General features: G+C 50.2%; 217 protein-coding genes, 1 tRNA gene, 1 rRNA gene, 1 other RNA gene and 2 pseudogenes (1 of these 222 cut by a window edge). 102 read left to right on the top strand and 120 right to left on the bottom strand.

Annotation, left to right across the window (positions count from 1 at the left end; translation table 11 throughout):
• A protein-coding gene (locus CWI84_RS04500; protein ID WP_126841380.1) for a methyl-accepting chemotaxis protein crosses the window boundary here: on the top strand, window positions 1–303 show its end. The gene continues 1,320 nt to the left of window position 1, outside the view; the window shows 303 of its 1,623 coding nt (coding positions 1,321–1,623); its start codon lies beyond the left edge, outside the window; it ends in the stop codon at window positions 301–303.
• Here the strand turns inward: CWI84_RS04500 and CWI84_RS04495 are convergent.
• Window positions 293–1,009 carry a DUF2306 domain-containing protein gene (locus CWI84_RS04495; RefSeq protein ID WP_126841379.1) on the bottom strand — a complete coding sequence of 239 codons (717 nt, stop codon included), beginning with the start codon at window positions 1,007–1,009 and terminating at the stop codon, window positions 293–295. The genes CWI84_RS04500 and CWI84_RS04495 overlap by 11 nt on opposite strands.
• 157 nt (window positions 1,010–1,166) lie before the next feature.
• On the opposite strand from CWI84_RS04495, the gene CWI84_RS04490 reads away from it, so the two are divergent.
• The 13 genes from CWI84_RS04490 to CWI84_RS04430 all read left to right on the top strand — a co-directional run bounded on the left by CWI84_RS04490 (window position 1,167) and on the right by CWI84_RS04430 (window position 13,226).
• Window positions 1,167–2,276, top strand: coding sequence for a sensor histidine kinase (locus CWI84_RS04490; RefSeq protein ID WP_157980997.1), 1,110 nt, complete (start codon window positions 1,167–1,169; stop codon window positions 2,274–2,276).
• Between the two features lies 1 nt (window position 2,277).
• The gene (locus CWI84_RS04485; protein ID WP_126841377.1) at window positions 2,278–2,928 is read left to right on the top strand and encodes a response regulator; all 651 of its coding nucleotides are present in this window, start codon (window positions 2,278–2,280) and stop codon (window positions 2,926–2,928) included.
• A gap of 89 nt (window positions 2,929–3,017) precedes the next feature.
• On the top strand, window positions 3,018–3,362 hold the full coding sequence (locus tag CWI84_RS04480) for a cupredoxin domain-containing protein (protein ID WP_126841376.1): 345 nt from the start codon (window positions 3,018–3,020) through the stop codon (window positions 3,360–3,362).
• A gap of 11 nt (window positions 3,363–3,373) precedes the next feature.
• Window positions 3,374–4,201, top strand: coding sequence for an FTR1 family iron permease (locus CWI84_RS04475; protein WP_126841375.1), 828 nt, complete (start codon window positions 3,374–3,376; stop codon window positions 4,199–4,201).
• Between the two features lie 14 nt (window positions 4,202–4,215).
• Window positions 4,216–4,899 (top strand): hypothetical protein, encoded by a 684-nt coding sequence (locus CWI84_RS04470; protein ID WP_126841374.1) that lies wholly within the window; start codon window positions 4,216–4,218, stop codon window positions 4,897–4,899.
• A gap of 135 nt (window positions 4,900–5,034) precedes the next feature.
• Window positions 5,035–6,309: an efflux RND transporter periplasmic adaptor subunit gene (locus tag CWI84_RS04465; RefSeq protein ID WP_126841373.1), complete on the top strand. Its 1,275-nt coding sequence runs from the start codon at window positions 5,035–5,037 to the stop codon at window positions 6,307–6,309.
• A 20-nt stretch (window positions 6,310–6,329) separates the two neighbouring features.
• Window positions 6,330–7,031 (top strand): ABC transporter ATP-binding protein, encoded by a 702-nt coding sequence (locus CWI84_RS04460; RefSeq protein WP_126841372.1) that lies wholly within the window; start codon window positions 6,330–6,332, stop codon window positions 7,029–7,031.
• 9 nt (window positions 7,032–7,040) lie between these two features.
• Complete coding sequence (locus CWI84_RS04455; protein WP_126841371.1) at window positions 7,041–8,357, top strand: ABC transporter permease; 1,317 nt, start codon at window positions 7,041–7,043, stop codon at window positions 8,355–8,357.
• A 16-nt stretch (window positions 8,358–8,373) separates the two neighbouring features.
• Window positions 8,374–9,591, top strand: a complete 1,218-nt coding sequence (locus CWI84_RS04450; protein WP_126841370.1) for an ABC transporter permease — start codon at window positions 8,374–8,376, stop codon at window positions 9,589–9,591.
• A gap of 70 nt (window positions 9,592–9,661) precedes the next feature.
• Window positions 9,662–10,597, top strand: a complete 936-nt coding sequence (locus CWI84_RS04445; RefSeq protein WP_126841369.1) for a LysR family transcriptional regulator — start codon at window positions 9,662–9,664, stop codon at window positions 10,595–10,597.
• Window positions 10,598–10,654: 57 nt separating this feature from the next.
• Window positions 10,655–12,025 (top strand): sensor histidine kinase, encoded by a 1,371-nt coding sequence (locus CWI84_RS04440; RefSeq protein WP_126841368.1) that lies wholly within the window; start codon window positions 10,655–10,657, stop codon window positions 12,023–12,025.
• A gap of 14 nt (window positions 12,026–12,039) precedes the next feature.
• Window positions 12,040–12,501: a tellurite resistance TerB family protein gene (locus tag CWI84_RS04435; RefSeq protein ID WP_126841367.1), complete on the top strand. Its 462-nt coding sequence runs from the start codon at window positions 12,040–12,042 to the stop codon at window positions 12,499–12,501.
• Window positions 12,498–13,226: a transporter substrate-binding domain-containing protein gene (locus CWI84_RS04430; RefSeq protein ID WP_157980996.1), complete on the top strand. Its 729-nt coding sequence runs from the start codon at window positions 12,498–12,500 to the stop codon at window positions 13,224–13,226. The genes CWI84_RS04435 and CWI84_RS04430 overlap by 4 nt, the downstream gene beginning before the upstream one ends.
• Here CWI84_RS04430 and CWI84_RS04425 read toward each other — a convergent pair.
• From CWI84_RS04425 to azu, 3 genes are all read right to left on the bottom strand, one after another.
• Complete coding sequence (locus CWI84_RS04425) at window positions 13,223–16,354, bottom strand: efflux RND transporter permease subunit (protein ID WP_126841365.1); 3,132 nt, start codon at window positions 16,352–16,354, stop codon at window positions 13,223–13,225. The genes CWI84_RS04430 and CWI84_RS04425 overlap by 4 nt on opposite strands.
• Before the next feature lie 3 nt (window positions 16,355–16,357).
• Window positions 16,358–17,437: an efflux RND transporter periplasmic adaptor subunit gene (locus CWI84_RS04420; protein ID WP_126841364.1), complete on the bottom strand. Its 1,080-nt coding sequence runs from the start codon at window positions 17,435–17,437 to the stop codon at window positions 16,358–16,360.
• 69 nt (window positions 17,438–17,506) lie between these two features.
• On the bottom strand, window positions 17,507–17,959 hold the full coding sequence (azu, locus tag CWI84_RS04415; protein WP_126841363.1) for an azurin: 453 nt from the start codon (window positions 17,957–17,959) through the stop codon (window positions 17,507–17,509).
• 72 nt (window positions 17,960–18,031) lie between these two features.
• Here azu and CWI84_RS04410 point away from each other — a divergent pair, with 72 nt between their 5' ends.
• Window positions 18,032–19,195: a trans-sulfuration enzyme family protein gene (locus CWI84_RS04410; protein WP_241968728.1), complete on the top strand. Its 1,164-nt coding sequence runs from the start codon at window positions 18,032–18,034 to the stop codon at window positions 19,193–19,195.
• Here the strand turns inward: CWI84_RS04410 and CWI84_RS04405 are convergent.
• The gene (locus CWI84_RS04405) at window positions 19,192–20,904 is read right to left on the bottom strand and encodes an NAD-dependent malic enzyme (protein WP_126841362.1); all 1,713 of its coding nucleotides are present in this window, start codon (window positions 20,902–20,904) and stop codon (window positions 19,192–19,194) included. The two genes, CWI84_RS04410 and CWI84_RS04405, sit on opposite strands and share 4 nt — an antisense overlap.
• A gap of 347 nt (window positions 20,905–21,251) precedes the next feature.
• Between CWI84_RS04405 and CWI84_RS04400 the strand changes: the two genes are divergently transcribed.
• The gene (locus CWI84_RS04400) at window positions 21,252–23,435 is read left to right on the top strand and encodes a S8 family peptidase (protein ID WP_126841361.1); all 2,184 of its coding nucleotides are present in this window, start codon (window positions 21,252–21,254) and stop codon (window positions 23,433–23,435) included.
• A gap of 69 nt (window positions 23,436–23,504) precedes the next feature.
• On the opposite strand, the gene CWI84_RS04395 is transcribed toward CWI84_RS04400, so the two are convergent.
• From CWI84_RS04395 to CWI84_RS04385, 3 genes are read right to left on the bottom strand one after another with little or no spacing between them, the layout of a single operon-like run.
• Complete coding sequence (locus tag CWI84_RS04395; RefSeq protein WP_126841360.1) at window positions 23,505–23,927, bottom strand: MAPEG family protein; 423 nt, start codon at window positions 23,925–23,927, stop codon at window positions 23,505–23,507.
• 21 nt (window positions 23,928–23,948) lie between these two features.
• Window positions 23,949–24,719 (bottom strand): glutamate racemase, encoded by a 771-nt coding sequence (murI, locus tag CWI84_RS04390; RefSeq protein WP_126841359.1) that lies wholly within the window; start codon window positions 24,717–24,719, stop codon window positions 23,949–23,951.
• A 57-nt stretch (window positions 24,720–24,776) separates the two neighbouring features.
• Window positions 24,777–25,487 carry a ZIP family metal transporter gene (locus tag CWI84_RS04385; protein WP_126841358.1) on the bottom strand — a complete coding sequence of 237 codons (711 nt, stop codon included), beginning with the start codon at window positions 25,485–25,487 and terminating at the stop codon, window positions 24,777–24,779.
• An 80-nt stretch (window positions 25,488–25,567) separates the two neighbouring features.
• Between CWI84_RS04385 and CWI84_RS04380 the strand changes: the two genes are divergently transcribed.
• Window positions 25,568–26,830, top strand: coding sequence for a transporter substrate-binding domain-containing protein (locus CWI84_RS04380; RefSeq protein ID WP_126841357.1), 1,263 nt, complete (start codon window positions 25,568–25,570; stop codon window positions 26,828–26,830).
• 1 nt (window position 26,831) lies between these two features.
• Here the strand turns inward: CWI84_RS04380 and CWI84_RS04375 are convergent, their stop codons facing one another.
• A complete protein-coding gene (locus tag CWI84_RS04375; protein WP_241968727.1) occupies window positions 26,832–27,692 on the bottom strand; it encodes an NAD(P)-dependent oxidoreductase in 861 nt (286 codons plus the stop codon).
• 366 nt (window positions 27,693–28,058) lie between these two features.
• Here CWI84_RS04375 and CWI84_RS04370 point away from each other — a divergent pair, with 366 nt between their 5' ends.
• From CWI84_RS04370 to CWI84_RS04355, 4 genes are read left to right on the top strand one after another with little or no spacing between them, the layout of a single operon-like run.
• Window positions 28,059–28,274, top strand: coding sequence for a DUF4177 domain-containing protein (locus CWI84_RS04370; protein WP_126841356.1), 216 nt, complete (start codon window positions 28,059–28,061; stop codon window positions 28,272–28,274).
• A gap of 3 nt (window positions 28,275–28,277) precedes the next feature.
• Window positions 28,278–28,502: a membrane protein insertion efficiency factor YidD gene (yidD, locus tag CWI84_RS04365; protein WP_126841355.1), complete on the top strand. Its 225-nt coding sequence runs from the start codon at window positions 28,278–28,280 to the stop codon at window positions 28,500–28,502.
• 19 nt (window positions 28,503–28,521) lie between these two features.
• Window positions 28,522–28,896 (top strand): TM2 domain-containing protein, encoded by a 375-nt coding sequence (locus tag CWI84_RS04360; RefSeq protein ID WP_338034255.1) that lies wholly within the window; start codon window positions 28,522–28,524, stop codon window positions 28,894–28,896.
• A 26-nt stretch (window positions 28,897–28,922) separates the two neighbouring features.
• Entirely contained in the window at window positions 28,923–29,672 is a 750-nt protein-coding gene (locus CWI84_RS04355) for an SDR family oxidoreductase (protein WP_126841354.1), read from the top strand.
• A 21-nt stretch (window positions 29,673–29,693) separates the two neighbouring features.
• Here CWI84_RS04355 and CWI84_RS04350 read toward each other — a convergent pair whose 3' ends face one another.
• From CWI84_RS04350 to CWI84_RS04335, 4 genes are all read right to left on the bottom strand, one after another.
• A complete protein-coding gene (locus tag CWI84_RS04350) occupies window positions 29,694–30,707 on the bottom strand; it encodes a zinc-dependent alcohol dehydrogenase family protein (protein ID WP_126841353.1) in 1,014 nt (337 codons plus the stop codon).
• 87 nt (window positions 30,708–30,794) lie between these two features.
• Complete coding sequence (gene bcsG, locus CWI84_RS04345; RefSeq protein WP_126841352.1) at window positions 30,795–32,453, bottom strand: cellulose biosynthesis protein BcsG; 1,659 nt, start codon at window positions 32,451–32,453, stop codon at window positions 30,795–30,797.
• Window positions 32,443–32,646 carry a hypothetical protein gene (locus CWI84_RS04340; RefSeq protein WP_126841351.1) on the bottom strand — a complete coding sequence of 68 codons (204 nt, stop codon included), beginning with the start codon at window positions 32,644–32,646 and terminating at the stop codon, window positions 32,443–32,445. The genes bcsG and CWI84_RS04340 overlap by 11 nt, the downstream gene beginning before the upstream one ends.
• On the bottom strand, window positions 32,646–34,229 hold the full coding sequence (locus CWI84_RS04335) for a BcsE family c-di-GMP-binding protein (RefSeq protein WP_126841350.1): 1,584 nt from the start codon (window positions 34,227–34,229) through the stop codon (window positions 32,646–32,648). Before CWI84_RS04335 ends, CWI84_RS04340 begins: the two co-directional genes overlap by 1 nt.
• 75 nt (window positions 34,230–34,304) lie before the next feature.
• Here CWI84_RS04335 and CWI84_RS04330 point away from each other — a divergent pair, with 75 nt between their 5' ends.
• From CWI84_RS04330 to CWI84_RS04305, 6 genes are read left to right on the top strand one after another with little or no spacing between them, the layout of a single operon-like run.
• The gene (locus tag CWI84_RS04330; RefSeq protein ID WP_126841349.1) at window positions 34,305–34,517 is read left to right on the top strand and encodes a cellulose biosynthesis BcsR family protein; all 213 of its coding nucleotides are present in this window, start codon (window positions 34,305–34,307) and stop codon (window positions 34,515–34,517) included.
• Window positions 34,514–35,308, top strand: coding sequence for a cellulose synthase operon protein YhjQ/BcsQ (locus CWI84_RS04325; protein ID WP_157980995.1), 795 nt, complete (start codon window positions 34,514–34,516; stop codon window positions 35,306–35,308). The genes CWI84_RS04330 and CWI84_RS04325 overlap by 4 nt, the downstream gene beginning before the upstream one ends.
• 2 nt (window positions 35,309–35,310) lie before the next feature.
• Complete coding sequence (gene bcsA / locus CWI84_RS04320; RefSeq protein ID WP_126841347.1) at window positions 35,311–37,884, top strand: UDP-forming cellulose synthase catalytic subunit; 2,574 nt, start codon at window positions 35,311–35,313, stop codon at window positions 37,882–37,884.
• Complete coding sequence (locus tag CWI84_RS04315; RefSeq protein ID WP_126841346.1) at window positions 37,881–40,181, top strand: cellulose biosynthesis cyclic di-GMP-binding regulatory protein BcsB; 2,301 nt, start codon at window positions 37,881–37,883, stop codon at window positions 40,179–40,181. Before bcsA ends, CWI84_RS04315 begins: the two co-directional genes overlap by 4 nt.
• Window positions 40,162–41,334, top strand: coding sequence for a cellulose synthase complex periplasmic endoglucanase BcsZ (gene bcsZ, locus CWI84_RS04310; protein ID WP_126841345.1), 1,173 nt, complete (start codon window positions 40,162–40,164; stop codon window positions 41,332–41,334). Before CWI84_RS04315 ends, bcsZ begins: the two co-directional genes overlap by 20 nt.
• Window positions 41,303–43,990 carry a cellulose biosynthesis protein BcsC gene (locus CWI84_RS04305; RefSeq protein WP_157980994.1) on the top strand — a complete coding sequence of 896 codons (2,688 nt, stop codon included), beginning with the start codon at window positions 41,303–41,305 and terminating at the stop codon, window positions 43,988–43,990. Before bcsZ ends, CWI84_RS04305 begins: the two co-directional genes overlap by 32 nt.
• Before the next feature lie 9 nt (window positions 43,991–43,999).
• Here the strand turns inward: CWI84_RS04305 and CWI84_RS04300 are convergent, their stop codons facing one another.
• Window positions 44,000–44,092, bottom strand: a complete 93-nt coding sequence (locus CWI84_RS04300; protein WP_241968726.1) for a COG4705 family protein — start codon at window positions 44,090–44,092, stop codon at window positions 44,000–44,002.
• A gap of 704 nt (window positions 44,093–44,796) precedes the next feature.
• On the opposite strand from CWI84_RS04300, the gene CWI84_RS04295 reads away from it, so the two are divergent.
• From CWI84_RS04295 to CWI84_RS04280, 4 genes are all read left to right on the top strand, one after another.
• Window positions 44,797–45,081, top strand: a complete 285-nt coding sequence (locus CWI84_RS04295) for a helix-turn-helix domain-containing protein (RefSeq protein ID WP_126841343.1) — start codon at window positions 44,797–44,799, stop codon at window positions 45,079–45,081.
• A gap of 5 nt (window positions 45,082–45,086) precedes the next feature.
• Window positions 45,087–45,275 carry a hypothetical protein gene (locus tag CWI84_RS04290; protein WP_126841342.1) on the top strand — a complete coding sequence of 63 codons (189 nt, stop codon included), beginning with the start codon at window positions 45,087–45,089 and terminating at the stop codon, window positions 45,273–45,275.
• A gap of 253 nt (window positions 45,276–45,528) precedes the next feature.
• Complete coding sequence (locus tag CWI84_RS04285) at window positions 45,529–45,786, top strand: hypothetical protein (RefSeq protein ID WP_126841341.1); 258 nt, start codon at window positions 45,529–45,531, stop codon at window positions 45,784–45,786.
• Window positions 45,787–45,789: 3 nt separating this feature from the next.
• Window positions 45,790–46,314, top strand: a complete 525-nt coding sequence (locus CWI84_RS04280; RefSeq protein WP_126841340.1) for a DNA-binding protein — start codon at window positions 45,790–45,792, stop codon at window positions 46,312–46,314.
• 113 nt (window positions 46,315–46,427) lie between these two features.
• On the opposite strand, the gene gcvP is transcribed toward CWI84_RS04280, so the two are convergent.
• The 3 genes from gcvP to gcvT form a co-directional block, all read right to left on the bottom strand.
• Complete coding sequence (gcvP, locus tag CWI84_RS04275) at window positions 46,428–49,316, bottom strand: aminomethyl-transferring glycine dehydrogenase (protein ID WP_126841339.1); 2,889 nt, start codon at window positions 49,314–49,316, stop codon at window positions 46,428–46,430.
• A 112-nt stretch (window positions 49,317–49,428) separates the two neighbouring features.
• Window positions 49,429–49,818, bottom strand: coding sequence for a glycine cleavage system protein GcvH (gene gcvH, locus CWI84_RS04270; RefSeq protein ID WP_126841338.1), 390 nt, complete (start codon window positions 49,816–49,818; stop codon window positions 49,429–49,431).
• Between the two features lie 65 nt (window positions 49,819–49,883).
• A complete protein-coding gene (gcvT, locus tag CWI84_RS04265; protein ID WP_126841337.1) occupies window positions 49,884–50,963 on the bottom strand; it encodes a glycine cleavage system aminomethyltransferase GcvT in 1,080 nt (359 codons plus the stop codon).
• 138 nt (window positions 50,964–51,101) lie between these two features.
• On the opposite strand from gcvT, the gene CWI84_RS04260 reads away from it, so the two are divergent.
• Window positions 51,102–51,935: a LysR family transcriptional regulator gene (locus CWI84_RS04260; protein WP_126841336.1), complete on the top strand. Its 834-nt coding sequence runs from the start codon at window positions 51,102–51,104 to the stop codon at window positions 51,933–51,935.
• A gap of 19 nt (window positions 51,936–51,954) precedes the next feature.
• Here CWI84_RS04260 and CWI84_RS04255 read toward each other — a convergent pair whose 3' ends face one another.
• The 4 genes from CWI84_RS04255 to CWI84_RS04240 are packed head-to-tail and all read right to left on the bottom strand — an operon-like array spanning window position 51,955 to window position 56,164.
• Entirely contained in the window at window positions 51,955–53,118 is a 1,164-nt protein-coding gene (locus CWI84_RS04255) for an FAD-dependent oxidoreductase (RefSeq protein ID WP_126841335.1), read from the bottom strand.
• Entirely contained in the window at window positions 53,115–54,278 is a 1,164-nt protein-coding gene (ubiH, locus tag CWI84_RS04250; RefSeq protein WP_126841334.1) for a 2-octaprenyl-6-methoxyphenyl hydroxylase, read from the bottom strand. The genes CWI84_RS04255 and ubiH overlap by 4 nt, the downstream gene beginning before the upstream one ends.
• Entirely contained in the window at window positions 54,254–55,576 is a 1,323-nt protein-coding gene (gene pepP / locus CWI84_RS04245) for a Xaa-Pro aminopeptidase (RefSeq protein ID WP_126841333.1), read from the bottom strand. Before pepP ends, ubiH begins: the two co-directional genes overlap by 25 nt.
• A gap of 12 nt (window positions 55,577–55,588) precedes the next feature.
• Window positions 55,589–56,164, bottom strand: a complete 576-nt coding sequence (locus tag CWI84_RS04240) for a UPF0149 family protein (RefSeq protein ID WP_126841332.1) — start codon at window positions 56,162–56,164, stop codon at window positions 55,589–55,591.
• A gap of 179 nt (window positions 56,165–56,343) precedes the next feature.
• On the opposite strand from CWI84_RS04240, the gene CWI84_RS04235 reads away from it, so the two are divergent.
• From CWI84_RS04235 to serA, 6 genes are all read left to right on the top strand, one after another.
• A complete protein-coding gene (locus tag CWI84_RS04235; protein WP_126841331.1) occupies window positions 56,344–56,652 on the top strand; it encodes a cell division protein ZapA in 309 nt (102 codons plus the stop codon).
• A 9-nt stretch (window positions 56,653–56,661) separates the two neighbouring features.
• Window positions 56,662–56,847, top strand: a non-coding RNA gene (ssrS, locus tag CWI84_RS04230) — 6S RNA.
• Between the two features lie 24 nt (window positions 56,848–56,871).
• Window positions 56,872–58,164, top strand: a complete 1,293-nt coding sequence (locus CWI84_RS04225; RefSeq protein WP_126841330.1) for a M24 family metallopeptidase — start codon at window positions 56,872–56,874, stop codon at window positions 58,162–58,164.
• Window positions 58,161–58,757 carry a 5-formyltetrahydrofolate cyclo-ligase gene (locus tag CWI84_RS04220; RefSeq protein WP_126841329.1) on the top strand — a complete coding sequence of 199 codons (597 nt, stop codon included), beginning with the start codon at window positions 58,161–58,163 and terminating at the stop codon, window positions 58,755–58,757. Before CWI84_RS04225 ends, CWI84_RS04220 begins: the two co-directional genes overlap by 4 nt.
• A gap of 64 nt (window positions 58,758–58,821) precedes the next feature.
• On the top strand, window positions 58,822–59,493 hold the full coding sequence (gene rpiA, locus CWI84_RS04215; protein WP_126841328.1) for a ribose-5-phosphate isomerase RpiA: 672 nt from the start codon (window positions 58,822–58,824) through the stop codon (window positions 59,491–59,493).
• 2 nt (window positions 59,494–59,495) lie between these two features.
• On the top strand, window positions 59,496–60,725 hold the full coding sequence (gene serA, locus CWI84_RS04210) for a phosphoglycerate dehydrogenase (RefSeq protein ID WP_126841327.1): 1,230 nt from the start codon (window positions 59,496–59,498) through the stop codon (window positions 60,723–60,725).
• Window positions 60,726–60,746: 21 nt separating this feature from the next.
• Here the strand turns inward: serA and phoU are convergent, their stop codons facing one another.
• The 15 genes and pseudogenes from phoU to CWI84_RS04135 form a co-directional block, all read right to left on the bottom strand.
• A complete protein-coding gene (gene phoU, locus CWI84_RS04205; protein ID WP_126841326.1) occupies window positions 60,747–61,469 on the bottom strand; it encodes a phosphate signaling complex protein PhoU in 723 nt (240 codons plus the stop codon).
• Window positions 61,470–61,480: 11 nt separating this feature from the next.
• Complete coding sequence (pstB, locus tag CWI84_RS04200; RefSeq protein WP_126841325.1) at window positions 61,481–62,299, bottom strand: phosphate ABC transporter ATP-binding protein PstB; 819 nt, start codon at window positions 62,297–62,299, stop codon at window positions 61,481–61,483.
• A 46-nt stretch (window positions 62,300–62,345) separates the two neighbouring features.
• Window positions 62,346–64,001, bottom strand: coding sequence for a phosphate ABC transporter permease PstA (pstA, locus tag CWI84_RS04195; protein ID WP_126841324.1), 1,656 nt, complete (start codon window positions 63,999–64,001; stop codon window positions 62,346–62,348).
• Window positions 64,002–64,016: 15 nt separating this feature from the next.
• Window positions 64,017–66,281 (bottom strand): ABC transporter permease subunit, encoded by a 2,265-nt coding sequence (locus tag CWI84_RS04190; RefSeq protein ID WP_126841323.1) that lies wholly within the window; start codon window positions 66,279–66,281, stop codon window positions 64,017–64,019.
• 165 nt (window positions 66,282–66,446) lie between these two features.
• Window positions 66,447–67,424: a PstS family phosphate ABC transporter substrate-binding protein gene (locus CWI84_RS04185; RefSeq protein WP_126841322.1), complete on the bottom strand. Its 978-nt coding sequence runs from the start codon at window positions 67,422–67,424 to the stop codon at window positions 66,447–66,449.
• Window positions 67,425–67,542: 118 nt separating this feature from the next.
• Window positions 67,543–68,847: a phosphate regulon sensor histidine kinase PhoR gene (gene phoR / locus CWI84_RS04180; protein WP_126841321.1), complete on the bottom strand. Its 1,305-nt coding sequence runs from the start codon at window positions 68,845–68,847 to the stop codon at window positions 67,543–67,545.
• Between the two features lie 2 nt (window positions 68,848–68,849).
• The gene (gene phoB / locus CWI84_RS04175) at window positions 68,850–69,536 is read right to left on the bottom strand and encodes a phosphate regulon transcriptional regulator PhoB (protein ID WP_126841320.1); all 687 of its coding nucleotides are present in this window, start codon (window positions 69,534–69,536) and stop codon (window positions 68,850–68,852) included.
• Window positions 69,537–69,637: 101 nt separating this feature from the next.
• Window positions 69,638–70,546, bottom strand: a complete 909-nt coding sequence (locus CWI84_RS04170) for an AEC family transporter (protein ID WP_126841319.1) — start codon at window positions 70,544–70,546, stop codon at window positions 69,638–69,640.
• Between the two features lie 94 nt (window positions 70,547–70,640).
• Entirely contained in the window at window positions 70,641–71,606 is a 966-nt protein-coding gene (locus tag CWI84_RS04165; RefSeq protein ID WP_157980993.1) for a porin, read from the bottom strand.
• 172 nt (window positions 71,607–71,778) lie between these two features.
• Window positions 71,779–73,056 carry a tetratricopeptide repeat protein gene (locus CWI84_RS04160; RefSeq protein ID WP_241968725.1) on the bottom strand — a complete coding sequence of 426 codons (1,278 nt, stop codon included), beginning with the start codon at window positions 73,054–73,056 and terminating at the stop codon, window positions 71,779–71,781.
• Entirely contained in the window at window positions 73,056–73,661 is a 606-nt protein-coding gene (locus CWI84_RS04155) for an energy transducer TonB (protein ID WP_198674479.1), read from the bottom strand. The genes CWI84_RS04160 and CWI84_RS04155 overlap by 1 nt, the downstream gene beginning before the upstream one ends.
• Window positions 73,662–73,666: 5 nt before the next feature.
• The gene (locus tag CWI84_RS04150; RefSeq protein WP_126841316.1) at window positions 73,667–74,074 is read right to left on the bottom strand and encodes an ExbD/TolR family protein; all 408 of its coding nucleotides are present in this window, start codon (window positions 74,072–74,074) and stop codon (window positions 73,667–73,669) included.
• Window positions 74,075–74,091: 17 nt separating this feature from the next.
• A complete protein-coding gene (locus CWI84_RS04145) occupies window positions 74,092–74,622 on the bottom strand; it encodes a MotA/TolQ/ExbB proton channel family protein (RefSeq protein ID WP_126841315.1) in 531 nt (176 codons plus the stop codon).
• 2 nt (window positions 74,623–74,624) lie between these two features.
• Window positions 74,625–75,671, bottom strand: a pseudogene (locus CWI84_RS04140) (MotA/TolQ/ExbB proton channel family protein); the annotation flags it as partial.
• A gap of 108 nt (window positions 75,672–75,779) precedes the next feature.
• Window positions 75,780–76,553: pseudogene (locus tag CWI84_RS04135) on the bottom strand (DUF3450 domain-containing protein).
• A 232-nt stretch (window positions 76,554–76,785) separates the two neighbouring features.
• Between CWI84_RS04135 and CWI84_RS04130 the strand changes: the two are divergent.
• Together CWI84_RS04130 and rdgC are read left to right on the top strand one after the other, a co-directional pair.
• Complete coding sequence (locus CWI84_RS04130) at window positions 76,786–78,528, top strand: sensor histidine kinase (RefSeq protein ID WP_126841314.1); 1,743 nt, start codon at window positions 76,786–76,788, stop codon at window positions 78,526–78,528.
• Window positions 78,529–78,598: 70 nt separating this feature from the next.
• The gene (gene rdgC / locus CWI84_RS04125; RefSeq protein WP_126841313.1) at window positions 78,599–79,501 is read left to right on the top strand and encodes a recombination-associated protein RdgC; all 903 of its coding nucleotides are present in this window, start codon (window positions 78,599–78,601) and stop codon (window positions 79,499–79,501) included.
• Here the strand turns inward: rdgC and CWI84_RS04120 are convergent.
• Entirely contained in the window at window positions 79,498–80,349 is an 852-nt protein-coding gene (locus CWI84_RS04120; protein ID WP_126841312.1) for an HDOD domain-containing protein, read from the bottom strand. The two genes, rdgC and CWI84_RS04120, sit on opposite strands and share 4 nt — an antisense overlap.
• A gap of 170 nt (window positions 80,350–80,519) precedes the next feature.
• Between CWI84_RS04120 and CWI84_RS04115 the strand changes: the two genes are divergently transcribed.
• Window positions 80,520–82,199 (top strand): dipeptidyl-peptidase 3 family protein, encoded by a 1,680-nt coding sequence (locus tag CWI84_RS04115; RefSeq protein WP_126841311.1) that lies wholly within the window; start codon window positions 80,520–80,522, stop codon window positions 82,197–82,199.
• A gap of 5 nt (window positions 82,200–82,204) precedes the next feature.
• On the opposite strand, the gene CWI84_RS04110 is transcribed toward CWI84_RS04115, so the two are convergent.
• Window positions 82,205–82,921, bottom strand: a complete 717-nt coding sequence (locus tag CWI84_RS04110; RefSeq protein WP_126841310.1) for a tRNA1(Val) (adenine(37)-N6)-methyltransferase — start codon at window positions 82,919–82,921, stop codon at window positions 82,205–82,207.
• Window positions 82,922–82,955: 34 nt separating this feature from the next.
• Here CWI84_RS04110 and srmB point away from each other — a divergent pair, with 34 nt between their 5' ends.
• Window positions 82,956–84,182, top strand: a complete 1,227-nt coding sequence (srmB, locus tag CWI84_RS04105) for an ATP-dependent RNA helicase SrmB (protein WP_126841309.1) — start codon at window positions 82,956–82,958, stop codon at window positions 84,180–84,182.
• Here the strand turns inward: srmB and CWI84_RS04100 are convergent.
• The 4 genes from CWI84_RS04100 to pomA all read right to left on the bottom strand — a co-directional run bounded on the left by CWI84_RS04100 (window position 84,179) and on the right by pomA (window position 87,784).
• A complete protein-coding gene (locus CWI84_RS04100; RefSeq protein ID WP_157980992.1) occupies window positions 84,179–84,529 on the bottom strand; it encodes a VanZ family protein in 351 nt (116 codons plus the stop codon). The genes srmB and CWI84_RS04100 overlap by 4 nt on opposite strands.
• A gap of 1 nt (window position 84,530) precedes the next feature.
• On the bottom strand, window positions 84,531–85,982 hold the full coding sequence (gene thiI / locus CWI84_RS04095) for a tRNA uracil 4-sulfurtransferase ThiI (RefSeq protein WP_126841307.1): 1,452 nt from the start codon (window positions 85,980–85,982) through the stop codon (window positions 84,531–84,533).
• 69 nt (window positions 85,983–86,051) lie between these two features.
• A complete protein-coding gene (locus CWI84_RS04090; RefSeq protein WP_126841306.1) occupies window positions 86,052–87,014 on the bottom strand; it encodes a flagellar motor protein MotB in 963 nt (320 codons plus the stop codon).
• Window positions 87,015–87,019: 5 nt separating this feature from the next.
• Complete coding sequence (gene pomA / locus CWI84_RS04085) at window positions 87,020–87,784, bottom strand: flagellar motor protein PomA (protein ID WP_126841305.1); 765 nt, start codon at window positions 87,782–87,784, stop codon at window positions 87,020–87,022.
• A gap of 192 nt (window positions 87,785–87,976) precedes the next feature.
• On the opposite strand from pomA, the gene CWI84_RS04080 reads away from it, so the two are divergent.
• Genes CWI84_RS04080 through dxs form a run of 3 tightly spaced genes read left to right on the top strand, consistent with a single transcriptional unit; the run spans window position 87,977 to window position 90,991 of the window.
• Window positions 87,977–88,234: an exodeoxyribonuclease VII small subunit gene (locus CWI84_RS04080; RefSeq protein ID WP_126841304.1), complete on the top strand. Its 258-nt coding sequence runs from the start codon at window positions 87,977–87,979 to the stop codon at window positions 88,232–88,234.
• Window positions 88,231–89,121 (top strand): farnesyl diphosphate synthase, encoded by an 891-nt coding sequence (locus CWI84_RS04075; RefSeq protein ID WP_126841303.1) that lies wholly within the window; start codon window positions 88,231–88,233, stop codon window positions 89,119–89,121. The genes CWI84_RS04080 and CWI84_RS04075 overlap by 4 nt, the downstream gene beginning before the upstream one ends.
• Before the next feature lie 4 nt (window positions 89,122–89,125).
• Entirely contained in the window at window positions 89,126–90,991 is a 1,866-nt protein-coding gene (dxs, locus tag CWI84_RS04070; RefSeq protein ID WP_126841302.1) for a 1-deoxy-D-xylulose-5-phosphate synthase, read from the top strand.
• Window positions 90,992–91,028: 37 nt separating this feature from the next.
• Here the strand turns inward: dxs and CWI84_RS04065 are convergent, their stop codons facing one another.
• The 13 genes from CWI84_RS04065 to CWI84_RS04005 all read right to left on the bottom strand — a co-directional run bounded on the left by CWI84_RS04065 (window position 91,029) and on the right by CWI84_RS04005 (window position 101,765).
• Window positions 91,029–91,511: a phosphatidylglycerophosphatase A family protein gene (locus tag CWI84_RS04065; RefSeq protein WP_126841301.1), complete on the bottom strand. Its 483-nt coding sequence runs from the start codon at window positions 91,509–91,511 to the stop codon at window positions 91,029–91,031.
• Window positions 91,512–91,513: 2 nt separating this feature from the next.
• Window positions 91,514–92,497: a thiamine-phosphate kinase gene (gene thiL, locus CWI84_RS04060; protein WP_126841300.1), complete on the bottom strand. Its 984-nt coding sequence runs from the start codon at window positions 92,495–92,497 to the stop codon at window positions 91,514–91,516.
• A gap of 11 nt (window positions 92,498–92,508) precedes the next feature.
• Window positions 92,509–92,928, bottom strand: a complete 420-nt coding sequence (gene nusB, locus CWI84_RS04055) for a transcription antitermination factor NusB (RefSeq protein ID WP_126841434.1) — start codon at window positions 92,926–92,928, stop codon at window positions 92,509–92,511.
• An 11-nt stretch (window positions 92,929–92,939) separates the two neighbouring features.
• The gene (ribH, locus tag CWI84_RS04050; protein WP_126841299.1) at window positions 92,940–93,404 is read right to left on the bottom strand and encodes a 6,7-dimethyl-8-ribityllumazine synthase; all 465 of its coding nucleotides are present in this window, start codon (window positions 93,402–93,404) and stop codon (window positions 92,940–92,942) included.
• Window positions 93,405–93,492: 88 nt separating this feature from the next.
• Window positions 93,493–94,137, bottom strand: a complete 645-nt coding sequence (locus CWI84_RS04045) for a GNAT family N-acetyltransferase (RefSeq protein WP_126841298.1) — start codon at window positions 94,135–94,137, stop codon at window positions 93,493–93,495.
• Window positions 94,137–94,748 (bottom strand): lysophospholipid acyltransferase family protein, encoded by a 612-nt coding sequence (locus CWI84_RS04040; protein ID WP_241968724.1) that lies wholly within the window; start codon window positions 94,746–94,748, stop codon window positions 94,137–94,139. Before CWI84_RS04040 ends, CWI84_RS04045 begins: the two co-directional genes overlap by 1 nt.
• The gene (locus CWI84_RS04035) at window positions 94,745–95,644 is read right to left on the bottom strand and encodes a DUF3014 domain-containing protein (protein ID WP_126841297.1); all 900 of its coding nucleotides are present in this window, start codon (window positions 95,642–95,644) and stop codon (window positions 94,745–94,747) included. Before CWI84_RS04035 ends, CWI84_RS04040 begins: the two co-directional genes overlap by 4 nt.
• Before the next feature lie 24 nt (window positions 95,645–95,668).
• Entirely contained in the window at window positions 95,669–96,445 is a 777-nt protein-coding gene (gene yaaA, locus CWI84_RS04030; RefSeq protein ID WP_126841296.1) for a peroxide stress protein YaaA, read from the bottom strand.
• A 3-nt stretch (window positions 96,446–96,448) separates the two neighbouring features.
• Window positions 96,449–96,835 carry a rhodanese-like domain-containing protein gene (locus CWI84_RS04025; protein ID WP_126841295.1) on the bottom strand — a complete coding sequence of 129 codons (387 nt, stop codon included), beginning with the start codon at window positions 96,833–96,835 and terminating at the stop codon, window positions 96,449–96,451.
• Window positions 96,836–96,925: 90 nt separating this feature from the next.
• On the bottom strand, window positions 96,926–97,873 hold the full coding sequence (gene secF / locus CWI84_RS04020; RefSeq protein WP_126841294.1) for a protein translocase subunit SecF: 948 nt from the start codon (window positions 97,871–97,873) through the stop codon (window positions 96,926–96,928).
• 8 nt (window positions 97,874–97,881) lie between these two features.
• Window positions 97,882–99,729, bottom strand: coding sequence for a protein translocase subunit SecD (secD, locus tag CWI84_RS04015; protein ID WP_126841293.1), 1,848 nt, complete (start codon window positions 99,727–99,729; stop codon window positions 97,882–97,884).
• Window positions 99,730–99,759: 30 nt separating this feature from the next.
• Entirely contained in the window at window positions 99,760–100,095 is a 336-nt protein-coding gene (yajC, locus tag CWI84_RS04010) for a preprotein translocase subunit YajC (protein WP_126841292.1), read from the bottom strand.
• Between the two features lie 101 nt (window positions 100,096–100,196).
• Complete coding sequence (locus CWI84_RS04005; RefSeq protein ID WP_126841291.1) at window positions 100,197–101,765, bottom strand: sigma 54-interacting transcriptional regulator; 1,569 nt, start codon at window positions 101,763–101,765, stop codon at window positions 100,197–100,199.
• Between the two features lie 131 nt (window positions 101,766–101,896).
• On the opposite strand from CWI84_RS04005, the gene CWI84_RS04000 reads away from it, so the two are divergent.
• Both CWI84_RS04000 and CWI84_RS03995 read left to right on the top strand, forming a co-directional pair.
• Window positions 101,897–102,517 (top strand): trimeric intracellular cation channel family protein, encoded by a 621-nt coding sequence (locus CWI84_RS04000; protein WP_126841290.1) that lies wholly within the window; start codon window positions 101,897–101,899, stop codon window positions 102,515–102,517.
• 27 nt (window positions 102,518–102,544) lie between these two features.
• On the top strand, window positions 102,545–103,843 hold the full coding sequence (locus CWI84_RS03995; protein ID WP_126841289.1) for a GntP family permease: 1,299 nt from the start codon (window positions 102,545–102,547) through the stop codon (window positions 103,841–103,843).
• Here the strand turns inward: CWI84_RS03995 and CWI84_RS03990 are convergent.
• A complete protein-coding gene (locus CWI84_RS03990; RefSeq protein WP_126841288.1) occupies window positions 103,840–105,585 on the bottom strand; it encodes a TIGR03545 family protein in 1,746 nt (581 codons plus the stop codon). The two genes, CWI84_RS03995 and CWI84_RS03990, sit on opposite strands and share 4 nt — an antisense overlap.
• Window positions 105,586–105,588: 3 nt before the next feature.
• Window positions 105,589–106,095, bottom strand: coding sequence for a DUF2062 domain-containing protein (locus CWI84_RS03985; protein ID WP_126841287.1), 507 nt, complete (start codon window positions 106,093–106,095; stop codon window positions 105,589–105,591).
• Window positions 106,096–106,280: 185 nt separating this feature from the next.
• Between CWI84_RS03985 and CWI84_RS03980 the strand changes: the two genes are divergently transcribed.
• Window positions 106,281–107,735, top strand: a complete 1,455-nt coding sequence (locus CWI84_RS03980) for a RimK family protein (RefSeq protein WP_126841286.1) — start codon at window positions 106,281–106,283, stop codon at window positions 107,733–107,735.
• Entirely contained in the window at window positions 107,725–108,201 is a 477-nt protein-coding gene (locus tag CWI84_RS03975) for a GNAT family N-acetyltransferase (RefSeq protein ID WP_126841285.1), read from the top strand. The genes CWI84_RS03980 and CWI84_RS03975 overlap by 11 nt, the downstream gene beginning before the upstream one ends.
• Here the strand turns inward: CWI84_RS03975 and glpQ are convergent.
• The 3 genes from glpQ to CWI84_RS03960 form a co-directional block, all read right to left on the bottom strand.
• Window positions 108,176–109,192 (bottom strand): glycerophosphodiester phosphodiesterase, encoded by a 1,017-nt coding sequence (gene glpQ, locus CWI84_RS03970; protein ID WP_126841284.1) that lies wholly within the window; start codon window positions 109,190–109,192, stop codon window positions 108,176–108,178. The two genes, CWI84_RS03975 and glpQ, sit on opposite strands and share 26 nt — an antisense overlap.
• Window positions 109,193–109,209: 17 nt before the next feature.
• Window positions 109,210–110,262, bottom strand: a complete 1,053-nt coding sequence (locus CWI84_RS03965) for a cysteine synthase A (RefSeq protein WP_126841283.1) — start codon at window positions 110,260–110,262, stop codon at window positions 109,210–109,212.
• Window positions 110,263–110,353: 91 nt separating this feature from the next.
• Window positions 110,354–110,791: an SH2 domain-containing protein gene (locus CWI84_RS03960; protein ID WP_126841282.1), complete on the bottom strand. Its 438-nt coding sequence runs from the start codon at window positions 110,789–110,791 to the stop codon at window positions 110,354–110,356.
• 186 nt (window positions 110,792–110,977) lie between these two features.
• On the opposite strand from CWI84_RS03960, the gene cfa reads away from it, so the two are divergent.
• Window positions 110,978–112,093 (top strand): cyclopropane fatty acyl phospholipid synthase, encoded by a 1,116-nt coding sequence (gene cfa / locus CWI84_RS03955; RefSeq protein ID WP_126841281.1) that lies wholly within the window; start codon window positions 110,978–110,980, stop codon window positions 112,091–112,093.
• Window positions 112,094–112,122: 29 nt separating this feature from the next.
• Here cfa and CWI84_RS03950 read toward each other — a convergent pair whose 3' ends face one another.
• On the bottom strand, window positions 112,123–113,175 hold the full coding sequence (locus CWI84_RS03950; protein WP_126841432.1) for an AI-2E family transporter: 1,053 nt from the start codon (window positions 113,173–113,175) through the stop codon (window positions 112,123–112,125).
• Window positions 113,176–113,335: 160 nt separating this feature from the next.
• On the opposite strand from CWI84_RS03950, the gene CWI84_RS03945 reads away from it, so the two are divergent.
• Window positions 113,336–113,851, top strand: coding sequence for an Mpo1 family 2-hydroxy fatty acid dioxygenase (locus CWI84_RS03945; RefSeq protein ID WP_126841280.1), 516 nt, complete (start codon window positions 113,336–113,338; stop codon window positions 113,849–113,851).
• Window positions 113,852–113,854: 3 nt separating this feature from the next.
• Here the strand turns inward: CWI84_RS03945 and CWI84_RS03940 are convergent, their stop codons facing one another.
• Both CWI84_RS03940 and CWI84_RS03935 read right to left on the bottom strand, forming a co-directional pair.
• Window positions 113,855–114,373: a hypothetical protein gene (locus CWI84_RS03940; RefSeq protein ID WP_126841279.1), complete on the bottom strand. Its 519-nt coding sequence runs from the start codon at window positions 114,371–114,373 to the stop codon at window positions 113,855–113,857.
• A gap of 51 nt (window positions 114,374–114,424) precedes the next feature.
• Complete coding sequence (locus tag CWI84_RS03935) at window positions 114,425–115,027, bottom strand: uracil-DNA glycosylase family protein (RefSeq protein WP_126841278.1); 603 nt, start codon at window positions 115,025–115,027, stop codon at window positions 114,425–114,427.
• Window positions 115,028–115,122: 95 nt separating this feature from the next.
• On the opposite strand from CWI84_RS03935, the gene CWI84_RS03930 reads away from it, so the two are divergent.
• Entirely contained in the window at window positions 115,123–115,614 is a 492-nt protein-coding gene (locus CWI84_RS03930) for a nuclear transport factor 2 family protein (protein WP_126841277.1), read from the top strand.
• On the opposite strand, the gene CWI84_RS03925 is transcribed toward CWI84_RS03930, so the two are convergent.
• On the bottom strand, window positions 115,601–116,164 hold the full coding sequence (locus CWI84_RS03925; RefSeq protein WP_126841276.1) for a gamma-glutamylcyclotransferase: 564 nt from the start codon (window positions 116,162–116,164) through the stop codon (window positions 115,601–115,603). The genes CWI84_RS03930 and CWI84_RS03925 overlap by 14 nt on opposite strands.
• Window positions 116,165–116,302: 138 nt before the next feature.
• On the opposite strand from CWI84_RS03925, the gene CWI84_RS03920 reads away from it, so the two are divergent.
• Complete coding sequence (locus CWI84_RS03920; RefSeq protein WP_126841275.1) at window positions 116,303–117,460, top strand: PepSY-associated TM helix domain-containing protein; 1,158 nt, start codon at window positions 116,303–116,305, stop codon at window positions 117,458–117,460.
• A gap of 2 nt (window positions 117,461–117,462) precedes the next feature.
• Window positions 117,463–117,939, top strand: a complete 477-nt coding sequence (locus CWI84_RS03915) for a hypothetical protein (RefSeq protein WP_126841274.1) — start codon at window positions 117,463–117,465, stop codon at window positions 117,937–117,939.
• Here CWI84_RS03915 and CWI84_RS03910 read toward each other — a convergent pair.
• Window positions 117,936–119,147: a DUF418 domain-containing protein gene (locus tag CWI84_RS03910; RefSeq protein ID WP_126841273.1), complete on the bottom strand. Its 1,212-nt coding sequence runs from the start codon at window positions 119,145–119,147 to the stop codon at window positions 117,936–117,938. The two genes, CWI84_RS03915 and CWI84_RS03910, sit on opposite strands and share 4 nt — an antisense overlap.
• Before the next feature lie 146 nt (window positions 119,148–119,293).
• On the opposite strand from CWI84_RS03910, the gene CWI84_RS03905 reads away from it, so the two are divergent.
• Complete coding sequence (locus tag CWI84_RS03905) at window positions 119,294–120,415, top strand: hypothetical protein (protein WP_126841272.1); 1,122 nt, start codon at window positions 119,294–119,296, stop codon at window positions 120,413–120,415.
• Between the two features lie 15 nt (window positions 120,416–120,430).
• Here CWI84_RS03905 and CWI84_RS03900 read toward each other — a convergent pair whose 3' ends face one another.
• Complete coding sequence (locus CWI84_RS03900) at window positions 120,431–122,071, bottom strand: methyl-accepting chemotaxis protein (protein WP_126841271.1); 1,641 nt, start codon at window positions 122,069–122,071, stop codon at window positions 120,431–120,433.
• A gap of 192 nt (window positions 122,072–122,263) precedes the next feature.
• Here CWI84_RS03900 and CWI84_RS03895 point away from each other — a divergent pair, with 192 nt between their 5' ends.
• From CWI84_RS03895 to CWI84_RS03875, 5 genes are all read left to right on the top strand, one after another.
• Window positions 122,264–124,462: an OsmC domain/YcaO domain-containing protein gene (locus CWI84_RS03895; RefSeq protein ID WP_126841270.1), complete on the top strand. Its 2,199-nt coding sequence runs from the start codon at window positions 122,264–122,266 to the stop codon at window positions 124,460–124,462.
• A 15-nt stretch (window positions 124,463–124,477) separates the two neighbouring features.
• On the top strand, window positions 124,478–124,972 hold the full coding sequence (locus tag CWI84_RS03890; protein ID WP_126841269.1) for a DUF4010 domain-containing protein: 495 nt from the start codon (window positions 124,478–124,480) through the stop codon (window positions 124,970–124,972).
• 255 nt (window positions 124,973–125,227) lie between these two features.
• The gene (pyp, locus tag CWI84_RS03885; protein ID WP_126841268.1) at window positions 125,228–125,605 is read left to right on the top strand and encodes a photoactive yellow protein; all 378 of its coding nucleotides are present in this window, start codon (window positions 125,228–125,230) and stop codon (window positions 125,603–125,605) included.
• Window positions 125,605–126,831 carry an AMP-binding enzyme gene (locus CWI84_RS03880; RefSeq protein WP_126841267.1) on the top strand — a complete coding sequence of 409 codons (1,227 nt, stop codon included), beginning with the start codon at window positions 125,605–125,607 and terminating at the stop codon, window positions 126,829–126,831. Before pyp ends, CWI84_RS03880 begins: the two co-directional genes overlap by 1 nt.
• A 17-nt stretch (window positions 126,832–126,848) precedes the next feature.
• Window positions 126,849–128,369, top strand: a complete 1,521-nt coding sequence (locus tag CWI84_RS03875) for an HAL/PAL/TAL family ammonia-lyase (protein ID WP_126841266.1) — start codon at window positions 126,849–126,851, stop codon at window positions 128,367–128,369.
• A 60-nt stretch (window positions 128,370–128,429) separates the two neighbouring features.
• Here CWI84_RS03875 and CWI84_RS03870 read toward each other — a convergent pair whose 3' ends face one another.
• From CWI84_RS03870 to CWI84_RS03860, 3 genes are all read right to left on the bottom strand, one after another.
• Entirely contained in the window at window positions 128,430–129,068 is a 639-nt protein-coding gene (locus tag CWI84_RS03870; RefSeq protein WP_126841265.1) for a NirD/YgiW/YdeI family stress tolerance protein, read from the bottom strand.
• Between the two features lie 96 nt (window positions 129,069–129,164).
• A complete protein-coding gene (locus CWI84_RS03865; RefSeq protein WP_476733792.1) occupies window positions 129,165–129,566 on the bottom strand; it encodes a DUF3108 domain-containing protein in 402 nt (133 codons plus the stop codon).
• A gap of 6 nt (window positions 129,567–129,572) precedes the next feature.
• Window positions 129,573–129,896, bottom strand: coding sequence for a hypothetical protein (locus CWI84_RS03860; protein WP_126841263.1), 324 nt, complete (start codon window positions 129,894–129,896; stop codon window positions 129,573–129,575).
• 183 nt (window positions 129,897–130,079) lie between these two features.
• On the opposite strand from CWI84_RS03860, the gene CWI84_RS03855 reads away from it, so the two are divergent.
• Together CWI84_RS03855 and CWI84_RS03850 are read left to right on the top strand one after the other, a co-directional pair.
• A complete protein-coding gene (locus CWI84_RS03855; protein ID WP_157980991.1) occupies window positions 130,080–130,685 on the top strand; it encodes an outer membrane protein in 606 nt (201 codons plus the stop codon).
• Between the two features lie 16 nt (window positions 130,686–130,701).
• Window positions 130,702–131,292 (top strand): hypothetical protein, encoded by a 591-nt coding sequence (locus CWI84_RS03850; protein ID WP_126841261.1) that lies wholly within the window; start codon window positions 130,702–130,704, stop codon window positions 131,290–131,292.
• 18 nt (window positions 131,293–131,310) lie between these two features.
• Here the strand turns inward: CWI84_RS03850 and CWI84_RS03845 are convergent.
• The 8 genes from CWI84_RS03845 to CWI84_RS03810 form a co-directional block, all read right to left on the bottom strand.
• Window positions 131,311–131,386 (bottom strand) — tRNA-Ile (locus tag CWI84_RS03845).
• Window positions 131,387–131,467: 81 nt separating this feature from the next.
• On the bottom strand, window positions 131,468–132,916 hold the full coding sequence (locus tag CWI84_RS03840; RefSeq protein WP_126841260.1) for a sensor histidine kinase: 1,449 nt from the start codon (window positions 132,914–132,916) through the stop codon (window positions 131,468–131,470).
• A gap of 18 nt (window positions 132,917–132,934) precedes the next feature.
• Window positions 132,935–133,717, bottom strand: coding sequence for an amidohydrolase family protein (locus CWI84_RS03835; protein WP_126841259.1), 783 nt, complete (start codon window positions 133,715–133,717; stop codon window positions 132,935–132,937).
• Between the two features lie 37 nt (window positions 133,718–133,754).
• Window positions 133,755–135,593, bottom strand: coding sequence for an RNA polymerase sigma factor RpoD (rpoD, locus tag CWI84_RS03830; RefSeq protein ID WP_126841258.1), 1,839 nt, complete (start codon window positions 135,591–135,593; stop codon window positions 133,755–133,757).
• Between the two features lie 154 nt (window positions 135,594–135,747).
• A complete protein-coding gene (gene dnaG / locus CWI84_RS03825; protein ID WP_126841257.1) occupies window positions 135,748–137,496 on the bottom strand; it encodes a DNA primase in 1,749 nt (582 codons plus the stop codon).
• 186 nt (window positions 137,497–137,682) lie between these two features.
• Window positions 137,683–137,898, bottom strand: coding sequence for a 30S ribosomal protein S21 (rpsU, locus tag CWI84_RS03820; protein WP_006954239.1), 216 nt, complete (start codon window positions 137,896–137,898; stop codon window positions 137,683–137,685).
• 124 nt (window positions 137,899–138,022) lie between these two features.
• The gene (locus tag CWI84_RS03815; protein WP_126841256.1) at window positions 138,023–138,628 is read right to left on the bottom strand and encodes a YuxH family protein; all 606 of its coding nucleotides are present in this window, start codon (window positions 138,626–138,628) and stop codon (window positions 138,023–138,025) included.
• The gene (locus tag CWI84_RS03810) at window positions 138,628–139,320 is read right to left on the bottom strand and encodes a hypothetical protein (RefSeq protein WP_126841255.1); all 693 of its coding nucleotides are present in this window, start codon (window positions 139,318–139,320) and stop codon (window positions 138,628–138,630) included. Before CWI84_RS03810 ends, CWI84_RS03815 begins: the two co-directional genes overlap by 1 nt.
• 281 nt (window positions 139,321–139,601) lie before the next feature.
• On the opposite strand from CWI84_RS03810, the gene CWI84_RS03805 reads away from it, so the two are divergent.
• Together CWI84_RS03805 and CWI84_RS03800 are read left to right on the top strand one after the other, a co-directional pair.
• Window positions 139,602–141,155 (top strand): serine/threonine protein kinase, encoded by a 1,554-nt coding sequence (locus CWI84_RS03805; protein ID WP_126841254.1) that lies wholly within the window; start codon window positions 139,602–139,604, stop codon window positions 141,153–141,155.
• Entirely contained in the window at window positions 141,148–144,312 is a 3,165-nt protein-coding gene (locus tag CWI84_RS03800) for a serine/threonine-protein kinase (RefSeq protein ID WP_126841253.1), read from the top strand. The genes CWI84_RS03805 and CWI84_RS03800 overlap by 8 nt, the downstream gene beginning before the upstream one ends.
• Before the next feature lie 29 nt (window positions 144,313–144,341).
• Here the strand turns inward: CWI84_RS03800 and CWI84_RS03795 are convergent, their stop codons facing one another.
• The 8 genes from CWI84_RS03795 to CWI84_RS03760 all read right to left on the bottom strand — a co-directional run bounded on the left by CWI84_RS03795 (window position 144,342) and on the right by CWI84_RS03760 (window position 151,455).
• Window positions 144,342–144,680: a hypothetical protein gene (locus CWI84_RS03795; protein WP_126841252.1), complete on the bottom strand. Its 339-nt coding sequence runs from the start codon at window positions 144,678–144,680 to the stop codon at window positions 144,342–144,344.
• Window positions 144,681–144,692: 12 nt separating this feature from the next.
• On the bottom strand, window positions 144,693–145,811 hold the full coding sequence (gene tgt, locus CWI84_RS03790; RefSeq protein WP_126841251.1) for a tRNA guanosine(34) transglycosylase Tgt: 1,119 nt from the start codon (window positions 145,809–145,811) through the stop codon (window positions 144,693–144,695).
• A gap of 20 nt (window positions 145,812–145,831) precedes the next feature.
• On the bottom strand, window positions 145,832–146,890 hold the full coding sequence (gene queA / locus CWI84_RS03785; protein ID WP_126841250.1) for a tRNA preQ1(34) S-adenosylmethionine ribosyltransferase-isomerase QueA: 1,059 nt from the start codon (window positions 146,888–146,890) through the stop codon (window positions 145,832–145,834).
• A gap of 214 nt (window positions 146,891–147,104) precedes the next feature.
• Window positions 147,105–148,088 (bottom strand): hypothetical protein, encoded by a 984-nt coding sequence (locus CWI84_RS03780; protein ID WP_126841249.1) that lies wholly within the window; start codon window positions 148,086–148,088, stop codon window positions 147,105–147,107.
• Between the two features lie 4 nt (window positions 148,089–148,092).
• Window positions 148,093–148,812, bottom strand: a complete 720-nt coding sequence (locus CWI84_RS03775) for a hypothetical protein (RefSeq protein WP_126841248.1) — start codon at window positions 148,810–148,812, stop codon at window positions 148,093–148,095.
• Window positions 148,805–149,353, bottom strand: a complete 549-nt coding sequence (locus CWI84_RS03770) for an RNA polymerase sigma factor (protein ID WP_126841247.1) — start codon at window positions 149,351–149,353, stop codon at window positions 148,805–148,807. The genes CWI84_RS03775 and CWI84_RS03770 overlap by 8 nt, the downstream gene beginning before the upstream one ends.
• Before the next feature lie 140 nt (window positions 149,354–149,493).
• Window positions 149,494–150,762, bottom strand: a complete 1,269-nt coding sequence (locus tag CWI84_RS03765) for an inorganic phosphate transporter (protein WP_126841246.1) — start codon at window positions 150,760–150,762, stop codon at window positions 149,494–149,496.
• 12 nt (window positions 150,763–150,774) lie between these two features.
• Entirely contained in the window at window positions 150,775–151,455 is a 681-nt protein-coding gene (locus tag CWI84_RS03760; RefSeq protein ID WP_126841245.1) for a TIGR00153 family protein, read from the bottom strand.
• Between the two features lie 267 nt (window positions 151,456–151,722).
• Between CWI84_RS03760 and CWI84_RS03755 the strand changes: the two genes are divergently transcribed.
• On the top strand, window positions 151,723–152,475 hold the full coding sequence (locus CWI84_RS03755) for a TerC family protein (protein ID WP_126841244.1): 753 nt from the start codon (window positions 151,723–151,725) through the stop codon (window positions 152,473–152,475).
• 784 nt (window positions 152,476–153,259) lie between these two features.
• Here the strand turns inward: CWI84_RS03755 and CWI84_RS03750 are convergent.
• The 9 genes from CWI84_RS03750 to CWI84_RS03710 form a co-directional block, all read right to left on the bottom strand.
• Window positions 153,260–154,045 carry a DUF481 domain-containing protein gene (locus tag CWI84_RS03750; RefSeq protein ID WP_241968723.1) on the bottom strand — a complete coding sequence of 262 codons (786 nt, stop codon included), beginning with the start codon at window positions 154,043–154,045 and terminating at the stop codon, window positions 153,260–153,262.
• Window positions 154,046–154,195: 150 nt separating this feature from the next.
• On the bottom strand, window positions 154,196–155,260 hold the full coding sequence (gene fba, locus CWI84_RS03745; protein WP_126841243.1) for a class II fructose-bisphosphate aldolase: 1,065 nt from the start codon (window positions 155,258–155,260) through the stop codon (window positions 154,196–154,198).
• Between the two features lie 30 nt (window positions 155,261–155,290).
• A complete protein-coding gene (locus tag CWI84_RS03740) occupies window positions 155,291–156,472 on the bottom strand; it encodes a phosphoglycerate kinase (RefSeq protein ID WP_126841242.1) in 1,182 nt (393 codons plus the stop codon).
• 10 nt (window positions 156,473–156,482) lie between these two features.
• Complete coding sequence (gene epd / locus CWI84_RS03735; protein WP_126841241.1) at window positions 156,483–157,514, bottom strand: erythrose-4-phosphate dehydrogenase; 1,032 nt, start codon at window positions 157,512–157,514, stop codon at window positions 156,483–156,485.
• Window positions 157,514–159,517 (bottom strand): transketolase, encoded by a 2,004-nt coding sequence (gene tkt / locus CWI84_RS03730; protein ID WP_126841240.1) that lies wholly within the window; start codon window positions 159,515–159,517, stop codon window positions 157,514–157,516. The genes epd and tkt overlap by 1 nt, the downstream gene beginning before the upstream one ends.
• Before the next feature lie 80 nt (window positions 159,518–159,597).
• Entirely contained in the window at window positions 159,598–160,743 is a 1,146-nt protein-coding gene (gene metK / locus CWI84_RS03725) for a methionine adenosyltransferase (RefSeq protein ID WP_126841239.1), read from the bottom strand.
• Window positions 160,744–160,849: 106 nt separating this feature from the next.
• Window positions 160,850–162,685 carry a M1 family metallopeptidase gene (locus CWI84_RS03720; protein WP_126841238.1) on the bottom strand — a complete coding sequence of 612 codons (1,836 nt, stop codon included), beginning with the start codon at window positions 162,683–162,685 and terminating at the stop codon, window positions 160,850–160,852.
• Window positions 162,682–162,894 carry a type II toxin-antitoxin system antitoxin gene (locus tag CWI84_RS03715; RefSeq protein ID WP_126841237.1) on the bottom strand — a complete coding sequence of 71 codons (213 nt, stop codon included), beginning with the start codon at window positions 162,892–162,894 and terminating at the stop codon, window positions 162,682–162,684. The genes CWI84_RS03720 and CWI84_RS03715 overlap by 4 nt, the downstream gene beginning before the upstream one ends.
• Before the next feature lie 21 nt (window positions 162,895–162,915).
• Window positions 162,916–163,770: an SPFH domain-containing protein gene (locus tag CWI84_RS03710; RefSeq protein WP_126841236.1), complete on the bottom strand. Its 855-nt coding sequence runs from the start codon at window positions 163,768–163,770 to the stop codon at window positions 162,916–162,918.
• 133 nt (window positions 163,771–163,903) lie between these two features.
• On the opposite strand from CWI84_RS03710, the gene CWI84_RS03705 reads away from it, so the two are divergent.
• The 6 genes from CWI84_RS03705 (at window position 163,904) to CWI84_RS03680 (ending at window position 167,962) form a co-directional block, all read left to right on the top strand.
• Window positions 163,904–164,638 carry a 16S rRNA (uracil(1498)-N(3))-methyltransferase gene (locus tag CWI84_RS03705; RefSeq protein ID WP_126841235.1) on the top strand — a complete coding sequence of 245 codons (735 nt, stop codon included), beginning with the start codon at window positions 163,904–163,906 and terminating at the stop codon, window positions 164,636–164,638.
• A 17-nt stretch (window positions 164,639–164,655) separates the two neighbouring features.
• On the top strand, window positions 164,656–165,603 hold the full coding sequence (gene gshB / locus CWI84_RS03700) for a glutathione synthase (protein ID WP_126841234.1): 948 nt from the start codon (window positions 164,656–164,658) through the stop codon (window positions 165,601–165,603).
• A gap of 75 nt (window positions 165,604–165,678) precedes the next feature.
• Window positions 165,679–166,236: a YqgE/AlgH family protein gene (locus CWI84_RS03695; RefSeq protein ID WP_126841233.1), complete on the top strand. Its 558-nt coding sequence runs from the start codon at window positions 165,679–165,681 to the stop codon at window positions 166,234–166,236.
• The gene (gene ruvX, locus CWI84_RS03690) at window positions 166,233–166,649 is read left to right on the top strand and encodes a Holliday junction resolvase RuvX (RefSeq protein ID WP_126841232.1); all 417 of its coding nucleotides are present in this window, start codon (window positions 166,233–166,235) and stop codon (window positions 166,647–166,649) included. The genes CWI84_RS03695 and ruvX overlap by 4 nt, the downstream gene beginning before the upstream one ends.
• Window positions 166,650–166,718: 69 nt before the next feature.
• Window positions 166,719–167,009, top strand: coding sequence for a hypothetical protein (locus CWI84_RS03685; RefSeq protein ID WP_126841231.1), 291 nt, complete (start codon window positions 166,719–166,721; stop codon window positions 167,007–167,009).
• Window positions 167,009–167,962 carry a hypothetical protein gene (locus CWI84_RS03680; protein ID WP_126841230.1) on the top strand — a complete coding sequence of 318 codons (954 nt, stop codon included), beginning with the start codon at window positions 167,009–167,011 and terminating at the stop codon, window positions 167,960–167,962. The genes CWI84_RS03685 and CWI84_RS03680 overlap by 1 nt, the downstream gene beginning before the upstream one ends.
• On the opposite strand, the gene CWI84_RS03675 is transcribed toward CWI84_RS03680, so the two are convergent.
• Window positions 167,957–169,342, bottom strand: coding sequence for a PhoH family protein (locus CWI84_RS03675; protein ID WP_126841229.1), 1,386 nt, complete (start codon window positions 169,340–169,342; stop codon window positions 167,957–167,959). The genes CWI84_RS03680 and CWI84_RS03675 overlap by 6 nt on opposite strands.
• 173 nt (window positions 169,343–169,515) lie before the next feature.
• On the opposite strand from CWI84_RS03675, the gene rapA reads away from it, so the two are divergent.
• Genes rapA through CWI84_RS03660 form a run of 3 tightly spaced genes read left to right on the top strand, consistent with a single transcriptional unit; the run spans window position 169,516 to window position 173,756 of the window.
• Window positions 169,516–172,260, top strand: a complete 2,745-nt coding sequence (gene rapA / locus CWI84_RS03670; RefSeq protein ID WP_126841228.1) for an RNA polymerase-associated protein RapA — start codon at window positions 169,516–169,518, stop codon at window positions 172,258–172,260.
• On the top strand, window positions 172,257–172,922 hold the full coding sequence (locus CWI84_RS03665; RefSeq protein ID WP_126841227.1) for a pseudouridine synthase: 666 nt from the start codon (window positions 172,257–172,259) through the stop codon (window positions 172,920–172,922). The genes rapA and CWI84_RS03665 overlap by 4 nt, the downstream gene beginning before the upstream one ends.
• 36 nt (window positions 172,923–172,958) lie before the next feature.
• Window positions 172,959–173,756 carry a DUF3530 family protein gene (locus tag CWI84_RS03660; RefSeq protein WP_126841226.1) on the top strand — a complete coding sequence of 266 codons (798 nt, stop codon included), beginning with the start codon at window positions 172,959–172,961 and terminating at the stop codon, window positions 173,754–173,756.
• Here CWI84_RS03660 and djlA read toward each other — a convergent pair.
• From djlA to CWI84_RS03645, 3 genes are read right to left on the bottom strand one after another with little or no spacing between them, the layout of a single operon-like run.
• Window positions 173,753–174,574: a co-chaperone DjlA gene (gene djlA, locus CWI84_RS03655; protein WP_126841225.1), complete on the bottom strand. Its 822-nt coding sequence runs from the start codon at window positions 174,572–174,574 to the stop codon at window positions 173,753–173,755. The two genes, CWI84_RS03660 and djlA, sit on opposite strands and share 4 nt — an antisense overlap.
• A gap of 9 nt (window positions 174,575–174,583) precedes the next feature.
• The gene (gene murU, locus CWI84_RS03650; protein ID WP_126841224.1) at window positions 174,584–175,255 is read right to left on the bottom strand and encodes an N-acetylmuramate alpha-1-phosphate uridylyltransferase MurU; all 672 of its coding nucleotides are present in this window, start codon (window positions 175,253–175,255) and stop codon (window positions 174,584–174,586) included.
• A complete protein-coding gene (locus tag CWI84_RS03645) occupies window positions 175,252–176,256 on the bottom strand; it encodes an aminoglycoside phosphotransferase family protein (protein ID WP_126841223.1) in 1,005 nt (334 codons plus the stop codon). The genes murU and CWI84_RS03645 overlap by 4 nt, the downstream gene beginning before the upstream one ends.
• 97 nt (window positions 176,257–176,353) lie before the next feature.
• Here CWI84_RS03645 and CWI84_RS03640 point away from each other — a divergent pair, with 97 nt between their 5' ends.
• From CWI84_RS03640 to CWI84_RS03610, 7 genes are read left to right on the top strand one after another with little or no spacing between them, the layout of a single operon-like run.
• Window positions 176,354–178,657, top strand: a complete 2,304-nt coding sequence (locus tag CWI84_RS03640; RefSeq protein WP_241968722.1) for an LPS-assembly protein LptD — start codon at window positions 176,354–176,356, stop codon at window positions 178,655–178,657.
• Between the two features lie 11 nt (window positions 178,658–178,668).
• Window positions 178,669–179,967, top strand: a complete 1,299-nt coding sequence (surA, locus tag CWI84_RS03635) for a peptidylprolyl isomerase SurA (protein WP_126841222.1) — start codon at window positions 178,669–178,671, stop codon at window positions 179,965–179,967.
• Window positions 179,968–180,954, top strand: a complete 987-nt coding sequence (pdxA, locus tag CWI84_RS03630; RefSeq protein WP_126841221.1) for a 4-hydroxythreonine-4-phosphate dehydrogenase PdxA — start codon at window positions 179,968–179,970, stop codon at window positions 180,952–180,954.
• Window positions 180,951–181,751, top strand: a complete 801-nt coding sequence (gene rsmA / locus CWI84_RS03625; RefSeq protein WP_126841220.1) for a 16S rRNA (adenine(1518)-N(6)/adenine(1519)-N(6))-dimethyltransferase RsmA — start codon at window positions 180,951–180,953, stop codon at window positions 181,749–181,751. Before pdxA ends, rsmA begins: the two co-directional genes overlap by 4 nt.
• Before the next feature lie 6 nt (window positions 181,752–181,757).
• Entirely contained in the window at window positions 181,758–182,135 is a 378-nt protein-coding gene (apaG, locus tag CWI84_RS03620) for a Co2+/Mg2+ efflux protein ApaG (RefSeq protein WP_126841429.1), read from the top strand.
• Entirely contained in the window at window positions 182,135–182,944 is an 810-nt protein-coding gene (locus CWI84_RS03615; protein WP_126841219.1) for a symmetrical bis(5'-nucleosyl)-tetraphosphatase, read from the top strand. The genes apaG and CWI84_RS03615 overlap by 1 nt, the downstream gene beginning before the upstream one ends.
• Window positions 182,945–182,996: 52 nt before the next feature.
• On the top strand, window positions 182,997–184,997 hold the full coding sequence (locus CWI84_RS03610; protein WP_126841218.1) for a methyl-accepting chemotaxis protein: 2,001 nt from the start codon (window positions 182,997–182,999) through the stop codon (window positions 184,995–184,997).
• An 898-nt stretch (window positions 184,998–185,895) separates the two neighbouring features.
• Here CWI84_RS03610 and tyrS read toward each other — a convergent pair.
• Window positions 185,896–187,098, bottom strand: a complete 1,203-nt coding sequence (tyrS, locus tag CWI84_RS03605) for a tyrosine--tRNA ligase (protein ID WP_126841217.1) — start codon at window positions 187,096–187,098, stop codon at window positions 185,896–185,898.
• Between the two features lie 195 nt (window positions 187,099–187,293).
• On the opposite strand from tyrS, the gene CWI84_RS03600 reads away from it, so the two are divergent.
• Both CWI84_RS03600 and CWI84_RS03595 read left to right on the top strand, forming a co-directional pair.
• Window positions 187,294–188,607, top strand: a complete 1,314-nt coding sequence (locus CWI84_RS03600) for a peptidoglycan DD-metalloendopeptidase family protein (protein WP_241968721.1) — start codon at window positions 187,294–187,296, stop codon at window positions 188,605–188,607.
• Window positions 188,607–189,731, top strand: coding sequence for an anhydro-N-acetylmuramic acid kinase (locus tag CWI84_RS03595; RefSeq protein WP_126841216.1), 1,125 nt, complete (start codon window positions 188,607–188,609; stop codon window positions 189,729–189,731). The genes CWI84_RS03600 and CWI84_RS03595 overlap by 1 nt, the downstream gene beginning before the upstream one ends.
• Here the strand turns inward: CWI84_RS03595 and pepQ are convergent, their stop codons facing one another.
• From pepQ to CWI84_RS03580, 3 genes are all read right to left on the bottom strand, one after another.
• Window positions 189,732–191,054, bottom strand: coding sequence for a Xaa-Pro dipeptidase (pepQ, locus tag CWI84_RS03590; protein WP_126841215.1), 1,323 nt, complete (start codon window positions 191,052–191,054; stop codon window positions 189,732–189,734). It lies immediately after the preceding gene.
• Between the two features lie 90 nt (window positions 191,055–191,144).
• Window positions 191,145–191,492: an iron-sulfur cluster insertion protein ErpA gene (gene erpA / locus CWI84_RS03585; RefSeq protein ID WP_126841214.1), complete on the bottom strand. Its 348-nt coding sequence runs from the start codon at window positions 191,490–191,492 to the stop codon at window positions 191,145–191,147.
• 56 nt (window positions 191,493–191,548) lie between these two features.
• Window positions 191,549–192,313 (bottom strand): DUF6776 family protein, encoded by a 765-nt coding sequence (locus tag CWI84_RS03580; protein ID WP_241968720.1) that lies wholly within the window; start codon window positions 192,311–192,313, stop codon window positions 191,549–191,551.
• Window positions 192,314–192,398: 85 nt separating this feature from the next.
• Between CWI84_RS03580 and CWI84_RS03575 the strand changes: the two genes are divergently transcribed.
• The 4 genes from CWI84_RS03575 (at window position 192,399) to hemL (ending at window position 196,907) form a co-directional block, all read left to right on the top strand.
• On the top strand, window positions 192,399–194,099 hold the full coding sequence (locus CWI84_RS03575) for a chloride channel protein (protein WP_126841213.1): 1,701 nt from the start codon (window positions 192,399–192,401) through the stop codon (window positions 194,097–194,099).
• On the top strand, window positions 194,096–194,527 hold the full coding sequence (gene hemJ / locus CWI84_RS03570; RefSeq protein WP_126841212.1) for a protoporphyrinogen oxidase HemJ: 432 nt from the start codon (window positions 194,096–194,098) through the stop codon (window positions 194,525–194,527). Before CWI84_RS03575 ends, hemJ begins: the two co-directional genes overlap by 4 nt.
• A 67-nt stretch (window positions 194,528–194,594) precedes the next feature.
• Window positions 194,595–195,608: an aspartate carbamoyltransferase gene (locus CWI84_RS03565; RefSeq protein WP_126841211.1), complete on the top strand. Its 1,014-nt coding sequence runs from the start codon at window positions 194,595–194,597 to the stop codon at window positions 195,606–195,608.
• 9 nt (window positions 195,609–195,617) lie between these two features.
• The gene (gene hemL / locus CWI84_RS03560) at window positions 195,618–196,907 is read left to right on the top strand and encodes a glutamate-1-semialdehyde 2,1-aminomutase (protein WP_126841210.1); all 1,290 of its coding nucleotides are present in this window, start codon (window positions 195,618–195,620) and stop codon (window positions 196,905–196,907) included.
• Between the two features lie 61 nt (window positions 196,908–196,968).
• On the opposite strand, the gene mrcB is transcribed toward hemL, so the two are convergent.
• Entirely contained in the window at window positions 196,969–199,257 is a 2,289-nt protein-coding gene (gene mrcB, locus CWI84_RS03555) for a penicillin-binding protein 1B (RefSeq protein ID WP_420843704.1), read from the bottom strand.
• 1 nt (window position 199,258) lies between these two features.
• Window positions 199,259–201,721: an ATP-dependent helicase HrpB gene (gene hrpB, locus CWI84_RS03550; protein WP_126841208.1), complete on the bottom strand. Its 2,463-nt coding sequence runs from the start codon at window positions 201,719–201,721 to the stop codon at window positions 199,259–199,261.
• A 79-nt stretch (window positions 201,722–201,800) separates the two neighbouring features.
• Here hrpB and thpR point away from each other — a divergent pair, with 79 nt between their 5' ends.
• Window positions 201,801–202,331 (top strand): RNA 2',3'-cyclic phosphodiesterase, encoded by a 531-nt coding sequence (gene thpR, locus CWI84_RS03545; protein WP_126841207.1) that lies wholly within the window; start codon window positions 201,801–201,803, stop codon window positions 202,329–202,331.
• A 7-nt stretch (window positions 202,332–202,338) separates the two neighbouring features.
• On the opposite strand, the gene pepB is transcribed toward thpR, so the two are convergent.
• Window positions 202,339–203,643 (bottom strand): aminopeptidase PepB, encoded by a 1,305-nt coding sequence (pepB, locus tag CWI84_RS03540; RefSeq protein ID WP_126841206.1) that lies wholly within the window; start codon window positions 203,641–203,643, stop codon window positions 202,339–202,341.
• Between the two features lie 59 nt (window positions 203,644–203,702).
• Between pepB and sfsA the strand changes: the two genes are divergently transcribed.
• The 8 genes from sfsA to panC all read left to right on the top strand — a co-directional run bounded on the left by sfsA (window position 203,703) and on the right by panC (window position 210,468).
• On the top strand, window positions 203,703–204,419 hold the full coding sequence (sfsA, locus tag CWI84_RS03535; RefSeq protein WP_126841205.1) for a DNA/RNA nuclease SfsA: 717 nt from the start codon (window positions 203,703–203,705) through the stop codon (window positions 204,417–204,419).
• Between the two features lie 74 nt (window positions 204,420–204,493).
• On the top strand, window positions 204,494–204,946 hold the full coding sequence (gene dksA / locus CWI84_RS03530) for an RNA polymerase-binding protein DksA (RefSeq protein WP_126841426.1): 453 nt from the start codon (window positions 204,494–204,496) through the stop codon (window positions 204,944–204,946).
• 34 nt (window positions 204,947–204,980) lie between these two features.
• The gene (gene gluQRS / locus CWI84_RS03525) at window positions 204,981–205,844 is read left to right on the top strand and encodes a tRNA glutamyl-Q(34) synthetase GluQRS (RefSeq protein WP_126841204.1); all 864 of its coding nucleotides are present in this window, start codon (window positions 204,981–204,983) and stop codon (window positions 205,842–205,844) included.
• Window positions 205,845–205,909: 65 nt separating this feature from the next.
• Complete coding sequence (locus CWI84_RS03520; RefSeq protein ID WP_126841203.1) at window positions 205,910–206,827, top strand: hypothetical protein; 918 nt, start codon at window positions 205,910–205,912, stop codon at window positions 206,825–206,827.
• An 88-nt stretch (window positions 206,828–206,915) separates the two neighbouring features.
• A complete protein-coding gene (pcnB, locus tag CWI84_RS03515; protein WP_420843705.1) occupies window positions 206,916–208,310 on the top strand; it encodes a polynucleotide adenylyltransferase PcnB in 1,395 nt (464 codons plus the stop codon).
• Window positions 208,303–208,821, top strand: coding sequence for a 2-amino-4-hydroxy-6-hydroxymethyldihydropteridine diphosphokinase (gene folK / locus CWI84_RS03510; RefSeq protein ID WP_126841201.1), 519 nt, complete (start codon window positions 208,303–208,305; stop codon window positions 208,819–208,821). Before pcnB ends, folK begins: the two co-directional genes overlap by 8 nt.
• Window positions 208,821–209,612 carry a 3-methyl-2-oxobutanoate hydroxymethyltransferase gene (panB, locus tag CWI84_RS03505; protein ID WP_126841200.1) on the top strand — a complete coding sequence of 264 codons (792 nt, stop codon included), beginning with the start codon at window positions 208,821–208,823 and terminating at the stop codon, window positions 209,610–209,612. The genes folK and panB overlap by 1 nt, the downstream gene beginning before the upstream one ends.
• A gap of 4 nt (window positions 209,613–209,616) precedes the next feature.
• Window positions 209,617–210,468 (top strand): pantoate--beta-alanine ligase, encoded by an 852-nt coding sequence (gene panC / locus CWI84_RS03500; protein ID WP_126841199.1) that lies wholly within the window; start codon window positions 209,617–209,619, stop codon window positions 210,466–210,468.
• Here the strand turns inward: panC and panP are convergent.
• From panP to mpl, 6 genes are read right to left on the bottom strand one after another with little or no spacing between them, the layout of a single operon-like run.
• On the bottom strand, window positions 210,465–212,105 hold the full coding sequence (gene panP / locus CWI84_RS03495) for a pyridoxal-dependent aspartate 1-decarboxylase PanP (protein WP_126841198.1): 1,641 nt from the start codon (window positions 212,103–212,105) through the stop codon (window positions 210,465–210,467). The two genes, panC and panP, sit on opposite strands and share 4 nt — an antisense overlap.
• Window positions 212,098–212,784, bottom strand: a complete 687-nt coding sequence (gene trmB / locus CWI84_RS03490) for an SAM-dependent methyltransferase (RefSeq protein ID WP_241968719.1) — start codon at window positions 212,782–212,784, stop codon at window positions 212,098–212,100. The genes panP and trmB overlap by 8 nt, the downstream gene beginning before the upstream one ends.
• On the bottom strand, window positions 212,781–213,557 hold the full coding sequence (locus CWI84_RS03485; RefSeq protein ID WP_126841197.1) for an ABC transporter permease: 777 nt from the start codon (window positions 213,555–213,557) through the stop codon (window positions 212,781–212,783). Before CWI84_RS03485 ends, trmB begins: the two co-directional genes overlap by 4 nt.
• Window positions 213,554–214,489 carry an ABC transporter ATP-binding protein gene (locus CWI84_RS03480; protein WP_126841196.1) on the bottom strand — a complete coding sequence of 312 codons (936 nt, stop codon included), beginning with the start codon at window positions 214,487–214,489 and terminating at the stop codon, window positions 213,554–213,556. The genes CWI84_RS03485 and CWI84_RS03480 overlap by 4 nt, the downstream gene beginning before the upstream one ends.
• Window positions 214,490–214,494: 5 nt before the next feature.
• Window positions 214,495–215,115 (bottom strand): flavin prenyltransferase UbiX, encoded by a 621-nt coding sequence (locus CWI84_RS03475; protein ID WP_126841195.1) that lies wholly within the window; start codon window positions 215,113–215,115, stop codon window positions 214,495–214,497.
• Window positions 215,112–216,470 (bottom strand): UDP-N-acetylmuramate:L-alanyl-gamma-D-glutamyl-meso-diaminopimelate ligase, encoded by a 1,359-nt coding sequence (mpl, locus tag CWI84_RS03470; RefSeq protein WP_126841194.1) that lies wholly within the window; start codon window positions 216,468–216,470, stop codon window positions 215,112–215,114. The genes CWI84_RS03475 and mpl overlap by 4 nt, the downstream gene beginning before the upstream one ends.
• A 134-nt stretch (window positions 216,471–216,604) precedes the next feature.
• On the opposite strand from mpl, the gene CWI84_RS03465 reads away from it, so the two are divergent.
• From CWI84_RS03465 to CWI84_RS03440, 6 genes are all read left to right on the top strand, one after another.
• The gene (locus CWI84_RS03465; protein WP_126841193.1) at window positions 216,605–217,585 is read left to right on the top strand and encodes a class 1 fructose-bisphosphatase; all 981 of its coding nucleotides are present in this window, start codon (window positions 216,605–216,607) and stop codon (window positions 217,583–217,585) included.
• A 73-nt stretch (window positions 217,586–217,658) separates the two neighbouring features.
• Window positions 217,659–218,189 carry an inorganic diphosphatase gene (ppa, locus tag CWI84_RS03460; protein ID WP_126841192.1) on the top strand — a complete coding sequence of 177 codons (531 nt, stop codon included), beginning with the start codon at window positions 217,659–217,661 and terminating at the stop codon, window positions 218,187–218,189.
• A gap of 8 nt (window positions 218,190–218,197) precedes the next feature.
• On the top strand, window positions 218,198–218,761 hold the full coding sequence (locus tag CWI84_RS03455; protein WP_157980990.1) for a ZrgA family zinc uptake protein: 564 nt from the start codon (window positions 218,198–218,200) through the stop codon (window positions 218,759–218,761).
• Window positions 218,758–219,465 (top strand): ABC transporter ATP-binding protein, encoded by a 708-nt coding sequence (locus CWI84_RS03450; RefSeq protein WP_126841190.1) that lies wholly within the window; start codon window positions 218,758–218,760, stop codon window positions 219,463–219,465. Before CWI84_RS03455 ends, CWI84_RS03450 begins: the two co-directional genes overlap by 4 nt.
• Complete coding sequence (locus tag CWI84_RS03445) at window positions 219,462–220,715, top strand: ABC transporter permease (protein ID WP_126841189.1); 1,254 nt, start codon at window positions 219,462–219,464, stop codon at window positions 220,713–220,715. The genes CWI84_RS03450 and CWI84_RS03445 overlap by 4 nt, the downstream gene beginning before the upstream one ends.
• Complete coding sequence (locus CWI84_RS03440) at window positions 220,712–221,194, top strand: DUF3299 domain-containing protein (RefSeq protein WP_126841188.1); 483 nt, start codon at window positions 220,712–220,714, stop codon at window positions 221,192–221,194. Before CWI84_RS03445 ends, CWI84_RS03440 begins: the two co-directional genes overlap by 4 nt.
• Here the strand turns inward: CWI84_RS03440 and CWI84_RS03435 are convergent.
• From CWI84_RS03435 to rrf, 9 genes are all read right to left on the bottom strand, one after another.
• On the bottom strand, window positions 221,188–223,428 hold the full coding sequence (locus CWI84_RS03435; protein WP_126841187.1) for a putative bifunctional diguanylate cyclase/phosphodiesterase: 2,241 nt from the start codon (window positions 223,426–223,428) through the stop codon (window positions 221,188–221,190). The two genes, CWI84_RS03440 and CWI84_RS03435, sit on opposite strands and share 7 nt — an antisense overlap.
• 105 nt (window positions 223,429–223,533) lie before the next feature.
• Window positions 223,534–224,103: a HupE/UreJ family protein gene (locus tag CWI84_RS03430; protein ID WP_126841186.1), complete on the bottom strand. Its 570-nt coding sequence runs from the start codon at window positions 224,101–224,103 to the stop codon at window positions 223,534–223,536.
• Entirely contained in the window at window positions 224,103–224,861 is a 759-nt protein-coding gene (locus CWI84_RS03425; protein WP_126841185.1) for a TIGR04219 family outer membrane beta-barrel protein, read from the bottom strand. The genes CWI84_RS03430 and CWI84_RS03425 overlap by 1 nt, the downstream gene beginning before the upstream one ends.
• Window positions 224,862–224,882: 21 nt before the next feature.
• On the bottom strand, window positions 224,883–225,872 hold the full coding sequence (locus tag CWI84_RS03420) for a DUF2333 family protein (protein WP_126841184.1): 990 nt from the start codon (window positions 225,870–225,872) through the stop codon (window positions 224,883–224,885).
• Window positions 225,873–225,881: 9 nt separating this feature from the next.
• Window positions 225,882–226,319, bottom strand: a complete 438-nt coding sequence (locus CWI84_RS03415) for a copper chaperone PCu(A)C (RefSeq protein ID WP_126841183.1) — start codon at window positions 226,317–226,319, stop codon at window positions 225,882–225,884.
• 35 nt (window positions 226,320–226,354) lie between these two features.
• Window positions 226,355–226,666 carry a hypothetical protein gene (locus tag CWI84_RS03410; protein WP_126841182.1) on the bottom strand — a complete coding sequence of 104 codons (312 nt, stop codon included), beginning with the start codon at window positions 226,664–226,666 and terminating at the stop codon, window positions 226,355–226,357.
• 12 nt (window positions 226,667–226,678) lie between these two features.
• The gene (pspA, locus tag CWI84_RS03405) at window positions 226,679–227,350 is read right to left on the bottom strand and encodes a phage shock protein PspA (protein WP_126841181.1); all 672 of its coding nucleotides are present in this window, start codon (window positions 227,348–227,350) and stop codon (window positions 226,679–226,681) included.
• Window positions 227,351–227,538: 188 nt separating this feature from the next.
• On the bottom strand, window positions 227,539–229,947 hold the full coding sequence (locus tag CWI84_RS03400; RefSeq protein ID WP_126841180.1) for a TonB-dependent receptor plug domain-containing protein: 2,409 nt from the start codon (window positions 229,945–229,947) through the stop codon (window positions 227,539–227,541).
• Window positions 229,948–230,558: 611 nt separating this feature from the next.
• Window positions 230,559–230,674 (bottom strand): 5S ribosomal RNA (gene rrf / locus CWI84_RS03395).
• Window positions 230,675–230,686 lie beyond the last annotated feature (12 nt).

Below are 230,686 nucleotides of genomic sequence, written 5' to 3'. Positions count from 1 at the left end.
GTAGAAAATATTGAGCGCAGTGCAGAAAAAGCTATAAAAACCTTGGATGTCGCGAGCGATGAAGGCCGTTCGCTGGAAGAAATTGTCACTGCCGTAAACGACATCAATAATCGCAATGCGTCAATTGCTAGCGCCGCCGAAGAGCAAGCATCAGTCTCTAAAGAAGTAGACCGCAGCTTAATGAGTATTCGAGATTTATCTAACTCGACTTCTTCTGGGGCAGAACAGACCAACGCCTCAGCGACAGAACTGTCGCGTTTGGCGGTGGATCTGAACAACTTAATTAATCGCTTTAAGCTGTAACCTTGCGCGAGCTGCGTTGAATCAACAACGCGCCAACAATGCCAGGAACTATCCAGAACACTAACTGGTAGCCACTAGCGAAGCTCAATAAATGGCGTCCACCGAAAGCGAAGAACGCGGTGTAGGCGCCAACGGCCGATCCCCCCATAGCGGCGATGTGTTCCAGTAACCAGGCGGTGTTCGTTACTTCCTTGCGATAGACATAGCGGAGCATCGTAAAGCTGCTCCACAAGGCTAAACTTCCGAATACCACGTGTAATACCGAGCCGCTGAACAGGGCAATTTTTAATACCCACAAACCGCCTACCGCTAGACCCAGAGGTAACACCAGCCACCCCCAGCTGCGCAATTTTTGGCGCTGATGTTTATACTTCAACACCCAGTTACCATGAATAACACCGCTAACCGTTAGCCATGACAGTAACAGTAATAGCGACCACATATTCTGTACCATTTCTAACAGCGCTTCCGGATGCTCACTGCTAGCAAAGGCCTGCGCCTTGATCACCGTAGGCCAAGCCAACACCAGACTCGACATAACAACCCCACTTATGCCAACCGCTAACATTGCGAGCGAGTAATAACGCCCAAACCGACGATGGTTGAGCCCACCCTTGCGGCTTAGGATAGGAACCCAAACTAGGCATAACGCCAAGCTACCGAGGAAAATGTGTAGTAGTAATAATCCGTGATGTAGTGTTTGCATGGTCTTATTCTCTGTAACCCAATCGACAACCGCTACTATGCCCGTCGACTAGCGTTCGAATAAGTGCCAAAAGTCATGAGCTGAAACGTGACTTTCGGCCTATTGCCTCCGCCTTGGTTTGCGTTGATACTAAATCAAACCTAAAAACACTATGCTTATGAAGTATTTAACCATCGATCGCCTTGTCGGCTTGCTGACTTGGGGGTTTGTCACTGTGAGTGCGTTAGCGCTGCTAAATCAGCAGCAGTGGCAGTTGCAGCAGAGCGTTATTGGCGGCACAGCATTAATCGGCTTTCTGCTGATTTTTATTGCTCTCACCCTGCTCGAGCATCCTACCGCTGCGCAGCTACGCAAAGCGCGTTGGGGAATTGCTTTGCAGGCGCTCCTTATTATCACCGCTTACTGGGTGTTGCCGTTTAGCTATTTAGCCATTATTGCGGTAATTTGGTGTGCGCAGTTGCCCGCCTTTATGCGCTTTCGCCCAGCGCTGCTGCTAGCCACCTTAATTGCGTTACCGCAGTGGTTAGTTTTTGCTTATCACTGGCAACAATCCTACATGCTGCTAACAGCGGCATTATTTTGGACCTTTAATTTGTTTGCGCTGATGGCGATGCATAGCCAACAGCAGGCAAATGCTGCACGAGCCCAGGCCGAGCAAGCGCATCAACAACTATTGGCTACCCAAGCACTACTGAAACAAGCTTCCAGACAGCAAGAGCGCGTCCATATTGCGCGCCAGTTACACGACTTGCTCGGTCACCATCTCACTGCGTTGAGCATTAATCTGCAAATTGCTGAGCGTCAAGCCGATGCGCAACAAAAGCCGCGGTTACAACAATGCTATGCGCTAGCAAAACTGCTGCTGGCGGATGTTCGCGAGGCGGTGAGTGAGATTCGTGACGAACAAAAGGCATCACTACGAGAATCGCTCGAGGCGCTGGCGGAATTCAGCCCTACCCTAAAAGTGCACATGCAGGGCGATGTCGCGCTCAAAAATTTCGAACTCAGCCAAGACCTCATCCGCATCTGCCAAGAAGCACTCACAAATAGTTTACGGCATTCCAATGCCAGCGAATTTTGGCTGACGCTTGCTCGCGAGGGTCAGCAGGTAACGATACAGCTCTGGGATAACGGACGTTGCGATTGGCCAATTAATGCCGGTAATGGCATTGCCGGGGTTCGTGAACGCTTAGCTCAACACCAAGGCCAACTCAGCTTAGATCAATACCAACAAGCCCTGCGTTTGACTATCGAGGTACAAGATTAAAATGATTAGGGTAATGATTGTCGATGACCAAACGCTTGTTCGTGAGGGTGTATCCAGTTTGCTCAGCTTGGACCCGAGCATTGATGTCTGTGCCTGTGTCGGCAATGGCCAAGAAGCGATAGCCCGCTATCAGGCGGGCGATATTGATGTGCTGCTACTCGATATTCAAATGCCTGAAGTCGATGGCATCGCCACCTTAAAGACACTGCGCCAAAACCATGCCGATGTTCGAGCACTGATGCTGACCACTTTTGATGACCATGAACTGCTAATGAGTGCGATGCGTGCCGGCGCATTAGGCTACTTGCTGAAAGACGTTTCGCTAGAAGTATTGGTTGCCGCCATCACTCAAGTCGCCAAAGGTGAACGCTATGTGCAGGCGGGATTAACCGAACGCCTGTTACAACAATGCGCGACAGCGAATAGCATTGCGCAGAGTCCAGCAGTCGATTTATCAGCACGCGAAATACAGGTGCTACAACTGGTAGCCGCAGGGTGCAGCAACCGCCAAATTGCCGAAGCGCTGCACAAATCGGAAGGCACGGTAAAAAACCAAGTGTCCACCATCCTCAGCAAATTACATACTCGCGATCGAACCCGGGCGGTATTAAAAGCCATCGAATTAGGCCTAGTAAAACCGCAATCTTGGTAGTTTATCGGCTTTTTTCGACGATCCGACTTGAAAAACGCTAGGGCTTTATTGATAATGCGAACACTTCTCATTAACAAGGTAACTCTACAATGTTCTCTAGCCTATTTTCTCGCGTACGTTTCGTCCTATTTGCGGCCCTCGCTGTAAGCGCAAGTTCGGCGTTCGCAGGCGATGATGTGTATGAACTGATCATTAAAGATCACAAGTTCTCGCCCGCTACCATCACCATTCCAGCAGACACTAAAGTCAAGCTGTTGGTGAAGAACCAAGACGTCACGCCAGAAGAATTTGAAAGCTACGAATTGAACCGCGAAAAAATCATCCCCGGCAATAGTCAAGCCATTATCTTTATTGGCCCGCTGAGTGCTGGTGAATATCCCTTCTTCGGGGAGTTCAATCAAGCCACAGCACAAGGCAAAATCCTCGTTAAATAAGGTCTGTAAGCATGTCTGCATCAGCCATCATTGTTTTTCGCGAAGTCCTCGAAGCGGCGTTGATCATTAGTATTGTCGCCGCTGCCAGTAAAGGCATTTTGGGTTACCGCCGCTACATCAGTCTGGGTGTGGGTGCCGGTTTAGTTGGCGCAGTGATTGTCGCCAGTTTTGCCTCGGGTATCTCCAGTGCGTTTTCTGGTATGGGACAAGAATTGCTTAACGCCGGCATATTATTCAGTGCAGTATTGATGCTGGCTTGGCATAACGTCTGGATGGCCAAGCACGCGCGTGAACTTAGCGCACGTTTATCGGCCTTGGGGAATAAAGTGAGCAGCGGTGAACTTCCGCTTTATGTCATCACCATTGCCGTCGCTATGGCAGTTCTGCGCGAAGGCTCTGAAGTGGCATTGTTCCTGTATGGCATCGCTGCAGCAGGCTCTGCAGCACTGGATATGCTCTGGGGTGGATTGTTGGGTTTAGCGGCAGGTATTATTGTCAGTCTTCTGCTCTACCGGGGACTTATCGCCATTCCCACCAAGTGGCTATTTAGCGTCACCAGTTGGGTCATTTTATTACTTGCAGCAGGCCTTGCCGCTTCCGCCACTGGTTACCTTGCGCAAGCAGGCATCGTGCCTAGCCAAGCACCGTTATGGAATACCAGCGATTGGCTCTCAGAGCAGTCATGGTTCGGTCAAATTTTACATATTTTAATTGGCTATCAAGCACGCCCAACACCGGCTGCACTTGTTGCATACCTGTTGGTACTGATAACCATCGCCAGTCTTATGGTTTGGGTTAAACGCTCAAACACACCTAACTCAAAAGAACTAACCGCTTAATAAACGGAGATATTATGAAAAAAACGTTACTCGCCTCTGTGGCTACCGCGGCCTTGCTTCCTGCCGTCGCTAATGCTGGCGTCGATAAAGTCTACAATCCCAACGTGGAACTGGGAGAGGTAGAACTGGAGTTACGTGGTATTCACGGCCTTGAAGGTGATAGCAGCGAAATCAAATTTGGTGGCGGCTATGGCGTGACCGACAATTGGTTTATTGAAGGTTACCTTATCGGCGAAAAGGAAGACGGTGACTTCGAAGTCGAAGAGGCTGAAATCGAAAGTAAATTTCAGCTCAGCGAGCAAGGTGAATATTGGGCTGACTTTGGTATGTTGGTCGAATTAGAGAAAAAATTCGACGCAGATCTGTGGGAAGTAAAAGCCGGACCGATTGTACAAAAATCCTTTGGCCGTTTTGTTGCCACTGCCAACGTGTTGTTCGAAAAGCAACTGGGTGGCGACAAAACCGAAAGCGAAGTTGAAACATTGGGTTCATTCCAATTGAAATATCGGATGAATCCTGAGTTTGAGCCTGGTGTCGAGTACTATGTCGACGAACATACCCAAGCGTTTGGCCCGGTTATTTTTGGCGAAAAGCGCTTAAAAGATTCCAAAATTGGTTGGGAACTGGGCGTGTTGGCCGGCCTCAACGATACCACTGACGACACTATTGTACGTTGGCAGTTGGAATGGGAATTCTAAATCCCTACAAGGCGCGTCGATGAACGCGCCTTTTTTTTGACATACTTCGTTACACCTCCCCAATAAATTTTTCCAACCTTTTAGCCACTTGCATCGACTCACTTAACAGCAGAAGTAAAACGTTAAGGGAGTATTATGAAAAAGATTGCTGATACCAGTGGTCAGGATGTGGTTCGCCAACCCAGCAAACGTAAGCTAAACCTCAAGCTTGTCGGGCTTGGTGCCGCTATTGTGGTGTTACTCATTGTCACCATTCCAATGATCAGTTCTTGGTCGCAAGCCGAAGCTTCAGTTGGCAGCGAGGACATTCGCATTGCCACCGTAACCCGTGACGACTTTATCCGCGACGTTTCTATTCAAGGTCGCGTGGTTGCCGCGGTAAGCCCCACTTTGTATGCCCCTGCAGAGGGGATTGTAACCTATCAGGTAGATGCGGGTGATGAGGTTAAGAAAGGTCAGTTATTGGCGAAAATCGATAGCCCAGAACTGGCTAACCAACTGCAACAAGAGAAAGCTACCCTCGACAGCTTGAAAATGAATTTGGATCGGCAACGTATCCAAACCAAAAAAGAGGCACTGGAAAACCAGAAGCAAGTGGACCTAGCACAAGTTACTCTGACTGCTGCCAATAGAGAAAAACGCCGCGCTGACGAAGCCTGGAAAAGCCGAGCAATCAGTCAAATCGATTATGAAAAAGCGCAAGACGATTTAGAAAATGCCAAAGTGGTGTATAAACACGCGGTCGAAGACGCCAAGTTAAACGCTGAAAGTTTAGACTTCGACCTGCGCGCATTACAGTTAGAAGTCAACCGCCAACAATTGTTGGTACGTGAACTACAACGCCAAGTCGATGGTTTAGAAATCCGCTCGCCCGTTGATGGTATCGTCGGTAACCGTGAACTTGATCAGAAAAACCAAGTGGCGAAAAACCAGGCGATACTGAGTGTGGTCGATCTCACTGCGTTTGAAATCGAAATCGGTATTCCTGAAAGCTACGCCGACGACCTTGCCATTGGTATGGACGCGGAAATTGATTACAACGGTCAAAAACACCCCGCCAAGTTGGTGGCTATCTCACCCGAAATTCGTGATAACGAAGTCATAGGTACCGTGCGCTTTGCGGACTCTATGCCAGCCGGATTGCGCCAAAATCAACGCCTGACTACACGCGTGCTGCTAGAGCACAAAGAAAACGTGCTCACCGTGCAACGCGGACCTTTCCTACAAACCGAAGGAGGTCGCGTGGCCTACTTGGTTAACGGCGATGTTGCCACCAAAACCCCAATTGTCACCGGCGCCAGCAGTTTGAATAGCGTCGAAATCCTCGACGGTGTAAAAGCCGGCGATCAAATCATTGTCTCTAATACCGAACGATTCAACGGTGCAACCACCGTGAAGATCAATCGCTAACAAGAATAAGGAACCTCACAATGTTAAGCATGCAGCACATCAGCAAAGTCTTCCGCACCGATACGGTGGAAACTCACGCGTTGAAAGACTTCAGCCTACAAGTGAACGAAGGCGACTTTGTCGCGGTCACCGGACCATCAGGTTCAGGCAAAACCACCTTCCTCAATATCGCGGGTTTACTGGAAACCTTCGACGGTGGCGAGTACACCTTAGACGGTGAGTCGGTTAAAGGCTTGAAAGACAATACCTTGTCGCGCCTACGTAACGAAAAAATCGGCTTTATATTTCAGAGCTTTAACCTGATTCCCGACCTAAACCTGTACGACAACGTTGATGTCCCATTGCGTTACCGTAACCTCAGTAAAGCAGAACGGAAGCGCCGTATAGAAGAAAGCTTAGACGTGGTCGGCCTCGCTAACCGCATGAAACACATCCCCGCGCAGTTGTCCGGTGGACAACAACAACGGGTTGCTATTGCGCGCGCACTGGCTGGGCAACCGCGGTTCTTATTAGCGGATGAACCCACCGGTAACCTCGATAGCCAAATGGCCGAGAGCGTGATGGAGTTATTGGAGTCGATTAACGCTAACGGCACCACCATCGTAATGGTCACCCACGACCCTAACCTCGCTGCCCGAGCCCAACGTCACATCACTGTGCGTGACGGCCAGGTCACAGAAAACGAACGTGAGCCGAAAGTGGTTTCACAGTTGCGCGCATAAGGAGGTGGTATGCTGGGGTATTATCTAAAGCTCGCGTGGCTGAGCATTAAACGCAATCCAATTTTATCAGCACTGATGGTAACGGCTATAGCACTCGGTATAGGCGCATCAATGACCACCCTAACGGTCAACTATATGATGTCGAATAACCCAATTCCGAGCAAAAGTGACCAACTCTACTATGTACAATTGGATAACTGGGATCCGAACGACCCTTTCGATGAACCCAATGAGCCACCCGATCAAGTCACTTTCCGTGATGCGCTGAATTTGCTTCACGCTAACAAAGCTGAGCGCCAGGTTGCCATGGCTAAAACCAATTTTATTGTTGAGCCCGACAACCAAGAAGTGAAGCCGTTCCACGCTCGCGGTCGGCTAACCAGTAAAGACTTCTTCCCCATGTTTAGCGTGCCATTTCTGTATGGCCAGGGTTGGAACCAAGCTGCTGATGATAACGGCGACTTAGTGGTTGTTATTACTAAAGCGTTAAACGAAAAGCTGTTTAACGGTGAAAACTCAGTGGGACAGTCTCTCCGAATGCAGGGCGAGCAATATCGTATTGTTGGTGTTATGGACACCTGGGAACCAACGCCACATTTCTACGATGTCACCAACGGCGCGTTTGGTGAACAAGAAGACGTGTATGTACCTTTTATTCTGAAACGGGATTTGGAATTGCCTAACTCTGGTAACACCAACTGTTGGAAGACTCCCGAGGGCGACGGCTTTAAAGCCTTTCTGCAATCTGAGTGTGTGAATTACCAGTTCTGGGCGGAGTTGCCAGATAACAATGCCAAAGACAACTACATGAGTTTCTTGAACAGTTACGTGATGGAACAGAAGAAACTCGGCCGCTTCCCGCGCCCACTCAACAACCGTCTATCAGACGTCATGGAGTGGATGAAGAAGCAAGGCGTTGTCGCTGATGACGCGAAAATGATGATGTACATGTCATTCATGTTCTTATTGGTATGCCTACTCAATACAATCGGCTTATTACTTACCAAATTTGTCGGTAAGGCTGGCGAAATTGCATTACGCCGTGCGGTTGGCGCCTCTCGAACTCAGCTCTACTGGCAGCACCTGGTCGAAACCGGCTTGATTGGTTTTGCCGGCGGTATTTTTGGCTTGTTGTTGGCTTGGGCGGGTCTTGCTGGGGTGCGTCACCTTTACGGCGACAACCTAAAGCCGGACTTAGCAACATTAGACATGAAGTTAGTGCTTATCGGTATCGCATTAGCGGTGGTTAGCAGCATGTTAGCTGGTCTTTATCCGACCTGGCGCGCCTGCCGTATTCCGCCTGCTGGGCAATTGAAAACGCAATAAGGCAAGGACACGCATAATGAAAGATTTTGGTCCAATTATTCGCGCCTTGTTGCGCAACAAAACCGGGGCAATGCTGATTGCTCTGCAAATCGCCATTACCATGACCATTATGGTGAATGCGATCCATATGATCATTAACCGCAGCGAGTTGATGGCTCGTAGCTCAGGCCTTGATGAAGCGAACCAATTCGTGGTGGCACAGTATGGATATCGTGATGACTTCAACGAGAAGTACGTGGTGCAAACCGACCTCGACCATATTCGCAACATGCCGGGCGTTGTTGATGCCATTCAAACAAACTCTGTACCTATGTCTAACGGCGGCACCTCTATGGGCCTGCAAGTTGAACCGGGAGCAGATAAAGAAGGCTTAGGTGTCGCTATTTACATGGCAGACGATCACGCCCTGAATACCTACGGGGTAAAGCTAATTGCGGGTGAAAACTTCGATCCGACTGAAGTAGAATTCCGTGACGGTAATACGCGCGAATGGCCGCAGCGAGCGATCATCTCGAAAGCTATGGCGGAAGCGCTATTTCCGGACTTGAGCCCGCAGCAAGTGGTTAATAAAACCGTTTATATCAATCGTAATGAGCCTATCACTATTGCCGGTATTATTGACCAACTGCAAGCACCTTGGGTGGGCTGGGATAATGTCGAGCGCACCATGATCACGCCCATTCGGACGATGTATAAATTCAGCCGTTACTTAGTGCGGACTGAGCCAGGCCGTCGTGATGAAGTCCTCGAAGCCGTTAAAAGCTACCTAGAGTCGCGCGATGTTGGGCGCATGCTGTTCCCTATCGAAACCATCTCTGATGTGCGCGAACAAAGCTACCGAGACGCCAATGCGATGCAGACGATTTTGTGGGTGATTATTAGTATCTTACTGATTGTTACCGCACTGGGCATTGTCGGATTAGTCACCTTCACCATTAACCGGCGCCGTCGCCAAATTGGTACTCGTAGAGCGCTAGGGGCTTCACGCGGTGATATCCTCAAGTACTTCTTACTGGAGAACTTCGTCATCACCAGCGCGGGGCTGTTACTCGGTATCATCGGCAGTATCGGCCTGAATATCTGGCTGGTGGATGCCTTCGACCTACCGCGTATTGGTTGGATTTACTTACCGGTCGCCATGGTGGTGCTATGGCTGGTCGGCCAACTTGCGGTCTATGGTCCAGCGGCTAAAGCGTCACGGATTTCGCCAGCTATCGCGACCCGTAATGTGTAAACACTAGACTGGTGTAGTTTATTCATCAGCTTTATAATCCCAGCATTATCTATATGCTGGGATTATTTTTATGAACAACCTGCAGTCGATCGATCTCAACTTACTGATCTATTTAGATGTGTTGTTACGCGAGTGCAATGTCACCAAGGCCGCAGCGCAACTTAACATCACCCAGCCAGCAATGAGTAACGGACTCAAACGGCTTCGGCAACTCCTGAACGACCCGCTGCTTGTTCGCACCAGTGAGGGTATGGTTCCCACCGAACGGGCGCTAGCAATGATGCAGCCACTCCGCGAAGTGCTCTATTCGGTAGAAGAAATGATCCAGCCGTCGCGAGAATTCGAAGCCCAAACCAGCGATCGAGTGTTTCGCATCATGGCCTCTGATTACGCAGCTTCAACGCTGATTCCAATGCTGCTTGAGGCGCTGGCAGAGGAGGCACCAAGTATTTCACTAGACATTATGACACCCAGTGACATCAGTTTTCACGATGTCGAAAATGGTAAAGTTGACCTCGCCATTAATCGTTTTGAAAAGCTTCCCCAGTCGTTTCACCAAAAATCGCTTTGGGACGATGATTTTTCGGTGCTGATCCGTAACGACCATCCATTACTCACGCACTATGATCTGCCGCACTACCTCGAAGCCGAGCATGTTTGGGTGAGTAAAACCGGCTTTGGCGTCGGCGTGGGCATGAATCCGCACGATGTGCAAAAGCTGGGCTGGGTCGATGAGGCGCTGGCGGAACAGGATTTGCGTCGTAACATCAAAGTGTTTACCCGCAATTATCACGTAGCGATGTATCTAGCGCGCCAAGGCTTGGTCGCGACCCTGCCAACCCGTGCTGCACAACTCTACGCCGACGACCCGGGGTTGGTGATTAAGCAACCGCCATTTAACATCCCAGCGCTCGCCTTGACCATGATCTGGAGCCCATTATTGCAACACGATGCTGGCCATCGTTGGTTCCGACAACGAGTGACAGAAGTGGCTGAAAAAGCCTAAATTTGTTTTTCTTCGACGCTTTGCATAGGATGGAGAAAAGTATCGGCGAGGATTGCCATGCGCGCAGAACTGGAAGACATTCTGTTAGAGGTTTCAAGATCCGACAAAATAGACCGCGGTGATTTAGATGCTGCTCAGCAACTGATTATCCAATCCGCGGTACAGGGGTTACACATAACCCGCGCCGGCATTTGGTTATTAAACGACAATAAAGACGCACTCCACTGCGCCATTCTCTGCGATAATGGCGATATCACTGAAACCGACACGGCAATACATGCTGCCGATTTTCCCAGCTATTTTGCGGCTCTGCGAAAAGAACGCACCATTATCGCTAACGATGCCTACGACAATACCGCGACGTTAGAGTTTGCTGCCGAATACTTACCGGCTTACGGCATTTTTAGCATGTTGAATATACCCTTACGTCACCGCGGTGAGATGATTGGCGTACTTTGTTGCGAAGGTCGCGAAAAAGGCCGGCGGTGGCACGAAGATGAGGTCGCTTTTGTTGGTATGTTGGCCGACATTTATGGTCGCGCGTTGAGTGCCTATCAGCGAGAAATTTACGAGCGCCAATTAGTTGCTCAAAATGCCGAATTAGAAAATCGTGTGAAAGCCCGAACAGCATCGCTAGAACAAGCGCTGGATAACTTCCGCATGGCACAGCAGCGGTTAGTTGAAACCGAAAAAATGGCAGCACTGGGGAAACTCGTGGCCGGTGTCGCACATGAAGTGAATACGCCGCTTGGGGTGGCAGTCACTGCAACCTCCCTGTGTAAGCAGCGGATCAAACAGCTGCATCAACAATTTAACGATGGCAAGTTGTCGAAGCGCCTGTTGCTTAGCTTCATCGAGGAAGCCGAAGAGGCTTACGACTTAATGGAAAGTAACCTCCACCGCGCCGCAAAGCTGATCCAAAACTTCAAACGCACCGCGGTGGATCAATCCAGTTTTGAACTGGTCGACGTAGAAATGGTCGATTATTTACGCTCCTTGGTTGTTTCACTGAAGCCTTTGGTGAAAAAGAAGTTGGTCGACATCACTATCCATGGCGACGCACAATTGCAGATTAAAACCTTTCAAGGAGCGATCGCGCAGATCATCACTAATTTGGTCAGCAATACGAATGAGCACGCATTTAATGAAGCCAACGAGCAGAATCAGATCAGTATCAACGTCAGTGCGACAGAGAATGGCCTACAACTGGTATTTGCCGATAACGGCCGCGGTATGGAACAAGACGTGCAAAAACAAGCGTTCAATCCATTTTATACCACTTCCCGAAATCAAGGCGGATCAGGCTTAGGTCTGAGTATTGTATACAACTTGGTCACGCAAAAGCTTAAAGGCCAAATTAGTTTGCGCTCGGTACCCGGCGAAGGCAGTGAATTCACGATCCAACTGCCGAATCTCGAAGTCTCTTAACTAGAGGAGTTAGCATGTTTGCCGCTTTACAGTCATTGCTGAATAAAGCTAAGGATAATCAAGCATCATTATCACCACTACCACAAATTGACGGGCTCAGCGAAGCACAGGTTCAAGGGCTGGTGTTGATGAGCGAAATGAGTCGTGCCGATAATCAACGCGACGGAACGGAAACTCGCTGGATCATTACACAATTGGTAAAAGAATCGGGACTTTCCGAACAACAAGCCACTGCAGCCTTTGAAAAAGCCTCAGACTATGGTGAAGGAGCCAGTTCGTTACAGGAAGTAACCGCACCACTAAAAGCCCTTTCTTACCCTGACCGCGTGCAGTTAATCAAACAACTCTGGCAAACGGCGTATGCCGATGGCAAGTTAGACCCATACGAAGAAGCAATGATGCGGCAAATCGCCGACCTGCTATATTTACGTCATAGTGATTACATCAAAACGAAATTAGAGGTTACCGGCGAGTGAAGGCTATCGGCGCAATCGGATTACTGACAATATTATTGTCTCCCCCAAGCTTTGCCGCTGATGAAGTGGGGGTAGCCACTGGCTACCCACCTTACCAGTTCGATATCGCCGGTGAAATCACTGGCTTCGATGTTGCCGTCGCGCGCGCCGTTTTTGACCGCATGAACGAACCGCTAGATCTTCAGCAATACGACTGGGACGATGTTGTCGGGTTGTTGCGGTTTGGGGAAATTGATATCGCTGCGGGAATGGAGATCACCCAAGAGCGCCTGCCCTATTTCGCTTTTAGCCAACCTTATTATGCTCGCGAAACCGTGATTTTTGTGCGTGACGAGGCCAGCGCTGCCGAGACGGTTGCCGACCTCACTGGCAAAAAAATCACCGGCGATCGCCAATCAGAGCTAGAGAACCAGTTAAAAGCCTTGGGTATATACAGCAGTATGCGAGTGATGCACACCGCGAGTAAGCAAGAGGCCATGTCTCGCTTACTGGCAGGCGAGGTCGAGGCGGTGATCATGCCACTGCAGGTGGGCAAATATTTGGCTCAACAGCAGCATGGCAAGGTTCGCGTGTTGTGGCGCCCCCACGATAAGACCGAGGTCGCGTTTGCGGTTAGACGGGGTAACCAGCAGCGCTTGCAAGGTATCAACCAAGCGTTAGCGACATTGGAAGCCGATGGCACCTTAGAAAAATTGCGGGATGAATGGTTCAAGCAAGCGGATTAATCCGCTTGCTCAGCAGCCAATAATTCTTGATGTAAGCGTTCACTTTCATCTGCACGCGGCTTAGTAAAACGCGCCAACGCGACGTAAATGATCGGCGTTAAATAAAGCGTGAACACCGTGGCTAACCCAAGTCCGCCAAATACTACCCAACCAATGGCGTTTCGCGCCTCTGCACCCGCGCCGTTGGATAAAATCAGCGGTAAACCACCAAGAACCGTCGATACCAAGGTCATCATAATCGGCCGCAAGCGGATGATAGCGGCATTTTCTACTGCATCGGCAACACTCTGCCCTCGATCGCGCAATTGGTCGGCAAATTCGACCAATAGCACCGCATTCTTTGCCAGCAAACCAATCAACATCACCAAGCCAATCTGCGAATAAATGTTCAGCGAGGTATCGGTTAAAAACAGCGCATAAATGGCGGCTGCAATGCCGAACGGGACGGTCGCCATAACCACCGTTGCGCTGTTAACGCTCTCAAACTGTGCAGCCAGTACTAAGAAAACCACAATAAATGCCAGTAAATAGGTCAACGCTACTTCGTTTTGGGTATCTTCGTAGGTTGCAGCCTCGCCTAAAAACACCAAACCATTGCCGTCTGGAAGCATTTCTTGCGCTAAATTGCGCAACTCATCCACTGCTTGTTCCATCGGATAGCTTTCTGGCAAGTCCATGCTAATTTCGATAGCGCGCCGCTGGGCATGCCGCTCTAATTCTGCTGAAACGCCCTCTTCAACAATCTCGGCGATACTCGACAGCGGCACTAGTTGCCCCGCACGTCCTTTGACGTAGAGGTTCTGTAAATCAGAGGGTGCTTTAATGGCATTCATGCGGGTTTGCAAGATTAACGGAATGGCTTGGTCGCCGACATTCAAGTCAGCGATATCATCGCCACTGATTGCGGCGCGCAGTGTCGCAGACACTTCGTTAAGGTCAACGCCTAGCTCCGCCGCACGCGAACGATCAATTTTAACCCTTAGCTGGGGCTGGGTTGGCTGAAACGAGATCTGAGGATTCTTCAGCGCGGGAAAGCGTTGTTCAACCGCTGCAGCGAATTGCTGTGCGACTTGATAAATCTGTTGGTATTTTTCACCGGTGATCGCCAGCTCAAGGCCACCGCCTTGGCCGCGTAAATTCAAACTGTTAGAACTGAATACGCGCCCTGGAGCTCCAGGCACCGCAGAAACGGGGCCGCGTAACTCCGCACTGATCTGCTGCTGCGAGCGCTGGCGTTGCTCCCAATCCACTAGCGGAGCGGTGATCAAGACCCTATTCACGTCCCACTGACCGACGACAGTGTACAGCGATTCAATTTCACCCTGCTTTAGATACGGCTTCAGAATTCCCTCTAATTGCCGTGCTTGGCGGTCCATAAAGTTCAGGCCAACGCCGTCGGGACCACTGGCAAACACTCGTATAACACCACGGTCTTCGCTGGGTAACAGCTCATTATCTACCGAGTTATACAGCCAAGCGCCGCCTCCCGCAGCCAACAATGAAGCCAAGAACACAGTCCATGGCCATCGTAATGCCAGTTTTAAGCTGCGATGATAAAACTCGCGAGCACGCAATCCCGCGCCAGCAAAGATGTTCTTTTTACCGGCATCTTTTGGCAAGCGTGCAGTAAAAGCCGGCACCAACGACAACGCCACGAATGACGATATCAATACCGCTGCCGCCAGCACACCGCCAAATTCACGGAACAAACGGCCTGCAGTAGAGGGTAAAAAGGCAATGGGGAGAAACACCGCCGCTAATACCGCGGTTGTCGCGATAACCGCAAAGAATACCTCTCGGGTTCCCAGTACCGCAGCGGCTCGAGGGCCCAAACCTTCTGCACGGCGACGCTGAATGTTTTCTGCCACAACAATGGCATCGTCAACAATCAAGCCGGTTGCCAGCACCAACGCTAACAAGGTCAGAATATTCACCGAAAAGCCTAGCAACCAAATGGCGGCCACTGCACCGAACAAGGCAACCGGAATGGAGAACGCCGGCACAATGGTTGCTCGTAGCGAGCCGATAAATACCCACAGGGTTGCGACCACTAAGGCGATGGTAATACCCAGCGTGATCACCACTTCGGTCACAGATTTGCGAATAAATTCGGCATCGTCGTTGGTGACCGTCATGCTCATATCAGGAAAACGCTTACGCAGCCGCTCAACCATTTTTAGTGCTTTGTCGGATATCTCAATGGTGTTAGAGCCAGCCTGACGAATAATTCCTAAGCCGACCACTGGCTTGCCATCCAAGCGCACGAAACTTTCTGCGTCGGCCGGCGAAAAATAGGCTTGCGCCACATCGCCAATGCGCGTGGTATCGTTAATGTAAATGTCTTCTACTTGCTGAGCGGTCACCGACGTTGCATCAGCACGAACAATCAGGCGTTGATCAGTTGAGCGAAAGCTGCCCGCTGGCACATCAAAAGGAGCTTGCCGCAAGGCATTAGCGACATCCGTTACCGACAAACCATAACTGGAAAGCTTGAGGGGATCTAAAGCAACGCGTAACACTCGCTCCCGATCGCCATTAAGCTGTACGTCGGCCACCCCTTCAATGGCTAAAAACTCTGGGGCTAAATCGGTTTCTAAGCGCCGAGTCAATTGTTCAAGGCTAAGGCTATCGCTAGAGACCGCAATGTCGAGCACTGCACGGGCATCGTCATCCGCTTTAACCACGGTCACTTGCTCAACGTCCTCCGGCAGTCGGTTTTGTACTTGGCTAACGGCTTCGCGAGTTTCACTGGCTACCACATCTAAATCGACACCAGGATTGAATTCCACCACGATGCGGGCATTATTTTCTTCCGACTGCGAACGAATAGATTTCACCCCCGACACCCGCGCTGCGGCGCCTTCAAGTACGCTGGTTAACTCCGCATCAACGGTTTCTGGTGCGGCGCCTGGTAGAAATGCCCGCACTGTCAACACTGGGCGGTCAACATCAGGTAACTCGCGGACTTCCACCCCCATAAGTGCCGCTATCCCGGCGATTACGATAAGGATATTTAGCACCACTATCAGCACTGGACGACGAATAGACGCAGAAGGTAAATCGTTGACTAGTTCTGACTGTGCTTTAGCGTCATGTTTACTATATGGTTGCGCTGAATGGTTTGCCATGGGTTATTCTCCGCTGGCGCCAACAGCAGCAGGCACTTCTTGTTCAGCAACCGGTTCGTCGAGCTGTGCATGCTGGTAGCGTATCGCTTGTCCGTCGCGCAAGCTTTGTACACCCTCGGTAATAAGAATGTCGCCTTGGTGCAACTCACCACTGACTAAAACACGTCCAGCTAAACGTTGTTCAATCTGGACTTCAATGCGCTGTGCTGTCTGCTGCTTAGCCAGCCACACATAGGGACTATTGGCGCCCCATAGCAATGCTGCTTCAGGAATAACGGCAAAGCACTCACCGGCTAAACTTAACGTCGCGCGAAAACTCATGCCTGGCAGAAATTCGTCGTTTGGGTTGGGAATTTTGGCTCGTGCGCGGATCATTCGCGTTTGCGGATCAATTCTTGAATCCAGTTCCACGGCTGTTGCCGTTACTTGGCGGTCGGCGAACGCCCATGGGCTAAAACGCAGTTCCGCCCCCTGTTGCAGCAAGGGTAAAGCCGATTCTGGTGCAGTGAATTCGATCAATAATTGAGAGCGATCGTCGATAGTGGTAATCAATGTCTGCTCGGTAATGCGGTCACCCACCTCCACGTCGGTGAGTCCGACAACACCGGCGAACGGCGCATAAACGCGACGGTCATCCAGTTCAACTCGGGCTTGGTCTAACGCTATTGCGGCAAGATCTCGCGCAGTTATCGCATCATCTAATTCTGATTGCGGAACAGCACCACCTTGCTCACTCTTACGCAGACGAGTTACCTTACGTTCAGCATCTCGCAGAGTAATTTGAGCCTGTTGTACGGCAATTCGTTGATGCCGCGCATCGAGCTCAAGTAACAGCTCTCCTGCATCGACATGCTCGCCCGGGGTAAAATGTACCCCAGTCACGCGGTCAGCGACATTCGGGTACAGTGCGACTGAACGCATTGCTTGAGCTGTTCCTACCGCTTCCACCACTTGTTGCGCACGCTCGAACTGTAACGGTTGCACAATCACTAATTCAGCACGCTGCTCGCGTTGCTGTGCTTGGCTTGCCATCGGCATCAGTAAACTGCTAGCAAACAGTAATGTCGTTAACCACTTAGTCATATTTGTCTCTGTCAGCAAAACGGCGGAGCGCCAGCCCCGCCGTTATCTTTTTTACATTTTTTCTGTCGGTTACTGGGTAAGACGGAACGTTCCTTTCATCATTGAAGAATGACCAGGGAACGAGCAGAAATACTGGTAATCTTTGCCGGCTTTCAAGTCTGCAGTCGAGAACGTGACTGAGTCTGATTCACCACCACCCACAACTTTTGTATGAGCAATAATTTTGTCGGTGTCTGGAATATAGTTTTCCTCCAAACTCAGCGACATCGCAGACTGCACAACGCTCTGCATGTCTTCAGGCAGGGTCAGTACCCAGTTGTGGCCCATCACACTCTTCGCTAACGTACCAGAGTGTTTCAGAGTCACGGTCACTTCTTTACAACTTGCCGGCGCAGACAGCTCTGTTTTATCGTAACGCATCATGTCATTACCAGTGATGGTGAGCTCGCATTCGTCCGCTAGCGCAGTTTGTGCGACCAACAGCGAACTGACGGCAACAAGAATCCGAGTTATAGTACGCATAATAACTAACCTCTATAGTCAATGAACGAAAATTCACCTATCTATACGAGCCAATTCTGTTTGAGGTTTACCGTGAGCCAAGCAAAATCTTCATCTTTTTCTTCTATGCAAACTAGAGTCGCGCAAGCACTGGGAGAAATTGACCAAGCTAGCGGGAGCTTGATTGCCCCAATACACGTATCCACCACCTACTTGCGTGATGCCGATAATCAGTATCGCTCCGGAAGGATATACTCACGCGCGGACAACCCTTCATATTTGCCCGCCGAGCGCGTAATCGCATCGCTAGAGAATGCAATCGATGCCAAGCTATTTGCATCCGGCAACGCCGCCGCAACCACCGTTTTCCAGGCGTTAAAGCCCGGCGACCGCATGCTTGCCCCAAAGGTAATGTACTGGGCGTTGCGCAACTGGTTAAAGACCTTTGGCGCAGACATGGGGCTGCAAGTTCGTTGGGTAGACATGGACGATTTAGCACAAGTCCGCAGCGCGCTTGCTGAAGCACCAACGCGGTTAGTGTGGATTGAAACGCCAGGGAATCCATTGTGGACCGTCACCGATATCGCCAAAGTGAGTGATTTAGCGCATCAACACGGCGCGCTTGTTGCGGTCGATTCAACCGTGGCTACGCCGGTGTTATCTAGACCGCTAGAACTCGGTGCTGATATTGTTATGCACTCCGCCACCAAATACCTTAATGGCCACTCGGATGTGATTGCTGGTGCTTTGGCGAGCCGCGAAAACTCTGAGTTTTGGCAACGGATTGTGCGCTTGCGTGCACAATCTGGCAATGTCTTAGGCCCATTTGAGGCCAGCCAACTATTGCGTGGCATGCGCACCCTAGTATTGCGCGTCAAACAAAGCTGCGAAGCGGCACAGTGGATTGCTGAGCAACTGGAACAACTGCCAAGCGTTGCTGCAGTGCTTTATCCCGGATTACCGTCGTTTGCTGGACACGAAATTGCTAAGCAACAAATGCAAGGTGGTTTCGGCGGCATGCTCTCGGTGCGGATTAGTGCGGGTGAAGCGGCGGCGATAGGCACCGCGGCACGCACCCAAATATGGAAGCGCGCGACCTCGTTAGGCGGGGTAGAAAGCCTCATTGAACACCGTGCTAGCATTGAGGGAGAGGGTACGCCAGTGCCCGCTGATTTGTTACGACTCTCGGTAGGGATTGAAGATCCTCAGGAGCTGTTTGAGGATCTTCGTCAAGCCATCGAAGCGGCGTCAGCTTAAATGCTGACGCGCTTGTAAAAGCGGTATTCTGGGTTCCAAAATTGCTTGTTAATGCGCTGGGTCAATACTTCATCGTCAATTTCCAGCGCCAAACCTTCTTGCTGAGCCACTTTACCGACGGCAAAAGCAATCTTTTTGCTCAACGCGCCAAGTTCAGTGAGCGGAGGCAATAAGTTCTCGCCTTTACTATTGGCTGAGGGAGAAGCTTCCGCAAGCGTTTTACTGGCAACGCGAAACATCTCATCACTCACCAATTTCGAGCGCACAGCGATAACCCCCAAGCCAATTCCTGGGAAGATGTAACTGTTATTGCATTGTGCAATCGGGTAAGTGTCGCCGTTCCAATCTACCTCACCAAATGGGCTGCCAGTAGCAATGATGGCTTTACCATCGGTCCACTCCAGCACATCTCGAGGATGCGCCTCAACATGCTTGGACGGATTGCTCAGTGGAAAAATGATTGGCTGTTGCTGTTGCTTAGCCATTGCTCGCACCACTTGCTCGGTGAATAAGCCGGGCTGCCCCGAAACACCTATCAATACTGTTGGGTCGGCACAATGAATCACATCCAACAACGAAGGATAGTCACCGCTGTATTGCCAGTCGGATAGCGATGATTCAGGGTGAGCTAGCACTTTTTGGAAGTCCCGCATGTTGGGCAAATTGTCGGTTACCAAGCCCTCCCGGTCGACCATAAACACCTGGCGCCGTGCCTGCTCTTCATCCAAACCTTCGGCGACCATTTGAATGATCACTTGTTCCGCAATGCCGCAACCGGCTGACCCGGCGCCAACAAACACCACTTTTTGGTCGCGCAGTTTAACGCCCTTTTTACGACACGCCGCCAGTAACGTTCCGACCGTCACTGAAGCAGTTCCTTGGATGTCGTCATTAAAACAGCAGACTTCATCGCGATAGCGGTTCAACAGGGGCATCGCATTAGGCTGGGCAAAATCTTCAAACTGCAGCATCACATCAGGCCAACGTTTGGTCACAGCCTTGATAAATTTGTCGATGAACTCGTCGTATTCATCTTGGTTAATGCGCTTGTGCCGCGCGCCCATGTACATCGGGTCGTTCAATAACTTCTCGTTATTGGTTCCAACATCTAACATCACGGGCAAGGTATAGGCTGGGCTGATTCCGCCACAGGCGGTGTACAGCGACAATTTACCAATCGGGATACCCATCCCGCCGATACCTTGGTCACCCAAACCCAAGATCCGCTCACCATCGGTAACAACAATCACCTTCACTTTCTCTTTGGTGGCGTTACGAAGGATGTCATCAAGATGGTCACGCTCTGAGTAAGAGATAAATAGCCCCCGAGATGAACGGTAAATATCAGAAAATTTCTCGCAAGCGTCGCCGACCGTCGGGGTATAGATAATCGGCATCATTTCGTCGATGTGGTCGGTCAGCAGACGATAAAACAGCGTCTCGTTGTTATCTTGAATGGCGCGCAAATAAATATGCTTATTGAGCGGCGTATCAAAGCTCGAGTACTGCATATAGGCACGTTCCGCCTGTTCTTCAATTGTCTCGTAGCGTGGAGGCAGTAGCCCGGTCAAATTAAATGCGGCACGTTCCTCCTCAGAGAAAGCACTGCCTTTATTCAGCAACGGCGTTTCAAGTAACGACGGCCCCGCGTAAGGGATATAAAGTGGATCTTTATCGGTATTTGCAAGGCTTTTTGCAGACTTCGGCATATCAATTACTCCTCCCACTGACAGAGTAAATAGTAGCACGCCAACCTAGTAATCTCGACCTATTAGAAACGTCATATAACCCGGTGAAAAATATAGATCAATTTATTCTACTATATTCCTACTGAGAATATAAAAGCGTTGTTAAATAACAAACTTTCACCATAGATCCCCCGTAAACTGGGGATTTTGGCGACTTTTTCACCACGTCAAAACATTATCTTTTCGACGATTTTTGACGTCAAAAAATTTATTTACAATTTAGTAACAATAAAACACCATCTTGTATGACGATTTATGCGGTTCGTCATTTCGATAAGTAACGTATAAATAACAACAACAGGGTTATTATGAAACATACTCGAAAACTCACCGCTTTGTCGGGCGCTTTAGCGATTGCCACCTTGGCAGGACTGAGCACCCTTCCAGCGTCAGCAATGCAACAAATCGACGCAGGCCAAAGCAACGGGAAAGTCACTAAACTTCCGTCTCAAGGCAAAGCAAGTTCATCGAAACAACAAGCTCAAGGTCCAGTTACGGGCTTCATCGTTCGCTTTAAGTCAGGTTCACGCTTGGCAACGGCAGCAGCAACACCGGCCGGTCAAAATGGCCTTCAACGCGCTCAGCAAGTGGCTGCAACAGCTAGCCGTGTTGCCGCGGAATTATCCAACAGCGTAGGTGTTGAACTAAAATTTGAACGTGAAATGGCGCTTCAACGTCACTTCGTCTTCGACTTAGGCAAGCGCCTAAATAGCGCGGAAAAAGCGCGCGTTATGCAACAGCTACAAGACAACCCAGAAGTAGAATTTGTCGAAGAAAACCGTATGTTGCACATTATGGCGACACCGGACGATACGCGTTACAGCGATCAGTGGCACTACTACGAAGCGACCGGTGGCTTGAATGCACCAGCGGCTTGGGATGTTACTGACGGTAGCGGTTCAGTGGTTGCTGTGCTTGATACCGGTTATCGCCCACACGCTGATTTGGCGGCAAACATCCTGCCAGGCTACGACATGATTTCCGACAGCTTTGTTGGTAACGATGGCGACGGCCGCGACAGCGATCCGAAAGATCCAGGTGACTGGATTGCCGCAGGCCAATGTGGCAACGGCTATCCTGCACAAGACCAAGATTCTAGCTGGCACGGTACTCACGTAGCGGGCACTATCGCCGCAGTCACTAACAACAACAATGGTGTTGCTGGTGTGGCTTATGGCGCGAAAGTTGTTCCAGTGCGTGTCCTCGGCCGTTGTGGTGGTACTACAGCAGACATTGCTGACGCTATTATCTGGGCATCTGGTGGTTCAGTACCTGGCGTACCAACCAACAACAACCCAGCGGACGTTATCAACATGAGCTTAGGTGGCCAAGGTGCGTGCTCTAGCACTACTCAGCAGGCTATCAACACCGCTCGTGCTAACGGCACAGCACTTGTAATCGCTGCGGGTAACAGCAACGATAACTCAGCAAACTATAACCCAGGTAACTGTTCTGGCGTTATCAACGTTGCAGCAACAGACCGCAACGGTGGTCGTTCGTACTATTCAAACTACGGCTCGAACGTTGATGTTGCTGGTCCGGGTGGTGCAATGTCATCAGCGACCGATCCAAACGGTATTTTGTCGACTTACAACACCGGTACAACAACACCGGGCAGCGATACTTACGGTTATTTACAAGGTACATCGATGGCAACCCCACACGTTGCGGGTGTAGCGGCACTGATTAAAGCCGCCGATCCAACAGCAACACCGGACGACATCGAGAACATCTTGAAGCAGACAACTCGTACCTTCCCTGGCACCTGTAACGGTTGTGGTACCGGTATCGTTGACGCTGGCGCGGCTGTGCAAGCAGCAGCAGGCGGTGGCACTGGTGGCGGTACAGGTGGCAACGGCACGCTAGAAAACGGCGTGGCAGAAACTAACCTAAGTGGCGCGCAAGGCAGTGAGCAGTTCTTTACGCTTGACGTTCCAAGCGGTGCGACCGACCTAACCTTCACGATGTCTGGTGGTACGGGCGATGCCGACTTATATGTTCAGTTCGGTTCAGACCCAACCACAAGCAGCTATGACTGCCGTCCTTACAAGAGTGGTAACAATGAAACTTGTACCATCAGTAATGTACAAGCCGGTACTTACCACGTCATGATCCGTGGCTATCAAGCATACTCTGGTGTGTCTTTGGTGGGCCAATACACTGACGGTTCATCAGGCGGCGGTGCCTCTGGCGGCGGCGGTACTGTTGAGAACATCTCAGCATCTACTGGTAACTGGAAATACTACACCGTTGACGTACCAGCAGGCATGAGCTCGCTCGACGTCTCTATCTACGGTGGAACTGGCGATGCTGATCTTTATGTTCAGTTCGGTAGCAACCCAACAACCAGTTCTTATGAGTGCCGTCCTTACCTGCAAGGTAACAACGAAACTTGTAATATCAGCAACCCGCAGGCAGGCACATACCACATCGGTATTCGTGCTTACCAAAGCTTTAGCGGTGTGACCCTGGACGCTTACTACGCGCCATAACAGTATGGCTCGTTGAAGCATAAAAAAAGCCACGCAACATTGCGTGGCTTTTCTTTTAAGCCTAGGTGATTACAGTAATCGCACCATAGCACCAATCAGCAACACCAGGTTTGCGACCCAAGCAATCATGAAGAAATAACTCCGTGGACTCGGGTTTTTATTGGTGGCAATACCGTAGTAAAGCACCATATGAATCAACCGAGCGAAAAACATCACACCCACACACCAAGCAGCAAAGTCTGGCGAAACCCCGACAAAAATAGCTAAAACAATCGTGCCCAGCATCGCACCCAAGTTTTCAACGGTGTTTTGGTGCGTCCGCCAAGCGCGAAAGACGAAATTCTGGTGGTCCATTTCCGCTGGGGGTTTGCCCGGAATAGCACCCTCTTGCCCCGCTTTAGGTCCAGCAGCGAAAACCCACTGCACCTTAACCATGAACAAAATCATCGCCGTCCAAACCAGCGCCCAGTGATATTGCATCGCAATACTCATGCCTCTCTCCTTACGTTATTGTTATTTTACGTCTAGTAAGCCCCAACGTTCTGCCACCCGCTTTACGCCATCGACGTTTTCCGAGGCCAATATGGTTAACTCAGTATGGTCGAATTGTTGCTGCAGATCACAATGTTGTTCTAGCCAATGCATCATCGCTTCACCGGAGTGAATGGTTTTAGCCCCCGCGAAGTGCTGACTGAGTGCAGCGGCGATTAATGGATAGTGGGTGCAGCCCAATACGATGGTTTTCGGTGTTTGCCAATCAGGGAGTGCTTGCATCGGAGAAAAATAGTGCTCGAAAGCCGCGTTTAGCACACTGCCGGAGTACAGCCCTTCTTCAACAATCGGCACGAACAGTGGCGTTGCCATCGCCATTACGTTGTTGAAGCCCAATGCCTGAATCCGGCGTTGGTATTCTCCTGAGCGAATCGTCGATTGGGTTGCAATAATCAATACCGGATCTTGATGATGTGCGCCTGCCAACTGTTCTAACGCCAACACCCCGGGTTCCAAAACACCATAAACGGGTTTATTGGAAAACCGTTGCATCTCTTGCAGCGCCACCACACTGACGGTGTTACAAGCCACCACTAAAAAATCGACGTCGACACCATTAAAGAACTCAACCGCCTCTAGCGCGTAGCGCGTAACGGTATTGCTGTCTTTACTACCGTATGGCACCCGGGCGGTATCACAGTAATACACCAACTCACTAAAGCGCTGGCTGGCTTGCAAGGCCTTGGCAACGGTTAGGCCACCGACACCGCTATCAAACACGCCGACTTTCATTATTGCATTCCTTTGTTACTGCTTACCCTGACTGTTATCACGCCATTATAGCCCGTTTTATCCACCAACCAATTGTTTACTGAGCATGCCGATAATAAAGCCCACCACTGCCCCTAAATTTGGTAGCCAGTGACGGCGCATTTTGGCTTGCGGAGCAATGTCTTGGAACACTAAATAGAGAATTCCGCCGGCGGCAAAGCTCATAATTGTCGCGTTCACTTCTGGATAACCGGTTAACCAAGTGTATCCGGCCAGTGCCGCTAGTGGACCTAAGAATGCGATAGCAAACAGTCCCGCTAATGCGTGCCCACGCTTTATGCCAGCAGCAGTCAGTTCACGATAGGCATTGAAGCCTTCGGGGAAATTCTGTGCGCCAATAAAAATCGCCAGCAAAATTCCCGTGGTTGGATCTGTGGCAAATACCGCACCCAGCGATAGCGCTTCGGGTAAAAAGTCCATCAACATGGCAATAAACTGCGACGCCTGCCCTCCCTGCTTAGCCAACCAAGCATCAAGCAGCGCAAACGCCACGCCTCCGGCGGCAAAACATAACGCCAATTGCCAGGGGTTTAACCGATGCATGCCTTCTGGTACTAGGGCAAAGGCCACCGCAGAGACTAAAATCCCGCCCCCCAACGCCACCATGGCGTGGACAAACTCACGTTTTGCTGGCGTTTCTGCTGACCCTTCAAAGCGCGCCAGTACGCCGCCTAGGAACGACATCACACCAGCGCCCCAGGCCAAAATCATCATCCAAACTACCGTCATAACACGTCCTTTTACTAATTCTGCTATGGTTAACGCTAAAAGCCGCGCAAAAATTATGCAAGCGCGATAGCGAGGAAACGATGAAACGCTTTTTCCAAAAAGTCGCCGTGACAGGCGTTTTGCTGATACCATTTTGCGCCAGTTCGCAACAATCACTGCAGCTCCGAACCAGTGTCTCACCGCCTTACCAAGTGATGGTTAACGGCGAACTCAGCGGTAAATCGGTGCAAATTCTGCAGTGCGTTTTTGACCGAATGAGTATTAAACCGGATATCAGTGTCGTGCCTCGCCGTCGAGCCGAACATGATGTTGAAGAGGGTTATGCTAACGGCTACTTCAGCCTTATCAGTAATAAACGGTCGGATAAGTTTGCCACGCTATCAGCACCGTTGGCATTAGAGAAGTGGTTTTTAGTCAGCACTCAACAACAATCCCCTATCGCGATAGAAAACCTCAGCAACTACCGTCTGGGCGCGGTGCGTGGTAGCAACGAAGGCTATTGGTTAGAAGACCAATTTTCAAACGTCGAACTGCAGCAAACCAATACCGTTGAACAACTGGTAAAACTGACGGCAGAAGGCCGTATTGATGGCTTTATTGCCGATAGGCGTCTACTCGACGAAGCGCTAGCAATGTGGCCTGCTAAACAACCGCGCATGCGCTTACAGTTTTTACGCTACGCCCAACTTGGGGTGTATTTTCGCAATGACTTTTTACACAGGCATCCGGGCTTTCTGCAAAGTTTTAATCGCTATTTAGCCGACTGTCAGCCAGAGCACCTTGAGTTATCAAGCCAAGAACGTCAGTACCTGATCACTCTGCTTGATCCGGTCTTGCACAAAGTTATCAATGACCCAATGCTGTGGCGTTCTTTGCGACAGCGCAAGTTGCATCCACTCACGAAGGAGGACATCGCGCGCCGCAACAAGCTGTGGGAAGAAGCGCATGAGAGTGGTAGCGTTGATATCGACAAAACTTGGATCGACCACGACTCCTCGATACGGCTTAAACAATGGCTCAGCCAAATGCCACCCGGCATTACTGAGATTATTGTCTTCGACCAGCAAGGCGCCAACCTTGCCATCAGCCAGATGACGACCGACTATGATCAAAGCGACGAACCCAAATACCAACAAACCGTTGCTGCGCAAAACGTTCGCCCCTACCTGAGTAGCATCTCTTATGACCAATCAACACGTACTTTCCAAACGCAACTGTCTTACGCCATTCGTGACGATGCAGAAAACTTTATTGGTGGAGTGACTGTGGGATTAGATATTGAGGCTTTCTTAACCGGTCGCAAAGTGCCATTGGAGATGGCACTAAGCGAGGTGATTGAATAAGTTATTTCTGGTAAAGCTTAGCGACTGCGGTCAGGTTTTCGCCGCCAAAGCCTTGTTCCATGGCTTTTCGGAATACCGCTCGAGCCGCTTTTGATACCGGCATATCGGCACCAGCCGCCTGTTCTACATAGCGAAAATCTTTTTCGACTAATTCAACGGGGAACTGCGGTGCAAAGTTTTGTTCTACCATGGTGGAAGTCAGATAATTGGCGATGGGTGCCCATACCGTGGTAGCGGAAACCGCCTTTAACGTTTGTTCCACATCAACGCCATTGTGTTTAAGCATGCCAATAAGTTCAGCAAAGGCCGTTGCTTGAATACCGAGCATCGCATTGGTGGCTAATTTGGCGAGCGCCCCAGAACCGATGTCGCCGACATATTCCGACGCTTTAGCATTGGCGCGAAACAGCGGCTCAACCTTGTCAAACGCCGCCTTATCGCCCCCCACTAAATAGACCAATTGAGCATTCTCTGCAGGTTTGCGAGTGCCTGACACTGGCGCTTCGAGTAAGGTAATGCCGCGTTGTTTTGCAACGTCAGCCAATTTTTTTACCCCTGCAACCGACAGCGTGGAACTGTCAACCGCAATAGCGCCTTGCTTCATACCGTTAAACGCACCATGCTCCGGCGCTGACCATACTTCCATAGAGGCATCGTCATCACGCACCATAACCATCACTACATCAGCCTCTTTGGCCGCCTCTGCCGGGCTGTCAGCAACCGTTGCGCCAACTTTTGCAAAAGCTTCCGTCGCGGCTTTGCTGCGGTTCCAAACGGTCAAGGGGTAGCCAGCATCTAACAAATTTTTCGCCATCCGGCTGCCCATGGCGCCGAGTCCTAAAAAAGCAATTTTTTGCATCATGTCGTCCTATCTTGGTTGGCAAGCATATTGATAGGTACTGATTTTAGGGCCAAGCAGATTCATCGTCACCTTTGTTAAAACTCTTCGCTGGTAAACCACGCGGTACCGAGCCATCATCAATGCTAAACGCCATCGCCAATGCTGCTGCCAGCGCTGCGGTGACTTCAAACTGATACTGGGTGCGCCGAGAAGAACATGGTTAGAGTGATAATTGCGGTAATGCATAGCATTCCGGTAATAGGTACCCATAAGTCCGACATACAACCCTCTTTGTAATATTCTGTTCTGTCGCTATGAGTTATTTGACGCCCCACTGAGTCTCACTTACTCTTGAAAATCGAATAATTACAAGTGTAAGGAAACATTATGCCAACGTTCAGCGAGTACAAAGTCATGCACATTGTCGAAGGTGGCTGCGGCACCATTCTATTAGGCTCTAGCGGTTTACCGTTAAAGCAGATCGAATCGACATTGAATGCTGAAGCTGCCCACGGCTGGCAGTTGGTGTTCCAAGTTATTGAGAAAAAACGCTTTTTTCTGTTCTGGGAGCGGGAGGCCGCAATTATTACCTTAGGTCGATAACCGATGTTTCGCCGTGGTTTGTTGCGCATAATCCGCTGGTACCAAGCTAAAGGAGGCTCGAGGCGACTGCTCAATACTGAGTGTAATTTTATCCCAAGTTGCTCAGAGTATACCTATCAGGCTATCGAAAAGTACGGCGTATGGCAGGGGGTTAGAATGGGGCTGCAACGCATTCGCCGTTGTAATAATCCGGACTGCGACAACAAGGCCTACGACCCATTACATTAGCCCAGAGGATTACGACACGATGATGTCCCAACAACAATTAGAACAAGAAGAAGAAGCACTAAGACAGCAGATACGACAACTCAGCTCTAGCCAGCGACAATGCTATTACGAAAGAGAAAAGCAGGAGATCAAAGATCCCGACACCTTTGCCGCGCTGAACTATTTCTTTGTTGCCGGCTTGCACCATTTGTACCTCGGTAAAACGGCACACGGAATTGCCAACTTAGTACTAATGACCATTGGGCTTATTTTTTTTAGTATCGGTGGCTGGCTATTGGTGGCCGCCGTAATCGTTATTGAGTTGCCACAACTATTTTGGTCACAGCGCATTGTCCATCAATACAATAATCAAGTGATGCGGAAAATCCTTAATGATTTACAGCAGAACCGTTAATGCAAACTTAACGGCGCGGAAATAACATGATAAGAAAAAATATTTTGATCACTGGCGCCAGCTCCGGTCTTGGTCGCGGAATGGCTATAGAGTTTGCCAAAAAGGGTCGTAACCTCGCTTTGTGCGCACGGCGTATGGAGCGCTTAACTGAACTCAAACAAGAGTTACTCACCCTGAACCCAGACATCACTGTTTCGATAAAGCCATTGGATGTGAACGATCACCAGGCGGTGTTTCAAGTATTTAATGAATTCCGTGATGAATTGGGCCAGTTAGACCGCGTGATCATCAATGCCGGCATGGGTAAAGGTGCCTCTATTGGTACGGGCTATTTCGAAGCCAACAAACAAACCGCGGAAACCAATTTTATTGCCGCATTAGCCCAAGCCGAAGCCGCCATGACTATCTTCCGCGAGCAAAATGCTGGGCACTTGGTGACCATGTCGTCAATTTCTGCGGTGCGCGGATTCCGCCGCGCGATGACCGTGTACGCCGCAACCAAAGCCGCATTAACTTCGCTTAGCGAGGGTATTCGCCTAGACGTCATGAACACCCCGATCAAGGTCAGTTGTGTGCATCCGGGCTTTATTCGCAGCGAAATCAACGAAAAAGTGAAGAAGGTGCCGTTTATTGTCGACACTGATGTAGGTTGCAGAGCGTTAGTCAAAGCCATTGAAAAAGAACGCGACAACAGTTACGTGCCCACATGGCCTTGGGCACTATTGCATTGGTGGCTGCGGATAGCGCCCAAAAGCACTATCCGCGCTATGAGTTAAGCCGCGCTATGAGTTGAACCTTTACCAACGCACACAAACCTTGCCGAAGTGTTTACCGTTTTGCTGGTAATCAAACGCTTCGGCAAGTTTTTCAAAGGCGTAGGTTTTGTCGATGACTGGGCGAATGTCGGTTTGTTCCAAGGCCCGAATATAGTCTTGTTGCTGTTGACGGTTGCCGACAATCAAACCCTGTAAGCGAATATGCTTAGCCATTAATGCGGCGGTGGCGACATCACCTTTTATTCCCGTCAACACACCGATTAATGCAATGTGGCCACCCACGGCAGCAGCCGTAATAGATTGGTTCAAGGTATCAGGGCCACCCACTTCAATAATGTGCTCGGCACCTTTCCCGTCCGTCAGTTTTTGTACCTGTTCGCCCCACTCTGGCGCTTTTTTATAGTTAATGGTGGCATCCGCACCTAGCTCTTGCGCTCGCGCCAGCTTCTCATCAGATGATGAGGTGATGATCACTCGCGCGCCCATCGCTTTGGCAATTTGCAATGCGGCAATGGAAACGCCGCCGGTGCCCAGAGCCACCACGGTGTCTCCCGCCTTGAGGTTGCCATCCACCACCAATGCACGCCATGCGGTAAGGCCTGCTGTGGTGATCGTAGCGGCCTCTTCATGCGACCAGCCTTTCGGTGCATGCGTAAATGCTTCGGCTTGGCACACCACCGTTTGCGCAGCCATGCCATCAATGCCATCACCCGGCGTTTGCTCGAAGTTAGCGACTGCGGGAATAGGATCTCCGCTTAGCCACTGAGGGAAAAAGGTCGACACCACAGCATCACCTTGCTTGAACTCGTTCACGCCCTCACCGACCGCGGTGACAATACCCGCACCGTCCGACAGCAGTACACGTCCATCGTCTGCTTTAATTCGCCCTAAAGCGACTGATAGATCGTGAAAGTTCAGTGAACTGGCTTTGATATCTACCTGAATTTCACCACGCCCCGGCTGCTGCGGCTTGTCCTGATCAATGACCTGTAGATTTTCTAAACCACCCGGTTGTTTAACGACTACGGCTTTCATTATTCACTCCTGGTTACTGCATGCTGTACATTGCATTACCTTAGAAGCGTTCTGTTTGGATCGCCATGTGATTTACAAAATCGGTGTTCATCGAGCGCCCGGGTACACCATCCAGTCTTGGTTTTCGATTTTTAGCCACAGTTCCAACTGGTGCTCCATCACCTTTACACCCTCGTTTTCCGCCACATAGGGGCGTTGCGGGAGGCTTCTCACCGCTGCCTCAAGGTCTAGCTTTTGCGATGCGACGGGATGTTGCGCCAGAATTTCATAGATGGTTGAAGACACGGCGGTTGGCCCTAACGGTTCGGAGACCAATACCGGGGTATCAGTGCTGCGTTCAACATTGGGCGCAATCAAACGAATCATTACTGGCACTTTCGTTAGCGCTGGCGTGGGGATTTCGCGTACGCCAGGCAACTGCATGCTATCGCCTTGCAATCCTGAACCATGCTCAGGAGCGATAACCACCAACGTCGGTCGACCACTGGCTTTAACGTAATCGTAAAAGCTATTCAGTTCGTCGAGTAAGTTGCGAAGACGTTGCGGATAACTGCGCGCACTATCGCTGGCACCGCCGCCGTTTGCCTTGGCCGCGCTGACAAGGCGATTGCCATCGTGCAAACTGATGGTGTTATAAAAGGTAAATTGCTGCTGGGTAGCACCATGTTTTGCTTGATCCACCAGCCCCGTTAAAATGCTCAAGTCGTCGTAAACCGGTGTGCCATCAAAGCTGACCATGGTTTGCGGCGCATTGCTAGCAACCGTTACCGGTAACCCTGCAAAGCCCCCGTGTTCTTGCAGTAGGGTCTTGAAATTATCAAATTCGCCAGTGTGGTTGAGCACCAACTGGCTGTTGTAGCCCAGTTCCGCCAGCGATTCCGTTAAGAAGCATTGGTTATTGGTGGCCTCGTAGAGTTTATCGTGCGGCACGTGGCCACAGTTTGCCCGCAATAACCGTAGCGCTGCGGGGCCAGAATACGAGCTGCCACTGGTGTATTGGTCAAAAATAATGTCTTGGCGGCGCAAAAAGGCATGATCGGCCAAGTTATAAGTGCGCAAATCTTGCCAAGAGAGCGAGCAGATATTAATGACAATGATGTCTATTTCGGCTGCCGGAGCGCCTATTGGCCGCTCTAAAACCCGAGACTGTTGGCGATAGAATGCTTGCAGTATCGCATCCGGATCGGTCGCTGACATATTCGGTTGGGCGGCTCCTACGGGGTTAACTGCTTGTCGAGAAACCTGCGGTTGAATGTCCAAAGGCCGCTGCAATGGCGCTTGTAACCAAACCGCAAGGACCACCAACATCACCGATATCACGGTCATTCTGAGCACCCGCCGAATATACAGGTAAACAATCCACGCCACCATTACTACGGCGATGGTTTCAAGCGGCACTAGCCGTTCAATCAGCTCTAATAAATAGCTCCAGCTAAACTGGCTGACTTGTTCCCACTGCGCAATTAGCCGAGAAAATGGCGGCAAATGACTTTCGGCATATAACAGTACTAGCGCGGCGGGTATTGCGAAAAGTTGTCGCAACGCCCGCAACCCAGTGTTAGGTAATGGCACTACTAACACGGCAATAAAAGCGGCGTTCCAAATACCGAGCAAGGTCAGGCTGCCCAATAATGCCAGCACCGCCTTACCGATAAAATAAAAACTCCAGCCTTGTAGGCCAGGCCAGGTAAACACGGGAGTCGCGGTTAATTGTCGACGCTGGCGTTGGTACAAATCATCCAGCATCACGTGAACCCTTTTCAGAACGCGCGCTTGCCACTAATTTTTTTCGAGGACGAAAGTAACTCATCATTGCTATCCAGTTAATCAGCTTACTAAACAAGCGCCGCAGAATGGCCATAACGGTAGAGCCCATTAGTAGTCCGGCGACCAATGTTGCCAGTAAAATCTCCCAAGTTAACTGTTCGGGCAACCACATTATTGGTCTCTCCATTTGGCAGGTTTCGGCCGAACTGGCTCTCTAAAAACTTGGCTGGTCGATGCTTTTGTCTCCGTTGCGCCTTCATGTTTGCTAAACGATTTTTCTAAAATAGCCTGGCTATCGTCGCGCTCGGGCTCATGAGCGATTTGTTGCGTCAATTCATTCAATGCCTGCTGAATAAGCTGGGTTGAGCAGTAACGCGTCTCGCGCGAGAAAATACTGTCGCTGGGTAAACCGATCAAAAACTTCAGCACGCCGCTGACATCCGATTCGCGGCAGGCAAATAAGTAAATATAAATGGCACCGTCGGCAATCGTCACAACGTCACCCTCTCGCCGGTTTTGAAACTGTGCGGCAATCTGAATCAGGTCTAAACCATCCATCGGTTCGCCGCGAATTAAGGCGGAATGAATACCGTTGATGCCGGCGTAGTTGCTGGTTTTCATCACCTCTTTCACGAATTGTTGTGGCGCTAAATACCCCTGTAGGCGCTGGCGTTCATAATCGCCCAAAATTCGCGAAAGTGTCGGCAGTATGGGCCGCGTGAAACGCCATCCAGCAGTATTGTCGATCAACACCATAATGCGCCCTAGCTTTAACTCAAAGGGGATGATCATAGTGGCACCGGCATGCAGCAGTAAATTTTCATCTTCGTGACGAATGGGCTTAGCGATTTCGCGGATGAAAATACGGATATTAGGACCAAAAAACATCCGCATACTGTGCACCCGCTGAGCAAGTTCGATGATCGAATCTTTTACCGTAATGCCCAACAAAATGCTACCCGGTGAGTTTTCTGGCACTTCTTGTTGCCAATCTTCTAATCGCTTTAGCGCTTGCCATTGCCCCGGCGCCGTTTCGGTAGGCAAAATAGCGTATGGTGAGTACCAAACCTCATCAGACTGTACCAGTGTATCGATGTATTTTTGCTCATTCAGTTGGTGCAATGAGAGTTTAGGTAGCCCTGAATCGAATTCATCCACCAACAGATTGCGCATTACTACGTCTTGGTCGGTATACCAGTGCTCAATATCCCAGTGCCAATAGTGTTCGGCCCGGTATAGCAGAGATAAACTGTTTGCCATTGAACTGGCCGCAACAACCCATTGGCTCAGTGGTGATTGATTCACGTCGCCCTGAGCGACCATAACAATTAGCTTACGCTTTTCTTGCGCCCAAGACCGTAATTCCAGTAAACCGCGTTGCTGAAACATCAGCTCTGAAAACAGCGTCGGCTGCAAACTGTTTAGTTCAATATACACAAGTGGGTAAGCGCTCGTGGCCGCCTCTAGTGCGTGCAAAAAAGCGGATAGCTTTGGCTTGGCTCTATGCTTGATTTCAACAAGATTTAACGCATGAGAACGCGGTAATACTTGCTGCTGCTCTTGGATATCGTCGATGGTTGCGCCAGAGCCGATAACACAAACCGGGGCGGCAGCATTGAGGTTGATTAAGATGGCATTACGCCATGCCGCAGAGTCGGTCGCGAGCATATGCACTTCGCCCCAGCTAAATTCCGGGATGAGCGCGGGCGAATCATGAAAAATGTCATTGAAGTCGGGTAACGCTAAATGCGACAACAGCAATACTCTTTGTTGAAACTGTGTTAACAAACATTATATTATAGAAAAAACGTTAAAAAAACAGGTAGATTCGTGACCGAAGATAAGTTGCACCCTCCTGCCGATGATATCCGTGCCTTGCGTGAGCATGCGCAAGAGCCGAATATCCAATTCATAGAAATTGCCAGTTCCGAACGCGTGCTTGCCATTCGCCAGCAATGGCCATTAGTGCAATATCCTTTAGCCAGCCTGCCGCTGTTCCAGCAGGCAGTCGTCGACGATGCAAAACAGCAGGCGCGCGGATGAAAATTATTGCGTTGTGTTCAGCGACCCCGGGCGCCGGTTGCACCACTATTGCTAGTCACTTGGTATTGGCGATGCAGCGCCTCGGCCGCCATGCAGTGGTTTTAGATGGCGACCCTCGCAATCAGGTTCGCCTACATTTCGGCATGGATCCACGAGAGCGCGATGGTTGGTGGATAAAGGACGGTGAACCGTTCTGCTTTAGCGATGCTGCCTATGTGGCAGCGCCCGCTTTAGATGCAGCCCAGATAAGCGCGCATTTTATTCCCTTTGGCGAAAGTAGCGTGATGTTGGAAGCCGATAGCAACTACCAAACGATGGTGCGCTCGCCAAAAGCACTGGAGCATGGCTTGGCTGAATCGGCGTTTGCCGACGATGCGATCGTTTTTATTACCACCAGCGATCAGTTTTCATTGCTGCAATACCAAGCGCTTAGCATTGCCGATGAAGTGATTGCGGTAGCCACGCCCAACCCACTGTGGCAGTTGCAGCTATCGCGGTTTTACCAAACTATTCGCTCAACGCGCGCAGAACACGATAACAGCTTTCGGGTGCTGGTTAATCAATGCCGTCCTGAAGTCAGGCTGTGCAACGACATGGTGCAACTAATGCAAGCTGAAATCAGTGCTGAGGTGATGATTCCGTTGGTTCTGCACCAAGATCAACACGTCCCCGAGGCGCTAGCTACCCAGCAACTGGTTGATGACTACCAACCGGCCGCACAATTTGCCAAAGAGGTTGATGCCTTGGCGTTATGGCTACAGGCGCAGCTAATGGATAGAGATAATGGATAGCGATGATGCTGACTGAGCACTGGCGCCAGTGGCGCCGACAAGCCACACGCGGCTCTAGCATTGTGCATTTGTTGATCATTTATGCGCACGCTCTGTTGGTGAACGACCAACAGCCGTTACGAGGTAGCCATTCTAAATATTCGTTCCACTATTGGTTTCCGCAAATTAACGTTAACCATTTGCGCCCGTTGGATCCAATACGGATGGTTATTCAGCTACTTTGGTTGATGCTGTTTAAGGGTCCGTCTGAATTGCCAGACAATACGGTTGCGACTCAAAGCCGTTTTCGCCGTAGCGTGACGCACTATAAAAACAAAGCGCTTATGCGTTATAAAAGCTTGCGGCGCTTATTGCTTCCAATAAAACGCTGGCAACGCCGAATCAGTAAAAAAACCATTGCTCTGAGTGCCGAGATCACTTGGGCGGGCGGTTGGGTACTGTATTTAACCCTAGCGGTGATACTCATCGGGTTAGGGTTAATCATTACCATCCCCATGGCAACAGGCGCGCAAGTGATTATGCTGTTGGCGTTCTGGAGCGTGGCAATGTGGGTGCGGGACATTCCGGGGCGCATTCCCATGATGCTGATGATGATTATCAGCATTACCGTGAGCACTCGTTATATCTGGTGGCGCGTAACCCATACTCTGAACTGGGATTCTGGGCTTAACTTAACCCTCGGGCTGTTGCTGTTGGCGGCCGAACTGTATGCGTGGACTATTTTGATTCTGGGATACATTCAAACCGCTTGGCCATTGCAACGAAAAGTCGCGCAACTGCCTGCCGATACGAGTTTGTGGCCTTCTGTGGACGTTTATATACCCACCTACAACGAACCGTTGCACGTGGTACGCAATACCATTTTAGCGGCCCAGCAAATTGAATGGCCACAGGAGAAGCTCAATATTTACGTGCTTGACGATGGCAAACGTGCTGATTTTAAAGCCTTCTGTGCAGAAGTGGGCGTCGGTTACCTTATTCGCCCGAATAATTATCATGCGAAAGCGGGCAACCTTAACCACGCGTTAACGCAAACCTCCGGCGAATACATCACTATTTTTGACTGTGACCATATTCCCACTCGCTCGTTTTTGCAGTTAACCGTCGGTTGGTTCCTGCGTGATCCAAAATTGGCACTGCTACAAACGCCACACCACTTTTTCTCTCCCGACCCGTTTGAGAAGAACCTGAATTTATTCCGTTCTCGGCCAAACGAAGGCGAACTGTTTTACGGCCTTATTCAAGATGGTAACGACCTCTGGAATGCGTCGTTTTTCTGCGGCTCGTGCGCGGTATTGAAACGCGGACCATTAGAAGAAGTCGGCGGCATAGCGGTAGAAACTGTGACAGAAGATGCTCACACCGCACTCAAGTTGCATCGCCGAGGGTATAGTTCTGCTTATTTGAACATCCCCCAAGCAGCAGGGCTTGCCACCGAAACTTTGGCGGCCCATATTGGCCAACGGATGCGCTGGGCGCGCGGCATGGCACAAATATTCCGAATCGATAACCCGCTGCGCGGTAAAGGCCTAAACTGGGGCCAACGATTGTGTTATTTGAATGCCATGCTGTATTTTTTAAATGGTTTACCGCGGTTAATATTCCTGACCGCACCACTGGCATTCTTGCTGCTGGGAAGTTATTTGGTGTTCGCGCCAGCGATTATGATCGCCGCTTATGCGCTGCCCCACATTATTCATGCCAACCTAACCAATTCGCGGACTCAAGGGCGGTTCCGCAATTCGTTTTGGGCGGAAATGTATGAAACGGTGTTAGCCTGGTATATCTTCCGTCCGACCACCGTTGCCCTTTTTGCTCCGCATAAAGGCAAATTTAACGTGACCGCCAAAGGCGGTTTAACCGAGCGCAGTTTCTTCGATTGGAAAATTTCGGTGCCCTATGTGGTGCTGGTAGCCATGAGCTTTACTGGTTTAGGTTTTGGTATCTGGCGTTTAGCCTATGGCCCCGAAGACCAGTTCCTCACGGTTATTCTAAACTTGCTGTGGGTGTTTTATAACTTGATTATTTTGGGCGGTGCGGTCGCGGTTGCGGAAGAAGCGAGACAGGTGCGAGTCGCCCATCGGATTGCCGTGCAACGCCCAACTCATGTACTTACTAAAGGCGGCCACCGCTATCATGCAACCTTGGTGGACTATTCCGAGCATGGTGTAGCGCTGACCATTAAGTACCCTCACGCATTAGCGATAGACGAAGTATTCCAATTTACCCTGACCGCGGGCGAACGGCCGGTGAGCTTCCGCGCGCGGGTCATTTCCGTGCGCGACCAGTCAGTGGGCGCAATTTTGCTGCTCAACACCCTAGAAGAACAGCGTAACTTTGTCGGTGCAACCTTTAGCCGTGCCGATGCTTGGCTGGGCTGGCGTGATGCCGATAACCTCGACCAACCTATTCGCAGCTTACGCGAAGTTGTCGCGATTGGACTGCGTGGCTACCAACGTATGGCTAAACAGTTTGTACCGTTTTTAGAACCTATTTTTGTGCATTTCCAAACGCTGTGGCTGTGGCTAACCACACTCTTACCGCAGCGCCCTGGCAGCCGAGGAGAGCTACTATGAGCCGCTTAGTAAAGCCCGTAAAACCTTCAGCAAACGCGTGGAGAGTATTGCCATTTATTGCCGCCTTCGCGTTACTGATGAGCTTTACCCTGCGAGCGCAGCCGCAAGAGCCAACAGTGCATACGGTGGAAACCAACTTCCGCCAATTAACTCGCGGGAACCCGATTGAACTGAACGGCTTAAACCAACAAGCGAGTGTGGATTTCGGCGGTCGCTACGACCAAGTGGTCACCAACGCTGAATTAGACTTGCGGATTTCCACCTCGCCAGTGCTGAACAGCGAAAAAGCACAACTGTTGATTTACGTGAACAACGAACTTGCGCAGACTATTCGCCTGAGCGCAGCCACGGATCAAGCAACGCCGATGCGCCGCAAAGTTAACCTGCCCGGCTACCTGTTCGCCAACTACAACCAAATTCGCTTTCGTCTGATCGATGGAGAGGTCTATCAACAATGCTCATCCGGCAGCTATTCCTCGTGGATTGCGATCGATTCGCGCAGCACGCTTAGCTTAACCACCAAGCAGCTACCCTATGCCAACGAGTTAGCGTACTTTCCTGAGCCATGGTTCCATGCCTCCGACTTTGATGCGGCAAAGTTCCAATTGTTACTCCCACAACAACCCAGCACGACTACGTTGCAAGCCGGCGCGATTTTAGTGTCGCATTTTGCCGCCTTAGCCGATTGGCGTGAGGTACAAATTAGCGAAGACGAATTCCAACGTACCACTCGGTTGCGCATCAACGAAGACGGTGAAAACGTTCTCGACTTGAGCGAATGGCCCGCAGCACACAGCATGGTTCTGGTGCAGAATGAACAGTGGCCAACCGGTTTAAAAGCCGCCAATGCCGATGTTATCGCTGCACTACCAGAAGCCGACGAACCACAAATTATTGCCTTAACCAACCCGCGTTATCCGGCCTACAAGGTATTGGTTTTGCGGGCAAAAAAACCCGCCGATTTGGTCACAGCGGCGCAGGCTTTAGCGACCGTGAAAAGCGGCTTTAGCGGGGCTTTTGCGGTGTTACGGCCACAGCCCATGCCAGAGGTTAAACCCTACCAGGCACCAAACTGGATAAGTACCGAGCGCCCGGTGCTGTTTAGCGAATTAGTCAGCAATGAGCAGGCGCTGCAACGCAAAGGGTATTCTCCGCAGCCAATTACCGTGAGCTTACGCTTGCCACCGGACCTTTTCACTTGGCAAGCCGATGAAATCCCGCTGGACTTGAACTACCGCTTTACCCCTGCGGAGGGTGCTACCGAGAACCAACTCACGGTTAAAGTAAACGACCTCTTTGTAAAAGCCTTCCCGCTGGATGGCGATGAACAGGTAGAGAACGGTCGCAGAATGCGTATTCCGCTGATCGATAGCGGCTTATTCTCTGAGCATTCGGTGAGTATTCCGGCATTTAAAATGGGCCTGATTAACGAATTACAGTTCCAGTTTGCCTTTGCCCAGCCTGCCAACTGTTTAATTAAGCCACTGGATAGCAATTACGGTGCGATCGACGGCGACTCGAGTATCGACTTATCCGGCTACAGCCATTATGTCGCGCTACCAGAGCTCAGCCTAACAGCGAAAACCGGTTTTCCGTACACGCGTATGCACGACCTCAGCGAAACCGTAATGATAGTGGCGGAACAACCCAGTGCCGAGGCCAAGCAGCTCAGCTTGCGATTAGCCGCTGAGTTTGCCCGCTCTACCGGCGCCGCAGGCACGGGGTTAACCATCACTACGCTGGACCAATTTAACCCCAAAGCGAACGTCGACGTGATTTTAGTCGGCCCAGAAGTACTCGCTGACTGGCGTCAACGCTACGGCGACGAGGCGCTCCAGCGCGAATTGCGAGCGCAACCGTTAGCCGGACGCGAGGACTTATTCAACAATCCGAAACGCTACTTTGAGAACAGCGGCCCTAGCGCAGCCATTGTCGCGTTTGCTTCGCCGTTCCATAAGCAACGCACTGTCACTGTTTATACCGCAACTTCGGAGGACTTTTTGGCGCGCATTAACGAAGTTCTCCGCGATGCGCAAGCGGCCAACAACGTCGCCGGATTTCTGACCGTGATGACACCCGTGCAGGTAAACAGTTTTGCCGCGCACCAACACTATTATGTCGGTAATCTCAGCGGCCTAACCTACTACGCCTATCACCTTTCTAAGTACCCGTTGCTGGTAGTGTTTATTGCCTTGCTACTACTCGGGATTGCAGCGATATTCTTACGTAAGATTTTTGGTGCGATAGCCCGAAAACGGCAATTGGGTAAAAAAAAGCATGACAACACCGCTGCGTAACACCGCGTTTGCAATGTGCGTGGCTCTGGTAGCAACGCTGCTGGGGTGTAGCCCCCAGTGGCAACAACCAGAAGCACCTAGTTTGCAATACCAACACCACTGGCAGCGGCTAAAAAACCAATTTATTAGCCCGCAGGGTCGGGTGATTGACCTTGGCAGTGAGCGCGGTATAACCACCTCTGAGGGCCAGGCTTATGCCATGTTTATGGCCTTGGTTGCCAATGACCCTGCGACTTTCGCCAAACTATTACGCTGGACCCAAGAGCAGTTGTTGGCGGACCATACCTTCGGCCAGTCACCCGCTTGGCTATGGGGCCGCAATGATCAAGGCCAGTGGCAAGTACTGGATAACAACGCCGCCGCAGATGCCGATATCTGGATGGCTTATGCGTTGCTAACCGCGGGGAAGCGCTGGCAACAGCCGCAGTATAGCGATTACGGTCGTGCGTTAGCCAATCAGGTGTTAAAACATCAGACTCGCAAAACCTCCGAAGGGTTAGTGTTATTGCCCGGGCCACAAGGATTTGTGCGCGAACATGGCTTTACCATCAACCCTAGCTATTTTTCTTTGCCGCTGTTTATTGGCCTAGCGCAGCTTACCCAGGACAAACGCTGGCTACAGGTTCACCATACCAGCCTAATACTGTTGCAAAGAATGCAACGCCTTGGGGGTATACCGGATTGGGTGGATGTGAATACCCGCTTGCAGATAACCTCGCAACAAACGCAGGCCGATGCAGCCAATAAATTGCATGGCAGTTACGATGCCATTCGCAGCTACTTATGGCTACGCATGGAAGCCGACCGCTCAGGACAGTCTCTGCGTCAGTTATCACTGCGGTTTAACGCCCTAAACAACCGTCTGCAACAGTTACCCGCCCCGCAACAGTTATTGCTCAGCAAAGGCGCTGAGCCAACCTTTGAGGGCCAAGCGCCGGTAGGATTCTACCCCGCTTATGCGCATTATCTTGGAACCAGCGCCAGCCAAAGCTTGTGGCAGCAGGTGGCAGGCTGGCCAGAAGCGCAGTACGCCGACCGCTACTATGACACAATGTTACTGTTATTCGGCGTCGGCTATAACCAGTGTTACCGTTTTACTCAACAAGGAGCCTTGCAAATTAATGCTGCATCGAATTGCCAAGCTTCCAACTAAGCACTGTGCTATTACCTTAGCAACGCTCATCACACTTGCCGCACCGACGGTGTCTGCTCAAGCGGCTAAGACGGACAACACCGCGGCGCAATCGGTAGTTGAGTTGATTGCAGAGCGCTTGCAGCTCTGGCAAAACGAGGGCCGCGACGACCGCGTTGACCAACTATTACAGCAACTCGCCAGGAGCAACCCAAACCATCCGTTGCTGCTGGAAACACGCGCCCAATTGGCGTTACAACAGGGCGACAACGCGCAATTTCAACAACTTTTAAATAGACTCGAGCAAGTCGCACCCAATGCGCCAGAAACGGCACGCTTGCAAGAATTAGCCAACCTTACCGAACAGCAACGCAAAGCCCTAGCCAGTGCTCGCTTGTATAGTCTGTCGCAGCGCTATGACGAAGCCTACCAAGCCTACCGCAGCGTTTTCCCAGAAGCACCACTGAATCGCGCTCTGGCGATGGATTATTGGCGTTCAGCGAGTCAGGCAAGACACCATGAAGAAGCATTAGCTGGGTTGCGCCAATTACGCCAGCAATACCCAGATTCAGTAAACGTAGAATTGGAGCTTTACTCCGCGCAATTACGCGCGAACCAGCTAAGCAAAGCCTCAGCCGAGCGCGTTGAAGCGTTGATTGGCAACCCCCGTTTCAGCGCTAACGCACGCCAATTGTGGTTGCGCTATATCAATGCTGAACGCCCAGTACAGTCCTACCAGCTAACGGCATTGAAGCACTACTTGAGCGACTACCCACAGGACCTAGAAGCAAAAAGCTTATTGCGCAATCTCCAACAACAGCGCCAAGTCGAGATCGCCCGGGCTGCCATACCGCAGCCGCAACCCGCCCAGCGCCAGGCTGCCGCTGAACCCGCCGCTCCCGCTGCGCCGAGCCCGTGGGAAATTTACGATGCAGCGAAGCAAGATATTGCCAATGGCGACAGTGCTCAGGCTAAGCAACGTTTCGAGCAGTTGCTTCAAAAAACGCCCACAACCGATGCCCGGTTTGCTTATGCTTTGGTACTCAGCCAGCTTGATCAACGGCAGGCGGCTTTAACGCAACTGGCACAGATCCCCAGCGCACAAAAAACCGACAACATTAAAGATTTACAACAGCGCTTACAGCTCAACCAAGCACTTGCAGATAACGACCAAGACTACTTACTCAAACATTGGGATGAACTGGATGCCTATAACGCCAGCCGCGTGCTGAGTGCCCTTACTGAAACGCTCAATAACGCTCAGCAGGCACAACAAACGCCGCAGTTAAGCCAAGCTCAGGTAGAACAAAAACTGAAAGCCTACGCGAACGACATCGACCTGCTGATGGCAAGCAGTGACTACCTTCAAGCAATCGGCGCCGATGCTAGCGCATTTGCGTTAAACCAACAGGGGCTCGCTAATGGCAATGATGGCCAGAGCCCTTGGGTACCGACAGCTACCGACGATTGGCGGCGCAATCGACTTCGTAGCCAAGCGTTGGATTACATTAAAGCAAATGAAGCAGTATTAACGATCGCTTACGACTATCAGAGCCGAGACTCAACACCGGGCGTATCGTCATTAACCGCACAAACGCTGCTATTTGACCTAAGAGTACCTAGTAAAGACCTACTAGGCTTAGGCAGCGGTGAGTGGTTTATTAAAATCGACCCAACACGTGCCGACGCAGGTAGCGCTGATTTGACCGACGATTTTCTGCGCCAGCGCTTCGGCACTGGGCTGCTGTGCAATAACGACTGTGACTTGAGCCCGCGACCGCAAAACGACCAAGGCGTTGCCTTAGGTTTGGGTTTTACAACCTCAAACTGGAGCGCGGATATTGGTCGTTCGCCCATTGGCTTTAAGCGCTCCACCTGGACCGGTGGTTTGAGCTATTCATCAGACTTTGGCGAATTAGGTTGGTCACTGGGCGTCGAGCGGCGGATTCTGTCGTCCAGTTTACTCAACTTTGCCGCCATTGATGACTTTCGCACGGGGAAAACCTGGGGCCGAGTCACGCAGAATGGCATTAACCTCTCCGCAAGCTGGGACCAAGGTGGTGCTTTTGGCTGGTGGGGTTCGGCGGGCTACGACAAATACCTAGGGGTGAACACCGCCGATAATTCACGCTGGTATGCCTACTCAGGTGTGTATTGGCGCGCCTATAACACCGAGCCGTTTGCCGTTGATGTCGGGTTAACGGCGTTAACTTGGGGATTTGCTGACGATTCCAGTGAAGCCACCTTTGGTCAGGGTAACTATTACAGCCCGCAGAGCTACGCCTCGCTTAGCCTACCCATTACGATTTACGGCCGTTGGCAGCGGTTCTCGTATTTATTACGTGTATCCGTAGGTGGCTCGAAAACATCCGACGACGACGCGCTGTTTTTCCCCAACGACCCTGCACTGCAACAACAAGCCGTGGATGCACAAGGAACCACCTTTGTTGAGCCGGTATTTACCGGTGGCGACAGCAATGGCTTTAGCCGCAGCATTAACGCCGCTATTGAGTACCGTTTAACCCGCCACTGGTATATTGGCTTATCCGCAAACTTACAGCGTGCCGAGCTGTACACCCCCAACAACGGCATGATTTACCTGCGTTACCAGTTTGGCGGTTATTCACTGCCCCCACGCCGCCCACCAGAGCCACCGGTGCGCTATGTGGACTTCTAGTGCGGGCGCTCAGGTACTCAGCAAATAGCCCAACCCTAATGACATTGACAGCGCATCGCCCGCGGTTTCACCTAAGGTCGTAGCGAGTATTTTAATGACCACCAAATGGCTTTAAAGCCCCGCTGCTGAAGCGCAAACGGCGCCATTCCCAATGGCCAATACCTCTATTCATACGTCAACCAGTGGGTTGCACCAGGAGGAAACAAGCTATGCCTCTAGTCTCTGTGTATTCTTAGCAAGCTTATATAGCTAATGAGAGCTGCCAGAAGCAACCAAAATAATACAATAGACAACCAAACCACAGGCGATGCCTGACTCACACCCCACTCGTTAAAAGTTATCTGACTTTCGGTAAAAAATGACGCCATTCCAACATACTGAAGTGGGATGCTTGCCCACAACAATGCAGTAAAAGTGATCGGGAAAATATCTAGCTTAAGGAAGCCCATAAGCAGCATCAGTAATGGCGGAAGGTTTAAAAAGATGCCGATTTTTACTGTTCTTGAAAAAAGTTTTCCCACGAACTCGTCCTGTTAAAAATAACGTACTAGAACGATATGGAGTAAACGAAGAGTTGTAAACCTCTATTACGTTTCAATGACCCTTTCGCTAGATACAACAAGGATCAACTATGACGTTAAGTTCGCAATCGATGCGAACAAGGCGCCGATACTCGAATCCCTCCCTCACCACAAAAACAACATAAATATTGTATTCTATAAATAAAACAACAAGTATGTTGTTAAATATTTATAAAACAATTTTTTAGTTGTATAGTATACAAAAAACAACAGATAGGTTGTTCAATGAAAACACTACACGAACTCAGTGAGCTATTAGTCAGAGAACGCAAAAAACGCGATCTATCGCAAAAAGACATGCGGATGCTTATCGGCATGTCTCAGCAACAGTACCAAAGGGTTGAAGCTGGCCAAGATTTAAAAGTGTCGACTTTATTGCGCATTCTCGCTGGGCTAGGACTAGAACTATCTATTTCCGACCCATTGGCTACGGATACAGCGCCTCCACGTTCAGCGAATGTCGACGCGGAGAATATTTGGGCTAACAAACACAAGCACCTCGAGGACTAGGCACTATGACTGCAAAACGTATCGAGCGCGTAGAAGGCCTAGCCCTGAGTATTAACAACCAAGAGATTGGTGTCTTAGCACATTATTCTGGCGGCAAGAATATTTTAGTATTCTCTCCTGATTATATCGCCCTACCCAGCAATAAACGCCATACGTTCACCGTATCTCAATTAGTCGATGTCACCTGCAATTGAAACACTACGAGCTGGTGCAAGAAACCACTGGTTGTTGCTGAGAAATATGGCCAGTAATGACCAGTGACTTCGCTCAATACCTACCCTTCGAAAGTCTCTTAAATAACTGTGCGCAGGATATTTGAGAGCTATCGTGTTATTTACCAGTTCAAGGGAGTCAGCGTAGCACTATCGCTCCATCATTTTCACTTACAAATAGTTGTCAATTGACAACCTCTTCCTATCTAACTACACTTCGGCAGAGGATTTCCCCATGCGCAGAAAGAAACACGCAAAGAAGGACGTTGAGAAAGCACTTTGCTATGCAGAGGCTCATGGCTGGAAAATTGAAGTGGTTGGCGGTCATGCTTGGGGCAAACTGTATTGTCCTTTTAATGACAAAGCCTGCCGATGTGGTGAGTTTTGTATTTCTAGCATTTGGAGCACACCGCGAAATGCAGTCAATCACGCTAAACAAATTAAAAAAATTGTTGATAACTGTGCGGCTCGGAAGAATGATTCTACGGAGTAATTTATGAAAGCATTTGAGTTTACGGTAAAATTTTCCCTCCCAAATTCCACTCAGGATCCGCAAGACTATATTGAGGCGCTCGCAGAAGCGGGCTGTGACGATGCAATGATTGGAATTGGCGAAAAAGGCCGGGTCGCACTGCAATTTACTCGCGAAGCTCACGATGCATTTTCCGCTGTCACTTCAGCAATAGAAGATGCGATACGTGCTATCCCGGGTGCCAAATTAGTAGAATCAACACCTGATTTAGTGGGTTTAACCGACATCGCTGAACTAATAGGGGTTAGTCGCCAGTATTTACGCAAGTTAGAGATAACAAAAGCAAATTTCCCGCAACCCGTGCACTGCGGTAAAGTCTCGCTTTGGCACCTATCTAGCTTTTTACAATGGTATGAGGTGGCTCAACAAAGGCATGTAGATAAAACGGTTAAGGACATTGCCTCAGTTAACATGCAAATAAATATTGCAAAGGAATGGTCTCAGTTAGATCGTGATGCCCAGTCAAAAGTTTCTTCGTTAACGTTCTAGCCCGCAGTGAATAAGCAACGAACAACAAAAAACCCGCCGGATGGCGGGTTTTCGCTTTTTTAAGATTTGTGCGTGACCTGCCGCGGTAGCGGCAGGCTACGAGCCGTAGGCGGCTAGTCGCGGTAGCTGTCTACTGCGGGGCATGAGCACATTAGGTTGCGGTCGCCGAATACGTCGTCGATGCGGTTCACGGTTGGCCAGAATTTATCTTCGGCTACCGCGGCAACTGGGTAGGTTGCGGTACGACGGTCATAAGGGCGGTCCCATTCTGGGTCTGTGATGTCCGCTAGGGTATGCGGTGCATTCACCAGTGGGTTGTTATCCGCTGGCCATTCGCCATTTGCCACTTTATCGGCTTCGGCTTTAATGCTCACCATCGCTTCAATAAAGCGGTCTAGCTCGGCTTTCGATTCCGACTCAGTTGGTTCAACCATCAACGTACCCGCTACTGGGAAGCTCATGGTCGGTGAGTGGAAACCGTAGTCTTGCAAACGCTTAGCAACATCAATTTCAGCAATGCCAGCCGCTTCTTTTAACGGGCGCAAGTCAATAATACATTCGTGCGCGACACGGTCGTTACGGCCTTTGTACAGAATCGGATAATGCGCGCTTAGCTTTTTAGCCACATAGTTCGCGTTCATAATTGCCGTTTCTGAGGCTTCGCGCAGTCCGCGGCCGCCCATCATCGCAATGTACATCCACGAAATCGGCAAAATGCTCGCACTACCGAATGGTGCCGCTGATACTGCGCCATTGTCGGCACCGGTATCGTCGATTTTTACCAAGCTGTGGTTGGGTAAGAATGGCGCTAAGTGCGACTTCACACCAATCGGTCCCATACCTGGACCGCCGCCGCCGTGCGGAATACAGAAGGTTTTGTGCAAGTTCAGGTGCGACACATCCGAGCCAATATAACCCGGCGAGGTAATCCCTACCTGCGCGTTCATGTTAGCCCCGTCCATGTAAACTTGGCCGCCGTATTCGTGGACTAAATCACAGATGGCTTTAATGCCTTCTTCGTACACACCGTGGGTCGACGGGTACGTCACCATGATGCACGACAAGTTATCGCCCGCCGCTTCGGCTTTGGCTTTCAGGTCGTTCATGTCAACGTTGCCGTTCTTGTCGCAATCAACCACCACCACTTTCATGTTCATCATTTGCGCTGACGCTGGGTTGGTACCGTGCGCAGAGCTTGGGATCAAGCAGATGTTACGGTGGGAATCGCCCCGGCTTTCGTGGTATTTCTGAATGGCTAATAAGCCGGCGTACTCGCCTTGCGCGCCAGAGTTTGGCTGCATCGACAAGTTGTCGTAACCGGTAATATCAATCAGCCACTCTGCTAGGCTGCCGATCATTTCGGCGTAACCTTGGGCTTGGTCTTTCGGGCAGAATGGGTGCAACTGCGCAAACTCTGGCCAGGTCACTGGAATCATTTCTGCGGTGGCATTCAACTTCATGGTGCACGAGCCCAATGAGATCATGCTGTGGTTCAATGCCAAGTCTTTGTTTTCCAGCTTTTTGATGTAGCGCAGCATCTCAGTTTCTGAGTGGTACTGGTTAAACACTGGGTGAGTCAGGAATTCTGATTCACGCACCAGCTCTGCCGGAATGGATTCGATATCGCCAGAGGCTACGCGGCTATCAAGCACGTCCACGTCTAGGCCGTGGTTGTCGCCTAAAATTACGTTAAATAAGGTTTCTACATCGGCGCGGGTTTTCGCTTCGTCCATGCTAATGCCAAAGGTGCCTTGGCTATCTTGGCGCAGGTTTAGTTGCGCAGCTTTAGCACGTGCCAACACTTCTGCGGCGTTATCGACGCTGAAGGTCAGGGTATCGAACCAATGGCTGTTTTCTAGCGTCACGCCACTGTCTTTTAAGCCCAACGCTACGATATCGGTTAGCCGGTGAATGCGGTTAGCAATGCGCTTCAAGCCTTGTGGACCGTGATACACGGCGTAGAACGATGCCATGTTGGCAAGCAATACCTGAGCGGTACAGATGTTCGAGTTGGCTTTTTCGCGGCGGATGTGTTGCTCACGGGTCTGCATCGCCATCCGCAGAGCGTTTTCGCCGCGGGTGTCTTTCGATACACCTATAATACGGCCAGGCAACGACCGTTTGAATTTATCGCGAGTAGCGAAGAACGCGGCGTGTGGACCACCATAGCCCATCGGTACACCAAAGCGCTGAGCGTTACCGAACACCATGTCGGCGCCCATTTCACCCGGGGACTTCAACATCACCAAGCTCATTAAATCAGAAGCTACCGCAACAATCGCGTTTTTGTCTTTTAATTCGCCAATTAATTGCTCGATGTTGTGCAACTGACCAGTCTTGTCTGGGTACTGCAACAATGCGCCAAATACGTCGTGGTCAGCGGCTTCACGCGCTGGGCCAACGATAATGTCAAAACCAAAATACTCGGCACGGGTTTTCACCACGTCGATGGTTTGTGGGTACACGTTATCGGCAATAAAGAAGGCATTGGCTTTCTTGTTCTTGCTCACCCGTTTTGCCATCGCCATCGCTTCTGCAGCGGCCGTGGCTTCATCCAACAACGACGCACTGGCTAAGTCTAAACCGGTAAGGTCCATGGTCATTTGTTGGAAGTTTAGCAAGGCTTCTAAACGGCCTTGGGCAATCTCTGGTTGGTACGGCGTATACGCGGTATACCAGCCTGGGTTTTCCAATACGTTACGCAAAATCACGTGCGGCGTCAGGGTATCGTAATAACCCATGCCAATGTACGACGTGAATACTTGGTTTTTCTTGGCAATGGCTTTTAATTGCGCCAATGCTTCCACTTCGGTTTTCGGCTCGCCAACCTGCAGGAAAGGTTCACGTAAAATCGAACCTGGCACTGTATCTGCGGTTAATGCCTCCAATGAATCCACGCCTAACTCTTTTAGCATTTCTGCTGTTTCGTCGGCGCTTGGCCCAATGTGGCGGCCAATAAATTCATCATGCTGTTCAAGTTGCGTTAAAGTGGTACTGGTCATTTACCTCGGCCCCGTACTAATAGAATGTGGTGCGTAAACCTTGTTGCGTAAACAAAGAACCCCGAGCGCTTATCCCGGGGTCCTTGTTGCATCCTTGCATGTTTGAAGCGGCTTAGTCTTCGTCGACAACCGCTTGATAACCTTCGGCGTCTAGCAAGTTTTCGAACTCGCTGGCATCGTCTGCCTTAATGCGGAATAACCAACCATCACCGTAAGGGTCGTTGTTCACGGTTTCAGGCGCATCTTCCAAATCTTCGTTAATGGCAACAACTTCGCCCGTCATTGGTGCATAGATGTCAGACGCGGCTTTTACTGACTCTGCAACGGCAACGTCATCACCAGCATCTACTTTGTCGCCAACATCTGGCAATTCAACAAATACCATGTCGCCCAACAAGTCTTGCGCGTGCTCACTAATACCTACGGTAAAAGTGCCATCGCCTTCGTTACGGACCCACTCGTGGGTTGATGCGTATTTTAAGTCAGCAGGAATCGTGCTCATGGTTATATCCTTCTGTACCAGCCTTAGCTGGCGGTTAGTATCAAATAAAGCGTTGTAACTGCCAGTTATAGCACTGACTGGCCGTTACGAACAAAACTTGGCTTAACGACTTTCACTGTAACCAATTTCTTGCGCATTTCCACCTCAGCAGTTTCACCCACTGTGGCTGGAACGCGTGCCATCGCTACCGAGAAGCCTAGCGTTGGCGAAAACGAGCCCGATGTAATCAGCCCTTCTCCGCCTTCAACAATCACTTTTTGCCCATGGCGTAATACGCCTTTCTCTTCCATGACCAAGCCTACTAGCTTGTCATGGCCTTCGGCTTTTTTCTGCTCGAGCGCTTGGCGACCAATAAAGTCACGGTCGGCTGGTTCGAACGCCACGCTCCAGCCCATGTTGGCTTCCAACGGTGTGACGGTTTCGTCCATGTCTTGGCCGTACAAGTTCATGCCAGCTTCTAAACGCAAGGTGTCACGGGCGCCTAAACCACAAGGCGCTACGCCCGCGTCCAGCAATGCATCCCAGAACCCTACAATAGCGTCGGCAGGCACAATAATTTCATAACCTTTCTCACCGGTGTATCCGGTGGTGGCGATAAATAAATCGCCCACTTGGCGGCCAACAAATGGCTTCATGCCATCAATTTCGGCGAATTGCTCGGCGGTTAATACCTGTTGCAATTTTTCCGCCGCATTCGGACCTTGCACGGCTACCATGGCTAAATCGTCACGTTCGCTAATGGTGACCGTGAACTTCTCCGCCACGCTGTTAATCCAGCTCAAGTCCTTTTCGCGGGTCGCTGAGTTCACCACCAAGCGGTAACTGTTTTCGTTAAAATGGTAGACGATCAAATCGTCGATCACGCCACCTTTTTCATTCAGCATGCTGGTGTATTGCGCTTTACCTTCGGTTTTAAGCTTAGCCACGTCATTCGCCAACAAATAACGCAAAAATGCTTGCGCTTGTTCGCCCTGGGCATCCACGATAGTCATGTGCGATACATCAAAAACCCCCACGTCACGGCGTACCGCGTGGTGCTCTTCGATTTGCGAACCATAGTTCAACGGCATATCCCAACCGTGAAAATCGACCATCTTCGCGCCCGCTTTTACGTGCGCATCATACAGTGGAGTTTTGCTTCCCATGACTCACCTCATACTGAAAATTAGGCGCCGATTTTACAACCCGCGCGGGTCAGCAACAAATGAATAATACTTATACTGCTATTTATTTTTTTAATAGTATAATTGCTAGCATTGAACATTATTATAACGGGGAAGCCCATGAAACAGCTCTCCATGGATGCTTTACGCGCCTTTGTTAGCGTTGTCGACCTGCAAAGCTTCACCGCCGCAGGGCAGCAACTTGGACGGTCACAGCCCGCCATCAGCCTGCAGCTACAACGCTTAGATGAACAACTCGGGGTAAAATTACTGCACCGCCAAGGTGGTCGTATTCAACTAACAGGCCCCGGTAGCCACCTGTACCAATATGCGCAGCAAATGCTAGCGCTCAATGACCAAGCCTTCGCCCATTTTCAACAAGCCGGACTCAGCGGCCAAGCAAGGCTGGGGATACCGAGTGAGTTTGCCAACAGCGTTTTGCCAAAACTGCTCGGCCAGTTTGCAGGGGTTCACCCGCAAATCAGTTTAGAAGTAACTTCAGCACTCAGCCGTTCGTTGCTGGCCGACCTCGAGAAATACTACGACGTGATCATCGCCCTGCGCGAGCGCCACGACAACCGCCAAGATGAACTGCTGCGCCAAGACCCGCTTATCTGGGTCGGCGAACCGCCAAGCGATAGTCAAGCCAGCATCCCATTAGTGGTGGCGCCGGAGGGCTGTATCTATCGCCACCGTGCCACTACCGCGCTAAAACAACAAGGCCGCAAGTTTCACATTACCTATACTAATGCCGACTTCACCGGCCTCAGCGCAGCGATTCGTAGCGGCCTAGGCATGACCGTACTCGCGGCTAGTACCGTACCGGCGGATCTGTACGCCCGCCAGCAACCGAACTTACCCAGCCTCGGCATGGTCTCCGTGGTGATGCGCAAATCGCCAAAAGCCGATCCCGTAGCCGACCACCTCGCCAACTTCCTCCGCGAACGGATCTAAAGCGTGATAACCACCGCTTTTAGAACCCCAGCGCCCGGCGCATGAATTTTTGTTTGATGCTGGGGAGGTGATTTACGCTGTTGAAGCCGATGCCGCGGAGGGCTTTAATAACGGGGTTGCGGGTGCCGAAGCCGCGTTTGAACGCTTCCATAGCGGTTAGCAGTGACATCGCTGCGGTTTTGCGGCTGCGTTCGTAGGCGCGGAGGCGACGATTCAGCTCGCCTGCTTCATCGGTTAGTGCCGCCACCAGTTGTTTCGCATCGGCTAAGCCGAGGTTTGCCCCCTGTCCAGCCAGTGGGTGAACGCTATGTGCAGCATCGCCGACTAACACCGTGTTACCCTCCACCCAGCGTTTGGCATAGAGCGCGTGCAATGGAAATTGCGCCCGCTCAGACAGCCATTGCGTCGCACCCAAGCGTTGCCCGGTTGCCGCTTGAATGGCATGGCCTAACTGTGAATCGGAGTAACCACTCACTGTCGCGTATTCACCGTTATCTAGGGACCACACAATAGAGCATTGGTGTGGGTCAGCCAGTGGCAGTAACGCTAATGGTCCGCTCGGCAAGAACACTTGATAGCAGCAGCCGTTATGGGGCTTAGCGGTCTCAATAATGCCCACTAGGCCGCGTTGTTCATAGGGCCACTCGATAACCGGCAGGCCGCTTTGTTGGCGTAAACTTGAGCGCGCGCCGTCGGCGCCAATGAGCACGGTAGGGGCGTAGCTGCGGCTCTCGACCTGTAACAGGGCGTTGCCGTCGGCTTGCGGCTGGCGTTCCCAATCGCTGCTATTAATAAATTCTACCCCAGCCTGCTCTGCCTGTTGCCACAACGCCTGCTCTACTCGTACGTTTTCAACAATAGCCCCGAGATCTTGGTAGCGTACACCGTCGGCGGCAAATGCAATCTGGCCAAAACTGTCATGGTCCCACACTTCCATTGCGCTATAAGGACCAATCTCTGCGCTATCCACATGCTGCCAAACAGCAAGGTCAGTCAGCCACTGGCGGCTGGCTATGTTCAGTGCACTCACTCGTAAACGTGTCTTGGGGGTCAATTGTGGCCGATCATGTGGCGCCACCACCACCACCCGTTGGCCTTTTTGCGCTAGCCCTAAGGCTACGCCTAAGCCCACCATACCCGCACCAATTATTAGTGCATCCACTGGAATACTGCGTTGCGTCATACGGCAATTCCCATCGATTGGTCGGCGACACGACTGCGTAACAGCGAGCAGTGTGCTAAGCCAAAGAGTGCAAGATTGCGCCCTACCACGAGCGGCAGGTGTTGGTTAGAAAAGGTGCGCACCAATGTATCGGTAAAGCCGATGATGGCTTTGTAATCTTGTTGCCGTTGCTGCTGGTATGCCGATAACACGTTAAAGGCACCGGGATCGGTTTGCCCCGCGCAGACTTTTGCCAACACTTGTGCATCTCGCACACCCAAGTTAAAGCCTTGCCCTGCAATCGGGTGTAGTGCGTGTGACGCGTTACCAATGAGCACCGCACGGTGGCATACGGAACGTTCTGCCAAACGCAACTGCAGCGGAAACGCTAAGCGTTGCGACACTTTAATAAAACGCCCAGCTCGGTAGCCAAAAGCCTGTTGGGCGCCAGCTAAGAATTGGGCATCAGACCAATGTTTCATTGCTTCGGCATGCTCAGGCGTCACACTCCACACCAACGAGGCTTGGCGTTGAGGCATTGGTAATAACGCCATTGGTCCGGTGTCGGTAAAGCGTTCGTACGCCCACCCCTGCAAATCGTCCGCGAGTTCAAGAGTTGCTATCCAACCAACCTGTTGGTAATCGGTGACCTCGGTGGCAATCGCTAAACTTTCCCGCACTTGCGAACGGTTACCGTCGGCGCCAATGATTAGCGCGGTTTGTAATTGCTCACCGTTAGTTAGGGTTACGCTAACCTGTTGCTGTTGTTGCTCGAGCTTGTCGACGCCAGCGCCACCGCGCCATTCGATCAAAGGCTGTTGTTGGCAGGCTTGGTACAATACTTCGCTCAGCGCAGCAGCGGAAACCACTTCACCCAAAGCGGGTACCTGCGCCTGCTCCGCGTGCAATTCAACGGCGCCTAAGTGGCCGCGATCAGAAATGTGAATATGCTCAATGGCACTGCGCTGTGCCAGCTTTTCCAGTAAACCGAGTTGCTGTAATTGCGCCAAAGTGGCAGCAGCTAAAGCAATGGTGCGTTTATCAGGGCTCGGGCCCTGCTCCCGTGGTTCTAACACGACCGTTGGCAGGCCTTGTTCAGCTAACAATAAGGCACAGAGGGCGCCCACCAAGCCGCCCCCGGCAATACAAATCGGGATTAATTTTGACCCTGTGCTAGCCATGCTTCAATGTCTTCCACCGTTTTTGGCAATGCTGCCGTGAGGTTTTCGTGACCGTTCGCGGTAATTAAAATATCGTCTTCAATACGAATACCGATGTCACGCCATTGCTCTTCCACCTCTGCGTCGGCAGGAATATATAACCCGGGCTCCACGGTCAGTACCATGCCAGCAGCCAACTTCACGTTGCTGCCATTATTGCGGTAGTCACCGCGATCGTGGACATCCAATCCCAGCCAATGGCCAAGGCCATGAATAAAGTATTTGCGCCAGCGTTTTTGCTCATAATTCTGCTGTTCGTCGCCGTCGAGTATACCTAATTGCGTTAGTCCACGGTTGAGCACTTTTGCTGCCGCATCAGTCGCTTGCTGCAAGGTTGCGCCCGGTCTCAGCACCTCAATCGCCGCTAACTGCGCGTCTAATACCCATTGGTATAATTGCCGTTGCGGCTCAGTAAAGCGTCCATTTACTGGAAAGGTTCGGGTGATATCGGCGGCATAGCCTTGGTACTCGCCGCCGGCATCAATCAACAATAAATCACCGTCTTGTAAGCGATCTTTGTTGTCGGTGTAATGCAGTACGCAAGCATTCGCGCCCCCCGCACAAATAGTTCCGTATGCTGGCTGATGCGCACCCTCCATGGCAAATGCATGGTGCAACTCTGCAGCCACTTGGAACTCGTAACGCCCTGGCTTGGCAAATTGCATCGCGCGTTTGAACGCTGCTACCGAAATGTCTGCGGCGCGTCGCATCATTCGTTGCTCACCAGCGGATTTACTGCGCCGCATATTGTGCAGGTAGGGTGCGAGATCTTCCACAATCGGTGGCGCTTGGTAGCCCTGCCGCGCTTTTTCGCGCACACTGTGTAGCCAATAACTCAACTGCAATTCGGGTTGGTCTTCTTCGCCCCGTAAAATCAAAACCCGCTCACTGCCATTCAGCAATTCTGGTAGGTGGCTATCAATGTCGTCTAACGAATACGCCACATCTACGCCCAACTGCTCTACCGCATTTTCGACCCCTAAGCGCAAACCGTGCCACACCTCTACTTGCGGATCTTTATCATGGCAAAATAGTTGCACGGGTTGCTCGGCATCGTTGGCTAACAGCAATAGCGCGTCTGGTTCATTAAAACCCGTTAGGTAGAAAAAGTCGCTGTTTTGCCGGAATGGATACTCGGTATCATTGCTGCGGGTTTTCTCGCTGGCAGCGGCAACTATGGCCACACTGCCCTTGGGTAACTGGCGTAACAGCGCAGCGCGGCGCTGCTGAAATTCTTCTATCGGCAGTTGCTCTAACATAGGCTCCATCGATTAATGTAGGGTTTTGCCCGAGGCTGCAGGTTTGCGAGGGGTTTGTGCCAATTCGGCTGCACACATCATCGCCGACACACGTAAATATTCTAACACCTCGTCGTAAGCCTGCTCGGCTTCTTCGCTGTCCTCGGCTTCAAATTCCAACTTGGCAATTTCGACCATGTCGTCAATTGCCTCTCGTAGGTCTTTAGATAGTGCCGTAAGGTTGGTTTGGTTTATTCCAAACCCGACTAAAAATGATTGTACCCAGGCGACCAACGCCTGCAGGCGTTCATGCAACGGCGCTTTTTCCTCTGGCAGCAACAGTTGAAAACCGAACTCACGGTCGCGCAACCCTGCCGACGTATCCTCTGCCAAATTGCGTAATAATGGCAGCAGGGCACTATCAAAAGCTTGCCCTTCATTGGCAAGGTCGCTCATCAATACCAGCCAATCGTCATCGGTTAACGGTGTTCCTGAGGCCAAAAGCCCGGTCAACATACCGTGAATGTCTGCCGCGCTAGGGTGAACATCGTGCTGTTGCAGTTGTTCACTGAGGCGGTCGTAATTGTATTGCTGTGAATTTGACGCCATCGGGCTGCCACTCTTTTTTGCGCTAAACTGACTTTTATCCTAACACTCGGATAATGCAGACGCTAGCTGACAAGCGCGGTTCGCTCATGTCATAATGATCAAAATCGGATGCATTACAGTAACCTGTTATGGGTGCTGTGTTAGGTACTTTTTACGTCAGTACTAGAAGGATTGCTAACATGTCTGCGCGCACAATGGATATTACTTTGCTGGACCGCAATTACCGCGTGAGTTGTCCACAAGGGCAGGAATCAGCGCTTCAAGAGTCCGTTGATTTGCTGGACGAAAAATTGCGCCAGACGAAAACTGCAACACAGTTGACGAACGTTGAACAAATTGCTGTGATGACAGCATTGAACCTGTGTCACGAATGGATGCAGGAACAACGTGAGCAGTCCGAACGTACCGCGAAATTGGAAGAAAAGATTCAGTTGCTGCAAGCGACCATCGAACAAGCGATGAGCGAGCAACGCAACTCACGCCGATAACCAGTTTGCGGTTCCCTGGGGTGTTCGCCAGCAGGCTTATGTCCCTGAGCCGATGCTTTTTGAAAAAGGGGATCACTGGCCCGTCATGAGCAAGCCCGACACGCATCGGGAAGCCTACGACGGATACCAATTGCTCCCCGCCTTGAACCAGTGGGTTCAAGGGCTACGGCCACGCAGCGGCATCTTGGGGAACCACCAACCTAACAATTGAGTGATAGCATGGACAAACGCGGTTTTTTAAAGCTTGCAGGGCTTGGCCTTGCATCAATGAGTCTGCCGCTTAGCGGCTCTGTTCTTGCGGCGAGTAAGGCACAAGCAAAAACCTCCAGCCTCGACGGCCTAACCGATATTACTGGCTCTGTTGCGCCTATCAGTGCAGCCGAACGGCGCCAGCGCATCGCCAAAGCCCAACAGTTAATGCAGCAATATGATATCGCCGCACTGGTGCTCGAGCCCGGCGCCGCGATGGATTATTTTTCTGGCATTCAGTGGTGGCGCAGTGAACGCCTCACCGCGTTGGTGATCCCGCGCGAGGGTGAGGTTGCAGTGGTCTGCCCCTTCTTCGAAGAGCCCAGCATTCGCGAAACCTTGCAAGTAGGCAGCGATGTTCGCGTTTGGCAAGAGCATGAAAGTCCGTTCCAACGCGTCGTTCAAGTATTAAAAGACCGTGGCATCAATAATGGTCGCATCGGCTTTGAAAGTAGCGTTCGCTATTTTGTCGTCGATGGCATTATGGCCATTGCCAACAACATGACGCATACCCTGGCTGAGCCGGTTACGCTGGGCTGCCGTATGTACAAAACACAGCACGAATTACAGCTCATGCACAAAGCCAGCGAAGTCACGTTGCGCGCCTATGAGTTTGTTTTTAACAACCTCGAAAAAGGCATGACCCAAGCGCATGCCAAGCAACTAATGAATCAGGCGCAGGTCGCATTGGGGGGTAGTAGCCCGTGGTGTTTAGCGTTGTTTAACGAAGCCAGCGCCTATCCGCACGGCACCCACCAACAGCAAACCATTAAAGACGGTTCTATTGTCTTACTCGATAGTGGCTGTGCCGTGCATGGTTATCAATCTGATATCAGCCGAACATTGGTTTATGGCAGCGCGAGTAAACACCAACGTAAGGTTTGGGAAACCGTGCGTAACGGCCAAGATATTGCCTTTAACGCCGCCAAGCTGGGTAAACCGGCGGGAACCGTCGACGATGCTGTGCGCGCCTACTACGAAACCATGGGCTACGGTCCAGATTATCAATTGCCAGGGCTTTCTCACCGCACTGGGCACGGCATCGGCATGGAAGGCCATGAACGTGTGAATTTCGTGCATAACGAAGCCACGCCATTAAAGCCAGGAATGTGCTTCTCGAACGAACCGGGCATTTATATTCCTGGACAGTTTGGCGTGCGCTTAGAAGACTGCCTGTACATGACCGAAAGCGGCCCCAAATGGTTTACCGAGCCGCCAACGTCACTCGATAGCCCACTAGGAAAGCTTGCAGCTAAGCCATGAGTCTGCGCCAGCAATTGCGGCGCGAACTGCAACAACGCCGTGCCGCATTAAGTAAAGCGCAGCAACAACAAGCGGCGGCGCAAGTTTGCCATAGAGCCATGGCGTTTATTGCTGAACAGCAACCACAGCCGGACCAGTATTGTGGTACTTACCACAGCTTGGGAGGCGAGTTGGACACCTCATTGCTGATTGATGCGTTGTGGCAGCAACACATGCCCACCGCATTACCGGTGTTGCATCCACTCAATCCTGGGCAATTACTGTTTCAACATTACGACCCCGAAGTGCCGATGACAAAAAACCGCTACGGTATTGCCGAACCCGCGCTGCATTGTGGGCGCATCATTCCACTCTCGCGGGTCCGTTTTTTGTTTATGCCGCTGGTGGGGTTCGATGCCACGGGTCAGCGTCTGGGCATGGGTGGCGGTTACTACGATCGTACTCTAGCGCACTGGCAACGTGGCGATTATCCCGACCTTATTCCGATTGGCCTAGCCCACGATTGCCAGCGTGTCGATAATATTCCAGCGGAGCATTGGGACATTCCTCTGCCGCATATCATTACCCCCAGCAAACATTGGATTTTTTGCTGATTTTTACCCCCGCTTTCCCGTATACTAAAGTGCATCTTTTCGCCGAAAAAATGAGCCGTCGCTTATGTCTCTTAGTCCGCAAGATGCGCAAAAAAAAGCGGCTGCAGAAGCAGCCCTCGACTTTCTTCAACCCGGTTCTGTGGTCGGTGTCGGTACCGGCTCCACGGTTAACTTCTTTATCGATGCCCTAGCCCAGCGCAAACATCAGTTCGAGGGCGCGGTATCCAGTTCTCAAGCATCCACCGAACGCCTACAGGCACATGGCATCGAAGTGTTTGACCTAAACAACGTTGCGGAACTGCCGGTGTATGTCGACGGAGCGGACGAGATTAACGAACACTTACAAATGGTTAAAGGCGGTGGCGGCGCGCTCACCCGAGAAAAAATCATCGCCGCAGTGGCGGATAAATTTGTGTGTGTCGTTGATGAATCAAAATGGGTCGGTCGTTTAGGCACTTTCCCGGTTCCGGTAGAAGTCATTCCTATGGCGCGATCGTACGTCGCCCGGCAAATCGTTAAGCTCGGTGGTGACCCTGAATGGCGTCAGGGAGTGGTGACCGACAACGGTAACTGGATCCTCGATGTGCATCACTTCGATATCCTTAATGCCGCTGAACTCGAACGCCAGTTGAACCAAATTACTGGCGTCGTTACCAACGGCTTATTCGCCAACCGTAATGCTGATGTCGCCATTGTTGCCACCGCCAATGGCACCGAAACGCGAAAAAGGAAATAACCATGGCTGACTTGTCTTTAGCAAAAGATAAAATTCGCGTACTGCTGCTAGAAGGGGTTCACCCCAGCGCAGTAAAATTATTCGAGCGCCACGGTTACCATCAAATTGAGTACCTAAAAACCTCATTGTCCGATGCCGAACTAAAAGAAAAAATTGCCGATGCCCATATTATCGGCATTCGCTCACGCACGCAGCTTAGCGACGAAGTGTTGGCCTACGCCGATAAGCTGATCGCCATCGGCTGTTTCTGTATTGGCACTAACCAGGTAGAGCTCGATGCGGCGAAAAAGCGCGGTATTGTGGTATTCAACGCGCCATTCTCTAACACCCGTAGCGTTGCCGAGTTAGTCCTCGCCGAAGCCATTATGTTGTTGCGCCGTATTCCACACAAAAATGCTATGGCACACCAAGGCGGCTGGGATAAGTCAGCCACTGGATCGTTTGAAGCCCGTGGCAAGGTACTAGGGATTATTGGTTACGGACACATCGGCAGTCAGCTCAGCGTGTTAGCCGAGCAACTGGGCATGCAAGTTCGCTATTACGATATTGAGGATAAACTGCCGATGGGTAACGCGGTGCCCGTCAGCACCCTAGACGATCTTCTCAGCGAAGCCGATATCGTAACGTTGCACGTGCCGCAAACGCCGCAGACCCACATGATGTTTGGAGCCCGGCAGTTATCCCGAATGAAGCCTGGCAGTGCGCTAATTAACGCCTCCCGGGGCACGGTGGTTGATATCGACGCTTTAGCCGAGGCGCTGAAGTCTGAGCGTTTAAGTGGTGCCGCTATCGATGTATTCCCGCAAGAGCCGAAAGGCAACGACGAAGCCTTCGAATCGCCGTTGCGCGGCCTTACCCAGTGTATTTTAACGCCGCATATCGGTGGTTCTACGCAAGAAGCGCAAGAGAACATCGGTATCGAGGTGGCGGGTAAGTTGGTGCGTTACTCGGATAATGGCTCAACCCTGTCGGCAGTGAACTTCCCTGAGGTTAGCTTGCCTGCGCACACTGATGCTCGGCGACTGTTGCACATTCACCAAAACCGGCCAGGCATGTTGAATGCGATTAACCAAGTGATCAGTGAATCATCGATGAACGTTTCGGGGCAGTATCTGCAAACCGACGAAGCCATCGGTTATGTGGTGATTGATGTGGATAGTCAGGACACTCAAGCAATATTGCAACGCTTGAAAGACATCCCAGGCACGATTCGCGCCCGGGAGTTACTCTAGGCTAACTAGAACAGGCAGGGCTTAGCTGCCCTGCTTACCTTTTACAGTACGCTCAATCGATTCTGCTGATACGTGGCGTACATCTTTGCCTTTGACAAAGAAAATGATGTATTCGGCAATGTTTTGGCAACGGTCACCAATACGCTCTAAAGAACGCGCTGACCAAAGGACGTTCATGATTTTTGGAATTGCCCGTGGGTCTTCCATCATGTAAGTCATTAACTGGCGCGTCAGCGCCTCGTACTGGCGGTCCGCTTGCTCGTCTTGCTGGTGAACCTCATACGCTGCCTCTAAATCCATCCGTGCAAACGCATCCAACACCCGGTGCAACATACCCAGTACTTGCTGGCCTAGGTTTTCTAAGCTTACCAAGAACTGTTGCTGATCGTTGTTAAAGCTCTCTTTTGCGACTTTAGCAATCCGCTCTGCTTCGTCACCAATGCGCTCTAGGTCGGCGATGGTTTTCAAAATCGCGATCACTAGCCGCAAATCACTGGCAGCCGGCTGGCGTTTAGCAATAATTTGCACACAGGCTTCATCAATAGACACCTCTAGCGCGTTTACCTTGTGGTCGCTACTCAACACTTTATCCGCTAGTGGCTCATCAAATGCTTCAACCGCCGACAGCGCATCTTGCAGTTGTTGCTCAACCAGTCCGCCCATACTCAGTACGCGGTTACGAACGGCTTCTAGCTCTTCGTTGAATTTACCTGAAATGTGTTTGCCAACATTAATTTTATCCATTGCGTCCTCGCTTAACCGTAACGACCGGTAATGTAATCTTCCGTCTGCTTCTGAGCCGGCGTGGTGAACAACGCATTGGTGTCTGCGTATTCAATCAATTTACCCATGTACATAAACGCTGTTTGGTCTGAAACCCGCGCCGCTTGTTGCATGTTATGGGTCACAATCACCACTGTGTATTTTTCTTTCAACTCAGTGATCAGCTCTTCGATAGTCAGTGTCGAAATCGGGTCGAGTGCAGAGGTCGGTTCGTCCAACAATAGCACTTCTGGCTCAATCGCAATTGAGCGCGCAATCACCAAACGTTGCTGCTGACCACCAGACAGGCTGAAAGCATTTTCGTTTAAGCGGTCTTTTACTTCGTCCCACAAGGCTGCGCCTTTTAACGAACGCTCTACCGCTTCGTCTAATACACGGCGATCTTTCACGCCCTGCAAGCGCAAGCCATAAACCACGTTCTCGTAAATGGATTTCGGGAACGGATTGGGACGTTGGAACACCATGCCAATGCGACGACGCAACGCCGCTACGTCGACATCGCGCTCGTAGATGTTCTTGTCGTGCAACAAGATCTCACCGTCGATACGGCAGATCTCAACCAGATCGTTCATCCGATTAATGCAACGTAGCAACGTCGACTTACCACAACCTGACGGACCGATGAACGCGGTAACACGGTTCTTTGGAATCTTCATCGAAATATCATGCAAGGCTTGCGCCTCACCGTAGAACAAATCCAAGTTTTTAATTTCTAACGTGGTTTGCTCCTGGGTCAAATTTTCTAAATCCAGTGGCTCTGCACTGCTGTTCGTCGGGTTTACCGAAATCATACTGTTAAACCTTTTGCGCGAGTTGAATGCAACGGTTGGTGTAGCATTACTGATCCAACGTACGGAATTTTTCGCGAAGGTGGTTACGCACCCCAATCGCTGTTAAGTTCAGGCCAACGATAACGGTGACCAATAAAAACGACGTGGCATAAACCAGCGGTCGTGCAGCTTCCACGTTCGGACTTTGGAAGCCGACATCATAGATGTGGAAGCCCAAGTGCATAAACTTACGGTCTAAGTGCAAGTACGGGAAGTTACCGTCCACGGGCAGCGTTGGGGCTGACTTCACCACCCCGACTAACATCAGTGGCGCTACTTCACCGGCAGCTCGGGCAACGGCCAAAATAAGACCAGTCATAATGGCTGGCGATGCCATCGGCACGATAATACGCCAGATGGTTTCCGCTTTGGTGGCACCTAACGCCAAGCTGCCTTCACGGACTGAACTTGGAATCCGCGACAGCCCCTCTTCGGTAGAGACAATCACCACCGGCAGGGTCAAAATAGCCAAGGTAATCGCCGACCATAATACCCCAGGCGTACCAAAGGTTGGGCTAGGTAATGCCTCTGGATAGAACACTTGGTCAATGCTGCCGCCTACCATGTAGACAAAGAAGCCCAAACCAAATACCCCGTAAACAATCGACGGTACACCGGCCAAGTTGATCACCGCAATGCGGATCATCTTGGTAATGGCGTTCTTACCGGCATATTCGTGTAAGTAAATTGCCGCGACCACGCCAAACGGCGTCACAATAATCGACATCAATAACACCATGAATACGGTGCCAAAAATCGCCGGGAACACCCCACCTTCAGTGTTGGCTTCGCGCGGAGGCTCGCTGACAAAGCCCCATATTTGCGCTAAGAAGTGACCCGCTTTTTCCAACACATTCATGTCATTGGGAAAAGTGATAGCTATTACCTCATACATCGGTAATGTCACTTCTTTATTGCGGAAGTCCCTAATTACAACCGCGTCTCGCTTAGCACGGTCCCTTAGTTCAAATAGTTTATCTTCCAATTCTTGATAACGTTGATGCAACTGTTCGCGCTTATGCTCCAATTCCGCAAGCGCAGCATCGGTAAGCTCGTTGTTCATTTCCAAACGGCGTTGCGTTAATCGCAGTTCATTAAGCTCATAATTAATGCTGCCTATTTCGTCTGTTTGCAGTTCATGTGCTTGTTCATTAAGCGCTTGAACGCGCGCAATGCGCTTTGCTAATACTGCCCGTAAGTTGCCATCATTAACGACTGACTGGCCATTTTCTAAAACATCTTCGACGTAACCATAGAAATTCCCGTCTTTACTACGCTCTACTTTCGCCAAGCCGTCAGGAGTTTTATCGCTCTTGATCAGTGGTTTAATAATCCAAGTAAAGTCCAACGGCACGTATTCACGATTACCAATTTTCATTAGCAAGCGGGTAACTCTATCTTCGTGATAGCCCTCTAAAGTAATGCCTGCCTCGCTGAGGCGAGATAGCGGTATATTTTCGCTATCATAGATTTCCCCAATTAGGGTACTAACCTCGCCATCGGTGTTTGCCACCTGCATTTCATGCAACTGCGCTGGCCAGAAAAATGATAATCCTTTCCAAGCGATCATCATCACCAGTCCCAGTACGGCAATTAGGCTGATACTTACGGAGCCCGCTGTCATCCAGATCCAGGGCTTTCCTGATGCAAACCAATTCTTCATGAAATACCTCTAGGATTACATCGAGCTGTATTTGTCACGCAAACGCTGACGGACAAACTCGGCGACGGTGTTAAAAATAAAGGTGAAAATAAACAACACAAAGGCCGCAAGGAATAAAATCCGGTAATGCGAACTGCCCACTTCTGACTCTGGCATCTCAACCGCAATATTAGCCGATAAGGTACGCATCCCTTCAAAGATGTTCCAGTCCATAATCGGTGTATTACCGGTAGCCATTAAGACAATCATGGTTTCACCCACGGCCCGACCAAGCCCCATCATTACGGCAGAGAAAATTCCTGGGCTAGCAGTCAACAATACGACTCGCATCAAGGTCTGCCACGGTGTCGCCCCCAAGGCTAACGAACCGTTAGAAAGGTGTTTAGGCACACTGAAAATCGCATCCTCGGCAATCGAGAAGATGGTCGGAATTACCGCAAAACCCATGGCAATGCCCACCACGAGGGAATTACGTTGGTCGTAGTTTATCCCGAGTTCATTGGTCAGGTAGCCACGCACGTTGCCGTCGAACAACACGTGTTCCAACCAAGGACTCATAGCAAACGATGCCCAACCCACCAAAACAACCACCGGAATTAATAACAGCGAGACCCTTCCATCGTTAATTTTCGTGCGTATACGTTCTGGGAACTGACTCCAAATTGCTGCCGAGCCGATAATAGCCGCCGGCAATAAAATCAGTACCGCTATTATGCCAGGCAGATATTCTTCTATCAGCGGCGCCAGCCACAGACCGGCGAGGAAACCGAGAATAACCGTTGGCAACGCCTCCATGATTTCCACCGTCGGTTTCACCACTTTGCGAATCGACGGTGACATGAAGTATGCGGTGTATACTGCAGCAGCCAGACCAATCGGTACCGCGAACAACATCGCGTAGGCGGCGGCTTTAATGGTACCGAACGAAATCGGTACTAAGCTGAATTTCGGTTCAAAGTCGTCAGAGCCCGAGGTGGACTGCCAAGTGTAGGTTGGCTCTGGGTAGCCCTCGTACCACACTTTATGCCATAACCCGCTCCAACTGACTTCAGGGTGTTCGTTGTGGAGGCGGAACAAGTGCAGTTGGTCACCGCTTTGGGTCAGCAGCATATTTGCCCGCGGGCCTACACTGACTTTGCTCAAGCTCAGCCCCTCTGGCTTGTCATGGTATAAGTCGGCTTCTGACGTGGTATGGAAGATATCTAACGCTCCCGTATCACTCACGGTATAGAAGGTGCGACGGTAGTATTCAACAACAATATCTTTGATTTCGCCGGCCGTTTTGAACGAGCGAATAAATTGGTACTCACGGCCTTGGTCGCCAGCCACCTCAAACCATTGGCTCACTTTACCGCCTTTGTGTGCAACCAGTAGCGAGCTAGCGCCGGCTAACAACTGCAAACGTTCCGGTTTACCCAACAGCTTAGACTTTAAATCGACACGTTGGCCTTGTGTTACCTGACCGCTGATACTGACATCGAATACTTGTAACTGGTTACCCGACAACACCATAAACTGGCGCAAGTCTGGGCGAATCGCCAAATCGTCTACCGGCTTCTCGAACGTTAACGCGTTGTAGTGCGGAACTAGGGTTTTCACGCCGGTTAAAAAGTTGCTTCGGGTTTCGAAAAACGTGCTGATTAATTTGCCATCAGCGGTCTGCGCAACAAATAACTTGGCTTTATCGTTGGTCTCATAAGCGAGTTTAGTCAGCGCCCGATGTTGTTGGTCGATCAGCAAAGGTTTGCCATCGTTCAAGCGGGTTAACTTGGGCTCAATTAAACGTTTCGGCTCTGTTCCGCCTGCTTTACCGGGGAAGCTCACATCAAAGGTGGGAGTAAACAGCCACGCCTTACCGTCTTTGGTCCCCACTGCATACTGATGGTTCACCGGCAAGGTTTTAGCAAAGCTTACCATTTCATCGGCACCCACCACTTGCTCTTCTAACAGGATATCGCCGGGTTCACGGTCAAATGCCTTTTTAGGTTGGGTAGCAAAAAAGATCATTTCGCCACTATCAGTAAAGCGGTAACCCACTTCGCTTTGTTCTTCCATTCCCATCACTAAGGTTTGTCCCTTGCCAGGAAGGTCAAACTGTTGCTGTGGGTCTAGCTCAACGGAGCGGAAGATAGGCTCTACTACGTACAGCAGGTAAAAGAAAATCAGCAGCAACGCAACCAATACCATGGTTCCGCCTAGAGTCACGCCATATTTCGCCAGCTTATCTTTAATCAGGCGTGAGCGGTTTGCGGCTAATTGTTGGGCTGAATCTGAGCTCATGCAGTACTCCAGAATCCCTACTCGAATGTGCCGTGAACAGCGTTCACGAATTACTTAACGCGAAGTATAAAACAGGATTATGACAGTATTGTTACATGCCTGTCATTTTTCGGTCATAAAACACAAACAGCCGCAGAAGCGGCTGTTTCAAAGTTCAACAATCAGTTACTGGATGCCGAGTTTTGCTAGCTCTTGTTCAACCAGTGCTTTTGGCAATGGAATGTAACCGTCTTTCTTCACGATCTTCTGACCAGACTTTGACAATACCATTTTAATGAATTCCTGCTCTGCAGGTGCTAATGGTTTGTTCGGATGCTTGTTCACGTAAATGTACAAGAAACGTGCTAGTGGGTATTCGCCAGACAGCGCGTTCTCAGGTGTTGCGTGAACAAAAGGCTGACCTTCAGCGCGTGCCAGTGGTACCACTTTCACACTAGAGGTTTTGTAACCGATACCTGAGTAGCCGATGCCGTTCAACGACGCAGACACTGACTGTACCACTGAGGCTGAACCCGGTTGTTCGTTGACGCTAGAACGGAAGTCACCGTCACAAAGTGCAACTTCTTTAAAGTAGCCATAGGTACCAGATACTGAGTTACGGCCGTAAAGCTGCAAGTCACGGTTTTTCCACGCACCGTCCATACCTAATTGACCCCAGCGGTTAACGGGATCCGTTGCACCACACTTGCGCGTTGCAGAGAAAATCGCATCGACTTCTGGAATCGTTAAGCCTTTAATAGGATTGTCTTTATGCACGAAGACCGCAAGTGCATCAATCGCTACGCGAATAGCGGTAGGCTTGTAACCATGGCGCTTTTCAAATGCTTCAATTTCTTTCGACTTCATTTCACGGCTCATAGGGCCGAAGTTTGAAGTACCCTCAGTCAGTGCAGGTGGCGCAGTTGAAGAACCTGCTGCTTGAATCTGCATGTTTACGCTTGGGTAAAGGCGTTTGAATTCTTCACCCCAGAACGTCATCAGGTTAGCCAAAGTGTCTGAACCAACCGATGATAAGTTACCCGATAGACCACTGATTTTTTGATATTCAGGTAAGTCGTTATCTTGAGCAGCAACACTCGCGATCGCTAAACTGCCGGCAACGGCCGCTGCGGTGAAAACTCGATTTAATGTAGATTTGAACATAGGTTCACTCCGTTAGTGACGTTTCTACAACCACTTTTGATTTAATTCGAGGCTTAGTTTAGGGCGTCAATATGACACTTTAATGACAAATAGACATTTTCTGTCATTTTTTGGTCACTTAGTTGTCATCAACCAGTTGTTCAGCGGAAATCCGGAACGAGAAGCGGCTACCTTTCCCAGGCAAGCTATTGATTTGCAAATGACTATTATGATGTTCCAGCGCGTGCTTAACGATTGATAAGCCCAATCCTGTACCGCCGCGTTTGCTATTGCGGTCTCGATCGACTCGGTAAAAACGTTCGGTAAGTCGCGGAATATGTTCTTGCGCAATGCCGGGGCCCGTATCTTCCACGCAGAACTCCATCGCTCCACCTAGCACCGGTTTCCAGGAAATTCGGATAGTGCCTCCGGCGGGAGTGTAGTAGATAGCATTGCTGACCAAATTCATGATCACGCTACGCATTTCATCTTCACGGCCATACATATCGACATTCTCAAAGTCGAATACCAGTTCATGATTGCGTTCGCTGTTTAGCGTGATGGCATCATTCTCGAGAGCTTTCAATAAGCGTGGCATCCCCACTTTATGGTCAAATATGTCGCCCGCCTGCGATTCGATCCGCGACAGCACTAGGAGCTGGTCAATCAGTTTCCCCATTCGGGTGGTTTGCCCGTCCATGTCTTTAACGGCTTTCGCTAATAACGCATCCGGCACGTCCGCAGGGCTCTCCATCATTTCTAGGTAACCCTGCAATACCGTCAACGGCGTCTTAAGCTCATGAGAGACATTAGCCACAAAGTCGCGGCGCATATTTTCTAATTGGCGTAACTGCGTAACGTCGCGCGCTATGAGTAAAAATTGGTCTTCACTGTAAGGCATGATGCGCAGCTCCAACTCTAAGCTTTCACGCATCGGGGAAGGCATATTTAGCGCTTCGCTAAAGTCACCGCGGTTTAAATACGCCAGAAAGTCTGGGTGACGGATCAAGCTAGAAATTCGCAACCCAGCATCGCCTGGCCAGCGCAGACCAAAGTAAAACTGCGCCAGCTTATTACTCCACAGCAGTGCACCGTCGCGGCGAAACACGAACGCCGCATCGGGTAACGCTTCAGAGGCTTCTCGAAAACGCCGTAAAATGCGCGCTAATGCGCGCCGACGCTGTTGACTGCGCCGTTGGGTACGATAAATACCATCATAGATATAGCTCCAACTGCCTGACGCTGAGGGCGGGAGCAAATTGCGGCTGCGCCACAACCAGTGAATAAGCCGCAGTTGATAAAGATAGTGCCAGCTAACCACCACAATCAGGCCAATAGCAAGCCACATCCAAAAGGCATCGGCGAGCCAGCCAATTAATAAAAACGGGGCCAAAAACAGTAATAGGCCCCGTAGAATAAATGGTACTGAGTAGTGATTATCCATGTTTACCGACTTGAGAAGCGATATCCCACGCCGCGTACGGTTTGTACGTAGCGGTCGTGACCGTGCTCAGCAATCGCTTTACGCAAGCGACGAATGTGAACATCCACGGTGCGATCTTCAACATAAACATTGGTGCCCCAAACGTGGTCCAGTAACTGCTCCCGACTATACACCCGTTCTGGGTGTGTCATAAAGAAGTGCAACAAACGAAATTCGGTTGGTCCCATATCGATGGATGCACCGTTACAAGAAACGCGGTGCGATACCGGGTCTAATTTCAGCCCTTCCAATTCTAACGGTTCGTCCAGTGACGTCGGCACGACCCGACGGAACACGGCGCGCATCCGTGCCATTAGCTCTTTTGGCGAAAACGGTTTGGTGATGTAATCATCAGCACCGACTTCTAGCCCTTTGATTTTATCTTCTTCTTCGCCGCGAGCCGTCAGCATAATAATCGGAATATTGCGGGTAAAATCGTCAGATTTTAACTGCTTCGCCAATTGAATACCGGAGCCCCCTGGTAGCATCCAGTCGAGTAAGATCATATCTGGGAATGGCTCTACAATTTTGTCTAATGCACTATGAAAATCACCGGCTTCCATCGCTTGGTAACCGTGCTGCTCCATCACAAAGCTGAGCATCTCGCGAATCGGCGCTTCATCTTCGACAATCAAGATTTTTCTCGACATGCTAAATACCTAACTGTTTCTCTGATGGTGCCGATTATCAATCAGTATTGTGACACTTTTATGAAACATCCAACAAATCGTTAAAAAAACGTGAACTTTTTCTACAGCCACTGAATGAGCGCGTAAAATAACGGCAAGCTAATAAAACAAAAGATAATGCCGTAACCAATTAATGCTGCCGCTAAAGTGGGAGCCAAGCCCGCCATAATGGCAATCGCACCGGCCGAAATCATCGACGGCATGGCAGCTTCTAAGAGGCTCACCTGCGTTGCTAATCCCTCAATGCCAAACGGATAAACCAACGCCAAAGCCAGCAGCGGCATAAACACCAGTTTTAATACCAACCCCATCGCCAAAGGCCCGCGATGCTCTTTCGGCAAACGGAACTTCAATTGAAAGCCGACCGCCACCATGATCACAGGAACCAATGTTGACGCCAAAGTATTCACCAAGGTTTGCATGGGACCTGGGTACTGCCAATCACGCAAAATCAATGCTGCCACTAAGGCGATAAAAGGCGGGAAAATGACGATACGCTTGGTTATTTGCGCGGCACTAGGTCGCTGCTGTTGGTCGCTATAAGCCGCCGCAATAATGGTGGCATATATGGCCAGCGCCAAAAAAGAACCGACTTGGTCATACAGCACCCCATAGGGAATACCTTTTGCACCATAAAACGCATCGATCATCGGTAATCCAATAAACGACGTGTTGCCTAACGGCACACAAATTAATAATGCGCCAACAGTGCCACGGTTCCAGCCTAAGGCTTTGGCCAATAACAAAATCACGGCAACAGTCGCCAGCAACAGTAGCCATGGCAAAATTGCCGGAACCAATAATTCTGAGGAAAAGACTAAGCTCGGAACTTTTTCTAAAACCAGCGCGGGAAGTGCGATATAAATCACATAAAGGTTTAATACTTCGCCGGTATTTTCTGGGAACTTGCGGACTTTCTGCAGTAACTTACCGATAATCAGGTAAGCACCAATAAGAATGAAGTTTTCCATGATGACAGCGGCTTGTGGAGGATGATTAACATTCTAACCCGAGGAACATGCCTCGGGCTAGATACGTCGTTATGCTGTCATGCTTAACAATCACTTACCAAGAGAATTTGTGTTCAATACCCAAGGCAATATAGTCTTCGTTTGGCTCAGCAGTCGCAAGTGTGCGATGTGTTACCCAGGTATAAACCTTGGTGCTTTTTGCCAATTTGTAGTCCGCTCCAACACTGTAAGAACGGGCGGTATCAAAGCCGTCGTAGTCCATGCTCTGGAATTGCGCTTTGAGTTTTAATGCACCGAACGGATGTGCCACGCTGAGCATATAACCGTCACCCTGGATACTGGAATCCATCGAACTCTCTTGCGTTTGCAACATCAAGCTGACTTGGGTTTTGTTAAACGCGGTTGAAGCTGTACCACGAATCACGTCCCAGCCATCAACGTCTTGGTCTGCAGCAATCGCGAAATAGTAAGGCGTTGCTTTTAAGTCCTCATCGCCGTACATCAAACTCGCAGAAACGCCATCGTCAACGTTCTCATCTTCAGAAAGGATGTAAGAAACGCCCACTTTGAAGTTCGAGAAGCTTGGCGAGAAATAGGTCACTGAGTTACTTAAACGGTTTTCGCCTTCAAACAAGGCTTTAATATCACCGTCGTAGTCACTGAATACGTCAGTGTTGCCCTGCGAACTTTTTAGCACGGTATCGCGACGACCAACCATCACTTCACCAAAGTCACCTGCCAAACCAACATATTGGTTACGTGATTTGATGTTGTCACCTTTAGCGTTATCGGTTAGGTCAACATCCCATTCAAATTTATAGAATGCGGTCAAGCCACTTTCTAAAGCTTGCTTACCTTTCACACCAAAACGCGAAGCATTGCTTTCAAGTTCATTGGTGGTTTTGCCACCTTCATCATTACGTTGTAATGAAACGTTGGCTTTTCCGTAAACCGTTAATAAATCTTTGTCACCATCGGCCGCGTTCGCTGCCAATGGTAGAGCAGTCGTTAATAGCGCAACTGCCGAGACTGTTGGTAAAACGTTCCAAGTTTTCATCATAAACCCCATCTGTTTTATATCGTTTGCACGACAAATGACAGCAACGGCTCCCCGTTGCACTCTCAACGGGGCGACATCATAGAGACAGTTTATGACAGTTTTATGACTTTATGGCATTTTGCTGAATTTTTTGGCGGTTTTACGACACTAATGTATCTTTTTTATTGCGAAATCATGACGAACCCGCCGCCAATGCTTGTTGTTGGTGGTGTTGGCTTTTTGCATACTGCAACCATTGTTGCGCATTGGCTTGGGTCTGCTGGAACTGTTGCGCTTTGCTAAATGCCGCAATCGACTCTTGGTAACGTTCCAAGTTCAGCAATGCCATGCCTTTGGCTAAATACATCATGCCAGGATTGGCTAAGCCGCCTTTCGCGAGCGCTTGCTCGGCAGCTTCTAGTGCATCCGTATTGTGATCTTGGTTCAACAATACTTGCGCAAGTTGCGCTGCAACTTCGCCATCTTCTGCTACAGCATTCGCTTGCTTTAAGGTCTCCACCGCTTTTTCGTATTCTTTGGCGAGAATCCAGTTTTGCGCTAATTGTTTAAGGGTTTTCAAATCCGTATCGACTTTTCCTTGTTGCATAGCTTCGGTTAACACCTGCCCTGCTTTGTAAGGAAGTTCATTAAAGTAGTACACCTGCACCAAGTTCCGTAGCTGCTCACCGGTGGTCAGGTAACCTTGCTGGTAAGCGGCTTCAAGCACAGCTAGCTGTTTTTCGTCTTGCTCTAGTTGACCATACATACCCGCTAATTGAACCCAATAATCCGGTTTGTTATACCAACGAATTAACTGCTTCAATACGTCCACAATTTGCTCTGGTTGCTTTAACTCATAGTGCAATGCTCGAGCCAAAATCAGCCAGTTTTCATCCGGGGTTTTGCCATTGGTTAGGGCATCGTCAATGGCCTTTTGCACCAATGGCAACGCCTCTTGGTAGCGCTCACTCTGATACAGCGCCTGCGCCTGTAAAATGTAGGCTTTACTATATTGGCTTGGGTCGGCAAGCTGCTTCCAGCGCGCTAAATAATCGAGTGTTTGCTTGAACTCGCCTTGTGCTAAGGTTAGCTGGGCCAAGCTAAACAACGTACTCATTTTTAGCGATGCAGGAATCGGCTGTTCGTTAATCACCTTGTCAAAGTAGCCAATGGCTTTATCCACTTGGTCTTGTTCGTAGTACATAAAGCCATAAAAATTCCACAGCATCGCGCGCTCGTAACTGTTCATGCTGTCGGCTTTACTTTCAACCTCAGCCAGTATCGCTAAACCCTCGTTGGGCTTTCCAGAATCCGCAGTCTCTTGTGCCCGCGCTAACTGGCTGTATACCCGTTCACGCAATGCAGGGACACGTTCCGTTTGTTGCGCCAAACTGGTCTCTGTCCATATTGCAAGCGTCAATCCAATCGCCATTGAGCAGCGACGTAGTAGTGTTGCATTGTTCATAGTCATTAACCACTCATCTCAAAGGTAATGCGGTTTTGCACGCCCTCAACCGCCACTGGCTCGCCATTCACTACCCGTGGCTTGTATTTGAATTTCAACACGGCATCCATCGCCGCTTGTTCAAAAATGCCCTCAGGTTCTGCTTTTACCACATGCGGATTAGTGACAGACCCTTGCGGAGTTACCGTAAATTCGACCAACACGTAGCCTTCGATACCGCGCTGAAGCGCACGCCGTGGATACATCGCTTGTACCTTTACAATGGGTAAGTATTCACCGTCGCTCGACTGCAACGACAAGCCATTACCTAAGTCGGCGGCAGAACTGATATCGGCACTAAAGTCCATCGCCGCAGACGCACTATCGTCGACACTTTCACTCATTTGCGGTTGCGGCATTTCTGGCGGTGGCTCTTTTGGCTCTGGCGGTCGCTCAGGTTTACGCTCTTTCTGTTGAACCTGTTCCTGCTGCTTCACCCGCACGAAATCCAGCACACTACCGCGTGGAGGTTCAGAAAATGCCCCCTCGCCCCCGGTGATCAGGGACTGCATTAAATAGTACAAGCCAATGGTCATTGCCGCCGCAGCTAACAGTGCATAGAAAAATCGCATCACAGTCACTCTTCTTGGGTCGCCACTGAAACGTCGTAAACACCCGCAGAACGGGCAGCATCCATAACTTTTATCAGGGTTTCAGTGTTAGAAAGCTTGTCCGCTTGAATCACTACGGATCCTTGGGGGTTTTCTGCATACAGGCGTTCGATATTCGCTTGTACCGCGCGGATATCTATTTCACGCTTGTTTATCCAAACCTCGTTTTCTGAACTGATTGCGACCAATATATTGGCGCGGTCTTTTTGCACCGCTGTCGCCGCATCAGGACGGTTTACGTCGATCCCTGACTCTTTTACGAATGAGGCGGTGACAATAAAGAAGATCAGCATAATGAACACCACATCCAACATCGGCGTCATATCGATCGCAGTCTCTTCTTCTTCAATTAAATTGGCAAAATGTTGTTTCATGTTTGAATCCGCGAAACTTAATGGCGCTCAAGTAGAATGCGGTCTTCTAACTTCAACCGTTCGCGGCGTGAAATTCGCTTCAGCCAAGTTGAGGCGAATACCCCAGACAGTGCGCCGACCATCCCCGCCATCGTTGGGATGGTCGCTGTTGACACCCCTGACGCCATCAATCGGGCACTGCCAGTGCCGGTAATCGACATCACATCAAACACTTCGATCATCCCGGTCACCGTGCCCATCAAACCCAATAGTGGGCATAACGTCACCAGTACTTGAATGATCGGCAGATTATTGGACAGTGCCATGTTCACGCGAGAAATCATCGCTTGCCGAATTTGTTCGGCATTCCAAGATGACTTGTCTTCGCTCTGGTGCCACATCTTAAGCGCAGCCTTCTTACATTGGCGATGACCATGAAGGTAATAAAAAATCCGCTCGAGTATCATCAGCCAAATGATGAAAATAAGGATGCCGATGACGAGCAGCACTTGGCCACCCGCCTCGATAAAGTCCCGAATGGCATTGCCAAACTCGATGAGAAATAACACGGTTACGCACTCCGCTCTGAACGTTCCGCAATAATCCCTGAAGCTTGTTCCTGCAGAATGTGAATCACATTGCGGCTACGTGTGTTTAAGGTAGCGAACAACAAGGTCATTGGAATCGCTACCACAAGGCCTAACACGGTAGTCACCAACGCCTGCGAAATGCCGCCAGCCATCAATTTCGGGTCACCGGTACCAAACAAGGTGATGGCTTGGAAGGTATTGATCATACCGGTAACCGTACCTAGCAGACCGAGCAACGGTGCCACCACTGAAATAATCTTAATGAAAGTTAGGTTACGCGTGATTTTCGGAATTTCTCGCAGAATGGCTTCGCTAAGTTTCAACTCTAGGGTTTCAGTGTCCGCATCAGGGTTGCGATCTTTTACCTGCATGACGCGGCCTAACGGGTTGTCCTCACTGGCGTCATCACGCTTAAGCTGACGACCGACCTTGTTGCCAATCAACATTAGCGAGATAAAGCGCTCGAGTGCGAACAGCAAACCAATCACACCTAAACCGAGGATGATATAGCCGACGGTACCGCCTTGCTCAACGCGCTCGCTAAGGTTTGGCGCTTGAACTAATAGGTTAAGAATCGAGCCGCCAGTAGGGTCTAATCCAAACTCAACCACACCCTCTTTCTGGTTCTAAATTTCTTCAGCACTACTGAGGTACCGGTCAGCCGGCTGTCGAATCAATTCAGCAACGGCATGAGTGGTGGGTAAATACTCTAGGTATTTGCCGTCAGAAACTAAGTTAAAGCTCCCCACTCGCACAACGTCCTGCTGAACTTTATCACCATCGGCCTGGGTCACTTCGGTGGTAAAATGCGCGACTTTGCCCGACTCGGTCATTTCCCGCTGCAAACCAAACCAGACCTGTTCGATGTTTTCGATAGATGGGAGCGTTGAAGTCGATCCCATTTTCTTAGCCAGCTCGGCCATTTCATCAGAACGACCGGGGAATTGCGCCGAAATCACTGAATTTTGAAAGTTACTCGAGGCATCGTTTGCCACTTGTTGCAGCTGTTTCAACAATTGGTCTAAATTCACCGGATCTTGCGGCGCTCTCGCTGATGCGGTCATGCTAGTCAGTGTTAATACCGCAGCCCCAACCGCTGTCCAACGTTTAACATTATGCAACATTGTCATCACTCCTTATTGCGCGGCTGCAGTGTTCACTGGAACCGGCAGCATTAGCATGTCCGGCGCCTTCTGTTTCTTGGCAATCCGCAATGCGCCTTGTACCTGCGGTAAATAGCTATTGTCTAAGCTCTGCCATTGCTTGGTTTCATTCCGCCAAATACCGAGTTGTTCGCCGTCGCGGGTTTTGTAAATCAGTGCTAAACGGCCAATACGCAGGAACTCTACTTCTTGCGGCTTTCCGTCAACTGTTAACGTACCGTTGTAAGCTTCGATGTTGCGGCCGTAGTCGGCTTCAATTTGGTAGACTTCAAGCACACGGCGAAATTTCTCCGAGACGTCGACATCCGCGCGATCCATGAGAGCTTCTAATTCCGCTAGGCGCTTCTGCCGCTCCTCTTGTAGGAAGGGAACATCTAAGCCAACGAAGGTTTTTAGTGAATCAATCATGCGCAACATCAACGGCGTGATTTGGCGTTCTACAACGCTCACTTCATCAAAGGATGCGGTTAAATCGGCAGCTTCTTTATTCTGGTTATCAATTTGGCGCTGCAACTGCGCGGTATAAACTTATAAGCCGTCGATCTGCTTTAGGATGCGCTTGTATTGCTGCAATCGGTCTTGCAGTTTGTCGGCAATCGCATCAATTTTTTGTTGTGATTGCTGCGCCGATTCATTGATTTTCGTAGCGGCCTTCACCACCGGTTGCAAAGTCGAGTCTTGTGCGTAAGATGGCAGCGCCATCATGGCCGCTAACGCGACCGCACTTCCCGTTGCTAACAGCCTCATGATAGTAATCCTACTGTTGGGTCGTCAGCGGTATTGCCGACGCGCATTGAATTCAGCAGGCACTTTAGGAAAGTTTGATGACAACGGAATGACAGTTATGTGTCATTTATGTAACGGTTGTGGCAGTTTTATGGCAAAACTATGACCCTGATAAGAGATTGCGTTAGTTATTAAGCTGTATTAGTTTAAGGACATAACATTTGTTCACAGCAACCATGGATGCACACTGCTTATGGCCATAAGAAGCATTTCACGATCGCTTTTGACCCGTGTGCTATCGGTGTACTTTATTCTGACCTTCTTAGTCACCTGTGTACAAATTGGCGGCGAATATTTCGACACCAAAAATACCCTGCTGGCGGAGTTAAAAAACCAGCAACACACCTTTAATGGTTCACTTACTCGTTCTTTATGGGAATTTAACAATCCGCAAATAGAAGCCATTGCCGAAGGCTTGATTGGTATCCCTGCTATTGCTGGCGTACTGATTCGCGACGATGCCGGCAATATCCTTATTCAAATGGGTGAAACCATGGCTATCGACTCGTTGCCCAAAAAGCCCTCAGAGGGCATGATGCTGCCTGAACGAAGTGGCGTTTTCGGCTATTTCTCTACGTTAGTTTTTGAGTTTTCTGGTCACTCGACAAAGGTCGGTGACGTGACCCTATTTTCCACCCGTGATATTGCAATTGATCGGATTAAAATAAGCCTCGCTTTTATTATTGGTAATGCCATCGTCAAGAGCACCTTTTTGCTGTTGCTCTTTACCTTAGCCTTTAACCGCATGCTGAACCGACCAATGCGCGAGCTTACCGACCAAATTCGTAGCTTCCGCTTGGATAACCTCGACAGCTCTCGCATCCGTTTGCACGACCAACACGATAATGAATTTGTATTAATTGAGCAGGCCTACAACCAACTTATCGATAACATCGAAGACTATCAGCAGGACTTACAGCGGTCACAACAAAAGCTAGAGATGGCGAATCGGCAGTTGGACGAACAAAATGCCATTTTGGAGCAGGAGGTTGCGCGCAAAACCTCGCGCTTAAGTCAGGTGATGTTGGACTTAGAGCAGCGTAAAAATGAATTAGAAATGCGCCAAGAAAAGCTGGAGCGCGAAGTCAGCCAACGGCGTGCCATGGAAAACACCTTGCGTCAGTCGAACCAGCGCTTGGAGTCGTCACTTAAAACCCTACGCGAAGCGCAAGACCAACTGGTGGAATCGGAAAAGATGGCCTCGCTGGGCGGTCTAGTGGCCGGTATTACACACGACGTGAACACCCCCATCGGTATTAGTGTTACGGCGTCTTCTTATTTGCGGGAAAAAGTGGATAGCCTAGAGTTGGCGTTAGGCGATAAGTCACTCACCCAAGCGCAATTAACCAAGTTCATAGAAGAAAGCCGCGATAGCTTGTCGCTGCTCGACAATAACTTGCAACGGGCGTCTGAATTAATCAGCAGTTTCAAACAGGTTGCGGTTGACCAAACCTCCGATGCAATCCGTGATATTAACCTCCGTACCTATCTGCAAGAGGTTATTCAATCGCTGCAACCGCACTTGAAAAAGACCTCGCACGAAATTAGCTTGTCCTGCGCCGAAGATATTGATATTCGCTGTCCGGCGGGCGCGATTTCACAGATTTTTACCAACCTCATTATGAACTCACTATTACACGGTTTCGATGGCCAACGTGAAGGCGGCATCATTGAAATCTCAGCCGAATTAGACGGCGAGCAACTGCGGTTCCGATACAGTGATAATGGTAAAGGCCTGAGTGAAGAGCAGTTAAACCGCTTGTTTGACCCATTCTTTACCACCAAACGCCATCAAGGTGGCAGCGGCCTCGGCACCCATATTGTGCGCAACTTGGTGGTACAAACGCTCCACGGCGAAATCGATGCCAGCAGCGAACCGGGCAAAGGTCTCACCTACCAATTCTCCTTTGTCGTTGAGCCATTACTGAATTCCTAAAACAGCGGCTGACATTCCTCGTCAGCCTCGCTACAATTCCGCGTTCTAAAAGTTTTCACAAGGGTTTGTTATGTGGTTTCGTAATGTTCGCTATTACACGTTTTCCAGCCAATTTGAACTGCCAGATGCCGTCGATGAGGTACTCGCTGAGGCCGCGTTTCGCCCTTGCGGTCGGCAAGAGCTATCAAGCTTTGGTTGGTACTCACCGTTCAACCGTGAAGAAGCGGCATTGACCCATCGCATTGGTAACTGCATCTTGTTGTGCGCGCGCAAAGAAGAAAAGGTTCTCCCGGCAAAAGTCATTCAGACGGAAGTGGATGAAAAAGCACGGCAAATTAGCGAAGAGCAAGGCCGCCCAGTAAATCGCAAAGAAAAGCAAAACCTCAAAGAAGATATTGTTCACCAGTTACTACCTCAGGCGTTCACCCAATCGCGCCTGACCTGGGGATACATTGACTTAGACCGACAAATGATTGCCGTGGATTCGTCTGCTGCTGGACGCGCCGAAGATTTTCTTGGCCTGTTGCGCTCGTCACTGGGCTCGTTACCCGTCAAACCGTTCTCTGCTGCCAGCAGCGCCGATGTATACCTAACCCATTGGTTGCAAGAAAAGCGTCTACCCAACGGTTTCCAATTTGGTGACGAAGCTGAATTGCGCGAGCCCGAGTCAGACGGTGCAGTGTTACGCTGCAAACAACACGAGTTAACCGCAAAAGAATGGTTGGCCAATTTAGAGTTTGGCTTACGAGTCACCAAGCTTGGCCTCACCTGGCAAGAACGCCTAGAATTCATTATTGAAGATGATTTTGCCTTAAAGCGGGTGAAAGCCACTGACCACTTGATGGAACAACAAGACAATTTGGTCGACGCCACACCGGAGCAGCAAGTCGACGCAGATTTTGCGCTATTGAGTGGCGAATTAGGGGAACTGTACCTTGCCTTGAATGCGGCGTTTCAGCAAGCCGACAATTAATCCAATATTGCTTTTATATCGCGGTAGGACGACTGCAGGTCGTCCCGCTGCCAAAAGTCATCCGCATCAATAATGTCTAACTGCTGATAATCGGCCAAAGACATCGTGCCGCGTGCGGCGCTTAAATGCCCCGTACAAAGCGCCGCCAAATGTACGATATCGCAATAGTTAACGAGTACTGCATCGTCCAACCGACCTTTACGTCCTGAGCGATAATAGCGCACCACGTCGATGACATTTTCGCTGAAATCCCACTCATTCAAAATCCGCTCGCCAATACGGCAATCTAACTGATCCGTGGTTTGTCGAATAAAGCTCGGATTGGCAAAACTGTCTGAGTGTTCATCCGCTAAGCGCAGAATCGGCGCAACACCGAGCCGTGACACCATGCCCGACAATAACGCCACATCTTGGTGCAGGCGCAATGCCAGTCCGCGAGTCTGCAGATATTGGGTGATTACCACTGCCGCCGCGGCGAGTTCTTGAGAGCACTGCCAAAATTCATCGGCGTAGTGTTTAACGATATCGTTTTGCGGTTGAAACACCTGTTCCATCGCTAGTGCTAGTGCGAGTGTGCGAATGCGCCGCATGCCAATACGGGTAAGCGCTTGCATCACACTTTCCGCTTTGTTGCGACCACCCAAATAGGCCGAGTTGGCCAGTTTTATCAGCCTTGCGCTGAGGGCAGGATCATGTTGAATAATGCGCGCAAGCTGCTGTAAATTGCAGCGTTCATCGAAGGTGGCGTTACGAACTTGCTCAGCGGTTTTAGGCATGCTAGGAAGGGTTAGCTCATCTCGAGCCAGCCGATCTTCAATAATTGAGTAGAGTGCATTTTGCGGGAGCATTGGGTTTTCCTTGTCACTTGCTCGCGAAATCATAACATACGTTAGCTAATTATGTGTTTTTTTTATCACTAATACCACGCCGTTTCTCGCCACGGGGTACTTGAACCTTGCTTCACATCGCAGTAGATTGACTACACCTGCCCGAACCACATAACACCAGGGAGAACATTATGAAAAAAGTCGCCTACCTAGCGGCTGCTTTGAGCGTGACCCTAGCGGCATGCTCACCTGCCAAAGACAATAACGAATCCACCGCCAGCACAGCTGATGGCAACAAAAATCTGTATTCATTAGTGGACGGAGCCGAGTCACGTTTAGATATTTATACACCATTTACACTCACTTCCGACCTCTCTGGTTTTAGCGAGAATCAGAAAAAAATGATCGCGAAGTTAATCGACGCTGCCGAGCTAATGAACGATCTGTTTTGGCGACAAGCTTACCCTGGTGACAAAGCCACCCTACTTAGCGCAGTTAAAGGTGATGTGCGTGAGTTTACCCGCCTTAACTATGGACCATGGGACCGCTTAAATGGCGACAAGCCATTTTTAACCGGTTTTGGTGAAAAGCCCGCGGGTGCCAATTTTTATCCAACCGACATGACCAAAGAAGAGTTTGAAGCAGCTGACTTTGCCGGTAAAACCAGCTTATATACTTTGGTGCGCCGTGACGAGAACGGCAAGCTCTATTCCATTCCTTATTCAGAAGCGTACAGCGAACAACTGCAGAAAGCAGCCGATGCACTTCGTGAAGCGGCTACTTATGCGGAAAACAAAGCCTTCGCCAACTATCTGAACATGCGCGCTGACGCCTTACTCAGCAATGACTATCAAAAGTCTGATTTTGCTTGGATGGAAATGCAAGACAACCCGGTTGATATTGTTATTGGCCCTATTGAAACCTATGAAGATCAACTTTACGGCTACCGCGCCGCATTTGAAGCCTATGTTCTGATTAAAGACAAGGTCTGGAGCGAAAAGCTCGCTAAGTATGCGCAGTACTTACCTGAGCTACAACGCAACCTGCCGGTTAGTGAAGAATACAAAGCGGAAACGCCAGGATCGAATGCCCAGTTAAACGCCTATGATGCGGTTTACTATGCTGGTCATGCAAACGCTGGCGGCAAAACCATTGCAATTAACTTACCAAACGACGAAGAAGTGCAGTTAGAAAAAGGCACGCGTCGATTGCAGTTGAAAAATGCGATGCGGGCTAAGTTTGACAAGATCTTGGTGCCAATTGCCAACCAACTGATCGTGCCAGAGCAACGTGATAACATTACCTTTAATGCGTTCTTTGCCAACACCATGTTCCACGAAGTTGCTCATGGTTTAGGTATTAAGAATACCTTAGATGGTAAAGGTACGGTACGCCACGCACTAAAAGAGCATGCCTCGGCACTAGAAGAGGGTAAAGCCGATATCTTGGGCTTATATATGGTCACGCAATTGTTCGAGAAAGGCGTACTAACAGAAGGCAAGCTCGAAGACTATTACACCACCTTCTTGGCAAGTATCTTCCGCTCAGTGCGCTTCGGCGCTTCTGACGCGCATGGTAAAGCTAACATGGTGCGCTTTAACTACTTTGCCGACCGCGGTGCCTTTAGCCGCAATGCTGAAGGCCAATATTCGGTGAATATGGCGAAAATGCGTGAAGCCATGAACTCGCTATCAAATAAAATCCTCACCCTACAAGGCGATGGAGATTACCAAGGCGCGGCAGAGCTATTTGCGAAAATGGGCGTAATCAATGATACCTTGCGAGCCGACTTAGAGCGTTTGAAGGATGCCAATATCCCGGTTGATATTACCTTTGTACAAGGTAAACAGCAGCTTGGCTTAGCGGAGTAATCGATTTACCACTGTTCTCCGCGTAGGTAAAAAGGCGCGGTCAACTGCTGGTAAGCCGCGCTGTAATCCCCTTGGTGGTGGATAACCAGCGAAGCAAACTGACAAGGCGCAGCATTGGCTGCGTCTTTTTTTTGCCACTCTACTAGCACTCGTGACACCGGTTTAGGCGCGACACTGCGCACTTCACAGCCGCGCACCGGATGGCCTAGGGTTGGGATAACAAGGGGTTGCAACTGTAGCCAACTCTGCATTGGCAGAATGGTGCTGAATAAACCGTTCTTATCCAACAAGTCATACGCCCGAAGTAACCACTCACTCAATTGTACTGTTGATGCATGCCGAGCTCGCCTTCGCCCCCGCTCGGGACTCTCTAGGCTATCGACAAAGAATGGTGGGTTACTAATCACCTGCTGGTAACAAGGCTGTGGTAACGGTTGAAAGATATCTTGCTGGCGTAATATGATTCGGTGCGGCCACGGTGACTGCTGCACATTACTGGTAGCATCGGTCAAGCTATCAGCACAGCTATCGACGCCATGGATGAGCAAATGTTCGCTCCGCTGCGCCAGCATTAACGCCAAAATCCCACAGCCACAGCCTAGGTCCGCAGCAACGCCTGAATCGGCAACCCCGCACCAACTGCCGAGTAATAAACTATCAGTGCCAACTTTCATCGCACAGTGATCATCTTTCAGGTAAAATTGCCGACATTGAAATGACATTGCGCGACTCCCGCGTATGACTTAGGAATGAAAGATGACCCCAGACTGGGCTGAACTTGGGCTAGATGATGCCCTGATCAAGGTGCTGTTGGCAAACCAATTGAACAAACCAACCAAAGTGCAACAACAGGCGCTGCCTGTGGCGTTGGATGGCAGAGACTTACTGTTAAGTGCCCCTACCGGCACCGGCAAGACGCTCGCATTCTTATTGCCTGCGTTACAGCACATGCTCGATTTTCCGCGACGTAAACCCGGCGCCGCACGGGTTTTAGTGCTCACCCCTACTCGTGAGTTAGCTGAACAAATTGGCGGACAAACAAAGCAATTTGAACAATCAAGCGGCCTACGCAGTGTCGTAATAACCGGTGGTATCAATTACGGCAGTCAATTGTCTCAGTTGGAACAAGGTCATGAACTGGTTATTGCCACACCCGGGCGGTTAGCTGATCTGTTGGGTGCCGAGCAGTACCACTTAGATGACGTTGAATGGCTGATCATCGACGAAGCCGACCGTATGCTCGATATGGGCTTCCGCTCTGTAGTAGATGACATTGCGACAGCCACTCGCTCGCGCCAGCAAAGTATTCTGGTCTCAGCGACATTAGACAGTGAAGGTGTTGCCCAATTTGCTAAGCGTATTCTTAATGAGCCTGAAGCGATAGATGTGCACCCGCCGCGGCGCGAGCGCGGGAAGATTCAACAGTTGATGTACCAAGCCGACACGCTCGAGCATAAACAGCAGCTATTATTGCGCCTATTGGGCGAACACCAAGGTCGACGTTTAGTGTTCGTGCGCACCCGCGAACGGGTCGAGCAACTCGCTGGACACTTGCGCCGGGAATACCAAGACGATCATGTACTCACTCTGCGCGGTGATATGCCACAAGCCGACCGTCAGCAAATCATCAATCGTCTGCAACAGGATAAAGACGCGATTCTAGTAGCAACTGACGTTGCCGCTCGCGGTTTAGATATTGATGACGTCAGTTTGGTAGTAAACTTTGACCTACCCAAATCGGCAGATGTATATATCCACCGCATTGGGCGCACGGCGCGTGGCGGCAAGAAAGGTTTGGCGATTGCATTAGTAGAAGCCCATGACGCTCTGCTGCTAGGCCGCATTGAACGCTACCAAGGCGAGAAAATTGAGCGCCGTGTTATCGACGACTTGCGGCCGCAGTATAAATTCCCTGCGACCCAGAAAACGCGGAAGAAGAGCAAGAAAAAAGTGCCCAAGAAGCCCAAGAAGTCTCGCCGTTAAGAGGCTTGCTGACGCCGCTCAATAACGCCGTGGACAAACAAGTACGCGGCAATACCCGCGGCGTCTGTAAGCCAATCATAAAAATCGGCGGTGCGGTCAAAGGTGTAAAGCTGCAAAAATTCTATCAGTAAGCCGTAGGTTAGAAGCAGCAAAGCCGCCAACCACTGGGGTACCACGAAGGCGCGATACAGCAACGCGCTCAACACAAAAAACGAGCCAAAGTGGAACACTTTGTCGATATGTGGGAAACGCGGCACACCCGCCGGCATGCTAGACAAAAATAAATACGTTACTACCGCTAAGCAGATGGCAAACAGCCAGCGCATGACTACTCGAGATAACGTCAAACTACTCTCCTTCATAAACTGCGACGTTGGTATAGCCTTCTTCCTGTAAAAGCAGCGCTTGCATGCGACTCATCACGCCCTGCTGACAGTACAGTAGATACCGTTGTTGTTGATCGAGTTCCGCAAATTTACGGGCTAATTGATAAAAAGGTATGCAAACGACCTCGCGATCAATCTCTAACGGTGCTTCATCCTCTTCCTCGGGAGCTCGGATATCAATTACCACTGCCCCTTCGCTGTCTTCCAATCGAGTGACCGTACCGGCTTGTTGCTTCGCCTGCTCACCAATTTCTTCCATGCTCAAGACTTGCGCGGCGCGCACCACTGTATCGATCAGTTCAGGATCAAGTTTCGCCTCTTCTTGTGCCACCACTTCAGGTTGCGCCATTACGGTAGGCTTGTTAGAGATAACACCGCAATACTCTGGAATAGATTTCGCCAAAGCTTCGGTGCCAATCTGCTTAGCACGGTCAACGATGTCCTGTTTGTCCATGGTGATTAATGGCCGCAGAACCAATGTATCGGTCGCTTGGTCAATCACCTGTAAATTCGCCAGGGTTTGGCTAGATACTTGTCCCATCGCCTCGCCGGTAACAAGCGCGCGGGCTTTGGTAAACCGCGCAACTTTACTCGCCGCTCTAAGCATTTGGCGCTTCAACACCACGCCCATTTGGCCATTATCGACGTGCTGAAGAATATCTTCCACCACAGGGCCAAAGTCGACGCTGACAAATTTTATCGGGTGTGAAGCACTGTATTTCTGCCACAGAAAATAAGCGATTTGACGCACCGCGACTTCATGGGCATCGCCACCTAAGTTAAAAAAGCAAAAATGGGTACGGGCACCACGGCGAATAAACTCAAAAGAGGCAACACTGGAATCGAAGCCACCGCTCATTAAGCTCAAGACGGTTTCTTGCGTAGGAATGGGGAAGCCGCCTAGGCCCTGATAACGATCACCGAGAATATGCACCACTTTGTCAGTGACTTGGATACTCACATCGACCTCGGGATCTTTTAGTTTTACCGAGCTGCCTTGAGCATTACGCAGCAGCGCGCCGCCCAAATAGCGCTGCAAATCTTGCGATGAAAAATCATGGTGACCCTTGCGTTTTACTCGAACCGCAAAGCTTTTGTTCACCAGCTTTTCCGCCCAGTGGTCACAGACCCAATCAGCCAGCGTGGCAAAATCACTCACGGGTTGTTCGATCACTTCGGTAAACCATGATACGCCTGGCACACACTGCAGGCGTTCTATGATAGCGGCACGTAATTGTGGGTCATTGCCATCGGCCGTTACCGCAATGCGGTCCCAAAGCCATTTCACATATAGGCTGTCGTCTAACGGACGTAGAAGCTTTTTCAGGTTGTTGGTGAGAACCTTACCGTGGCGCTTGCGTACCGAGCGACTTTTGATCGTTATCTCGGCATGTAAACGAACGACAAACTGCATGATGACCCCACTGGCTAGGCTAAAAGCGCAGAATTATACCGCTATCAAGCTTTATGTGCCAGCGCTCGACTATTGCGCAGGGGTTTCTGGAGCAGGGCCAGTCACATCAATCGGATCCGATTCTTTGGCTTTACCTTGCATAATAGCAATATCAACGCGACGGTTAATGGCACGGTTTTCGGCAGAGTTATTCGGCACTAATGGTTTGGTATCGGCATACCCCATCACCACCATTCGGTCTTCACCAAAGTCTTTGACCTTTAACATTTCTTCAGCAACCGCGACGGCTCGGGCGCTTGACAGATCCCAGCCGGAGCTATACATCTCTGACACCACTTGGCGATTATCGGTGTGTCCTGAAATAGTAATTTCACCAGGAATGTCTTTTAACAGCTCAGCCACTTTGCGAATAATCGGACGGAACTGAGGTTGCAAAAATGCCGACCCCGCCGGGAAAGATCCCTTTTCCTTTATCCGAATCAGTATTTGCTGACCCAGTTGCTCAAGCTCTAGCGCACCATTCTCGATTTGTTCTTGCATTTGATCCTGCAGTCGTTTCAGCAGTTCCTTCATGCTCTCAGACATTTGTTCTTGCTGTTGCTGCTGCTTTTGTTGTTGCATCGCCTGCTGCTTATCTTGTTCAGGCGAGTCTGTACCACCCCTTTGGCGTTGTTGGCCGCCAGCAAAATCCGATTCGCCGTCTTGAAAGTCGAGCATTTGTTGAGTCATTTCCACGGTTTGTTGCTGGATGGTTTCTATCGGCGTAGGTTCCGGCCGCCCAGGGCGAAATTCCTGAGCAATCACGCTGGTACCTTTAGGAATATCTTTGACTTCGATTTTGTTTTGCACGCCCAGCGCGAATTTCATCGAGCCAGCAATCTGCTTGAACTTCAAAACATCCATTTCCGAGAACGCCAACAATAACACGAAGAAACACATCAACAGGGTCATCAAGTCGGCAAACGTCGCCATCCACATCGGTAACCCGGGTGGTGGGCAGTTACAATCTTCTTGTTCTTCAGAAGCGGCCATAAGCGTTACTCGTCATCACCCGCATCAGCGCGTTTTGATTCTGCCAGATAGTTACGTAATAAACCGTCGATCACGCGTGGGTTTTGACCGTCTTGAATACCGAGAATGGCATCCAAAATCAGGTTTTGGTTGAGTTTTTCTTGATCTGCGCGAAGGATTAATTTATTCGCCACGGGAATACAAATGACGTTAGCAATAAAGGCACCATAGAGGGTGGTCAACAAGGCTACCGCCATGGCTGGGCCGATTGCTTTTGGATCGTCCATGTTCGAGAGCATCGCAACCAGGCCGATCAGGGTACCGATCATCCCCATCGCCGGAGCGATATCACTCATAATTTTAAAAATCCGTGCGCCTTCTTCGTGCCGCGCATAACTCATTTGAATGTCTTTATTCAGGGTTTGGCGAACAACGTCAGCGTCGTGACCATCGACCAACATGTCGATACCTTTACGGAAAAAGTTATTAGGAATTTCTGCCTCTTCAAGCGCCAGAAAACCGCCCTTGCGCGCAGAGTCTGCCATTTCTACGGCTTTATCGATCAGCTCTTGCGGATGTTCGATTTTGAATACGAAGGCTTTTACCGCGACCTTACCGGCGTTCAAAAATTGCGACAGGGTAAAGTTAGAAAGGGTAATAAAAATCGAACCGCCAAATACGATGAAGATTGAGGGGATGTTGATAAATAGTCCGAGGTCTCCACCTAATACCATAGAGACAACGACTAGGCCGATGGCACCTAAGATGCCAACCAGTGTTGCTATATCCACTCAGCTTTCCTCCACCATAGCAAGTTACGTTCTTTCTCAGCTATTCTTAATCATCACAAAGTCGGTGACAAGCATTGTCTTTGTCACTGTGTCTAATAACATCGGCGCCAAGCGCGAATTCTTTACGAGGGAATTTGACCCTTTCTCGCTTCTAGGTTAATTTGAGCGCCAAATAACTAGTAGGCAAACTCTATGAGTGCGGGCAAAAATCCTTCATTTGAACAAGCGCTACAACAACTCGAAGCCATCGTACACGATCTTGAGCAAGGCGAACTGCCGTTAGAACAAGCGTTGGAAAAGTTCGAGCAAGCCGTCAAACTGTCGCGCCTGTCGCAACAACAACTACAAGCGGCAGAGCAAAAAGTGCAGCAATTGCTCAACCAGAACGGTGACGAGCAGCTCGCCGACTTTGCACAACCCAACAACGACAACGGCGAGACGCCTGCGTGACTGTCAATGATCTGACCGCGAATGTGCGCCAGCAACTAGACGCGTTTTTACAAGATTACTTGCGTCGTCGTCCTGCTACAGCACAGTTGCAAAAAGCCATGCAGCATGGCTTACTGCTCGGCGGAAAACGGGTGCGGCCGTACCTTACCATGAGCGTTGCCGAGGCCTGCCAGGGTGCCGCTGATGATGCTTTGCGCGCCGCAGCAGCGGTTGAAGCCATCCACGCTTACTCACTAATTCACGATGACCTGCCAGCGATGGATGATGATGACCTACGTCGTGGCCAACCCACCTGTCACAAAGCCTTTGACGAGGCCACCGCGATTTTAGCCGGCGACGCCTTACAAACCTTGGCGTTCGAATTACTCAGTGATAGCCAACATGGCTGGCAAGTATCTGCTACCCAGCAACTGCAAATGGTGCAGGCATTGGCAAGCGCCTCTGGCGACCTAGGGATGTGTGGCGGCCAGGCGCTAGATTTGGCCGCAACGGGGCAAGTGATTGATGAAGCAGCGTTAGCGCAGTTACACCGTAAAAAGACCGGCGCTCTGATTCGTGCTGCGGTACAACTAGGCGTGCTCTGCGGTACCGAAGACGTACAGCAATACCGCGAAGCCTTTGACCAGTTTGCCGATGCCTTAGGGCTGGGCTTTCAAGTGCAAGATGACGTCCTCGATGTGACCGCCTCCACCGAAGTACTGGGTAAACCGCAAGGTTCAGACCTAGCCGCCGATAAAGCCACCTATGTAAAATTGCTAGGACTGAGTGGCGCTCAACAACGAATTCAAGATTTACACCAGAAAGCGCTACATTCACTGGCCGCAATCCCTTACAATACCGATCGACTAGAACAACTTGCCAACGTCCTGTTAAATCGGGATCATTGATTACATGACCGCAGAAAAACATTACCCATTACTGGATACGATTGATAGCCCAGATGACTTGCGTCGTCTGCAGCCACAGCAACTACCGAAACTGTGTGACGAGGTACGCGAGTTCCTGTTGCAGTCGGTCAGCCAAAGCAGTGGCCATTTAGCGTCAGGGTTAGGCACCGTGGAGCTGACGGTGGCGCTGCACTATGTCTATCAAACGCCGAAAGACCAGTTAGTGTGGGATGTTGGTCACCAAGCCTATCCTCATAAAATTCTTACTGGGCGCAAGCACCAGTTGCAAAGCATTCGCCAAAAAGACGGCCTGCACCCCTTCCCATGGCGCGAAGAAAGTCCTTACGACACCCTTTGTGTAGGCCACTCCAGCACCTCTATCAGTGCCGCATTAGGTATGGCGGTAGCGGCGCAGCAGCGCCCTGATCCAGAAAAGGTGGTCGCCGTGATTGGCGATGGCGCAATGACAGCAGGAATGGCGTTTGAAGCGATGAACCATGCTGGCGATATCAAACCGAATATGTTGGTTATCCTGAACGACAACGATATGTCGATTTCAGAAAATGTTGGTGCGCTAAACCAACATTTTGCCCGCCTACTATCGGGTAAGTTTTATACCTCGCTGCGCGAAGGCGGGAAAAAGCTATTAAGTGGCATGCCGCATGTCAAACACCTAGCCAGCCGCGCCGAAGAGCACATGAAGGGCATGGTAGCGCCAGGCACTATTTTCGAAGAGTTGGGCTTTAACTATATTGGCCCCATTGACGGCCATGACGTCGAGAGTTTGGTACGCACGCTGGCCAATATGCGCGAAATGAATGGCCCGCAACTACTCCATATTGTTACCCAAAAAGGCAAAGGTTATACCCCGGCAGAGAATGATCCTATCGGCTATCACGGGGTACCAAAGTTCAATCCGGATATTCACGAATTACCGTCAAAGCCATCGGCAACCCCCTCCTATTCGGCGATTTTTGGACAATGGCTTTGTGAAATGGCGGAACGCGATAGTGAGTTAATGGCCATTACCCCAGCCATGCGTGAGGGTTCGGGCATGGTCGAGTTTTCTAAGCGCTACCCCGCACAATATTTCGACGTGGCGATTGCCGAACAACATGCGGTTACCTTGGCGGCAGGTTTTGCCATTGCCGGGAAACGCCCAGTCGTGGCGATTTATTCGACCTTTTTGCAACGTGGCTATGACCAGTTAATTCACGATGTCGCGTTGCAAAACTTGCCGGTAGTGTTCGCGATCGACCGTGCCGGCATCGTTGGTGCTGATGGCCCAACGCACCAAGGAGCGTTCGACCTTAGCTACTTGCGTTGTATTCCAAATATGTTGGTGATGGCGCCAAGCGATGAAGCTGAATGTCGTCGTTTACTGACCACCGCTTACTACGCCAAACAGCCAGCAGCGGTGCGCTATCCGCGCGGCAATGGTACTGGTGTGGCGCTCGGCGCCATTACCGAGCAGGTCGAGTTAGGTAAAGCCAAGCTCGTGCGTGAAGGCAAAACAATCGCGTTACTCAACTTCGGTACGTTACTGCCAGAAGTCATGCAAGCAGCAGAACAATTGGATGCCACCGTAGTAGATATGCGTTTTGTGAAGCCGCTTGATAGCGAGATGCTAGCGCGCTTAGGTGACAGCCACTCGCAATTTGTCACGATAGAAGAAAACGTGATTCAAGGGGGAGCGGGGAGTGCCGTGCTAGAATACTTTGCGGCTAACGCGAAGACTCAGCCACAAATATTGACCATTGGGCTACCGGACCAATTTATTAAGCATGGTTCACAAGCGGAGGTTCGTGCCGACCTAGGCTTGGATAGCGCAGGCATTTTGGCACAAATTCAGCAGCGCTTCGGTCGCTAGTCGATCGTTGTTGGCGATTTATCAGCTCGGTGTCGGTTTAGGCACCGACTTGCCAAGCAACCACTTGCAAGATAACGGCACTAACCATACCCGCCACCACATCATCCATCATAATGCCCCAGCCGCCATGTAAGCGACGATCGCACCACCCGATCAGTAATGGCTTACGGATATCAAAAAAGCGGAATAACACAAACGCCGCGAGCAGCCACGGCCAGCTAGCCGGCAAAGCAAACATGGCAATGGCATAGCCAACGATTTCATCCCAGACGATGGCAGGATGGTCATGCACGCCCATATGTTTCGCGGTCATTGCACAAATAGCCACACCCGCCAACGTCATTAACAACAGCACGAGTAGATAAAGCGTCGGGGACAAATAGGCGTGCATTAGCAGCACAATCGGAATAGCCGCAACGGTACCGAATGTGCCTGGCGCCTTAGGTAGCAACCCAGAGCCAAAGCCGATAGCAAGCCAGTGCAGTGGATTTTTCCAAGTTAAGTTATAGGCTAAATTCATCGTCAGTCGTTGTCGTTAAAATGGTTATAGCCGGGTTGCACCGCCGCCGCAAACTGCCACTCGTCAGCACCATCACGCAAGCGAATTTTGCCTTTGTCACCGCCCACCACTTGGCCAATACACACCGGTTTGATGGCGGTATGAGCGATGCGTGTTTCTAGTTGGCCGCGGTGTTGCTCGGGTAAGGTAAAGCACAGTTCATAATCGTCGCCGCTGGTAAGCGCATAACGCAGCGCATCCTCGGCTTCCAGAGTTTCGGTGAGTGCGAGCGATAGTGGCAGCTTGTCAATTTGCACCTGAGCAGCGCAATTCGATTGCTTTAGGATTTGCCCAAGATCGGCTAACAAGCCGTCTGAAACGTCGATACAGGCGCTTGCAATGCCTCGTAAGGCTTGCCCTAGGGCCACTCGTGGCATTGGGTAGTGCAGTTTATCGTAAACCCGCTTCAAATGCCGAGACGCTACTTCAACGCGCTGCTGCGACACCGCTAAACCGAGCCCAGCATCACCTAGGTCACCACTGACATAAATCCAGTCGCCCGGCTTTGCTTTACCGCGGCTAATGGCCTTGCCCTTGGGCAATTGCCCTTGAGCGGTGACGGTGAGAGTTAATGGGCCGCGAGTGGTGTCGCCACCAACTAGTGCGCAGTGGTAATAGTCGGCAATTTCAAACAGCCCGGCGGAAAATTCTTCCAACCAATCTCGATCAACTCGGGGCAGTGTCAGCGCTAGCGTCAACCAACTGGGCTCGGCACCCATAGCGGCAAGATCGCTGATATTTACCGCGGCAATTTTATGCCCTAAAGCGCGGGGAGGAGTGGTGCTATCAAAGTGAACACCTTCAACCATAGTGTCGGTGGCGATCACCAATTCATGTTCGGCAGCAGGCTGTACTACCGCGCCGTCATCGCCGATGCCGATAACGACATCGCGACGGCGCGATTGATGGCGCGCAAAAAACGCGTCAATGAGGTTGAATTCGTCCACGCTAACAACCGCTATTGGCGGGCTGGGCGAAGTGTGTCAACCGCTTTGTCTAATACGCCATTTACAAAACGGTGGCTGTCGTCAGCACCGAACGATTTTGCTAGCTCGATTGCTTCGTTAATCGCCACTTTGTACGGCACATCAACGCGTTCACGTAATTCGTAGCAAGCAATGCGCAGAACAGCACGCTCTACGTGATCAAGATCTTTCAGCGGCCGGTCAACAAACGGTGCCATAGCCTCATCTAATGACGTGGCATAACTACCTACGCCGCGCACTAAATCGAGGAAATAGTCGACATCAATTTTGCTGACATCGTTGTCGGTAAGAAACTGCGCTTCGATGTCACTGAGCGTGTTGCCTGACAGCTGCCAAGAGTAAATTGCTTGTACCGCTAGCTTGCGGGCGCGGCGACGAGCCGCTGGTTTCATTGTGCTGTTATTCACAGTTGCTCCAACACGTTAACCATTTCCAATGCGCTGAGGGCAGCTTCAGCACCCTTATTGCCAGCTTTAGTACCGCTGCGCTCAATCGCTTGTTCAATACTGTCGACGGTGATCACACCGAAGGCAACTGGGAGACCATATTCGGTGGCTACGCGACCAAGCCCACTGTTGCATTCACCGGCAACAAATTCAAAATGCGGCGTACCACCGCGGATGACTGCACCAATGGCAATAATGGCATCATATTCACCTGATGCTGCCAAACGCTTGGCAGCGACTGGCATTTCATAGGCACCCGGTACTTTAACGACGGTGATGTCATCATCGTTAACCTGACCGTATTGCTTTAATGTCGCCACTGCGCCCTCTTGCAGGCTATCGACGACAAAGTGATTAAAGCGAGCGACAACGATCGCAAACTTTTTGCCTTTCGCGGCAATACCACCTTCAATCAGGTTCATGGTGTGTCCTTAATTTTACTTAATTACGCGTCAAAATTGTGCGCGATCATAGCACAACTCGGCAAAATAGGCAGTAGCTTCACCAACGCTAGTTTAAGGTCAGGGCGAAAAACCGCTGTTGCAGATCTTGGTCGTGACCTAACGCCCGTGCCACACTGTCCTGCAACAATGTCAGGGTTGGCGCGTTGTGGTCAGATACTGGCAGTAAAATTTGTTGCCACGGCCAATCTTTGTGTAGCCATTTCAATAATTGGGTGAAGAAAAGATTTTGTAGGCCGTCATCGTAGGCGGACGGGGTGAGCCACCAACTCACCTCGGCATTAAAATGTTCGGTATCTATCCCCGGCGACGATTCATGGCTATCCAGAACCGGTACCATGTAAAGCATGCCGATTATTCGAGACGTTTGTGGGATAATCACCACATAGGTAAATGCCGATTTATCTTGCCACTGGCTAAGATGGTAACGCACCATCGACTGATTTTGCTCAATGGAGGTTTTTGCCGACGGCCAGCTCCAACCCAATTGCTGGTATAAGGCTTGCTGAGCGTCCATGTAGGTGTAATACAACGCTTGGCTGTCGGCTTCGGTGATAGGGCGAATGAGTAACTGCTTAGTGGCCCATTTTTCAGGAATTTGCCAATCACTCTGCCAAAATTCCGCAGCCACTGTGGCGCCAGTGAAACTTAACAGCAAAACAGCGCAGACGAGATTACGCAGCAGATGTCGCATTAACAATACTCCGGATTTTTCCCTACCGCGTGAGAGAAAAAGCCTTTCACTCGTTTCAACTCAACCTCGATATCGTGGCCAATCATTATCGCAGGACCGATATCAATAACCTTGCGCGCATAGTCCATGACCACCGGAACGACTGGCACGCGAGCTTGTTGAGCAATATGAATGAAGCCTTTTTTCCACTCATTCACTTTTTTACGAGTGCCTTCAGGGGCAATCACCAACACCAATTCTGGTTGCTTTTTGAATTGCTCAACCATTTGTTGAACCACGCCATTGGCGGCACTGCGATCAATGGGGATCCCTCCCAATTTTCGCATCAAGCCATTAAGCGGAAACCGAAAAAGGCTTTTTTTGCCAAAGTAATTCAGCTTCATACCCAGCGCAAACATCACAAACACCCCGATCGGGAAATCCCAATTTGAGGAATGTGGCGCTACAGGGATAATGGCTTTTTTCACGTTGGGGAGTTCACCGTTAATTTTCCAACCGCCCATCAGACGCATTCCGACGCGCCCCAACCAACGTAAAAAACGGCTTTCACGACGTGGCATTTTGCCCACCACGTCGGCTGGAATAGTATCGACTTGCTTGTCGTCTATCACTGACTGACCTCACTTTGTTGCAGCGCGGCTTTAATGTTGCGCAACTGCTTTTTCACCCGTTGAATATTTGCTGGGCCCATACGCAACAATTGTTTTTGCGCAGGCGGCAATGCTTCTAACGCAGGGTCGGCATAGGTGTACATCACTTGGTCGTCTTTCACTTCCACCAGCGAGTCTGGCACTGGTGTGTCCAACAATACGTTAATCGCTTCTAGCAACGACTCAGTGAAAGGCTTGTCTGGGTAGCCAATATCACCGTAGGCTTCTTCAACGAGTGGATAGAAGTAATCTAAGTTATCGACCAACGCTTGCGGATCTAAACTGACAAACCAATCGACAAGGGTGTCATAGCGGTGATAACTGACTTCATCAATATACAATTTATCGTCTACTTCAACTACACTAAAGCGGCCTTCAGGACGCTGCACAATGGTACGGTCACGTACCACTAAGCCATTGCGTAAGTTGTCGACCAACACCACTGCATCGCGAATTAACTGCGAACTCTTCAATGGCTGAATGTTCATGTCGCTGGTATCTAAACGTTGCAATACGGTCGGTGTGCTTTCACCCAATTCCGGTAATACCACTTCTGGTTCCGGTTCGGGTTCTGCTGCCATTGCCGTCTGATCATCTTCATCGGTGCTTGCTTCTTCCATCGCTGGCGCTTGCGGCTCAGGTTCAGGCTCTGGCTCCACGGTCTTTTCCTGTGGCTGTTGCGGTATTTCCATCGTCGTTTTTGCAGGCGCTTTTGGTTCCGCATCCTGATTGACAAACCACCAAACAGCGGCCGCTGCGGCCAGCACTAGAATAATGACAACGCCCCATATAGTGCCGCGATTGCCCGAGCGCTGTTCGCTGTAGTCGTCGTTAGGTTGCTGTGGTTGTTCACTCATCGAAAATCTCCTATTCACCGCGCTCTACGCGTTCTCTTTACGATGAAATACCAATGTATTGCCCTCTGAGGCAGCTTCATTAAATTGGTAGCCGGCAGTGTCAAACTGCTTTAAGTCAGACACTGAACGTGGTTTTTCGTTCAAGATAAAGCGCGCCATCATACCCCGCGCTTTCTTCGCATAAAAACTGATAATTTTATATTTACCGTTTTTCTCATCTTTGAATACGGGAGTTATGATATCGCCTTTCAGCACCTTGGTGTCGACCGCTGAAAAATACTCGTTCGAGGCAAGATTAATGAGCAGCTGCGTGTCCGCTTCTTGCATATCTTCATTCAGTGCTTTGGCTATACTGTCGCCCCAATAATCATAAAGGTTTTTGCCTGCTGGGTTTTCCAGCTTGGTTCCCATCTCTAACCGGTAAGGTTGCATTAAATCTAGCGGTCGCAATACGCCGTAAAGACCCGACAGAATTCGCAGGTGGCTCTGCGCGTAGTCAATTTCGTCGGCACTTAAGCTACTCGCTTCTAAACCCGCGTATACATCGCCGTTAAACGCAAATAATGCCGGACGCGCATTATCGCCGGTAAAAGGCCTTTGCCATTGTTCGAACCGCGCTGCATTAAGGCCCGCTAATTTATCACTGATTTTCATCAACGAGCCGAGCTCTTGCGGCGACATCTTACGGCAAATTTCAACCAATCGCTCAGCGCGATCTAACCACCGTGGTTGCGATGCCTTAACGGCAGGAGTATCCGATTCGTAGTCCAAGTTTTTCGCTGGCGAAACCACTGCTAACATGATTTATTCCTTCTCGCTTGACGCTCGTTCTATGCCACTGTTCTGCTGGCTCCAACTCCGATAACCACCAGCTAGCGACCAAACATTACGATAGCCCATTTGCTGCAACGATGCGGCAGCTAAAATAGACCGGTAGCCTCCTCCGCAATACAGCAGAATGGGTACGTTTGGATCGCTTACCTGGTTCTCGATATCGCGTTCCAGCACGCCGCGTGCCATGTGTTCAGCGCCGGGGACACGGCCAGCATCCCACTCGCGGTCTTCGCGCACATCAACCACTAAACCGTTAGGATACTGACGCCGAAATCCATCAATATCCGCTTCTGGCCATTCCTGAACTAGAGGCTTTAAGCGGTTAACGAGCTGCAGAAATTTTTCATTATGTTGCATAGTGTAGGCTCTATTCGCGAAAATTAAGGCTTACGGCGATAAAAAAGACCGGACAAGCCGGCCTTTTTTGATTGACCTGACAGCAATACTTTAAGGCATTGGATCCAGATCCGCACCCTCTTTCTCGACTTCAGTAGGCATTAAGTCTTCACGACTAACACCCAACCAGAACGCTACCGCGCTAGCGATATAAATCGACGAGTAGGTTCCAATGAAAATGCCAAATAATAGTGCCGTAGAAAAACCATGGATCAGCTGTCCGCCTAAGAAGAACAGCGCCAGCAATACCAAAATCGTCGTTCCTGAAGTAATCAGAGTACGGCTAATGGTATCGGTTAGCGAGCGGTTGATCGTTTGCAACGGAGTGAGTTTCGAGTATTTACGGAAGTTCTCCCGTATACGGTCAAACACCACCACGGTATCGTTGATAGAGTAACCGATCACCGCTAGCACAGCCGCCATAACCGTTAGGTCAAACTCCAGCCCCAACACCGAAAACAAACCTAAGGTGATAATAACGTCGTGTACCAATGCTGTAACGGCACCTACCGCCAAACGCCATTCAAAACGTATTGCGATATAGAGCAAAATAGAAAGCAACGCGACCAGCATTGCCAAACCACCTTGGATAACAAACTCATCACCCACATTCGGACCGACAAACTCAATCCGACGTACGGCGATTTTATCGTCAATACCCGCTCGCAGAGTTTGCAGTACTTGGTCACCGAGTTCTTGAGCTTTTACATTATTTCTTGGCGCTAACCGGATCAGGACGTCACGCTCTGTGCCATAGGCCTGAACCACGGCGTCCGAATAGTCAGCTTCCTTCATAACCTCGCGGATATTATTCAAATCTGCTGGCTTCTGAAAGTTCACTTCTATTAACGTTCCACCGGTGAAATCCAAGCCGAAGTTCAACTTATTAATCGCCAGCGACGTGATAGAGACAATGAGTAAAATAATACTGAAGGCTGCGGCAATTTTCCGCAACTTCATGAAGCCCAGCGTCTGTTCGGTATTTATGATTTCTCTCATGCGTCCCCCTAGACCGATAGCTTCTTAATTTTTTTACCGCCCCAAACCGCGTTAATAACGGCTCGAGTTCCTACAATAGCGGTAAACATTGACGTGACAATACCAATGGCCAGAGTAATCGCAAAACCTTTCACTGGACCGTTACCAACGGCAAACAGAATCAACGCGGCTATCAGTGTGGTAACGTTCGCATCAGCGATGGTTGAAAATGCACTATCGTAACCGTGGTGAATCGCTTGTTGCGGACTCCGTTTAGCACGAATTTCTTCGCGAATACGCTCGAAAATCAACACATTAGCGTCCACTGCCATGCCAACGGTCAAAACAATACCCGCCATCCCCGGCAAAGTCAGTGTCGCCCCTGGAATCATCGACATCACCCCGATGATCAAAATCACGTTAGCAAAGAGCGCGAGGTTGGCAACCATACCGAACTTGCGGTAGTAAGCCATCATAAACAACACGACCAAGATGAAACCCCAAACAATCGCTTGGGTACCGCGATCGATGTTTTCTTGGCCTAGGCTTGGACCCACCGTGCGTTCTTCAACAATTTGAATAGGGGCAATCAAAGCACCTGCACGCAGCAGCAACGCAAGGTTTTGCGCTTCCTGAGCGCCCACGCCAGTGATCCGGAATTGACTACTCAAGCGCGACTGAATGGTGGCTACGTTAATAACCTCAGCATTTTTCTTAAACTGCATGTTGCCTTCGGCGTCGCGTGTGCCGGTCGCTTCGTATTCAATGAATACGGTCGCCATCGGCTTGCCAACATTGTCCTTAGTGGCTAAAGACATTTTGTTTCCGCCAACACCATCAAGGCTAATATTGACCTGCGGACGGTTATACTCATCGTAACCAACAGACGCATTTACAATATGATCGCCGGTAAGAATGATGTCATCTTTCAATAGTTGCGGAGGTCCGTCGCGCATTGGTAATAATTGGCTACCATACGGCACCCGACCGTTGATCGCATCCCGCACACTGTTATCCGTATCTACCATACGGAACTCTAGGGTTGCAGTCGCTCCCAAGATTTCTTTTGCCCGTGCGGTATCTTGGATACCGGGTAACTCAACCACAATACGGTTGGCACCTTGGCGCTGAATCAGTGGTTCCGCCACACCAAGTTCATTCACTCGATTACGCATAATGGTAATGTTCTGCGAAATGGCGTAGTCACGTGTTTCTTTCAACTTCTGCTCAGTCATGTGCAGAATAACTTGTTTTGAGTCCGCGTCGTTGTTTTTCAGGGTGTAACCTTGAAAGCGATTATCCAAGAAACTTCTCGCTTGCTGCGCATCCTCAACGGTACGAAGTGTTAATTCGATATCACGACCATCGACCGAAATATCCGTATAACGAATACGCTCTTCACGAAACTGTGAACGCAGGCTGTCGGTCATGCCGTTTTGAATTTTCTCTAAAGCCTCGTTCATGTCCACTTCCATCAAGAAGTGCACACCGCCACGTAAGTCCAAACCTAGCTTCATTGGTGATGCGCCTATGCTTTCCAGCCAACTTGGCGTTGCTGGCGCTAGGTTAAGGGCAACAATATACGAGTCACCCAAGCTATCAATAATGGCGTCTTTCGCTGCTAATTGGTCTTTATCAGATTTCAAGCGCACCAGAATTTGGTTGTTTTCTAATGCTACTGACTTAGCGCTGATATTTTCTTGTTGAAGTGTCGAACGGACAGTATCCAGCGTAGCTGGTGTGAGTTCGGCATTGCGGCTTGCGGAAATCTGCACGGCAGGCTCTTCGCCATAAAGATTTGGCAGCGCGTACAGCGCTGCCACGGCGATAACTATAATGACCAGCAGATTTTTCCACAACGGGTATTTATTTAACACGTCGTGCCCTTCTCTTGTGGTGGTTATGGATTACAATGATTTCATGGTGCCTTTAGGCAAAACAGCCGTCACTGACGCTTTTTGTACAGTCACTTCCATTTCTTCGTTCAAGGCAATAACGATGAAGTCTTTTTCAGCACTGATTTTGGTAATTTTACCCACCATACCGCCTTGAGTAAGGACTTCGTCACCTTTGCTCATAGACGCCATCAGCTCTTTATGCGCATTCATGCGTTTTTTCTGTGGCCGGAAGATCATGAAGTAAAAGATCACACCGAACATTAATAACATGAACACAAGTTGCATTGTTCCGCCGCTCTGAGCTGCGCCCGCGCCTTGTGCGTGTGCCGTATTAATCAAATCCATGCTAGCTACCTCAACGTATTCTGGGTGTAAATTGTTATGATTATAAAACGAGATGGGGACTGTTATTTACAATAACAAGTCCCCACCGTTAGGTTTATTGGCTAAACGTCATAGCCTAACGATTTTAGCCGCCTGCGCAAACCAATTTGTGATACTCGCAGCTCCCACATCATTTGCTCGGTATCACCGTCACAGCTTTCATAGCACTCCGCTAGCACCGCTTTATCAATATCCTGTGCGGTTTGCAGCCCTTTGTTGCGCTGAATCAACTGATAAACTGAAGCGCGAGAAATCGCTAGTTGCTCAGCCGTAGCCTGTAGTTCAAAGCGATTATTTTCTAACGCAGCCACCAGTTCTTCGCGGCTAATACTGTTTGGACGACGCTTACTTGACGACGCCGAACGCGTGCTCAACTTTTGTCCATCACGGGTTTGTGGGCGCAACATCGACAACAGTTGCGGATCCATTTGCAAAAATTCAGCCTCGCGGCTGTCGATAACCACCTGCCTCGCAACATTGCGCAGTTGCCGCACGTTGCCCGGCCATGGGAACTGCAGCAATTGGTTCATTAGTGCTGTGGGAGTGACCGGTAACGGCCGCTGGTCATGGTCATTTGGGTGAATACGACGCCACTGCTGCTTAGCAAAATGTTGGAATAAAATGCCAATGTCCTCTTTGCGGTCGCGAAGCGTCGGTAAGAAAATCTGATAACTGGATAAGCGGTGTAGTAACGGCAGTTTAAAACCGTCAGTCTCGCTTAAGGACTCCAAGTCGGCGTCGGTTGCGGCCAGTAACCGAACGTTGATGTTTTTTGGCTGGGTCGAACCCACTGGGTAAATTTCACCCGTTTCAATGGCGCGCAACAACATCGCTTGTACATCGGCCGAGGCTTCGCCTATTTCATCGAGAAACAATGTGCCACCGTCGGCCGCACTGAAGTAACCTTCTCGATCACTATTAGCGCCAGTGAACGCCCCTTTCTGTGCACCAAAAAGCTCTGCTGCCGCTAGAGAGTCTTGCATTGCTGCTAAATTAACCGACACAAACGGCTTATTCACCCTTTGGCTATTACTGTAGATGGCTTGTGCCACCAACTCTTTACCCGTACCTGTTTCGCCCCGAATCAATACAGGCTCATCAAGCCCTGCGATACGTTCGATGCGCGTGCGGACACTCAGCAAATCGCTGCTGATACCTTGTAGTTCGTAGTCTGGGGTCTGCGGCGGATCTTGCGGGGGCAACAGTTTCAACAACAGTACGATGCGATCGTTTAGAGTAATTGCGCAGCCTTCTTGTAACTCTTCCTCACTCACCGCATAGTCTTCTTGCGGTGTGCGTTCGGCGATAGTTAAACGCGTGTTGGTGTGGTGGGTACGAATACGCACACCCTTATGACCGTCACGCTGGAAGATTACCGGCGAGCGGCTGATATAAGTGTCCATTAACGCTTGGCCCAATCCACCATAGCGTGAGAACTCTGGGGCATTGCGGCTTACATAGGCCTCACCGTCACGCCAAAGATCTAAAAGAATTGCTTGTTCGCCCACCCGCTCTGGGTTGGGGTGACACATAATCACAAGAGTGGGCAACAGCTCGTCGTCTCGCGGCATCCCTGAGGTGTCGTGACGGGTTTGCGTAAGATCCACTTGTGTCTGAACGTCGTCTGCCATGAATGAACACTACCTCCTAAAACATGACATATATCATACTGCCTTGTCTGCAAAATAGCCACCCCGTTCACTAGGCTTTCATCGCTGTTCATGCGACACTGAGCGAAGTATTATCAATCTCGGTGGCGACCATGGAACAGATTTTTTACTGGACCGATTTGGCTGGAGTAGCCGTTTTTGCTATTTCTGGGACTTTACTGGCGTTTCGTAAGCACATGGATGGGTTCGGCGTCATCGTTTTAGCGTCGGTGACCGCTATTGGCGGCGGAACATTGCGAGACCTTATTTTGGGCTTACCGGTTTTTTGGACCACCGACCCAACTTACCTTTACTGCATTTTAGCGGTAGCAGTATTAACCATTATCTGGTTGCGCTTTAAAGCCTATATTCCGATTACCACACTATTGGTGGCGGATGCCGTTGGGGTCGCATTTTTCGCTACAATGGGCGCGCAAAAAACCTTAATGGCGGGCTTTTCACCTTTTATCGCCGTCGTTATGGGCACTATTTCAGCTTGCTTCGGCGGGATGATTCGCGATGTTTTAGCGCGCGATATTCCGATGGTATTAAAAGGCGAGCTGTATGCCACCACCTGTGTGGTTGGCGCCAGCGCTTATGTGATTGTGATGCAGTGGAATGCCGTGGCGGCATTGTCTGTTGGCATGTTAGCCACACTCTTGCTACGGTTAACAGCCATCCGCTATCGCTGGTCATTGCCGGTTTTCCAAGAGCACCAAGACGGTAGCTTATAACAACAAAAAATAAAAAAGGGGAACATCATGAGTAGTTTTATCGGCCTCGGACTTGGGCTGTTGCTACTGATTGTACTCACCATGCGCGGCATGAACTTGTTCATTACCGCACCTGTTTGTGCGCTGATTGTTGCATTGTTTAGTGGCATCCCTGTTTTTAATGGTGATTTCACATTTGTGTCAGGTTATATGCAGGGCTTTGCCGGCTTTTTGCAAGCGTGGTTCCTCATGTTCTTGCTCGGCTCGCTGTTCGGTAAATTAATGGAAGACACGGGCGCCGCGGAAAGTGTCGCGCGCTGGATTATTACCAAATTGGGAAAACGCCAGGCACTATTGGCCGTGGTTTTGGCTTGTGCCATTTTAACCTACGGAGGGGTCAGCGTATTTATTGTCGCATTTTCGGTTTACCCGATGGCGCTAAGCCTGTTTAAAGACGCCAACCTGCCGCGTCGTTTTATTCCAGCAGCGCTCGCCTTTGGCTCGATCACTTTTACCATGACCTCCGCCGGTTCACCTGAAATCCAAAACTGGATTCCAGTAAAATATTTAGGCACATCGCCATACGCCGGCTGGGAAGTCAGTATTGTGGTGGCCGTGATCATGGCTAGCTTAGGCTACTGGTGGTTAAAACGCATGATTGCCAATGCCGTAGCCAACGGTGAACAGTTTATCGCTCGCGCCGACGACCCCGATCTACCTGAACGCGAGCTGCCCTCTCCAGTTAGCGGTTTTATCCCGTTAGTGGTGATCTTGGCATTATCATTTATGTTTAGTGGCGAGCTTCATCAAAACGCACTCATCGTGGCATTACTGGGTGGTGTCATTACCATTAGCCTGATTAATTTCCGCCACTTTCACACTCCGCAAAAAGCCATCGGCGAAGCCACCACCGGCGCGTTAATTGCCATTGGTAATACCTCCGCCGTTGTCGGCTTTGGCAGTATCGCAAAAGCCACCCCTGCGTTCCACGAGGCAGTGCAAGCCATGACCCACATTCCGGGCAATGAGTTAGTCGGAGCGGCCATTGCCGTGAGTGTCATCGCTGGCTTAACGGGCTCGGCATCTGGCGGACAAGCCATCGCGCTTCCAGAGGTTGGCCCACATTACATTAATGCTGGCGTTAACCCCGAGCAGTTACATCGCATTGTGGCCATTTCTTCTGGGGCCTTGGATTCCTTGCCACACAACGGTTACGTGGTTACAACCATCCGCGCAATCTGCGGTGAAACGCACCAAGCAGCCTATTGGCCGCTCGCCGCGGTAACACTGGTGGTACCAACCATTGGGTTAAGCATCGCCATTGCATTGTTTAACTGGTTCGGTTAATTGCCGAACAGTTTGCCTTTCAGCAAGTCTTTAAGATTGTCCTCGACCTTGGCTTTCAGCAGCTCTTCGAGTTGCTGGTCAAGGTTGTCGGCGGTCTCTTCCGAGCCACCAATAGTGTCTAACACACCTTGGTAATCACCAACCACCGGTGCAATTTGCTCGCTGAGTTTGGCCTTAATATCGGCCAATTTACCCTCTGATTGCGCACTCAGTGCGCCACTCATCAACTGACCCAGTTGTTGGTCAAGATCAGACTGTAACTGCAACGATGGGTTGGTTAAGTTACCACTCAACTTGGTGCGAATGTCTAGTCGCTCAAGCTTTTGCAATGCGCCAGCGATGGTTTTAGTCAGTTGGCTACTGCCGTCCGCCTGCATCACCATATCGCTGAAGCGCATCCCAGCACTACCACCTAACTCGCTGTTACGAACGTTTACGTCGCCGTCGCTATTCAGTCGAGCGGAACTAATCACTGCCGACAGCTTATCCGACTGACTCAGTGTTAACTGCTGCAATTGTGCACCGCGCAACTGCCACTGTTGCCGTGAATCAAACCCCATATCAGTGAGGGCGATTTCGCCATTGAGGTTAAAGGAATCCCATAAGCCATTATTGTCGGCGCGTGCTTGATAGGTGGTGGGCTGACCCAACAGCTGATGCTGGTGGGTGATATTCTGCCAATCAACATCAACGGTAGTAGCACCCAACTGGATTTCGGTTTTAGCTTTTTTGATCAAGAATTCCGGCTTCGCATCTTCATCAACAAAGGAAATCCACTGGCCTTCACCGCGCACAGGTTTCACCGAGTCATCATTGCCCGAACGTGCCATCATTGGCGCAACTTGTTCATAAGCCAGGAGTACATACTGGCTCCACTGCTGGGCTTGGTCACCAAACAGTAAGCCAGTGATATTGCCTAAGCCGCTACCGTCGAGATTAAAAAACTGCTTAATCCGATCGATGTCGTTGCCCGGCGCATTCTTAACCGCGGCCAATTGCTGCTGCAGCAGATCCTTACTGTTGCCAACTTCCTCTTTAAACGTCTTAACCGCTTGCTTGTCTTGTTTGATCTCCGCTTTCAGATCATCCAACGCTTGTTTACGTTTAGCCAAGTCTTCGGCACCACTAATTTTTCCGGACGTGATTGCTTTAATCTTTTCTTGATACTGTTGGATTTTTTCTTTGCTCGGTAATGCTTGCTTCGCTTCATTGAATGCTGTTTTTTGTGCTTCCAGCTTTTGCTTCGCTTCACTCACTACCGTATCGGTTTGTAAGCCAACTTTGGCAACGATTTCCTCGACCGAGGGTAGCGTCGCGTTCAGCTGTTCCCAACCCGCGCCAGCGAGATCACTGGCCTGTTCAGACACTGGCGCGTAAACTTCACCCTCACTCTGCCGCGGTTGCGCAATGCGAATACCAGCAGCGGTCATTTGGTCGATCACCACCCGCCCCAATAGCAGTTGATCAGCTTCAATGTTGGCTTCTAATTCACCCACCACTAAACGGTTTTGTAGCGGTTGGGCGGGGTCAGTGATTTGTACGCCCGAAACTTTAAGCCCTAAAGGCACCCAATGGTGCTCTACTTTTGCAATATTTACTTCCGCGCCGTTTAAGCGTCCTAATGTGCGTTCCATTCCCCAGCGCAACAGATTATCGAGGAATAACCATGAAAACGCCGTGAGTAGAACAATAATGCCGACAAAGACCATCAAGCCTGGCCAGCGAATAACACTCCGTTGCATAACTTACCCCCGCAGCCCTGTGTAAATTTGCCAAATGCGGCTAGCTTGAATTGCGCGCACCACTCTCAATTTATTGAACCACGCCTGAATTCGGCGGCGATAATTCACCACAATAAAATAGGTCACAACCGCTAAGATGGGCGCAAACAGTAACGAGCAGATCACACTACCCATGGTGATAGTGTGGTAAAACTGGGTTAGACGACCAATCGCTGTTTGGTAAATGGCTTGATAGATGCCTTGCCAACTCGGTGCTTCTAACACTGCTAAGCCAACGTCATGGAATAGTGGATCGAACAAATACGCCAACCCAGAGAAAACAGCAAAAGACAGCAAGAATGCGGTGAGATTTATTCTGAACAATAGTGCTGCCAATAAAATAATTACGTTATGAACGCGCCATAATGGCGTCAGCCCCATTATCATCCCCAGCACCACGGCCATAGCCAGTGCCCAAGGACTCGTCTCCGAATTTAGTGCACGAAGCAACTTCGCAATTAGCGTTAGCATCCCCGTGATCTCCCTATCTTTTTTTCTGGTAGATATTCAAGAATAGCGCAAAGGCCCCCGCTTCGATCAATGAATTTAAGAAAACTTTTGCTAAGGTAAATAAAACACTAGTAAATTGCATTAACTCGGAGTAAAACGCATTCGGCGTTTGCCTGAACTCATTTTTTTAAGGATTTAAGCTGACTATGCAGCAATCTGCTCATGTAATTGTTGATGACATTGCCGACTGGCAACCATATTACCCCAGCCAGACATTGATTACCGCCAGCGAGTACCTGCAAAGTAACCCGCTGAAAAGCCGTTCATACGCGCTCAACTTATGTGGTGATCTAAGCTATTTATCGACCGGTTACTACGTGAGTTTGTTAGCCGAAGCCCGTGGCCAACGCATTATGCCGTCGGTATCGACCATTAACGATTTGGCGAACTTCTCGCACTACCAGTTAATGTCGCCCATCGACAAGAATCTGAGTAAACAGCTCGACCAACGCCAAGAGTCTTCAGTAACGGTGTTAATTTGCTTTGGGCAAACGCAGCAGCCGGCAATGGCTGGCTTTGCACGGCAATTATTCGAGCGCTATCCGTGTCCAATTATATGGGTGGAACTGAGTAACGAAGGCCGTTGGTTTATTAACCAACTGCGTGCGGGTGCGTTGAGCGAACTAAATGATGAACAGCAAACCTTTTTCGGTGACGCTTTAGACGCCTTCTCAAAAAGGGTTTGGCGAAAAGCTCGAACGCCGAAAGAATATCGCTACGACTTGGCTATTTTACACGACCCGGACGAGGCCATTCCTACCAGCGATAGAAAAGCGTTGGCGCAATTTATTAAAGCGGCCAAGAGCTGTGATATTGAAGCGGAACTCATTACCCAAAAAGACTTTAACCGCTTACTCGAATTTGATGCGCTGTTTATTCGTGAAACCACACGGATAAACCATTACACCTACCATTTTGCTAAAAAAGCAGAAGCCAATGGCATGGTAGTGATTGACGCACCACACTCGATACTGCAATGCGCCAACAAGGTCTTCCTGAAAGAATTGTTGGATAAGCATCGTATCCCGACGCCGCGTACGGAGCTTTTGTTAAGCCAAAATGACATCGACTACGAAGGCATCGGCAGCCGCTTGGGTTACCCAATTGTGTTAAAGATACCGGACGGTTCGTTTTCGATAGGTGTAGAAAAAGCCGAGAACCAAGAGGCATTTGAAAAAGTGGCAGCGCGGTTGTTTGAGAAGTCGACCATTCTGTTGGCACAAGAGTTTATGCCGACCGACTTTGATTGGCGTATTGGTATTTTAAATAACCGCCCAATATACGCCTGTAAATACTTTATGGCGCGTAACCATTGGCAGATTTACAACCACAACAACGAAGGCCGCGCAAAGAGTGGTTCATTTACCACGGAAGGCGTGCACCAAGTGCCCAAAGATGTGGTGAAGACTGCGTTACAAGCAACGCGTTTAATCGGCGATGGGCTATATGGCGTTGATTTGAAAATGACCCACAAAGGCCCTGTGATCATCGAGATCAATGACAACCCATCTATTGAATCTGGGGTCGAGGATCTGCACCTAGGCGACGAGCTTTACCGCATTATCATGGCGGATTTTGCAAGGCGCCTCGATGAAAAATAGTGAAGTACAGTTACGTCCTGCAACCCTGCAGGACTTAACCGCCTTACTGCAACTGGAAGCTGAGAGTTTTGATTACAGCAGAATTGGACGCCGCAGTTTCCGCCACTTGCTCAATGCCCACAGTTGCCACATTGAAATAGCCGAACGCGACGGTGAATTGCTGGCCTATGGCATGTTATTAAGCCGGCGTAATAGCACGCGCTGGCGGTTGTATTCCATTGCCGTCGCTAAAGCGGCGCAGGGAACTGGCCTGGGCAAACGCTTGCTATTGCAGTTAATGGCGCTGGTGAAGCAACGCGGCGGCTCTGCGTTATCGTTAGAAGTTAAATGTGATAACCGCGCCGCAATTGGTCTTTATGAGCATTTAGGCTTTGCCGTTGTCGATATATTACCCGGCTATTATGATGATGGCGTAGACGGCTATCGAATGCGTTTAACGTTCAGCGACGTCCAGGGTAATCGGTAAACAAGCCATCCACACCCGCGTTTTTTAACCACTGCCGTAGTTGCCGATAACTGCCAATGAAGTCAGGCAAACCCTCCTCACGCAGGGTATAGGCGTGCACGACCAATCCGGCTTTGTGGGCCATGCTCACTAGCTGACTGTAACGCGGCTGTTGCTGTTCATCGACCCCCAATATAACTTGCGGCCACCACACACCTACACCGTCAACAACGCCAGTGAGTGCTTGCAAACCTGCTGAGGTTCGCATGGCACTGAAGTCGACCGGTGCCTCATTCCACGCGTTTTCACCAATTAACTGAATTAATGGCAGGTCACAGTCGAATTCGGTGCGAATTCGACGCAAGGGTTCAGGATCGAAGGACTCGATAAAAATAGGCGTGGGTCGCGCTTGATTACTATAACCCGCTTGCTCCAACACGGTCATCAGTGCAGCGGTCGGGTCAAGACGTTGATCACGGTACCAGCGCGGGGATTTCACTTCGATATAAGCCCCGACGTCGCGCTCGCGCACACGGTTGAGTTCTTGCAGCAGGGCTAACTGTTGCGCCAAGGTTGTGATGGCAAAATCTACATCTGTCCGCGCAAAACGGTTGGGATAAAGTAATTGTTGTTGAGCATTACGGCGCGGCTGCAACGCTAGCGCACGCAACTCTGCAACCGTGAAATCGACAACATAATAGTGGCCGTCGCTGCGATGTCGTTGCGGATAGACAGCGGCGACATTGGTCACCGCATCTAACATCACATCGTGCAATATCACGGGTACACCGTCACGACTCAATTGCACATCGAATTCAATAAAGTTAGCGCCAAGCGCGTGCGCCATCACCAATGCCGCACGGGAGTGCTCCGGCAAATACCCCGATGCACCACGGTGCGCGATTTCTAAAATTTGTGGCGGCTTGATGTCCGCCAACGGTGCGGCAGATTGCTGCGCATGCGCGCTAGCTGCGAAAAAACTCAGCAATACAATGCACAAAAGTCGCCGCATAACGCCCTCTAGCTCGTTTAGTCGCCGCGATACTTCACGGTAAGAATAGCGTCACCCAGTTCACGGTAACGCGCTAAAAGCGACGCTATCGGCTCCGGCTCGAGCTTCAGACCTCGTCCAGTCAAGTATTCTGGGTTGTATAGCTTACTTGCCGAACGATCACCCAAATCGCAAGCAAAGGTCACTATACACTTGCCCGGGCCGTGATAGAGTGCTGCCGCCAGTGCACCGGCAACGTTTAATGCCGAACTGCTGCCCAACACAATGCCGTCTTGCTGCTGAACATAACGCGACAAGCTGATCAGATCTTGGTCCGGTAGGTTAACTGCATGGTCAATTTGCGCTTCTTTAAAGTTATCGACCAAACGCATGATACCGATGCCTTCAGTCATTGAGCCGCCTTCAGAAACATACTCACCGGTTTTAAGGAACGAATAAATGCCAGAGCCATCCGGATCGGCTAACCAAACGTCAATATCTGGATTCTGTTCTTTTAAATAACGTGAATTACCACCGATGGTGCCACCCGTGCCAGCAACCGAAACCAGCACATCTATTTTACCTGCCGTTTGTTGCCAAATTTCAGGTCCCGTGTGCAAGTAATGCGCCCGCGCATTACTGGTATTTTCGAATTGGTTTGCCCACCAATAATCGGCGTTTTCCTCAGCTAATCGGCGCGCGGTGTGGTAAAAGTGGTTCGGATTTTTGAACGGCACGGGATCAACGGTTTTTAGCTGCCCCCCGTGCATGGTGATCATCCGCTCTTTTTCTTTGGTTTGGTCATTCGGCATTACCGCTAACATATTCAAACCATAAGACTTGGCAACCAACGCCAAGCCAATTCCGGTATTTCCTGCAGTCCCCTCAACCACGGTCATGCCAGACGATAATTCGCCGCGCTCCATGGCATCATCAATTAACTGCTTTGCTGCACGATCTTTAATCGAACCGCCTGGATTCTGAAACTCGCATTTCAAATAAATGTCGCAACCGGTTAAGCGCGAGAGTGAAGGGACTTTTAATAAATCGGTTTGTCCGATTAAATCACTTTGGCGATTTCCTACTAACATGATGCTTCCTCGCTGTGCATGCAGAGTGTTCCCTCTGCCCATTTGCGTTACTACTTGTGATACAACTTTCTAGTAAAAGTACGGCGGTAAGCTAAAACCAGATTGCGGGTTGCTCAATGGGTGAACCTTGTGACTCATCACCCTGACCCTCGCGGCGGTCGTCAATTTCGTACGCGTGGCCTCGACATTCATAGGCAAGTACACACTCGGCACTATGGACTTCGGCGCAACGTTCTAATACCACGCCATTAGCGCCAATTTCATCGGCTTGGCGCAATAACGCTAACTGCGCTCTCGGCACACCACCATGCTCGTCGCAAGCAACACTTTGCACTGGTGCTAAACGGGTGGCGGTAACCTTGGCATGATGAATTTCATAAGGCCGATAGAAGGTTGCCCGCGGCACATCCGCTGTTTCGTTCGCAACCTGTTCGGCTGTAGCCGAGCCGTCACTCGGGGCCAATTGGCAGCCACCAAGGGCGAATAGCACAATAAGGGATAGTAGCGTGAATAACGCCTTAATATTCATCGTTCAAACCTCGCGAAAGTCACCGCTAATTTAGGGTTTTCGCGGTCTAATGTCCAGCTTAGCAACGTCTTCTTTGCGGAACCTTACATTGCCAAGTAGTTCTACAAGATTGATCCATAGCCATTGTTTTCATCGTTCTAGCTTGCTAACAATAGTGCATAACGTTTTACCTATAGGGAGGTCTCGATGGCGTCTTCAAAAGCGTTTGCCCAAGAGCTTTTAGCGGAAGCCGATATAAAAATTAATGGCGAACGCCCGTGGGACATGCAAGTGCATGATGAGCGAATGTTCGACCGCGTATTGGCAAAAGGGAATTTGGGTCTGGGCGAAGCCTACATGGATAAACAATGGGATTGCCAAGCCCTTGACCAGTTTTTCTTTCGCTTGTTACGTGCTCGTATTCACGACAAAGTGCAACCCTCACGACTCATATTTCACGCCCTTAAAAGCCGTTTACTGAATCTCCAAAGCCGTTCCCGTTCTTGGGAGGTAGGCCAACACCATTATGACTTAGGCAATGATCTGTACGAGGCAATGCTCGATCGCAATATGGTGTATACCTGTGGCTACTGGCGGAATTCAAAAAGCTTAGACCAAGCGCAAGAGGCCAAGCTGGAACTGAGTTGCCAAAAGCTCGGGCTGAAACCCGGCATGAGAGTGCTCGATATCGGCTGCGGCTGGGGCAGTTTTATGAAATACGCTGCGGAACACTACGATGTCGAATGTGTGGGTGTCACCGTGTCAAAAGAGCAGGTCGAGCTGGGGCGTAAACGCTGCCAAGGACTCCCAGTGGAGTTTCGGTTGCAAGATTACCGAGAGTTAGACGAAAAGTTCGACCGCATTATTAGTTTGGGGATGTTCGAACACGTTGGCCACAAAAACTATGATGATTACATGAAGGTTGCGCGCCGTTGCTTAGCTGACGATGGCTTATTTTTGCTCCACAGTATTGGTAAAAACACCAGCGAGACCAGCACCGACCCGTGGATTAGCAAATATATTTTTCCTAACGGCGAATTACCCTCCATCAGTAAAATTGGGGACGCCATAGAAAACCGTTTTATTTGTGAAGATTTGCACAACTTTGGTGCCGATTACGATAAAACGCTAATGGCTTGGTACGACAATGTGCAGCAAGCTTGGGACAGTCTGGCCAGTCAATATGACGAGCGCTTTCAGCGCATGTGGAATTACTATTTACAGTCCTGCGCCGGCGCATTCCGCGCTCGCGATATCCAACTGTGGCAATGGGTATTATCGCCACAAGGCCAACTCGACGGCTATCAGCGGCCAGTGCTTTAAGTACTTTGTCGGATCAGTGTCGCGGCTCGTTAATCCGAGCTCGCGACATTGATTTCACGCATAAAGATATCCCAGAACACCATAAATAAGGCTGCCACCAACGGCCCTACGACAAAGCCATGAATGCCAATCAACGCAATACCGCCGAGGGTCGAAAACAGCACGATATAATCGGGCAACTTAGTGTCACGCCCGACTAACATAGGTCGCAGCACATTGTCCGCTATGCCAATAACTAGGGCGCCATATGCAATCAGAATACTACCACTCAGCCAATCACCTGTGGCATACAAATACAGTGCTACAGGCAGCCAAACTAAGCCAGCGCCTATAGCTGGAATAAGCGACAGAAAAGCCATGACAACGCCCCACATCACTGCGGCAGGAATACCAAGCCACCACAAAATTAGGCCCCCCAACGCGCCTTGCACCATCGCCACCACAATGTTGCCTTTAATGGTTGCTCGGGTCACTTCGGTAAATTTTTGAAAAAGTTCGTGCTCGCGTTCGTCGCCCAATGGTAACGCCCGGACCATCAGCCGAGTTAACTGCGACCCATCGCGTAATAGGAAGAACGTCAGGTACAACATAAGCCCAACATTAATCACAAAAGCAAAGGCGTTTTGACCAACCGCCAGTGCTTGCTGAGCAAGGTTTCGACTGGCAGAAACGGCAAAGTTGGACACCTGCTGGCGTACATTTTCAGTATCTACGCCGAGGTGTTCTAAGGTTTCCGGAATAACCGGAAATGCGCTACGGATTTTTTCCATAAACTGGCTTGGATCGAGTTCGCCAGAATCGATTTTCTGATACAGCATGACCCCTTCTTGGATGAACGAAAACGCGATAAATAACACCGGAATAACGACAATAACCACGCCGCAGCTAAGGGTCAGCAACGCATTCAGATTGGGGGAATTGGGGAATTTATGCTGTAGCCGCCGTTGTAGCGGATAGAACACCACTGCCATTGCCGCAGCCCAAAATATCGCGACCCAAAATGGCAACAATACCCAGATAAAAGCCAAGCTAACCAGCACTAGCATGGCAATAAACGCGCGAATTTCGATTTTATCCTGCATCACTCGGTCTCCCTGTTAGTCAGCCTATCCTAGCGGCTCTAATTGCCGAATCCCAGCGATTTATCCACCTTGACAGCGCAGACATTTGGTTGCACTCTTTTGCTGACTCAGGGTAAGGCGCTAGCCCTTGCCGTAACCCCCTAAAGCACGAGCAGCATATATGAAGTCACTTTCTCAGCAGTTAGGCAATTATGCTTGTTACCACCAAGATCAACGCAACATCATTACCCATCTTGTTGGGATTCCAATGATAGTGGTAGCGGTATTAGCATTGTTGTCGCGTCCAGTGTTTAGCGTAGCAACCCTACCGCTGACACCGGCACTGTTTGTGACCATCGCGGTGCTCATCTATTACTGGTGCTTGCATAAAGGTTTCGGCATGTTAATGACTGTACTGCTGGTACTGGTATTGATGGCCGGCGAGCGTATTGCCATGCAAAGCACCGCAACGTGGTTAACCATCAGTCTTGGACTTTTTCTGGTTGGCTGGATTTTCCAGTTTATTGGCCACTATTACGAGGGCCGCAAACCAGCCTTTGTTGATGACCTGATAGGCTTGGCCATAGGGCCGCTATTTGTGGTCGCCGAAGTACTGTTCGCGTTAGGTTTATGCCGCAACTTGCAGCAACAGATGCAAGATTACGTGCGGAGCCATCGCCCCGCACGCAGATATTAGGCTCTAAAATGACATTGTCGACGCTGACAGTACAGGTCGACTCGCTGTTAACACTCCAGCGACGACCTGTTGTCCTGTTGTAGAATCAATCAAATAAATTTGGCGGTTTGCCTCAAAACCTAGAGGCCAGCTCGTAGTATCTCCAGTAGAGAAAATAACACGGTTCAGCGAGAAATTTTCTATTTTATCGATTCCGCCTACGAATAGAATATGACTTGCGCCATTTTCTTGAGCAACCTCAAAAACTTTATGTGCCGGTAGTCCCTCCAAATGAGGAAGGGTTGCGGATAGCGCCTTGCACTCAACACTGTAAGAACTCGTAAAACGATGGCATAAAGCTTTCTCGATGTTTCTATTACTCTGAGCATCTTTAGTCAACGCTAGAGCCATTACACCTGTTACCGGTTGCATCTGCACGAGCTGTGACGACGCACTATGGCTAGAACACCCTAAGGCACCGAGAGTTAAAGCGAAAAGCCCAAACATACCCGCTTTACGGGCAAACTGGTTCAACACGTTCATGGGTCCTACTCCTCAAAGTCGTGGTTATTTTTTAACCACCACATTTAAGGTTTAGCCGCTTTTTGAATGCCCGTCAATAGCCCTTGCAACGGCGTGTTTTAGCTGTGGCAGGCATTGTTCTTCGAACCATTGATGTTGCTTAAGCCAGCGATTATTGCGCGGACTCGGGTGAGGTAACGCAAAAACGTGCGGCTTCCCGCCAGTACCGTGCTGAAAACTTTGCTGCACTTTTTCCGCCACCGAACCACCGAATTCAGGTAGGTGCCACTGCTGCGCGTATTGCCCTACGGCAAGCACTAGCTGCAACGATTGTAACGGCGCCATTAACTGCTGCCGCCAGGTTTCCGCACATTCGGGCGGCGGCGGTAGATCACCGCTTTTTCCAGTACCGGGGTAGCAAAACGCCATCGGCAAAATGGCAAAGACTTTAGGGTCGTAAAAGCTCTCAGCGTCTACGCCCAGCCAAGTTCGCAGGCGCTCACCACTGGCATCGGTGAACGGTTGACCGCTCGCGTGAACCTTGCGTCCCGGAGCTTGCCCGGCAATCAAAATTTTCGCCTGCGGGTGCCACTGCAGCACTGGGTTAGCGCCGAGCGGCAACTTTGGTTCGCATAATTTGCATGCGCGTACCTGCCGCAACAATTGTTGGTTCATTGGGATTCTCCAAAACAACGACACAAAGAGATACGTTTTCGGTTTGCTTCGTGTCTTAGGCTGACATATAACAACATAAAAACACAGGGGAACTAATGATGAAACACGCTTCGTTAAGCATGACGTTAATGGCGGTGATGTTGCTTGGCACTAGCCATGTGTCGCAAGCTCAAACCGCCGAGCAAGCTGAACAAAAGCAAGCCGTTGCAGCAACCATTGATAAGCTTTTTAACGCCATTGGCGAAAAAGATCCGCAAGCGTTAACCGCGCTCTTTAGCCAAGGTGAGGACGCTATCTTTTATGCGGTACTTGGTGATGGGCGAGTGATTCATGAAACGCTTGCTGAATACAATGCCAACTTAGTAAAAGCCACCAAGCAATACCGTGAACACGCATGGACACCGACCATTCAAGTGCGCGGTAAAATCGCGAGTTACTGGGCGCCCTATGAATTTCTAGTGGACGGCAACACCACCCATTGCGGTATCGATAACTTTCTCTTAGTCAAAACCGATAACGGTTGGCAAATTACCGCCGCCAATTTTACCGTTGAGCCGGACGCTTGTAGCGAGCTCAATCGGCCTTAGGCAAATGATCTCGTAACGCTTCGATGTGCGGGTCATGCACGCCGAGAGCACGCAACGCATCGGAAAGTTTCGTCAGGTATTCACGATTGGGCCCACTGGGCCCTTTTGCTTTGGCAATGTGTGCGGCAATCTCCGCATCGCTTGCAGGTCCTAAAAACGCAGCATTATCTTCCGTGGCAATATAAACCAGACCGTCGACAACACTGGCATCCGCTAAGGTCATTGGCGTGGTAAAGCGTAAATAGCCGTTTTTTTCACGGTGGTCTAGGTGCTCGAACACCTCGGGTTTAACCTCATACGCCATGCCCGTGCAACGTTCTCCCGGCGTTTCAATAAGCGTCAATACGCGCCCTGGTGCCTCTGGTGTGCCGCGATGGTCGTGTGACCCCTGCCAGAAACGGCGTGACCAGCCCACAATCTTTGCCGGCTGCCGCTGAATATAAGGAAAGTCAGCTTTAAATATCAACGAGCCATAACCAAATAACCACACCGATTCATGTTGACTGAGATCTTGACGTTGACGGTTGATGGCAATGGTATCGTGCGACATAACTTCTCCCTAAAAATATAAAGTGCTAGTTTACCACAGCACTAGGTACAGCTTAATCAATCTTAAATACTATTGATAACGATTCTCATTACCTATATAGTTCGACCTATCTGTTCTCGTTAAAGCACAAGGGTGATTATGAAGCAACGCCATTGGTTTAACCTTCACGGCTGGTTTGCCCTGCCGCTGTGGTTGCTGTTTTGCTTTATCTGCATTACCGGCACGCTGGCAGTATTTAGCCATGAATTGACTTGGCTGTTTAACCCGAATGCGCGTGCCACTAACCCGGCCGACATGCCAGCAAAACCCATCGCCGAGTTGGTTGAAGTGGTTGAACGTGAATATCCGCAAGCAGACGTAACGACCGTTATAAGCTTTGAGCCCTACTTGGTTAACGCCATAGCTTTTAGCGATGCAGAGCATCCCTACGCACTCGCCTATGTAAACCCCTATACGGGTAAAATTCAGGAAGTGAACACTGGCGTAACCTTTATCAACTTTATTCGTTCACTCCACGGCTGGTTATTGTTTCCATGGCACGGCAGTTACAGCATCGGATATTACTTGGTGTCGGCGTTTTCGTTATTGTTGCTAGGCTCATTAATAACCGGGTTAGTAATCTACAAACGCTTCTGGAGAGCATTTACCCAGCCTAAATTACGCCTCAAGCAAGGCAAAAAGACCGTGCTAGCCGACTTGCACCGCCTCGCGGGCGCTTGGTCATTGTGGTTTATTGCCATCATGAGTGCGACCGGACTGTGGTACCTCACGCAGCAAATTCTCTGGCACAACGATATTGACATTGAAGGCCACGCACCGTTGGTTGACGCCTCGGCAGTCCCTACGCAAGCATCAGAGCAACTGCCAGTAAGTTTCGCGCAAGCACTTGAGCAAGTTAAACAACGCTACCCAAACTTCCGTAATGGCTATTCAATGCTTCCTGAGCACTCGCGGGGGATGTACCAACTCATTGGCGGCGGCGGCGAAATGTTTTACGACCAGTATTCTTACCGGGTGGCGGTGAATCCCTACAGCGGTGAAATTGCACAAGCCTCGTCTCCCGCGGATATGGGGGTTCTAGAAACGGTATTGCATGTCGCCGATACCTTGCATTACGGTACCTTCGGCGGTCTTTGGACCAAGAGCCTGTGGTTTATCTTCGGTTTAATCCTTTCAGGCATGTCGATTACTGGCTTTATGATGTGGGGCAATCGCACCCTTAAAGCCAGCAAGAATGCCGCCAGAAAGCAGCGTAAGATCGAGCAAGTTCAAACCGTTCAGCAAGGAGTTCAATAACCATGGCACGCAAAAAAGCAACGCTGTGGCAGCGGAGCAAATACTGGTTGAGCGGATTGTTACTGATACTCCCCGCGTACTTTCTTTACCAACAACTCAACCCGAGCTTTCCGGCCGCATTCGAGCAACATCAGGTAGGGCCTTTTCATATCACCCCAGCACCTTATAACTTGGACGCTCCTTATGCGCACCACGAAGAGTACGTAAAAGACTTTATGTTACTGTTTGCGCCGGGCGAGATTGCCAAAATCCGCCAAGGCTACGTCAATATAGGCACCCACCCGTTACCGCTGGAACAGCTACAACAAGGTGACAGCGGTATTATGCACGGTAGCCGCCATAGCCAAGAGGCTCATGCTATCGCCCCAGCACGACTGACCGATGCGCAAAGCCTCTGGGTGACGGTCGAAACCTGGAACGGTGAGGTTTATGTGGGTCAATGGCCGCTTCCTGCAGCTTTGCTCCAAACCAGTAATTAGCTTCGTAGACCGTAAGTAAAACGTCGCCAAAGATATTCCAAGGGACCCTGTTGAAAGCGTTGCAAATACCAACCGCTCAACAGTATTTGCAACAGGAAGCAAGCCACTGCCATCAAGGTGAGTTGCCAGTGCGCAAATTGGCCATAGAAACCGAAACCGTAACCATAGAAAAAGGTCGTAAAAATGAGTGACTGAAGTAAGTAGTTACTCAGCCCAAGGCGTCCTACTTGCGCCAACCTTTGTGCTAAGCCATTGTCCGAATGACTGAGCCAACCCCATAAACCAATATAAGCCAATGCCAGGGCAATGTTACTGATAAATTGCGCGTTAATAGCAGCGCCTTGCAATACACTGAGCCCCTTATCGTTCATAACCTCTTGGTGAGCGAAAGAGGCAAAAAACGCGGCGAGAGGTAAGCCCAGAAGTAAACCTCGAATCGCAGCCTTTTTAAAGAAGGTTTGATTACCCTTAACGTCACTAAAAATTCCCGAACGAGCCAAAGCCGTACCAATCAGAAAGTTCGCCAAATAAATAGGTAGACCGTTTAAAATGGTTGGGAAAAACGCCAGCCACTCCTTTAACCGGAACGCAGTCACTTGCCAGAAGCTCCCGCTACGATAAATCGTTTCAGCATCAGCAACTAACCCGGCGGCCATTGCTGAGAAACTTTCCGCTCCTTCGTCTGCAGGCCCTTGTCCAGCAAAGATAACGCCAATCCAGATTGCCAACAGCATTAAGCTGACTAACACTGTGGCAATAACCAGCAGACGTTTCGGCTTCGTATTCTTGAAAAACAATAACAGTAGCGCGGTAATGGCATAAGACATTAAGATATCCCCACCCCACAGCAATACGGCATGAGCGAAACCAATAATTAACAACCCTACGGTACGCCGCAAAAATCGCCAACGTGGCGAAGCGCCCTTTGCCTGTGCCCGCTGCATAAAAATCGCAAAGCCGAATCCAAATAGCATGGAAAACAACGTATAAAACTTGCCTTGGATTAATAGATCTTCGATCCAAGTTAGCGCTAAACCGATACTTGACGTGTCGTTTAGACCATAAACGTGCTCCGCAAACGGCGTTTTTTGAAACGCCACCATATTAACCAGCAAAATACCAAGCAGCGCAAAGCCACGAATAGTGTCAATTAGAGTAATTCTTTCGGATGGCGGTATCTGCGTAAGTGTTTGCGATTGAGTATTCATTCTTTAACCTTTTAACATTAAATCAACATAACTAATGTAATCCAGCTTGAACGTATTAGAAACGCGTTTAATGTAACGATTTATATTGCGAGATTTTTACACCATGAATGCTTGCGCAATGGCCCGAATAACACTAGCGTAGAATCATGATTACCATTTGGTTTACGCATCGCTCAACACAACTCGGCTTACTGCTGGGCGCGTTGCTATTGTGCGTTCTGGCGTGGCTTGGGCCAGTCGACATTCAGGCCAGTGATTACGCTACCGACGGCATTTTGAAAGCCGGTGGCTTCTTTGCCCTACTACGTTTTCTCAATGCCACCATTTCCGTATTGCAGGAACTGTCGATTAATTTCCCCGTAACATTAGCGATTGGTCAGGTGTTGGACCCAGTCAACGATTTGGTTGAATTTGCGTCGGAAGCAATGAAGTACGCCACCATTTCTTTTATTCTGCAGCGCTTAATTATTGAAATTGTCAGTACCACGTTTTTTAACCTGCTATTGACGGTCGCGACGGCGCTTTGGGGATTTTCTCTCTTCAGCTTATCTGTAGCCAAGCAACAACTATTGGGTAAAGTGCTACTTAGTTTGATTTTTGTGCGCTTTTCCATTGTGGTGTTAATGCTTAGCGTGACACTATTTAACCATACCTTCACCGAACCATTGGCGCAGCAGGCGGTTAGTGAAGTTGAAAATGTGTCAGCGAAATTTTCCCAACAACGCGAACGTTTAACCGATATTCCGCCAGAGCTCCAACAGCGCATTGAAACCGACCTCGAAAAGCTCACGGAACAACGCCAGCAGGCCATGCAAACGCTTGCACAAACTCGTGGCAAGATTGCTGAATTGCGGTACCAAATGACCCAACTCAGCCAGCAGATTAATGAGCGTAAAGCGCAACAAAGCGTGATTGAACGCTTCACTGACGATACGCCGTACGCCGATCTTGCAAAACAGCGCGATGACTTGCAGCAACAGTTGAACGTGTTGCAGCAACAACGCGATAATCAAACCGAACAATTAGATGCTATAGAAGAGCGCTACAAGGCGGCAGAAAACCAACTCTATGCGCCAGCAGACAGCCGTTGGTTAAAATACAGCAGTAACCCCAAAGCGGCGTGGGATGATATCAGCGACAGCACCACCAAATTGGTCGATAACGTACTCACCGCACTGACGATCTTCCTGTTCCAGCTGGTGCTGCTGCCGCTCTTATTCCTCTACCTGATCATTAAAGCCTTTCGCCGCGTGTGGTTGAATCGATAGCGCTTACGTGTGGGATTAGTGAATACGGAACTGGCGTAATTCGCGTTGCAAGTTGAGCGAGAGCTGCGCTAAGCCATCACTGGCTTCTTTGACCTGAGACGAACTTTCCCGCGAACGTTCTGAGATTTCCGTAATAGTGGTAACGTTGCGGTTAATGTCTTCGGTAACCGAGCTTTGCTCATCGGCTGCGGTAGCAATGTAGCTGTTCATATCGTTGATTTCGGCAACCGCGCCAGTAATGGCTTCCAGTGAATTATCAGCGGCCTGAGCCTGGCTAACCGTTTTAGTGGCATTTTCTTGGCCTTCACGCATCGACGTTACCGCGCGGGTGCTGGCTTGCTGCAACCGTTCGATCATGTCCTGAATTTCTTGCGTGGAAGCCTGGGTGCGGCTGGCTAGGGTACGTACTTCATCGGCAACCACCGAGAAGCCACGACCGTGCTCACCCGCGCGGGCAGATTCAATAGCCGCATTCAATGCCAACAAATTGGTTTGCTCGGCAATACCACCGATAACGTCTAACACCTTACTGATGTTATTACTGTCTTCTGCCACATTTGCGATGGTTTCGGTAATTTCATCAATTTGCTTAGACAACGACTGAATCGCCTCGACGGTTGAGTTCACCTCTTTACGTCCGGTATCGGTATGTTGGTTAGCTGAACGTGCAGCGTTGGCAGCATCATTGGCATTTTTCGCAATTTCATCCACCGTAGTCGACATCTCGTGAATAGCGGTTGCCACTTGTTCGACAGCTTGGTGCTGTTCCTTCACACTTACATTCGACTGCTCAGAAATGGTGGATAGCTGTTCTGACGATGTCGCTAACTGCTCAGTCATTTCATTAATTTTAATGATCATGGTTTGCAGCTTCGCAACAAACTCGTTGAAGGCGTCTGCGACCTGACCGAGTTCGTCTTTGCGATCTAAATTAATCCGCGCCGTTAAATCGCCTTCGCCTTTCGCCATATCCTCAAATCGCGCCAGCATCATTTTCAGCGGACGAGTGATTAACGTTGGAAAAAACACCGCCAACAGCACACACACAGCAAGCCCTACAATTAGCACCACTAATTGGGTTACGTTACTTTGTGTAATAGTGCTACCAATGGCGGCGGATTGAACATTGGCAGACTCCTCTTGGCGCTGTTCGAGTTCGTCCAACACACCGCGCATAGATTGGAATAATTCGCCACTGGTGCTGTCTGAAAGCTGAATCGCTTCGGCCGTTCTACCTTGCTGGTGCAGCGCAATCACACGGCTAGAAACCTCTTTCCACTTGGCGTTACGCTCTACGTAATCTTTCACCATTTGCTGTTCTTTGGCGCTACTGGTCAGATTCGCGAAGTGCTCAACCCGTTGTTCTGCTTGGCCTAGATTTTCGTTGTAGGTATCCACATACTGTTGAATTTTGCTGGAATTGGATGGCAACGACAGGAGCGTTCGTTCAGCAACTTGTGCTTGGTGAAGGTCGCGGTCCGCTTGCAGCAGATAATTAAGCCCCGGCAAATGCTCATGCACAATGGCATCGACGCTGCTGGAAACGCGGGTAAAATTGACCATACTGACGGCAGCAGTTCCAATGAGCGCGAGCGCCAATAGTACAATCGGTAGCAAAAGCTTGTACCGAAAGTTCAAATTGTTGAACCAATTCATAGTGTCACCTTTTTGCAACATTCCTTATGACGTTATCGAAAGAAAAGCAGGTAAACTTTAGCCCGTCAATGTGGGATACGGCCTCATTAGTGCCTAAAAACCGTCTTGTTCATTTAAAAATCCCAACAAACAAGCGATAATGCGCGCGCTTGCTCATACTCAGCGAGCGATTAATCACAAAATGGGTGGCTTATGGAAATCAAGGTTAATTTTCTAGAAAACTTGCGCTTGGAAGCCAAGTTTGACGACTTCACAGTGATCACGGATCAACCCATCCGTTACAAAGGTGATGGTTCCGCCCCCAGCCCGTTTGATTATTTCTTGGCATCATCAGCCCTATGCGCTGCCTATTTTGTGCGGGTGTATTGTATTTCGCGGAATATCCCGACCGAGAATATCCGCCTGTCACAAAACAACATTGTTGACCCAGAAAACCGCTACAGCCAGATTTTCAAAATCCAAGTAGAGCTGCCGGAAGATATTTCCGAAAAAGATCGCAAAGGTATTTTGCGTGCGGTTGAGCGCTGCACAGTAAAAAAAGTGGTGCAAACAGGCCCAGCATTCCAAATTGAAGAAGTCACTAACATTGATGAAGATGCGCAAGCCTTACTCATGGGTGACCCCACCGCGCAACAGCAAACATATATCGAAGGTAAGGACCTGCCGCTGGAGCAAACCATCGCCAACATGACCGCTATTCTTCAGCAGTTGGGGATGAAAATTGAAATCGCTTCTTGGCGCAATATCGTTCCCCATGTGTGGTCATTGCATATTCGCGATGCGGCGTCCCCCATGTGCTTTACCAACGGCAAAGGCGCCACCAAAGAAGCAGCTTTATGCTCAGCGCTCGGCGAGTTTATTGAGCGTTTGAACTGTAACTTCTTTTATAACGACCAGTACTTTGGCGAAGAAATTGCCCACAGCGACTTCGTTCATTACCCAGATGAAAAATGGTTCAAACCGGGCCCTGACGATCAGCTTCCAGAGGGCATTTTAGATGCATATAGTCGCGCCATTTACGACCCTGAAGGCGAACTCCGCGGTAGCCACCTGATCGACACCAACTCAGGACGTAGCGACCGCGGCATTTGTGCATTGCCTTATGTACGCCAATCTGACGGCGAGACGGTGTATTTTCCGTCGAACCTGATTGAGAACTTGTTTTTAAGTAACGGTATGAGCGCCGGAAACACGCTTCACGAAGCACAGGTTCAATGCCTCTCTGAGATTTTTGAACGCGCCGTTAAACGCCAAATCATTGAGCAGCAAATCACCCTGCCAGACGTACCGCAAGAGGTATTGGCGAAGTACCCAGATATCGTCGAAGGCATTGAAGCATTGGAAGCGCAAGGCTTTCCCATTCTGGTAAAAGATGCGTCGTTAGGCGGACAATTCCCGGTCGCTTGTGTGACCCTGATGAACCCAAAAACCAGTGGTGTATTCGCTTCTTTTGGCGCCCACCCAAGCTTTGAAGTAGCGCTCGAGCGCAGCTTAACCGAGCTCATGCAAGGCCGCAGCTTTGAAGGCTTAAACGACGTTCCACCGCCGACGTTTAGCGAGCTTGCGGTTAGTGAACCGAACAACTTTGTCGAACATTTCATTGATTCCACTGGCGTTGTTTCATGGCGCTTTTTCAGTAGCAAAGCCGACTATGACTTTGTTGAATGGGACTTCTCTGGCACCAACGAAGATGAAGCCGCGACGCTTTTTGGCATTCTCGAAAGTATTGGCAAAGAAGCTTATATGGCTGTATACGACGATCTCGGCGCGCCCACCTGCCGCATTTTAGTACCAGATTACTCCGAGGTTTACCCCGTGGAAGATTTGATTTGGGACAACACCAATGTGGCATTACAGTTCCGTGAAGATATTCTCAATTTGCACCGCCTTAGTGATGACCAACTGCGGGCCTTGGTTGAGCGTATCGAAGATAGCGAAATTGACCATTATGGCGACATAATTACCCTAATTGGCATTGAGTTCGACGAAAATACCGTTTGGGGCCAACTGACGTTATTAGAGTTGAAGCTAATCATCTATCTGGCATTGGGTGAGCTTGAGCCTGCATACGAATTAGTCGAAGAGTTTTTGCAATATAACGACAACACGGTAGAGCGCAGCCTGTTCTATCGCGCCATGAGCGCAGTGTTAGAAATTACTCTCAGTGATGAGCTAGTACTGCAAGACTACCAGTACAACCTCACCCGTATGTTTGGCGAAGAGACGATGCAAGCCGTTATCGGCTCAGTAGATGGCAGCGTCCGTTTTTACGGCCTGACACCGACTAATACGAAGTTAGAGGGTCTTGATCGGCACTTGCGCTTAATCGACAGTTATAAAAAGCTTCATGCTGCCCGCGCCGCGAACCATCAACAACGCAAGCCGCAGTAAAGCCGGAAAATCACGATGAAATCTCTGGCCCATTTAGCGCAGCAATTTAGCCGCCCAAGGGTGTGGCTGGATGTGCTTTTATTAGCCGCGCTATATGCCTTGGCGAGCCGCTGGCCCGTGCTGAAGATTGTGGCAATCGTGGCCAGTATCGATTTGTTCAGCTTCGTACTGTTTCACCTCTTTGCCCAGCAACGCGGTATGGCGATTCAGGGGTTTCTTGGCGGTTTAGTCTCTAGCACAGCAACCTTTGTACAACTGCTTAACAGCGAGCGTTATAAGGGCCAATCGACGGCCCTACTCAGCCGTACACTGCTCTATGCACTGTGCGCCATGCTATTGGAATGCATGCTAATTTTGGCGACACTGGCGCCGACCGCTCCGTGGCATTTTTACCTACCCTTCGCGGTTTCACTGAGTGGATTTTATGGCTTAACGTGGCTGCCGCAGTTAAACCCCAACAGCAATGGGCGAATTCAGCGACCACCGAAGTACTGCCGTTATTTTTGCTGATCCTGTTAGGCAACACATTGGGTAAATCGTATTTAGTGTATAAAGCACAAAATTTATCGAATAAAAAATGGCTAATCAGTGCCTTAGTGATTGTCTATTTAGCCAGTGTTGTCGCGACCTTACCCCCACTTTTGCACTAAATATTGGTTCTCCCTCCTTTTCAGTTATTTCGTTTTTTTTGAACAATAAAGCGATCCTAATTCGCCTTAACGCGCTATTAGAAATTGCTTCATACACGTAACTGAAAGGAACACCATGGAAATTATACAATTCGGCTCGAATGATATTGAGAACAAGCTTGCCTCTATGGACAAGGACCAGTTAGACAACGTCGCGTTTGGTGCTATTCAGCTTGATGCCAATGGCAAAATCTTGCAATACAACGCCGCTGAAGGCGATATCACTGGCCGCAGCCCAGACCAAGTGATTGGCAAAAACTTCTTTACCGATGTGGCGCCTTGCACTAATAGCCCGGAGTTCAAAGGCAAATTTGATCAAGGTGTAAAAGAGGGCAACCTCAACACCATGTTTGAATACACCTTCGATTACGAAATGAAACCCACCAAGGTCAAAGTTCACATGAAAAAGGCGTTAGTGGACGACAGCTACTGGGTTTTTGTGAAGCGTCTGTAATGGCTGATTTAGACCAGCAGACCATTGTTGATATCATCGGCGCTCTGATCGCCGATGAGTTAACACGGCTTCGCAAACAGCCCGATACGCTCTGGCGTTCGCGCCAATGGCATGCCGAGCAACAGCTCTCCACCAAGCCTCAAAGCAACGACGACGATAGCAGCATTCAGGTTGAGTCGTTGGAATGGTTAGCCATTGCCAGCCGCGTGGTAGAATTCTTTCAAATCGATAGCTCGGGCATAGAGGACTATCTACTACGTTCTTCGAAACTCGGCGACTGGGCAGAGGTGGTTCGCAAAAGCCGAGAACTCGGCGTGAAAGACATTACCTTTAGCAGTTCTGGTTCAACGGGCAAACCCGAGAAACATTCACACCTTTGGCACGAGTTAGTGGCAGAGGCTGAGTTCTTCGCGGATTTACTCGGCCACAACCGCGACAGAGTGGTTAGCGTGGTGTCCCCACACCATATTTACGGCTTTATTTTTTCCGCCTTGTTGCCGCAGGTGCTCAGCGTGCCGGTGGTTAGAGGCGCTAAAGCCCTGTTTATTGCCAGCCAACAAAAACTCCAGCGCGGCGACTTGGTTATCGGCTTTCCACAATGGTTAGAACAGTTGCTCCAGCACAACCCAAGTTTTCCCCAAGGCGTCGCAGCAGTTAGCTCTAGTGGTCCCGCCAAGCAACATGTGTTGAGCGCACTTGAACACGCTGGTATTAACCCCATTACTGAAATTTACGGCAGTTCAGAGACCGGTGGTATTGGTTTTCGACAGCAGCGTGATGGTTGGTATCAACTCCTCCCTCGCTGGCAACGTTTGGCTACCACTCGCTTGCAAGCCCACATCAGCGGCACCGAATTCGACTTACCTGATACCGTAACTTGGCACGGCAACGATCAACTGAAACCACTGGGTCGTGTTGATAAAGCCATTCAAGTTAACGGTTATAACGTGTACCCGCAGCGTATAGCAGAGATCCTCGCCATGCACCCGCAAGTTCAAGATGCGCGAGTACGGCTGTCGGCGGACCCGGGTTCGAATGTGTTACGCGCCTTGGTGGTGCCAGACCTAACAGCACCGCAAAGCCACTTGTTACTGGAAACCGAATTACAGCAGTGGCTGCATGACAAACTCGCACCGCATGAAATTCCGCAGCAGTTTGCCTTCGCTGACCACGTTCCGCTTAACGCACTGGGCAAAGAGCAAGATTGGAGCTTAGTCGCCAAGTAGTCACCACACGGATAACTATGACCACCTGTACCATTTTATTTAACGGCCAGCCTCTGGGATTTGAATGGATCGCAAAAATCAGCCGCGGCGATTGCGGCGTACGACTGTCCGAGGCAGATGCCTTTGTTGAACATATAGAAGCCGGCGCCAAGCGCGTTGACGAGGTGCTGGAGCAAGAAGGCAAAATATACGGTATTACCACCGGCTATGGTGATAGTTGCAATGTCGGGGTGGCTGCTGAGCACGTGCACCAGTTGCCGATTAATCTGACCCGTTTCCACGGCTGTGGTCTAGGCGATTACCTAACTGAAGCAGAAACCCGCGCAGTATTAGCCGTGCGGCTACAATCGCTATGCCAAGGTTATTCCGGGGTTAGTTATGGCTTACTACAACGCCTAACGGCAATGCTTCAACACGATATCCTGCCATTAATTCCTGCGGAAGGCAGCGTCGGCGCCAGTGGCGACCTTACCCCGTTATCCTATGTTGCCGGCGCGATCATTGGTGAACGCGATGTGCGCTACAATGGCACTATTGTTAACGCCGCTGACGCCTTTAAGGACATTGGCTTAGCGCCCTATACCTTGCGCCCGAAAGAGGCGCTGGCGTTAATGAATGGCACCGCGGTAATGACCGCATTAGCCTGTTTAAACCTCGACCGCGCCCAATACTTGGCACGGCTATCAACGCGTATCAGTAGCTTAATGGTGATAGCCGCAAACGGTAATCCCTACCATTACGATGCCGAACTGTTTACGGTAAAACCCCACAAAGGCCAGCAGTTAATTGCCCAGAGCATTCGCACCGACCTCGGCAACGCCGACAGCGCGCCCACCCAAACCCGATTGCAAGATCGTTATTCATTGCGCTGTGCGCCGCACATTATCGGCGCATTAGAAGACAGCTTTGGCTTTATTAGCGAGACCGTAAACAACGAGCTTAACAGCGCCAACGATAACCCAATTGTGAATGCCGAGTCGGGTCGTATTCACCATGGCGGCCATTTTTACGGAGGCCACATTGCCATGGTGATGGACTTGTTGAAGACCCAAGTCGCTAACTTAGCCGATTTACACGACCGCCAAGTCGCATTAGTACTAGACGCTACAGCGAACCAAGGATTACCGGCGAACCTGAGCGCAGCACAAGGCGACGACCGCGCGCTTCACCATGGTTTTAAGGCCGTACAAATTGGTTGTTCAGCATGGACCGCAGAAGCGCTTAAACACACCATGCCCGCCAGTGTATTTTCCCGATCAACAGAATGCCACAACCAAGATAAAGTGAGCATGGGCACCATAGCCGCGCGAGACGCGCGACGGGTTTTGGAATTGACCGAACAGGCGGCCAGTGCGGCATTGCTCATTGCCACCCACGGCGCGAAAATGCGCGGCAACTATGTTACCGCGACCATCGCAGAATTTGTTGATGAACTGGTAGCAGAGCATCCGTTACTTACCGAGGACCGGCCGTTGGAACCAGCCCTGCGGCAACTACTAACAGACATCCGGCAGCAACGTTGGGCGCTGGCGTTATAGTATAAAAAAACCGCAGCCAGAGTTGGCTGCGGTTTTTATCAGTCAGCGGTTTTCTATTTATTAGAAAATTTCCGCCGTGGTGAGGCGTTCAGCTTGTAATTGCATGCCGCCTGTTAGATCGTCGGTGAATTGCCCAGAAACTGACACATAGTCGCCGACTGTCACTTTCTGAAAGCCAATGCTATCTAGGGGGTTGGTTGGCAGCATCGATACATCAACCACTACTTTAGATTTACCACTACCAATAACAACCTCATCGGCAACATCATTCACTTTCGTGACCGTGCCGTTGACATCAATTGGCGCAGTTGAGTCCATCGCAATAACGTCAAAGCTCACGTTGGCTTCACCTGACTCTTCATCGGCAGCACTTGCGTAAAAATAGCTATCGAGATTTTTAACGTAAACACTCGAAGCCTCTATTTTTGCTTCCTCGGCTAAATCGTTATCCACTTCACCATAAACAGTCACATCGTAACCGGTAAGAAGCGCTTCGCCTTCATCGTCATACCACTGCCAATCGTCCATTTCTACGGTGATGTAGCCTTTGCCGTAATCCAATACAAAGGAACTGTCGCTTGTAGTTGCTACTTCACCTGTTAGCGATACCCATGTTTGGTCTTTCATTGTTTCGTAATCTTTTGCTGCGGCAGTCGCTGCAAATGACATCAATGAAACAGCTAAAATCTTGCGTAACATAAATCCTCCTTGTGAAGTGAGAAATTTTGTACTGCAATTTTTCCTACTCAGCTATTTTTTGTTTGGATCAACAGTTCGTTCGATTATTTGCACAGTTTATGATGCAAGTAAGTATTTAAAACGGGTAAATTCGTTCCACTTTTCTTCCATTTTCAGCATTTGCTTGTTGCTTTTAGCAATCCAGAAAATGGCGCAATTGCCCTCGCCGTAATCGATTTTTAGCTTCCAACAATCGATCGCGGCTAAACCCGCTAAGTGCAACGTATCCGAACCGATAACCTGATAGGTGTAATCTTTCGGGCCAGTCTTAGACCCTGGATGATAAAAGTTAAGTTGAAAGCTTTTGCCCTCAGCAAAATCAAGCAACTGGAAGGTCTCGATATCCAGCTCCCAATTCAACGGCAGCTCGGTTGCTGCCACATCAGTATCTTTGGCGAGATTATTGGCGACTGACGGATCGCCATGCACACCTTTATCATCAAAAGTGAACGCCGCAATACCGCGCTAATTTTTCGTCCAATGATAGATCGGTGCAAAATCGTCTAAGCGGTTTAGCGACTTGAGTTCGCGATTAAAACGCTCATCTGCACTGGTCCAATGCTGAGTGATTTTAACGACCGGTTTACCACCTTGTTCGGTAATTTCGGTCGTGCGTTGCCAGATTTCGCTCATCCGAATAGCGCCAGTCTCGTTATTCTGCATATACACCAAGTAACTGCGCGTACCCGGCTGATAGTCCGAGGCCTTTAACCCAGAGAACTCACCGGCAACAGCCTGACCGATCAGTAATGACACCCCCAACAACACGCCAACTTTTAAACCTTTCATGCACTTTACCTCTGTGAAGTGAACACCCCACAGTGTAGAGAGATAATTGTGCCAAAGCGGTTACCAAGTGTAACAAGGGGTTAATCTGAGCATGGGGGATAGCGACTTTTAATGTGTTAACATTTATATAATAATAAATGCACAAATAATCATAACTCATATGTTTTAGGTTAAGGAATGACCATGAAAAACACACTTCTTGCAGCAGCACTGCTGTGCACCACCACCGCGCATGCTTCGAATATGGATACGGGCAAACTCAGCGAAAGCAAAGTTACAGCCGGATACTCATCACTTAGTGTCGATTCCTCTTCCACAATGGAACCGACATTTAATGGGTTAAGCGTCTCCATTGGCCAGCAATTACAAAACAATTTCTACGGTCAGCTAGGTTACCAAGAGCTTAACGACGACATAGACGTGTCAGGCGTGACTGTCGATACTGAGTTTAAACGGGTCGACTTACGCTTTGGTAAACAACTCGACATTGATAATGCATCGCTGTGGTACCTTGAGGCTGGCTATATGTTTTCGAAAGTTGAGGCCAGTGCAATGGGTTCCTCAGGCGAATCGACCGATAACGAATTTGTCGCTGCCATTGGCTATAAACGCGCATTAACTGATGCTTTCGTTGTTGATGCCGGCGTTGAGTATTTTGACAGCAGTGCCGCTTTAACCACCTCGGTTCAATTTAGCGTAAGCAATGCATTAGCGCTTAGCGCCTCATTCAGCGCCAGCGAAGACTATACGCAGCTAGGCCTGAACGTGGTGTACTTTATTGGTATGTAACTACAAGGCTCCAAATATGAAAGGGATAATGCTTGCAGTAGCGGTGTTGGCTCTCAGCCTGTCATTGACAGCGGTTCATGCGCAGGAGCAATGCATCGATGCAAATCAACACTATCTGCAGATGAACTATCAAACCTTTGATCAATCGGTAGACGGCGGGTGGCGCGCGGTTGCGGACAAAGAAGGCTGCCAATTAGCAGCAGCTGATCTTATCCACCAGTATACCAACGCTAAGTCGGATCTTTCCGAAGGCGATACCAAAACGCTCAACTGGCACGAGGGGCAATTACGAGCAACCGCGGGACAATCGCAGCGTGCCATAGCGTTGTTCGAACAAACTTATAAGCCCACTGAGCGTGATATCGCCGGCTGGAACTATTACGTAGACGCCACCATTGCTTTTATTCAACAAGACAAAGCAAAGCTTTTGCAAAGCCGCGAGACGCTGGCAGACGTCAAAATGCCTGAAGGCCTTAACATGACTAACGCAGATGGTAAGCCAGTAGAAATTGAATGGCCTATGAACCTCGATATTGTCGACAGCTTTATTGCCTGCTTCGGTGCGAGTTATAAGGAGGCCTATTCAGGAAAATGTGGAGGCGATTAGCATCGAAGCCTTTTAAAATGGTGGCCCCTCCCAGATTTGAACTGGGGACCAACCGATTATGAGTCGGGTGCTCTAACCACTGAGCTAAGGGGCCGTGCGGGATATTTGAAAGGTGTTAGGGTGTGGTGCGCCGCGGCGCTGGATAACCCTAAGCGGCGCAAAGTATACGGATTTTTTAGGCGCTTGTCATGGGTATTTCAATCACAAATCTTGCCCCGCGTTCAAGCGCGTCATAATGCACTGTCCCTTGGTGCGCTTCAACAATCGTTTGTACCGCCGCTAGACCCACGCCGTAGCTTGGCTTATCACTGTGGTAATTAGCTTCAAACAAGTGTTTGCGGTGTTTAGGCTCAATGCCTTTGCTATCATCGCTGACCTCAATCACAATGCTGCCGTCTTTGGCATAGCCACGCACCAAAACCTCAGTATCTTTCGGCGCAAAGTCCATTGCATTCCATACCAGCATATCAATGGCATAACGTAACTGCAGACCGTCAGCTTGGAAAGTCACATCGTCACCACACATTGCGGTAACCGCCACGCCATAGCGTTGCGCGCTGTCATGGTGGCTACGGGCAATGGAGGTTAACCACGGCATCAGATCCACGTCTCCGCGGGTGTATTCACGGCGCTCGGTTAATAACAGCAAGCCATCCAATGTTCGTTCAACCCGGTCACCAAATAACTGCAGTTGCTCGACCCGCGGCTTATGCGTCCGCGCCACAACAGTCAACAACTGTTGGCTCTTGCGTTGTAACTGCAACAGCGGCGCATGCGCTTCGTTCGCCAAGCTGGCGGCTAGGCGGCCAATTTCAACCAGCCGTTTTTCGTCGTCCTGAAGCTCAGATTCACGCTGCAACTGCTGCTCTAATTGCTTAGCTCGCATTCGGGCTCGCTGCAGTAAAATTAATACCGGTTGCAGCTCTTGAATTTCGGTCGTCAACGGCACTAAGGTCGCTTCGTCTTCAATCGACTCGACAATGTCGTCACGCTCTCTATGCCAGCGGCGGTTATAACGGGTATGGCTAACAATCAGCCAGATGCTCACTAGGGCAATAGCGGCAAACAATACCGATAGCGAGAGGATCATGCCGGGAGGTACCAGCTTTACATGCACCATCATCCAGCCTGCTAGCTGTTGATGGGTTTTAATCGGGCAAGCAACGACCACTAGGTTTTCTTCGTTACCCTGCTTGCTTGCACTCACGACGTTATTGCTGTTAGACGCTTCGGTTGCAGCTCGGCTGACTAAGGCTTGGTTACTCTCAGGGAGTTCAATGCGGATGTCGGTGCCCACATAAGTTGGATAGGCATAGCCGAAAAATGAGGTCTGTGGATGCCAAAAGCCCCCTTCCACGCCGGGTAGTTTGGCAATAGTCTGGCTCATTTCGGCTTGCAGAGTTTCAAAGTCTACCGGTACGGCTTCTGGCTGGGCGCCAACGGGGTATAACTGGAAGATGTTGTTATTGGTTTTAGCGCAGGCTTGTTCGAGGTTGCTGATATAGCGCGCGGTGCGTACCGGCTCCGACTGCCACAGGGTCAATACTAAGCCGATAATTGCTAACGCCAAAACCGCGGAATAGACCCAGCGGTTCTGACGCGTTTTAGAATAGAGTGACTGCACCTTTAAACAACCTGCCCGTTAAACAGTGATTTGGTAAAATGCCTTTGCGTTCTCCGAAAACACATTATTCACTGCTTCGCGGTCGCCGTCCAGCGCTTCGACAATGGTATCAATATCGCTAGGTTCAAACGAACGGTTACTGCGGGTGCCTGGCAAGTCGGTACCGAACATCAAACAGCTTGGGTCGATGTCATAAAGTGATTTCACTGCCGCTTTAACGTTCACTTCAGTGCGGCCAAAACCGCTGGCTTTCACTTTTACGCCATTTTCGGCTAAGCGGCGGATCTGCGACAAACCCGACTTCGACATTCCCAAGTGGTCAACACTTAACTTCGGCAATTTAATCAACGTCTCGATCATATCGTCGATCTCACGGCTATCGACATAAATCTCTAAATGCCAACCGGCCAAATCCCAAATCCGTTTACCAAATTCCACAATACCTTTAATGTCGCGGTGAATGCCGCGCTTAAGGTTTACCCGCACGCCGCGGATACGGTGTTTGGCTAATTCGGTAATCTGCTTGTCGCTGACACTTCCCGGTAGCTGGGTCACGCCAACAAAGTTGTCATCCAACTTGTCCAACGCGGCTTTCAAGTAGCGCTGTTCAAAGCCTTGGAAAGAGCCCGATACAATCACCCCACCGTCGATGGGCAGCCCTCTAACCATGCGCTGATAATCGTCGATGGAAAACGGATCGGGAAGCCGACCTTGGTTCTCAATCAGCGGAAACGCATCGTCATAAATATGTAGATGCGAATCGATAATCGTCGATGGCCATTGCTCACGACTTTTTGCCATATTTCCTCCTTTCTCAGCGCGGTGATTGGGGAGTCGATTATTCGTCCAAGAACGATTTCAGTTGTTCTGAACGGCTAGGGTGGCGCAATTTCCGCAGCGCTTTTGCTTCGATCTGACGGATCCGCTCACGCGTGACGTCGAACTGTTTACCTACTTCTTCTAAAGTATGGTCGGTGTTCATGTCTATGCCAAACCGCATTCTTAATACTTTAGCTTCCCGTGCCGTTAATCCACCGAGCACATCACGAACCGCGTTGCGTAGACTTTCCGAGGTAGCCGAATCCACAGGAAGATCCAGCGTGTTGTCTTCTATGAAATCGCCCAAGTGCGAATCTTCATCGTCACCAATCGGGGTTTCCATCGAAATCGGCTCTTTGGCGATTTTCAGCACTTTGCGGATTTTGTCTTCTGGCATCATCATCCGCTCTGCCAATTCTTCAGGCAGTGGCTCACGCCCCATTTCTTGCAGCATTTGCCGCGAGATACGGTTCAATTTGTTGATGGTCTCGATCATATGCACCGGAATACGAATGGTCCGGGCTTGGTCGGCAATCGAACGTGTGATCGCCTGCCGGATCCACCACGTCGCATAGGTCGAGAACTTGTAACCGCGGCGGTATTCAAACTTATCCACGGCTTTCATCAAGCCAATGTTACCTTCTTGGATTAAGTCCAAGAACTGTAAGCCACGGTTGGTATATTTTTTCGCAATCGAGATAACCAAACGTAGGTTGGCCTCAACCATTTCCTTTTTCGCACGGCGAGCTTTGGCTTCGCCAATCGACATGCGACGGTTAATGTCTTTCACCTTGGCAATGGTCAGCCCGGTTTCTTTCTCGACTTCGAGTAATTTATTCACACAGCGTTCGATTTCAGGGCGTGCCGCTTTCAGCGTCTCGGCATAGCTCTCGCCACTTTCCTGCTGTTCATCTAGCCATGCAAGACTGTTCTCGTTGCCAGCAAAAGCACGCATAAACACGCGCTTGGGCATCCCACCCTGCTCTACCGAGGCTTTCATGATCAAACGCTCTTGCACCCGCACACGATGCATCATGTCGCGCATGTCTTTGACCAAACGGTCGAACTGTTTCGGCACCAAGCGGAATTGTTTGAACAGATCGCTTAGCTTGTCGATCTCAACTCGTGCTTTCTTGTGGTCACGACCGTGTTTAGCAATGACTTTACGCGTGGTTTCGTATTGGTCGCGCAACTCACCAAACTTCTGACGAGCGAACTCAGGATCAATACCGCCTTCGTTCTCATCTTCTTCCTCGTCGTCATCGTCGTCGTCTTCGTCTTCTTCTTCGAGCTGCTCGTTAGTCAACTCTGACCCCACGTGGGTGGCACTCACTGGTGCGTCATCCACTTCGTTAGGGTCAATAAAGCCTGAGATAATGTCGGTTAAACGCATTTCTTCGGCTTCGTAAGAATCCCATTGCTCAAGCAAAAAGTTGATGGCTTCTGGGTATTCGGCTACCGAACACTGAACTTGGTTAATGCCTTCTTCAATGCGCTTGGCGATGTCAATTTCGCCTTCACGGGTCAATAGCTCAACAGTACCCATCTCACGCATGTACATGCGCACCGGGTCGGTGGTACGGCCCAGTTCACCTTCTACAGTCGCAAGCGCTTGTGCGGCTTCTTCGGCAGCATCTTCATCGGCCGCACTTTCGCTCATCATCAACTCATCGGCATCCGGGGCGTTTTCAAACACCTGGATACCCATGTCGTTGATCATGCGAATAATGTCTTCGATCTGATCGGAATCAACAATTTCTTGCGGGAGGTGGTCGTTAACCTCAGAAAAGGTCAAGTAACCTTGTTCTTTCCCTTTCGCAATAAGAACTTTTAACTGTGATTGTCGATTCTGCTGCATACAGACTTTCCACCTGTGAATGACTAAATGGGTTTAACGAGCAAGACCGGAAATTGTAGCAGATTGCACGCGTTCTAGCCAGTGATTAACTTACCCTGCTATTTGCTTACATGTGCTTATTACTACGGCGTTTCAGCCAATTTCGATCGCTCGACTAGGTTTTCTTTTGGCGCAAATGCTGTATCAATAATTGATATTCTTTTCGCTCAGCTTTGCTTAATTCCTGTGACTTTTCTTTTTCTAATAGTTCATCGGCACGTTGTTCAACGTATTTATCGATTAAAAACACAATAATGTCGTTAAGTTCCTGTTGTGCCGTTTCTTCGTCCATTGCATGCTGCCAACTTGCCAGCTTTTGCAGATGCTTATAATGCGCCGATTCGCGCCACGTTTCTAATAATTGCGCGGTCGTGAAGGCTTGCTCATGGGTTTGTTGGTGCAAGGTTAAAAACACCTCGATACCAGGCATCCCTAAGCGCTTTAATTCAGCATTTAATGGCAATTGCTGCCCCAGTTGCGGAAATTGCACCAATAGTGCAATCGCTCGCCGCATCGGCGTCATTTGAATCTGTTCCGGCTGATAGCGGCTTTGCTGCGGACGCTGAAAGTGGGTCTGCAACTGCGATTTCTCACGCCGTAGCTTTTCCGCTAAACGCTCCATTAGGGTGTCGCGATAAAAGTCACTAGCGATACGCTCAATCAACGGTTTCGCCCGTTGCAATAACTGCGAGCGGCCAGCATCGCCTTTTACATCAATGCCTTGCTGAAGGTGTTCAAAAAAGTACTCAGTAAATGGCTGCGCTTGCTGCAAGCGCGCCTCAAACCCTTTCGCGCCCTCCGCTTGCACAATCGAATCTGGGTCCTCGCCTTCAGGCAAGAATAAAAAGCGCAAATCCAACCCGTCTTTTAGCAGCGGTAACGCATTTTCTAATGCTCGCCACGCTGCATCGCGCCCAGCACGGTCACCGTCGTAACAGCAGACCACTTGATGCGTGGTGCGGAACAAGCGTTGTAGTTGTTCAGTCGTAGTGGCTGTGCCCAACGACGCCACCGCATAGTTAATGCCGTGTTGCGCCAGTGCCACCACATCCATGTAACCTTCGACAATCACAATGACGTCGGGCTGCCGGTGCGCTTGTCGCACTTGGTAAAACCCGTATAACTCGCTGCCTTTGTGAAACACCCTGGTTTCGGGTGAGTTCAAATACTTAGGGCCGTCACCCTCGAGAATTCGACCGCCAAAACCAATCACTCGGCCGCGTCGGTCGTGAATCGGAAACATTACCCGATCACGGAAAAAGTCGTACACGCGGCCATTATCGCTGCGGTTAAGCAGCTTCAAATCGAGCAGTTGTTGCGTTGTCTGCGGGTTGCGCGCAAAGGTTTGCTTTAATGCATCCCACTCGCTCGGTGCGTAGCCTATTTGAAACTGTTTGACGGTTTCGCCGTTTAGTCCGCGACCTTTTAAGTAATCAATCACTTCGCCTGCACGGGCATGATGCTTTAGCTGATGCTGAAAAAAGCGCGTGGCTTGTTGCATCACTTCGTAATCACTTTCTGCCTGTTGCCGCTTTTGTGCATCTTTCTGCGGATTCTCGGAAGCCTCACGCGGCACTTCTAAACCCAACATAGCAGCCAATTCTTCTACGGCATCGGGAAAACTCAAGCCGTCGTAATTGATCAAAAAATCAATCGCGTTGCCATGCTCTCCGCAACCAAAGCAGTGATAAAACTGCTTATCGGCACTGACAGTAAACGATGGGGTTTTCTCGTTGTGAAACGGGCAGCAGGCCTGATGGTTCTTCCCTGCTTTCTTTAGCGGCACACGGCTATCAACCACCTCAACAATATCGGCGCGATCGAGCAGATCATGGATAAAGCTTTTTGGGATCAATCCAGCCATTAACAGGGTATCCGTTTCCTAGTTCAACAGGGTATGAATATTACACAAACTGCGCTACTGACAAAAAAACCGCGTCAGGCGATCCTGACACGGTTCTTACTGTACTTGTCTGTACACGTCTTTGCGAGAAAGTGAAGTCGCAACTCAGCGTTGCGTTTCGCCTTTAACCGCTATGCGGCTAACTTCTTAGTAAAGGCGAGTACGGCGCGCGTTTTCGCGAGCCAATTTTTTCGCGTGACGTTTGACCGCTGCAGCTTTTTTGCGCTTACGCTCTGCAGTTGGCTTTTCATAGTGCTCACGGCGGCGAACTTCAGATAATACGCCTGCTTTTTCACATGAGCGCTTGAAACGACGCAATGCAACGTCAAACGGCTCGTTTTCTTTCACTTTAACGACTGGCATTAAAAAATCACCTCAGAATGCTATTTTTGCGAATCGGTTAAAAATTAACCGCATTGATTCAAATTGGTGCTGAATTGTACCGACTCTAAAAGCCGCTGTAAAGCCTTTCGGCGATCCTTTCTGATCAACTTGCACGATGAGGCTCATGGGCTACCGATCGGTACTCGGGATCAACAAAATAATTCACCCCAAGGTCTTGGCAATGCTCGCGCTGTAAGCGGTCTAGCGTACCGTAAACCAACACCTCACAACCATGCCGTTTAACCGCAGCAATGTTTTTAGTTAACTCGGTGAGGCTTTGATTAGCGCTTACGCTTAACTCGATAACACCGGCGATTTGGTAAAACGGTTCCCAGTGCGAATAGGGGTCGTGGTCGGTTAACGCTATGCGGTAACCCCGCTCGACTAACTCTTTGCAGGCATCTAACAGCTTGCGATCTGGTGCGCCGTTGTCCACCACGCTCACCCACACTTGCTCTTTCGGTAATAGGTTAGGCACGCCGTTACACACACCATCGCTATTAAATTGAATAATGGCATCCTTGCCAAGCGTTAACCGAGGGAGCTGTTCCGCTAACTCACTGCACAAGCGCTCTCGTGCCTCGGTATCTAATGAGGGAAACGTTGTGCGCAAGCCGTGACAGAACTCAAGTTGGTAACCCACTACATTGTCTCTTGCATCAAAAATGGGGCACCGCAAAAGTTGGTTTAAAAAATCATTAAATTTCATTATAACGCTACTGCTTTATTATGTAGGGTCTCTGATACCCAAATGTCGATTAGCGATTCATAAGGCTTACCGTGGCTGCGCACCACTTTTAAGCCAAATTGTGTCAACTCAGGACTGATCAGCTGGCGATTGCGAATTTCGCACTCCAACACTGCATGATCTCGCTGTTGATTATGTTGCACTGCCAGCTCTACTGTTTTGCCGAGCAACTCCTCTTTCGGTACCGTAATGGGTTCCCGAGTTTGCAATCCCAAGCCCTGCTCCGACAGATCGGTAATCAAGCTCGCAATCGGTTGCGGAAAGTGCTCACTCAGCTCTGTGAATGTGAGTGCTGCTGGTAACTCCACATTAACCCGCGGGTTGGCCCGTAAATGGCGCTTTTCAAATTCTTTTGGAAAATTTAAAAACACCAACTTGCGCGGATAATGGGTCATGCTTAAATACGAGCAACTTGCTGCTATCACATCACCACAGGGTAAAACTGCGCGGATGATGACTGCGGTCGATTCGGTTAAACACGACAACAAAACGCGCCAATCCGCATCGCGGCCAAATTCTAAAATCACATAGTCGTTTAACTTGTGACCAATCATTACCGCCCGCTGTTTTATTTGCTGCGTCGCAACATTAATTTGTAATGTAACGATGCAATTTCCAGGCATTTGGTCAAAGTAATTTGCTACCTGTGTCATGCCGTCCCCCTCAGCAGTCCACACTAAACTTTTGTTATTCTGGAACAGCTAACGCAAGAACAGTGCCAATAAGTCGAAGAAACGCTATAGCCCTCTATATGTATGAGATGGCGTACAAATTTCCGCAATGTTGGTACACAAAATTTGTGCATTTACCCCTATGCATGACGTTAATCTACGTCAAGTATCGATATTGTTCCGGCTAAACCCTTACAAAATTGGTGGTTACTGGGGCAAGAAGATACTATGGTTTGCGTAGAAATCGTGGTTTGAGAGGGGCAATGTCGACGTTGTCGTTTCCTGCTTCGCTGCCCGAGCGTTACCAATGCTTGGCACTAGTGGGTCAGGGTAGTTTTGGAAGTGTTTACAAAGCGTGGGATCAACAACTCTCGCGTTACGTAGCGATAAAATTTATCCATCAACCGAGCCGGTTTAACCGCGACCTATTGGTTCGGGAAGCCCGTGTTCTCGCACAACTCGAACATCCTGCCGTTTGCCATATCTATGAAGTTGCCGACGTGGTCGATAGCCACAAGCACAGCCATCTATATATGGTGATGCAATATGCTACCGGGCCGTCACTTGCTACCCTAACGTCAATTGGTGGTAACGACGTTCAGTTCACACTGCAATGGTTTAAAGTATTGGCCGAGGGTGTTAACCGGCTGCACCAGTCCGGTATTGTGCATCGCGACATTACCCCGCAAAACATTATCTTGCAGCAACCCGAAGGTGGCGCTGAAAAGGACGCTCAACCGAAACCGGTATTGGTCGACTTTGGTATCGCCCAAAGCAGCTTTTCTAGCTTGGGTGAGGTCGGGAAAAGTGGCACCGAATGCTATATGGCGCCAGAAATTGTTACTGGCGAACTCGCGGAAAACGCTGAATTTACCGCTGATACCGATGTTTATTCACTATTCGCGGTACTTTATTTTGCACTTTCGGGGTACAGCCCTAGCGCCAGCCACCCTATTGCCTTGCAATCCTTGAATCCGAGTTTGCCGAGCGACCTGTGCCAGTGGATCATGCACGGACTTACTGCAGAGAAATCGCACCGCTTAGCCAACGCGGGATTATTTGCTGAAGAGCTTGAGCGTTGGCTGGAAAACCGCCCTTTACAGCAAGTATTGCGTCGGCAGAGCTGGTTCGACCGCGGTTTCTATCGTTTTCGCTTAGCAGTGCGCCGGCACCCCATTACGGGGGTGAGTTTACTCAGCGTATTTATTAGCCTTATTGCTATTGGAGCTATTGTGGTAAACCAACCACTATCACTGGCCGCCAGCAGCAACACCCGAACCAATCAAGCGCAAGCACTCAACGCGGAGCGCGCGGCGAATACCATTTCTGCAGTACAAGCGGTTACTATTGCTAATGCATTCGCCAGCCAAGCCGATGTTTTAGGGCATGGAGGCAATAATTTTGCCGCTTGGGATGCGTCACAACGAGCGCTGACCTTTTTCCGTAAAGCGATAGCGATAGACCCCCACAATATTGATGCCTATTTGGCTTATGCGACCTATGTCACCACCGAGCCACGTTGGCATTTACCGGTAGAACGAGAAACCCAAATTATGAAGGCCATTGCCACCGTGGAATTGGCTATGGAAGACGGCATGAGTGATTGGCGATTATATTGGCACGGAGCACATTTGTACCAAGTATTAACCCATTATTCGCAATCACAGAAAAGTCAAAAACAGTGGTTACAACAAGCATTAATCTATGCAAAAACTGCCGCGCAACTGAATCCAGATAATAGCGATGTGAAGGATATCTTGCAGGCCATCAAGCAACAACTAGAACAACTCACTACCGCGGAGCCTGCCAATGAATAACGACGAAACGTTAATTGATCCGTCAGGCGCAGAGAATAACTCCAACACCAGCGCCAGCTTTCCCTACCCAATTAATCGCCGCTACCAATGTCAGCGTTTGCTTGGGAAAGGCGGTAATGGTGCGGTATATCAGGCATACGACACGCAGTTGCAACGTGACGTCGCGATCAAGTTTGTCAATGCAGCGACTCGGGTTGCCCGCGAACGCTTTATTAACGAAGCTCGGCTTTTGGCCCATGTAGAGCACGACCGTATCGTCAAGGTGTTCGAGGTCGCGGAAGAAGGCGACGCCTTGTATATGGTGATGCAATATATTGGTGGCGATACCCTCTATGCATACCGCGAGCAAATGAGCGTGAAACAGAAAGTCGACGCCATTGCGCAGATCGCCAGTGGTCTCGGGGAGGTGCACCAACGCGGCGTGGTACACCGAGATATCAAACCGGGAAATATCTTGTTAACCACCCCTCCGGCACCCAAACAACCGGTGTCTGCAACGCTGGTCGATTTTGGCATTGCCGCGCACACTGAGCGTTCAAGCTTGGGTATTCAACCTGGCCAGGGCAGCCTGTTCTATATGGCACCAGAGCAAGCGGCACCTGAGGCTGCCGAAGGCATTGCCGATGCTTGGCAGTTTATTGGCCCCAGCGCCGATGTCTACAGTCTAGGTGCAACGCTATATTTTATGCTGAGTGGTGAGCCGGCAATTGCCGTAGCAGCGACCACCGAAATAGTTAACAAAATCCAGCACAGCGATATTCTGCCGTTACAACGTCAGTGCCCAGAATTACCCAGCGATTTATGCGATATTGTCATGCACTGTTTGCAACGCGAGCCGAATGCGCGCTATGCCAACGCCGCCGCGTTAGCGGATGATCTGCAACGCTGGTTACAATGCCTACCAACGTCGTTAAATCGCGGGGCGGGTGAACGCTTGAGGTTATGGTACAAGCGCGCGCCATGGACCAGTGGCGTTATTACCAGCTTATTTGCGGCAGCCATTATGGCGAGTGTGGGATTTGCCGTTTACCAGTCGCGCTTGAGTGAACGGGAAGCGGCGTTGCAGCAATTTGTCGAGCAGGTAAAAGACGTCGAATCGCGGGTGCGCTTTATTCAAATGTCGCCAATTAGTGATATCAGCGACGATTACCAACAATTGCAGCAAACCGCCACCGAGCTGGTTAGCACCGCTGATAATAAATCGGCCTTCTTCGCTGGACCGGCCTACTATGCCGCGGGTAAAACCGCATTGGCGTTGAACCAACCAGAGCGGGCATTACAATTGCTTAATAAAGGCTGGCAGTCGGGTTATCAGGACGCCCGCATGGCATTGGCATTGGCTCGCACGCACACTGAGCTTTACCGGTCCGGACAACGCGAGGCTGCCAGTATCGTGCGCCCAGAAGATCGCCAAGCGTTTATTGCTGAGTTGCAGCAACAGCACCAGCAACCCGCGCTGCGTTATTTGCAACGCAGCCTAGCCAGTGAACAGCAAAGCGAACTGCCAAAAGACTACTTAACCGGGTTAGCCCAATACCTCGCCGGCAACCTCGACAAAGCCGATGAAACGCTGGCTAGCGGCCAATTTGCCAGTTGGTTTTATGAACCCTTGGCACTACGCACCACCATTGCATTAGAACGTATTATGGCGGCACGCGCAGAGAGCGATTGGCAACAGATGCAGGCGCGTTACCAAGCCATTGCGCCGGTATTCGATCGGCTGCACAAAATTGCTCCCAGTTACTTCGACAGCTATAGCGTTGAAGGCGCCATTGTGCTGCAAATGGGTCTGCAAGCGAAGCAAAGTGAGGCTGCTGGCGAGCAGTGGGTTGAGAAAATGCAAAACCTCGCCAACACTATGCTCGCGCTTGCGCCTGAACACCCCTACAGCGCTTACTACAAAGGTCTAGCGGTGAGTTTAAGCAATGACCAAAATGAACTCACCTACGGCAACACTATTGACGACTTTAGCCGCGCCATACGGTGGTACGAGAAAGCCCTGAGCTTGTCCAAGCAAAAGGTCGGACAGCAAGGCATGGGAACAGAAATACGACTGCAGTTATTAAAAGATCTTGGTCTGCTTGCGTCCAAACTTGGCATGATTGGTAAAAGTTCACTGTCAGCACTAAAACGCATGCAGAGTGTCGCTGCCGACATTCCAGCAGCGCGAAAGAATTACTTTTTCTACTACACCCTTGCCAATCAATATCAGCAGTTGCTGGATTTCCAATACAGCCGAGGGTTAAACACCTCTGAAATAGCAAAGACCTTCAAATTAGCCGACGCCAATTATCGCCGCGCTGTTGACTTAGCCCCCGGCCGCTTCGGTTTAGAAGTGAACTATGCAAAGTTCTTACTCGAAGCAGGCTTTGAACAAGGTTATCCAGAAAACACTGCGACGCTTGAGGCTGCTTACCAACATATTTTACGAGCAAACAAACTCAACCCAGACAACTGGGTGGTTAACGCTTATCTGATAAAAATTGTCAGACATATCATTACAAACTCGCCAAGCTCTGAAACGCTGGAGCCTAGCCGCTATGACCTTAACGGCGCGTTTGATATTGTTGCGCCCTATATGGCGAAATCGACTTTCGTGACAAACGAACTGCTATTTATAACCTCGTTTTGTGCGCACAATGATGCGCGCTGCCCGCTCAGCGCGAGCAACCGTCATAAAATTTCAGAATTTGAGGCTCAACCAAACACCTTTTCGCCACTAATCAATACGATAAAACTCGGCGCAGAGCTTGCTGAAGTGCTTAACACTGAGCAACAGCATGACATGTTAGCCGCATTTATTGGTAGCGCACATGAAGCGCACGACTCTGCGGTAACGCCTCTCAGTACCGATACGTGGCTTTATGCTGAAGCCATTAAGCGCTATCTATCATCAGATAAAGCCGGCATTCAACAATGGTTTGAGCTGTTAAAACAAAGAAAGGTAGATGCGCTTAGCGAAGCCAATCAAGTTTACGCCATCGATCTGCTCGCCGACGCGTTCCACAGAATCGACTGGGAACAAAAGCCGATACGTTTGGCGCCCAGTAAAGCAGCAATTTCGCGCTTTCAAGCTAATGCGGTGCGCTACCGCATTCAGCACTGGTCACAAATTATGTTAATCAATAAATTAGTCGACCTGTCAGCAACGCATTGATGGCAGGTCGAAGCTGAGACGGTGATGAGCTATGGGGTAACGTCTATGTCACCGCTTACTTTACCACCACCTAAATCACCATCACCTTCGCCTCCTTGTTCCATAACGCTGAATTGGTAGGTGACTGCGACCGTTTCACCACGTTTGGCGAATTCAGCAACAGGGACTACGACCTTTTGGCCATTACCAACCGGCGTAATTTTTTTATTCACATTGTGGTCAGAATCAAAGCCATTTATATGCACTTCGACATCGGCGTTTGCGGTGTTCAGGAATACCACCTTACCACCGTATACCACACTGGCCTGCTCCGGTTGTAACGTCGGCCCCTCAGCAATGGTAAATTCTATCGTTTCTTGCGCTGACATTTGTTGTCCTTATTATTGCGCGAGTTCAGGCACCGGCAAGTCGCGTTTGGCATAGAACTCTGCGACAAACTCGTCAAACCGTTCTTGCTCTAGTGCTTCTCGCATATCCTGCATGACTTTTTGGTAAAAGCGCAAGTTATGAATCGTATTTAACCGCCCACCCAACATTTCGTTGGTCTTGTCCAAATGGTGCAAATAGGCGCGCGAATAATTTTTACACGTGTAGCAATCGCACTCAGGATCCAATGGACCCGTATCGTTACGATGCACGGCATTGCGAATTTTCACCACTCCAGTACTAATAAACAGGTGGCCATTGCGTGCGTTGCGGGTTGGCATAACGCAGTCGAACATATCGACGCCACGGCGGACGGCTTCAACGAGATCTTCTGGTTTTCCGACCCCCATTAAATAACGGGGTTTATCGGCTGGCATTTTCTCTGGGGTATGGTCGAGGATGCGCATCATTTCTGGCTTCGGTTCCCCTACCGATAAACCGCCAATGGCATAGCCATCAAAGCCTATTTGCTCGAGCCCAGCCAGCGACTGTTCACGCAAATGCTCGTACATTCCACCTTGGATAATGCCGAACAGTGCCGCCGGGTTATCACCGTGGCCATCTTTAGAGCGCTGAGCCCAACGTAGAGATAACTCCATCGAGTCCTTGGCTTGTTGCTCGGTCGCCGGGTAAGGCGTGCACTCATCAAAGATCATGACAATGTCAGAACCCAACTCACGCTGTACCTGCATGGATTTTTCTGGTGTTAACAAGATCTTTTCACCATTAATCGGCGAGCGGAAGGTTACGCCTTCTTCGGTGATTTTGCGCAGTTCACCGAGACTGAATACTTGGAAACCGCCAGAGTCTGTTAAAATCGGTTTGTGCCAATTCATGAAGTCGTGCAAGTCACCATGTTGCTGAATAACACCAGTACCCGGCCGCAGCATTAAGTGAAAGGTATTTCCCAGACAGATATGCGCGCCAGTGTCGGCAACCTCTTCCGGCGTCATGCCTTTTACCGTGCCAACCGTACCCACCGGCATAAAAGCCGGGGTTTCCACCACGCCGCGCTCAAATATAAGACGCCCACGGCGCGCTTTGCCTTGAGTTTTATCTAATTCAAATTTCATCGCCAACCATCACTCCTTGCTTAGCGTGTCAGTAGCATCGCGTCGCCGTAGCTAAAAAAGCGGTAACGCTGAGCTATTGCTTGCTGGTACGCATTCATAATCAATGGCTTTCCTGAGAACGCCGACACCAACATAATGAGGGTCGACTCGGGCAAGTGGAAGTTGGTCACCAACGCATCCACTACTTTGAACTCATAGCCTGGATAAATAAAAATATCGGTATCGGCAAAAAACGGCGCTATCACTTCGTTTTGTTGCTGTGCCGCCTGTGCTGCTGATTCTAACGAGCGCACTGATGTCGTTCCTACAGCTACTACTCGACCACCGTTGGCGCGGGTGCGCAATACTGCCTCTACGGTTTGTTCTGGTACTTGCGCGTATTCGCTATGCATGTGGTGGTCTTTGATATTTTCTACTCTTACTGGCTGAAACGTCCCAGCACCAACGTGCAACGTCACATAGGCAAACTCGACCCCTTTATCCTGTAGCCGTTGCAAAATATCTTGGTCGAAATGAAGCCCCGCTGTTGGTGCGGCAACCGCGCCTGGCTTGCTGGCATAAACCGTTTGATAGCGCTCTTTATCGCTATCTTCGTCAGGACGGTCGATATAGGGCGGTAAAGGCATGTGCCCGTATCGCTCTAGCAACTCAAGTACTGGTTCATCGTGTAAAAAACGCAGTTCAAACAGGGCATCATGGCGCTCTACCATTTCTACCTTAACCGCACCTTCTAGCAGTAGCTGCTGACCCGGCTTTGGTGAGCGGTTACTACCAATATGCGCCAGTACACGATGTTCATCGAGAATGCGTTCTACCAGAACTTCAACTTTTCCGCCGCTGGTCTTTTCACCGAGTAGCCGCGCAGGAATCACTCGGGTATCGTTAAACACCAGCAAGTCACCGGCTTGCAGATGATCAACAATGTCGGTGAACTGGCCGTGATGTATTTGTTGCTGTTGCGCATCCACATGCAGCAAGCGGCTAGCACTGCGCTGCGCCTGCGGGTGGCGCGCAATCAATTCATCAGGAAGGTCAAACGAAAAATCTTTGACGGTTAAACCGCTGTCGTTATCGCTCATGGCCTTTCTACACCCTTTCACCGTTTCAGTTATGTTGCCGACAACGCATACCATGCGCCGTTTTCAAAAGTGTGCAAATAGTACTGGAAAATGGCCAAAATTACGAAGATCACAGGCAAAAAAAACGCGCCTAGAGGGTAGGCGCGTGAAAGTTTGAGAACAACAAATTACAACCTTTCTCTCAATGAACGTTTCAGGGGAAACTCATTACTGGTTAAAAATAATACGCATCAGCCCCACTGATCAGTTCACTCGAATCTGAATTTCCTTTACAAGAACTTATTTTTTTCTTGTTAAACACATAGATACGATCTGCATTCGGTTGTGTTTGTGAGCCAAAATTCTCCAAAATCACCGTCACATTCTCATCGTCCGGCAAATTTCTTAGGGTCACACCGTAATCGCACAATACTGTGCCCAGTGTTTGCTCGAACTGTTGCAATGACGCATCACGTTGCTGTTGGCGTTGTTGCTTCAGCTGTTCCGCTTGGCGTTTCTGCTCGGCTACCAACGTGTCGATTTGCTGCTTGTAGTTACGCTCCCGTTTACGTAATTCAGCTAATTGCTCCTGCAGTTGCTTCTGCTCTTTCGCTAACGCATCTTTTTCATCGCTTGGCGCGTTGCGTTGTTGGAATTCCAAATCGCGCAACTCACGTTCGGTGTCACGGATATCCCAAGCAATGTCGCGTTGCTCATCCGCTAAGTCGCGGATTTCATCCGACTGCTCGTGCCAATCAAAATCCATGTCTTCGCCATTAAACTCAATCCGCACGTTTTGCAGGGCTTGTTGAGCTTCTGCCATACCGCGCTCTACCGCCGCTTGTACGTCTACACCATTAACGGTAGGCATGGGCGGAATCTGAGGCACAACAGTCATAGGTCCATCTGGCGATTGAAAGTAAAACACATTGCGGCTGCGAGTACGGAATACTACGCCTTGGTCACGCAAGTACGTGTATGTCAGGGGCGAAAAGCGGATTTTCGCGTCGCCGTGTTTCAGCGAGGTATTAAAAATACTGGTCATAATGTCCAATTGCTGACGCAACTGTGCATAAGGGCCATCGGCTTGGGCAGCCGGTTGCGGTGCCGCAGTCGGCGCCGGAGTAGCCGGAGCCTCTGTTGTTGCACAAGCAGCGGTGGTCAAAACACTGGCTAAGCCAAGCGCGATAAATGCTGAGGCAATGCGAGTCGTGTTCATGGTATTACTCCTTCGGGGTTAACTTTGAAACGGGCGCCTGCGAGCGATAGCTAGTCTGGTCCGCCACGTCTTCTTGAAACTGTTTAATGAGGTTGGCGTAAAACACTTGGTCGTCTTCACGCTGCTCGTTTACATATTGAATAAAGTCACTGAAATCTTCTCGCCGTTCTTGGCGGCTGGTTGCTAACACGTAACTCGCCAACTGGGTGGTCGAAGCTTTCAGGCTGTCAGTAAAGTCTTGCTTTAAGTTGCTGGCGTATTGCTGCAGCTTGGCATCCTGGCTGTCCTCAAATTTCGCTAAGCGTGCAGCGACCGCCTGGTCTATCTGCTGCTGTATAGCCTGAGGCCTAAGCTCATTACCGCCACCACCGAAGGCTACCTGCCAACCTTCTGCGGTATTGCTGACCTGCACGTTCAATAACACCAATGCCAGTGCTAATACCGAAAAAGCCATAGAGCCCGCCGGTAACCATAAGCTGAACCACTTGCTAAGCAGCGGCTCAGTGCGCTGCACATAATGCTGTTGGAAAGTCGCTTCACGATTCCAAGCCGGCACTTCGGTCTCTGCATAAGCGTCCGCGTGTTGTTGTAGCGCGCTCATGTTTTCCATCATTTCTGCCAGTTCCGGCTCATGTTGCAGCAATTGTTGGTGTAGATGGCGCGCTTGCGCATCATCCAACCGGCCCTCAAGCCAATCATCAAATTGTTGCTGTAAATCACGCATGGCTTACCTCCACATGCTGCTGTAACTTCGCCACCGCGGTATAAAGCCGCGATTTCACCGTATTCGTTGATATGCCGAGCTGGTCGGCGATTTCGCCTAGGGTTAAGTGCTGATAAAACTTCAACTCAACCACCGTACGTTGTTCTAAAGGCAATAACTGCATCGCTTGAGTTAACTGCTGCCCCTGTTGCTGCCGATGTGTACTCATTTCCGGATCGTGCCATTCGTCCTCAGACGCGGCCTCGGTTTGTTCATCGACGTTGCTGAAATCTTTCTTGCGCCGATAAAACTCCACACAACGGTGGTGAGCAATGGTCAACAACCAGGTTTTAAAACTGGCATCTTGGCGCCAAGAGGCAAGGTTACGAAATACCGAAATAAAGGTATCTTGTAATAGGTCCAATGCGTCCTCGCGGTTCGACACCATTCGAAAGGCATAGTGGTACACCAGCTTTTCGTAGCGCTTTACCAGTTTCAGCCAAGCATTCTTATTTCCGCTTAAGGCCTTCTGGACTAAATGTTCATCAGTCGCGGCTAACACAAGTCATCATCTCCATGGATTTGTGTACAGAGTCGATGATGGGCAGAAAAAAGTTTGAAAGAAAGTAAATTTTTTTGGTGGGCTTTGTTCAGGCACAAAAAAGCCCGCGGTTAAGCGGGCTTCTTCACAGCAGCTTTGGCTTAGGCGCCGAAGGCTGCTTTGATGATGTAGAAGAAAATAATCGACATGATCGCACCTGCTGGCAGGGTCACGACCCATGAAACAACGATATTTCGCACCACACCTAGGTTTAACGCAGCAATACCACGTGCCATGCCTACCCCCAACACCGCACCGACGAGGGTTTGCGTGGTTGAAATTGGCAGACCTGTGCCAGAGGCTAGTACGACCGTTGCAGCCGCCGCTAGCTCAGCAGCAAAACCACGGCTTGGGGTTAAGTGAGTGATACCTTTACCGATAGTGGCGATTACACGCTTACCGAAAATCGCTAAGCCCGCAACAATACCCACACCGCCTAATGGCAATATCCACCAAGCTAGCTGTGCTTTGCTACCAATCTCACCACCGCTGCTAACAACGCTAACAATCGCGGCTACCGGACCAATGGCGTTTGCCACGTCGTTTGAACCGTGGGCAAAAGCCATACAGCAAGCCGTCACAACCATGAGTACCGCAAACACCTTTTCGACGTTGGCGTAATGCATCTGGCGGTTAGCTTCTTCATTGAATTTGAGACGAGATATCGCAAACTTACCAATAAAGAACACCACTATAGCAATGCCAACAGCCAACAAAATGCCGTCGTTGGTTGCTAGGTTTAAACCCACGTGTTTCAAGCCTTTTTGAATGGTAACCAATGACAATACAAAGCCCGCCAATGCCATATAGAATGGCACATAACGCTTGGCCTTTTTCAACGGGTCAGCTTGGTCAAAAATCAACTTTTGCGCGCTCATAAAAATCAGGTAGGCAAAAAAGCCTGAGATCGCCGGGGTGACAATCCAACTGCCGACTATACCAATCACTTTACTCCAAGCAACGGATTCTACACTTACACCGACCGCAGCGAACCCCACAATAGCACCGACAATGGAGTGCGTGGTTGAAACCGGCCAGCCTAAATAAGATGCGATTAGCAGCCAAAAGCCCGCCGCTAGCAGTGAGGCAATCATACCGAACACCAGTAAATCTGGAGAATCGATAAAGTACGCCGAATCGATAATGCCTTTACGGATAGTTGCGGTGACTTCACCGCCCGCCAAATAGGCTCCAGCGAACTCGAAAATTGCTGCTATGATAATTGCTTGCTTAATAGTCAACGCCTTTGAGCCGACGGAGGTTCCCATCGCGTTTGCAACGTCGTTAGCACCAATACCCCAAGCCATAAAGAAGCCAAAAATGGCCGCCATGGCAATCAGAATCATGCCATAAGTAGAAATGATATCCATCGTCGCCTCCGGTTATACGCGTGCTAGCATTAGTTCAAAGCGCGAACCAACACGCTCAGAGAGGTCGGCAAGGTCACCCACCCAATCCAGAATGCGGTATAAGAACATCGCATCCAACGCGCTCATTTCACTTTCAATTTTACGGAAGTCGCGGCGCAACTGAATTTGCAGTTGGTCGGTATCTTCTTCAATTTGGTCTAATTCAGCAATCATGCCGTTCACCAAATCACGCTCGCGACCTTTAAAGCCAGTTTCTAATAAATCGTCAAATTCAGAAATGGTGTCACGCGCTTTACTTGCAGCGTCCAAACAACGGTTTAGGTAGGCATCAAACGATTCGACTAAAGCGGCTGGAATAACAAGCTCACGACCGGTGATCAAACCTGAAATGTCTTTGGCCTTATTTGCTATGCGATCTTGTTGCGATACCAACTCCAATAAGTCGGTACGCTCAACAGGCATGAACAAACCGCCGGGCAGGTTAAGGCGAATTTCACGCTTCAATTCGTCAGCTTGTTTTTCTTTCGTCACTATAGTTTTGCGCGCAATTTCTGCGGCTGCCCAATCGGCTTTATAAACCGCTGCAAAAAAATCTTTCAGCCCCATGGCACAGTCATGAACCAGTTCAATATGATTGATCATGGGTTTAATAGGAGATTTTGCAAATACCCCTAAGAATGAGTTAGCTGACATAAGCATAACCTTATGGTTTCTGGCTAAAATTAGCGAAGCGAATGGTAGCGAAAAGCAACGCTGATGCAAAGCTTTCTGCGATATTTGCCCGCCGCGAATATTACAAAAACATGACAGAAACATTACAACGCTAATGTTACAGTTTGATGACAGTCGCCAATGTTGTGTTTTCCACACTTTCCATACAGACTAGTAGCACGAACAATATCAGCCAACTTAACTGTGACTTATCATCACAATAGACGATGAAAAACCAAGGAAATCATTATGTTTGACTGGATCATTATGCCCGAAGCATGGGTCGCCCTAGCCACTTTGACGGCATTAGAAATAGTGCTCGGCATTGATAACATCATCTTCATTTCAATACTGGTTGGGCGGTTACCAGAAGCGCAGCGCGACAGCGCGCGGCGCTTAGGTTTGCTTTTAGCTATGGGTACTAGGATTCTGTTATTGTTCTCGATAACTTGGGTAATGACCCTTACTGAGCCATTGTTTGACGTGTTAAACCAAGCCATTTCTGGTCGCGACCTTATCCTATTTTTTGGTGGCCTATTCCTGCTCGGTAAAAGCACTCTGGAAATTCACCACTCGTTAGAAGGCGAAGAAGAGCATGTTGCCCGCAAAGTCGCTGCATCATTTATGGCAATTATTATCCAAATAGCCATATTAGACATCGTCTTCTCCCTAGACTCAGTTATTACCGCCGTTGGTCTGGCCGAGCACTTAAGTGTAATGGTGATTGCCGTGGTGCTATCCGTGGGAGTGATGCTATTCGCCGCCAAAAGTATCGGCCAATTTGTCGACCAACATCCAACCATCAAAATGCTGGCACTCAGCTTTCTCATTCTAATAGGCATGGCCTTGGTCGGCGAAGGCTTAAACTTCCATGTACCGAAAGGCTATATCTACTTCGCCATGGCTTTCTCATTAGGCGTAGAACTCCTCAACCTGAAAGTCAGAAAGAAACGCGCCAAACAACCCGTACACTTACGCCGGAAACTCGAAGGCGAACCATAAGGCTGCCGCAGAACCAATTCTTTACAGCGGCTTATGGCTTGGGCTCGCGGCATCGTCAGGGTTGGGGGAAGGCTCGGGGTCTGGGCGCTGGGGTGATTGGTGCTCAGCGTCCCGCCGGTTCACGGTGTCTCCGGTAAAAAGACGCTCGAGCGATCCATGGCCGCTCAGTCTCTGGCCCTCCCTGGCCAGAGATGCATTTTACCGGAGCCCCCGCGCCCCAACGAGACGCCCATCAATATCGAGGAAAACGCGCCCACACCCCGAGCCAAATAGGTGCGGAGAAGCGATGCCGTCCTCCATCGCGGAAAGCCGCAGTAAAGAAGCATCAGTCTTTATCGGTTAGTTTCGGACAGTCTGCTTGGGGTTGGTTGTTCTCTGCCACGGCGCGCTCGGTGTGGCTTCGGCATCGCTTCTCCGTAGCCCTTAGCTTGGGGTGTAGGCGCGACTTCACCTACATTTAATGCACAACGTTGGGGCGCGAAGCTGGGGAAAAAGTATCTCCGGCCATGGACGGCCGGAGACTAAGCGCCTCATGGATGAGCTCGAGCGGCTTTTTCCCCAGCTTCGTGAACCGGCGGGGTGCCGTGCAATGACTCTAACAAGCGCCTACACACCAAGCGCTCTCCAGCCCCTCACGATGCCGACCCACCCAAGCTCATCGCCGTGGTAGAGAACAAGCAACCCCAACCCTGACGATGCCGCGAGCCCAAGCCATAAGTCGCAGTAAAGAACTGGCAGGCACAAAAAAGCCCGCGGCTGCGGGCTTTTGCTGGTAACTTTTTGCTTAGAAGGTGTAAACCAGCGTGATGGCGGTTTCGGTATCTAAGTTTTCTATTGTTTCGTCAGCCACCTTGGTGTTGTGCGTAGCTCCAATGGAGAACTTCATCGCCAGTGAACTATTAATGTTGGCCGAGATCGAGACCTCACCACGGGTTTTGGTGTTCTCTTCACCCACTTCAGATGCTAGCAATGCGGTAAAACGTGAGTTCTTGGTAATATCCCAAACAACGTTACCGGCTAAACGTAAGATTGCCGAGGTATCTGTCGGTTGTTCGACGTCATCAACAATTTCTTGCTTCCACGAATAACCCGGACCGATTTCGTAGTCCGCATAGACTTTCTCGTTGTAACGATAGCGAGCACCATAACCGACAGCGACAGTGCTTTGGTAGGCATAACCGCTGAACTTGTCTTCTTCGTATGAGCCGAACAAGAACAATGACGATTTACTTTTCGGGTCGAATTTATAGTTGCTTTGCCCAGAAACGAATAAACGGTCCGCCGTTGTAGTGGTTTCATTAGTGTCTGGGTCTGTTTGCTCTGAGCGGTAGTAGTCGAGTACGCCCTTGTGACGCCAATTCTCGAAATCTTTTGAGACGTTCAATTTTCCTTTAAGGGTCTGAGTCTCTGTGTTACCCGAGGTAAACAACGCACCGAGTTCCGCACTTGCCTGCCACTCTTCAACGGTAGACGTATCCATATCGTCCACATCGTCAAACATAAAGGTTTGAGCATTTACGGTAGTCGAACCGACTGCCAACAAGCTTGCTAAAATCCAATTAAATCGCACGGATTCCTCTCTTCTAAACATCTAACCGACTGAGTTTTCAGCCGTTACTATAACAAAAGCGACTAACGTTAGAAAAAAAATTTACGTTAAAAGCCCGTTTAAGCGCGTTAGAACGCGGCATTTGCCGTGAAATGTCGCGCCTTCTAGTGATTACTTAATCACCGCATCTAATTCGCCTTTTTCATAACGTTGGAACATTTTTTCCAAGTTAATCGGTTGGATTTTGCTCGCTTGACCTTCACAGCCAAACGCTTGATAACGATGTTCGCAAATCGCTTGCATTGCGTCCGTTGCAGCTTGCAAATATTTACGCGGGTCAAAGTTGCTGGTGTTTTCCGCCAAATGACGACGAATCGCACCGGTTGAAGCTAAACGCAGGTCGGTATCGATGTTGACCTTACGCACACCGTTTTTGATCCCTTCTTGGATTTGTTCAACAGGTACACCATAAGTTTCAGGGATTTCGCCACCGAACTCATTGATGATTTTCAACCACTCTTGCGGAACCGAAGAAGAGCCGTGCATGACCAAATGGGTATTTGGAATGCGGCGGTGAATTTCTTTGATCCGGTCAATCGAAAGAATGTCGCCTGTTGGTGGACGGGTAAATTTGTACGCACCATGCGATGTACCACAAGCAATAGCCAAGGCATCAACCTGGGTTGCTGCAACAAACTGCGCAGCCTCTTCCGGGTCAGTCAGAAGTTGGTCATGGCTCAGTTTGCCCTCAGCACCAACACCATCTTCTTCGCCCGCTTCACCGGTTTCTAACGAACCTAAACAACCCAACTCACCTTCTACAGAAACCCCGCAGGCATGAGCCATAGCAACGGTTTGCTGAGTTACGCGCACGTTATAATCGTAATCCGCCGGCGTCTTGCCGTCTTCTTTTAGCGAGCCATCCATCATTACTGAGCTGAAGCCCAACTGAATAGAGCGCTGACATACTGCTGGTGAGGTACCGTGATCTTGATGCACAACAACCGGAATATGCGGCCATTCTTCAATCGCCGACTCAATAAGATGGCGTAAGAATGGAGCGCCAGCGTATTTACGTGCGCCAGCAGAGGCTTGCACAATCACCGGGCTATTGGTTTTGTCTGCGGCCTGCATAATGGCGCGCATTTGTTCTAGGTTGTTGACGTTAAATGCTGGCACGCCGTAATCGTTTTCAGCTGCATGGTCGAGCAACTGTCGTAAAGAAATCAGGGCCATATTGAGTGCTCCTTGAATGTTTGTGGGGGCTTAACCGTTTTCTGCCCGCGCTTCTAAAACTGCGACCGCCGGGAGCTTCTTACCTTCCAAGAACTCCAAAAATGCGCCACCGCCCGTTGAAATATAACTGATTTTATCAGCGATCCCGTACTTATCAATGGCTGCCAGCGTATCGCCGCCACCCGCGATAGAAAACGCATCGCTATCGGCAATGGCATTCGCTAACGCTTCTGTGCCATGCCCAAACTGGTCGAATTCGAATACCCCAACCGGGCCATTCCAAACAATCGTACCAGCACTTTTTAATAATTCTGCGAGTTGCTTAGCCGTTTCAGGACCAATATCAAAAATCATATCGTCATCGGCCACTGCGTCAACCGCTTTGGTTTCAGCTTTAGCGTCTTCACTGAATGCTTTCCCCGTTACCACGTCTACTGGAATCGGAATATCGCCGCCTTTGGCTTTTGCCGCGGCCATTAAGCGCGAGGCTTCGTCCGTTAAATCGGCTTCGTAAAGCGACTTACCCACATTGTGACCTTGCGCTGCAACGAAAGTATTGGCAATGCCGCCGCCCACAATCAACTGATCAACCACTTGCGACAAAGACTCCAGCACGGTCAACTTAGTCGACACTTTAGAACCCCCAACAATCGCCACTAACGGTCGTTTTGGCTGCTGCAATGCTTTTCCAAGTGCGTCTAGCTCTGCCGCCAACAACGGTCCTGCACAAGCAACCGGTGCATACTTTGCCACTCCGTGGGTCGATGCTTGGGCCCGGTGTGCGGTACCAAAGGCGTCCATCACAAATACATCACAAAGTGCGGCTAGCTTTTTCGCTAGGCTTTCGTCGTCTTTTTTCTCGCCGACGTTAAAGCGGACATTTTCGAACACCACCACTTCGTTAGCATTAACCTCGACACCGTCGAGATAATCGGTTACCAAGCGTACCGGCACATCCAGCGCTTGGTTAAGGTAATCCACCACCGGCTGCAACGAGAATTGTGCATCGTATTCGCCTTCGGTTGGGCGCCCTAAATGCGACATTACCATCACCTTTCCACCTTGCTTTAAGGCTTCTTCAATGGTCGGAATAGCCGCTTTCAAGCGCGCATCCGAGGTGACTTTGCCGTCTTTAATCGGCACATTCAGGTCTTCGCGAATTAATACCCGCAAATCCTGAAGGTCTAAATCAGACAAAGTAATGACTGACATGTTTATCCCCTTAATCGTTAAAAGCGTTACCGTTAACCATCACCGCGGCGGTATCTAACAGTCGGTTAGCAAAGCCCCATTCGTTGTCACACCAAACCAGTAGCTTGACTAAGCGCTTATGACTCACGCGGGTTTGGGTACCATCAACAATGGATGAATGAGGGTCATGGTTAAAATCAATCGACACCAACGGCTCTTCGGTATAATCCAGTAAGCCCGCCAATGAACCTTGGCTAGCCGCCTGCAAGGTGCGGTTCACCGCATCAATAGTGACATCAGCTTGCAGCGTCACACTGAGATCCATGGCGGTGACATTGGTGGTGGGTACCCGCACGGCGATCGCTTCAAAGCGTCCGGCTAAGTGCGGCAGTATCCGTTCTATTCCCCGCGCTAAACGAGTGTCCACCGGAATAATAGACCGTCCAGCGGCGCGCGTGCGGCGCAGGTCAGGATGGTAGGCATCGATCACTTGTTGATCGTGCATCGCCGAATGAATAGTGGTAATGGCACCACTTTCAATACCGAACGCGTTATCCAGCACATCAATGACCGGCACAATGCAATTAGTCGTGCAGGAACCGTTCGAGACAATGCGGTGCTGATCGGTTAGCTGATCATGGTTAATGCCATAGATCGCAGTGAAATCTACGTCCGCCTGTCCGGGGTGCGAAAATAATACCTTCGGAACGCCCAGTGCTTGGTAGGCCTCGCCATCCGCTTTACTGCCGAACACCCCGGTACAATCAATGACTAAATCGAGCGCTAGACGCTGCCAATCGACAGCGCGCAATTCAGTTTCGTGAAACAACTGGATGCATTGTTGTGCCACCTGTAACTCGCCAGGTTGCTGACTGACCGGAAACGCAAAGCGGCCATGGCTGGAGTCGTATTTCAGCAGGTGCGCCATGGCCTCGGCGTTAGCGGCGGGTTCATTAATCGCCACGATCTCGAAGTCGCTCTCTAGCTTGCGCTCGAACACCGCGCGCAATACGCTGCGACCAATTCGGCCAAAGCCATTAATCGCGACCCGATAGTTCGCCATTAGCTCCGCTCCATTGCCTTGGTTGCGGCCTCTACCACGGCTTCGGTGGTAATATTGAAATGTTTGAACAGGTCCGCCGCAGGCGCTGATTCGCCGAAGCTACGCATACCTACGATTTCTCCATTAAGGCCCACATATTTGTACCAGAAGTCAGCGATACCAGCTTCTACCGCAACGCGCGCGGTGACCTCTGCAGGCAACACTTGCGCTTTGTATGCGCTATCTTGGCTATCGAAGACTTCGGTCGATGGCATAGACACCACGCGAACGTTTTTGCCTTGTTTGGTCAATTGTTGTGCCGCTGCAACCGCTAACTGTACTTCCGAACCTGTCGCTAGCAAGATAACCTCTGGGGTACCTTGGCAGTCTGTTAGCACGTAACCGCCGCGACTAATGTTCTGTTGTTGCTCTGCGTTGCGGCTTTGTAATGGCATACCCTGGCGAGAAAATACTAACGCCGATGGCCCGTCGTTACGTTTTACTGCGGCTAGCCACGCTGCCGCTGTTTCCACTGCGTCACAAGGGCGCCATGTGTTCATATTCGGCGTTGTGCGCAAATTAGCCAGTTGTTCGACCGGTTGGTGAGTCGGACCATCTTCGCCTAAACCAATCGAGTCGTGAGTGTAAACAAAGATGCTTGGCTGCTTCATCAGCGCAGCCATGCGCACAGCGTTACGGGCATACTCCATAAACATCAGGAAGGTCGCACCATAGGCTTTAAAGCCGCCGTGCAAAGTAATGCCATTCATCATTGCTGACATACCAAATTCGCGCACGCCGTAATAGACATAATTGCCGCTAGCGTCTTCTTTGCTCACACCCTTGGCGCCTTTCCATAAGGTTAGGTTTGAACCCGCCAAGTCAGCAGAGCCGCCCAGCAGTTCAGGCAGTAACCCACCGAATACGTTTAAGGTATTTTGTGAGGCTTTACGGGTAGCGATAGCTTCAGCATTGGCTTGGCATTCGGCAATGTAAGCCTGCGCTTTCTGTTCAAAATCTGCCGGTAACTCGCCATTTAAACGGCGTTTTAATTCTTTCGCTAAGGTTGGGTGCTCTTGCTCGTAGGCAACAAAGCGTTTATTCCAAGACGCTTCTACCGCCGCACCTTTATCGACCGCTGACCATTGCTGATAGATTGCATCTGGCACTTCAAATGGACCGTAATTCCACCCAAGTTTTTCACGCGTGAGCGTAATTTCGTCGTCTCCAAGAGGCGCGCCATGGCAGCTCTCTTTGCCTTGTTTATTCGGCGAACCAAAACCGATAACGGTTTTGCAAATAATCAGTGTCGGTTGTTCGGTATTGGCGCGCGCTTGTTCAATCGCATCGGTAATGGCTTGTGCATCGTGGCCGTCGATTTGACCAATCACTTGCCAACCATAAGATTCAAAACGCTTACGGGTATCGTCGGTGAACCACCCCTCAACTTCGCCGTCAATCGAAATACCGTTGTCATCGTAGAACGCGATCAATTTACCCAGCCCCAACGTGCCTGCTAACGAGCACGCTTCATGGGAAATACCTTCCATCAAGCAACCATCGCCCAAGAAGGTGTAGGTATAGTGGTCAACAATGTCGTGGTTTGGGCGGTTAAATTGGGCGGCGAGTATTTTTTCTGCTAACGCCATGCCCACCGCATTACTGATGCCCTGACCCAGCGGTCCGGTGGTGGTTTCTACTCCAGGGGTGTAACCATATTCTGGATGGCCTGGGGTTTTCGAATGTAACTGTCGGAATTGCTTGATATCGTCGATGCTGACGTCGTAACCGCTCAAGTGTAGCAACGAATAGATCAACATAGAGCCATGGCCATTAGACAGCACGAAGCGATCACGGTCGGCCCAATTCGGGTTGTTTGGATTATGTTTTAGATAATCGCGCCAAAGCACTTCGGCGATATCCGCCATTCCCATTGGTGCACCCGGGTGACCCGAGTTTGCTTTTTGCACTGCATCCATACTGAGTGCGCGAATGGCGTTGGCCAATTGTTGGCGTTCAGACATGAAAAACCCCCGACGTTAAGAAACCAGCACTGAAAGCGCGTATTCTCCACAATTCGGGGGTTACAAGCAAATTTAAGCGGTTAAATATTGGCTTTTAATGCCTCAGCTTTGTCGGTCTGCTCCCACGGCAATTGCTCGCGGCCAAAGTGGCCGTAGGCTGCCGTCTGTTGATAGATGGGGCGTTCCAAATCGAGCATTTGAATTAAACCGTAAGGGCGTAAATCAAAATGCTGACGCACCAGAGCAATCAGCTGCTCTTCGCTGTAGCGGCTGGTACCAAAGGTTTCGATGCTAATCGAGGTCGGTTCAGCCACGCCAATGGCATACGACACTTGGATTTCACAGCGTTCTGCTAAGCCAGCCGCGACAAGGTTTTTAGCGACATATCGCGCCGCATAAGCCGCACTGCGGTCAACCTTTGATGGATCTTTACCAGAGAACGCACCGCCACCGTGGCGTGCCATCCCACCATAAGTGTCGACAATAATCTTTCGCCCCGTTAGGCCGCAATCACCCATCGGCCCGCCAATCACAAAGCGTCCTGTTGGGTTGATATGAAATTGGGTATTTTTGCTCAGCCATTCTTGTGGCAAGACTGGCTTCAAAATTTCTTCCATTACCGCTTCTTTCAACTGCTCTTGGGTAATGTCTTCGGCATGTTGGGTGGATAACACCACGGTATCAATTGCTACCGGTTTACCGTCTTCATAAACGAAGGTTAATTGGCTTTTGGCATCAGGTCTTAACCACGCTAAGGTGCCGTCTTTCCGCACTTGCGATTGGCGTTGTACCACACGGTGGGCGTAGGTAATCGGCGCTGGCATCAGCACATCGGTTTCGTTCGAGGCATAGCCAAACATTAAACCTTGGTCACCGGCGCCCTGTTGTTCAGGATGTTCGCGATCAACCCCTTGGTTAATGTCACCACTTTGCTTACCGATGGCATTTAACACTGCACAAGAGCTACCATCGAACCCCATATCTGAGTGGGTATAGCCGACATCCTTGATGGTCTGGCGGGTCAACTCTTCAATGTCCACCCACGCGTGCGTCGAGATTTCACCGCCGACTAACACCATTCCGGTTTTTACGTAGGTTTCACAGGCTACCCGCGCTTTCGGGTCTTGGCTGAGAATCGCGTCCAATACTGCATCAGAAATTTGGTCGGCAATTTTGTCCGGGTGTCCTTCTGACACCGATTCAGAGGTAAACAAGTGACGTGGCATAATGCTGTAATCCTTAAACAATGCAACTTAACGTGCTAATGGCGCGTACTTTACCGAAAAGTGCGCGCCATTTCTACTTCTGGACGTCTAAAAGTCCGTTGCGATTTTATGGTTTCGCGTGTAGCACTGCTTCCACTTTGTGCTGGGTCAGCGGATGATAGCCCGCTTTCGCCTGCGCGTAGATCTGCCGTGCAAGCTTCAAGTTATCAGGCGTTTGCGCTAACGCCTGATAAAGCGGAACAACTAATTTGTTGCGCCCAATGTGCTGCAGGTAACTACGTAATCTTGTCTTAACTGGCTCATAACCTTTTTTAATTCCAAGCAATAACCACGCATGTGCGATTTCTGCATTTTTGCTCTCAGTGAGGGCAAACTTGTCATCCAAGCGGCGCATATTGTCGGTTGAAAGGTCTTGCGGCAAGGTGTTGATAAAGTACAGCCATTCGTGCGTGGTCCAATCGGCGGTGTTTAAACTCGCGCCTTTCAGCCACGCTCGCTGTTGTTGCGCGACTTTATCAAACACGTCCGAAGTAGGGTGCGGCGCGTCCTCTGGTAATCCCGGCTCATGCAACCACTGGTTTACCTTAGCCATGCTCACTTTGCCCGGATGCTTGTTTAACAGCTCACGCGCTAAGAAGTCTTGGAACTGTTGCGTGGTAATGCTTTGGAACGCGAAACTGTCAAAATAGTTACGCAAGAATTTGTCGAACGTGGCACGGCCAAACTTATCCTCTAAATACATCAGGAATAGCTGCCCTTTTACGTACGGTACGTTCGAGAAAACGTCGTCAGGATTGCGCTGGCCCAACTCAATGTTCAACACCGTATCTTCTGCTGGGAGGCTGGCCATATCGCGTTGCAAGTCTTGATAACCTAAAACTTGCTCCATGACCGCACGGCGCTTACCGTACAGCGCTTCCATAATGCGGTTCTCCACATAGCTGGTGAAGCCTTCATTCAGCCATAGATCGCGCCAGCTCGCATTGGTTACCAGGTTACCTGACCATGAATGCGCCAATTCATGGGCAATCAGATTCACCAGCGAGCGGTCTCCAGCAACCACCGTCGGCGTAATGAAACTCAACCGTGGATTTTCCATACCACCGAACGGAAAGCTTGGCGGTAAGATCAATAAGTCATAACGGCCCCAACGGTACGGTCCATATAACGACTCTGCGGCATCGATCATCTTCGGGGTATCGGCAAATTCCCAAGCAGCATCGTCTACCATGCCAGGCTCTGCGTAAACGCCGACCTTGTTATCAATGGCTTTGAACTTCATGTCGCCCGCGGCAATTGCAATCAGGTACGGCGGAATCGGCTGCGGCATTTCAAACTGGTAATCCCCATCCACTTCCGCGGCACCGTCGTTAGACGCACTCATCAGCACTAACAAATCATCCCGCGTGGTTACGTGGGCGTCATACGTTAATCGCAATGCTGGGGTATCTTGAATAGGAATCCAGCTACGCGCATGAATCGGTTGAGACTGGCTGAACATAAATGGATTTTTCTTGCCCGCAGTTTGTGCGGGTGTTAGCCATTGCAATCCGCTCGCCGTAGGCGCTGTTTGATACTGCAACTTGAGCTTTTCGGCACCTTTTGGCAGTGCCACAGTCAGCTCACTACCGAGTACCGGATTTGCCTCCGCGAGGGTAAAGGTAGTGCCTTGCCAATGGTCGTTCAGCCACACTTGCGCATCCTTAATGGTTAACTCACGGGTATCCATATGAATGGCGTCGGCAGTTGGGTCTTTCCATTGCAGTTGATAGGTTGCCGTACCGCTGATCACCTGTTTGGCAAAGTCCACATTAATATCTAACGCCAGGTGCGGCGTGCTCACTTGGGTTAGGTTGGCATAACTGTGTTGGTCTTCTGCCTGCGCGGAAACGCTTAAGCATAGCCAAGCGCTCGCCAATAAGAGTAGGTTGCCGAACTTCACTCGATGTCTCCTTGATCTGCGTTAGGCTTCGCGGCTGACGGATGAGAGGGTTCGACCGTTTTGGGTAACCGGCCGTGACGCCTCAGGGCATCGCGAAGCACATATTCAATCTGTGCGTTCACACTTCGAAGCTCATCATCCGCCCAACGCTGAACAGATTCAAGCACCTCAGCATTAATCCGCAGTGGGTACGCTTTCTTTTTCGCCATGCATAACTCTATTGGGTTAGGTTATTGATAAAGCGAACCAGTATTAATGACCGCTTGCGGTTTTTGGTCTCCGCACAATACCACTAGCAGATTACTTACCATAGCCGCTCGCCGCTCTGGATCAAGTTCCACCACGTGCTTTTCTGCTAACGATTGCAGCGCTGACTCTACCATTCCCACCGCACCTTCAACGATTTTCGCCCGCGCCGCCACAATCGCAGATGCTTGCTGCCGCTGTAACATTGCGCCCGCAATTTCCGCGGCATAAGCCAAGTGGGAAATACGCGCTTCCAAAACTTCCACCCCGGCTTTTGCCAACCGACCTTGGACTTCGTCTTTTAGCTTGTCAGAGATTTCGTTAGCGTGAGAGCGCAACGCGATAGTTTCACCGTTGCCGTCGTAGGGATAGCTTGTTGCCAAATTACGTAAAGCCGCTTCACTTTGAATAGCAACAAACGACTCGTAGTCATCCACTTCAAACACTGCCTCGGCACTATCGACGACCTTCCAAACGATAACCGCAGCAATCTCAATCGGGTTGCCATCGAAATCGTTCACTTTTAGTCGCCCGCTTTCGAAGTTACGCACTCGCAACGATACCCGGCGTTTGGTAAAAAGTGGATTAGCCCAGCGTAAACCGGTGACGGTGGCGGTGCCACGATAGTCGCCGAATAACTGAATTACCCGTCCTTCGTTGGGGTTCACCATAAAAAAGCCGATTAAGCAGAACGCACTAATAGCCGCCACCACCAGTAACACCAGTTTAACCGCAGCTACGGGCAATAACGCTGCGCCCAATAAGCTCATAATAATCAGTAACGGAAACACCACTAACGCCATATAGCCAGAGTAGGTATTCGCTTCATATTGGTTCATTGATTCTTCCTCATGTGATATCAATATGATATCAAATAGACCTAGTTGAAAAATTCGTCAAGGAGTTTTTTTAGAGGCCGCGGTTTGCTAAGCTAAAGCCCACCAGTGACCGCAATTGAGAGCCGCAACGGCGATGCGTATTCCGAGAATTTATCACCCCGAAGCAATCAGCCTTGGCGCGTCCATTGCGCTAACCGATGACGCCGTTCAACACGTGGCACGCGTGTTGCGCTTGGGTGAATCAAGTCCGCTGGTACTATTTAATGGTAACGGAAAAGACTATGCCGCGACCATTATCCGTGTCGACAAGCGCCATGTCGAAGTCAACATTACTGATGCTGAGACGCTCAACAATGAATCCCCGGTGAGCATTCATTTGGGCCAAGGCATCTCGCGTGGAGACCGCATGGATTTTGCGTTGCAGAAGTCAGTCGAACTCGGGGTGCAGCAAATTACCCCACTGTTTACCGAGCGGTGTGGCGTCAAACTGAGTGGTGAGCGGTTAGCAAAGAAGCTCCGGCAGTGGCAAAAAATCGTCATTTCTGCCTGTGAGCAGTGTGGTCGAGCAACCATTCCTACTGTCAATCCGCCGCAGAGCCTGGCTGAATTTATGGCAACCGAATTTAATGGCTTGCGCCTGACGTTAGATCCAACTGCCGAACGGCAACTCATTAGCTACCAGCAACAAGCAAAAGCGGGTGTACAGTTAGTTATTGGCCCCGAGGGCGGCCTCACCGACACGGAAATTGCCGATACCCAAACGCAAGGGTTTGAACCCATCCGCTTGGGCCCACGTATTCTTCGTACAGAAACAGCAGCGCTGGCGGCAATAACCGCCATTCAATACGCATTTGGCGACTTTGCCTAAGTCATAGGAGACCACAGATGGCAAAAACTTTAGGAATGGTGATGGACCCCATCGCCGCGGTAAATACCGCCAAAGACACCAGTTTTCGCTTACTACTAGAGGCGCAAGCGCGGGGCTACCAATGTTTTTATATTGAAATGGCTGACCTAATGTTGGTGAATGGCGCACCTAAAGCCAGCGTGCGCGAAGTGACCGTGCGTGATCAAGCCACCGATTTTTATACGCTAGGGGAACGCCAGAGCGTCGCATTGGAAAGCATGAACATATTGATGATGCGTAAAGATCCACCGTTCGATCGTGAATTCTTGTATGCCACGCAAATGCTGGAGTTAGCAGAACAGCGCGGCAGCTTGGTAGTGAATAAACCTCAGAGTTTACGTGACTGCAACGAAAAGCTGTTTACCTCATGGTTCCCTGAGTGGATCACCGACTGCGTGGTCACGCGTAGCGCCGAAGTCATTCGCGAATTTCACAAGCAACACAAAGACGTGATTGCTAAACCGCTAGATGGTATGGGCGGTGCGTCGATTTTTCGTATTCCAGAAGCAGGCACCAACCTCGGCGTGATCATTGAAACACTGACCGAAAAAGGTCAACGCTACGCCATGGTGCAGAAATATTTACCTGAAATTAAAGACGGCGATAAGCGCATTCTTATTATCGACGGTGAGGCCGTTCCCTATTGCCTCGCGCGAATTCCCTCGGCAGGCGAAACTCGTGGCAATTTAGCAGCAGGCGGCAGTGGTCGAGCGCAACCATTATCCGAGAGTGACAAAATCATCGCGGCGGCCATTGGTCCTGAATTGAAACGGCGCGGCTTATATTTGGTTGGGTTGGACGTTATCGGCGATAAAGTGACTGAAATCAATGTCACTAGCCCAACTTGTATGCGCGAAATAGAAAAAGCCTTCGACATCAATATAGCTGAGCAACTGTTCGAGGCTATTGAACAGCGCCTGAGTTAATTGGGCGCTTGAAATTTGTCGGTTTGCCCCGATATTTAGCATCAGCAGTAACCGACACAAGGTAAGACATAACCTATGCAAAGCCTACAGAACCACTTTTTAATTGCCATGCCAAGCATGGATGATCCCACGTTTAAGCGGACGGTCACCTATGTTTGCGAACACAACGACGAAGGCGCGATGGGGCTGATCATTAATCAGCCGGCAGACGTGCAAATTAGTGCGTTGTTGAAGCAATTGGAGATTGTCTACCCAGAAAATGATGAACGCTTCGACAATCAAGTGTTTCAGGGCGGACCGGTGGCGCGCGACCGAGGTTTCGTCATTCATCCGCCGCAAGATAATTGGCGCAGTAGCCTTAAGCTCAGCGACGATATTATGGTGACCACGTCGCGTGACATTCTTGAAGCATTAGGCTCAAATGCTGCACCGGAACACTACTTGCTGACGCTCGGTTACGCCGGCTGGGACGCCGGTCAATTGGAAAAAGAGCTCGCCGAAAATGCTTGGCTAACGTTGCCGGCAGATGCTGATATTTTGTTTAACACACCGACTGCTGAGCGCTGGCAAAAAGCCACCGAGAAACTCGGTTTTGACATCTGGCAGTTAGGCCCAGACGTGGGTCACGCATGAGTTGCATCCTCGGCTTTGATTTCGGCACCAAAAGCATTGGCGTGGCTGTTGGGCAACCGCTCACCGCTACCGCCTCGCCGCTTTCTGCACTCAAAGCCAAAGACGGTATCCCCGACTGGCAACTGATTGAGAAACTGATAAAAGAATGGCAGCCTGCACGTCTTGTCGTAGGCCTACCGTTGAATATGGACGGTACGGAACAACCGCTAACCGTGAGGGCACGGAAGTTTGGCAACCGTTTGCATGGTCGCTTTGGGTTGCCCGTGGACTGGCAAGATGAACGTCTGACCTCCACCGCTGCGCGAGAACAACTTTTTGCTGACGGTGGCTTTCGCAATCTCAGTAAAGGTCAAGTGGACTGCCAAGCCGCGGTGCTTATTTTAGAAGACTACCTCAGCCACAACGCCAACTGACTATTGGCTAACCCATCATCAGCGGTTATAGTATCGCCAATGTTAAGCCAGTTTTAGAGGTAGCCGATTTTGTTTGGCAATGAAGAACCTTATACCGTAACCGGTAACACCATCACCCTAAAAGACGAATCAAAGCAATTGTTGTTGGTGACAGCCGACCGCTACCCAAACATTTTGGTTAGTAAATATTCGGTTGAATTAAGCGACTGGGAACCGGAACGGCGTCCTGGCGTTAAGAATATTTCCCTACAAGAATTGTTTAAACGCGACAAGACTTACTTCTTTGTGCGCGCTGGCGGCGTGGAATATCAGGTTGACCTGAAATACACCGAAAGCCCGATTACGGAAATGAAATTCTAATGAAGCTATGCCGCCGCCAAACATGGATGGCGTGCCTCCTTCTCCTGAGCGCAGCGCCTAGCGTCTGCGCTCAGCAGCTCGCTTTTGATAAACAACTTAATGATGGCCAGTACCAATTTCATTATCGCTGGCGTGACAGCAACCAGCAGTCCTACGACATCCGTTTTGCTGTCGACCGTGATGAATTTTTCCAACCCTTTGAAAAATATCGTAGTTACCAGCGCGAGCGCGCTAACCGGGAATTGCGTTATCGGTTAAATCGCTATTTTCAGCAACAGCGTTGGAGCCGCATTTATGCCACCCTGTCACCACGCGAACAGACGTTATCTATTGAATACCAAGGGCGCTTAACCGACACCCTGAAAGAGCATCTACAACAAGCGCAAAGCTACTATCAGCAACAATGGCAAGATTACCTCGAAGCCAATTATTATCGCCAATTAAATCTGCCATTGAGCGCGCCGGGGATTATTCCCGACCATTTAGGCATAGCGCGCGCGGTGACACCCAAGATTGCTCCATTAGCTCGTGCTTTTAATAGTATTCTAGGCGACAACACCCAACGTAATTATCTCGATTTGCTCGCCAGTTTCGTGCAGAGCATTCCGTATAACCCACTGACCGACGACAGCGAAAGTCGCGGCCAAGGATATGAGCCGCCAGCACAACTGCTTGCCAACAACCAAGGGGATTGCGACAGCAAAGCAACATTGATGCTGGCTTTGGTGAGGCAGATTATGCCTAACGTTAGCGCTGCTATTGTGTATCTACCGAAGCATGCGCTGGTGGCAGTTAGCGTAACCCAGCGCAGCGACGATGAGACCTTAGATGATAGCGGCTATTCCTATGTGTTGATCGAAGTGGCCGGCCCAGCACTGATGCCAGCCGGCCAAATTGCCGAAGACAGTAAATTGGCGATTAGCCGTAACCAATACCAAGTTGCGCCACTATAAATTCTCCTCCGCGTACTGCGCTAGTGAACTGCGTACCACACCATTCAAGTTAACCGTGGCGCTACCAGGATAATCTTTAAAGCGCTCGGTCACATAGGTTAAGCCTGATGTGACCGCGGTAAGGTAATAACTGTCAATTTGTGCCAAGTTGCCGGATAACACCAATTTGGTATTTTCCCCACAACGCGTGATGATGGTCTTAAGTTGCGACGCCGTTAAGTTTTGCGCTTCATCTAACAACACCACAGCATTTTGAATAGAGCGGCCACGCATAAAGTTCAGCGACTTAAACTGGATGTTGGCCTTCTTCATGATGTAATTCAGGCTCGACTCCATGCTCTCGTCGTTTTTATGCAACACCTCCAACGAGTCGGTTATAGCCGCCAACCAAGGTGCCATTTTTTCTTCTTCGGTTCCGGGTAGGTAACCAATAGATTCGGCGATTTCGGGGGTATTTCGAGTGACAATGATTTTTTCATAAATACCCTGCTCGATCACCATTTCTAATGCAGCTGAGAGCGCCAGTAACGTTTTCCCGCTACCCGCCGGCCCCGTCAAGATCACCATATCAAGACTGGTATCGAGTAACGCATGCAACGCCATGCCCTGATAAATATTTTTCGGGTGGATGCCCCAAGCATCGTAGGCCATCAACCGCTCATAACCGAGGTCTAACAGCTCTACATGGTGCTCGTCGTAGCCACTCACGCGCGCCGCAAACTCGCCGGTTTCGTCAATCACATATTCGTTGTAAAACAGTTGTGGGAATAGTTCGCGGGAAATGGAATGATAGGTATCGCGCCCATCCTGCCGACTTTCAACATCACCGACACCTTCCCAAAAATCGCCCGGAAACTCATAAAAGCCTTTGGTCAGTAGGCGAATGTCGTCGATTAATTGGTCAGTACGATAATCTTCGACAAATTTAACCCCAGCGCCTTTCGCCTTCAGGCGCATATTAATGTCTTTGGTCACCAATACCACGGTTGCCGGAGCGTGTTTACGCTGTAACTCTAAGGCAGCCTGAATAATGCGATGATCATTCTCCTTTAACGACAACACGGACTCTTGTTGCTGCAACTCGTAATCAGGGAAGATTGCCAGCGTTCCCGACGCTTGGTGATCACCCTGAACGCGTTGTAACGGCACACCGTCGACAATCTGTTCTGGGGTGGCATCTTTTAGTACATCCTCTAACGAGCGGATGGCGACGCGAGCATCACGGCTCACGTCTTTTTGCCGGTCTTTGATATTATCCAGCTCTTCTAACACCACCATGGGTATCATTACGTTGTGTTCATCAAAGTTCAGGAATGCGAGCGGATCGTGCAGAAGGATATTGGTATCGAGGACGAAGTACTTGGCAAGGGTTTCCGACATATCAGCACCTACCTTTGTCGTTAGCGTTTTCTTATGGTTTTATGACAAGCTTAGTCTAGGTTCGGCAAAAGCGTGATGACAAAACCGTAATAAACGGAAATTTTTTTACCTTTGCGGGTGCTTTCGTTACTATTGCGCGCGTTTTTTCAAACAGCTGTAACGGTGAGGTGATTTTGGCAGAATTTACGGTGGGCCAGCGTTGGCTAAGTGAAACAGAAATTGATTTAGGCTTGGGCTTGGTGACGGACGTCTCCGGCCGCCAGCTCTCCATTCATTTTCCCGCCGTAGATGAAACCCGTTTCTACGCCACCCACAGTGCGCCGCTGGCACGTTTTCAGTTACAACCTGAGCAACGCGCCCAGCATTTTGAAGGTTGGTGGTTTACCGTGTTAAACGTGCAACAACAAGGCGGACTGATGGTCTACCTAGTGCGTCCTGACGACGGTGACGACGAACACGTAGTGATGGAGTCGCAAATCCACCACCAAGTGGCACTGAACCCAGTGCTCAGCCAAGTGCTTGCGGTTAAGGCTGATCGGCTGGACTTATTTCAACTGCGCCGCCAGGCCCATAATGCCAAAGTGGCATGGCAACAAAGTGAAGTCGCAGGCCTGCTTGGCGCCCGCGTGCAATTATTAGCCCACCAGATTTATGTCGCTAAAACGGTTGCCGACCGCTTTGCCCCACGGGTGATGTTGGCCGATGAAGTGGGTTTGGGTAAAACCATTGAAGCCGGCTTAATTATTAAGCGCCGCATTGCCACAGGACGCAGCCAACGGGTGTTGATTGCGGTTCCTGATAGCTTGTTGCACCAATGGATTGTGGAAATGCAGCGGCGCTTTGCGATTACGCTGAGCCTATTTGACGAAGAACGCTGTCTGGTTGAAGCAGAGCAAGGCGAAAATCCGTTCCTTGCTGCGCAGCATATTTTAGTTAGCCAGAACTTGCTGACCGAGCCGCGTTGGGCCGACGCTATTGCGGAGGCTGAATTTGATTTGTTGGTGTTGGATGAAGCCCACCACATTCATCCACAACAACCACAATTTGCGGCGGTGCATTCGCTGAGCACGCGCATTCCCGGATTGTTGCTGCTCACCGCCACACCAGATCAGGAAGGTCCTGAGGCACAATTTAGCCGCCTGCAAATGCTCGATGCTGAACGCTTCCACGATTTCGCCCAGTTCAACCAGCAACAAGCACAATACCAACAGTTAGCACCATTGGCACAGCAGTTGGCGAGCGAACAACCGTTATCAACCGAGCAATGGCAACAACTCAATGAGTATCTAGATTTAGCCGACGGCAGCGACAACAATCCGCAACATTACCGCAAATGGCTGAACGATTTGCTCGACCGCCATGCAACTGGAAGGGTCATCTTCCGTAACCGCCGCCAATCGGTAGGCGGCTTTCCCAAACGCCGTGTCGAAGCAATACCACTAACGGAAGCTGTAGCGCTTGAACCGTGGTGGGAAGGCGATCCGAAATATGCCTGGCTTATCGATTTTCTGCGTAATAACCGTGGGGAAAAAGCACTACTGATCTGCCAATCCACCGAACAGGTGATGGCGTTGTATGAAGCCTTAAGGGTGAGTGCCGGTATTCATGCCGCTGTATTCCACGAACAAATGAGCTTAATCGAGCGTGACCGCGCCGCGGCTTTCTTTGCCAGTGACGAAGAGGGAGCCAGTATTCTCCTCTGTTCAGAAATTGGTAGTGAAGGGCGCAACTTCCAGTTTGTCCATCATCTGGTACTTTACGACCTGCCCAGTAACCCTGATTTACTGGAGCAACGCATCGGCCGCTTAGACCGTATTGGCCAACAACATGACATTACCATTTACGTGCCGTACCGAGAGGATGAAGACGAGGCGATATTGTACCCTTGGTATCAGCAGGGAATGAACGCCTTTGAACAATGTAATCCAGTCGGCTTTAGTGTCCGCGAAGCAGTCGCTGAACAACTACAACGCGCATTGAATGGCGGCAGTAAAGCCCTAGAACAGTTATTGCAACAAACCCAGCAGCAACATCAACAACTCACCCAGCAGCACGAAGCGGGGCGCAACCGCCTGCAAGAACTCAGTGCGTGTCGTCAGCCCCAAGCCGATGAATGGGTGGATGCAGTACAAACGTTTAACCAAGAAAACGATTTAGCCGACTTCCTTAACCGCTTTTGGGACCGTTTTGGCATCCACTATGAGGCGCTTGATAACAATAGTTGGTTGCTTACCCCTACCGAACATATGCGCATTCCGGCTTTACCCGGTTTGAGTGACGAAGGCAGCCGAGTGACCTTTGACCGCGAAACGGCGTTAGCCCGTGAAGATGTTGATTGGTTAAGCTGGGATCACCCGATGACGCAAGCGGCTCTTGAGACCCTCTGTGATAGGCAGTTTGGACGCGTGTGTGTGGCGCAGTTAAATAACAAAGCGTTACCGGCGGGGACGTGGTTTTTGGAGGCCGACTATGAAGTTCGTGCGCAAGCTCCAAAGCGTTATGCCTTGCAAGAATTTTTCGCCGGCGCCAGCTACCGCTTGCTGGTTGATAGTCAAGGCCGCGATTTAAGCCAAAAAGTCAGTTCCAAAGCATTGGAGCAACAAGGCACCTATAGCGATAAGCAATTCTCTCGTGAACTGCTCAAGCAACTGCGCCAGCCGTTACAAACGCTGCTGCTAACAACCGAGCAACAAGCAGAAGAAATGGCACAAGCGCAGTTACACAGCTTACAACAGCAATTGCAGCAACAATTTGCTGAGCAGCTGCAACGTATGGACTATTTGGCCGCGGTAAACCCGGCGGTGCGGGACGACGAAAAAGCAGCCATTAGCGAGCGCCAAAACGCCCTTAGCGAGGCGCTATCGGAAGCAAGCGTGAACTTAGCCGCCGTGCGTATTTGGGTGAATGTACCACGATGACTGATCGGCCGTTTGTTTATTCGCCACCACAAACCCCCTACTTAGACATCGTTTATCGCGATGACGCATTGGTAGTGGTGAATAAGCCAAGCGGCTTATTGTCGGTACCGGGCAAACAGCGGATTCACTATGATTCGGTGTATACCCGACTACAACGCGTGATGCCAGACATCCGTTTGATTCACCGCTTAGACATGGCGACATCGGGGTTGATCGTGTTTGCTATTGGTAAACCTGCGCAAAGCCATTTGAGTCGACAGTTTCAACAACGCCAAGTACGTAAGCAATATGTCGCCGACGTGTGGGGTCAGCTTCCCGCCTCACAAGGGGTTATTGATTTGCCCATGAAGTGCGACTGGCCGAATCGACCGCGCCAACATTTAGACTTTAGTGCTGGCAAAGCCGCCCAAACTTGGTACCGCGTAGAAAAGCCAATGACCGCCGATATTCAACGTGTAAAGCTATACCCACACACGGGGCGATCACACCAGTTACGCGTCCATATGCAGGCATTAAATACGCCCATTATCGGGGATAAATTTTACGCGCACGAATCCGCCTATCAGGCTGCCCAGCGACTTCACTTGCATGCCGAGCGGATTCAGTTGTGCCATCCGGTATCAGAACATCCCCTAGATTTTTACTTACCGGCACCGTTTTAACCCTCAAGAATTCAACATCGCCACCGATAACAAGGCATGCGAATACATTCCGTCTTTTTGCTTTACGCCAGTCTGATGATCGCGGCGCCAATGGCGACCGCGCAAGACGACCTGCAGCGTTACATTCCACCAGAGCACACCGAGTGGCTGACTGGAGAGAATGATGCCCGCTATTTAGCCTTAAGCTATGCAGAAATGACGCCCTACGTGCGCGGCGCTAGCCTGCTCATTGCTGACTGGAATAGACACCCGCTGCAGTCGCCCAGCATCTCACGGCTCCTAACAACGATGCCAGACTTTGGCTGGCATACCTTTGCCTTTGTCGCACCGCCTGAGCCACTGCAAACCGATATGTTGCAAGTGCCAGCAACCGGGCCGTCGGAATATCCTCAACCAGTGAACGATGACGTTTTGCAGCCGTTACTCGACGACTTAGGCAAACGCTTAGCGGCGTTACAACAACGTGCCGATGCGTTACCTGGGTTTCGTTTGTGGGTCGCTGAGGGAATCAGTGCAGGGATGCTGTTACGCTGGTTGCAACAGCACCCAGAACAAATGCCTGATGGATTGATAGTGATTGATGCCTACATGCCGCAATACCAACTCAACCGCGAACTGGCCAAACAGCTAGCAGAAACCACCTTGCCGGTGCTGGATCTGGTGACCGATAGCGCTAATCGCTGGGCCGCCAGTACGGTCGAGTATCGGCGCCAATTGGCACACAAAAACCAACACTTGAGCTACCGTCAACAGCGCCTTTATGGTCGCGGAGCACCGGCGCTACGACAGCTCGCCGCCAGTGTTAAAGGTTGGACAAAATATCAGGGCTTTTAACGCATGCCGCGGTGCTTTTTGATGGTTTCGTAAGCTGCCTGAATTTCTTGGGTACGCTGTTGCGCTTCTTTCATCACTTTCTCAGGCACCCCTTGCCCCGCTAACTTATCTGGGTGGTGTCGGCTCATCAGCTTACGATAGGTCTTCTTGATTTCGGCATCACTGTCTGACGCATGCGCCCCCAGAATTTGGTAGGCATCGTCCAAATCGTTGTGCTGACTTTTTTGCTGGTAACGTTGTTGCTGCGAACGACGAAAGCGGAATCCCGCCTTTTGCATCATTAACGCTTGGTCTAATTGAAATTTATTAAAGCCGAGAGCTTTCGCAGCCGCCAACAACACTTGGTACTCAGTTTTGTCTAGTTTACCATCCACCAACGCCATCCGGATAAGCTGCTCAATGAACAGCTCAAGCACCTCAATATTGCCGTAAAATGCCGCTTTAAAGTCACACAGTGTTTGCTCGAGTGGAAAGGTCGGTTGTTTGCCTTCACGGAACGCGCTTTGTGCTTCTCGGCGCGCGTCGTTTTGTAAATAGAAACGATCCATTAGCGCACTGGCATGAGCAATGTCTTGCTCTGTAACACGGCCTTTGGCTTTGGCTAAATGGCCGAGTACTGCAAATAGCGTATAGATAAAACTCGCATCACCTACCGCCCTATCAGTACCGAACAAGTAGCGTCCAAAAGCGCCGCGCTGACTAAAGTCTTGCGCTACACCACGGTCAAACCAATGACCTATAAGGACGCCGATAATGGCACCAGGAATACGGGCAAATAAAAATCCCGCAACCGCTCCCAGTACTTTTCCCCAAAACATCGCCTTCTCCTAATCTTGTCGTTGCAACTGCTGCGCTAATTGCTGCAGCCGTTCAGGTGTGCCGACATCCGTCCATTGCCCGTGCCAATAGCTCCCCGCTAACTGGTCATTGGCAATTGCCTGTTGAAAGAACGGCCGCAATGGCTTTTTGGCTACGGCTTGGCCGCAAAACGCTCGCGCATCAAACAAGCCAATGCCGGCATATGTTAAGCGCGGTTCCGCCTCGCGCAAACGCCCATCCTGCAAGGCAAAATCGCCGTTTGGGTGGTGCGGTTGGTTGTCCACCATCACTAAATGAGCCTTATCCGAACCCTGTAACGTTGTGGGCAGCAGATGGAACGGGTAGTCGGTCCAAACATCGCCATTGATCAGCCAAAAGGGGTCATCGCCCAACAGTGGCAGCGCATTAATGATGCCCCCTGCAGTTTCTAGACCACCTTCGGGTTCATCTGAATAATGAATCTGCAACTGCCACTGACTGCCGTCACCTAAGCCTTGATGAATTTTCTCTGGTAGATGAGCGGTGTTGACGACGACCTCAGTCACGCCGAGGTCGCGCAACTTTTCTAAATGATAAACCAGCAGTGGCTTGCCGTTAACCGTTAACATCGGTTTAGGACAGCTATCCGTCAGTGGCCGCATTCGTTGTCCGCGTCCAGCCGCTAAGATCATCGCTTTCATTGACGCCGCTCAACCTCAGGCAACACTCGCTGCGCTAGCCAATCACTGAATTCAGTGAATTCCGGATAACGTTGGCTGATGCTAATTAAGTAACCCAAAGTGCGTGGCACATCTTGCAAGTAGCCCTGCTTACCATCCCGGTAGGCTAACCGTGCAAATATCCCCGCCGCTTTCAAGTGCCGTTGCATCCCCATTAAATCGAACCAGCGTTGCCAAGTTTGAACATCAATAGCGGCGCTAAGTAATTGTTGCTGTTGTAACAGCTCGCGGAAGTTTTGTGCCAAGGTATCAATATCTTGCGCCGACCATTGCACATAGCAGTCGCGTAATAACGACACCGCATCATAGGTTATCGGCCCAATAACCGCGTCTTGAAAGTCGATAATACCCAGCTCGTCGTTGGCTAAAACCATCAAGTTACGAGAGTGATAATCGCGGTGAACACCGACTTGCGGTTGCTCGAGCGCGTTGTCTAATAACCGCTGCTGCACTTCATTCCACAACCGTTCTTCGCGCAATTCTAGTGGCTGCTGTAAGTGTGCCGCCAATAACCATTCACTGAATAAGCGCATTTCTCGCGTAAGAAGGGCTGCATCATAATGCTCAAGGTTGCCAGTAGCCGTGCGTGTAACCCTCATGATATTGGGAAGGGCCGCTAACGCCTGTTGGTAAAACGCCTGCATGCTGCGCGCGTTAAGCTTGCTCAGTAGTAATGTCTCGCCAAAGTCTTGTTGCAACATGAAGCCCTTTTGCGGATGAACAGCAATCAGCTCTGGGACGGTTACGCCAGCGTCACGATAAGCTTCTGCGACATCAACAAATGGCTGCATATTTTCCTTTTCGGGCGGACAGTCGACCGCGATCAGCGAGCGCTTACCATCAGTGGCGCGAAAATAACGGCGAAAACTGGCATCGCCAGAAACCACTTCTAACTGTGGTTGGGTGGTTCCTGTTTGTGCCTCGCACCATGCTCGTAAGGCTATTTCCCGTTGATCTTCCACATTCCCCCCAAAAATCCGTAAAACACCATCTTAGCAAATGGCGGCGTAATGAAAATTGCTTTATCATAGCCCCAATTTTTCGCGAAACCGAGTGGTAATGAAGCGTAACGTCCAAAGCCCACGTTTAACAGCGTCGTTTTTACGGTTGAGTTTAGCTAGCTTGGCGCTGCTGTGCAGCGCTGCAGGCACCGCGGCTCCGCAGCAAGCGGCGCCAGCTCAGTGCCCAGCAACCGATCGCATTGCGGCTTATGCTCCTCCTTCGCCAATCGTTGGCATGCAGCAGGGCAGTATCGGTGTGCGTGCCGATCATGCCACCGTGGAACAAGTCGGTAATAAGGCCAACTTCTGGGGCGACGTTGAAGTTCAGAACCAACAACTGTGGTTGTTTACCGACCAAGCGACCATCAATCAGGCAACCGGCCGCATTGAGGCGCGCGGTAATGTACGCTTTAGTGATGGCTTCGTAAACGTTACTGGCGAAGGCTTTTCGTTAGACGGGCAGAATAACCAAGTCGAGTTACGCCAAACCCGTTACCAAATGGCAACAACCAACGCGACCGGTGTCGCCGAAACCCTGAAAATCGATCAACAGTCGGTTAATTTGCTTGGTTCAACCTTTACCACCTGCCCTGCTGAGGATCCGGCATGGCAACTCAGTGCAGAGCGCATTGCGGTGAGCGAAAATGAAGATTTCGGCGAAGCCTGGAATGCAAAATTTGAACTATTCGATGTCCCTGTTTTTTACATTCCCTACTTTACCTTCCCTGTGAACGACAAGCGTAAAACTGGGTTGTTATACCCCACTATAGATTCGTCATCGACAAGTGGTTTAGAGGTATCCTTGCCTTATTACTTCAATATCGCCGCCAATATGGACGCAACCCTAACGCCGTCGATACTGACCAATCGAGGTGCGATGATTGCGGGGGAATACCGCTACCTATTTGAGCGCCAGCAAGGCCAAGTCAATTTGGAGTTTTTGGGTTCGGACAATAGCATCGAAACTCGTCCAGACCGCTATTTATGGCATGTTAATCACTCAGCCAAGTTTTCCGATCGACTCAGCGGCTACCTCAATGCAACCGGCATTAGCGATGATGATTATATTAATGACTTTGGCAGCGAATTCGCTGGTCGCGCCGATACCAGTATCTATCGCGTCGCGCAACTCGACTACCAATACCACGATTGGCATGCGCAGTTACGAAGCGAGGACTATGAACTGTTGGGGCAATTCAACCCAGCGTTTCGCACCATGCCGCAAATCTCCTTGGATTATCAACCGTTCCAATTAGAGAATGGCTTGAACGCGCGTTGGGAGAGTGAGCTGACCTACTTCCAAAACCAACAGCGAGGGGACGAACACGCGCTACGTTTACATCTACAACCGTCTCTGGCTTTGGCGTATGAAGATCCCGCTTTTGAAGGGCTGGCGGAAGCCAGTATGTTGTACACCCGTTATGAGCAGCGTAGCCCTAATGAACAACTAGCCGAATCTACCGGCCGCACGCTGCCACGTCTGCGTTTGCGTGGCCAAGTAAACTTTGAGCGAATCTACGAAAGTGACGGCGAAAACTTCCGTCAAACACTGTCGCCACAAATTCAGTACCTTTACGTTCCGTTCCGAGACCAAAGCGATATCGGCATTTACGACACCACGTTAATGCAGGATGACTACAATGGCTTATTCCGCGCCCGACGCTTCTCTGGCTTAGACCGAGTTGCCGAAGCAAACCAAGTGACTGTGGGGGCAAGCACCCAACTCTTCGATGCCAGCGAGCACGAGCTGATGCGGCTCAGCATTGGTCAAATTTATTACTTGGAAAATAGTCGAACCGGGTTACTCGACGACAGTGCAGAGATCACTTCGAGTAACTCCGAAGTGGCAGGTGACTTGGCATTTCAAGTGGGACGACGCTGGTCGTTTAGTGCCGCGATTCAATACGATACGGAACTTAATGTCACCCGCAAGAGTCAGACCGCGTTAGAATACCGCAAAGACGACCAACACCTGATTCAGCTTAGCCACCGAAACGTCAGTGATGTTTTCACAACAGATATTGAACAGGTTGGCATGCAGACGGTATGGTCGCTAGGCTCACGCTGGCAAGTCGCAGCAAATGTTTATTACGACTTAAGTAATGATCGCACCAATGATGCAATTCTCGGGTTACAATATCAAAGCTGCTGTTGGGCACTGAGGTTCAGTGCTTATCGGCGCATCAATCGCAACCTTGAATTTGTACAAAACTCAGCACAGCCATTCGGGCAACCTGAGTTTGACAATGGCATCAGCCTGCAATTTATCATTACCGGCTTAACCGGTGACAGTAATAGCCTTATCGATATGCTGCAAAAGAGCATATATGGCTATCGTCGCCCGTTTTATCTCAGTAACTAATGGTAGTCACAATGAAGCGAATTTTTTTAGCGTTCTCACTTATGGCGGTTGCACTCTCAAGCAGCTTTTCTGCAGCTCCCGCTCAAGCACAACAAGTGCTCGACCGCGTCGCGGTGATTGTTGATGAGAATGTCATTCTGGAAAGCCAGATAGATCAACTGGTCGCGCAAGTTAAGCGCCGTTCCGAACAGGCTGGACAACCGTTACCGAGCGAAAAGGTCCTGCGTTCACAAGCGATTGAACGCTTGGTATTGCAAGAATTGCAGTTACAAATGGCGAAGCGTATGGGCATAGAAATTAGCGATGCGCAGCTTGACCAAACCATTAACCGCATTGCAGCCGACCAGGGTATGACAGTTGCTGAACTGCGCCAAGATGTCACTTCCGATGGCACCAGTTGGGCGGCTTATCGAGAGAATGTGCGGACCGAAATCCTTACTGGTCAGGTGCAACGTGCAGCCGTGCAGCGTCGAGTGTCGGTGACCAGCCAAGAGGTAGATAGCTTAGTCGACTTGATTGATGAACAGGGTGCAAATACGGTGGAATATCATTTACGCCAGATCCTTATTCCAGCTCAGTCAGGCTCAAGCCAAAAAGCTATCGACGCAGCGGAAGACAAAGCGAACAACATTATTAGCGAATTGAATAACGGGGGCGACTTTGCCGCCATCGCCATTAGTCGCTCGGCAGGTAATAACGCGTTAGACGGCGGAGATCTTGGATGGATGAGCACCAATGAAATGCCTACCTTGTTCGCTGATGCTGTCGACGGCAAAAGCGAGGGCGCGATCATTGGACCCATTCGAAGCGGCATCGGCTTCCATATTCTTCAGGTTGAAAAAATTCGTGGCCAACAGCAAGTGAAAGTTCAGGAAGTAAAGGCACGGCATATCTTGATCAAGCCTTCAGTCATTTTATCCGACGAAAAAGCCAAAGAGCGGTTGCAAAAATATCGTCAACAAATCATTTCTGGTGAGAAAACGTTTGCCGAGCTAGCGAAAGAGCACTCGGCAGATCCAGGCTCAGCATCACGCGGTGGTGATTTAGGTTGGTCTCGCCCTGCCCGCTATGCGCCAGAGTTTGCGGAAAAAGTAAAAACGTTAGACGTGGGCACGGTCAGTGAACCTTTTAAAACTCAGTTTGGCTGGCACATTGTCCAAGTTGAAGATCGTCGAATGCTAGACGCCACACAAGAGAGCAAGCGCGATAAGGCATACCAAATTTTATTTAGCCGTAAATATCGCGAGGAACTCAATACGTGGTTGCAAGAAATTCGCGACCAAGCCTACGTGGAAGAGGTAGAGAAGTAGATGCTACCCCGCATTGCTTTCACCCCAGGTGAGCCTGCGGGTATCGGTCCGGATTTAGCCATTCGCATGGCGCAACAGGACTGGCAGGCGCAGCTGTGTGTGATTGCCGATGCCGAGTTGTTAACGCAACGCGCGAAACAATTAGGGCTGCCGCTAACCTTGCAGCCCTATAACGCTGCGGCGAAGTCGACCGCTAACCCACCCGGCAGCTTATCCATTATTCATACGCCTTTAGAAGCCCCCGTGGTTGCGGGCGAGCTTAACCCAGCAAACGGCAGTTACGTTGTGCAAACCTTGCACCGCGCCAGTGAGGGTAATCTTAATGGTGAGTTCGATGCGGTGGTTACCGGCCCCGTTCATAAAGGGGTGATCAACCAAGCTGGAATCGCGTTTTCTGGCCACACCGAATACTTTGCCCAGCAAGCTAACTGCAATGATGTGGTAATGTTGTTAGCCACCGAAGGGTTGCGGGTCGCTTTAGTGACCACTCACATCCCTCTCGCGTATGTTGCTAAAGCCATTACCCGTGAGCGGCTAGAAATGGTGCTGCGCATTATCCATGACGATTTTCGTCAGAAATGGAATATTCAGCAGCCACGAATGATCATTTGTGGGCTCAACCCCCACGCTGGCGAGGGAGGGCATCTTGGTCGCGAAGAACTGGATGTCATCAATCCAACACTGCAGCAACTGCGCCTAGAAGGTATGAACCTAGTTGGGCCACTGCCTGCCGATACGCTGTTTCAACCCAAATACCTCGAGCAAGCAGACGTTGTGGTCGCGATGTATCACGACCAAGGTTTGCCTGTGCTGAAATACAAAGGTTTTGGCAATGCGGTAAATATCACCCTAGGGCTACCTTTTATTAGAACCTCGGTAGACCACGGCACCGCACTCGACTTAGCCGGTAAATCCGAGGTCAACGATGGTAGTTGCAGACTGGCCATCGCCACTGCAATCGATATGGTTAATGCAACACGCTCATGAGTAAAACACATTTAGGTCACCGCGCCCGCAAGCGCTTCGGACAAAACTTTCTGCATGACCAAAACGTCATTGCCAATATCGTCCACGCCATAAACCCACAGCCAGGCGAAAACCTGGTTGAAATAGGTCCAGGCTTAGCGGCTTTAACGGAACCCGTCGCCGAAGCTAGTGGGTTGCTGCAGGTGGTCGAACTGGATCGTGATCTTGCCGAACGGCTAGAGCAACATCCATTTTTGCAAGACAAGTTGCAGGTTCACCGCGGCGACGCACTAAAAACCGATTTTCAGCAGTTCACCCGTGAAGGTAAAAAGCTACGCGTGTTCGGCAATTTGCCTTATAACATTTCAACACCGCTGATTTTTCACTTGCTATCGTTTTCAGGCGCGATTCAAGACATGCATTTTATGCTGCAAAAAGAGGTCGTCGAACGTATGGCGGCTGAGCCAGGCAGTAAAGCCTATGGGCGTTTAAGTGTGGGTGTGCAGCAGGCCTGTGAAGTGATTCCGGTATTAGAGGTACCGCCCGGCGCTTTTAATCCCCCACCGAAAGTAGACTCTGCCGTCGTCAGGTTGATTCCTTATGAGCAACCACCGCACTCGGTAAAAGACCGCAAACGTCTACACCAAGTTTGTTTGACAGCGTTTAATCAGCGGCGTAAAACCATAAGAAACAACATGCGTGCGCTAATGACTGCAGAGCAACTAGAGGCGTTGGGAATAGACCCCAGCGCTCGGCCTGAGACGCTGAGTGTTGAGCAGTATTGCGCTATCGCGAATTGGTTAAGTGAGAATAGTTAAGTGGCAATGACGTTACAGGAAGCAGTAGAGATTACCGTGGAAACGCAGTACCTTCCCGCCCAGTCGACGCCTGATGACAATCAGTTTGTGTTTGCGTACACCATCACCATCATAAACCACTCGGAAAAGCCGTTGCAGTTAGTAAATCGTGACTGGCGGATTACCGATGCCGATAACAAAATCACTCGGGTGGCGGGTGATGGCGTAGTCGGGCAACAGCCGCAAATCGCCCCAGGCGAATCGTTTAGCTACACCAGTGGCACCGTTCTCGCAACACCTATTGGTACAATGGAAGGACACTACGGCATGGTCACTGATGAGGGCGAGTCGTTCCGCGTTAACATTCCATCATTCCGCCTTGCCATTCCTAATATCCTGCACTAATGGCCGTTTATTACGTAGGCGATATTCAAGGCTGTATTGCTGAACTAGACGCGCTACTCACTCGCGTCGGTTTTAACCCAAATCTCGACCAGTTACGTTGTGTCGGCGACTTGGTGGCTCGAGGCCCTCACTCTGACGAAGTGGTAAAACGCTTCCAACAGTTAGGCGACGCGGCACTCTGGGTATTGGGCAATCACGACCTCAATTTACTTGCCATTCTCGCGGGAGAACGGGAGCCAAATCCAGCAGACCGTTTGCAGCCATTGATCGAACAGCGCCACGCATTGAACTTAGATGAGTGGATTCGTCAACAGCCTTTAGTACATTATGATAGCCGACGTAACATCTTGATGAGTCATGCTGGGCTTTATCCCCGTTGGTCAATCACTGACGCTTTGAACTACGCCGATGAAGTACATGACAGATTGCGTAATGATAGTGATAACAAGCTGTTGCATAATATGTATGGCAATAAACCTGACAATTGGTGCTCAAGTCTTAGCGGATTCGACCGATACCGATTTATAGTCAATGCATTTACTAGAATGCGTTTTTGCTTTGCTGATGGACGTTTAGATTTTTCCCACAAGGGACCACCGGGTGAGGTTGCGGATAGCCGATTAGCACCTTGGTTTAATAACCGTTCAGCAAGCGAAACACGCATCGTTTTTGGTCATTGGGCGGCCTTAATGGGCCACACAGGGCGTGACGATATAATAGGGTTAGATACAGGTTGCGTGTGGGGCGAGTCCATGACGTTGTGGAACGCCGATAGCGGTGAAGTCATTCAGCAGCCCGCTTTGACATAATTTTGATGATAGTTTTGACAAGCTGTAACAGCGAAATGGTGAGGTACTTTTCATGAAAATAACCGTTGCAATGCGAGTAATTGGTGGATTCGCCATCATTACCCTGCTACTGCTGGTGATAAGCTTAAGTTCAGTGTTTAACATCAACGGTATTGGCGATTCTGCAGAACGCTTAAATGACAAGGCAGTACCTGCCCTTGAGGAAGTGTCGCGTGTGAAAGTCGACATTCTGGAACTCTCTAATATCGAATTACAAGCGTTCTACGATAAAACACAAGACGAACTAGACCATCACAAAGCATTGTTTGAAGAGTCGAAAACCACTCTCAATAAATCGCTTAACCAGCTACAAAACCTCATTGCCGGTGAAGGCCAATCAGACAACATCAAAGCTGTCCGTCAAGAAGCAGAGCAATACATGTCATTGGTCGAACAACTGTTCGCGAAACAATCGACCTACCTTAGCTTAGGCAACCAAGTTAGCGATCAACTGGATAACCTCTCTTTTGGTATTGATGACGCTTCGGTAAAATTGCTAGATACCATGGATGCGGCACAATCTAAGGACGTTAAAAGTGCCGCAAGTAACTTAGAATCCTCGCTATCATCGCTAGTCACTTTGCTTTACGACCTGCGTAATGCCGATAAGCTGGATAAAGCCGACGTTATCCATAGTGAAATCAATATTGCCCTTGAAGGTATCAAACCCGAGCTTGCAAAGCTTGAGAACCAATCAGGTGAAACAGCAGCAGAACTAGTGGCTGACGCCGCTAGTATGACCCGCGATGCCATTTCACAACTAGAAGGTGATGGTTCGTATCCTGATAAAGTCATAAACCGTCTCAAAGCACGTCGCGATGCTCAGAAGCTGCTTGTTGATAGTGAAAGCCAACTTAATGTGGTGATGGGCTTAGCGGAAAAATTGCAGGATGCTGTGCGCAATATTGCCGAAGAAACACGGCAGAACGTCGACTCAACGATTTCAACCGGTAGCTGGGTGAATAGCATCATCACCCTGATTTCTATCGCCTTAGCAGTCGTGATTTCTTGGATTACCGTACGCAGCATCAGCCAACCGTTAGCGAAGGTTAACCACATGCTCAACATCATGGCTGATGGCAACCTTACCGAACGCGTTAACTACAACGCCAAAGACGAATTTGGTGAGCTGGCGAACAACACCAACAAGTTAACCGCCAACCTACGTGAATTGATTAATGGTATCGCTAACCGGGCGACGCAGCTTGCCACAGCCGCAGAGCAGTCATCCACCGTTTCAGTGGAAACCACCAGCGCTATTGAACAACAGCGTAATGAGATCGAACAGGTAGCCACCGCCACGCAAGAGATGAATAGCACTTCTTCAGAAATGGCCAATGGCGCCCAAGAAGCCTTGCGCGAAATTCAGCACTCTGATGAAGAAGCCAGTCGCGTACGTGAAATTTCTGGCAAAAACAAGAAAACTATCGAAGGCTTGGCGTCAGAAATTGAGAACGCATCAACCGTTATTAACCAACTGTACGAGAACAGTAGCAATATCGGTGGCATCCTCGACGTTATCCGTGGCATTGCCGACCAAACCAACTTGCTGGCACTGAACGCCGCTATCGAAGCAGCCCGTGCAGGTGAGCAAGGTCGAGGCTTCGCAGTAGTCGCAGACGAAGTACGGACACTGGCAAGCCGGACGCAAGAGTCTACTGAAGAAATTCAGCAAATGATTGAAAGCTTGCAAACAGATGCGCAACGCGCCGTAACAGTAATGAACAAAGGCCGCGAACAAGCAGAACTCTGTGTCGGCCAATCAGACGAAGCTGCGCAAGCATTGCAGTCAATTACCGACTCCGTGCATCAAGCCGCTGACAGCAGTAACCATATTGCATCAGCCGCACAAGAACAGAGCCGCACAGCACAAGATATCAGCGAGCGCTTGGAAGCCATTGTTTCGATTGCCGAACAAACCGCTTCAGGTTCACGCCAAACAGCCGAAGCATCAAACGAAGTGGCAAAACTGGCAGACGAACTACAAGACTCGATCAAAAGCTTTACGGTCTAAACCGCACAAGCCAAACCACAAAAGCCCGCAGCCGCGGGCTTTTTTGTGCCTGCGTTAAAGTACCAATTCTTTACCGCGACCGGGGGTTTGGGCTCGCGGCATCGTCAGGGTTGGTTGCTCTCTACCACGGCGATTAGCTTGGGTACGTCGGCATCGTGAGGGGCTGGAGGGCGCTTGGTGTGTAGGCGCTTGTTAGAGTCATTGCACGGCACCCCGCCGGTTCACGAAGCTGGGGAAAAAGCCGCTCGAGCTCATCCATGAGGCGCTTAGTCTCCGGCCGTCCATGGCCGGAGATACTTTTTCCCCAGCTTCGCGCCCCAACGTTGTGCGTTAAATGTGGGGGAAGTCGCGCCTACACCCCAAGCTTAGGGCTACGGAGAAGCGATGCCGAAGCCACACCCAGCGCGCCGTGGTAGAGAACAACCAACCCCAAGCAGGCTGTCTGAAGCTGGTGGATAACGGCTAATAGATAAAGGCTGGTACTTCTTTACTGCGGCTTTCCGCGATGGTGGGCGGCATCGCTTCTCCGCACCTATTTGGCTCGGGGTGTGGGCGTGTTTTCCTCGATATTGATGAGCGTATCGTTGGGGCGCGGGGGCTCCGGTAAAAAGCATCTCTGGCCAGGGAGGGCCAGAGACTGAGCGGCCATGGATGGCTCGAGCGTCTTTTTACCGGAGACACCGTGAACCAGCGGGACGCTGAGCACTAACCACCCAAGCGCCCACACTCCGAGCCTTCCCCCAACCCTAACGATGCCGCGGGCCGCAGCCATAGGCCGCAGTAAAGAATTGCCGACGCGCCCAAGCTAGACTCCGTGGTAGGGAACAAGCAATCCCAACCCTGACGATGCCGCGAGCATAAGCCGCCGGTCGCAGTATAGGGTAAACCGCTGCTCGGGTTAGCTTAGTGTCACTTTAGCGAAGCGGCGCTTGCCGACTTGGAGAACGCCAGAGGTTCCTGCTGGGCACTGCCAGCGGGTATCGGAGATTTTCTCGCCGTCGAGTTTTACTGCACCTTGTTTGATCATTCGCAGGGCTTCTGAAGTTGAGGCTACGAGTTCGGCTTCTTTGAGTAAGTTGCCGATCGCCATGCCTTCGCCTTTGCTGTCTACAGTTCGCTCTGGGATATCGTCTGGTAACGCATTTTTAGAGAAGCGCTGGGTAAAATCTTGATGTGCGGCTTCGGCGGCGGCTTCGTCATGGAAACGGGCGATGATTTCTTTTGCTAAGGCAATTTTTACATCACGTGGGTTGGCACCGTCTTCCACCGATTGCTTCAAGGCGTCGATTTCCTGTAACGGGCGGAAACTTAGCAGTTCGAAGTAACGCCACATCAATTCGTCAGAAATCGACATAACCTTGCCGAACATTTCGTTCGCTGGCTCGGTAATACCGATGTAGTTATTGAGTGATTTTGACATTTTCTGAACGCCATCAAGGCCTTCTAACAATGGCATCATCATGACTGTCTGTGGGCGTTGGCCTTCTTCTTTTTGTAATTCGCGTCCCATCAGCAGGTTGAAGCGCTGGTCGGTACCACCGAGTTCGATGTCGGCTTCTAATGCCACGGAATCCCAGCCTTGCACTAAGGGGTAGAGAAACTCATGGATAGCGATGGGTTGGTTCGACTGGTAACGCTTTTTAAAGTCATCGCGTTCCAGCATCCGCGCTACGGTGTGGCGCGCGGCGAGTTTGATCATGCCGTCTGCACCGAGCTTTTGCATCCATTCTGAATTAAAGCGAATTTCGGTCTTTTCGGGATCGAGGATCTTGAACACTTGCTCTTTATAGGTTTCCGCGTTAGCGAGCACTTGCTCTGGGGTGAGCGGTTTGCGCGTTGCATTTTTTCCGGTTGGGTCACCGATCATGCCGGTGAAATCCCCAATCAAAAAAACTACTCGATGTCCCAAGTCTTGGAACGCTCGCATTTTATTGATCAAAACCGTGTGCCCTAGGTGTAAATCAGGTGCGGTTGGATCGAACCCAGCTTTTACGACTAACGGTTTGTTTTCAGACAATTTTTCTTTGAGTTCTTGCTCAAGCAATACTTCATCGGCACCGCGTGTTAATTCCGCGATGGCTTCGTCTACCGACACACTCATTGCAAACTTTCTCCTTTTTGTGCGGTCGTAGCATGGGTAAAAACGGTTATTCTACGCCAACCATGGCAAGGTTTTAAGCATTGTGCACTGGTATTCCCGTTTTTTTCGTATTATCCTGCAAAAGACTCAGTGAATCTGGGGTTATATGGCTTTTGCTGTTTTGATTCACCGACAATAACGAATATGCGCTAACACATGACGTCTGTAATTAAAAAAATGCGCCAGCTGCTTGCCCAGCTCCCGCACCGCCACCAAGTGCTGCTAAGTTTTATCAGCACCTTGATGTTTATTCTGTTGCTGGTCCCCTCCGACCAAGCAACCGCTTCTCGTAATAGCACTCCTGCGGAACAACTTATTCCCGGCCAACGCTATGATCTTGCTTTGGCGTTGCCAGCGCCGGATGTCGATGAACAAGATCCGGAAAATGCGTTAAATTGGCGCTCTTACAAAGTTCGTTCAGGCGATAGTCTGGCGAAAATCTTTGAGCACATGGGGCTAAGTCCGCGACAACTTTATGAAGTGACTGAGTCTGGTGACGAGAGTAAAATTTTACGTAACTTGCACCCGGGTGAACGTCTGCGTTTCGCGCAAGATGGTGACGGTGGCTTAGTGCAGTTAGTGTACCCGCTGTCGGATACCGACACGCTATTGATCACACGCCAAAACGATAGCTATGTTGCCGAGGTAGAAAAGCGTCAGGTTGAAGTCCGCAACCAGTTTGCGCACGCAGTAATTACATCAAGTTTTTGGAATGCGGGTATCGACGCTGGCCTGACCGAAGGCCAGATCATGAGCATTGCGAACATCTTCGGCTGGGACATCGACTTTGCTTTAGATTTACGCAAAGGCGACGAGTTTAGCGTGATGTACGAAAAGCAATTTATCGACGGTGAGTTTGTGGGTTATGGCCGTATTCTTGCTGCTGAGTTTGTCAATAATGGCGAGTATTTCCAGGCGGTATTCAACGACAACGGCCAATATTACACACCGAACGGTCGTGCCATGCGTAAAACCTTTTTACGTTCTCCGGTTAACTTCACCTACATCAGCTCTAGCTTTAATCCACGCCGTCTGCACCCTGTGACAGGGCGCATAGCACCGCACAACGGGATTGATTACGTCGCCCCAGTTGGCACCCCAATTATGGCATCGGGCGATGGCAAAGTTATCGCTAGCTCTTATAACCGTTTGAATGGTAACTATATTTTTATTCAACACGGTGAACGCTACGTGACCAAGTACCTGCACTTGAGTAAAAAGCTGGTACGTAATGGCGAACGTGTTCACCAAGGCCAGATAATCGGTAAACTGGGTTCTACAGGGCGTGTCACCGGTGCGCATTTGCACTACGAATTCCTTGTCGACGGCGTCCATCGTAACCCGCGTAGCGTCGAGCTACCGAAAGCAAAATCGTTGGATGACTCGCAGTTGCCAGCGTTCCGCGCGAAGGCTGACCAGTTGATGGCAATGTTGGAAAATAATAAGCGCGTTTATTTGGCGATGCGCTAATGGCGGGCGACTACTATATCGGCATCATGTCTGGCACCAGTATGGATGCTATCGATGCCGTCGTCGTCGATTTTGCGAATCCCAAACAAGCCGAGCTGCGTGCGAGCTACAGTCTCGCTATGCCAAGGGCATTGCAACAATCTTTACTGGCACTGTGTCACAGCGGCGACAACGAAGTTGAGCGCATCGCTGCAGCGGAAGCCGCATTCGCTGAAGCCTGTGCTTTGGTGGTTGCCGAGGTTTTAGCGCAGGCACAACTTAAAGCCACTGATATCACGGCGATTGCTAGCCACGGCCAAACCATTCGTCATCAACCACAGGCTAAACCACCCTACACCGTGCAAATCGGTGACCCCATGCGCTTAGCTTTGTTAACCGCCATTCCTGTTATTAGCGAGTTCCGCCGCAAAGATATACTGCTTGGCGGCGAGGGCGCACCGCTAGTACCAGCTTATCATCAGGCGGTATTTGCCCGCGCGGATCAACCGACGGCGATTCTCAATCTCGGGGGGATTGCAAATATCACCTGGCTACCAGGCGCCGCCGACGCCGTTACCGGATTTGATACCGGCCCAGCAAATACCCTGCTCGACCAATGGTATCAAGCACACCACAACGGCCAAGGGTTTGATGAAGGCGGTAACTGGGCAGCTCAGGGGCAGGTACACCCTCAACTTTTGGCGCGCCTACTGTCAGACCCGTACTTTAATCGTCAACCACCAAAAAGTACTGGCCGTGACGACTTCCATTTGCCGTGGTTAACTGCGCATATCCAAGCCTGTGGCGACATCGCTGCTACCGATGTGCAGCGCACGTTGGTGGCATTGAGCGCTAAAACTGTCGCCGATGCGGTTGAACGCTTTTTACCGCAACAACCACAGCGACTTTATGTTTGCGGTGGTGGCGCGCTGAATCCGTTATTGATGGAAGCATTACAACAGGCATTGCCGCGCACTATTACGCTGGCAACCACAGAGCAGCTTGGGGTAGAACCGCAGTGGGTTGAGGCGATGGCGTTTGCTTGGCTAGGTTGGTGTTTCGAACATAAAAAACCGGGCAACCTGCCTGCGGTAACAGGAGCGAGTAGCCCGGCAATATTGGGAGTGAAGTACCTCCCCGATTAATTACTGCGCTTCACCTAATTTAGTGAAGGCATCGCGCGTCAGGTTTTCGTTATCGCCATCAGCACCAACCACCACACTATCTTCTATCCGCACACCACCAAACGGACGCAACTGGTCAACCTTCGCCCAGTTGATATCGGTGCTGTCTTTGTGTGCCTCTAGCAGTTGGTCAACCACATACATACCTGGTTCGATGGTGAATACTTGCCCTTGCTCGATAGGACGCAACAAGCGCAAGAATGGGTGGCGATCATCACGGGCATATTCACTGCCATCATCGGCCTTCATAAAACCGCCGACATCGTGTACTTGAAGCCCAATGAAGTGGCCTAGACCGTGTGGCATAAAGGCGCTGGTGTAGCCTTTCTGATAAATACTATCGACATCGCCTTTAACAAAATCAAAGTCAGATAGGATTTGTGCCAGCTTCATATGCTGAGAAACATGCAAGTCGTAGTAGCTTTTACCTGGACGGATTTCAGCCAGAACTGCTTTCTGTGCATCATCAACAGCTTTTACGATGTCTGCATAAAATCCGGTTTCGCGTGCGTAGGTTCGGGTAATGTCTGCGCAGTAACCGTTGTAGGTTGCGCCAGCATCAATCAAGAACGAACGCGATTCGGCTGGCGCGCTGCGGTCATACACGTCGTAATGCAAAATAGCAGGGTGCTCATTCAACGCCACGATGCTGTTATAGGGCTCTTCCGATTCTCGCATGGTGATTTCGTCCAAGTACGCTTGGTGAATGGCGAACTCACTCTTACCTTCAAAGAACGCTGCCTTGGCAGCCAAATGGGCTTTGGCGGCTAAATGGTTGGCTTCACGCAGGTTGCTCACTTCCCATTTGGTTTTAATCGCTCGGTGGAAGTGCAAGTGATCAATTAAGGCTTGCGGATTACGCGCTTTAACCTGCCAGTCTTTCACCGGTTGCGCAAAGTACTCCCCTAAAAATGCTGTGTCTTTCAGGGCGCTGCCTAAATCGCTTTCTAACTGCTTTAGATCGCTGATGACTTTGACAGTAACGTGCTGTTGCCACTCGGCTTCTGGCATATTAACAGGTGCATGCCAAAAATCTTTGGCTTGGAAAAAGTATAACGTCGGCTTGCTATCACCCCGGCGATAGAAAATCGCGCTTTTTGCACTGTCAGTTAGCGGCAACCAATACTTAAATAATGGATTGACGCGAAAGGGGTACGGGTTGTCGTCCAAAAAGGCGACTCGGGGCTGGCCGGCATACACTAAAACCGAATCAAAACCGGTTGCGGCTAATGCAGCGTCAAAACGCTGTTTTACTGTCTCAATATGGGTTGCGTACAAGCTCATTACCACCTCACTGCGTGAAAACTGAGGGGTATTTTATCGCAACTCGGTGGTCACTGCATCCAAAGCAGGATGAACAGCACAGACCCTCGGTTAGATGGAGAAGCTGGCTCCACAGCCACAAGTGGTGGTTGCGTTGGGGTTATCCACGAAGAAACGTGAGCCTTGTAGGCCTTCTTCGTAATTGACGGTACCACCGGCAAGGTATTGCAAACTCATCGGATCGACCACTAGCAATACTCCTTCTTTCTCGATTTCCATATCGCCAGGGTTACATTTTTCATCAAACGTGAAACCATACTGAAAGCCCGAACAGCCGCCACCCGTCACGTAGACACGCAACTTTAAATTAGGGTTCTGTTCTTCCGCGATTAGGCTCTTAACCTTTTTCGCTGCCGCTTCGGTAAATTGAATTGGCATTGCGGTTTCAACTGCGCTCATCGTTCGACTACCTCCCATGATTTGCCCGCGCATTGTCGCTTACCCGACTATTTGGGTCAAGTATTACTATGGGTGGTGACACCCTCTCGTGGTTCGACACTTTGCAGCACTGAGCGCCAGTAAAATCGTCGCTCAAGCTGGCGTTGGGCGCTTTCGGGTAAACTCACTTTGACATCAAAACGTTCTGGTACAAAGTCTTCAGGCAAGAAGAAATCGCCCTCGTACAAGCTAAAGTATCGCATCGCGAATTTGCGGTCCGCATCGCTAATCCGTGCTAAGTCGAGCAGGTCGTACGACTTTACCGCACCATTTGAGCGACCAACCAAGTGAATGCTAATGCGCCCCTCAATCAATTTACGCCGTCGTTCGAGTTGAATAACCGCCAGTTTAAAGTGGAAGTGACGTTCAGCAATATTCGGCGTTAACACGAATGAATCGATAACCACACCATCCGCTTCCAACTCTGGCGCCATGATCTTTTGGTAAAACGCTAATTCCCGACGCAAGCCGAAGTTTTCATCTTGCGCAATCGTGAGCTCCTGTTGCAGGCTGCTGTTGGCTGCCTTTTCAATATCCAACTCCACTTCGTTCACATGGCGTTGATATTCCAACCGCTCAATGCGTTGATAAAGCTGACTTAACTGCTGCCCTTGTTGTGCGACTTTATCTTGCAATACTCCGCCGTACCACATTCCCAAGCGATACGATGCCCACAGCAAAATGGCCAAACAGGCAACCGATATCAACATCACGGGTAACCGCCCATAGCGTTGTTGCCAATAAGAGAGACGCCATTTTTCATTCATAAGTTGTTGACTCATCGGGTGATTGTTATTGTTGGTAATATGTTACACTGAGCTCACTCAGTAACCACATTATCATGACTGATTGCCAAGGACACTGCCCATGCGCCTGCTGCGCACTTTGCAACTTCAGCTTCGATCGCAATTAGCTCGGCCCGCAACCACGCTGGCTATTTGCCTTATGGGGCTGCTTGGTGGCTGCGCTGCGGCATTAGTGATTGTGTTATTCCGCTTCGCCATTGAGCACGGCGGTTATCTTGTCGGAAATAGCACCCAGTGGCAACAGCCAATGTCTGATGTGTCACGCTTTGTTATCCCGCTGGTTGCTGTCGCCATTATTTACCTGCTGTTCAAATTAACCGGCTTTAAACGCATCCGTTTGGGCATTCCTTATGTGATTCATCGCATGAAACAGCACTATGGGATTCTGCCGTGGCGTTCTACCTTGAATCAGTTTTTTGGCGGGATTATTGCCTTAATTGCCGGCTTCAGTGTTGGTCGCGAAGGTCCTGCTGTGCATTTGGGTGCAGCCAGTGCCACTTGGTTGGGCTACCACGTTGATGCACCCAAGAATAGCATCCGTACCCTCGCTGCTTGCGGCATTGCAGCGGCAATTGCCGCGTCTTTTAACACACCTTTGGCGGCAATGGTACTGGTGATGGAAGTGGTTCTGCGGGAATATAAAGTTCACATATTTATTCCCGTGATGTTAGCCGCGGTGGCCGGCTCGTTAATTACTGAGCAGATTTTCGGACCCACCACGGAGTTTGCGATGCTGATTCCGGTCAATATTGAGCCCGCCACTTTACCTTCGGTGGTGTTATTCGGTCTGTTGCTGGGGGTTATTGGCGTGGTCTTCAAAGCGTTAATGTTAGACGTGCTGAAAACCGTGCAACCCATTGCATTATCTACCCGACTATTGTTCGCTGGTTTAATTACCGCAATTTTGGCACTGCTGATTCCCAGCAGCCACGGTCCGGGGCTTTCGGCGATTGCGCAAGTCGCTATGAGTCACCCCGCAATGTCGGTCATTTTTACCTTACTGTTCGCTAAAACTGTGGCCGCTGCTGTCGCTTTAGGAATGGGGGTGCCCGGCGGATTAATAGGCTCTGTATTTGGTATTGGTGCAATCTCGGCAGCACTCTTCGTGAGTTTGCTCAGTCCACTGCATTGGATGCCAGTCGACAGTTTCGACACCTTTATTCTGCTGGGCATGGCAGGCATGTTGGCGGCCTCTATTCATGCACCACTGGCGGCGTTGCTGGCGATTGTAGAATTATCCGGTAGCATCGAAGTGGTGATTCCAGCCATGCTGGTTATCGTGCCGGCATATCTGGTCTCTAACCAGCTGTTTCGGTCAAAGTCTATTTTTATTGCCCAGCTTGAGTTACAAGACTTACCCTACCAAATTGCGCCGGTCACCATTGCCCTGCAAAAAACGGGTGTCGAAGCAGTCATGGAACGCGAATTCAAGTTACTTTTAGACCCCACCCAAGAAGAGTTACTCGATGCCTTGGAGACCGCGCAAGCACAATCGGTCGTGGTGATGACGGTCAATGAAAATAATCAGCCGGAGTATCGCATGGTCAGCTATGACATTGCCGCCGCTTACGGTGAAAATCCGTCATTGAATTATTTGCCATTACAGGGGTTACGGATTACTGCAACCCTGTCCGAAGTCTACGACATTTTGTCACCACAACGACGCGGCGCTGTATATATTTACGATCAAGATAGCAATGACCCACTCGCGTTAGTCACTTGGGAAACAGTCAGAAAAGCCCTACAGAGAGAGTTAGCATGACCACGTTATTATGGATTAAAGCGTTCCACTTAATATTTATGGTGGCTTGGTTCGCCGGTATTTTTTATCTGCCGCGGCTATTCGTGTATCACGCCATGGCAACCGAGCCTGCGGTAGACAAGCAATTAACGGTGATGGAGCGACGTCTGTTTTGGTTTGTCACGCCTTTTGCCGTACTCACTGTGGTGTTCGGCCTGATTTTACTGGTCAGCTACGGTTCAGCGTGGTTCGCTAGCGCCGGTTGGATGCACGCTAAGCTGCTGCTGGTGGCATTACTTTTGGCTTACCACGGTTATTGCTACAAAATCTGGACACAATTCCGGGACGGCAAAAACCAACGCAGTCATCGGTTCTATCGGGTCTACAACGAGCTCCCCGTTATCGCCCTGTTTGCGATTATTTTATTAGCGGTATTAAAGCCCTTCTAATGTTCAGCGCGGTGATTTTTTGCTATCATCGCGCAGCAAATCTGATGTCCAGCCGAGGCGAGCTACGATGAATTTTACTGGGTCGAATATTCTGTCGGTGAATCAATTTGATCTCGATAGCATTCAATATATTTTCTCTGTCGCTGACAAAATGCAGCCTTACGCTCGACGCGCCAAACGCACTCGCGTATTAGACGGCGCCATTCTCGGAAATTTATTTTTTGAACCCTCGACTCGGACGCGGGTGAGTTTTGGCACGGCGTTTAACTTGCTCGGTGGTGAAGTTCGCGAAACCACCGGCATGGAAAGCTCTGCGTTAACCAAAGGCGAATCGCTGTACGATACCGCACGAGTGCTGAGTAGCTACTCCGATGTGATTGCCATGCGCCACCCCAAATCTGGCTCGGTTGCGGAATTTGCGGAAGGTAGTCGAGTGCCGGTGATCAATGGCGGCGACGGCGCTAACGAACACCCAACTCAGGCATTGTTAGACCTATATACTATTCAAAAAGAATTGGCCTACCATGGCCAGAGTGTCGATGGCATGCACATTTGTATGATGGGCGACTTAAAATATGGCCGTACCGTGCACTCGCTGTCGACGCTGCTGTCGATGTACAAAAATTTACGTTTCACCCTGCTGTCGCCGAAAGCGTTGAGCATGCCTGACTCTGTGCTAGCCACATTAGAACAAGCAGGACATCGGGTTACCGTTACTGAACAAGTCACAGAGTCGCTTGACGCTGACATTGTTTATCAAACCCGTATTCAACAAGAGCGCTTTGCTAGCCCTGAAGACGCTGATCAATATCGCGGAAAATTCCGTTTAAACAGCGAAATTTATACCAAATACTACAAACCCAATACGGTCATTATGCATCCACTCCCTCGCGACTCGCGAGCAGAGGCCAACGAGCTCGATAACGACCTCAACCAACACCCAAACTTGGCGATCTTTCGCCAAGCGGATAATGGCGTGTTAATTCGGATGGCATTGTTTGCATTGACGTTAGGGGTCGAAGACCAAGTTCAGCAACATGAATGTGCGGTGAACTGGTTCACCAATAAACCTAATTTGTAAGAGGTTCGAATGAGTCGTTCAGAAACCCTTTTCCAACAAGCCCAGAAAAGCATTCCTGGTGGCGTAAACTCGCCAGTGCGAGCATTTAACGGTGTCGGTGGCTCACCAGTTTTTATTGAGCGCGCCAAAGGCGCTTACATGTGGGATGCCGATGGCCAACGCTATATCGATTATGTCGGTTCTTGGGGCCCAATGATTCTCGGCCATAACCACCCAGCAGTACTGCAGGCAACCTTGGCAGCGGCTGAACGCGGCCTAAGCTTCGGTACCCCTACCGAAGTCGAAATTACCATGGCGGAAAAAATTAAGCAGATCGTACCATCGATTGAAAAAGTCAGAATGGTTAACAGTGGTACCGAAGCGACGATGACCGCTATTCGCTTAGCGCGGGGTTACACTGGGCGAGATAAAATCTTGAAGTTCGAAGGTAATTACCACGGCCACGCCGACTCGCTACTGGTCAAAGCTGGTTCAGGTGCGTTGACACTGGGCGTACCAAATTCTCCAGGCATCCCAGAAGATATCGCCAAACACACCTTAACCGTGGACTACAACGACATCGATTCAGTCGCCAAAGTGTTTGCTGAATTTGGCCAAGACATTGCCTGTATTATTGTTGAACCCGTCGCCGGCAACATGAACTGTATCCCACCGCAGCCGGGCTTTCTGGAAGGCTTGCGCAAAATCTGTGACGACTTCGGCAGCGTATTGATTTTTGACGAAGTGATGAGTGGCTTCCGCGCCGCCCCGGGAGGTGCACAAGAGCGCTACCAGGTAATCCCAGACCTGACGACCTTAGGTAAAGTGATTGGTGGAGGAATGCCAGTCGGCGCATTTGGTGGTAAACAAGCGATTATGGACCATATTGCTCCCGTCGGTCCGGTATACCAAGCTGGAACACTGTCGGGTAATCCGGTGGCGATGGCGGCCGGGCTTGCGACCCTCAACGAATTGGCCAAACCTGGCCTATACGAACAGCTATATGCTCGCGTCGAACAATTACTAAGCGGCATGCAACAACTTGCTGACCAAGCAGGGATCCCGTTTACCACTAACCGTGCAGGTTCAATGTTCGGCTTTTTCTTTACCCGCGAGAAGCACGTCACCAGCTACCAGCAGGCGACGCAGTGCAATATGGAGCACTTTAAGCGGTTCTACCATGAAATGCTGAAGCAAGGGGTTTACTTAGCGCCTTCGGCCTACGAAGGTGGCTTTATGTCGGCGGCGCATAGCGAGGCCGATATTGAACAAACTCTTGCGGCGGCCAAAATCGCCTTCGTAGCGTTGGCGGCGGCTTAGTATTAGTAATAGCAGCTCAGGCGTGCTGGCGCATGCCAGCGCGCCTGAGTTTTTCTACCACTTAATTGCCAAATACTCGCTGCCACCAACTTTTTTCTTCCACCGTCCCTGCACAAGTCATTCCTTCAATAACCGGCTTATCTATCGCTGGAAAGCGCAAAACTTCGGGATCCGCATCACTGCAGGAATCTGGTACACGTACCCCAGAGTCACTCCGAAAGTTAGCATCAATAATGGTCTCTGGACGACGTAATTGCAGTGGCTGCGGTGGCTGTTGCTTGAGCATTTGGCGCAATACCTTTAACGCACCTGAACTGCCCGTAAGCCCGGTAGAGCGATTGTCATCATAACCCATCCATACCGTCATCACTTGCTCCGCATCGATGGCAACAAACCAACTGTCACGTAGATCGTTGGTGGTACCGCTCTTGCCGGCGAGATGCGCGTTTGGAAAAGCTTCGCCCAAGCGCTTACCGGTTCCTTCACGTACTACGCCTTGCATGGTGTACTCGGTTAGGTACTGACTTTCTGGACTAAGCACCTGCTGCAACGGCTGTGGTTGATGATGGTAGACACTCATGCCATCGTGCTGGGTAATCGCTTCTATAGTATGCAACGGGCGAAACCCCTGCGGATTGGCTAAGCCTGCATAAAGTCGGGCAACAGCATAAGGCGACAACGCTGACGCACCCAGCGATATCGACGGGTACGCATGCAAGGGGGTTTCTACGCCCAAAGCTCTGAGTTGCTCAACAATGCGCTCAGGGCCAATATCCAATCCCACGTTTACCGCAGGAATATTACGCGAGGTCACAAACGCTTGGTAAAGCGGTAACTGGCCCAGAAATTCACCGTCATAATTATTCGGCTGCCACGCTTTATCACCTTGCACATCTAAAATCACTGGGTTATCTAACAAAGGCGTCGCCAGTTGATAACGGTCAGGTTGCTGTAACGCTAGGCTATAAATCACTGGCTTAATCAGTGAGCCGATGGGACGCAACGCTAACAACGCTCGGTTAAAACCCGCGGCATTATTCTGGGTGCCACCCACTAATGCCCGAACACTGCCATCGTGATAGTCAGCAACCACTACAGCGCCCTGCAGATCCGGCTTTTTTAAGCGCCTTACAGTGTCTTGTAGGGCTTGTTCAGCAGCCGCCTGCTGCAGTGGATCCAGCCCTGTAAAGATGCGTAGACCCTGCTTTTGCCAATCGGCTGGTAACGGAATATGGGCTAACTCTTGTTGCACTCGGTCTAGATAATCCGGTTGACTGGAACTGACCAAGTGCCCCGATGCTTTAACCTCGAGATCACTGCGTAATGCTGCCAAGTAGTCAGGTTTGCTCAGTAAGTCATGCTCAAACATCAACTGCAAAATCATATCGCGCCGTTGCTTCGCACGTTCCGGATGACGACGTGGGTCATAGTATGAAGGACCTTTGACTAAGCCCACCAGCAATGCAATATCAGCCGCATTTAGCTCTTGCACTTGCTTGCCAAAATAGAACACGCTGGCGAGCCCCAGTCCGTGAATCGCATTACCGCGATCTTGGCCAAAGTAGACTTCGTTTAAGTAGGCTTCGAGAATATCGTTTTTGCTGAATCTGGCGTCAATCACCAACGCCATCATCGCTTCATGCGCCTTACGCAAAAGCGTCTGTTCGCGCGTCAAATAAAGATTCTTGACCAGCTGCTGAGTTAACGTGCTACCACCTTGCACGGTGTGTCCAGCACGGATGTTAGCTACGAGTGCGCGGGCGATTGCCAGCGGTGCGACACCATTATGGTGGTAAAAATTACGATCTTCGACCAGTAATAAGGTGTCAACGAATAAGTTCGGGACCAATTCAAAACCCACCAGTAAACGGTCCTCCCTCGAATGGGTACTGAACCTTCCAATCAGCGGCGGTTCTAGGCGCATAGAATCGAGTTCGCGGCCGTCGGGTAGGCTAATGATTTTAGTCAGCGTTTCGTCATTAAAGTGGAGCGCTACTTTACGCGCCATTTGTGGACCATCAGCAAAATCAAACGGCCGCCGATACAGCACGAAGGCGTCACCCGTTTGCTGAAACTGGCCGCTATCACGCACGTCTGCTACCGCACGGTAACCCAGTAATTGAAGCCGGCGCCGTAATTGTTCCGGAGGCAGCTTTTGCCCCGGGTGAAGGGGTAGCGCATAGCCGTAAACTAAAGCAGGCGCCTGATAGCGGCTTTGGCTAAAGCGTTGGGTCAATGTAGTGTCTAGGTAAATCCAGTAGAAAAACAGTAATGCAGCCGCGACCAGCCCAAGCTTAACGGCTAGCCAGCCAACATGCCGAAAAAAAGAATTTCTACTCAAAAGACTCACCTCAATGACTATCTTTACGCAATTGCCGCGTGGTTTTTGTGGTCGCTAGCGACTGTTGCGGATGCTCCGGCCACGGGTGCTTGGGGTAACGTCCGCGCATTTCCTTTCGCACTTGTGGATAGGCCGTTTGCCAGAAGCTCGCTAAGTCGCTGGTACGCTGCAGTAGCCGTGCTGCTGGTGACAGTAAATCCAAGGTCAATGTTACCTTGCCATAGACCAATGTCGGAGACTGCGGTTCCCCAAACACTTCTTGCAGTTTCACAGCCGCAATCGGCGTTACGGCTTGATAGTCGATAGCCACGCTTCGACCTGACGGCGCCAGCCAGTGACTCGGACAAGCTTGCTGTAACTGTTGTTGCTGTTGATAATCCAAACGCGCTTGCAACGCCGGCAATGGATCCCACTGCTGCAACTGTTTTAATGAGCGAATGTCTTGCCAAAAGGGCAGTGCCCAGTCCGCTAACTCAGCCAGCAAGCGCGATTGCTGAAACTGCGCAAACACGTCATCACCATATTCTGCCAACAAACGACAACGCGCCAACCATTGGTGCGCAGTTTTACTCAACGTTAACACTTCCAGCCCATGCTCTTGCACGTAAGCTATTAATGCCTGTTGTAATTCGACCGCACTGACTTCCCCAGAAAGCACTTCACTACGCAGTTGTAAGCGCCCTAAAGTAACTTGCTTTACGCGTTGTAAACGCTGTTGTTGGCCCTGCCAACGCGCGACAGTTTGCTGTTTAATCGGCAATGCTGGATGTTGTTGCCAATCCAACTCATCCAAATTCACCACGCATTGCAAAACCGCTTCATTGTGCTCGGCAGGAAAGGTCAACCTCAGTGCCAAGAGGTATTCTGGGGCTTGCTGAGGCGCGTCGTAATAACGCGCGGCACCGCCGCTTGTTAAGCGGTAACGTAACTCGCCTTGGCGCTGCCCAATACGGTCGAAAAAGCCCCATAGCAATGCCGATAAACAATGCTCACCGCATCCGTTTAGCTCTGCTTCACTGAGTTTCAATTGCCGTCCCCAGTATTGCCAACGCTGCTGCCAGCGTGCATGCCTCTGCTGCTGACATAACTCACTAAGGTGTTTAAGCTCGAGTTGTTGACTCCGCGGTGGCTCTTCAATGGTTGCGAGATAACGCGCCAGTTGTGCCCGTTCGGCCACGGATAATTGCAAGCCGTGATAGGCGACCAAGGCAATACGGGGTTCAGCAGCAGCACTCGCCACCCACCGCCCAGCATCGGTCAACGCGCCCTGCTCAAGTAACCCAAAGGCCGTTAACCAGTCCTCCGCATGGGCCAGCAATCCAGCATTGGGAGGCGTCAACCACGCCATTGCTGCGACCTCGGTGCCCCACAACTTGGCTTGCAGTATTAACGGTGCTAAATCACTGTAGTCAATCTCCGCCGCCTGAAATGCACTAAGACGTTGATACTCAGCTTCACTGCCTAATCGAACACAGTGCCCCGCCTGTAACCGCCCGGCGCGACCGGCGCGTTGTTGTGCTGAAGCTTGACTCACCCGCTGCGTCATAAGCTTGCTGGTACGCAAGTTCGGGTCATAAACAGCCACCCGCTCTCGGCCACTGTCAACGACGGTATCGATGTGCTGCACGGTAATACTGGTTTCAGCGATATTGGTGCTAAGAATAATTCGTTGTGCGGCTGTTGCAGCATCGCTACCCTGCACCACCTGTTGCTGCTGAGCCACGGTTAAGCCACCATGTAATAGCTGCACCGGCCATTGGCTTGCGTCCGCCAAGCGCTGCTGCAACCAACGCATTTCCCGCTGCCCAGGCACAAACACCAAAATACCTTGTTGCGCCAACCCGGTCGCCAGCAAAATCGCACGCAAAGTTGCTTGCAGCCAATCTTCTTGCGCTTGCAACGGCACATAATGGTAGTCGATAGGGTACTGCCGGCCTGCTGCGGTCAGCGCAGTAATTTGTTCGCTATGTGGGCTAAGGAAGTCTACCAAAGCGTCAACATCAATGGTCGCCGACATTACCCAGACGCTCAGGTAAGTGCGCAGCGGTAATACATCGAGTAATAACGCTAAACTCAAATCACTGAACAGATTGCGCTCATGAAATTCGTCGAACAAGATGGTGCTGATACCTGGTAATTCAGGGTCTCGCTGCAACCATTGCAACAACACCCCTTCGGTTACCACCACTAACCGCGTTTGGGTACCTGTTTTGCGCTGTCCGCGAATTTGGTACCCGATGCGCTCGCCGACTCTCTCACCTAACTGTTCAGCTAGGTAATGTGCAATACTCAAGGCCGCGACTCGGCGCGGTTGCAGCATAACAATCAGGCCGTCAGCCGCGTAGCCTTGCTGCAGAAGAAATAGCGGTAATGCGGTCGACTTCCCACTGCCTGGTGGCGCTTGCAATACTTTCACACCAGCATGGGGAAGTTGCGCGATTTGACGATAAAGTTCGGTAATCGGGAGGGTCAAACACTCTCCTTAAGTATTCGCTATTGAGCAACGGCAACAGACTGTTTAGTATGCCAAAAAAGCCTGTTTTGGGGTAGCGATGAGTGATCACACGAAAACCACACAACGATTATTTCTGGGCTTGGACTTACTCACGCCAGAAAAGCAAGCGCTCGCCGACTGGCAGTACCGCCATCTTAACCATCCGCGCCATGCCGTCTATTGGGGCAACTACCACCTGACCCTAGGCTTTTTTGGTGCTTGCACTCAGCAACAGCGTGATGCTCTGGTGGAACGCATTAGCAACGTTGAACGACCGACATTGACGAGTCAGTTTGGATTGCTCGGCTACTGGCCAGAAAGTCGCACCGTATACCTGGCACCCAGTCAGCCCAATGCCAGTCTGAACGCATTTGCCGGGCAATTGCGCCAACACTTGGCGATCAATGATGAGCGCCCTTTTGCGCCCCATATCTCGCTTATTCGCGGCGCCAAAGAACCCGCACAGATGATGGGCAACCCCGCCAACTTTCGCATCCGCTGGACCGCGTTGACCCTGTTCTGGTCGAAACCGACAGAACAGGGTGTGCGTTATCAACCACTTGCTCGGTGGCCGTTACCCCTGCGTTGAATACCCTTTAGTCCGACAATTGCAATAGCGTCGCGGCAATCGTGCGAATACCGTGACCGGTAGCGCCCGCTGACCACATCGCATCAGCACTGCCTAAATAAGCACTCGCTAAGTCGAAATGCAACCAGCCGTTGCCGTCGTTGGGTGCAAAGCGCAGTAAAAATCCAGCGGCATTGCTCGCACCGCCCGGTCCACCGCCTTTTTGCGGCCGACTGTTGGCGGTATCAGCAAATGGCGACGGGCAGTTATTACTGTGCCAAGGCGCCAATGGCAATCGCCACAACAATTCCCGCTCTTGAGCCGCGCAGTTGATTGCTGTTGCGGCAGCACCATCGTCAACACTGAATAGGGCATTGTATTCTTTACCCACAGCCATCTGCGCCGCACCGGTCAAGGTTGCCGCATCAATCACCCATTTTGCACCACTCTCAGCCGCTGCCTGCAAGCCGTCAGCCAACACTAAACGGCCTTCCGCATCGGTATTGACCACTTCTACCGTTAACCCGTTTTTGTAGGTGATAATATCGCCTAATTTAAAAGCACTACCATCGATAAGATTTTCTGCACAGCAAAGAATCAATCGAACGCGCTGTTTTAAGCCGCGTTGCACTGCCAGCGCTAACGCCCCCGCTAGGGTCGCTGCACCGCCCATATCACATTTCATTGCTAGCATGCCTTCGCTACCTTTGATGCTGTAACCGCCGCTATCAAAAGTAATTCCTTTACCCACTAACGCCGCAGCAACGGGGGCATTGTCATCACCGGTGGGATTAATATCGAGTTGCAACATCAACGGCTGACGCACACTAGCGCGGCCGACGGCATGAATACCCGCCCATCCCTGTTTTAGTAGGTCATCACCTTTAATGATGTTGTAACTGACTTGCGATGGAACGAGCTCTTCAAAGTAGTCAATAACGCGCTGCGCCAGCGTTTCTGGGTACAACTCTTCGGCCGGCGCATTAATGAGTGCTCGAGCCCAACGGCTAATCTCACTCAAGTGACTTAGCTGCTCTGCTACCGCTGGTTCGCTGCTATGCCAGACCACTTCGTTGGTTGACTGTGTAGAGGTGAAGCCTTTTGCTAACGCCCATTGACGTTCTTTATCCCAGCCCTCCGCGCTCGGTTCGATGCGATTCACGCCGTTGTTATCCAGCAGTCGGCCAGCCTTTTGAATACGCCGTAGGTTCTCGGCCTCGTCTTCACCAACAACGATGACCGCGCCTTGTTCGTTAAATATCAATGGCGTGTGGGGCTTCCAATAGCCATCAGGTTGTTCGGTGGTGAGTAAAACGGGTAGTGCGGTAGACATCAAGTGATTCCCCCTATAGCTTATTGATGCTTAACACTTTAGCGGTTTTGAGGTAATTGATGCAATTTAATCCGCCCCTACAACAAGGAAAACTGTTGCGCCGGTACAAACGCTTTTTGGCCGATATCGAATGGCCCAATGGCGAAGTAGAAACGGTCCATTGTCCTAATACCGGTGCAATGACAGGTTGTGCTGAGGCAGGTTTTGGCGCGGCTTGTAGCCGCAGCAACAATCCCAAACGTAAGTATTCACTTACTCTGGAACTCACTCAAGACAAACAAAATAACTGGATTGCGGTGAACACGCAGCGCGCTAATCAAGTGGCTGGCGAGGCGCTTCGCGCAGGCTTTATTGCCGATATTGATGAACGCTGCGAGCTGCAGCCTGAGCGGCGTTATGGTGAGCAGAATAGCCGTATTGATTGGTTTACGCTGGATCACCAACAACGGCAAACCTATATTGAGGTGAAAAGTGTAACCCTCGCACAGGGCGCACGCGGATTGTTTCCTGATACCGTAAGCCAGCGCGCCAGCAAACACGTGCAAGAATTGATGGCGATGCGTGAACAGGGGCATCGCGCCATTCTGTTGTTTGTGGCGCTGCACTCAGCGATTCGTTCCGCCGAGCCGGCCACTGAAATTGATCCAAAGTATGCTGAAATCTGTAAACAAGCGGCACAAAAAGGCGTCGAGTGTTATGCCGTTGGATGCGAGATAACTCCCGAACACATAATAGCGAAACAATTACTCCCCGTACCGACATGGAAAATTGCCTAACTGGGATCTTTCTGGTATATGTAGCGTCCTTTTTTTCACAACCCGTGTAACAGTATTGTTTTAGGAGATCCATGATGCCAAAGGGCACAGAGAAGAAAACGCACGGCATCCTGGCGTTAGCCGGCCTTGAGCCATATAAGGAAAAGTCGGGTGAAGAATACATGAACGATGCTCAACGTGAGCACTTCAGAAAAATTCTTGAAGCCTGGCGCGCCCAATTGCGCGAAGAAGTTGATCGCACCGTTCACCACATGAAAGATGAAGCGGCGAACTTTCCTGATCCGGTGGATCGTGCAGCGCAGGAAGAAGAATTCAGCATCGAATTGCGTACTCGCGATCGTGAGCGCAAGTTGATTAAAAAAATCGAGAAAACCCTTCAGAAAATCGAAGAGGATGATTTTGGTTTTTGTGAATCATGTGGCATCGAAATCGGTATCCGCCGTTTGGAAGCACGCCCAACTGCAGATTTATGCGTAGACTGCAAAACCTTAGCGGAAATCAAAGAAAAGCAAATGACCGGCGCGTAAGCCAATCTGGTCAACGCGTAGTTGTGGGGCAGCAATGACAACATCCTACTGTGGTCGTTTTGCCCCCACACCCTCAGGTCCTCTCCACATGGGCTCGCTCGTTGCCGCCCTCGGCAGCTACTTAGACGCCAAAGCCCATCAAGGGCGTTGGCTACTGCGTATTGACGATGTCGATAAGCCACGAGCCGTTGCCGGTGCCGCTGATACCATTCTCCAACAACTCGATGCTCATGGCTTACATTGGGACGGCGAGGTGTTATATCAAAGCCAACGGGATGCGCGTTATCGAGCGGTGATTCAACAACTGACCGAACAAGGTTTAACTTACCCCTGTGTTTGCCGTCGTAAGCGCCTACAAACATTGTCAGATGGGTATGACCGCTATTGTCTAAAGCACCCACCGTCTAGCAGCGAAGCGCACGCCATTCGTTTTTTTAACCAACAAGCCGTTATCGAGTGGCAAGATCGCCGCTTGGGCCCGCAACTGAGCACTAGCGCAAAAGATGCAGAAGATTTTGTGTTGCGTCGTCGTGATGGCTTGTACGCCTACCAACTAGCCGTGGTTGTTGACGATATTGACAGCGGAGTTACCGACATTGTTCGTGGCGAGGATTTGTGCATTCCAACGTTTTGGCAGTTAACACTGTGGCAGCAACTGCAACCACAACCGCCGAGATATCTGCATTTGCCGTTAGTCATGGGAACCGATCAGCGCAAGCTAAGTAAGCAGAATCACGCGCCCGCCATTGATAGTCGTCATGCGGTTGCTAATCTTTTACAGGCGGCTGACTATTTAGCGCTAGAGCGGCCTCCAGAAGAGTGTATCGATGGGATAGAGGAATTGCTGCAATGGTTAAAAAAATGTTGGATCAGAAAATACCTGAACGGTACAATTTAAATGCTAATCCGTCAGATCTATTCAACAAAAATTACAAATCGCCTATTTATTAAACAAGGATTGTTATGAAAAAAGTTATTATCGCTATTGTCGCCGCTGTCGTTATTGTTTTAGGTGGAGCGGCATTAGCAGACCACTATCTCGAAGGGAAAATTGAACAGCAGTTGCAACTGAGCAAACAACAATTGCCGGCGGGAGCAACCTTAAGCTACGGTGAAATCGATGTAGATTTGCTGGCCTGGCAATGGAGTGTGAGCAACATCTCGTTAAAACTAAGCCAGCCTGATATCAGCATTGCGGTAAAGCAAGTCGTTAACCACAATTTTAACTTCGACGAATTACCAGAACAGTCTTCAGCAAGCGTTAAGGGAATTAGCGTTGACGGCAAATTCATGAGCCTGTTACCGCCTAACCTCAAAGCCTTTGTTGAACCCATGGCGCTGGACGTAAGCGCCGACGTTGAGTTTGATAAACAACCAGGCGTGTTTGACGTAGACCTCAATTACGACATGAAAGATTACGGCCAGTTACAGCTCGATATTCGCTTAAGTCAGGCTGAAGCTTTTATGCAAAAGCTGCAACAAATGGTGCAGCAATCTAAGCAGCAATCACAAAATCAGCTCACGCCAGAACAAACTAAGGCGCTAGTGGATGAACTGAAAACTGCAATGCAGGATGCTGTTATTGAACAGTTTGAAGTCACCTTATCTGATGAAAAATTTATTCCATTTTACAGCTCGTTGATCAGCCAACAGCAGAACATCGAAGAAACCCAGTTTAAAAAACTTCTAGCGGCTAACACGATACAAATGCTGGGCTCTTTCAGCCAAGTCGACGAGCAAGAGTCAAAAGCCATCGTTGGCTTTTTCACGGGCGAAAATGCAGTGAAAATTGCCTTAACGCCAGAACAACCCGTCACTTTTGGCAATCTGAAAACACTGCAGCCCATGCCAATTACCGTGACTGAGGTTACAACCCAGTAAACCCCATTCCAGTTCCGCTCGATGCGCGCTACAATAGCGCCATCGACGGCTGCTGGAGCAGGCAGCAGAAACACTCTGGAGAACGACCATTATTAAGCGCCTAAAAGCACTTGCGAAACGTGCCTTTACCTCGGAAAAAACGACAACCGCAGGCCGCGTCCTCGCCGAGCCGATTATTATTCCGCGTGATCAACATCCTATTTCTCGCAGTGCGTTAAGCAAAAACGCGGTCAAGGTATTATATCGTTTGCATAATAGTGGCTATGACGCCTATCTAGTTGGCGGTTGTGTGCGTGACTTACTGCTTGGCATCCAGCCTAAAGATTTTGATGTCGTCACTAACGCAACGCCAGAGCAAATTAAACGTCTATTTGGCAATTGCCGCTTGATTGGCCGCCGCTTTCGCCTAGCACATGTGGTATTTGGAAAAGAAATTATCGAAGTCGCTACCTTCCGCGGCCACCACGATAGCCCCGACAGCAGCGACAAAATTGCCCAGCAAAATGATAAGGGCATGTTACTTCGCGATAACGTCTATGGCGATATTGAAGAAGACGCCGAGCGTCGTGACTTTACTGTTAACGCCCTGTATTACAACATCGCTGACTTCGCGATCTATGATTTTGCCGACGGTGTGAAAGACATTGAGGCTGGCCAGTTGCGATTAATTGGCGACGCCGAGCAACGTTATCGTGAAGATCCGGTGAGAATGCTGCGCGCTATTCGCTTCGCCACGAAACTTAATATGAAATTGACGCCTCAGGTTGCCGAACCGATTCCACGGTTAGCAGACTTGTTAGGTCACATACCGCCAGCGCGCTTGTTTGAAGAGTTCTTGAAATTATTCATGGCCGGTAAAGCGGCAGCAAACTTTGAACAGCTCAGTGAGTTTGGCTTGTTCCAAATGCTGTTCCCAATGCTCAAGCAATACATCAAGAATCCTGACAGTGAAAGCTTCCAACTGATTCGTCGCTCGTTTGCCGATACCGATAAACGCGTCAATAACGATCAACGCGTCACCCCAGCTTATCTTGTTGCAGTACTGCTCTGGTATCCGTTGCAGGCACGTCAACAACAATTGATGGCAGAAGGGGGCTTACCACCCGTTGATGCACTCAATATCGCAGCCGCAGATGTGGTTGGTAAACAAGCACAGTCTATCGCTATCCCTAAACGGTTTAGTATGCCAGCACGTGATATTTGGCACTTACAGCAGCGTATGGAACGTACCAAAGGCGGAGCCCGAGTTCGCTCGGTACTGGAGCATGGCCGCTTCCGTGCTGCCTACGATTTCTTATTATTGCGCGCGGATATCGCTACGGGTGATGAACAACAGTTGTTGCAACAAGCCGCGCAACGTTGGACGGAATGGCAAAATCAGCCTCAATCTGCGGCGAAACCCAGTAATCAAGGACGTCGCCGCAGTAATCGACGACGTAAGCCGCGTTCACAGAACTCTTCGTCCCCGGCGCGTAATGACTAATTACTACATCGGCTTAGGAAGTAATCAGCAGCACCCAGAACACCAGTTACTGCAAGCACTTCAGGCGATAAAACAGCTTCCAGATAGCCGCCTTTTAGCGCACTCAGGTTTTTACCAAAGTGCGCCGATGGGGCCGCAGGATCAGCCCGATTATATCAATGCCGTTGCCGCAGTGGCATCCACCTTAGCACCCTTCGCTTTATTGCAGCAGTTACAGCACATCGAACAACAACAAGGGCGCGTCCGCGACCGGCGCTGGGGCGAGCGGACACTAGACCTAGATATACTTTTGAGTGACGCAATCGTATTGCGGCATCCGCGCTTGAATATTCCGCACATCGGCCTAACCGAACGCGATTTCGCCCTCTTGCCGCTGTTAGAAATTGCGCCACAAGCCCGCTTGCCTAATGGCAAAGCGCTACAAGCATTTACCTCGACAGTTCCTGACTATCAGCTAAATATGCTAATCTCGGCAGCAGAGATTGCTCAACGACTACAGGAGAGTCAGTAATGGCAACCACCATCGCGACGCTACAAAAGATGAAGGCCGAGGGAAAAAAAATCACCTCGCTAACCGCATATGATGCCAGCTTCGCCAAGCTGTTTATTGAGTGTGGTATCGACTTTATGCTGGTGGGTGACTCGCTGGGTAATGTGGTCCAAGGCCGCGATTCCACCATTCCGGTTAGCGTGGACGATATCTGCTATCACACCGAAGCGGTGCGCCGCGGTGCGCCTGCTGGATTCGTGGTAGCCGACCTACCTTTTATGAGCTATAGCCAGCCAGAGCAGGCTTACCAAAATGCCGCACGGTTAATGCAAGCCGGCGCCAACATGGTCAAATTAGAAGGCGGTGAATGGCTGGAACACACCATCCAAGGATTAGTCACCCGTGGTGTCCCAGTATGTGCTCACTTGGGATTATTACCACAGTCGGTGAATGTCCTCGGCGGCTATAAAGTGCAAGCTAAAGAGCAAGCGCAAGCGGACGCGACCTTGGCACAAGCACAAAAACTAGAACAAGCCGGTGCGCAATTGTTAGTACTGGAATGCATTCCAGCCAGCTTAGGTAAACGGATTAGTGAGGCCTTGAGTATTCCCACCATTGGTATTGGTGCGGGTGCAGACACCGATGGTCAAATTTTGGTAATGCACGACATGCTTGGGCTTAATAGCGATTACTTGCCCAAATTCACCAAAGACTTTTTAGCGGGCCAAGGTTCGTTACGCAACGCCATCATTGCCTTCCGTGATGAGGTCCAGCAAGGCCAGTTCCCGGCTCCCGAACATAGCTATCGTTAATCCTATGCAGCAACTTCAAGATCTAAACCATATGCGCCAATGGCGCCGCAATCTTCCAAGCGCTGAACGCGTGGCATTGGTCCCAACCATGGGTAACCTCCATGACGGTCATTTAGCCCTCGTTAAGCATGCTCAGCAAAATGCCGAGCGAGTGGTGGTGAGTATTTTCGTAAATCCGATGCAGTTTGGTGCCAACGAAGACCTCGATAGTTACCCTCGCACCCTTACTGAAGACTGCGAAAAGCTTGCGAGTTTGGGCGTGGATGCGGTTTTCACACCGACCGTGGATGACGTCTATCCGCGGGGTCTTGGTCAACAAACTCGGGTCGAAGTCCCGGGGATTTCTGACATCCTTTGTGGCGCTAGCCGGCCAGGACATTTTACCGGTGTCGCCACGATTGTCTGTAAGTTGTTTAATATGGTGCAACCAGACGTTGCAGTGTTTGGCCAAAAAGACTTTCAGCAATTACAAGTGATTCGCTTAATGACCGCGGATCTCTCATTGCCGGTCGAGATTATTGGCGTGCCGACTCAACGTTTAGCTAGCGGCTTAGCCATGAGCTCGCGAAACGGCTACTTGAGTGATGCCGAGCGCCAGCAAGCAAGCGTTATCTATCAGACCTTAAAAACCTTGGCAGCGACTTTGCAAAGCGGTGGCACAGATTTTTCGGCTTATGAGCAACAAGCCCGGGAAGCCTTGCAGCAGTGCGGACTCAAGCCTGATTATGTCAGTATTCGCAACGCCAGAGATTTGTCAGCGCCAAGCGTTGATGCTGCCGAGCGCTGGGTGATCTTAATTGCCGCATTCCTTGGTAAAACGCGGCTGATCGATAATATCGTCGTGGCTCGCGCCTAACCTAACTCACGCATTTCGGTATACAACGCGCCCAACAAACTGGTTGCGCGGCTAGCAATTTTGCGCTGCTCAGCGAGTACGTCTGCAAGCATCGCTTCGGTAGTTAACGGGTTAGCCAATACCACCCGAAAAACCACGGTGGGCTCGCTGTGGTACTGATGCGGTGTGAGCTTGGTACGCGACACAAACGATTGTCCATCTTCCCGCTGTCGTTTTTGAATATAGCGGGTTAGCGCATTCAAATGTGGTGTTAGCCGTTTTATATGCTCGGCATTTCCTTGCTCTAGCACATGTTTCACCGGCTCAGGCACATAGCGGTAGGTTAACAGACACAACTCAGGATCAGTGATCACTTCAAAATCATCTTGCTGACGAATGAGATCAGCAAAGTAGTGTGCTTTCTCTATGCTGTTATCAATCAATAACTCATAGCCCCGACGACCGATCACGTGCAATGCCGAAAACACCATCATCGCCATACCTGAACGCGATCCTTCCATGGTGTGTGCTCCTAAGTCTTTGGAGCCATGGCGAATAATATATTCGGCGTGGTGTTCGATGGCGCGTACCGCTGACGGGTCTTTGAAAAGCACTAAACCCGCCCCCATTGGTACATACATTTGCTTGTGCGCATCAATGGTTACGCTGTCGGCCAACTCAATACCCGCTAACAGTTGACGGTGCCGCGATGACATCAGTGTTGCCCCGCCCCAAGCGGCATCCACATGGAAGTGAGCATTCACTTGTTGTGCGACTTCCGCCATCTCTTCGAGTGGGTCAATATGGCCGGTTTCTGTGGTTCCGGCAACACCAATAATGGCCATCACCTTGCCACCGTCGGCTTCCACCTGCTGACACTTTTCCCGTAATGCAGCAATTTGCACACGGTTATTATGATCAGTAGGCACCGCAATGAGGTTTTTACGACCGATACCCAACACATCGGCGGCTTTTGCTAACGAATAATGACCGCGCTCGGAAACCATTACCGTCAGCCGCTGATAACCATAGTGTTGAAGTCCAGCAGCTAGACCATCAGCGGCAATGCCTGCAAAGCCATTGGTTGGCTTGAGTAGCTGGTTCCGGGCGACCCAAAGTGCGGTGATATTGGCCACCGTGCCGCCCGAACAAAACGCCCCTAAGGAGTGTTGTGCACTGTGCATCCAGCGTCGATAAAAATCCCCATCGCGCTGATAAACCAAGTGATGCAGCATACCAATGACATTGCGCTCAAGCGGAGTAAACGCTTTCGAGGTTTCTATCTTGACCAAGTTCTGGTTTAAGCCAACCATCAATTTTGCTAGCGGCAGCAGAAAATACGGCAGCGCAGAGGTCATGTGGCCAATAAACCGCGGCGACGCTGTATGTACCGAATGAGCGACTAACTTATCCAGCAGAAACTCGGTATGGTCAGAGACGAACTGTGGATCTTCTGGCACCGTTGCGCCTTGAAAATCCTGTTCGATCGCTTGCAGTGGCTTTTCTCGAGCGACGATATGTTCACCCAAAAAGCCCATCAAATTCTCTGACAAATGCTTTTCAATGCGACCCAAGGTGGAGTCTGGCGCTTCCGGGATGGTAAAAATCCGGTACAACGACTCTTGATTGACCTCGGCATATTGTGGCGTTTTACTCAAATCGCACTTCCTCTGGTAATTGCGCGCGAAGCTGCCATAGCTGCTGTTGCGAACGCTGATATTTGCGTTCGAACGGCGTCATTGCTTGGTGTGACCGTAATAGCGGTGCAATCTGCGCCTGACATTCGATTAAGGTTAGCGATTCTGCAACTTCCGTCAAATAAGTCACCCAGTTGGAGCGCATCACTAACTCCCCGCCAAGTTGCCACAACGACTTCCACACCGGACTCGCATGCCAACGGCGTGATAACTGAGACGCTTTGGGATAGGGGTTGGGATACAACAAATAGTGCTTTTCTAAACGCCATCCTGCTGCGGCCGCCAAGCGCCAGAAATCAATAAGATCAGCGCGTACTAACCAGTAGTTGTGCCCTTGCGACTGACCTTGGTAGGCACCATGACGCGCTAACCTATGAGCAGACTTGTCCACTCCCACCACTAACGCCTGTGGGTATTGTTGCGCCAACCACGCAGTGCTCTCTCCCACGCCACAACAGGAATCCAAAATCAATGGCTTGTCGCTTTCTGCAACACGCGCATTAATCTCATCAAATGCCGCTTGGTTGTGTTGTTGAATAGGCTTTTTAAAGGTCGAGCGAGCTTGCCGCTCGACATGCTTCATCAAATCTTCATGGTTGCCGGTTTGATTGGTGGTAACGGCACGGGCAATAAAGCTCACGAACGAATACCTACACCTTTACTGAGCAACCGGTAAACCAGCACAAAAAATGCAATATTAAAACCAATCAAGACCGCCATCGCAACACCGATCGGCACATCAGCTTGACCTAAAAAGCCATAGCGAAAGCCATTAACCATATACAGGATAGGGTTTGCCATCGATACGCCCTGCCAGAAATCCGGTAGCAAACTGACCGAATAGAATACCCCACCGAGATAGGTTAACGGCGTCAGCACGAACGTTGGAACAATGGAAATATCGTCAAAGGTTTTAGCAAATACCGCATTTGCTAAGCCGCCCAGAGAAAACAGTGTCGAAGTAAGAATGACAGTAAGCACAACGTACAAAGGATGCTCAAGGTGGACGTTGTCGACAAAGAAAAATGATACCGCGGTGACGATCACAGCGACGATCATCGCTCGCGCCATACCACCACCAATATAGCCAGCGATGATCACTGGTGTCGATACCGGCGACACGAGCATCTCTTCGATGTTGCGTTGGAACTTAGCACTAAAAAATGACGATGCAACATTTGAGTACGAATTGGTAATCACCGACATCATGATCAAACCAGGCACAATGAACTCCATGTAGGTCACGCCGCTCATTTGTCCAATCCGCTCGCCCACGATGCTACCGAAAATGACAAAGTACAGCGTCATCGTTATCGCAGGTGGCACCAGAGTTTGCACCCAAATTCGCAAGAACCGCGTGCACTCTTTAATCCAGATGGTTTTTAGTGCAATTAAACTGGTCGACTGATTCATGCCGCTCCCCCTGTACCTTGCTGACGCCCTTTCTCCACTAAATTCACGAATAACTCTTCTAAGCGGTTGGCCTTGTTACGCATCGACAACACTTTAATACCATGAGCTGATAACTGCTCGAATACGCCATTCAGACCCGCGTTTTTATCCACATCCACTTCCACGGTATGCTCATCAGTCCAGCGTGTCGCAAAACCTTCCAAGCTCGGTTGTTTGTCGCTTGCTTCCACATCCAAAATGAAGGTTTCTTGGCTCAAGGTTGCCAACAAGCGCTTCATTGAGGTGTTCTCGATGATTTGCCCCGCGTCAATAATGCCGATATTGCGACAAAGCATTTCTGCTTCTTCTAAATAGTGGGTCGTCAGAATAATAGTGATACCTTCTTTATTCAGGCGCGTCAGGTAATCCCACATCGAACGGCGCAGTTCGATGTCTACACCGGCTGTCGGTTCGTCTAAGATTAACAAACGTGGTTCGTGCAAAAGCGCACGCGCAATCATCAACCGTCGCTTCATCCCGCCCGACAGCGAACGTGCCGGCTCGTCGCGCTTTTCCCATAAACCGAGTTGGGTAAGGTACTTTTCCGCTCGCTGGTGAGCTAGCTCCCGCGGCACCCCATAATACCCAGCTTGGTTCACCACAATCTGGCGCACAGTTTCGAACTGGTTGAAGTTAAACTCTTGTGGGACCAATCCGATTTGCCGTTTTAATTCCATTAACTGAGTATCGAGGTCGTAGCCAAATACTTTCACACTACCGGCGGTTTTATTCACCAGTGATGAAATCACCCCAATGGTGGTCGATTTGCCGGCACCATTCGGCCCCAGCAAGGCAAAGAAGTCGCCCTCCTTTACGCTGAAGTCGATACCCTTTAAGGCTTTAAAACCGCCTTTGTATACCTTTTCCAGTCCACTAATTTCCAGTGCATTCATAACTATTACTTATGCTCCTTTCCATAGCCCCACCGAGGCACCAGCGTTTGCTCCAAGCCCAAGTGGTCTAGTAACCGTGCGACCATAAAATCGATAAGATCATCAATACTTTTCGGTTGATGATAAAAACCCGGCGCCGCCGGCATAATGGTGGCGCCCAATTGGCTAAGCTTTAACATATGTTCTAAATGAATCGCTGATAACGGCGCTTCGCGGGGAACCAAAATCAGTTGTCCGCGCTCCTTTAAGATGACATCGCCAGCACGCTCGATGAGCGTATTGCTTGCGCCCGTAGCGAGCGCTGCCAATGTGCTGGTGGAACAGGGGCAGACCACCATTTGTTTCGGTGCTGACGAGCCTGACGCCACTGGTGAAAACCAATCTTGGCGACCAAACACCTTTAACTGTTCGGCATCGACAGAAAAGTAATCACATAATTGTTGATTCATTTGCTCCGGCGAAGCCGATAAGGACAGTTGTTGTTCGGTTTTTAACACCACTTGCGCGGCACTTGAAACCATCACCAACACTTGGCAACCCTGAGCCAACAGGCATTGTATCAAACGTAGCGCATAAGGGGCACCCGAGGCGCCAGTAATCGCAACGGTAATCTGTCGTTGTTTCATCCTTTGTCCTTACGCAGGTTGCTTAATAAGCGTTCATGAATACCATCAAAACTACCATTACTCATGACCACGATGGCATCGCCTGGTGCCGCATAGCCGACGATGGCTTGGACTAATTCGGCGACCGAATGTGCGACATGCGCTTTGGGTAACTGTTGTTGCAGCGACCAAGCAATCTGCTCGGGCTGCAACACAAAGACCGCATCGGCCTGTTGCAATGCCTGCTCTAACGCATTGCCGTGAACCCCCAGTTTCATCGTGTTAGAGCGCGGCTCTAACACAGCCACTACCCGCTTGTAACGCTGGGTAGCCTGAACCCCGCTCAGGGTGGTTCGAATCGCGGTCGGGTGATGGGCAAAATCATCAAACACCGTTACTCCCGCTACCTCGCCGCGCTTTTCTAGCCGCCGTTTTGGGCTCACAAATTTTGCCAAGGCTTCGCAGGCAGTGGCAACGTCAACGCCAGCATGGCGTGCAGCCAAAATCGCCGCAATCGCATTCTGCTGATTGTGTTCACCCAACAATTCCCAGCTAAAGCGGCCACGCTCGATAGCGTTTTGCTTAACGCACAGACGGCTCGCTGCAGCATCTTCGGCGAGGATATGCCAATCGGCAGCAATCTCTTGGCTGGCAAAACGCAGCACGGGCGACCAACAGCCTTGTTGCAACACCTGTTCAATACTGTCTGTAGCGGCGGGGATAATCACTTGGCCATTGTCAGGAACAATACGGAGCAAATGCGCAAATTGTTTTTGAATGGCCGCTAAATCGGCAAAAATATCGGCGTGGTCGAATTCTAGATTATTGATCACTAGCGTCGATGGCTGATAATGCACAAATTTGGAACGCTTATCGAAGAAGGCGGTATCGTATTCGTCTGCTTCAATGACAAAAAACGGCTCTGCTCCTAGCCTAGCACTGGTATCAAAGTTGCCCGGCACGCCACCGATCAAATAACCTGGCTGTAATCCGGCATATTCCAAGATCCACGCCACCATACTAGCCGTGGTGGTTTTACCATGGGTTCCCGCCACCGCGATCACCCAGCGCTGGGTGAGTATATGATCGTGCAACCAAGCCGCTCCCGATTGATAAGGCAAACGTCGCCTTAATACCGCTTCAACTTCTGGGTTGCCGCGGCTGAGAGCGTTTCCAATAACCACTAAATCGGGTGTTGGGGTTAAATTCTCGGCACTGAAACCTTGCTGCAGTTCAATGCCCAACGCTTCGAGTTGGGTACTCATTGGCGGGTAAACGTGTTGGTCAGAGCCCGTGACTTTGTGCCCTAACTGTTGCGCCAGCGCGGCAACGCCGCCCATAAAAGTGCCGCAAATACCAACAATGTGAATATGCATGGCAAGTACTTGTTCGTGAATAAAAAAACCAGTTTATCAAACCCCGTGCAACAGGGCAGGCATTTTCCGTAGATTTGCGGTAAACTTACGCCCCGTCAACATGCTCCGAACACCAACAACATGATGAGGCCGTCATGAAACGATTGATCCCGACTCTCCGCGCCGATGCTTGCGAGGAGTCATTAATTTCTGTGCTGAACACTGTGCAAACGGCAGCCAAAGAAATTGCCTTTCGTCTGCACCAAGGGGCGATGGCGGGCGTATTAGGGTCAACCCTTGATGAAAATATCCAAGGCGAAACGCAGAAAAAGCTCGACGTTGTCGCAAACCAACTACTGAAAGACTTACTGCTCGAGTGCCAATACGTGCATGCAGTGGCGTCTGAAGAGGAAGACAGTATTGTCGTTGGCGACCAGCGCGGCGAGTACTTAATTGCTTTCGACCCGCTTGATGGCAGCTCCAATATCGACATTAATGGCCTAGTCGGCACCATTTTTTCGGTGTTACCGCGTCCAGCGGGCATCGAAGGTGAAGAAATGTTCCTACAACCCGGCAAAAACCAAGTTGCTGCCGGCTACGTGCTTTATGGGCCATCAACAATGTTAGTGCTGACTACTGGGCAAAGCGTCAGAATGTATACGCTTGACCAAACCGTTGGCGAATTTTTACTGACCAAACCCGAAGTAAAGATCCCCCACCAAACCCAAGAGTTTGCAATCAACATGTCGAATAAGCGCCATTGGTCAACGGCCATGCATGAGTACATTAGTGACTTGTTGGCAGGTAAAGAGGGGCCTCGCGAAAAAAACTTTAACATGCGCTGGATTGCCGCCATGGTCGGCGATGTTCATCGGGTCTTAAGTCGTGGAGGTTTATTTACTTATCCTTGGGATAAACGTAAACCGAATAAACCGTTCAAATTACGCTTGCTGTATGAAGCCAATCCGATGGCAATGCTGGTAGAAAAAGCCGATGGTTTAGCCACCGATGGCTACGATCCGATTATGACCATTCAGCCGACCGATATTCACCAACGTGTTGGTGTGGTATTGGGTTCTAAAGAAGAAGTTGAGAGCTGCATGGCATATCACGCAAACCACCCGAAGCCGTTTTAATTTGGGGTTCGCAGCCGCGCAGCAAAACTATATAATGGGTTAATATTTTTACTGTTCGCATCAGGAAAACATTATGAGCTTAGGAAGTGTACCTGCAGGTAAAAACCTGCCTGAAGAAGTTAACGTTATCATCGAGATCCCAGCTAACGCCGATCCGATTAAATACGAAGTCGATAAAGATACCGGCACCTTATGGGTTGACCGCTTTATGTCGACCCCAATGTTTTATCCGTGCAACTACGGTTTCGTTAATGAAACCTTGTCTTTAGATGGCGACCCAGTGGACGTGCTGGTTCCTACGCCGTATCCATTACAACCAGGCTCAGTCATTAAGTGTCGCCCGGTGGGTGTATTGAAAATGACTGATGAGTCAGGCGAAGATGCCAAAGTGGTTGCGGTTCCGGTAAGCAAGCTGACCAAAGAATACGACCACATTAACGATGTTAATGACTTACCAGAATTACTGCGCGCCCAAATTACCCACTTCTTCGAGCGCTACAAAGAGCTGGAAAAAGGCAAATGGGTGAAAGTGGATGGTTGGGGCGATGCCGCAGCCGCCAAAGAAGAAATCACCAGTTCATTCGAGCGCGCGAAGAAAGCGTAAGCGCAACAATGAACAGTCTCTTGCATAAGCGCCGCGGGTTATTCATTAGCCTCGCGGCGTTTTTTTTAGCCAGTTGTGACCTGTTACCGCAGGACCGAACGCCGACACTCACGGTGACTCTGCAACAGCAGCAATTAGCGCTGCATTTCGAAGGCTCTAACGTATTGCTGTTTGGCGCCAGCAAACCGCACGATATGAGCCAGGCTCGCGCAGTGGCGAAAGCCCGTATTCGGCTGAAGCGCCCTTTCGATTGGATACAGCTACCCAAAGCAGCTGATTGCCAGTTGCGATCAGTTAACGTGGAAGGGCTACCGAATACCAGTTATCACATGCATCCAGACGGCGCGCCAGCCCACCAACACCAACAGCCGCAACCACGGTTCTCGCAGGAAGCGGTTGTGACTAAGGGGACATGGCGTTTCAGTTGCCAACAGCCAGCCGCGTTGTATCGTAACTCTTGGACAGTTCATCTGTTTGATTACCTGCCGCGCTTGACCCAGTTAGCAGTCGATTGGCAAGATGGTGAAACGTTGCTCACCCCTAGCCAGCGAAAGTGGACACCTTCTCAATGAACGCTTCAAGAAGTATTGCGTTATCCGACGTAAAATTTGCATGGCCGCAACAACCGTTAACCTTAGATATTCCCGAGTGGCACGTTGACCGTGGCGCAAGAATTTTGCTGCGTGGCGCCAGTGGCTCAGGAAAATCGACCTTATTATCGTTACTCTCTGGTGTACAAACACCACAGCAAGGCAGCGTTGTAGTTGAAGGGCAAAATCTAACCCAACTCAGCAGCCACCAACGCGATATAGTGCGCGCCAACCATATGGGTTATATCTTTCAGCAATTCAATTTACTGCCGTACCTGACTGCATTCGACAACGTGGTGCTAATTGCACGTTTCTCTAAAGCCCGACGCCAGCAACTACAGGGTAAAGCGCACGCGCAAGCACAGCAGTTACTCAGCCGTTTAGGCTTAACGGCTGCCCAGCAACAAAGCCCTGCTGGCAACTTAAGTGTCGGTCAACAGCAGAGAGTGGCCGTAGCGCGCGCTTTATTGGGAAATCCGCCATTGATCATTGCCGATGAACCCACTTCTGCTCTAGATACTCAGCGTCGTGATGCGTTCTTGGATGTGTTATTGGAAATGGCGTCGGAGCACAATACCACCGTGTTATTTGTCTCACACGATCCGAGCCTTGCGACCCACTTTGACCAGCATGTGGAGCTCGCACAGATTAACCAAGTAGCCACAACAGAGGAGCTAGCGAAATGATTCAACTCGCTCTAGCTAGCCTCAGAAGCCGCCGTACTACGGCCATTTTGACCATTGCAGTGATTGCTATTAGCGTGGCCTTACTCCTTGCTGTAGAACGCGTGCGTGACCAAGTACAAAGCCATTTTGCCAATACTGTGTCGGGCACCGACTTGATCGTTGGAGCACGTACCGGAGACGTGCAACTGTTAATGGCCTCGGTATTTCACATCGGCGCGATGACCAACAATATGAGCTGGAAGAGCTACCAAGACCTCAGCCAACGTCGCGAGGTTAAATGGTCAATTCCGGTATCACTCGGAGATAGCGTGGGTGGAATGCCGGTTGTGGCAACAACCCAGGCGTTCTTTCAACACTTTCATTATGGCGAGCACCAATCACTGAATCTTCGTCAGGGCCAAGTGTTTACTCATGTGACTGGCGCGGTATTAGGGAGCAATGCTGCTGCCAAGCTGGATAAAAAACTGGGTGATGCGCTCATTGTTGCGCATGGCAGTGGAGGGATTAGCTTTACCGAACACGGTGACCACCCCTTTACTGTGGCGGGCATTCTGGCGCCAACCGGCACTCCTGTAGACGAAGCCATTTATATTCCACTACGCGGCTTAGAACAGATTCATGGCGCACACCATGAGGCCGAGGCGGAGCACCAACAGCATCAAGACAAATTACTCAGTGCCTTTTCTGGGCCACCGACTGAATCGATCAGCGCGGCGTTTATTGGCTTAAAAGTGAAACCACTGGCACTACGTTTACAGCGCGAAATTAATACCCAACGAGGTGAACCGCTGACAGCGTTGCTTCCCGGCTTAACCCTGCAACAGCTATGGAAAACCTTACGCTTATTCGAGCAAGCGTTAACCATTGTGTCCTTTATGGTGGTGCTCACAGGGTTACTGGGAATGTTGACATCATTGTTGGCAAGCTTACGCGAGCGGCGCCGAGAAATGGCGATTTTACGCGCCTTGGGAGCTGGTCCCGGTACGGTATTCGGCTTGCTTCTTGCTGAAGCATTTTTACTCACACTGGTTGGCACAGCAGCAGGCGTTGCATTAATTTACTTGCTGCAACTCAGCCTTAACGGCGTCATTCAGCACTACTTCGGCGTCATCCTCAGCATTCATTGGCCCAGTAACGCCGAATGGTGGCGAATAGCCATCGTTGTTGTGGCAGGCTTTGTGTTAAGCTTACTGCCAGCCTGGCGGGCTTACCGCCAATCTTTGGCGGATGGACTTACGGTGAAATTATGAAGTATCTATTGTCGTTATTGGCCGCTACAGCCTACCTTTTTAGCGCAGTTGCGTTGGCTGATGGCAAAACCCTAACCTGGAAAGATCTGGTACCTGAAGGCTTTACTCCGCCTCCAGTTAAGCCACAATCGTTTTATGATAAAAACCCAGAAATGGCGCACCAAGCAAACTTGGATGCACCAGTGGTTGAGGCGTTAGATGGGCAAACGGTGAGAATTCCCGGCTATGTAGTGCAGCTTGAAGGCAACGCGGATGCAGTGACAGAGTTCTTGCTAGTGCCTTACTTTGGCGCTTGTATTCATGTGCCGCCACCGCCACCCAATCAAATTATTCAGGTTGAGTTTCCAGAGGGTGTACCCTACGAAAATACCTACGATGCAGTGTGGGTAGAAGGGACCCTTCACGTTGAGCGGGTTGAAGGTGACCTTGCAGTGGTGGGATATAAAATGGACGCAACCTCAGTGAGTGCGTATCAGTGACCACTCACTTGCTGCCGTTGACGGTTCTTTGCTCGCGCTTTCAATAGATCCGTCAACGCCTCAGCATTCATTGGCTTAGCATAAAAGTAGCCCTGCGCTTCGGCACATCCAAGCTCCGCGAAGTACTTCGCCTGATGTGGCTCTTCAATACCTTCAGCTAACAAGCTCATGCCAAGTCGATGTCCCATGTTGACGATGGTTTCGATGATCACTCGCCCACTATCTGTGGCAGCATTGTTGACAAAAGTACGGTCGATTTTCAGCCGATCTAATGGCAGCTGTTGCAGATAACTGAGCGAAGAAAAACCCACTCCAAAGTCATCAATGGCAACTCTCACACCTTGCTCTTTTAGCCGATTGAGAATGTTAACCACCATGCCAGGATCATCCATCACGATGCTTTCAGTGATCTCGAGCTCTAGCCGGCACGGATCAATACCCTGTTTTTGCAATACGCGTTCGACCACCTCGGGGAAGTCTCGTTTCCTAAATTGCGGCACCGACACGTTAACCGCGATGCGCAGTTCGGGTAAGCCCAGTTCGTCGAAGCGGCGCAGCTCTTCGCAGGCTTGCTCTAACACCCACTCGCCAATTTCTACAATAAGGCCAGTGTACTCGGCAACCGGGATAAATTCGGCCGGCGAAATAAAGCTACCATCGGCTTGTGGCCAGCGCAAAAGCGCCTCCGCACCAATAATTTCGCCATTGTCTAAACTCACCTGAGGTTGGTACCAGACTTCAAGCCTACGCTCCGAAAAGTCGCGCCGTAAGTAGCGCACGAGGTCTAGCCGCCGTTGGGTTTCCTCTTCCATGCTGGGGTGGTAGCTCGCAACCCTTTCTAACGAGTTCAACTTGGCACGCTTTAACGCAATATAGCTTTGTTTTAACAGTTCTTTGCCAACATTTTGTTCAACTTGATTACATGCGCAACGCGTCACACCGCAAGAGACTCGAAGCGGAATAAAGTGTTCGCCAGCCTGGAATGGGCTCTCAAAAATACTTTCAATAACCTCTGCAGTGAGTAACGTTTCAGCACCGATCAAACCAAACACATCTGCACCCGCACGGGAGACAAAGACTTCATCGGGTAACTGACTGCGTAAGCGGCGCGCCACCGAACGCAATAGCTCGTTACCAACGTCTTGTCCTAAGCCATCGTTAACATCGGAAAAATGATCGATATCAACCACCATGGCGACACAACGTTGCTGCTGCTCCTCGCTCAGCGAATCGAGCATCTTGATCATTTCCGTACGGTTAGGAATGCTGGTAAGCGTATCGAGATACGCGGCTGTGCGCAGATCTTCAAAAAGGTTCGCGTTTTCAAAGCCGATGGCGATATTCGCCAAGAATACTTCTATTAACTCTTGGTCATAGCTTTCGATAGACCGCTGAGTTTCAATAAAGGCAGCCGCCTGATGATGCTGCGCATCAATAAAAAACACTGTAGCGTCATTGGCATATATGTGTCGCCGCTCAGATAAACAACGGCGTATTAATGACTCAACCGCCTTCGAGCCCACACTCGATAGGGGCTGATGGATACTTTTGGCATAATGGCCGGCAGCCCCAAGCACCATCACGTCTTTTTCACTCTCGACACGTGCACCGACCACGCCTTCCGCATGAATACCAAGTAGCGAGGCTATCTGTGTGACCACGCCCTCAGAGAAATTAATGATCGAATGCCGTTCCATCAGGTTAGAGGCGGAGTGAATGATTTTTCGTAAGCCCCGACGGTTTTCGTTGATTGTGCGCAGTTGTTGGTAAGAGCGAATAGAAGAAAATACCGTTGTCAGCAACCGACTGCGAGTCAATTCGGTTTTGGTTTTGTAATCGTTAATATCGTAATTTTTGACCACGCTCTCTTCCGGCGCATAGCCAGGCTGGCCAGTCCGCAATACGATGCGTAATTCATCATTTTTTAATTCTTCTCGAATGGCCTTAGCGACTTGCAAGCCAGCGTCGTCAGTTTCCATCACGACATCCAGCAATACCAGCGCTACATCATCGTGCTCGCGCAGATAATCTAGCGCTTCTGCGCCACTGTAGGCGTGCGCAAATTCTAAACGCTTTCCGGCGATATTGACCCCGGACAGGGCCATTTTGGTCACGGCGTGAATTTCTTTGTCGTCGTCGACAATCAACAACGTCCAAGCGCCTTCGCTGACTTCTTGTTCCGGTTCTTCAATGGAATCATCGAAGAACAGCGGTTCGTCATCGCTACTGTGCATCAAGATTTCCCAACAGATTGTAGGCTCCACAATAGAGCCTACATACAGCGTCTTAACAATTTAGCTTAGATAATCGTCAATCAGCAAGGAAAAATCTTGATAAGACTAAATTAAGAAGTAAACCCCAGCGGCCACGATGGCAGCACCGACGACTCTCAAGCCGTTACGGTAACCGACATGACGGGTCGCAGGCAGCGCGATAAAAACGCCAGCAATGTGAATGCCAGCGGTGCCGACAGTAAAGCCAAGCGCATAGGTCCAAGGTTTCGCCAAAGCCGGCATTTCATAACCGTGAGCATGACCATGGACAATCCCGAACAGCGCAACAAAGGCCATCACCCACGTCACCGATAAGCCACGATCAAAAGCGATGGCAGCACCTAATAGGATTACACTTATCGCAATCCCTAGCTCGACACCAGGAAAATATAAGCGTTCCATGCCAAGCAGGCCACCCACAATCATAAACACGACGAATGTCAGCGGGACTGTCCAAATTGCACGGCCACCCATCATGGCGCTGACTATACCAACCGACAGCATGGCGAGCAGATGGTCGGGACCCAGCACTGGATGCTGGATACCCGCTAAGAAGCCACCATCGGTAGAACCACTATGGGCCAAAGCGCTTGGTGAAAACAACGCAACAGCCACTAAACTGATTATCCAAAGCATTAAAAGTGCCCTTTCAGTCCGATGTAAGGCCCTTTGAAGCTTATATCGCTATACAATCCATCAAGATCGTCGAGCTCCACTTTCATGGTTCGATAACCGACTTGTAAGCTGACGTCTGCCGCTACGTTTTCGATAAAACGGTATTCAATGCCTGCATCGATATCGCGCAAAGAACTGTCATCGATGGAGAGTAAATAGCCTTCACCATAAAAATTAAAGCCTGTTCCCGGAATACCAATTTGTGCTGCCAAGTAACCTGTTGGAATGACACCATTAAATGCCAACTCATTGCGGTTACCGTTTTGGTCGATGACGGTCGCATAACCATCGTACTTTTGGCCGCTGACGCCAATATCAAACGACACCACATCGTTGTCTAAAATTTCGTAATAAAGGGTGAAGTCGGTATGGCTAAAATCTAGGTCTGCGCCAATTGTAGAACCGGCGAGGTAGGTGCGGCCATCGTAGGTGAAGTTTGATGTCAGGGTAGTACTGCCCGTGCTTTTCTGCACAGACTGGCGAATTTTCAGGTTGGGCAACAGCGGAATTGGATGTTCAAGTGCGATGCTCAGAATAGCTCGTTGCTCTTGATCAAAATCAAACGTTGCTTGGTCAGAACCACTGCCAATATTACCGTCTGTATCGTACTGCCAATACTTCGCATCGAAATAAACCCCGAATACTGTATCGGCCTGAGCCGAACCTACCATCATCGCTGGCATTAATGCGACCACTAATCCAAGTTGCTTTTTATTCATTACATACCCTTAATATCAACGTTATCCCTGCGATAACAAACTGCGTAAATCAATCACTGCGGCGTTGGCACGAGATAGATAATTTGCCATCACCAACGAATGGTTAGCCAACATACCAAAGCCCGAACCGTTTAACACCATCGGACTCCAGACTGTCGCCTGGGTGGCTTCCAGCTCGCGAATAATTTGCCGTAAACTGACCAATGCGTTTTTATCTTCTAGCACGTCAGCAAAATCGATTTCTACCCCTTTTAAAAAGTGGAGCAACGCCCACGCGGCGCCGCGCGACTCGTAAAAAACGTTATCGATCTGCCACCACGACGTTTGCTGGACACTGAGCGCTGGGCTCTTAGTAGACTGCTTAGCTTGGCTATCGCCGGCTAAATCGGTATTCACTTGGACTCGGGCAACACTGGCACTAAGCCGCTGCGACAATGAGCCTAAGCGCTTCTCAACTTCTGCTAACCAGCTTCTTAAGTTATCCGCGCGGCTGTAAAATTGGGCGCTGTAATCGTTCGGATCGGCCAACGCCAGGCGATATTCCTGCAACGCTTCAATCGCACTTTGGTATTCATCTTCAGCGGTCGGCGCAATCCAACTGGTATTGTCGATATTGAGTGCAGGCTGGGCTTTGGTCAGCAATGGGTTCTGGGTAGATTGTGACTGCGAGCGGCTAAAATCGTTGCGCATTACCAGAGCGAGGTCACGAGACATTTCTAATACCCCGTATTCCCAGGCTGGCATGTTATCCATAAAAATCATTGGCGGTAAGACATCATTACTGAGATACCCGCCGCGCTTATTCAACATGGTTTCCAGCACATTGATTAAGCTTGTGGTCGTCGCATAGCCGGTAACGTAGGTTAGCTGCTGTTGCTGCAAATCTTGTTCAACGCGCGCTTTAACCGAAAAGGTATCCGGCTCTTTATCGAGTAACCAACCGGTAAAGGTGAGTGCAACAACGATGACTGCTACAGCGATGGTAATCCATCGCCAACTGATTTTTTTCATGACATTCACTTATCGTTTAACGATGGGCTTCACAGGCGCATCAAAGCTCAGCGTCTGACCATTATCCAATTGGATAGCAACCGACACCGATTGGCCAACTTTTAACGGTTGCTTAATATCAAATAGCATCAAATGCAACGAGCCAGGCTTAAATATTGCCGACGTTCCTGCAGCAATTTGTAGGTGGTCGACTTTCTCCATCGACATCATCCCGTTCACCATCGCATGTTTGTGTACCTCGGCCTTTTTGGCAACGGGGGTTGATACTGCCTCGATAGCAATGGCCTGCTCACTGTGGTTTTCTAATGTAAGATAAATCACACCCGTGGTGGTCGCAGGAAGTGTTTCCCTTGCCCACGGGTTTTTTATTGAAATTTTGCCGGTGTCTGCAAAACAAAGGGCTGGTAGCATTGCGAGCGCTACCAGCCAAATACGAGATTTACTCATAAACGTTCCGAAGTTTTAGACTGTATGGTTCCAGTTTACACGCTTCGTGGTTTTTTTCTAAGCATCAGATACAGAATTCCGACGCAAAGTAGTAGTGGCCAGAACAACCCGATGCCTGTTAGCAACAACGTGACAAACCCTGCCGCCAAAGCAATCAGTACACTACCGAACACGGTCATGGTAACAAAGAAGACGATACCGACGACCGCTAAGCCTACCAATCCAGCGACACTCAGTTCAATAATAGAACCCACTACATGACCGAGCGCACCTAGGATTTCCTTGCCGAAAAACAGCGCTATGACGATTCCGGCAACAACCCACCATATTTTATGTTGCTGTCTCATTACCTGACCCTCCTAGGCACTGGCACGACGTTCTTTTAACGCCTGCAAGGCCTGTTCAACACTCGACTCAGCTTGTAACTGGTCAAATTCAGCACGGAGTGAGCTTGCACGCGAGCTGTTGCCTAAATCCATTGACTCGACATCCGCTTCCAGCGCTTCAACTTTTTGTTCGTAACGGTCAAACTTTTGCAGTGCTTGTTCTACCGCTTGACGCTGATACTGGCGTTTTGCGGTTAACCGTACTTGCGCCGTGTCATGGCGACGTTCAACTTCCTGTTGACGACTGCGGGCTTCGGAAATCTTGTCAGCCAATTTACTGATATCTCCGTCCATTTGCGTCAACAAGCCATCTAAACGCGCTAATTCGTCCTGCAAAGGTTGAACACTTTGCTCAGCCGCTACTTTTTCTTGTAAGGCTTTTTTAGCAAGGTCATCGCGCTCATGATCTAACGCTTGTTCCGCTTTCGCTTCCCAATCTTTAGCCGCGGTTTGTGCCTGGCTAATTTTCCGTTGAAGTTGCTTTTTCTCAGCAATGCAACGTGCAGCTTGGCCCCGCAATTCAACCAATGTTTCTTCCATTTCCTGCACTAGCAAGCGCAGCAATTTTTTTGGATCTTCCGCTTTATCCATCAATGCATTCAAGTTGGCATTAATAATATCGGTTAAACGTGAAAATGTACCCATGTGACTATCTCCTACAGAATAAATGTCTCGGATGTACACTTCCATTTATCGTGCCAAACTAAAATTATCCTTTTAATTCAGTTGGTTATATGAATTTTGTCGCTTTTATGCAATGCCGAAACCAATAAACAAAAAGAAAAGCCGCCAAAATATGGCGGCTTTCGCTAACTGTTGGTTAAACTTGCTATTTAGAACTGATAAGTCACTTCAGCAAAGTAATAACCCCCGTTAAACCCAATCGGTGAGTTAGTCAGTGGATACTTAAAAATGCCATTAAACTGGTTATTCTCACCACGCTCATCCGGGTACTGATCAAACAAGTTCTGCACCCCAGCTTTCACCTGCCAAGCATCGTTCACCTGATATCCTACGCTAATATCAGTTAACCAATCTGGACCGTAGGTTTCGGCACCTGAGCTATAGTCGATGGTGTATTTACCGAAGTAACTTAGCTGCAGCGTCGATGTCCACGCGCCAATACTATGGGTAAAGCCTAACGACGCGCTACTTTCGGGCGTAGAGTCCGTCATCCGTACTTGTTCGGTCCGGTCGAATAATTGGCTTTCGAGACCATCCAATAGCTGAGGCAAGTGAATCGCATCAATTTCGGTATCGTTGTAACCGTAGGCGAGCTGCGTTTTCAGATCGCCATTGCTGCCTAGGTCAAACGTCTTAGCAACCACGACATCCACCCCTTGCGTTGTGGTATCTACGGCATTAACAAAGAATCGGGCGTTCTGCGCTGTGGTGCCTTCTAGCGCGTCGGCCACCACCGGTGAGTCTTCGGGCGAAACGTCGCCAGAGAGAATAATCCGGTCATCAATCGCAATGTGGTATGCATCTACGGTAACGGCTAAACCGTTATAGCCATTCCAAACAAAGCCCAAACTGTAGCTTTGTGATTCTTCCGGTTGAAGCTCGCCAATACCTAGACTCTGCGCAACATCGCTGATGTTATTGAACGTACCCGACTGTTCTGGCACTAAGCCATCGCCACGGTCAACGAACAGCGTAGAAATATTGGTAAAGTATAACTGCTGCACACTTGGCGCTCGGAAACCGGTATTCGCTGTCGCGCGAATCGAGAACCGATCGGTCAAGTCGTAGCGTCCGCTTAACTTCCAACTGGTATTGCTACCAAAGTCAGAATAGTTTTCGTAGCGCACCGCTGCGCCCCACATAAAGTCCATTGTCAGTTGGTTTTCCAACTCAACATAGAGACCGGTATTGTTGCGCGATTGGTCGACCTCGCTCTCTGGCGTAAAGCCAGTGAAGCCTTGGCTACCGCCCGGGCGATCTTGATAACCACCATTTATGTATGACGCTTCCTCGCCAGCCTCTATTTGATAATTCGCACGGCGATAGCTTATTCCAAACGCGACCGACAAGTCAGAATTATTGTAAAACGGTACAAACCGTGACACATCAAAGGTGGCATTGGTCTCGGTATTAATCAGTGTACCCGCATCAAATTCGGTTGGCGTTGCGTCCGGGCCTAAGGACGCATTCAACGAATGCTCTACGTTGTACTGGAACTTACTTTGTCCCATGCCACCACTCAAATCCAAGGTCCATTCGCCAACCATCCACTTATAACCAACGTAGCCCGAGTAGTCATTGACGTCCGGCGCTAATATGGGCAAGAAGCCGTCTGGATAAATTTCTGTCAGGTTACCGTCTTGCAGCGCGCGACGATAAAAGGCGCCTGATTTCGAGGTACGGTCGCTGACGCCGCCAAAAGCATATAACGTGCCGTTGCCCAACGCTTGTTCGTAATTGGCAAACAATGCGGCATTATCATATTCAGCGTCTCCCACATGGAAGCTGTAGCGGTCGAACGTCGCCTCCCGTGGGTCGGGATCGCCGTTGTCCAATAATGGGTATTGTTGCCGCGGATCAGGGCCTGCGCGGTTGGTACGATTTTTATGGTGTAGCTCTGCAGAAAGTGTCAGGGCGCCGCCATCGCCAACGGCGATACCGGTCGAACCCGACAGCTTCCACTGTTCACCGTCACCTTCATAGGTTTGTCCACCAGTCGCAGTGATCATGCCACCATCAGCATTGTCTTTAAGTACAATGTTGATAACCCCGGCAATCGCGTCGGAGCCATACAATGCTGCCGCTCCGTCGCGCAGCACTTCGATGCGTTTAATCGCAGACATCGGTATGGCATTCAAGTCAACGTTCGAGCTACCGCGCCCTGTCGTACCGTTTAAGTGAATTAATGCGGATTTATGCCGGCGCTTACCGTTTACTAGTACTAATGTGTGGTCAGGCGATAGACCGCGCAATGAAGCAGGGCGCACGGCATCGGAACCGTCGGTAATGGAAGATTGTGGAAAATTAAAGCTCGGTACAGCAAATTGCAACGCTTTAGCCGTTTCGGTGATACCGGTTTTTAACAGATCTTCAGCGCTGATAATATCGACCGGTGCGGCGCCATCGGTCGCGGTACGCATCGACAAGCGCGAACCCACCACCTGAATTTTTTCATCGACATTTTTTTTATCTTGGTCTTGTTGGGCTTCTTGCGCGAAGCTGGGCAGTGCCAGCAGTGAACCCAAAATAGCGACAGTTATTGCATTACGTTTGGTCATGATCACTCTCCCCTAGGACTTCATACGAATATAAGCATAGTTAAAGTTTATATTCTAGCCCAACAAGACCATCGTCGTAGACGTAGCCCGTTGCTATGCTGTAGCCCGTTGCTATTGCAACGGGAATTCCGCGGTGTTTGGGGTTTTCCGGTGTTCGGTGATCAGAGATCGGGGTAGCAGGAGGTGATGTCGATGTCCTGCCGCGGTAGCGGCAGGCTACCGCACAGGGCCGCGATCCAGCCGTAGCCTGTTGCTATGCCGTAACCTGTTGCTATTGCAACAGGAATTCCGTGATGTTCGAGGTTTTCGGTGTTCGGTGATCAGAGATCGGGGAAGCGGGAGGTGATGTCGATGTCCTGCCGCGGTAGCGGCAGGCTACCGCACGGGAATTCCGTGATGCGGTTATACCGTAGCCTGTTGCTATGCCGTAGCCTGTTGCTATTGCAACAGGAATTCCGCGATGTTCGAGGTTTTTCAGTGTTCGGTGATCAGAGATCGGGGAGGCGGCGGGTGATGTCGATGTCCTGCCGCGGTAGCGGCAGGCTACGTAGGCCACTGGCCATAAAATAAAAAATCCCCCGTGCTTTCGCACGAGGGATTATTTATTTGAAGTCTGGCGGTGTCCTACTCTCACATGGGGAAACCCCACACTACCATCGGCGCTGGTGCGTTTCACTACTGAGTTCGGAATGGATTCAGGTGGTGCCACACCGCTATGGCCGCCAGACATAAACTGTTC

The sequence above is a fragment of the Idiomarina tyrosinivorans genome (assembly GCF_003987475.1).
GTDB lineage: Bacteria > Pseudomonadota > Gammaproteobacteria > Enterobacterales > Alteromonadaceae > Idiomarina > Idiomarina tyrosinivorans.
Note: the sequence above shows the minus strand (reverse complement) of the source record. Positions and strands in the feature narration are given on the sequence as shown.

What these genes read in the sequence shown, in the direction of transcription:
- CWI84_RS04495 (WP_126841379.1), bottom strand. Translation starts at nt 1,009, where the DNA reads ATGCAAACACTACATCACGGATTATTACTACTACACATTTTCCTCGGT.
- CWI84_RS04490 (WP_157980997.1), top strand. Translation starts at nt 1,167, where the DNA reads ATGAAGTATTTAACCATCGATCGCCTTGTCGGCTTGCTGACTTGGGGG.
- CWI84_RS04485 (WP_126841377.1), top strand. Translation starts at nt 2,278, where the DNA reads ATGATTAGGGTAATGATTGTCGATGACCAAACGCTTGTTCGTGAGGGT.
- CWI84_RS04480 (WP_126841376.1), top strand. Translation starts at nt 3,018, where the DNA reads ATGTTCTCTAGCCTATTTTCTCGCGTACGTTTCGTCCTATTTGCGGCC.
- CWI84_RS04475 (WP_126841375.1), top strand. Translation starts at nt 3,374, where the DNA reads ATGTCTGCATCAGCCATCATTGTTTTTCGCGAAGTCCTCGAAGCGGCG.
- CWI84_RS04470 (WP_126841374.1), top strand. Translation starts at nt 4,216, where the DNA reads ATGAAAAAAACGTTACTCGCCTCTGTGGCTACCGCGGCCTTGCTTCCT.
- CWI84_RS04465 (WP_126841373.1), top strand. Translation starts at nt 5,035, where the DNA reads ATGAAAAAGATTGCTGATACCAGTGGTCAGGATGTGGTTCGCCAACCC.
- CWI84_RS04460 (WP_126841372.1), top strand. Translation starts at nt 6,330, where the DNA reads ATGTTAAGCATGCAGCACATCAGCAAAGTCTTCCGCACCGATACGGTG.
- CWI84_RS04455 (WP_126841371.1), top strand. Translation starts at nt 7,041, where the DNA reads ATGCTGGGGTATTATCTAAAGCTCGCGTGGCTGAGCATTAAACGCAAT.
- CWI84_RS04450 (WP_126841370.1), top strand. Translation starts at nt 8,374, where the DNA reads ATGAAAGATTTTGGTCCAATTATTCGCGCCTTGTTGCGCAACAAAACC.
- CWI84_RS04445 (WP_126841369.1), top strand. Translation starts at nt 9,662, where the DNA reads ATGAACAACCTGCAGTCGATCGATCTCAACTTACTGATCTATTTAGAT.
- CWI84_RS04440 (WP_126841368.1), top strand. Translation starts at nt 10,655, where the DNA reads ATGCGCGCAGAACTGGAAGACATTCTGTTAGAGGTTTCAAGATCCGAC.
- CWI84_RS04435 (WP_126841367.1), top strand. Translation starts at nt 12,040, where the DNA reads ATGTTTGCCGCTTTACAGTCATTGCTGAATAAAGCTAAGGATAATCAA.
- CWI84_RS04425 (WP_126841365.1), bottom strand. Translation starts at nt 16,354, where the DNA reads ATGGCAAACCATTCAGCGCAACCATATAGTAAACATGACGCTAAAGCA.
- CWI84_RS04420 (WP_126841364.1), bottom strand. Translation starts at nt 17,437, where the DNA reads ATGACTAAGTGGTTAACGACATTACTGTTTGCTAGCAGTTTACTGATG.
- azu (WP_126841363.1), bottom strand. Translation starts at nt 17,959, where the DNA reads ATGCGTACTATAACTCGGATTCTTGTTGCCGTCAGTTCGCTGTTGGTC.
- CWI84_RS04405 (WP_126841362.1), bottom strand. Translation starts at nt 20,904, where the DNA reads ATGCCGAAGTCTGCAAAAAGCCTTGCAAATACCGATAAAGATCCACTT.
- CWI84_RS04400 (WP_126841361.1), top strand. Translation starts at nt 21,252, where the DNA reads ATGAAACATACTCGAAAACTCACCGCTTTGTCGGGCGCTTTAGCGATT.
- CWI84_RS04395 (WP_126841360.1), bottom strand. Translation starts at nt 23,927, where the DNA reads ATGAGTATTGCGATGCAATATCACTGGGCGCTGGTTTGGACGGCGATG.
- murI (WP_126841359.1), bottom strand. Translation starts at nt 24,719, where the DNA reads ATGAAAGTCGGCGTGTTTGATAGCGGTGTCGGTGGCCTAACCGTTGCC.
- CWI84_RS04385 (WP_126841358.1), bottom strand. Translation starts at nt 25,487, where the DNA reads ATGACGGTAGTTTGGATGATGATTTTGGCCTGGGGCGCTGGTGTGATG.
- CWI84_RS04380 (WP_126841357.1), top strand. Translation starts at nt 25,568, where the DNA reads ATGAAACGCTTTTTCCAAAAAGTCGCCGTGACAGGCGTTTTGCTGATA.
- CWI84_RS04375 (WP_241968727.1), bottom strand. Translation starts at nt 27,692, where the DNA reads ATGATGCAAAAAATTGCTTTTTTAGGACTCGGCGCCATGGGCAGCCGG.
- CWI84_RS04370 (WP_126841356.1), top strand. Translation starts at nt 28,059, where the DNA reads ATGCCAACGTTCAGCGAGTACAAAGTCATGCACATTGTCGAAGGTGGC.
- yidD (WP_126841355.1), top strand. Translation starts at nt 28,278, where the DNA reads ATGTTTCGCCGTGGTTTGTTGCGCATAATCCGCTGGTACCAAGCTAAA.
- CWI84_RS04360 (WP_338034255.1), top strand. Translation starts at nt 28,522, where the DNA reads ATGATGTCCCAACAACAATTAGAACAAGAAGAAGAAGCACTAAGACAG.
- CWI84_RS04355 (WP_126841354.1), top strand. Translation starts at nt 28,923, where the DNA reads ATGATAAGAAAAAATATTTTGATCACTGGCGCCAGCTCCGGTCTTGGT.
- CWI84_RS04350 (WP_126841353.1), bottom strand. Translation starts at nt 30,707, where the DNA reads ATGAAAGCCGTAGTCGTTAAACAACCGGGTGGTTTAGAAAATCTACAG.
- bcsG (WP_126841352.1), bottom strand. Translation starts at nt 32,453, where the DNA reads ATGCTGGATGATTTGTACCAACGCCAGCGTCGACAATTAACCGCGACT.
- CWI84_RS04340 (WP_126841351.1), bottom strand. Translation starts at nt 32,646, where the DNA reads ATGTGGTTGCCCGAACAGTTAACTTGGGAGATTTTACTGGCAACATTG.
- CWI84_RS04325 (WP_157980995.1), top strand. Translation starts at nt 34,514, where the DNA reads ATGAAAATTATTGCGTTGTGTTCAGCGACCCCGGGCGCCGGTTGCACC.
- bcsA (WP_126841347.1), top strand. Translation starts at nt 35,311, where the DNA reads ATGATGCTGACTGAGCACTGGCGCCAGTGGCGCCGACAAGCCACACGC.
- CWI84_RS04315 (WP_126841346.1), top strand. Translation starts at nt 37,881, where the DNA reads ATGAGCCGCTTAGTAAAGCCCGTAAAACCTTCAGCAAACGCGTGGAGA.
- bcsZ (WP_126841345.1), top strand. Translation starts at nt 40,162, where the DNA reads ATGACAACACCGCTGCGTAACACCGCGTTTGCAATGTGCGTGGCTCTG.
- CWI84_RS04305 (WP_157980994.1), top strand. Translation starts at nt 41,303, where the DNA reads ATGCTGCATCGAATTGCCAAGCTTCCAACTAAGCACTGTGCTATTACC.
- CWI84_RS04295 (WP_126841343.1), top strand. Translation starts at nt 44,797, where the DNA reads ATGAAAACACTACACGAACTCAGTGAGCTATTAGTCAGAGAACGCAAA.
- CWI84_RS04290 (WP_126841342.1), top strand. Translation starts at nt 45,087, where the DNA reads ATGACTGCAAAACGTATCGAGCGCGTAGAAGGCCTAGCCCTGAGTATT.
- CWI84_RS04285 (WP_126841341.1), top strand. Translation starts at nt 45,529, where the DNA reads ATGCGCAGAAAGAAACACGCAAAGAAGGACGTTGAGAAAGCACTTTGC.
- CWI84_RS04280 (WP_126841340.1), top strand. Translation starts at nt 45,790, where the DNA reads ATGAAAGCATTTGAGTTTACGGTAAAATTTTCCCTCCCAAATTCCACT.
- gcvP (WP_126841339.1), bottom strand. Translation starts at nt 49,316, where the DNA reads ATGACCAGTACCACTTTAACGCAACTTGAACAGCATGATGAATTTATT.
- gcvH (WP_126841338.1), bottom strand. Translation starts at nt 49,818, where the DNA reads ATGAGCACGATTCCTGCTGACTTAAAATACGCATCAACCCACGAGTGG.
- gcvT (WP_126841337.1), bottom strand. Translation starts at nt 50,963, where the DNA reads ATGGGAAGCAAAACTCCACTGTATGATGCGCACGTAAAAGCGGGCGCG.
- CWI84_RS04260 (WP_126841336.1), top strand. Translation starts at nt 51,102, where the DNA reads ATGAAACAGCTCTCCATGGATGCTTTACGCGCCTTTGTTAGCGTTGTC.
- CWI84_RS04255 (WP_126841335.1), bottom strand. Translation starts at nt 53,118, where the DNA reads ATGACGCAACGCAGTATTCCAGTGGATGCACTAATAATTGGTGCGGGT.
- ubiH (WP_126841334.1), bottom strand. Translation starts at nt 54,278, where the DNA reads ATGGCTAGCACAGGGTCAAAATTAATCCCGATTTGTATTGCCGGGGGC.
- pepP (WP_126841333.1), bottom strand. Translation starts at nt 55,576, where the DNA reads ATGTTAGAGCAACTGCCGATAGAAGAATTTCAGCAGCGCCGCGCTGCG.
- CWI84_RS04240 (WP_126841332.1), bottom strand. Translation starts at nt 56,164, where the DNA reads ATGGCGTCAAATTCACAGCAATACAATTACGACCGCCTCAGTGAACAA.
- CWI84_RS04235 (WP_126841331.1), top strand. Translation starts at nt 56,344, where the DNA reads ATGTCTGCGCGCACAATGGATATTACTTTGCTGGACCGCAATTACCGC.
- CWI84_RS04225 (WP_126841330.1), top strand. Translation starts at nt 56,872, where the DNA reads ATGGACAAACGCGGTTTTTTAAAGCTTGCAGGGCTTGGCCTTGCATCA.
- CWI84_RS04220 (WP_126841329.1), top strand. Translation starts at nt 58,161, where the DNA reads ATGAGTCTGCGCCAGCAATTGCGGCGCGAACTGCAACAACGCCGTGCC.
- rpiA (WP_126841328.1), top strand. Translation starts at nt 58,822, where the DNA reads ATGTCTCTTAGTCCGCAAGATGCGCAAAAAAAAGCGGCTGCAGAAGCA.
- serA (WP_126841327.1), top strand. Translation starts at nt 59,496, where the DNA reads ATGGCTGACTTGTCTTTAGCAAAAGATAAAATTCGCGTACTGCTGCTA.
- phoU (WP_126841326.1), bottom strand. Translation starts at nt 61,469, where the DNA reads ATGGATAAAATTAATGTTGGCAAACACATTTCAGGTAAATTCAACGAA.
- pstB (WP_126841325.1), bottom strand. Translation starts at nt 62,299, where the DNA reads ATGATTTCGGTAAACCCGACGAACAGCAGTGCAGAGCCACTGGATTTA.
- pstA (WP_126841324.1), bottom strand. Translation starts at nt 64,001, where the DNA reads ATGAAGAATTGGTTTGCATCAGGAAAGCCCTGGATCTGGATGACAGCG.
- CWI84_RS04190 (WP_126841323.1), bottom strand. Translation starts at nt 66,281, where the DNA reads ATGAGCTCAGATTCAGCCCAACAATTAGCCGCAAACCGCTCACGCCTG.
- CWI84_RS04185 (WP_126841322.1), bottom strand. Translation starts at nt 67,424, where the DNA reads ATGTTCAAATCTACATTAAATCGAGTTTTCACCGCAGCGGCCGTTGCC.
- phoR (WP_126841321.1), bottom strand. Translation starts at nt 68,847, where the DNA reads ATGGATAATCACTACTCAGTACCATTTATTCTACGGGGCCTATTACTG.
- phoB (WP_126841320.1), bottom strand. Translation starts at nt 69,536, where the DNA reads ATGTCGAGAAAAATCTTGATTGTCGAAGATGAAGCGCCGATTCGCGAG.
- CWI84_RS04170 (WP_126841319.1), bottom strand. Translation starts at nt 70,546, where the DNA reads ATGGAAAACTTCATTCTTATTGGTGCTTACCTGATTATCGGTAAGTTA.
- CWI84_RS04165 (WP_157980993.1), bottom strand. Translation starts at nt 71,606, where the DNA reads ATGATGAAAACTTGGAACGTTTTACCAACAGTCTCGGCAGTTGCGCTA.
- CWI84_RS04160 (WP_241968725.1), bottom strand. Translation starts at nt 73,056, where the DNA reads ATGACTATGAACAATGCAACACTACTACGTCGCTGCTCAATGGCGATT.
- CWI84_RS04155 (WP_198674479.1), bottom strand. Translation starts at nt 73,661, where the DNA reads ATGCGATTTTTCTATGCACTGTTAGCTGCGGCGGCAATGACCATTGGC.
- CWI84_RS04150 (WP_126841316.1), bottom strand. Translation starts at nt 74,074, where the DNA reads ATGAAACAACATTTTGCCAATTTAATTGAAGAAGAAGAGACTGCGATC.
- CWI84_RS04130 (WP_126841314.1), top strand. Translation starts at nt 76,786, where the DNA reads ATGGCCATAAGAAGCATTTCACGATCGCTTTTGACCCGTGTGCTATCG.
- rdgC (WP_126841313.1), top strand. Translation starts at nt 78,599, where the DNA reads ATGTGGTTTCGTAATGTTCGCTATTACACGTTTTCCAGCCAATTTGAA.
- CWI84_RS04120 (WP_126841312.1), bottom strand. Translation starts at nt 80,349, where the DNA reads ATGCTCCCGCAAAATGCACTCTACTCAATTATTGAAGATCGGCTGGCT.
- CWI84_RS04115 (WP_126841311.1), top strand. Translation starts at nt 80,520, where the DNA reads ATGAAAAAAGTCGCCTACCTAGCGGCTGCTTTGAGCGTGACCCTAGCG.
- CWI84_RS04110 (WP_126841310.1), bottom strand. Translation starts at nt 82,921, where the DNA reads ATGTCATTTCAATGTCGGCAATTTTACCTGAAAGATGATCACTGTGCG.
- srmB (WP_126841309.1), top strand. Translation starts at nt 82,956, where the DNA reads ATGACCCCAGACTGGGCTGAACTTGGGCTAGATGATGCCCTGATCAAG.
- thiI (WP_126841307.1), bottom strand. Translation starts at nt 85,982, where the DNA reads ATGCAGTTTGTCGTTCGTTTACATGCCGAGATAACGATCAAAAGTCGC.
- CWI84_RS04090 (WP_126841306.1), bottom strand. Translation starts at nt 87,014, where the DNA reads ATGGCCGCTTCTGAAGAACAAGAAGATTGTAACTGCCCACCACCCGGG.
- CWI84_RS04080 (WP_126841304.1), top strand. Translation starts at nt 87,977, where the DNA reads ATGAGTGCGGGCAAAAATCCTTCATTTGAACAAGCGCTACAACAACTC.
- dxs (WP_126841302.1), top strand. Translation starts at nt 89,126, where the DNA reads ATGACCGCAGAAAAACATTACCCATTACTGGATACGATTGATAGCCCA.
- CWI84_RS04065 (WP_126841301.1), bottom strand. Translation starts at nt 91,511, where the DNA reads ATGAATTTAGCCTATAACTTAACTTGGAAAAATCCACTGCACTGGCTT.
- nusB (WP_126841434.1), bottom strand. Translation starts at nt 92,928, where the DNA reads ATGAAACCAGCGGCTCGTCGCCGCGCCCGCAAGCTAGCGGTACAAGCA.
- ribH (WP_126841299.1), bottom strand. Translation starts at nt 93,404, where the DNA reads ATGAACCTGATTGAAGGTGGTATTGCCGCGAAAGGCAAAAAGTTTGCG.
- CWI84_RS04045 (WP_126841298.1), bottom strand. Translation starts at nt 94,137, where the DNA reads ATGCGACATCTGCTGCGTAATCTCGTCTGCGCTGTTTTGCTGTTAAGT.
- CWI84_RS04035 (WP_126841297.1), bottom strand. Translation starts at nt 95,644, where the DNA reads ATGAGTGAACAACCACAGCAACCTAACGACGACTACAGCGAACAGCGC.
- yaaA (WP_126841296.1), bottom strand. Translation starts at nt 96,445, where the DNA reads ATGTTAGCAGTGGTTTCGCCAGCGAAAAACTTGGACTACGAATCGGAT.
- CWI84_RS04025 (WP_126841295.1), bottom strand. Translation starts at nt 96,835, where the DNA reads ATGCAACATAATGAAAAATTTCTGCAGCTCGTTAACCGCTTAAAGCCT.
- secF (WP_126841294.1), bottom strand. Translation starts at nt 97,873, where the DNA reads ATGAGAGAAATCATAAATACCGAACAGACGCTGGGCTTCATGAAGTTG.
- yajC (WP_126841292.1), bottom strand. Translation starts at nt 100,095, where the DNA reads ATGGATTTGATTAATACGGCACACGCACAAGGCGCGGGCGCAGCTCAG.
- CWI84_RS04005 (WP_126841291.1), bottom strand. Translation starts at nt 101,765, where the DNA reads ATGGCAGACGACGTTCAGACACAAGTGGATCTTACGCAAACCCGTCAC.
- CWI84_RS04000 (WP_126841290.1), top strand. Translation starts at nt 101,897, where the DNA reads ATGGAACAGATTTTTTACTGGACCGATTTGGCTGGAGTAGCCGTTTTT.
- CWI84_RS03995 (WP_126841289.1), top strand. Translation starts at nt 102,545, where the DNA reads ATGAGTAGTTTTATCGGCCTCGGACTTGGGCTGTTGCTACTGATTGTA.
- CWI84_RS03990 (WP_126841288.1), bottom strand. Translation starts at nt 105,585, where the DNA reads ATGCAACGGAGTGTTATTCGCTGGCCAGGCTTGATGGTCTTTGTCGGC.
- CWI84_RS03985 (WP_126841287.1), bottom strand. Translation starts at nt 106,095, where the DNA reads ATGCTAACGCTAATTGCGAAGTTGCTTCGTGCACTAAATTCGGAGACG.
- CWI84_RS03980 (WP_126841286.1), top strand. Translation starts at nt 106,281, where the DNA reads ATGCAGCAATCTGCTCATGTAATTGTTGATGACATTGCCGACTGGCAA.
- CWI84_RS03975 (WP_126841285.1), top strand. Translation starts at nt 107,725, where the DNA reads ATGAAAAATAGTGAAGTACAGTTACGTCCTGCAACCCTGCAGGACTTA.
- glpQ (WP_126841284.1), bottom strand. Translation starts at nt 109,192, where the DNA reads ATGCGGCGACTTTTGTGCATTGTATTGCTGAGTTTTTTCGCAGCTAGC.
- CWI84_RS03965 (WP_126841283.1), bottom strand. Translation starts at nt 110,262, where the DNA reads ATGTTAGTAGGAAATCGCCAAAGTGATTTAATCGGACAAACCGATTTA.
- CWI84_RS03960 (WP_126841282.1), bottom strand. Translation starts at nt 110,791, where the DNA reads ATGAATATTAAGGCGTTATTCACGCTACTATCCCTTATTGTGCTATTC.
- cfa (WP_126841281.1), top strand. Translation starts at nt 110,978, where the DNA reads ATGGCGTCTTCAAAAGCGTTTGCCCAAGAGCTTTTAGCGGAAGCCGAT.
- CWI84_RS03950 (WP_126841432.1), bottom strand. Translation starts at nt 113,175, where the DNA reads ATGCAGGATAAAATCGAAATTCGCGCGTTTATTGCCATGCTAGTGCTG.
- CWI84_RS03945 (WP_126841280.1), top strand. Translation starts at nt 113,336, where the DNA reads ATGAAGTCACTTTCTCAGCAGTTAGGCAATTATGCTTGTTACCACCAA.
- CWI84_RS03940 (WP_126841279.1), bottom strand. Translation starts at nt 114,373, where the DNA reads ATGAACGTGTTGAACCAGTTTGCCCGTAAAGCGGGTATGTTTGGGCTT.
- CWI84_RS03935 (WP_126841278.1), bottom strand. Translation starts at nt 115,027, where the DNA reads ATGAACCAACAATTGTTGCGGCAGGTACGCGCATGCAAATTATGCGAA.
- CWI84_RS03930 (WP_126841277.1), top strand. Translation starts at nt 115,123, where the DNA reads ATGATGAAACACGCTTCGTTAAGCATGACGTTAATGGCGGTGATGTTG.
- CWI84_RS03925 (WP_126841276.1), bottom strand. Translation starts at nt 116,164, where the DNA reads ATGTCGCACGATACCATTGCCATCAACCGTCAACGTCAAGATCTCAGT.
- CWI84_RS03920 (WP_126841275.1), top strand. Translation starts at nt 116,303, where the DNA reads ATGAAGCAACGCCATTGGTTTAACCTTCACGGCTGGTTTGCCCTGCCG.
- CWI84_RS03915 (WP_126841274.1), top strand. Translation starts at nt 117,463, where the DNA reads ATGGCACGCAAAAAAGCAACGCTGTGGCAGCGGAGCAAATACTGGTTG.
- CWI84_RS03910 (WP_126841273.1), bottom strand. Translation starts at nt 119,147, where the DNA reads ATGAATACTCAATCGCAAACACTTACGCAGATACCGCCATCCGAAAGA.
- CWI84_RS03905 (WP_126841272.1), top strand. Translation starts at nt 119,294, where the DNA reads ATGATTACCATTTGGTTTACGCATCGCTCAACACAACTCGGCTTACTG.
- CWI84_RS03900 (WP_126841271.1), bottom strand. Translation starts at nt 122,071, where the DNA reads ATGAATTGGTTCAACAATTTGAACTTTCGGTACAAGCTTTTGCTACCG.
- CWI84_RS03895 (WP_126841270.1), top strand. Translation starts at nt 122,264, where the DNA reads ATGGAAATCAAGGTTAATTTTCTAGAAAACTTGCGCTTGGAAGCCAAG.
- CWI84_RS03890 (WP_126841269.1), top strand. Translation starts at nt 124,478, where the DNA reads ATGAAATCTCTGGCCCATTTAGCGCAGCAATTTAGCCGCCCAAGGGTG.
- pyp (WP_126841268.1), top strand. Translation starts at nt 125,228, where the DNA reads ATGGAAATTATACAATTCGGCTCGAATGATATTGAGAACAAGCTTGCC.
- CWI84_RS03880 (WP_126841267.1), top strand. Translation starts at nt 125,605, where the DNA reads ATGGCTGATTTAGACCAGCAGACCATTGTTGATATCATCGGCGCTCTG.
- CWI84_RS03875 (WP_126841266.1), top strand. Translation starts at nt 126,849, where the DNA reads ATGACCACCTGTACCATTTTATTTAACGGCCAGCCTCTGGGATTTGAA.
- CWI84_RS03870 (WP_126841265.1), bottom strand. Translation starts at nt 129,068, where the DNA reads ATGTTACGCAAGATTTTAGCTGTTTCATTGATGTCATTTGCAGCGACT.
- CWI84_RS03860 (WP_126841263.1), bottom strand. Translation starts at nt 129,896, where the DNA reads ATGAAAGGTTTAAAAGTTGGCGTGTTGTTGGGGGTGTCATTACTGATC.
- CWI84_RS03855 (WP_157980991.1), top strand. Translation starts at nt 130,080, where the DNA reads ATGAAAAACACACTTCTTGCAGCAGCACTGCTGTGCACCACCACCGCG.
- CWI84_RS03850 (WP_126841261.1), top strand. Translation starts at nt 130,702, where the DNA reads ATGAAAGGGATAATGCTTGCAGTAGCGGTGTTGGCTCTCAGCCTGTCA.
- CWI84_RS03835 (WP_126841259.1), bottom strand. Translation starts at nt 133,717, where the DNA reads ATGGCAAAAAGTCGTGAGCAATGGCCATCGACGATTATCGATTCGCAT.
- rpoD (WP_126841258.1), bottom strand. Translation starts at nt 135,593, where the DNA reads ATGCAGCAGAATCGACAATCACAGTTAAAAGTTCTTATTGCGAAAGGG.
- dnaG (WP_126841257.1), bottom strand. Translation starts at nt 137,496, where the DNA reads ATGGCTGGATTGATCCCAAAAAGCTTTATCCATGATCTGCTCGATCGC.
- rpsU (WP_006954239.1), bottom strand. Translation starts at nt 137,898, where the DNA reads ATGCCAGTCGTTAAAGTGAAAGAAAACGAGCCGTTTGACGTTGCATTG.
- CWI84_RS03815 (WP_126841256.1), bottom strand. Translation starts at nt 138,628, where the DNA reads ATGAAATTTAATGATTTTTTAAACCAACTTTTGCGGTGCCCCATTTTT.
- CWI84_RS03810 (WP_126841255.1), bottom strand. Translation starts at nt 139,320, where the DNA reads ATGACACAGGTAGCAAATTACTTTGACCAAATGCCTGGAAATTGCATC.
- CWI84_RS03805 (WP_126841254.1), top strand. Translation starts at nt 139,602, where the DNA reads ATGTCGACGTTGTCGTTTCCTGCTTCGCTGCCCGAGCGTTACCAATGC.
- CWI84_RS03800 (WP_126841253.1), top strand. Translation starts at nt 141,148, where the DNA reads ATGAATAACGACGAAACGTTAATTGATCCGTCAGGCGCAGAGAATAAC.
- CWI84_RS03795 (WP_126841252.1), bottom strand. Translation starts at nt 144,680, where the DNA reads ATGTCAGCGCAAGAAACGATAGAATTTACCATTGCTGAGGGGCCGACG.
- tgt (WP_126841251.1), bottom strand. Translation starts at nt 145,811, where the DNA reads ATGAAATTTGAATTAGATAAAACTCAAGGCAAAGCGCGCCGTGGGCGT.
- queA (WP_126841250.1), bottom strand. Translation starts at nt 146,890, where the DNA reads ATGAGCGATAACGACAGCGGTTTAACCGTCAAAGATTTTTCGTTTGAC.
- CWI84_RS03780 (WP_126841249.1), bottom strand. Translation starts at nt 148,088, where the DNA reads ATGAACACGACTCGCATTGCCTCAGCATTTATCGCGCTTGGCTTAGCC.
- CWI84_RS03775 (WP_126841248.1), bottom strand. Translation starts at nt 148,812, where the DNA reads ATGCGTGATTTACAGCAACAATTTGATGATTGGCTTGAGGGCCGGTTG.
- CWI84_RS03765 (WP_126841246.1), bottom strand. Translation starts at nt 150,762, where the DNA reads ATGGATATCATTTCTACTTATGGCATGATTCTGATTGCCATGGCGGCC.
- CWI84_RS03760 (WP_126841245.1), bottom strand. Translation starts at nt 151,455, where the DNA reads ATGTCAGCTAACTCATTCTTAGGGGTATTTGCAAAATCTCCTATTAAA.
- CWI84_RS03755 (WP_126841244.1), top strand. Translation starts at nt 151,723, where the DNA reads ATGTTTGACTGGATCATTATGCCCGAAGCATGGGTCGCCCTAGCCACT.
- fba (WP_126841243.1), bottom strand. Translation starts at nt 155,260, where the DNA reads ATGGCCCTGATTTCTTTACGACAGTTGCTCGACCATGCAGCTGAAAAC.
- CWI84_RS03740 (WP_126841242.1), bottom strand. Translation starts at nt 156,472, where the DNA reads ATGTCAGTCATTACTTTGTCTGATTTAGACCTTCAGGATTTGCGGGTA.
- epd (WP_126841241.1), bottom strand. Translation starts at nt 157,514, where the DNA reads ATGGCGAACTATCGGGTCGCGATTAATGGCTTTGGCCGAATTGGTCGC.
- tkt (WP_126841240.1), bottom strand. Translation starts at nt 159,517, where the DNA reads ATGTCTGAACGCCAACAATTGGCCAACGCCATTCGCGCACTCAGTATG.
- metK (WP_126841239.1), bottom strand. Translation starts at nt 160,743, where the DNA reads ATGCCACGTCACTTGTTTACCTCTGAATCGGTGTCAGAAGGACACCCG.
- CWI84_RS03715 (WP_126841237.1), bottom strand. Translation starts at nt 162,894, where the DNA reads ATGGCGAAAAAGAAAGCGTACCCACTGCGGATTAATGCTGAGGTGCTT.
- CWI84_RS03710 (WP_126841236.1), bottom strand. Translation starts at nt 163,770, where the DNA reads ATGAACCAATATGAAGCGAATACCTACTCTGGCTATATGGCGTTAGTG.
- CWI84_RS03705 (WP_126841235.1), top strand. Translation starts at nt 163,904, where the DNA reads ATGCGTATTCCGAGAATTTATCACCCCGAAGCAATCAGCCTTGGCGCG.
- gshB (WP_126841234.1), top strand. Translation starts at nt 164,656, where the DNA reads ATGGCAAAAACTTTAGGAATGGTGATGGACCCCATCGCCGCGGTAAAT.
- CWI84_RS03695 (WP_126841233.1), top strand. Translation starts at nt 165,679, where the DNA reads ATGCAAAGCCTACAGAACCACTTTTTAATTGCCATGCCAAGCATGGAT.
- ruvX (WP_126841232.1), top strand. Translation starts at nt 166,233, where the DNA reads ATGAGTTGCATCCTCGGCTTTGATTTCGGCACCAAAAGCATTGGCGTG.
- CWI84_RS03680 (WP_126841230.1), top strand. Translation starts at nt 167,009, where the DNA reads ATGAAGCTATGCCGCCGCCAAACATGGATGGCGTGCCTCCTTCTCCTG.
- CWI84_RS03675 (WP_126841229.1), bottom strand. Translation starts at nt 169,342, where the DNA reads ATGTCGGAAACCCTTGCCAAGTACTTCGTCCTCGATACCAATATCCTT.
- CWI84_RS03665 (WP_126841227.1), top strand. Translation starts at nt 172,257, where the DNA reads ATGACTGATCGGCCGTTTGTTTATTCGCCACCACAAACCCCCTACTTA.
- CWI84_RS03660 (WP_126841226.1), top strand. Translation starts at nt 172,959, where the DNA reads ATGCGAATACATTCCGTCTTTTTGCTTTACGCCAGTCTGATGATCGCG.
- djlA (WP_126841225.1), bottom strand. Translation starts at nt 174,574, where the DNA reads ATGTTTTGGGGAAAAGTACTGGGAGCGGTTGCGGGATTTTTATTTGCC.
- murU (WP_126841224.1), bottom strand. Translation starts at nt 175,255, where the DNA reads ATGAAAGCGATGATCTTAGCGGCTGGACGCGGACAACGAATGCGGCCA.
- CWI84_RS03640 (WP_241968722.1), top strand. Translation starts at nt 176,354, where the DNA reads ATGAAGCGTAACGTCCAAAGCCCACGTTTAACAGCGTCGTTTTTACGG.
- surA (WP_126841222.1), top strand. Translation starts at nt 178,669, where the DNA reads ATGAAGCGAATTTTTTTAGCGTTCTCACTTATGGCGGTTGCACTCTCA.
- pdxA (WP_126841221.1), top strand. Translation starts at nt 179,968, where the DNA reads ATGCTACCCCGCATTGCTTTCACCCCAGGTGAGCCTGCGGGTATCGGT.
- rsmA (WP_126841220.1), top strand. Translation starts at nt 180,951, where the DNA reads ATGAGTAAAACACATTTAGGTCACCGCGCCCGCAAGCGCTTCGGACAA.
- apaG (WP_126841429.1), top strand. Translation starts at nt 181,758, where the DNA reads ATGACGTTACAGGAAGCAGTAGAGATTACCGTGGAAACGCAGTACCTT.
- CWI84_RS03615 (WP_126841219.1), top strand. Translation starts at nt 182,135, where the DNA reads ATGGCCGTTTATTACGTAGGCGATATTCAAGGCTGTATTGCTGAACTA.
- CWI84_RS03610 (WP_126841218.1), top strand. Translation starts at nt 182,997, where the DNA reads ATGAAAATAACCGTTGCAATGCGAGTAATTGGTGGATTCGCCATCATT.
- tyrS (WP_126841217.1), bottom strand. Translation starts at nt 187,098, where the DNA reads ATGAGTGTGTCGGTAGACGAAGCCATCGCGGAATTAACACGCGGTGCC.
- CWI84_RS03600 (WP_241968721.1), top strand. Translation starts at nt 187,294, where the DNA reads ATGACGTCTGTAATTAAAAAAATGCGCCAGCTGCTTGCCCAGCTCCCG.
- CWI84_RS03595 (WP_126841216.1), top strand. Translation starts at nt 188,607, where the DNA reads ATGGCGGGCGACTACTATATCGGCATCATGTCTGGCACCAGTATGGAT.
- pepQ (WP_126841215.1), bottom strand. Translation starts at nt 191,054, where the DNA reads ATGAGCTTGTACGCAACCCATATTGAGACAGTAAAACAGCGTTTTGAC.
- erpA (WP_126841214.1), bottom strand. Translation starts at nt 191,492, where the DNA reads ATGAGCGCAGTTGAAACCGCAATGCCAATTCAATTTACCGAAGCGGCA.
- CWI84_RS03580 (WP_241968720.1), bottom strand. Translation starts at nt 192,313, where the DNA reads ATGAGTCAACAACTTATGAATGAAAAATGGCGTCTCTCTTATTGGCAA.
- CWI84_RS03575 (WP_126841213.1), top strand. Translation starts at nt 192,399, where the DNA reads ATGCGCCTGCTGCGCACTTTGCAACTTCAGCTTCGATCGCAATTAGCT.
- hemJ (WP_126841212.1), top strand. Translation starts at nt 194,096, where the DNA reads ATGACCACGTTATTATGGATTAAAGCGTTCCACTTAATATTTATGGTG.
- CWI84_RS03565 (WP_126841211.1), top strand. Translation starts at nt 194,595, where the DNA reads ATGAATTTTACTGGGTCGAATATTCTGTCGGTGAATCAATTTGATCTC.
- hemL (WP_126841210.1), top strand. Translation starts at nt 195,618, where the DNA reads ATGAGTCGTTCAGAAACCCTTTTCCAACAAGCCCAGAAAAGCATTCCT.
- thpR (WP_126841207.1), top strand. Translation starts at nt 201,801, where the DNA reads ATGAGTGATCACACGAAAACCACACAACGATTATTTCTGGGCTTGGAC.
- pepB (WP_126841206.1), bottom strand. Translation starts at nt 203,643, where the DNA reads ATGTCTACCGCACTACCCGTTTTACTCACCACCGAACAACCTGATGGC.
- sfsA (WP_126841205.1), top strand. Translation starts at nt 203,703, where the DNA reads ATGCAATTTAATCCGCCCCTACAACAAGGAAAACTGTTGCGCCGGTAC.
- dksA (WP_126841426.1), top strand. Translation starts at nt 204,494, where the DNA reads ATGCCAAAGGGCACAGAGAAGAAAACGCACGGCATCCTGGCGTTAGCC.
- gluQRS (WP_126841204.1), top strand. Translation starts at nt 204,981, where the DNA reads ATGACAACATCCTACTGTGGTCGTTTTGCCCCCACACCCTCAGGTCCT.
- CWI84_RS03520 (WP_126841203.1), top strand. Translation starts at nt 205,910, where the DNA reads ATGAAAAAAGTTATTATCGCTATTGTCGCCGCTGTCGTTATTGTTTTA.
- folK (WP_126841201.1), top strand. Translation starts at nt 208,303, where the DNA reads ATGACTAATTACTACATCGGCTTAGGAAGTAATCAGCAGCACCCAGAA.
- panB (WP_126841200.1), top strand. Translation starts at nt 208,821, where the DNA reads ATGGCAACCACCATCGCGACGCTACAAAAGATGAAGGCCGAGGGAAAA.
- panC (WP_126841199.1), top strand. Translation starts at nt 209,617, where the DNA reads ATGCAGCAACTTCAAGATCTAAACCATATGCGCCAATGGCGCCGCAAT.
- CWI84_RS03485 (WP_126841197.1), bottom strand. Translation starts at nt 213,557, where the DNA reads ATGAATCAGTCGACCAGTTTAATTGCACTAAAAACCATCTGGATTAAA.
- CWI84_RS03480 (WP_126841196.1), bottom strand. Translation starts at nt 214,489, where the DNA reads ATGAATGCACTGGAAATTAGTGGACTGGAAAAGGTATACAAAGGCGGT.
- CWI84_RS03475 (WP_126841195.1), bottom strand. Translation starts at nt 215,115, where the DNA reads ATGAAACAACGACAGATTACCGTTGCGATTACTGGCGCCTCGGGTGCC.
- mpl (WP_126841194.1), bottom strand. Translation starts at nt 216,470, where the DNA reads ATGCATATTCACATTGTTGGTATTTGCGGCACTTTTATGGGCGGCGTT.
- CWI84_RS03465 (WP_126841193.1), top strand. Translation starts at nt 216,605, where the DNA reads ATGAAACGATTGATCCCGACTCTCCGCGCCGATGCTTGCGAGGAGTCA.
- ppa (WP_126841192.1), top strand. Translation starts at nt 217,659, where the DNA reads ATGAGCTTAGGAAGTGTACCTGCAGGTAAAAACCTGCCTGAAGAAGTT.
- CWI84_RS03455 (WP_157980990.1), top strand. Translation starts at nt 218,198, where the DNA reads ATGAACAGTCTCTTGCATAAGCGCCGCGGGTTATTCATTAGCCTCGCG.
- CWI84_RS03450 (WP_126841190.1), top strand. Translation starts at nt 218,758, where the DNA reads ATGAACGCTTCAAGAAGTATTGCGTTATCCGACGTAAAATTTGCATGG.
- CWI84_RS03445 (WP_126841189.1), top strand. Translation starts at nt 219,462, where the DNA reads ATGATTCAACTCGCTCTAGCTAGCCTCAGAAGCCGCCGTACTACGGCC.
- CWI84_RS03440 (WP_126841188.1), top strand. Translation starts at nt 220,712, where the DNA reads ATGAAGTATCTATTGTCGTTATTGGCCGCTACAGCCTACCTTTTTAGC.
- CWI84_RS03435 (WP_126841187.1), bottom strand. Translation starts at nt 223,428, where the DNA reads ATGCACAGTAGCGATGACGAACCGCTGTTCTTCGATGATTCCATTGAA.
- CWI84_RS03430 (WP_126841186.1), bottom strand. Translation starts at nt 224,103, where the DNA reads ATGCTTTGGATAATCAGTTTAGTGGCTGTTGCGTTGTTTTCACCAAGC.
- CWI84_RS03425 (WP_126841185.1), bottom strand. Translation starts at nt 224,861, where the DNA reads ATGAATAAAAAGCAACTTGGATTAGTGGTCGCATTAATGCCAGCGATG.
- CWI84_RS03420 (WP_126841184.1), bottom strand. Translation starts at nt 225,872, where the DNA reads ATGAAAAAAATCAGTTGGCGATGGATTACCATCGCTGTAGCAGTCATC.
- CWI84_RS03415 (WP_126841183.1), bottom strand. Translation starts at nt 226,319, where the DNA reads ATGAGTAAATCTCGTATTTGGCTGGTAGCGCTCGCAATGCTACCAGCC.
- CWI84_RS03410 (WP_126841182.1), bottom strand. Translation starts at nt 226,666, where the DNA reads ATGAGACAGCAACATAAAATATGGTGGGTTGTTGCCGGAATCGTCATA.
- pspA (WP_126841181.1), bottom strand. Translation starts at nt 227,350, where the DNA reads ATGGGTACATTTTCACGTTTAACCGATATTATTAATGCCAACTTGAAT.
- CWI84_RS03400 (WP_126841180.1), bottom strand. Translation starts at nt 229,947, where the DNA reads ATGACCAAACGTAATGCAATAACTGTCGCTATTTTGGGTTCACTGCTG.